193 protein-coding genes and 4 pseudogenes (2 of these 197 only partly in view) are annotated in these 230,686 nt (G+C 68.3%); 109 read left to right on the top strand and 88 right to left on the bottom strand.

Annotation, left to right across the window (positions count from 1 at the left end):
- Positions 1–313 carry the end of an ABC transporter ATP-binding protein gene (locus Sp245p_RS24355; RefSeq protein WP_041813752.1) on the top strand. It extends 683 nt beyond the left edge of the window, so only the last 313 of its 996 coding nucleotides appear in the window; its start codon lies beyond the left edge, outside the window; its stop codon occupies positions 311–313.
- Positions 310–1,257 carry an ABC transporter ATP-binding protein gene (locus tag Sp245p_RS24350; protein ID WP_041813754.1) on the top strand — a complete coding sequence of 316 codons (948 nt, stop codon included), beginning with the start codon at positions 310–312 and terminating at the stop codon, positions 1,255–1,257. Before Sp245p_RS24355 ends, Sp245p_RS24350 begins: the two co-directional genes overlap by 4 nt.
- A 141-nt stretch (positions 1,258–1,398) precedes the next feature.
- Here the strand turns inward: Sp245p_RS24350 and Sp245p_RS35910 are convergent, their stop codons facing one another.
- The gene (locus tag Sp245p_RS35910; RefSeq protein WP_014198933.1) at positions 1,399–3,939 is read right to left on the bottom strand and encodes an AMP-binding protein; all 2,541 of its coding nucleotides are present in this window, start codon (positions 3,937–3,939) and stop codon (positions 1,399–1,401) included.
- Positions 3,940–3,948: 9 nt separating this feature from the next.
- The gene (locus Sp245p_RS24340) at positions 3,949–5,433 is read right to left on the bottom strand and encodes an aminotransferase class I/II-fold pyridoxal phosphate-dependent enzyme (RefSeq protein ID WP_014198934.1); all 1,485 of its coding nucleotides are present in this window, start codon (positions 5,431–5,433) and stop codon (positions 3,949–3,951) included.
- 342 nt (positions 5,434–5,775) lie between these two features.
- Here Sp245p_RS24340 and Sp245p_RS24335 point away from each other — a divergent pair, with 342 nt between their 5' ends.
- The gene (locus Sp245p_RS24335) at positions 5,776–6,714 is read left to right on the top strand and encodes a LysR family transcriptional regulator (RefSeq protein ID WP_014198936.1); all 939 of its coding nucleotides are present in this window, start codon (positions 5,776–5,778) and stop codon (positions 6,712–6,714) included.
- A 23-nt stretch (positions 6,715–6,737) separates the two neighbouring features.
- Here Sp245p_RS24335 and Sp245p_RS24330 read toward each other — a convergent pair whose 3' ends face one another.
- A complete protein-coding gene (locus Sp245p_RS24330; RefSeq protein WP_014198937.1) occupies positions 6,738–7,340 on the bottom strand; it encodes a cysteine hydrolase family protein in 603 nt (200 codons plus the stop codon).
- 84 nt (positions 7,341–7,424) lie between these two features.
- On the opposite strand from Sp245p_RS24330, the gene Sp245p_RS24325 reads away from it, so the two are divergent.
- Positions 7,425–8,339, top strand: coding sequence for a LysR family transcriptional regulator (locus tag Sp245p_RS24325; protein WP_109138968.1), 915 nt, complete (start codon positions 7,425–7,427; stop codon positions 8,337–8,339).
- An 8-nt stretch (positions 8,340–8,347) separates the two neighbouring features.
- On the opposite strand, the gene Sp245p_RS24320 is transcribed toward Sp245p_RS24325, so the two are convergent.
- Positions 8,348–8,584 carry a helix-turn-helix domain-containing protein gene (locus tag Sp245p_RS24320; RefSeq protein WP_014198939.1) on the bottom strand — a complete coding sequence of 79 codons (237 nt, stop codon included), beginning with the start codon at positions 8,582–8,584 and terminating at the stop codon, positions 8,348–8,350.
- Between the two features lie 763 nt (positions 8,585–9,347).
- Here Sp245p_RS24320 and Sp245p_RS24315 point away from each other — a divergent pair.
- Positions 9,348–10,466, top strand: coding sequence for an HD-GYP domain-containing protein (locus Sp245p_RS24315; protein ID WP_014198941.1), 1,119 nt, complete (start codon positions 9,348–9,350; stop codon positions 10,464–10,466).
- A gap of 45 nt (positions 10,467–10,511) precedes the next feature.
- On the opposite strand, the gene Sp245p_RS24310 is transcribed toward Sp245p_RS24315, so the two are convergent.
- Positions 10,512–11,774, bottom strand: a complete 1,263-nt coding sequence (locus tag Sp245p_RS24310) for a sensor histidine kinase (RefSeq protein ID WP_014198942.1) — start codon at positions 11,772–11,774, stop codon at positions 10,512–10,514.
- Positions 11,775–12,106: 332 nt separating this feature from the next.
- On the opposite strand from Sp245p_RS24310, the gene Sp245p_RS24305 reads away from it, so the two are divergent.
- From Sp245p_RS24305 to Sp245p_RS24280, 6 genes are all read left to right on the top strand, one after another.
- Positions 12,107–12,274: a hypothetical protein gene (locus tag Sp245p_RS24305; protein WP_186466856.1), complete on the top strand. Its 168-nt coding sequence runs from the start codon at positions 12,107–12,109 to the stop codon at positions 12,272–12,274.
- Positions 12,275–12,439: 165 nt separating this feature from the next.
- Positions 12,440–12,664, top strand: a complete 225-nt coding sequence (locus Sp245p_RS24300) for a hypothetical protein (protein WP_244947860.1) — start codon at positions 12,440–12,442, stop codon at positions 12,662–12,664.
- 96 nt (positions 12,665–12,760) lie between these two features.
- Positions 12,761–12,949, top strand: a complete 189-nt coding sequence (locus Sp245p_RS24295) for a hypothetical protein (protein ID WP_129557220.1) — start codon at positions 12,761–12,763, stop codon at positions 12,947–12,949.
- A 127-nt stretch (positions 12,950–13,076) separates the two neighbouring features.
- Positions 13,077–14,141: a copper-containing nitrite reductase gene (nirK, locus tag Sp245p_RS24290; RefSeq protein WP_014198947.1), complete on the top strand. Its 1,065-nt coding sequence runs from the start codon at positions 13,077–13,079 to the stop codon at positions 14,139–14,141.
- Between the two features lie 146 nt (positions 14,142–14,287).
- On the top strand, positions 14,288–14,914 hold the full coding sequence (locus Sp245p_RS24285; protein ID WP_014198948.1) for an FmdE family protein: 627 nt from the start codon (positions 14,288–14,290) through the stop codon (positions 14,912–14,914).
- Between the two features lie 23 nt (positions 14,915–14,937).
- Positions 14,938–15,483 carry a hemerythrin domain-containing protein gene (locus tag Sp245p_RS24280; RefSeq protein ID WP_014198949.1) on the top strand — a complete coding sequence of 182 codons (546 nt, stop codon included), beginning with the start codon at positions 14,938–14,940 and terminating at the stop codon, positions 15,481–15,483.
- Positions 15,484–15,910: 427 nt separating this feature from the next.
- Here Sp245p_RS24280 and Sp245p_RS24275 read toward each other — a convergent pair whose 3' ends face one another.
- The 6 genes from Sp245p_RS24275 to Sp245p_RS24250 form a co-directional block, all read right to left on the bottom strand.
- On the bottom strand, positions 15,911–17,449 hold the full coding sequence (locus tag Sp245p_RS24275; protein WP_014198951.1) for an AMP-binding protein: 1,539 nt from the start codon (positions 17,447–17,449) through the stop codon (positions 15,911–15,913).
- 60 nt (positions 17,450–17,509) lie between these two features.
- Positions 17,510–18,490 carry a quinone oxidoreductase family protein gene (locus Sp245p_RS24270; RefSeq protein ID WP_014198952.1) on the bottom strand — a complete coding sequence of 327 codons (981 nt, stop codon included), beginning with the start codon at positions 18,488–18,490 and terminating at the stop codon, positions 17,510–17,512.
- 173 nt (positions 18,491–18,663) lie between these two features.
- Entirely contained in the window at positions 18,664–19,563 is a 900-nt protein-coding gene (mmsB, locus tag Sp245p_RS24265) for a 3-hydroxyisobutyrate dehydrogenase (protein WP_014198953.1), read from the bottom strand.
- A 30-nt stretch (positions 19,564–19,593) separates the two neighbouring features.
- Positions 19,594–20,793: an ABC transporter substrate-binding protein gene (locus Sp245p_RS24260; RefSeq protein ID WP_014198954.1), complete on the bottom strand. Its 1,200-nt coding sequence runs from the start codon at positions 20,791–20,793 to the stop codon at positions 19,594–19,596.
- Positions 20,794–20,827: 34 nt separating this feature from the next.
- Positions 20,828–22,327, bottom strand: a complete 1,500-nt coding sequence (locus Sp245p_RS24255; protein WP_014198955.1) for an aldehyde dehydrogenase family protein — start codon at positions 22,325–22,327, stop codon at positions 20,828–20,830.
- 93 nt (positions 22,328–22,420) lie between these two features.
- Positions 22,421–23,215 carry an enoyl-CoA hydratase/isomerase family protein gene (locus tag Sp245p_RS24250; protein ID WP_014198956.1) on the bottom strand — a complete coding sequence of 265 codons (795 nt, stop codon included), beginning with the start codon at positions 23,213–23,215 and terminating at the stop codon, positions 22,421–22,423.
- A gap of 336 nt (positions 23,216–23,551) precedes the next feature.
- Here Sp245p_RS24250 and Sp245p_RS24245 point away from each other — a divergent pair, with 336 nt between their 5' ends.
- The 7 genes from Sp245p_RS24245 to Sp245p_RS24215 all read left to right on the top strand — a co-directional run bounded on the left by Sp245p_RS24245 (position 23,552) and on the right by Sp245p_RS24215 (position 29,428).
- On the top strand, positions 23,552–24,256 hold the full coding sequence (locus Sp245p_RS24245) for a GntR family transcriptional regulator (RefSeq protein WP_129557219.1): 705 nt from the start codon (positions 23,552–23,554) through the stop codon (positions 24,254–24,256).
- A gap of 691 nt (positions 24,257–24,947) precedes the next feature.
- Entirely contained in the window at positions 24,948–25,922 is a 975-nt protein-coding gene (locus Sp245p_RS24240) for a CobW family GTP-binding protein (protein ID WP_014198959.1), read from the top strand.
- Between the two features lie 37 nt (positions 25,923–25,959).
- The gene (nthB, locus tag Sp245p_RS24235; protein ID WP_014198960.1) at positions 25,960–26,682 is read left to right on the top strand and encodes a nitrile hydratase subunit beta; all 723 of its coding nucleotides are present in this window, start codon (positions 25,960–25,962) and stop codon (positions 26,680–26,682) included.
- Positions 26,683–26,697: 15 nt separating this feature from the next.
- Positions 26,698–27,318, top strand: a complete 621-nt coding sequence (gene nthA, locus Sp245p_RS24230) for a nitrile hydratase subunit alpha (protein WP_014198961.1) — start codon at positions 26,698–26,700, stop codon at positions 27,316–27,318.
- Positions 27,319–27,358: 40 nt separating this feature from the next.
- On the top strand, positions 27,359–27,715 hold the full coding sequence (locus tag Sp245p_RS24225; protein WP_014198962.1) for a nitrile hydratase accessory protein: 357 nt from the start codon (positions 27,359–27,361) through the stop codon (positions 27,713–27,715).
- Positions 27,716–27,744: 29 nt separating this feature from the next.
- Positions 27,745–28,398: an energy-coupling factor ABC transporter permease gene (locus tag Sp245p_RS24220; protein WP_014198963.1), complete on the top strand. Its 654-nt coding sequence runs from the start codon at positions 27,745–27,747 to the stop codon at positions 28,396–28,398.
- Positions 28,399–28,468: 70 nt separating this feature from the next.
- Positions 28,469–29,428, top strand: coding sequence for a GlxA family transcriptional regulator (locus tag Sp245p_RS24215; protein ID WP_014198964.1), 960 nt, complete (start codon positions 28,469–28,471; stop codon positions 29,426–29,428).
- A gap of 191 nt (positions 29,429–29,619) precedes the next feature.
- Here Sp245p_RS24215 and Sp245p_RS24210 read toward each other — a convergent pair whose 3' ends face one another.
- From Sp245p_RS24210 to Sp245p_RS24170, 9 genes are all read right to left on the bottom strand, one after another.
- Positions 29,620–30,660 carry a sensor histidine kinase gene (locus Sp245p_RS24210; RefSeq protein WP_014198965.1) on the bottom strand — a complete coding sequence of 347 codons (1,041 nt, stop codon included), beginning with the start codon at positions 30,658–30,660 and terminating at the stop codon, positions 29,620–29,622.
- The gene (locus Sp245p_RS24205) at positions 30,657–31,106 is read right to left on the bottom strand and encodes a response regulator (RefSeq protein ID WP_014198966.1); all 450 of its coding nucleotides are present in this window, start codon (positions 31,104–31,106) and stop codon (positions 30,657–30,659) included. The genes Sp245p_RS24210 and Sp245p_RS24205 overlap by 4 nt, the downstream gene beginning before the upstream one ends.
- On the bottom strand, positions 31,096–32,595 hold the full coding sequence (locus tag Sp245p_RS24200) for a sensor histidine kinase (protein WP_014198967.1): 1,500 nt from the start codon (positions 32,593–32,595) through the stop codon (positions 31,096–31,098). The genes Sp245p_RS24205 and Sp245p_RS24200 overlap by 11 nt, the downstream gene beginning before the upstream one ends.
- Before the next feature lie 208 nt (positions 32,596–32,803).
- Positions 32,804–33,646, bottom strand: a complete 843-nt coding sequence (locus tag Sp245p_RS24195) for a class III extradiol dioxygenase family protein (RefSeq protein WP_014198968.1) — start codon at positions 33,644–33,646, stop codon at positions 32,804–32,806.
- A gap of 4 nt (positions 33,647–33,650) precedes the next feature.
- Positions 33,651–33,998, bottom strand: a complete 348-nt coding sequence (locus tag Sp245p_RS24190; protein ID WP_014198969.1) for a protocatechuate 4,5-dioxygenase subunit alpha — start codon at positions 33,996–33,998, stop codon at positions 33,651–33,653.
- 41 nt (positions 33,999–34,039) lie between these two features.
- Positions 34,040–34,915: an amidohydrolase family protein gene (locus Sp245p_RS24185; protein WP_014198970.1), complete on the bottom strand. Its 876-nt coding sequence runs from the start codon at positions 34,913–34,915 to the stop codon at positions 34,040–34,042.
- A gap of 25 nt (positions 34,916–34,940) precedes the next feature.
- Positions 34,941–35,999, bottom strand: coding sequence for a 4-oxalomesaconate tautomerase (locus Sp245p_RS24180; protein WP_014198971.1), 1,059 nt, complete (start codon positions 35,997–35,999; stop codon positions 34,941–34,943).
- Positions 35,992–36,663, bottom strand: a complete 672-nt coding sequence (locus Sp245p_RS24175; protein ID WP_014198972.1) for a 4-carboxy-4-hydroxy-2-oxoadipate aldolase/oxaloacetate decarboxylase — start codon at positions 36,661–36,663, stop codon at positions 35,992–35,994. Before Sp245p_RS24175 ends, Sp245p_RS24180 begins: the two co-directional genes overlap by 8 nt.
- The gene (locus Sp245p_RS24170; protein WP_014198973.1) at positions 36,663–37,397 is read right to left on the bottom strand and encodes a PIG-L deacetylase family protein; all 735 of its coding nucleotides are present in this window, start codon (positions 37,395–37,397) and stop codon (positions 36,663–36,665) included. The genes Sp245p_RS24175 and Sp245p_RS24170 overlap by 1 nt, the downstream gene beginning before the upstream one ends.
- Before the next feature lie 504 nt (positions 37,398–37,901).
- On the opposite strand from Sp245p_RS24170, the gene Sp245p_RS24165 reads away from it, so the two are divergent.
- From Sp245p_RS24165 to Sp245p_RS24135, 7 genes are all read left to right on the top strand, one after another.
- On the top strand, positions 37,902–38,849 hold the full coding sequence (locus Sp245p_RS24165) for a Gfo/Idh/MocA family oxidoreductase (protein WP_041813760.1): 948 nt from the start codon (positions 37,902–37,904) through the stop codon (positions 38,847–38,849).
- Positions 38,850–38,977: 128 nt separating this feature from the next.
- Positions 38,978–40,342 (top strand): MFS transporter, encoded by a 1,365-nt coding sequence (locus tag Sp245p_RS24160; protein ID WP_014198975.1) that lies wholly within the window; start codon positions 38,978–38,980, stop codon positions 40,340–40,342.
- 293 nt (positions 40,343–40,635) lie between these two features.
- Positions 40,636–41,832, top strand: a complete 1,197-nt coding sequence (locus tag Sp245p_RS24155) for an ABC transporter substrate-binding protein (RefSeq protein ID WP_014198977.1) — start codon at positions 40,636–40,638, stop codon at positions 41,830–41,832.
- 57 nt (positions 41,833–41,889) lie between these two features.
- On the top strand, positions 41,890–42,759 hold the full coding sequence (locus tag Sp245p_RS24150) for a branched-chain amino acid ABC transporter permease (RefSeq protein ID WP_014198978.1): 870 nt from the start codon (positions 41,890–41,892) through the stop codon (positions 42,757–42,759).
- Entirely contained in the window at positions 42,759–43,772 is a 1,014-nt protein-coding gene (locus Sp245p_RS24145; RefSeq protein WP_014198979.1) for a branched-chain amino acid ABC transporter permease, read from the top strand. The genes Sp245p_RS24150 and Sp245p_RS24145 overlap by 1 nt, the downstream gene beginning before the upstream one ends.
- Complete coding sequence (locus Sp245p_RS24140) at positions 43,769–44,527, top strand: ABC transporter ATP-binding protein (RefSeq protein ID WP_014198980.1); 759 nt, start codon at positions 43,769–43,771, stop codon at positions 44,525–44,527. The genes Sp245p_RS24145 and Sp245p_RS24140 overlap by 4 nt, the downstream gene beginning before the upstream one ends.
- The gene (locus Sp245p_RS24135; protein ID WP_014198981.1) at positions 44,514–45,224 is read left to right on the top strand and encodes an ABC transporter ATP-binding protein; all 711 of its coding nucleotides are present in this window, start codon (positions 44,514–44,516) and stop codon (positions 45,222–45,224) included. The genes Sp245p_RS24140 and Sp245p_RS24135 overlap by 14 nt, the downstream gene beginning before the upstream one ends.
- 13 nt (positions 45,225–45,237) lie before the next feature.
- On the opposite strand, the gene Sp245p_RS24130 is transcribed toward Sp245p_RS24135, so the two are convergent.
- Together Sp245p_RS24130 and Sp245p_RS24125 are read right to left on the bottom strand one after the other, a co-directional pair.
- Entirely contained in the window at positions 45,238–46,305 is a 1,068-nt protein-coding gene (locus Sp245p_RS24130) for a metal-dependent hydrolase (protein WP_014198982.1), read from the bottom strand.
- Positions 46,306–46,335: 30 nt separating this feature from the next.
- Positions 46,336–46,722 carry a response regulator gene (locus Sp245p_RS24125; RefSeq protein ID WP_014198983.1) on the bottom strand — a complete coding sequence of 129 codons (387 nt, stop codon included), beginning with the start codon at positions 46,720–46,722 and terminating at the stop codon, positions 46,336–46,338.
- Between the two features lie 239 nt (positions 46,723–46,961).
- Here Sp245p_RS24125 and Sp245p_RS24120 point away from each other — a divergent pair, with 239 nt between their 5' ends.
- The 7 genes from Sp245p_RS24120 to Sp245p_RS24095 all read left to right on the top strand — a co-directional run bounded on the left by Sp245p_RS24120 (position 46,962) and on the right by Sp245p_RS24095 (position 55,142).
- Entirely contained in the window at positions 46,962–48,695 is a 1,734-nt protein-coding gene (locus Sp245p_RS24120; RefSeq protein WP_158310441.1) for a sensor histidine kinase, read from the top strand.
- A 313-nt stretch (positions 48,696–49,008) separates the two neighbouring features.
- Positions 49,009–49,161: a hypothetical protein gene (locus tag Sp245p_RS35100; protein WP_158310442.1), complete on the top strand. Its 153-nt coding sequence runs from the start codon at positions 49,009–49,011 to the stop codon at positions 49,159–49,161.
- Positions 49,162–49,218: 57 nt separating this feature from the next.
- On the top strand, positions 49,219–49,422 hold the full coding sequence (gene rpsU / locus Sp245p_RS24115; protein ID WP_014198985.1) for a 30S ribosomal protein S21: 204 nt from the start codon (positions 49,219–49,221) through the stop codon (positions 49,420–49,422).
- Between the two features lie 92 nt (positions 49,423–49,514).
- Entirely contained in the window at positions 49,515–50,048 is a 534-nt protein-coding gene (gene infC, locus Sp245p_RS24110) for a translation initiation factor IF-3 (protein WP_035673684.1), read from the top strand.
- A 172-nt stretch (positions 50,049–50,220) separates the two neighbouring features.
- Positions 50,221–51,363 (top strand): efflux RND transporter periplasmic adaptor subunit, encoded by a 1,143-nt coding sequence (locus Sp245p_RS24105; RefSeq protein ID WP_014198987.1) that lies wholly within the window; start codon positions 50,221–50,223, stop codon positions 51,361–51,363.
- Positions 51,364–51,369: 6 nt separating this feature from the next.
- A complete protein-coding gene (locus Sp245p_RS24100) occupies positions 51,370–54,513 on the top strand; it encodes an efflux RND transporter permease subunit (protein WP_109138966.1) in 3,144 nt (1,047 codons plus the stop codon).
- A gap of 59 nt (positions 54,514–54,572) precedes the next feature.
- On the top strand, positions 54,573–55,142 hold the full coding sequence (locus Sp245p_RS24095; protein WP_158310443.1) for a hemerythrin domain-containing protein: 570 nt from the start codon (positions 54,573–54,575) through the stop codon (positions 55,140–55,142).
- 13 nt (positions 55,143–55,155) lie between these two features.
- Here Sp245p_RS24095 and Sp245p_RS24090 read toward each other — a convergent pair whose 3' ends face one another.
- A complete protein-coding gene (locus Sp245p_RS24090) occupies positions 55,156–56,583 on the bottom strand; it encodes a sigma-54 interaction domain-containing protein (protein ID WP_109138965.1) in 1,428 nt (475 codons plus the stop codon).
- A gap of 277 nt (positions 56,584–56,860) precedes the next feature.
- On the opposite strand from Sp245p_RS24090, the gene Sp245p_RS24085 reads away from it, so the two are divergent.
- From Sp245p_RS24085 to Sp245p_RS24050, 8 genes are all read left to right on the top strand, one after another.
- Positions 56,861–57,772, top strand: a complete 912-nt coding sequence (locus Sp245p_RS24085) for a 3-hydroxyacyl-CoA dehydrogenase family protein (RefSeq protein WP_014198991.1) — start codon at positions 56,861–56,863, stop codon at positions 57,770–57,772.
- A gap of 57 nt (positions 57,773–57,829) precedes the next feature.
- Positions 57,830–58,780 carry a 3,5-dioxohexanoate:acetyl-CoA acetone transferase gene (gene kce, locus Sp245p_RS24080; protein WP_014198993.1) on the top strand — a complete coding sequence of 317 codons (951 nt, stop codon included), beginning with the start codon at positions 57,830–57,832 and terminating at the stop codon, positions 58,778–58,780.
- A 46-nt stretch (positions 58,781–58,826) separates the two neighbouring features.
- Positions 58,827–59,606, top strand: coding sequence for a 3-hydroxybutyrate dehydrogenase (locus tag Sp245p_RS24075; RefSeq protein WP_014198994.1), 780 nt, complete (start codon positions 58,827–58,829; stop codon positions 59,604–59,606).
- A gap of 41 nt (positions 59,607–59,647) precedes the next feature.
- The gene (locus Sp245p_RS24070) at positions 59,648–60,862 is read left to right on the top strand and encodes an ABC transporter substrate-binding protein (protein ID WP_014198995.1); all 1,215 of its coding nucleotides are present in this window, start codon (positions 59,648–59,650) and stop codon (positions 60,860–60,862) included.
- A gap of 346 nt (positions 60,863–61,208) precedes the next feature.
- The gene (locus Sp245p_RS24065) at positions 61,209–62,495 is read left to right on the top strand and encodes an ABC transporter substrate-binding protein (RefSeq protein ID WP_014198997.1); all 1,287 of its coding nucleotides are present in this window, start codon (positions 61,209–61,211) and stop codon (positions 62,493–62,495) included.
- A gap of 3 nt (positions 62,496–62,498) precedes the next feature.
- Positions 62,499–63,932 (top strand): di-heme oxidoreductase family protein, encoded by a 1,434-nt coding sequence (locus Sp245p_RS24060; protein WP_014198998.1) that lies wholly within the window; start codon positions 62,499–62,501, stop codon positions 63,930–63,932.
- Between the two features lie 39 nt (positions 63,933–63,971).
- On the top strand, positions 63,972–66,041 hold the full coding sequence (locus Sp245p_RS24055) for a TonB-dependent receptor plug domain-containing protein (protein ID WP_041813765.1): 2,070 nt from the start codon (positions 63,972–63,974) through the stop codon (positions 66,039–66,041).
- A 35-nt stretch (positions 66,042–66,076) separates the two neighbouring features.
- A complete protein-coding gene (locus Sp245p_RS24050) occupies positions 66,077–66,946 on the top strand; it encodes a TonB family protein (RefSeq protein ID WP_014199000.1) in 870 nt (289 codons plus the stop codon).
- On the opposite strand, the gene Sp245p_RS24045 is transcribed toward Sp245p_RS24050, so the two are convergent.
- The 4 genes from Sp245p_RS24045 to Sp245p_RS24030 all read right to left on the bottom strand — a co-directional run bounded on the left by Sp245p_RS24045 (position 66,939) and on the right by Sp245p_RS24030 (position 69,730).
- Complete coding sequence (locus tag Sp245p_RS24045; RefSeq protein WP_014199001.1) at positions 66,939–67,307, bottom strand: helix-turn-helix domain-containing protein; 369 nt, start codon at positions 67,305–67,307, stop codon at positions 66,939–66,941. The genes Sp245p_RS24050 and Sp245p_RS24045 overlap by 8 nt on opposite strands.
- Positions 67,300–67,554 (bottom strand): type II toxin-antitoxin system RelE family toxin, encoded by a 255-nt coding sequence (locus tag Sp245p_RS24040; protein WP_014199002.1) that lies wholly within the window; start codon positions 67,552–67,554, stop codon positions 67,300–67,302. The genes Sp245p_RS24045 and Sp245p_RS24040 overlap by 8 nt, the downstream gene beginning before the upstream one ends.
- 50 nt (positions 67,555–67,604) lie before the next feature.
- Entirely contained in the window at positions 67,605–68,228 is a 624-nt protein-coding gene (locus Sp245p_RS24035; protein WP_041813767.1) for a helix-turn-helix domain-containing protein, read from the bottom strand.
- A gap of 65 nt (positions 68,229–68,293) precedes the next feature.
- Entirely contained in the window at positions 68,294–69,730 is a 1,437-nt protein-coding gene (locus Sp245p_RS24030; protein WP_014199004.1) for an FAD-binding oxidoreductase, read from the bottom strand.
- 220 nt (positions 69,731–69,950) lie between these two features.
- Between Sp245p_RS24030 and Sp245p_RS24025 the strand changes: the two genes are divergently transcribed.
- The 5 genes from Sp245p_RS24025 (at position 69,951) to Sp245p_RS24005 (ending at position 75,092) form a co-directional block, all read left to right on the top strand.
- Positions 69,951–71,105: an alpha-hydroxy acid oxidase gene (locus Sp245p_RS24025; protein WP_014199006.1), complete on the top strand. Its 1,155-nt coding sequence runs from the start codon at positions 69,951–69,953 to the stop codon at positions 71,103–71,105.
- Positions 71,106–71,478: 373 nt separating this feature from the next.
- A complete protein-coding gene (gene dapA / locus Sp245p_RS24020) occupies positions 71,479–72,378 on the top strand; it encodes a 4-hydroxy-tetrahydrodipicolinate synthase (protein ID WP_014199007.1) in 900 nt (299 codons plus the stop codon).
- Positions 72,379–72,550: 172 nt separating this feature from the next.
- Positions 72,551–73,405: a transporter substrate-binding domain-containing protein gene (locus Sp245p_RS24015; RefSeq protein ID WP_014199008.1), complete on the top strand. Its 855-nt coding sequence runs from the start codon at positions 72,551–72,553 to the stop codon at positions 73,403–73,405.
- A gap of 207 nt (positions 73,406–73,612) precedes the next feature.
- Positions 73,613–74,275 (top strand): amino acid ABC transporter permease, encoded by a 663-nt coding sequence (locus Sp245p_RS24010; RefSeq protein ID WP_014199009.1) that lies wholly within the window; start codon positions 73,613–73,615, stop codon positions 74,273–74,275.
- A gap of 52 nt (positions 74,276–74,327) precedes the next feature.
- Positions 74,328–75,092 (top strand): amino acid ABC transporter ATP-binding protein, encoded by a 765-nt coding sequence (locus Sp245p_RS24005; protein ID WP_014199010.1) that lies wholly within the window; start codon positions 74,328–74,330, stop codon positions 75,090–75,092.
- A gap of 16 nt (positions 75,093–75,108) precedes the next feature.
- Here Sp245p_RS24005 and Sp245p_RS24000 read toward each other — a convergent pair whose 3' ends face one another.
- On the bottom strand, positions 75,109–76,014 hold the full coding sequence (locus tag Sp245p_RS24000) for a LysR substrate-binding domain-containing protein (RefSeq protein WP_014199011.1): 906 nt from the start codon (positions 76,012–76,014) through the stop codon (positions 75,109–75,111).
- Positions 76,015–76,174: 160 nt separating this feature from the next.
- On the opposite strand from Sp245p_RS24000, the gene Sp245p_RS23995 reads away from it, so the two are divergent.
- The 11 genes from Sp245p_RS23995 (at position 76,175) to Sp245p_RS23945 (ending at position 85,649) form a co-directional block, all read left to right on the top strand.
- Complete coding sequence (locus tag Sp245p_RS23995; protein ID WP_014199012.1) at positions 76,175–77,209, top strand: ABC transporter substrate-binding protein; 1,035 nt, start codon at positions 76,175–76,177, stop codon at positions 77,207–77,209.
- A gap of 67 nt (positions 77,210–77,276) precedes the next feature.
- Entirely contained in the window at positions 77,277–78,320 is a 1,044-nt protein-coding gene (locus Sp245p_RS23990) for an ABC transporter ATP-binding protein (protein ID WP_109138963.1), read from the top strand.
- Positions 78,317–79,252 carry an ABC transporter permease gene (locus tag Sp245p_RS23985; RefSeq protein WP_014199015.1) on the top strand — a complete coding sequence of 312 codons (936 nt, stop codon included), beginning with the start codon at positions 78,317–78,319 and terminating at the stop codon, positions 79,250–79,252. Before Sp245p_RS23990 ends, Sp245p_RS23985 begins: the two co-directional genes overlap by 4 nt.
- Positions 79,249–80,049, top strand: a complete 801-nt coding sequence (locus Sp245p_RS23980) for an ABC transporter permease (protein ID WP_040137502.1) — start codon at positions 79,249–79,251, stop codon at positions 80,047–80,049. The genes Sp245p_RS23985 and Sp245p_RS23980 overlap by 4 nt, the downstream gene beginning before the upstream one ends.
- Before the next feature lie 8 nt (positions 80,050–80,057).
- Positions 80,058–81,191: an NAD(P)/FAD-dependent oxidoreductase gene (locus tag Sp245p_RS23975; RefSeq protein WP_109139032.1), complete on the top strand. Its 1,134-nt coding sequence runs from the start codon at positions 80,058–80,060 to the stop codon at positions 81,189–81,191.
- A complete protein-coding gene (locus Sp245p_RS23970; protein ID WP_014199018.1) occupies positions 81,172–81,468 on the top strand; it encodes a (2Fe-2S)-binding protein in 297 nt (98 codons plus the stop codon). Before Sp245p_RS23975 ends, Sp245p_RS23970 begins: the two co-directional genes overlap by 20 nt.
- 5 nt (positions 81,469–81,473) lie before the next feature.
- Positions 81,474–82,883 carry an FAD/NAD(P)-dependent oxidoreductase gene (locus tag Sp245p_RS23965; protein ID WP_109139031.1) on the top strand — a complete coding sequence of 470 codons (1,410 nt, stop codon included), beginning with the start codon at positions 81,474–81,476 and terminating at the stop codon, positions 82,881–82,883.
- Positions 82,884–82,901: 18 nt separating this feature from the next.
- Complete coding sequence (locus tag Sp245p_RS23960) at positions 82,902–84,029, top strand: NAD(P)/FAD-dependent oxidoreductase (protein WP_014199019.1); 1,128 nt, start codon at positions 82,902–82,904, stop codon at positions 84,027–84,029.
- Between the two features lie 38 nt (positions 84,030–84,067).
- A complete protein-coding gene (locus Sp245p_RS23955; RefSeq protein ID WP_041813769.1) occupies positions 84,068–84,430 on the top strand; it encodes a RidA family protein in 363 nt (120 codons plus the stop codon).
- A gap of 35 nt (positions 84,431–84,465) precedes the next feature.
- Entirely contained in the window at positions 84,466–85,245 is a 780-nt protein-coding gene (locus tag Sp245p_RS23950; protein WP_014199021.1) for a transporter substrate-binding domain-containing protein, read from the top strand.
- A 56-nt stretch (positions 85,246–85,301) separates the two neighbouring features.
- Positions 85,302–85,649 carry a RidA family protein gene (locus tag Sp245p_RS23945; protein ID WP_014199022.1) on the top strand — a complete coding sequence of 116 codons (348 nt, stop codon included), beginning with the start codon at positions 85,302–85,304 and terminating at the stop codon, positions 85,647–85,649.
- 102 nt (positions 85,650–85,751) lie between these two features.
- Here the strand turns inward: Sp245p_RS23945 and Sp245p_RS23940 are convergent, their stop codons facing one another.
- The 6 genes from Sp245p_RS23940 to Sp245p_RS23915 form a co-directional block, all read right to left on the bottom strand.
- A complete protein-coding gene (locus Sp245p_RS23940) occupies positions 85,752–86,423 on the bottom strand; it encodes a TerC family protein (RefSeq protein ID WP_014199023.1) in 672 nt (223 codons plus the stop codon).
- A 290-nt stretch (positions 86,424–86,713) separates the two neighbouring features.
- Complete coding sequence (locus Sp245p_RS23935) at positions 86,714–89,092, bottom strand: glycoside hydrolase family 31 protein (protein WP_109138962.1); 2,379 nt, start codon at positions 89,090–89,092, stop codon at positions 86,714–86,716.
- An 81-nt stretch (positions 89,093–89,173) separates the two neighbouring features.
- Positions 89,174–90,475: a TRAP transporter large permease gene (locus Sp245p_RS23930; protein ID WP_014199027.1), complete on the bottom strand. Its 1,302-nt coding sequence runs from the start codon at positions 90,473–90,475 to the stop codon at positions 89,174–89,176.
- A gap of 147 nt (positions 90,476–90,622) precedes the next feature.
- Positions 90,623–91,132, bottom strand: coding sequence for a TRAP transporter small permease (locus Sp245p_RS23925; RefSeq protein WP_014199028.1), 510 nt, complete (start codon positions 91,130–91,132; stop codon positions 90,623–90,625).
- A 46-nt stretch (positions 91,133–91,178) separates the two neighbouring features.
- The gene (locus Sp245p_RS23920; RefSeq protein WP_014199029.1) at positions 91,179–92,162 is read right to left on the bottom strand and encodes a TRAP transporter substrate-binding protein; all 984 of its coding nucleotides are present in this window, start codon (positions 92,160–92,162) and stop codon (positions 91,179–91,181) included.
- Positions 92,163–92,176: 14 nt separating this feature from the next.
- Entirely contained in the window at positions 92,177–94,021 is a 1,845-nt protein-coding gene (locus tag Sp245p_RS23915; RefSeq protein ID WP_109138961.1) for a glycoside hydrolase family 2 protein, read from the bottom strand.
- Between the two features lie 207 nt (positions 94,022–94,228).
- Here Sp245p_RS23915 and Sp245p_RS23910 point away from each other — a divergent pair, with 207 nt between their 5' ends.
- Positions 94,229–95,311 (top strand): LacI family DNA-binding transcriptional regulator, encoded by a 1,083-nt coding sequence (locus tag Sp245p_RS23910; RefSeq protein ID WP_014199032.1) that lies wholly within the window; start codon positions 94,229–94,231, stop codon positions 95,309–95,311.
- Between the two features lie 170 nt (positions 95,312–95,481).
- On the opposite strand, the gene Sp245p_RS23905 is transcribed toward Sp245p_RS23910, so the two are convergent.
- The 7 genes from Sp245p_RS23905 to Sp245p_RS23875 all read right to left on the bottom strand — a co-directional run bounded on the left by Sp245p_RS23905 (position 95,482) and on the right by Sp245p_RS23875 (position 99,983).
- Positions 95,482–97,581, bottom strand: coding sequence for a heavy metal translocating P-type ATPase (locus tag Sp245p_RS23905; RefSeq protein WP_109138960.1), 2,100 nt, complete (start codon positions 97,579–97,581; stop codon positions 95,482–95,484).
- On the bottom strand, positions 97,578–97,940 hold the full coding sequence (locus Sp245p_RS23900) for a YtxH domain-containing protein (RefSeq protein ID WP_014199035.1): 363 nt from the start codon (positions 97,938–97,940) through the stop codon (positions 97,578–97,580). The genes Sp245p_RS23905 and Sp245p_RS23900 overlap by 4 nt, the downstream gene beginning before the upstream one ends.
- Positions 97,933–98,277 (bottom strand): hypothetical protein, encoded by a 345-nt coding sequence (locus tag Sp245p_RS23895; protein ID WP_014199036.1) that lies wholly within the window; start codon positions 98,275–98,277, stop codon positions 97,933–97,935. The genes Sp245p_RS23900 and Sp245p_RS23895 overlap by 8 nt, the downstream gene beginning before the upstream one ends.
- Positions 98,274–98,654: a hypothetical protein gene (locus Sp245p_RS23890; RefSeq protein WP_052584497.1), complete on the bottom strand. Its 381-nt coding sequence runs from the start codon at positions 98,652–98,654 to the stop codon at positions 98,274–98,276. The genes Sp245p_RS23895 and Sp245p_RS23890 overlap by 4 nt, the downstream gene beginning before the upstream one ends.
- On the bottom strand, positions 98,651–98,992 hold the full coding sequence (locus Sp245p_RS23885) for a cation transporter (RefSeq protein ID WP_109138959.1): 342 nt from the start codon (positions 98,990–98,992) through the stop codon (positions 98,651–98,653). The genes Sp245p_RS23890 and Sp245p_RS23885 overlap by 4 nt, the downstream gene beginning before the upstream one ends.
- Before the next feature lie 34 nt (positions 98,993–99,026).
- Positions 99,027–99,506, bottom strand: a complete 480-nt coding sequence (locus Sp245p_RS23880) for a hypothetical protein (RefSeq protein ID WP_014199038.1) — start codon at positions 99,504–99,506, stop codon at positions 99,027–99,029.
- 153 nt (positions 99,507–99,659) lie between these two features.
- Complete coding sequence (locus tag Sp245p_RS23875; RefSeq protein ID WP_014199040.1) at positions 99,660–99,983, bottom strand: DUF3325 domain-containing protein; 324 nt, start codon at positions 99,981–99,983, stop codon at positions 99,660–99,662.
- A gap of 368 nt (positions 99,984–100,351) precedes the next feature.
- Here Sp245p_RS23875 and Sp245p_RS23870 point away from each other — a divergent pair, with 368 nt between their 5' ends.
- A complete protein-coding gene (locus Sp245p_RS23870; protein WP_014199042.1) occupies positions 100,352–100,711 on the top strand; it encodes a hypothetical protein in 360 nt (119 codons plus the stop codon).
- A gap of 120 nt (positions 100,712–100,831) precedes the next feature.
- Here the strand turns inward: Sp245p_RS23870 and Sp245p_RS23865 are convergent, their stop codons facing one another.
- Genes Sp245p_RS23865 through Sp245p_RS23855 form a run of 3 tightly spaced genes read right to left on the bottom strand, consistent with a single transcriptional unit; the run spans position 100,832 to position 103,651 of the window.
- Positions 100,832–101,614 (bottom strand): ABC transporter ATP-binding protein, encoded by a 783-nt coding sequence (locus Sp245p_RS23865; protein ID WP_014199043.1) that lies wholly within the window; start codon positions 101,612–101,614, stop codon positions 100,832–100,834.
- The gene (locus tag Sp245p_RS23860) at positions 101,608–102,612 is read right to left on the bottom strand and encodes an ABC transporter permease (protein ID WP_014199044.1); all 1,005 of its coding nucleotides are present in this window, start codon (positions 102,610–102,612) and stop codon (positions 101,608–101,610) included. Before Sp245p_RS23860 ends, Sp245p_RS23865 begins: the two co-directional genes overlap by 7 nt.
- A 1-nt stretch (position 102,613) precedes the next feature.
- A complete protein-coding gene (locus tag Sp245p_RS23855; RefSeq protein WP_109138958.1) occupies positions 102,614–103,651 on the bottom strand; it encodes an ABC transporter substrate-binding protein in 1,038 nt (345 codons plus the stop codon).
- A 132-nt stretch (positions 103,652–103,783) separates the two neighbouring features.
- Here Sp245p_RS23855 and Sp245p_RS23850 point away from each other — a divergent pair, with 132 nt between their 5' ends.
- Positions 103,784–104,095 carry a hypothetical protein gene (locus tag Sp245p_RS23850; RefSeq protein ID WP_014199046.1) on the top strand — a complete coding sequence of 104 codons (312 nt, stop codon included), beginning with the start codon at positions 103,784–103,786 and terminating at the stop codon, positions 104,093–104,095.
- A gap of 150 nt (positions 104,096–104,245) precedes the next feature.
- On the opposite strand, the gene Sp245p_RS23845 is transcribed toward Sp245p_RS23850, so the two are convergent.
- The 3 genes from Sp245p_RS23845 to Sp245p_RS35095 form a co-directional block, all read right to left on the bottom strand.
- Positions 104,246–105,898: a ShlB/FhaC/HecB family hemolysin secretion/activation protein gene (locus tag Sp245p_RS23845; RefSeq protein WP_129557218.1), complete on the bottom strand. Its 1,653-nt coding sequence runs from the start codon at positions 105,896–105,898 to the stop codon at positions 104,246–104,248.
- 86 nt (positions 105,899–105,984) lie between these two features.
- Complete coding sequence (locus Sp245p_RS23840; protein WP_158310445.1) at positions 105,985–108,051, bottom strand: CHAT domain-containing protein; 2,067 nt, start codon at positions 108,049–108,051, stop codon at positions 105,985–105,987.
- A gap of 152 nt (positions 108,052–108,203) precedes the next feature.
- A complete protein-coding gene (locus Sp245p_RS35095; protein WP_014199049.1) occupies positions 108,204–108,815 on the bottom strand; it encodes a hypothetical protein in 612 nt (203 codons plus the stop codon).
- A 79-nt stretch (positions 108,816–108,894) separates the two neighbouring features.
- Between Sp245p_RS35095 and Sp245p_RS23835 the strand changes: the two genes are divergently transcribed.
- Positions 108,895–111,036, top strand: a complete 2,142-nt coding sequence (locus tag Sp245p_RS23835; protein WP_014199050.1) for a two-partner secretion domain-containing protein — start codon at positions 108,895–108,897, stop codon at positions 111,034–111,036.
- Positions 111,037–112,476: a Calx-beta domain-containing protein gene (locus Sp245p_RS35905; RefSeq protein ID WP_014199051.1), complete on the top strand. Its 1,440-nt coding sequence runs from the start codon at positions 111,037–111,039 to the stop codon at positions 112,474–112,476.
- Positions 112,477–112,561: 85 nt separating this feature from the next.
- Here the strand turns inward: Sp245p_RS35905 and Sp245p_RS23825 are convergent, their stop codons facing one another.
- Positions 112,562–113,878 (bottom strand): oligosaccharide flippase family protein, encoded by a 1,317-nt coding sequence (locus Sp245p_RS23825; protein WP_014199052.1) that lies wholly within the window; start codon positions 113,876–113,878, stop codon positions 112,562–112,564.
- A gap of 98 nt (positions 113,879–113,976) precedes the next feature.
- Here Sp245p_RS23825 and Sp245p_RS23820 point away from each other — a divergent pair, with 98 nt between their 5' ends.
- A complete protein-coding gene (locus Sp245p_RS23820; protein WP_129557216.1) occupies positions 113,977–114,357 on the top strand; it encodes a hypothetical protein in 381 nt (126 codons plus the stop codon).
- Between the two features lie 17 nt (positions 114,358–114,374).
- Here the strand turns inward: Sp245p_RS23820 and Sp245p_RS23815 are convergent, their stop codons facing one another.
- Positions 114,375–115,205, bottom strand: a complete 831-nt coding sequence (locus Sp245p_RS23815; RefSeq protein WP_014199054.1) for an FkbM family methyltransferase — start codon at positions 115,203–115,205, stop codon at positions 114,375–114,377.
- Between the two features lie 440 nt (positions 115,206–115,645).
- On the opposite strand from Sp245p_RS23815, the gene Sp245p_RS23810 reads away from it, so the two are divergent.
- From Sp245p_RS23810 to Sp245p_RS23750, 12 genes are all read left to right on the top strand, one after another.
- Complete coding sequence (locus Sp245p_RS23810) at positions 115,646–117,634, top strand: GumC family protein (protein WP_186466857.1); 1,989 nt, start codon at positions 115,646–115,648, stop codon at positions 117,632–117,634.
- The gene (locus tag Sp245p_RS23805; RefSeq protein ID WP_041813786.1) at positions 117,625–118,350 is read left to right on the top strand and encodes a polysaccharide biosynthesis/export family protein; all 726 of its coding nucleotides are present in this window, start codon (positions 117,625–117,627) and stop codon (positions 118,348–118,350) included. Before Sp245p_RS23810 ends, Sp245p_RS23805 begins: the two co-directional genes overlap by 10 nt.
- Entirely contained in the window at positions 118,347–119,159 is an 813-nt protein-coding gene (locus Sp245p_RS23800; RefSeq protein WP_014199058.1) for a WecB/TagA/CpsF family glycosyltransferase, read from the top strand. Before Sp245p_RS23805 ends, Sp245p_RS23800 begins: the two co-directional genes overlap by 4 nt.
- A complete protein-coding gene (locus tag Sp245p_RS23795; protein WP_014199059.1) occupies positions 119,156–120,478 on the top strand; it encodes a conserved membrane protein of unknown function in 1,323 nt (440 codons plus the stop codon). Before Sp245p_RS23800 ends, Sp245p_RS23795 begins: the two co-directional genes overlap by 4 nt.
- A gap of 257 nt (positions 120,479–120,735) precedes the next feature.
- Positions 120,736–121,584 (top strand): class I SAM-dependent methyltransferase, encoded by an 849-nt coding sequence (locus tag Sp245p_RS23790; protein WP_109138954.1) that lies wholly within the window; start codon positions 120,736–120,738, stop codon positions 121,582–121,584.
- Positions 121,585–121,593: 9 nt separating this feature from the next.
- Positions 121,594–123,180 carry an exopolysaccharide biosynthesis polyprenyl glycosylphosphotransferase gene (locus tag Sp245p_RS23785; protein WP_014199061.1) on the top strand — a complete coding sequence of 529 codons (1,587 nt, stop codon included), beginning with the start codon at positions 121,594–121,596 and terminating at the stop codon, positions 123,178–123,180.
- Between the two features lie 50 nt (positions 123,181–123,230).
- The gene (locus Sp245p_RS23780; RefSeq protein WP_014199062.1) at positions 123,231–124,178 is read left to right on the top strand and encodes a glycosyl hydrolase family 18 protein; all 948 of its coding nucleotides are present in this window, start codon (positions 123,231–123,233) and stop codon (positions 124,176–124,178) included.
- A gap of 200 nt (positions 124,179–124,378) precedes the next feature.
- Positions 124,379–124,885, top strand: a complete 507-nt coding sequence (locus tag Sp245p_RS23775) for a sigma-70 family RNA polymerase sigma factor (protein WP_014199063.1) — start codon at positions 124,379–124,381, stop codon at positions 124,883–124,885.
- Positions 124,885–125,832, top strand: a complete 948-nt coding sequence (locus Sp245p_RS23770) for a FecR family protein (RefSeq protein WP_109138952.1) — start codon at positions 124,885–124,887, stop codon at positions 125,830–125,832. Before Sp245p_RS23775 ends, Sp245p_RS23770 begins: the two co-directional genes overlap by 1 nt.
- 112 nt (positions 125,833–125,944) lie before the next feature.
- On the top strand, positions 125,945–128,560 hold the full coding sequence (locus tag Sp245p_RS23760; protein ID WP_281291747.1) for a TonB-dependent siderophore receptor: 2,616 nt from the start codon (positions 125,945–125,947) through the stop codon (positions 128,558–128,560).
- Entirely contained in the window at positions 128,554–129,813 is a 1,260-nt protein-coding gene (locus tag Sp245p_RS23755) for an efflux RND transporter periplasmic adaptor subunit (protein WP_014199068.1), read from the top strand. The genes Sp245p_RS23760 and Sp245p_RS23755 overlap by 7 nt, the downstream gene beginning before the upstream one ends.
- Positions 129,810–131,747: a MacB family efflux pump subunit gene (locus tag Sp245p_RS23750; RefSeq protein ID WP_014199069.1), complete on the top strand. Its 1,938-nt coding sequence runs from the start codon at positions 129,810–129,812 to the stop codon at positions 131,745–131,747. The genes Sp245p_RS23755 and Sp245p_RS23750 overlap by 4 nt, the downstream gene beginning before the upstream one ends.
- 301 nt (positions 131,748–132,048) lie before the next feature.
- Here the strand turns inward: Sp245p_RS23750 and Sp245p_RS23745 are convergent, their stop codons facing one another.
- Positions 132,049–133,038, bottom strand: coding sequence for an MBL fold metallo-hydrolase (locus Sp245p_RS23745; RefSeq protein ID WP_014199070.1), 990 nt, complete (start codon positions 133,036–133,038; stop codon positions 132,049–132,051).
- A gap of 167 nt (positions 133,039–133,205) precedes the next feature.
- Here Sp245p_RS23745 and Sp245p_RS23740 point away from each other — a divergent pair, with 167 nt between their 5' ends.
- Positions 133,206–134,123, top strand: a complete 918-nt coding sequence (locus Sp245p_RS23740) for a LysR family transcriptional regulator (protein ID WP_014199071.1) — start codon at positions 133,206–133,208, stop codon at positions 134,121–134,123.
- On the opposite strand, the gene Sp245p_RS23735 is transcribed toward Sp245p_RS23740, so the two are convergent.
- From Sp245p_RS23735 to Sp245p_RS23720, 3 genes and pseudogenes are all read right to left on the bottom strand, one after another.
- Positions 134,108–135,289, bottom strand: a complete 1,182-nt coding sequence (locus Sp245p_RS23735) for a hypothetical protein (RefSeq protein ID WP_129557215.1) — start codon at positions 135,287–135,289, stop codon at positions 134,108–134,110. The genes Sp245p_RS23740 and Sp245p_RS23735 overlap by 16 nt on opposite strands.
- A gap of 358 nt (positions 135,290–135,647) precedes the next feature.
- Positions 135,648–136,658 (bottom strand): annotated as a pseudogene (locus tag Sp245p_RS23725) (MFS transporter); the annotation flags it as partial.
- A 33-nt stretch (positions 136,659–136,691) separates the two neighbouring features.
- The gene (locus Sp245p_RS23720) at positions 136,692–139,685 is read right to left on the bottom strand and encodes a Tn3 family transposase (protein WP_014199074.1); all 2,994 of its coding nucleotides are present in this window, start codon (positions 139,683–139,685) and stop codon (positions 136,692–136,694) included.
- 131 nt (positions 139,686–139,816) lie between these two features.
- Between Sp245p_RS23720 and Sp245p_RS23715 the strand changes: the two genes are divergently transcribed.
- Positions 139,817–140,407, top strand: coding sequence for a recombinase family protein (locus Sp245p_RS23715; RefSeq protein ID WP_014199075.1), 591 nt, complete (start codon positions 139,817–139,819; stop codon positions 140,405–140,407).
- A 146-nt stretch (positions 140,408–140,553) separates the two neighbouring features.
- Here the strand turns inward: Sp245p_RS23715 and Sp245p_RS23710 are convergent, their stop codons facing one another.
- Both Sp245p_RS23710 and Sp245p_RS23705 read right to left on the bottom strand, forming a co-directional pair.
- Complete coding sequence (locus Sp245p_RS23710; RefSeq protein WP_014199076.1) at positions 140,554–142,089, bottom strand: alpha-amylase family glycosyl hydrolase; 1,536 nt, start codon at positions 142,087–142,089, stop codon at positions 140,554–140,556.
- Positions 142,086–144,839, bottom strand: a complete 2,754-nt coding sequence (locus Sp245p_RS23705) for an MGH1-like glycoside hydrolase domain-containing protein (RefSeq protein WP_014199077.1) — start codon at positions 144,837–144,839, stop codon at positions 142,086–142,088. Before Sp245p_RS23705 ends, Sp245p_RS23710 begins: the two co-directional genes overlap by 4 nt.
- Before the next feature lie 1,254 nt (positions 144,840–146,093).
- Between Sp245p_RS23705 and Sp245p_RS23700 the strand changes: the two genes are divergently transcribed.
- Positions 146,094–146,780, top strand: coding sequence for a DUF502 domain-containing protein (locus tag Sp245p_RS23700; protein ID WP_014199081.1), 687 nt, complete (start codon positions 146,094–146,096; stop codon positions 146,778–146,780).
- A 347-nt stretch (positions 146,781–147,127) separates the two neighbouring features.
- Positions 147,128–148,249: an AI-2E family transporter gene (locus tag Sp245p_RS23695; protein WP_014199084.1), complete on the top strand. Its 1,122-nt coding sequence runs from the start codon at positions 147,128–147,130 to the stop codon at positions 148,247–148,249.
- A 62-nt stretch (positions 148,250–148,311) separates the two neighbouring features.
- Here Sp245p_RS23695 and Sp245p_RS23690 read toward each other — a convergent pair whose 3' ends face one another.
- Together Sp245p_RS23690 and Sp245p_RS23685 are read right to left on the bottom strand one after the other, a co-directional pair.
- Positions 148,312–149,337, bottom strand: coding sequence for a DUF2955 domain-containing protein (locus tag Sp245p_RS23690; protein WP_109138949.1), 1,026 nt, complete (start codon positions 149,335–149,337; stop codon positions 148,312–148,314).
- Positions 149,327–150,463: an HlyD family secretion protein gene (locus tag Sp245p_RS23685; protein WP_014199086.1), complete on the bottom strand. Its 1,137-nt coding sequence runs from the start codon at positions 150,461–150,463 to the stop codon at positions 149,327–149,329. Before Sp245p_RS23685 ends, Sp245p_RS23690 begins: the two co-directional genes overlap by 11 nt.
- Before the next feature lie 612 nt (positions 150,464–151,075).
- Here Sp245p_RS23685 and Sp245p_RS23680 point away from each other — a divergent pair.
- From Sp245p_RS23680 to Sp245p_RS23645, 8 genes are all read left to right on the top strand, one after another.
- Positions 151,076–151,477: a potassium channel family protein gene (locus tag Sp245p_RS23680; RefSeq protein WP_158310448.1), complete on the top strand. Its 402-nt coding sequence runs from the start codon at positions 151,076–151,078 to the stop codon at positions 151,475–151,477.
- 459 nt (positions 151,478–151,936) lie between these two features.
- Positions 151,937–152,179 (top strand): hypothetical protein, encoded by a 243-nt coding sequence (locus Sp245p_RS23675; protein WP_041813798.1) that lies wholly within the window; start codon positions 151,937–151,939, stop codon positions 152,177–152,179.
- Between the two features lie 873 nt (positions 152,180–153,052).
- Entirely contained in the window at positions 153,053–155,392 is a 2,340-nt protein-coding gene (locus tag Sp245p_RS23670) for a cache domain-containing protein (protein ID WP_014199090.1), read from the top strand.
- Positions 155,389–156,219: an ABC transporter permease gene (locus Sp245p_RS23665; RefSeq protein WP_014199091.1), complete on the top strand. Its 831-nt coding sequence runs from the start codon at positions 155,389–155,391 to the stop codon at positions 156,217–156,219. Before Sp245p_RS23670 ends, Sp245p_RS23665 begins: the two co-directional genes overlap by 4 nt.
- Positions 156,219–156,884 carry a P-loop NTPase family protein gene (locus Sp245p_RS23660; RefSeq protein ID WP_014199092.1) on the top strand — a complete coding sequence of 222 codons (666 nt, stop codon included), beginning with the start codon at positions 156,219–156,221 and terminating at the stop codon, positions 156,882–156,884. Before Sp245p_RS23665 ends, Sp245p_RS23660 begins: the two co-directional genes overlap by 1 nt.
- Positions 156,881–157,882: an MlaD family protein gene (locus Sp245p_RS23655; RefSeq protein WP_014199093.1), complete on the top strand. Its 1,002-nt coding sequence runs from the start codon at positions 156,881–156,883 to the stop codon at positions 157,880–157,882. The genes Sp245p_RS23660 and Sp245p_RS23655 overlap by 4 nt, the downstream gene beginning before the upstream one ends.
- 38 nt (positions 157,883–157,920) lie before the next feature.
- Positions 157,921–158,847, top strand: a complete 927-nt coding sequence (locus tag Sp245p_RS23650) for a hypothetical protein (RefSeq protein ID WP_129557214.1) — start codon at positions 157,921–157,923, stop codon at positions 158,845–158,847.
- Positions 158,848–159,210: 363 nt separating this feature from the next.
- Entirely contained in the window at positions 159,211–159,705 is a 495-nt protein-coding gene (locus Sp245p_RS23645) for a DUF2141 domain-containing protein (protein WP_014199095.1), read from the top strand.
- Between the two features lie 206 nt (positions 159,706–159,911).
- Here Sp245p_RS23645 and Sp245p_RS35895 read toward each other — a convergent pair whose 3' ends face one another.
- The gene (locus Sp245p_RS35895) at positions 159,912–161,015 is read right to left on the bottom strand and encodes a lipase family protein (protein WP_014199096.1); all 1,104 of its coding nucleotides are present in this window, start codon (positions 161,013–161,015) and stop codon (positions 159,912–159,914) included.
- A 443-nt stretch (positions 161,016–161,458) separates the two neighbouring features.
- On the opposite strand from Sp245p_RS35895, the gene Sp245p_RS23635 reads away from it, so the two are divergent.
- Positions 161,459–163,723 (top strand): LssY C-terminal domain-containing protein, encoded by a 2,265-nt coding sequence (locus tag Sp245p_RS23635; protein ID WP_014199098.1) that lies wholly within the window; start codon positions 161,459–161,461, stop codon positions 163,721–163,723.
- Here the strand turns inward: Sp245p_RS23635 and Sp245p_RS35890 are convergent.
- Together Sp245p_RS35890 and Sp245p_RS23630 are read right to left on the bottom strand one after the other, a co-directional pair.
- Positions 163,722–164,078: pseudogene (locus tag Sp245p_RS35890) on the bottom strand (helix-turn-helix domain-containing protein); the annotation flags it as partial. The gene Sp245p_RS23635 and the pseudogene Sp245p_RS35890 overlap by 2 nt on opposite strands.
- A gap of 27 nt (positions 164,079–164,105) precedes the next feature.
- Positions 164,106–164,407 (bottom strand): annotated as a pseudogene (locus Sp245p_RS23630) (transposase); the annotation flags it as partial.
- A 208-nt stretch (positions 164,408–164,615) separates the two neighbouring features.
- On the opposite strand from Sp245p_RS23630, the gene Sp245p_RS23625 reads away from it, so the two are divergent.
- Together Sp245p_RS23625 and Sp245p_RS35885 are read left to right on the top strand one after the other, a co-directional pair.
- Complete coding sequence (locus tag Sp245p_RS23625; RefSeq protein WP_014199100.1) at positions 164,616–166,358, top strand: SulP family inorganic anion transporter; 1,743 nt, start codon at positions 164,616–164,618, stop codon at positions 166,356–166,358.
- Between the two features lie 145 nt (positions 166,359–166,503).
- Positions 166,504–167,400 carry an IS6 family transposase gene (locus Sp245p_RS35885; RefSeq protein ID WP_275042747.1) on the top strand — a complete coding sequence of 299 codons (897 nt, stop codon included), beginning with the start codon at positions 166,504–166,506 and terminating at the stop codon, positions 167,398–167,400.
- Positions 167,401–167,402: 2 nt separating this feature from the next.
- Here the strand turns inward: Sp245p_RS35885 and Sp245p_RS23615 are convergent.
- Positions 167,403–167,666: pseudogene (locus tag Sp245p_RS23615) on the bottom strand (hypothetical protein); the annotation flags it as partial.
- 106 nt (positions 167,667–167,772) lie between these two features.
- Between Sp245p_RS23615 and Sp245p_RS23610 the strand changes: the two are divergent.
- The gene (locus Sp245p_RS23610; RefSeq protein ID WP_014199103.1) at positions 167,773–168,225 is read left to right on the top strand and encodes a winged helix-turn-helix transcriptional regulator; all 453 of its coding nucleotides are present in this window, start codon (positions 167,773–167,775) and stop codon (positions 168,223–168,225) included.
- Between the two features lie 326 nt (positions 168,226–168,551).
- On the opposite strand, the gene Sp245p_RS23605 is transcribed toward Sp245p_RS23610, so the two are convergent.
- The 5 genes from Sp245p_RS23605 to Sp245p_RS23585 form a co-directional block, all read right to left on the bottom strand.
- Complete coding sequence (locus Sp245p_RS23605) at positions 168,552–170,732, bottom strand: xanthine dehydrogenase family protein molybdopterin-binding subunit (protein WP_014199105.1); 2,181 nt, start codon at positions 170,730–170,732, stop codon at positions 168,552–168,554.
- Complete coding sequence (locus Sp245p_RS23600) at positions 170,729–171,730, bottom strand: FAD binding domain-containing protein (protein WP_014199106.1); 1,002 nt, start codon at positions 171,728–171,730, stop codon at positions 170,729–170,731. Before Sp245p_RS23600 ends, Sp245p_RS23605 begins: the two co-directional genes overlap by 4 nt.
- A 3-nt stretch (positions 171,731–171,733) precedes the next feature.
- Entirely contained in the window at positions 171,734–172,354 is a 621-nt protein-coding gene (locus Sp245p_RS23595; protein WP_014199107.1) for a (2Fe-2S)-binding protein, read from the bottom strand.
- Positions 172,355–172,588: 234 nt separating this feature from the next.
- The gene (locus Sp245p_RS23590; RefSeq protein ID WP_014199109.1) at positions 172,589–173,086 is read right to left on the bottom strand and encodes a lipocalin-like domain-containing protein; all 498 of its coding nucleotides are present in this window, start codon (positions 173,084–173,086) and stop codon (positions 172,589–172,591) included.
- Positions 173,087–173,139: 53 nt separating this feature from the next.
- Positions 173,140–173,973, bottom strand: coding sequence for an SDR family oxidoreductase (locus Sp245p_RS23585; protein ID WP_014199111.1), 834 nt, complete (start codon positions 173,971–173,973; stop codon positions 173,140–173,142).
- Between the two features lie 97 nt (positions 173,974–174,070).
- Here Sp245p_RS23585 and Sp245p_RS23580 point away from each other — a divergent pair, with 97 nt between their 5' ends.
- From Sp245p_RS23580 to Sp245p_RS23570, 3 genes are all read left to right on the top strand, one after another.
- The gene (locus Sp245p_RS23580) at positions 174,071–174,991 is read left to right on the top strand and encodes a LysR family transcriptional regulator (protein ID WP_014199112.1); all 921 of its coding nucleotides are present in this window, start codon (positions 174,071–174,073) and stop codon (positions 174,989–174,991) included.
- A 63-nt stretch (positions 174,992–175,054) separates the two neighbouring features.
- Positions 175,055–175,504 (top strand): MarR family winged helix-turn-helix transcriptional regulator, encoded by a 450-nt coding sequence (locus Sp245p_RS23575; protein WP_014199113.1) that lies wholly within the window; start codon positions 175,055–175,057, stop codon positions 175,502–175,504.
- A gap of 4 nt (positions 175,505–175,508) precedes the next feature.
- Positions 175,509–176,318, top strand: coding sequence for an NAD-dependent epimerase/dehydratase family protein (locus Sp245p_RS23570; protein ID WP_014199114.1), 810 nt, complete (start codon positions 175,509–175,511; stop codon positions 176,316–176,318).
- 310 nt (positions 176,319–176,628) lie between these two features.
- Here the strand turns inward: Sp245p_RS23570 and Sp245p_RS23565 are convergent, their stop codons facing one another.
- On the bottom strand, positions 176,629–190,818 hold the full coding sequence (locus tag Sp245p_RS23565; protein ID WP_165359995.1) for an Ig-like domain-containing protein: 14,190 nt from the start codon (positions 190,816–190,818) through the stop codon (positions 176,629–176,631).
- Positions 190,819–190,925: 107 nt separating this feature from the next.
- On the opposite strand from Sp245p_RS23565, the gene Sp245p_RS23560 reads away from it, so the two are divergent.
- Complete coding sequence (locus Sp245p_RS23560; protein ID WP_014199121.1) at positions 190,926–191,822, top strand: LysR family transcriptional regulator; 897 nt, start codon at positions 190,926–190,928, stop codon at positions 191,820–191,822.
- A gap of 240 nt (positions 191,823–192,062) precedes the next feature.
- On the opposite strand, the gene Sp245p_RS23555 is transcribed toward Sp245p_RS23560, so the two are convergent.
- The 3 genes from Sp245p_RS23555 to Sp245p_RS23545 form a co-directional block, all read right to left on the bottom strand.
- Complete coding sequence (locus Sp245p_RS23555; protein WP_014199122.1) at positions 192,063–194,420, bottom strand: Orn/Lys/Arg family decarboxylase; 2,358 nt, start codon at positions 194,418–194,420, stop codon at positions 192,063–192,065.
- Positions 194,421–194,459: 39 nt separating this feature from the next.
- The gene (locus tag Sp245p_RS23550; protein WP_014199123.1) at positions 194,460–195,029 is read right to left on the bottom strand and encodes a GNAT family N-acetyltransferase; all 570 of its coding nucleotides are present in this window, start codon (positions 195,027–195,029) and stop codon (positions 194,460–194,462) included.
- A 156-nt stretch (positions 195,030–195,185) separates the two neighbouring features.
- Positions 195,186–195,974: an SDR family oxidoreductase gene (locus Sp245p_RS23545; protein WP_041814051.1), complete on the bottom strand. Its 789-nt coding sequence runs from the start codon at positions 195,972–195,974 to the stop codon at positions 195,186–195,188.
- Positions 195,975–196,076: 102 nt separating this feature from the next.
- Between Sp245p_RS23545 and Sp245p_RS23540 the strand changes: the two genes are divergently transcribed.
- Positions 196,077–196,514 carry a winged helix-turn-helix transcriptional regulator gene (locus Sp245p_RS23540; RefSeq protein ID WP_052584501.1) on the top strand — a complete coding sequence of 146 codons (438 nt, stop codon included), beginning with the start codon at positions 196,077–196,079 and terminating at the stop codon, positions 196,512–196,514.
- A gap of 20 nt (positions 196,515–196,534) precedes the next feature.
- On the opposite strand, the gene Sp245p_RS23535 is transcribed toward Sp245p_RS23540, so the two are convergent.
- Positions 196,535–197,089 carry a hypothetical protein gene (locus Sp245p_RS23535; protein WP_014199127.1) on the bottom strand — a complete coding sequence of 185 codons (555 nt, stop codon included), beginning with the start codon at positions 197,087–197,089 and terminating at the stop codon, positions 196,535–196,537.
- Positions 197,090–197,550: 461 nt separating this feature from the next.
- Here Sp245p_RS23535 and Sp245p_RS23530 point away from each other — a divergent pair, with 461 nt between their 5' ends.
- The 4 genes from Sp245p_RS23530 (at position 197,551) to Sp245p_RS23515 (ending at position 200,825) form a co-directional block, all read left to right on the top strand.
- A complete protein-coding gene (locus Sp245p_RS23530; RefSeq protein WP_014199129.1) occupies positions 197,551–197,880 on the top strand; it encodes a FadR/GntR family transcriptional regulator in 330 nt (109 codons plus the stop codon).
- A gap of 53 nt (positions 197,881–197,933) precedes the next feature.
- The gene (locus Sp245p_RS23525; protein ID WP_052584532.1) at positions 197,934–199,295 is read left to right on the top strand and encodes an aminotransferase-like domain-containing protein; all 1,362 of its coding nucleotides are present in this window, start codon (positions 197,934–197,936) and stop codon (positions 199,293–199,295) included.
- A gap of 84 nt (positions 199,296–199,379) precedes the next feature.
- A complete protein-coding gene (locus tag Sp245p_RS23520; RefSeq protein ID WP_014199131.1) occupies positions 199,380–199,811 on the top strand; it encodes a MerR family transcriptional regulator in 432 nt (143 codons plus the stop codon).
- Positions 199,812–199,844: 33 nt separating this feature from the next.
- Positions 199,845–200,825 (top strand): bile acid:sodium symporter, encoded by a 981-nt coding sequence (locus tag Sp245p_RS23515; protein ID WP_244439539.1) that lies wholly within the window; start codon positions 199,845–199,847, stop codon positions 200,823–200,825.
- Positions 200,826–200,840: 15 nt separating this feature from the next.
- Here the strand turns inward: Sp245p_RS23515 and Sp245p_RS23510 are convergent, their stop codons facing one another.
- The 9 genes from Sp245p_RS23510 to Sp245p_RS23470 form a co-directional block, all read right to left on the bottom strand.
- The gene (locus Sp245p_RS23510) at positions 200,841–201,590 is read right to left on the bottom strand and encodes an SDR family NAD(P)-dependent oxidoreductase (protein ID WP_014199133.1); all 750 of its coding nucleotides are present in this window, start codon (positions 201,588–201,590) and stop codon (positions 200,841–200,843) included.
- Positions 201,583–202,668, bottom strand: coding sequence for an ABC transporter substrate-binding protein (locus tag Sp245p_RS23505; RefSeq protein ID WP_014199134.1), 1,086 nt, complete (start codon positions 202,666–202,668; stop codon positions 201,583–201,585). Before Sp245p_RS23505 ends, Sp245p_RS23510 begins: the two co-directional genes overlap by 8 nt.
- Before the next feature lie 61 nt (positions 202,669–202,729).
- Positions 202,730–203,593 (bottom strand): ABC transporter permease, encoded by an 864-nt coding sequence (locus Sp245p_RS23500; protein ID WP_014199135.1) that lies wholly within the window; start codon positions 203,591–203,593, stop codon positions 202,730–202,732.
- Positions 203,590–204,396: an ABC transporter ATP-binding protein gene (locus Sp245p_RS23495; RefSeq protein WP_244439540.1), complete on the bottom strand. Its 807-nt coding sequence runs from the start codon at positions 204,394–204,396 to the stop codon at positions 203,590–203,592. The genes Sp245p_RS23500 and Sp245p_RS23495 overlap by 4 nt, the downstream gene beginning before the upstream one ends.
- Positions 204,397–204,415: 19 nt before the next feature.
- Positions 204,416–205,681 (bottom strand): sialidase family protein, encoded by a 1,266-nt coding sequence (locus tag Sp245p_RS23490; protein ID WP_052584533.1) that lies wholly within the window; start codon positions 205,679–205,681, stop codon positions 204,416–204,418.
- Between the two features lie 5 nt (positions 205,682–205,686).
- Positions 205,687–206,589 (bottom strand): dihydrodipicolinate synthase family protein, encoded by a 903-nt coding sequence (locus tag Sp245p_RS23485; RefSeq protein WP_109138942.1) that lies wholly within the window; start codon positions 206,587–206,589, stop codon positions 205,687–205,689.
- Between the two features lie 65 nt (positions 206,590–206,654).
- On the bottom strand, positions 206,655–207,809 hold the full coding sequence (locus Sp245p_RS23480) for an iron-containing alcohol dehydrogenase (protein ID WP_014199138.1): 1,155 nt from the start codon (positions 207,807–207,809) through the stop codon (positions 206,655–206,657).
- 16 nt (positions 207,810–207,825) lie between these two features.
- On the bottom strand, positions 207,826–208,854 hold the full coding sequence (pdxA, locus tag Sp245p_RS23475) for a 4-hydroxythreonine-4-phosphate dehydrogenase PdxA (protein ID WP_014199139.1): 1,029 nt from the start codon (positions 208,852–208,854) through the stop codon (positions 207,826–207,828).
- Positions 208,851–210,032 (bottom strand): four-carbon acid sugar kinase family protein, encoded by a 1,182-nt coding sequence (locus Sp245p_RS23470; RefSeq protein ID WP_109138941.1) that lies wholly within the window; start codon positions 210,030–210,032, stop codon positions 208,851–208,853. The genes pdxA and Sp245p_RS23470 overlap by 4 nt, the downstream gene beginning before the upstream one ends.
- A gap of 157 nt (positions 210,033–210,189) precedes the next feature.
- Here Sp245p_RS23470 and Sp245p_RS23465 point away from each other — a divergent pair, with 157 nt between their 5' ends.
- From Sp245p_RS23465 to Sp245p_RS23420, 10 genes are all read left to right on the top strand, one after another.
- On the top strand, positions 210,190–210,972 hold the full coding sequence (locus Sp245p_RS23465; RefSeq protein ID WP_014199140.1) for a FadR/GntR family transcriptional regulator: 783 nt from the start codon (positions 210,190–210,192) through the stop codon (positions 210,970–210,972).
- A 103-nt stretch (positions 210,973–211,075) separates the two neighbouring features.
- On the top strand, positions 211,076–211,978 hold the full coding sequence (locus Sp245p_RS23460; protein WP_014199141.1) for a LysR family transcriptional regulator: 903 nt from the start codon (positions 211,076–211,078) through the stop codon (positions 211,976–211,978).
- Positions 211,979–212,073: 95 nt separating this feature from the next.
- Positions 212,074–213,444 (top strand): amidase, encoded by a 1,371-nt coding sequence (locus Sp245p_RS23455; RefSeq protein ID WP_014199142.1) that lies wholly within the window; start codon positions 212,074–212,076, stop codon positions 213,442–213,444.
- On the top strand, positions 213,441–214,634 hold the full coding sequence (locus Sp245p_RS23450; protein WP_014199143.1) for a CaiB/BaiF CoA transferase family protein: 1,194 nt from the start codon (positions 213,441–213,443) through the stop codon (positions 214,632–214,634). The genes Sp245p_RS23455 and Sp245p_RS23450 overlap by 4 nt, the downstream gene beginning before the upstream one ends.
- Positions 214,634–215,455, top strand: coding sequence for an enoyl-CoA hydratase (locus Sp245p_RS23445; protein ID WP_109138939.1), 822 nt, complete (start codon positions 214,634–214,636; stop codon positions 215,453–215,455). The genes Sp245p_RS23450 and Sp245p_RS23445 overlap by 1 nt, the downstream gene beginning before the upstream one ends.
- A gap of 51 nt (positions 215,456–215,506) precedes the next feature.
- Positions 215,507–216,493 (top strand): ABC transporter substrate-binding protein, encoded by a 987-nt coding sequence (locus Sp245p_RS23440; protein ID WP_014199145.1) that lies wholly within the window; start codon positions 215,507–215,509, stop codon positions 216,491–216,493.
- A 78-nt stretch (positions 216,494–216,571) separates the two neighbouring features.
- Complete coding sequence (locus Sp245p_RS23435) at positions 216,572–217,453, top strand: ABC transporter permease (RefSeq protein ID WP_041813827.1); 882 nt, start codon at positions 216,572–216,574, stop codon at positions 217,451–217,453.
- Positions 217,454–217,468: 15 nt separating this feature from the next.
- A complete protein-coding gene (locus Sp245p_RS23430) occupies positions 217,469–218,236 on the top strand; it encodes an ABC transporter ATP-binding protein (RefSeq protein WP_014199147.1) in 768 nt (255 codons plus the stop codon).
- Positions 218,233–219,123, top strand: coding sequence for a polysaccharide deacetylase family protein (locus Sp245p_RS23425; RefSeq protein ID WP_014199148.1), 891 nt, complete (start codon positions 218,233–218,235; stop codon positions 219,121–219,123). Before Sp245p_RS23430 ends, Sp245p_RS23425 begins: the two co-directional genes overlap by 4 nt.
- 3 nt (positions 219,124–219,126) lie before the next feature.
- Positions 219,127–219,897 (top strand): short-chain dehydrogenase/reductase, encoded by a 771-nt coding sequence (locus Sp245p_RS23420; RefSeq protein ID WP_014199149.1) that lies wholly within the window; start codon positions 219,127–219,129, stop codon positions 219,895–219,897.
- Between the two features lie 27 nt (positions 219,898–219,924).
- Here the strand turns inward: Sp245p_RS23420 and Sp245p_RS23415 are convergent, their stop codons facing one another.
- The 8 genes from Sp245p_RS23415 to Sp245p_RS23380 form a co-directional block, all read right to left on the bottom strand.
- On the bottom strand, positions 219,925–223,995 hold the full coding sequence (locus Sp245p_RS23415) for a tetratricopeptide repeat protein (RefSeq protein ID WP_165359994.1): 4,071 nt from the start codon (positions 223,993–223,995) through the stop codon (positions 219,925–219,927).
- 21 nt (positions 223,996–224,016) lie between these two features.
- Positions 224,017–224,181, bottom strand: a complete 165-nt coding sequence (locus Sp245p_RS35085; RefSeq protein ID WP_014199152.1) for a hypothetical protein — start codon at positions 224,179–224,181, stop codon at positions 224,017–224,019.
- A gap of 198 nt (positions 224,182–224,379) precedes the next feature.
- Complete coding sequence (locus Sp245p_RS36460; protein WP_063958440.1) at positions 224,380–225,222, bottom strand: lysozyme; 843 nt, start codon at positions 225,220–225,222, stop codon at positions 224,380–224,382.
- 2 nt (positions 225,223–225,224) lie between these two features.
- Complete coding sequence (locus Sp245p_RS23405; RefSeq protein ID WP_014199154.1) at positions 225,225–225,470, bottom strand: hypothetical protein; 246 nt, start codon at positions 225,468–225,470, stop codon at positions 225,225–225,227.
- Positions 225,471–225,546: 76 nt separating this feature from the next.
- Positions 225,547–228,135, bottom strand: a complete 2,589-nt coding sequence (locus Sp245p_RS36310) for a tail fiber protein (protein WP_014199155.1) — start codon at positions 228,133–228,135, stop codon at positions 225,547–225,549.
- A complete protein-coding gene (locus tag Sp245p_RS23390; protein ID WP_014199156.1) occupies positions 228,132–228,359 on the bottom strand; it encodes a tail fiber assembly protein in 228 nt (75 codons plus the stop codon). Before Sp245p_RS23390 ends, Sp245p_RS36310 begins: the two co-directional genes overlap by 4 nt.
- Entirely contained in the window at positions 228,349–228,789 is a 441-nt protein-coding gene (locus Sp245p_RS23385) for a hypothetical protein (RefSeq protein ID WP_014199157.1), read from the bottom strand. The genes Sp245p_RS23390 and Sp245p_RS23385 overlap by 11 nt, the downstream gene beginning before the upstream one ends.
- A 16-nt stretch (positions 228,790–228,805) precedes the next feature.
- Positions 228,806–230,686: the end of a phage tail tip fiber protein gene (locus Sp245p_RS23380; RefSeq protein ID WP_109138936.1), read on the bottom strand. 2,583 nt of this gene lie beyond the right edge of the window; the window shows 1,881 of its 4,464 coding nt (coding positions 2,584–4,464); the start codon falls outside the window, past its right edge; it ends in the stop codon at positions 228,806–228,808.

Below are 230,686 nucleotides of genomic sequence, written 5' to 3'. Positions count from 1 at the left end.
CTCGGACGAGATCGCCGTGATGTACGCGGGCCGCATCGTCGAGCAGGCCCCGGCGGCGGAGTTGCTGTCCCGCCCGGCGCACCCCTACACCGCTGGGCTGCTCGCCAGCCTGCCGCGGGAGCCGCGGGGCAGCCGGCTGACGCCGATCCCCGGCCTGCCGCCGACGCTGTCCGGACGCCCGGCGGGCTGCGCCTTCCGACCGCGTTGCGCCGCCGCCATGCCGGCCTGCGCCGCCGCCCCCCCCTGGCAGGGGCGGACGGACGGGCGGGGCGGCGTGCGCTGCCTGGATCCCGGTCCGGAGGCGCCGCGATGAGCCCGCCCTTGGCCGAACTGCGCGGCGTCTCGCGGCTGTTCCCCATTCCGGGGTGGCGGGGCGCCGTCCTGCGCGCCGTGGACGGGGTGGACTTGGCGGTGCGGCGGGGGGAACTCGTCGGGCTGGTCGGGGAGTCGGGCTGCGGGAAATCGACCGTGGCGCGGATCGCCACCGGGCTCCTGCCGCCCAGCGCCGGCCGCGTGCTGATCGACGGGCAGGACGCCGCCGAACGGCCCGCCGCCGAGGCGCGGGCCGCCCGGCTGCGCGTGCAGATGGTCTTCCAGAACCCCCACGCCAGCCTGAACCCGCGCTTCACCGTCGAGGAGATCGTCGGCGAGGCGGTGCGCCACCACCGGCTGGTGCCGCGCGCCGCGCTGGCCGAGCATGTGGCGGCGCAGCTTCTGCGCGTCGGCCTCGACCCGGCGCTGCGCCACCACCACCCTCACCGCTTCAGCGGCGGGCAGCGCCAGCGCATCGGCATCGCCCGCGCGCTCGCCGTGCGGCCCGACCTGCTGGTCTGCGACGAGCCGGTGACCGCGCTCGACGTGTCGGTGCGCGCCGGCATCCTCAACCTGTTTCTCGACCTGCGCGACCGGGACGGTCTGGCGATCCTGTTCATCAGCCACGACCTGTCGGTGGTCGGCCACATCTGCGACCGGGTGGTGGTCATGTATCTCGGCCGCGTGGTCGAGGAGGGGCCGGTGGACGCCCTGTTCGAGCGCCCGCGCCACCCCTACACCCAGGCCCTGCTGGCCGATTCCCGAAGCGCCCTGCCGGAGGGAACCGTGCCGGTGCGCGGCGAGGCGCCGTCCCTGGCGGAGCGCCCCGCCGGCTGCCCCTTCCACCCGCGCTGCCCCATGGCGCGGCCCGATTGCCGGCGGGAGGTTCCGGTATTGCGCGGGGTGGGGGAGGGGCATCGGGTGGCCTGTCTGCTGGCGGGGTGAGCGGTTCGAGCGGGTGGAGTGGTTGCCCCCACCCTTCCCACGGCTTCGCCGCGGGCCCCTTCCCTCCCCCGCTTCGCAGGAGAGGGAGCCTCAATTCCCTCCCCTGCGTCAGCGGGGGAGGGTTAGGGAGGGGGCAAGGATCTACCGCCCCCCGGCACCGACCGGAACCGGCGTCAGCGCGCCACCGCCGCCAACCGCCCGCTCCGTCCGGCGGAAGCGGAAGAGACCGCGGCTGTTCAGGTTGTTGACGATCAGCGCGCCGATGGTCAGGCTGGCACCGGCCAGCTCGACGTCCCCGAACGCCCGCCCCTGGGCCAGCCCGATGGCAAAGGCGGTGATCGGCACGAGGTTGATGAACAGCACCCCGTTCACCGGCCCCAGCAGCTTGATGCCGATGTTCCAGCTGAACACCGCCAGAACCGCCGCGATCAGCACCAGATAGGCGATCTCCGCCCGCACCGACCACACCGTCTCCAGCGACGGCACGGCGACGAGCCCCGCCGCGGTGGCCAGCGCCGTCACGGCGGCGATGGTGACGGTGCCCAGCGCCGCGCTGACCGTCGTGTAGCGCAGCGGCGACCAGCCCGGCACCGTGGCCGCGCCCAGCGTGTAGACGACCCAGCTCGCCGCCCCGCCGAGGATCAGCAGGTCGGGCAGCAGCGCGCCGCCGTCCAGCGCCGACAGGCTGCCCCGCGTCACCACCAGGGCCACCCCGGCCAGCGCCGCGGCGATGCACAGGAAGGTCACCCGGTTCGGCCGCACCCCCCTGATGGCCCAGGTCAGCAGCGCCGTGATCAGCGGCATCAGCGCCATGATGATCGCGCCATGCTCCGCCTTGGAATGGGCCAGCCCGACGAAGGCCAGGATGCTGAAGCCGGCGAAGCCCATGGAGCCGTAGAAGAACAGCTTGCCGCCGTGGCCCTCCGTCGCCAGCGCCCGCCAGCCCTCCACCCGGACCAGGATGCCGATCAGGATCAGCGAGGCGAAGCCGTAGCGCAGCAGCGTCAGGTAGAAGCCGTCGATGCTCGCCAACGCCGCCTTGGCCACCGGGAACATGCCACCCCAGGAGATGGCGGTCAGCGCCAGCAGCGCGATGCCCAGCAGCACGCCGTCCACCGTTCCGCCGGTTCGCGCCTTCGCCGCGGGCTTGCCGGTCGCCGGCCTGGCGGCCTCCTCCCCGGCGCGGCCGATGGCCTCCTCCAGCGCCGCCGCACGGACCTTGCCGGACGGGCTGTAGGGAATCTGGTCGAGCGGTTCGAAGCGCGCCAGGGCGATCCGCTCGCGCCGCAGGATCTCGGCGGCGCGGGTCCGCACCTCGTCGGCGGCTCCGGCCCCGGCGGACGCCTTCAGCACCACCGCGCAGTCCACCGCCACCGGCCCGGCCCCGGCCCGGCGCAGCAGCGCCACGTCCTCCACCCCGCGGATGTGGCGGATGGCGTTCTCCAGCGCGTAGAGGTTCACGCTGTCCGCCCCCTGCGAGCGGTTGAGCAGATAGAGCCGCCCGTCCTCGTCCAGATAGCCGGCCTCCGACGTGATCAGGTAGCGCTCCCCGTCGATCTGCACCCGGTTGGCCGGGGCGCCGAGGTAGGTGTCCATGTTCATGTAGCTGGCGATGGCCACCGACCCGACGATTCCCGCCGGCACCGGCTTGCGCTCCGGGTCGAGGATCAGGATGCGGTTGCCATCATAGACGCGCCCGACGCTGGCCGGGTGGGTCAGCAGGTCCCCCGGCTCGGCGATGGTGTTCACGCCGGTCTCGGTGGTGCCGTAATACTCGTAGACGACCGGCCCCAGCACCTGGAGCGCCTCCTGCTTAGCCGGGGCGGGGAAATGCTTGCCGCCGACCAGCACGAAGCGGAGCTGGTTGGGCGTGACGCGCGCCCGGCCGCGGGCGACCTCGCGCAGCACCCCCGACAGGATCGGTGGGGTCATGGTGCTGGAGGTGATCCACTCCCGGCGGATCAGCTCGGCGGTCTCCAGCGGATCGTCGGGCGGAGCCAGCACGAGCGTCGCGCCGAGCTGGAGGAACAGCCGCGCCCAACCGCCGCCCGCCGCGTGGTAGAGCGGGATGGTGGCGAGGTGCCGGTCGGCGGAGGAGAAGCCGTAGCGCGCCGTGAAGTAGGCGAAGCGCCGCGCGTCGAAGGAAGCGGTGCGGATCACCGGCTTCGGCGTGCCGGAGGTGCCGGAGGTGAAGGAGATGGCGCGGAACGGCCGGGCCGGGGCGTTCGGCGTCCGCCGCCCGGCGGCCAGCCCGGCGAAGGCGGCGTAGGGCGTGGCGCCGGGCAGCCGGCTGTCGAGATCGACCACCGCACGGCCCGCCGCCAGCGTGCGGACGTTGATGCCGCGGTCGGCCAGGAAGCCGGAGGAGACGATGAGCAGGTCGGCCTCGATGCGCTCCAGCAGCTCCGTCAGGGCGGCCGGCGACAGGGAGTAGTCGAGCCCGCACAGCGTCGTCTTCAGCGTGGCGGCGGCCGAGGCGGCGACCACCAGTTCCGCGCGGTTGTGCGACAGGAAGGCGACGGTGCGCAGCTCGTCCAGCGCGACGGCGCCGGCCAGCCCTTCCGCCGCGTCGCGCACGGCGTCGGCATACTGGCGCCAGCTCAGGGTTTCGGAACCGGCGACGATGGCCGCCAGATCGGCGCGCGAGGCGGCGATTTCCTCGATTCGGGACAGGGGAATCATGGTCGTCTCTCAGCGTGGGCGGTGTTCGATGGTGTAGATGCGGGCGCCGGCGGAGCGGATCGCTTCGATCCGGCGCAGCGTGTCGCCGCCGATCTCCTCGCCGGGGACGATGATCGGCACGCCCGGCGGGTAGGGGATGATGAAGGAGGTCGACACCCGCCGTTCCCCGGCCTGATCCGCGTCGGGCGACAGCTCGCGCTGGATCGCGCGCAGGGCGTCGAGCAGGGCCGCCACCTCCTCCTCGCCGATGCCGATGTGCAGGTTCAGCAGCAGCGAGGTCCGGGTGCAGCGGTTCACGTAGAGGCCGTGCCGGCTGTACAGCCGCTCGCGCAGCTCCGGCGCGTCGATGGGCAGGCCGGACACCTTCAGCGACAGCTTGGTCGGATCGATGGCGGCGTGGCCGGCGAAGGCGTCCGGCACGGCCGGGGCGTTGACCGAAAAGGCGCTCAACCCCGGATCGCCGGCCACCGTCTCGCTCACCCGCCGGGCGAGCCGCAGCGAGCGTTCGACCAAGTCCCGCCCCTCCAGCTCCATCTGCGCGCGGGCGAGGTCGAGCGAGGCGAGGATCGGGTAGCTGGGCGAGGTGGTGTGGTGGCGGTAGCGGCCGAGCCGCAGCCGCTCCGCCAGCTCCGGATCGCCGCTGAAATGGATCAGCGACCCCTGGCGCAGCGCGCTCAGCGACTTGTGGGCGGAGTGGGTGGCGACGACGGTGAAGCGCTCCAGCGCCGGGTCGGCGGCGCGGGCGTGCAGGGCGGTGCGGCCGCGCGTCGCCTCGTGGAAATAGCTCCAGGCACCCCACGCCTCGTCCACGAAGACGGTGGTCAGCGACGGGCTGGCCTCCGCCAGCGCGGTGAGGATGGCCCGGATGTCGTAGACGACGCCGTCGTAGGACTGGCCGTTCAGCACCAGAAGCTCGTAGGGCGCGCCCGCGCGCTCCGCCGCCGCGGCCTGCTCCAGAAGGGCGGGCAGGGACAGGGCGGCGCGTTCGGAATGCTCGCAGAAGACGCGCGGCTCGATGTAGTCCACCGCCGCGTGCTTGTCGGACAGGGCGAAATGGATCGACTGGTGGGTGCCCTTGTCGGCCAGCACCCGGACGTCGGGGCGGGCGATCAGGGCCTCCAGCGCGATCAGGTTGGCGGTCGTCGTCCCGGCGGTGATGAACAGCGTGCCCGTCGCCCCGAAGGCGCGGGCCGCCAGCTCCTCCGCGCGGGCCAGCGAGCGGTGCGGGAAGAAGAAGCTGTCCAGCGGCGGGGCGGTGATCGTCGCCTCGCTGAACAGGCCGCGCCCGAACAGGGCGTCGTAGGCATCGGCGAAGGCCGACTCCCGGATGGAGCCGCGCCGGCTGACCGGCAGCGCGTGGAACGATGCCCGGGTGGCCCCGGCCGCTGTCAGCAGGGCGTCGGCGAGCGGTGTTTCCGGGATGACCGGAGGCTCGGAGAAATCTCGAGTCGCGGAATCCTGATTTGGCAGGCGTTGGTCGGCAGGGTCTGACATAGCGGACTCGCTCTTGGTGGCGGCCTTCGTTGGGAAGGCGCTCGCATGAAACACTGATCCTGCATGTTGTTCAGAATAATTTGCGCAGTGATCAAGTAGACAATTCGATCGAAGCCCCGTCTTCTGTCCAATAAATAATTCTGAGCCTCAGCATCGGCGAAATTAATGGGCAATTCGATCCATACGAATGTACCCGCAAATAAATATAAAAATGATTTGGCCGGTACGGCCGGCTCGAACACTTGATATGTTCGCAATATCAATTGTCATTGGAGAGTGTAAATTATTATTAACGGCGTCTTTTGGTTTAATTTTGTACGGTGACACTTGCGGTGTCGTATAATGCGCGCCCCGGCGGCCGTGCCGGGAGAGGGCAAGCCGGACGGCGGAACGCTCATGGACCTGCACCATCTGAAGACCTTCGCGATCGTGGCGCGCGAGGGCAGCCTGACCCGAAGCGCACAGATCCTGCTGCTCAGCCAGCCGGCGGTCAGCGGCCACATCAAGCTGCTGGAGGAGGAGCTTGGCACCGTGCTGTTCGAGCGCACGGCCAAGGGCATGCAGTTGACCCGCGCGGGGCTGATCCTGCTGGAGGAGGCGGAGCGCACGCTCGACGCCGCCAAGACGCTGGTCAACCGCGCCCGCGGCCTGCAGGGCGACGCCGCCGGGCCGCTCGCCCTGGGCATCGCCAGCGATCCGGCGGCGTTGCGGCTGGGGACTCTGCTGTCCACCCTCCTGGCGTCCCATCCGCGTTTGCGCCTGCGGGTGTCGCACCACCTGTCCGCCGACGTGGTGGATCAGGTGCAGGACGGGCGCCTGGACGCCGGCTTCGTTCTGGAGGAGCGGCCCGACCGGACGTTGCGTCATCTGCCGGTGGCGCCGGTGCGGCTGCGCGTCGTCGGGCCGGCGGCGTGGCGGGACCGGCTGGCGGGGGCGGGCTGGAGCGATCTGGCCGCTCTGCCCTGGGTCGGCACGCCGCCGCGCTGCAGCTTCCACCTGATCGCCGCGCGGGCCTTCGCCCGGAACGGCGTCACCCCCGGCACGATCATCGAGGTCGACCAGGAAAGCGCCCTGAAGGGGCTGGTCACGGAGGGACTGGGCCTCGCCCTGCTGCGCGAGGAGCAGGCGCTGGCGGCGGCGACGGCGGGGGAGGTCGCGCTGTGGCCCGGCGAGGCCCTGCGCAGCCACCTGCATCTGATCCTGCCGCAGGACAAGGAGGGGGAGCCGGCGCTCCAGGCCCTGCAGGCGGCGGTACGGGCCGTATGGCAGGAGCCACCATGACCCGCGCCCGCCGCCCGATGCCCTTACCCCCAGGCGCGGCTGTCCTTGACGATCACGGCGAAGCGGTCGGCCAGGGCGGCGAGGTTGGCACGGTGCAGCGCCTCGGCCGGGATCACGCCGCCGGCCCCGTCGGGGAGGTCTCGGGTGGCGCTGGCCGCGTCCACCACGGTGGTCCTCCAGCCGAGGTCGAGGGCGGCGCGGACGGTGCTGCTGACGCACATGTGGGTCTGGAAGCCGGCGACGATCAGCTCCTTGCGCCCGGTGGCGCGGATCAGGGCGTCCAGCTCCGTCCCGGCGAAGGCGTTGGGCAGGTGCTTCACCACCACCGTCTCGCCGTCCAGAGGGATCAGCGGGGCGACGATGCCGGACAGCGGGCCTTCCGGGTTGAACAGGGCACCGCCGGGCTTGCCGTGGTGGACGATGTGGAAGACCGGGGTCCCGGCCTTGCGCGCCCGCTCCAGCAGGCGCGCGGCCTCGGTCACTGCGGCCTCCACCCCGACCAGGGGAAGGGCGCCCTCGGTGTATTCGCGCTGGGCGTCGATCAGCACCAGCGCCGCGGAGTCGAGGGGGCTCGGCGTGGCGGGGGCTCCGGCGAGGGCGAGCAGGGTCTTCGGCGTGGCGCTCATGACGGTTGCGGCTCCGGAAAAGGGATGGGTCGGGATGCAGTGTGCCCTGTGTGCTTTTGGCCCGACATTCGATAGGTTTGCGCAATGACTGTTCATAAACAGACAGGCACCCCGAAGCAGATGGGCACCCTGAATTGGGACGATCTGCGCATCTTCCTGGAGCTGGCCCGCACCGGCAGCCTGTCGGCGGCGGCGCGCGCGCTGCGCATCAGCCACGCGACGGTCGGGCGCCGGGTCGCGGCGCTGGAGGAGGGGCTGGGCCGCAGTCTGGTGGATCGGCGGGCCGACGGTTACAGCCTGACCGCCGACGGCGAGGCGGTCTTCGCCCTGGCCGACGGGATGGACGAGCGGGCGCTGGCCATCCTGCGCCAGGTGTCGAGCCAGGACGGGCGGGAGGCCGGGCTGACCGGCACCGTCCGGCTGACCACCACCCAGGCGCTGGCCGACCGTTTCCTGATGCCGCGGCTGGGGCCGTTCCGCGCCCGCCATCCGGGGATCGACCTGGAGGTGACGGTGGACAACCGCTCGCTCAGCCTCGCGCGGCGGGAGGCCGACATCGCCATCCGGCTTGCCCGGCCGCAGCGCGGCGACCTGATCGCGCGGCGGCTCGCCACCATGGGCTACGGCCTGTTCGCCGTCGCCGGGGCTCCCGACACGGTGATCGGCTACGACGAGGCGCTGGCCGAGCTGCCGGAGGCGGTCTGGCTGGCCCGCCATATGGCCGGGCGCCGTGTCGCCTTCCGCTCCAACAGCCTGCAGACCCAGCTCGCGGCGGCGAAGGCGGGATTCGGGGTGGCGCTGCTGCCCTTCTGGCTGACGGCGGGGGAACCGGATCTGGTGCCGGTGCCCTGCGACGCCCCGCTGCTGGAGCGCGAGGCTTGGCTGGTGCTGCACCCGGACCTGCGCGACGTGCCGCGGGTGCGGGCGGTGATCGAGCATCTGGTCGCGCTGTTCACGGCGGAATTCGCCGCCACCGCCGCCACCGCGACGGCAAGCTGAGCGGGCGGCTACTCCCGCGGCGCGCCGGTCTTTGGAGGTCCTTCCGGGCGCGGCGCGAAGAAGTCGGACAATTCGACGGGGAAGCTGTCGAGGATCTTCTTCAGCGACGCGACGGACGGGCTGGTCTTCTCCTTCTCGATCAACGAGATCAGGGCGTTGCTGATGCCGGCCCGGCGCGCCAGGGCGCGCTGCGACAGGCCGTGCGCCTCGCGCAGATCCTGCAACTTTCTTCCGATGTCGAGCATGCTGGATACACCCGGCTGGCGATGGAAACGGAAGGCTGTGCCGCAAGGATAGGCGATCCCGCTCCCGTCTTCCATAGAAAGTGTGATTTCTGGATAAACAACACTATTTTACCGTTTTTATTGGCCTGATCCTGCACGCTGTCGAGGATCAATCCGCTGTCCGGCCCTGCCAGCCGGACGCTGTCGGTCGGTCCGACGCCCTCCGCCCTTTCGCTCTCCACCCTACCGCCAAACGCGCGGCGCAGCCCGACACAGCCGCTTCGGAGCGATCACCGGAACCAGCGTGCCCAGCACCAGCAGAACGGCAAGCGCCACCACCTGGGGGGCGCTGTCGCCGGGTTGGTTGGAACCGCATCGGGTTCGGCAAAAGCCATCCTGGTCGCATCACGCCGCTGTGGCAACGCCTTCGGTTTGAGCACGGCAAGGGCACGCCGATCGGCCGTGCCGCCAAGCGCTTTCCGGAAACAAAGGAGTCCAGCCTTCAACCTCTGGTCCGGTTCCATAACCCTCTGCACATATTTGTTGAGGGATTTGACGCAAATCAACGCCAACGAATGCCCTTGAAGGTGACGGTCGTCCCATGGAGTTCCGCGTCTTCAGGCGCCCCGTTACACACATGCAGTGAAAAGATAGCGCGATACACCCATTGCTGGCTCGGCGAATAGTTGCCTTATAGCTTACACCATCCAGGAGTTGTTCTTTGAACCAGGTACGGCAAGTGAGAGCAGGCAGTCTCGCCTGCGGGTTCGGCGAAGATCCTTGGATGGAGCAGAGCGGAGGCCTTGAGGAACGGCTCAAGTCGTTGCATGACGAGATCCGCGAATGGCCGGGATTGGAGCATCTGCACCGGATCGCCGTGGCGACCTACGATGCCCGGGGTGAGCGGGTCCGGACGTTCGTCCACAGCAACGTCGGCCCACGGCCCCTCGATCCCCTCTCCGGCAGGCTGTGCGATTATCCTCTTCTGCAGACGGTCGCCGAGACGGGACGCCCGTGGATTGACAACGCGATCACGTCGGCCCCCGGTTCCACCGGCCCGGGAGGCCGGTTGCTCAAGCAGGGCTTCCGCTCACGCTACGTGAGCCGTATTCACTGGCAGGGCGATCTCTATGGCTTCCTTTTCTTGAACTCAAGGAAGGAGGGCTTCTTCACCGAATCCATCGTGTCGGCACTCATCCCGTATCGGCGGGTCATCGGCGTGCTCGTCGCGTCGGAGATGACCAGCACGCGCGCCATGCTGGCGGCTGTGCACACGGCGCTCGAGGTCAGCCACTACCGTGACGAGGAGACCGGTGCTCATCTCAACCGCATGAGCCGCTACGCCCAGCTTGTCGCAGCGGGAATCGCATCGAAGCACGGCCTGTCTGACGAGTTCATCGAGTACGTGCTCCAGTACGCCCCCCTGCACGATGTCGGCAAGGTGGCGGTGCCGGACAGCATCCTGCTGAAGCCCGGCAAGCTGTCGCCGGACGAGTTCGAGGTCATGAAAACGCACGTGACCAAGGGCTTGGACATCATCAACGCGATGATTCACGACCACGGCCTTGGTGCCCTGCCGCACGCCGCCATTTTGCGCAATGTGGTGGCCTGTCACCATGAGGCCTTTGACGGCTCCGGCTATCCCAACGGCCTTTCCGGCGCGGCCATTCCATTGGAAGCCCGCATTGTCGCGGTCGCCGACGTGTTCGACGCGCTGACGTCGGAGCGTCCCTACAAGGGAGCGTGGACGAACGAGGCCGCGGCGGCTTTCCTCCGGGAGCAGGCGGGCCGGAAGTTCGATCCGGATTGCGTCGCGGCGCTGCTCACGGACATGAGCGCCATCGCGGCCATCCAGCAGCAGTTCCGCGATACCCCCTCGAACGGGCTCGTGGCCGGCCGCTGACGCCGGCCGCGGTGTCCCCTCGGGCGAGGGCTCTCGCTCACCCGCCTATGGACGTGCGACGGAACCAGCCAATGGCAGGGCGACGCTGATCGTTGTTCCCGCCCCTGGGCGGGACTCCACCGTGATCGGATAGCCGAGGTGATCCGCCAGCGTCTTCACGATGAACAGGCCAAGGCCCAGGCCAACGACCTCATTTCCGGCTTCGATGCGGTAGAACTCTTCGAAAATGTCGGCCAGGGAACTCTCCGGGATGCCTCGGCCGGTATCGCAGACGTCGAGCCACACCCTGTCATCGGCAGTGCGGCACACGATCCGGATTTCCCCGTGGTCGGTGTATTTGATGGCGTTGTCGACGAGGTTGTGAAGGATGCGCGACGCAATCAGCCGGTCCGTGCGCACCGTCACCCCGCTGCCACTCCCTTCCATGCGCCAGTCGAGCCCCTTGGCTTCGGCGGCCAGCTGGAACGTCGCCGTGGCGTGCGTCATCAGATCGTCCAATGGGACGTCTTCGATCCGGACGGCGATCGTGCCGTCGTCCATCCCCACCAGATCCTGCACGCCATCCATCAGTCGCTTCACCACGCCCAGGCAGTGCTTCATCGTCGACACGTAGATTTCCCCGCGGGGTGTGACCCGGGACGACAGGGCGTGGGTGGCGAGGGTCAGGGCATGGACCGGTTGGCGCAGGTCATGGCTCAACGTCGCAAGGAGCCGGGTGCGCGCCGCGTTGGCCCGCCCCACTTCCCTGGCCTGTGCCCGTGCGGCTTCGGCCGCCTCCTGCAACGATTCAAGCAGGCGGACGTTCGACAGCGCCAGGGCGGCCGATCGGGCGATTGCCAGCAGGAGGGTGACGGTGCCCGCGTCGGGCGTGTGCCGCGTCGCCCAATACGCACCGATGGCGGCGATGGGATCAGGCGCGCCGACCGGCACCATCACGAGGCTCCGCACGAAGGTGGGGCGATAGGCTTCGTGTGGAATGCGCGGATCGGCGTAGATGTCCGGAATGACCGCCGGTTGTCCGGTCAGCATGGCCCAGCCCGAGATGCACGTGCCCATGGGAAACCGCTGCCCCTTCCACAGCGGACTGATCGCGTCCTCCTCGACGTAATGGCACAGGTCGCCGTCGCGCAGCACGATGGTGACGCCGTCGGCGCCGGTCAGGCGGCGCGCGGCCGTCCGGAGGATGGAAACCACGGCCGGCAGGTCACGGGCGAAGAACAGGCGCTCGTTGAGATCGATGATCGCGGTCAGATGGTCGGCGTCGCGCAGGGCGGACGGTTGCAGGGCATCGGTGTCGGCAGCGGGCATCAGCCACGGTTCCCAGGCGGTTCGTCACACCAAGAGTCCTTGGCGTGAAGAAGCGGACGAGCGCTTCGTAGACCGAAATATAGCGCATGGAAGCCGCCTCCGCAGCAGGAACTACAGCGCCGTCGGCTGCCGATGCCTGTGCGATCGCAACCTTTGGAGGTCGGCCCGGTTCCGGGGAAACTGCCGGAACCGGTTGAATTGGCGGAGGGTTGAATCGCCATGGCAGCACGGAGACAATTCATGGCGAAGGCTCTCAGCAACCGAACCATCGACATCGTCAGGGCCACGGTTCCCGCTCTGGGCGCGACTGCGATGAACGAGGTTTCATCAGCATGGATTGGATCGTGACCAACACGCCGACGCAGGAGGCGGCCTGCTGTCTGTGTGGCCCTCGACCGTTCCTGCGCGCTATGGTCGGTGGCCTCGCCGGCCGGGGCGTGCCATTGGGCAACATCCAGTACGAGTTTTTCGGCCCAACGGATGAATTGCTTGCCGCATGAGTTTGCAAGGCGTGCGCCGGTTCATTCCAAGGGCACTTCAAAGGCGCGGCGCATTTCCGTCGTTTTCTTGCCGTCAGGCGCATTGGTTTGCAGGGAGTCAAAAGCATGCCTCGAAGTACACGGCGCTTTGCTTTCTTGCGAAAGCATAATCTGGTGGCGTTCCTCTTGACCCACCTCGCGATCGGGGTGGTGGCCGGGGTTGTCGTTTGTCTCGGCCTTCTCGCGCTGGATGTCGCCAGCCTCCGTACACTGCTCCTTGGCTCCGAATACTGGCTGATCGGTTTCATCCTGCTCTTCGGCTCGGTGTGCGGAACGTTCGGTGGTGTGGCGATGGCTGTCGCCGTGATGAATCTGGGCGACTGGTCCGATCATCCGGATCGGGATTACTGACACGCCTCTGGCGTCGCCAGGAGCCGACCACCGTGTAGTCGGCGACCATCGGGCGCCTCAACAGGTCTCGGCTTGGCGGAGAACGACGACGCGGTCATGAATGCGAAGCTGCGCCTCGATGCAGCCTTTGGCGAAGGCGTCGCCGTGACAGCATCCCTGGGCATTCGCTGGGTTGGTCGCCGCCCCGGCTGTGGCGGCAGGCGGGACGTGGTGTTTCGCAACTCTCTGCAAGCCATACGCCCCGGTCACTTCCTCACTCTCACAGGCAGTTTATTGAAATTGTGACAAAAACAAGCAAAATACAAAAAGTCAGAGCGTTTCTCTTTGTTCAAATTCTTGACGGTCGTCAAGTAATTGGGGTGTGAAATCTGGGACGTTGGTTTCGGAAGCAACACTCGCCCTGGATTGCATCATGAAAACCAAGACCTTCCTCGCCACCGTCAGCGCCGCCGCCCTCATCGCCCTGTCGGGGATCGGCGCCGCATCGGCCACCACGCTGTACGCCGAACCGAAGGTCAAGGAGCCGGCGGTCGACATTGTCCAAGACCCCGCGGCGGTCCCGGCGCCGGAAGCGGCGGGCAAGCGCGCCCCCAAGACCCACAACGTCGTGCTGACCACGACCGAGGTCGAAGCCAGACTGGATGACGGCACGACCTACACCTACTGGACGTTCAACAACAAGGTCCCCGGCCCGATGGTCCGCGTCCGTGTCGGCGACACGGTGAACGTGTCCATGACGAACGCGCCCGGATCGATCATGAACCATTCCATTGATTTCCACGCGGCCACCGGTTTCCTTGGCGGCGGACAGATCACCCAGGCGGAGCCGGGCCAGACCAAGGAATTCTCGTTCAAGGCGATGGCGCCGGGCGTCTACGTCTATCACTGCGCCACGCCGATGGTCGCCCAGCACATCGCCAAGGGCATGTTCGGCCTGATTGTGGTGGAGCCCGAAGGCGGCCTGCCGAAGGTCGACAAGGAATTCTATGTGATGCAGCAGGAAATCTACGCCACCAAGGCGAAGAACCTGCCGGCCGCGGAGGACGACTATGACGGCTTGGTCAACGAGAAGCCCGGCTATCTGGTGTTCAACGGCGCCGTGGGTGGGCTGGTGAAGGACAAGCCGCTGAAGGCCAGTGTGGGCGAAACCGTGCGCATCTGGTTCGGTGTCGGCGGGCCGAACTTCACCTCGTCGTTCCATGTCATCGGCGAGATCTTCGATCGCGTCCACAACCTGGGTGACCTGGACACGCCGCCGCTGAAAAACGTGCAGACGGTCTCGGTGGCGCCCGGCGGGGCGACGATGGTGGAGTTCAAGGTCGACTATCCGGGCAAGTACGCCTTGGTCGACCACGCTCTGAGCCGCGCCACCAAGGGGCTCATCGGCATTCTGGAGGTCGATGGCAAGGCGGACGACAGCATCATCCTCGACAAGAGCGGCGACTCCCGCAAGCAGCTCGGCGAGATGAAGCATTGATCCTACCCCGGTGGGATGCTCACGGGGAGGGTGGGGGTGAGACCCTGCCTTCCTCCGTTGGGCATTTCCCGTTTGCCGCCGGTGCTTGGCCGTTCCGTTTGCGCGAGGACAAAGAGGCTCTTGCATCATCGTGGCACGATCCGGTCATGACCTTTCCATCCTTCTATGATGCGGCGCCGCGGCTCGTCGTGTTCGATCCGCTCAGCGCGTTCCTCGGCGCGGCCGAGGACGGCCTGCTTGAGTACGGCTATGCCGATGCGGTGCGGCTGGCCGGCCATTCCTGCCCGACCGTCGCGGGCGCTTACCTGATGACCGTACGGTCACTGGAACGTCTGTATCCCGATGAGGTGCCCGAGCGCGGGGCCGTCGCGGTGTCTGTTCGCGAGGCCGCCGACGACGGTGTGGCCGGCGTGATGGCAAGCGTCGCCACGCTGCTGACCGGAGCGACGGAAAACACCGGCTTCAAGGGCATCGCTGGACGCTTCGACCGCCGGAACCTCCTGTCCTTCGGTGTCGGCATTCAAGGGACGATGGCCTTCGTCCGCATGGACACGGGAGCGGGCGTGCAGGCGACGCTCGACAGCGGCGTCGTGCCGGTCGATCCGGCGATGCCCGGCCTTCTTCAGCGCCTGTTGTCCCAAGCGGCATCCCCGGACGAAGCGGCACAGTTCCGCATCCTGTGGCAAAAGCGGGTCCGGCGCATGCTGGTGGACCACGCCAGCGATCCTCGGCTGGTCAGGCTTGCCGCCTGGAATGGCCGACCCGACGCGTGACCTCCTTTCAAACGGCTTCGAACATGCACACCGACAGCAAGACCGGCCAACTCCTGCACGACGATCATCACCGGACCATCGACCTTCTGAACGCGTTCGAAGCCTACCTGGAGCGCACCGGGGAGGACGACATCCCGCATCTCGACGCGGACGGTCGCGGTCTGCTCGCCACCATCGGCAAGGAACTGGGCCAGGACCTCGAACGGCATTTCCTCCTGGAAGAGCAGTGGCTCTTCCCGCCCATCGCCGCCGCCGGCGCTTACGAGATGACGGCCGACCTGTCGACCGACCATGAAGCCCTGCGCCCGCTCGTCCGTCGGATCGCCCGGCTGTGCGCCCTGGCTCTGCGTGAGGGGTTCGATGAGGAAAGCTGGCCGGTCTTCCGCCATGTCGGGCAGCAGCTGATCGAGGGCCTCGTTCTGCACATTCAAAAGGAAGAGACCGCACTGCTCGGCGCCGTCGACGCCGTGCTCACGCCGGCACAGGACGTCGCCCTTGCACGGGCTTACCGCCATGGGGACGAGGCGCTTGGCGGCGTGGATGAACACGCATCATCGCCGCAGGTTTAGGTTCAGCAGCGGGTCGGTCGCGGCCAACGTGCGCCGGTGTTCCGAGCCGCATCAAGCCGGATTCATCGGCTCGGTGGGCGGGACGGGGGTGTCCTCAGGTTCCGCCGGCGCGGCGGGCACGGGCTCGTCCTCCTCGTCCGGAAGGCGACCGAGGCAGGACCCGTCGGGGCGCGCGAAGGGTGACGAGGGCCGGGGTGCGGACCGCTGGGGCTTCATGGTGCTTTCTCCTTTCCCGTCAGAACATCGTTCACGCCGCTTCGTCGCGACGGCATGAAAGTGAACCGCTTCGGATTTTCCGGAGGCCATTTGGTCTGGGTCAGGCCGCCACGGCCCGAGGCTATCGACAACGGCATCAGCGGAGCCTCGGGGATCGCTTGGCGTCGCCGGCGCGGTTCGCTACGGCCCTTTGCCGTCGTGCACCGACACCTCAACCGGTTGCGTCTCGCTTCCTGAACACGTCCTTGTGCTGCGAACTGAGTTCGTTCTTTAAGATCTTTCCCATGGCGTTCCGGGGCAGGGCATCCTGGACGATCACGGCCTTGGGCAGCTTGTATCCGGCGAGTTCGCGCGCCGCCTGTGCGAGAATGGAGGCCGGATCGAGCGGCTCGCTGCCCGGTCGGCGCTCGACGACGGCCACCACGCCCTCGCCGAAATCGGGGTGGGGAACGCCGAAGACCGCGGTCTCGCCCACCCCCTCGATGCGATTGAGCACGATCTCGACCTCGCGCGGATAGACATTGTAGCCGCCGGAAATGATGAGTTCCTTCGCGCGGCTGACCAGCGTGAGACGGCCGTCCGGGGCGGCGCGCGCCAGATCTCCCGTCATGAAGAAGCCGTCCGGCCGGAATTCCGCCGCCGTTTTCTCCGGCATCCGCCAATAGCCCTTGAACACGTTCGGACCGCGCAGTTCGAGGCCGCCGACCGTGCCCGCAGGCTGCGGCTGTCCGGTGGCGTTCACAACCCGGACCTCCAGCCCGGGCAGGGGGTAGCCGACCGTGCCGGGCAGACGCTCGCCGTCGAGGGGGTTGGAGGCGATGATCGTGGTTTCCGTCATGCCGTAGCGTTCAAGGATCCGATGGCCCGTGCGGGCCTCGAACGCCTCGAAGATTTCCCGTGACAGAGGAGCCGAGCCACAGGTGAACAGGCGCATGCTCCCGCACCGCTCCCGTGCGAGCCGCGGATCGGCCAGGAGGCGCGTGTAGAGCGTCGGGACCCCCATGAACACGGTGCTGTTCGGCAGATGCTCGATCGCGGCGTCGGCCGTGAATTTGGGAAGGAAAACACAGGACGCGCCCGCATACAGCATCGAGTTCAAGGCGATGAACAGGCCGTGTGCGTGGAAAATGGGCAGTGCATGCAGCAGCACATCGGCTTCGGAGATGCCCCAAAGCGCGTTCAGCGTGCGGGTGCCAAAGGCCAGATTGCCGTGGGAGATCATGGCGCCCTTGGGGCGCCCCGTCGTTCCGGAGGTGTAGAGGATCGCCGCCACATCGTCGGGGCCGACCTCGGCGACACGCTCCCAGGGCGGCCGTCCACGGCACGCCTCCATCACCGTTCCTTCGCCGTCCGGATCGAGCGTGAAGGTTCGGCACCCGGCCGGCGGCACCAGATCGCCGACGACCGGAGTCTGTCCGACGAACACCGTGGGTTCCGCGTCGTCGAGAAAGTAGCGCAGTTCGGCCAGCGTGTAGGCCGTGTTGAGTGGCAGGTAGACCGCCCCGAGTTGCAGGACGGCGAGATAAAGACACACCGCCTCGGGCGACTTCGCCACCTGCACGGCGACCCGGTTTCCCGGACCGACGCCGGCCTCGTGAAGGACATGCGCCATGCGTCCGGCGGTCCGCCGCAGGTCCGCGTAGGTCCATGTCCGTTCCGTGTCGGTTCGCCCCGTGTCGGTTCGCAGGGCCACCCGCGCGTCGGACGCCGCTCCGGGTTTCAAAAGCAGGCTGTAGAGATTGTGCGTCATTCCGGTGTTCCTGTCGCCGCGATGCGGGCCATGTGATTCCGAGGCGGAGGACGATTCGCTTCAGGGAATGAGCACGATCGATCCCGTCGTGCGGCGGGCTTCCAGGTCGCGGTGCACCGATGCGGCGTCGGTGAGCGGCGCCCGGTGGGCGATGCCGACCTGGACCCGGCCCGAGGCCAGGGCCTCGAACAGCCCGCCGGCCAGGGTCTCGATGTCGTCGCGGCTGCGGGTGACCGTGGCCAGCGTCGGCTTGGCGAGGAAGATCGAGCCCTTTTGCGCCAGCATGCTGATATCCAAGGGCGGCACCGGGCCGCTCGCCTGCCCGAAGCTGACCATCAGGCCGAAGGGCTTCAGACAGTCCAGCGACGCCATGAAGGTGTCCTGCCCGACGGAATCATAGACCACGTCGACACCGCGACCGTCGGTGATGTCGCGGACGCGCGCGGCGAAATCCTCCTCGCGGTAGAGGATGACGTGATCGCAGCCGGCGCACCGGGCGACGGCCGCCTTTTCCGGCGAGCCGACCGTGCCGATCACCGTCGCTCCCAAAGCGTGCGCCCACTGGCACAGCATCTGGCCGACGCCGCCCGCCGCGGCGTGCACGAGAAGGGTTTCCCCCGCCTTGACCGGGTGAACGCGATGCAGCAGATACTGCGCCGTCGTCCCCTTGACCATCGCGGCGGCGGCCACCTCGTCCGACACCGTGTCCGGCAGTTTCACCAGGCGGTGCGTGGGAACGATGCGCCGCTCGGCGTAGGCGCCGAGCAGCATCCAATAGGCGACGCGGTCGCCGGGCGCCACATCGGTGACGCCGGGGCCGACCGCCTCGACGACGCCGGCGCCCTCCACGCCCAGCACGGCCGGCCGCGGGATCGCGTACTGCCCGGAGAGGGCCGAGCGGTGATAGGTGTCGATGAGGTTGACGCCGATCGCCGTGTGGCGGACCAGGGCCTCCCCCGGGCCGGGCGGCGGCACGGCCACCTCCTCCCAGACCAGGGCTTCGGGACCACCGGGCTGGTGGACGCGGATCGCATGAACCATGCTCGGTTTTCCTTTCATTCAATCAAGCGCAAAGCCTGACACGTCAGGCTTTGCGCTTGCCCTCAGACGGCGGGCGCGGCCGTCCGGCCGCTTGCCTTCGCAGGCATGAGCCTGCGGGGCCGCCGTCGCGGCCCTTACCGTCGAGGGTAAGTCAGGACTTACGCTCGACGGCATCACGCCGATGTCAGCCGTCCGGTGATCAGGGCGAAGACGGCGCTGAAATCCTTGTTTCCGTGACCGTGCTCCACAAGCATCTGGTAGAGCGCGGCGGCGCTGCCGGCGAGCGGCGTGGCCGCGCCGCTGGTGGCGGCCGCGTTCTGGGACAGGCGCATGTCCTTCAGCATCATCGCCGCCGCGAAGCCCGGCTGGTAGTCGCGGTTGGCCGGCGATGCCGGAACCGGCCCCGGAACCGGGCAATAGCTCTGCAAGGCCCAGCAATTGCCCGAGGACACGGTCATGACATCGTAGACCGTCTGGTGGTCGAGCCCGAGCTTCTCGGCCAGGGCGAACACCTCGCTGATGGCGACCATGCTCATGCCCGCCATCATGTTGTTGCAGATCTTCAGGGCCACGCCGTTCCCGGATGCGCCGACATGGAAGATCTTGGGTCCCATGGCGGTCAGCACGGGACGGGCGCGCTCGAAGCCCTCGGCGGTGCCGCCGACCATGAAGGTCAGGGTCCCGGCCTGCGCCGCCGGGACCGCGCCGGACACCGGGGCGTCCACCATGACGAAACCGGCATCGGCCGCCGCCTTGCTGACCGCCCGCGCGCTCTCCACGTCGATGGTGGAGCAGTCGATCAGCATCGTGCCCGGACGGGCGTGCGCCAGCACGCCGCCCTCATCCTCGTAAGCGGCCCGCACATGCTTTCCCGTCGGGATCATGCTGATGACGGTGTCGGCATCGGCCAGCGCTTCGGCCAGCGTGGAAGCCACGCGGCCGCCGGCGGCGGCGTAGGCGTCGCGCGCCGCGGGCACGACGTCGTACCCGACGACGTCGTGCCCGGCCTTGGTCAGGTTATCGCACATGGGACGGCCCATGTTGCCGAGTCCGATGAAAGCAATCCGCGCCATGATTTTCCTCCGGAAGAGTCTCTCAGTGGGTCACTTCTTGACCAGGGAGCATTTGCTTTCGCTCAAGGGGATCGCCGCCTGATCACCGGGGATGGTGCGCTGGACCTTGTAGTAATCCCAGGGTCCCTTGGACTCGGCCGGAGTCTTGACCTCGATCAGGTACATGTCGCGGATGACCCGGCCGTCCTCGCGGACCTTGCCGCCCTTGGTGATGAGATCGTCGACCGGAAGTTCCCGCATCTTGGCGGCGACCACGGTGCCGTCGTCGGTGCCGGCCGCCTGCATCGCCTTGAGATAGTGCGTCACCGCCGAGTACACGCCGGCCTGGACCATGTTGGGCTTGCGCTTCATGCGCGCCTCGAAGCGCTCACCCAGCTTGCGGCTGCCCTCGTCGCGATCCCAGTAGTAGGCCGTGGTCGCGATCAGCCCCTTGGCGTTTTCAAGGCCGAGCGCGTGCACGTCGCTGATCAGGACGGCCAGCCCGACGAGCTTCTGGCCGCTGCTGGTGATGCCGAACTCCGCCGCCTGCTTGACCGCGTTGGTGGTGTCCGTCCCGCCGTTGGCGAGCCCGATGATCGCGGCCTTGGACGCCTGCGCCTGAAGAAGGAAGGACGAGAAATCGCTGTTGCCGAGCGGGTGCCTGACCTGCCCCAGTACCTTGCCGCCGTTCTCCTTGACCGTCCTGTCGATGTCGGCGGCCATCTGATGACCGAAGGCATAGTCGGCGGTCAGCATGAACCAGTCCTTGCCGCCGTCCTGGACCACGGCACGGGCGGTTCCGACCGCCTGGGAATAGGTGTCCCACATCCAGTGGAAGCCGTTGGGCGAGCAGTCTTCGTTGGTGAGGCGCGTCGTCCCCGGACCGGTGGCCAGGGTGATCTTCCCGCGTTCGCGGGCGAGGTTCTGGACCCCGAGGGCGATGGCCGAATTGGTCAGGTCGGCGATGGCATGAACGCCCTGGGTGTCGAACCATTCGCGGGCCTTCGCCAGCCCGATGTCGGGCTTGTTCTGGTGGTCCGCCGACAGGATCTCGATCTTCTTGCCCAGAACCTGGCCGCCGAAATCCTCGACGGCCAGTCTCGCCGCCTCGACCGAACCGGCGCCGCCGAATTCGCTGTACAGGCCCGACTGATCGTTCAGAACGCCGATCCGGATGACCTCGGCGGCCTGGGCCGTTCCGGCCGCCAAGGTCGTCGTGGCCAGAAGCGCGGCGATGAAGGACGTACGCATTCTTGTTTCCTCCCTTTTTTTGGTGAACTCTTGATCAGTCCATGTTGATGATGACCGTCTTCTTGTGCGTGAAGTGATCGAGCATCGCTTCGAGGGATGCTTCTTTTCCAAGGCCGGACTGCTTGAAGCCGCCGTAGGACAGACCCGGCTGAACCACGAGGTTCTGGTTGACCTGCACGAAGCCGGCCTGGAGCCGCCGGGTCGCGTCGAGGGCGGTGCGCAGGTCGCGCGTCCAGATGGTCGCGGCGAGACCGAAATCGCTGTCGTTGGCCATGGCCAACGCGTCCTCGTAGTCGCGGAAGGCGATCACGCAGGTGACCGGTCCGAAGATTTCCTCGCGGGCCAGCCGGTGATCGTTGGCAAGGCCGGTGAAGAGGACGGGCTGCACGAACAGGCCGCGCGCCAACCGCTCGTCCGTCGGCAGGGCCGAGCACCGATGGGCGATAGCGCCCGCCGTCGTCTCGCCAAGCGCGATGTAGGACTGCACCCGCTCGAACTGCTGCGGCGAGATGATGGTGCCGATGTCCGTCGCCTCGTCCAGCGGGTCGCCCATGGTCATGGCGTCGACCTTCGCCTTCAGTTTGTCGATGAAGGCGTCGTGAAGGCTCTCGTGGACGAAGATGCGCGAGGAGGCGGTGCAGCTCTGGCCTTGCCGTGTGAAGCGCATGCCCGCCACGGCGCCGTCGATGGCCTTGTCGAGATCGGCGTCGCCCATCACGATCATCGGGCTTTTGCCACCCAGCTCGAGGGTGACGGGGATCAGCTTGTCGGCCGCCAGATGCGAAATGATCTTTCCCGTCTCCACCGAACCGGTGAAGGTCACCTTGCCGACCCCCGGATGGGTGACCAGGGGGGCGCCGCATCCGGGGCCGTCACCCGACAGGATGTTGAGGACACCCGGCGGCAGCAGCTGGTTCATGACCTGGATGACGCGCAGGGCCGCCAGCGGCGCCTCCTCGGCGGATTTGACGATGACCGCGTTTCCGGCGACCAGCGCCGGCGCGATCTTGAGCGCCATCAGGTACAGCGGCACGTTCCACGGAATGATGGCGCCGACGACGCCGATCGGCTCGCGCTGGGTGAAGGTCAGCATCTTCGGGTGGAAGGGAACGGTTTCGCCCTTCAGCTCGGACGCGAGCCCGCCATAGAAGGTCAGGGTGTCCGCCACCAGCGACGCCTCGACCCGGCTTTCGGTGCGGATGGCCTTGCCCGTCTCCAGGGCGAGCAGGCGCCCGATCTCCTCGGCATGGCCGACCAGACGGCGCCCGCATTCGACCAGCAGCCGGCCCCGCTCGCGCGCCGAAAGGCGAGCCCAGGCGCCTTGCGCCGCGACCGCCGCGCGGACGGCGGCGTCGACGTCCCGCTCGCCGCCGTCCGCCGCCGTGGCGATCACGTCGCCCGTCGCGGGGTTTACGACGTCGAAGGTCTTTCCCGTGGCCGCCGGCCGGAGTTCGCCGCCGATCAGCAGCAAACCCGACAGCTCGCGTGCGAGGGCATGGGGGGTCGTGTTCAGAACCAGGTTCTGGTCGGTCATGGACGGTCTCTTTTTGAATGGGGCCGGTTTCGAATGGGGCCGGCCGAATGCGGCTGGTGTGCCGATCCGGCGCGCGCCGGGGAGCGGAGGCGGTCAGGACGCCCGGCGCTGCGACCAGACCTTCAGGGCGTTGGCGAACTCGTCCGACCGCAGGCTCGCGGCGAAGGCCGCTTCCGCCGCCCGATCATCCAGCTCGCCGCGGGCGATGTCGTTGAGCGCGCGTTTCATGCCGGCGATGGCCTGCGGCGCGCAGGCGGTGATGCGTCCGGCCAGTTCGTCCACGGCGGCCGGGAGGTCGTCGGGAGCGACGATCCGGTCCAGGAAGCCGATGCTCAGCAGGGCGTCGCCGGCGATCGTTTCCGCCGTGAGGAACAAGCGCTTGGCCGCGTTGAGGCCAAGCCGCGACACGTAGCGGCGAAGGCCGCCGGGGTAGAAGTGTATGCCAAGCTGCCCGGCCGGCATGCGCATGCGCATTCCGGTCACGCCGATGCGGAAGTCGCAGGCGAGCGCCAGATCGGTGGAGCCGCCATAGACGCTGCCGTTGAGGGCGCAGATCGTCGGGACACGGACCGCTTCGACGCGATCGCACAACCGTGCAAAGGCGTTCTCCCCGTCCTGGCCGTCCGAGCCGCCGCGCTGGGAAGACTGGGCCGCGCTCAGGTCGTACCCGGACGAGAAGCTCGGCCCCGTTGCGGTCAGCACCAGCACGCGAACGGACGGGTTCGCTTCGGCCGCCGCGATTTGTTCCTCCAGAATGGCGATGTCCGCCACGTCGATCCGATTGTGCTGGAGCGGGCGGTTGAGCCGGATGGTGCCCACCGTGTCGTCCATGGTCAGTTGGGGGGCTGTCGCCGGCCCGTCCGATTGCCCCCGTGGCGTCCCGTTCATCGTTTCCTCCCAGGTGCCGTCATTGGCGACGGCGCGGCCCTATGGATACCGCCTTTGGTTTTCTAAAGAACCATGAGTGAGTTCATGCATACCAGAGAGTGATAATGGAATGCAACATGGAAAGTTTGGCACGCTTATGGTTGGCAGGCCCCGCAATGAGTGACGGCGGTTTCCTGTGTGCCTTTGCGCGTTGGGAAGGGCCAAAATCCCCTGTTGGATAAGGGTCCACTATGCTTCGCCATGGCCTGATTTCACCGCCGCCCGCGGCTGTTCGGTCGACCAAAACCGAGTTTTGGCATACCATGACATTGACGCCGATCAGCGGACGCGATACCGTTGACCGATCCCGATTTGCCAACGGATCATGCCATGCAGGCGGAAAAGCCAAGCCGCGTAACGGAAATGCGGCAGGTGCTCGAACAGGAAATTCTGGGCGGGATCATCGCGCCCGGCGACCGCCTGGACGAACGAGCTTTGGCCGAACGGTTCGGCGTGTCACGGACGCCGGTGCGCGAGGTGCTGTCCCAGCTTGGCTCGAGCGGACTGGTCACGATAAAGCCGGGAGCCGGCGCCTCCGTATTGCGGATGTCCGCCAAGCAACTCGTCGGCATGATGGAGGTTCTGGTCGAACTGGAATCCCTGGCCGCCAGCCTTGCCGCCCGCCGCATGGGAATCGCCGGGCGCAAGCGTCTTCTGGAAGTGCACGAGGCGAGCCGCGCCGCCGCCGAGGCCAGCGACATCGAGGCCTACGACAATCTCAATCGCGAACTGCATGAGTTGATCTACGCCGGAAGCCGGAACGAGCATCTGGAGCACCAGGCGAAACTCATTCGCAGCCGCTTGCGCATCTACCGCCAGTATCCGTTCCAGCACACCGCGCGCCCTTTGAAGTCCTACACCGAGCACGACCGTTTCGTGAAAGCGATCCTGGAAGGGGACGGCGAGGCCGCGCGCCGGCACATGCACGACCACATGACCACGGGCGGAAGCATTTGGGTCGATATGGTGGTCTCCATGCCGCCGGTCGGTGACCATGAGTAGCGGCGCTGTTTTCTGAACATGTTTGCCGGGCGTTGCTGCGAAAAGGCCGGGCTGAATGTGTTCGGGAAACGGGAACCAACCCAGGTCCGCCGACGCCCTCAAGGCTGGTATCAGGTGCGCGACCGGCTGTCGCTCATCCGCGCCATCGGCCTCGGTCGGGCGACGGTGGACGAGTGGCATCGCCAACTTCGCCAAGAATTTCCGACGCCTGATCTGGCTTGGGGGCGCGCTGTGCCCGTATGGCGCCGCTCCCCCAGGGTATTTCCGCCTTTCCAGCCAAAACTGAGAGTTCAGCTCCTTTAAAAGCGCCGCTTTTCGGTGTGTCGGCGGTCTGCTCGCCGATCGCTCTCAAGACGGCATCCTCCCTCCGTCGCGGCCTCCGGTTCTTGGCGCGAGCATCAACAGCACCCGGCTTCCGCCACCAATTCCCCATCCACGCACCACGCTGCCACGCGGTGCCAGGACTCCCAAACCGCGTCAGAAGCCGTATCCCCATGTCGATTCACGCAAAGCGGTTGGCCGATTCTGATAGGCGCTTTGTCCGGAATTGCCCTCTGCCGCTTGTTGAGTCAGCGAATGGTATGCGGTGCAATGTATACCACAGCAGCGCTGAAGCGGAACGTCCGGATCTTTTCGGCCATCTCCGCAGGTGAAGGCTGCCCTTTGCAACCTGAAGCAACGGAGCATCGCCATGCGACCGATTCCGGTGACCGTGTTGACCGGATTTCTCGGAGCCGGCAAGACGACCCTGCTCAACCGCATCCTGGCGGAGCGCGGTGGCGGGCGGACCGCCGTCATCGTCAACGAATATGGGGAACTTGGCATCGACGGGCTGCTCGTGACGGCGACGGACGAGACGATCGTCGAACTCAACAATGGTTGTGTCTGCTGCATCGTCCGCGGTGATCTGATCGAGGCGTTGGTAAGGCTGGCCGAAGGCGAACGCGGATTCGACCGGGTGGTGATCGAGACGAGCGGCCTTGCCGACCCGGCCCCCGTCATTCAATCCTTCGTGCTGGACGAAGGGCTGCGTGGCCGCTTCGCGCTGGACGCCATCATCACCGTGGCCGATGCCCGCCACCTTCCCCTGCAACTCGGTCATGACGAAGCGCGCGAACAGGTTGCCTTCGCGGACGTTATCCTGCTGAACAAGATCGACCTGGAACCCGCCGCGGCGCTCGATGCCGTGGAACGCGAAATCCGCCGGCTCAACCCGCTGGCGCGCATCCACCGCACCGAGGAGTGCGCGCTGCCGCTCTCGGAGATCCTCGGCATCGGCGCCTTCGACCTGCAGAACATCCTGCGCCTCGACCCCGATATCCTGGATGAGCATGAGCACGAACACGACGCCGGCATCGGCTGCGTGGCCTTTCGCGAGCCTGGGCGGCTCGACCCGGCGGCCGTCGACCGCTGGCTCAACCAGCTTGTCCAGGACAAGGGGCGCGACCTGCTGCGCGCCAAGGGCGTGCTGGATCTCGACGGCCAGGGCCGCCGCTTTGTCTTTCACGGCGTCCACATGACACTGGACGGGCGGCTGGGCCGGCCTTGGAGACCCGGCGAGGAACGGCTGAACCAGCTCGTCTTCATCGGCCGCAACCTCGATGCCGAAAGGCTGCTGGAGGGACTTCGCGGCTGCACCGTCGCGGCGGACGTCGCCGCCCACTGACGCTTCTGACTCCGTTCCCGATTTCAGGAAGCACCCAATGAAGCTGCAACATTACCTCGGGGGCCTGGAGGGTCTCGGCCCCATCACCGTCGAAACGCGCGTCTTCGTGGAGGAGTGGGAGAAACGCATCTTCGGCATTCACACGGCGATGATGGCGCTCAGCCCGCAACTGCCGCTTCCCGCCACGCCGAGCGCCTTCCGCACCGTCTGGACCTGGGCCCATCTGCGCACCGGGGCCGAAGGGCTCAACCCCTTCGACTACTTCAAGTACCGCTACTATGAGAAGTGGCTGGGCGGGATCAGCGGCTACTTCATCGAGAACGGCTACATCACCGAGGAGGAACTGGAGGCCCGCACGGCGGAGTATCTGGCCGATCCGGACAAGCCTCTGCCGCAAGGCGGCGCGCCGGAGATCGACCAGCGCGTCGAACGCTATCTGGCGGAAGGGGATTCCCCGAAGCGTGACGTCGCGATCCTGCCCGACTTCCAAGAAGGCGACACCGTCCAGGTCAGGAATGTGCCGACGCTCGAGCACACCCGCCTGCCCGGGTTCCTGCGCAACCACAGCGGCGTGGTCGAGACGGTCTATCCGGGCGCCTACGGCTATCTGACCGACACCGGGACGGACGGCGTCGGCGCGCCGATGCCCGTCTATTGCGTGCGCTTCGAGGCCAAGGACCTGTGGCCCGGCAACACGGAGCCGAACGTCACGCTCTACGCCGACCTTTACGCCGCCTACGTCACCAAGCCCACCGCCTGACCGGAGCCATCGCGAATGACCGATCGTTTCCACCATCCCGACGACCGCGAGGCCCGGAGCGCCGCCCGCGTCCGCGCCCTCGAAGCGCTGCTCATCGAAAAGGGCGTCATCACCAGCAAGACCGTGGACACGGTGCTGAACGTGTTCGAAACGAAGATGGGCCCGTTCAACGGCGCCAGGATCGTCGCCCGCGCCTGGGTCGATCCGGCCTTCAAGCAACGGCTGATCGAGGATGCGCCGGCCGCCATCGCCGAATTGACGGATCTGCCGGAAGGCATGGCCGGGGCCGAGGGCGAGCACATGCGCGCCGTGGCGAATGGCGAGGGCGTCCACAACCTGGTCATCTGCACGCTCTGCTCCTGCTATCCCTGGCCGGTGCTGGGGCTGCCGCCGTACTGGTACAAGGACCCGACCTTCCGCAGCCGCGCCGCCCGCGAGCCGCGCGCCGTGCTGAAGGAGTTCGGGCTCACCGTGCCCGAAAGCACCGAGGTCAAGGTCTGGGACAGCAGCGCGCAGATCCGCTGGTTCGTCATTCCCGAGCGCCCCGCCGGGACCGAGGGCATGAGCGAAGGCGAACTCGCGGCCCTGGTCACGCCGGAAGCCATGATGGGCGTGGCGGTGGCGGCGTCCGCCTGAACCCCAAACCGGCCCCTCAGAACCGTCAGGAGGAACGGGCATGCTGACCCACTTCGAACATTTCGCCCTGACCAGCATGGCCGGGGCAGAGGATTCCCCGCCCCGTGCCAACGGCACCCTCTGCTTCGCGGAGGAGTGGGAGCGGTCGGCCTTCGGCGTGGCGCTCGCGTTGGCCCGGGAGGGTCATTTCGAGTGGGAGGATTTCCGTCGAAACCTGATCGCCGCCATCGGCGACTGGGAGCGGACCCAGGCCCCCGACGGCCCCTCCTGGAACTACTACGAACAGTGGTTGAGCGCCCTGGAAGCGACAATCCTTCAATCCGGCCTCGCGACGCCCGACGAATTGTCGGCCCGCCTTGCCACGGCCACCGCGACTGCCGACACGCGGTCGGCCTGATACCACCATCCGAACATTGGGAGACGTCCATGCACATTGAACCCGGCATGCTGTCCGCCGCGAAGATCGTCGGCGCCAATGCGGCCGCGCTCAGCCTTCTCGCCTCGCACGTTCCGGCCTTCCTGCGCCGGCCTCTCGAATGGGGCAAGGCGCTCCTGGCGGCCATCTTCTTCTCGGTCTTCATGGAGTTCTGGCACCAGCCGGTCGGCCCGTCGGAACTGCACTTCATCGGCGCCTCGGCCATCTATTTCATTTTCGGATTTCCCGCGACCCTGTTCGGGTTCGGCATTGGACTGACGCTGCAGGCCCTGCTGTTCGAGCCGCAGGATCTCGGGCATCTCGCCGTGAATTCGCTGTCGCTGATGGTGCCGCTGGTTGCCGCACACGCCATGGGTGGAAAGCGCCTGTTGGAATCCGGTGGACTGGCCTCGATCCGCTGGTCGTCGGTGCTGCGCTTCGACGCCGTCTATTACAGCGGCGTGGTCGCCATGGTCGGCTTCTGGCTGATGCTGGGCGAGCGGGCAACGCCGTTCGCGGATTGGGCGGTCTTCGCCGCCGCCTATCTGCCGGTCGTGCTGTGCGAACCGGCGATCAGTTGCGGGCTTCTGCGGGCTCTGGGCCGGCTGGACGCCGGCAATCCGCTGCTTCGCGTCACCACGCTCCGCAGCCCGGCTCTTGCCTGATAGTTGGCATGCCAAATACAATCGGGCGGCTGTGCCGTTTGGCCGCCCGATTGCAGGAAGAGCGTCTTTCATGCGGATTGTGCTTCTCGCCCCTCCCGGGGTTCAGGCGTTGGATGTGGTGGGGCCGGCGGAGGTGTTCTGGGAAGCGGCGCGCCGTCTCGGCGATCCGAAGGCCTACGAGGTGCAGGTGATGGGCACCGCGGAGGGGCCGGTTTGCGGAACCGGCAGCCTGCGGTTTCTTGCCGACCGAACCATCCACGACCCCGACCAGCCGATCGACACGTTGCTGATCGCCGGTGACCCGTCGTTCAGCGCCATCGATCCGGCGGTGATCGACTGGCTCAGGCGCCGCGCGCCCGAAGTCCGCCGCTACGGGTCGATCTGCACGGGGGTGTTCCTGCTGGCGGCCACCGGGCTGCTTGACGGCCGCCGTGTCACCACCCATTGGGAATGCGCCGACAAGCTTCGCGCTGAGTTTCCAACCCTGACGGTCGATTCGGACCAGATCTTCATTCGCGACGGCAACATCTCCACCGCCGCCGGCGTCACCTCCGGCATCGACTTGGCGCTATCCCTGCTGGAGGAGGATCACGGGCGGGAACTGGCGCTGCTGGTCGCGCGCTACATGGTGATGTTCCTGAAGCGGCCTGGAGGGCAGTCGCAATTCAGTGCCCATCTCGCCGCCCAGGTGTCGAGCCGTACCGGAATCCAGAAGATCCAGGCGTATGTGCTGGACAATCTTTCCGCCGATCTGTCCGTGGAGGCCTTGGCGTCCCAGGCCGGCATGAGTTCGCGCAATTTTGCCAGGGTGTTCAAGCGCGACGTCGGCCGCCCTCCGGCCGATTTCGTGGAAGCGGCGCGGCTCGACGCGGCGCGCCGGATGCTGGTCGATTCATCCACGCCGCTCCAGCGGGTGGCTCATATTTGTGGGTTTGGTGACGCCAGTTCGATGAGGCGGGCGTTTGTTCGCAATCTCGGCATCAATCCGGTTGACTACCGGAAGCGCTTTCGCACGACGACGACGGCCTGATCCTGAACCGCATGAATTGGCATGAAGCAAGAGCCCTGTCGCGGGAACGGGACAGGCCTGCAGAACGCCCCAAGATCGCACGTTGCCGACGATGGCCGGGCCAAACTTCTGAACCCACTTCCAGCGAAGATGCCGTCACGAACGATGGGCCGCCGCCATTGCCGTGACAATGCCTGCTCTCGGAAGACCCGTCACAGCGGCTGCAAAGGCATCGTCAACGTCACCCACGTGCCGGCGTGCCGCCTGTCATAATTCAACTGCGCACCCAGGCTGGTTGCCATCGTCTGGACGATCCGGGTACCAAGACCGGTTCCCCGCGGAGTGTCGTCACGGGAGAAGCCGACGCCGTCATCCTCCACGCTCACCGACAGATTCCCGTCGGCGGCCTTCGCACGGACCCGGATGCTGCCGGTTCGGCCGTCCGGGTAGGCGTACTTGCAGGCATTCGTGACCAGCTCGGTCACGATCACCGCCAGGGACACGGCCTTGTCGGTCGGCACCGATACGGCGTCGGCGACGACGATGAAGCTGTCCGGGCGCCGGGACGCCATTGCGGTGTGCATTCCGGCGAGAAGCGTTTCCAGATACAGGTCGATGCGGACGGAGCGCACGTCGTCGGACGTGTACAGGCTGCGGTGGATGCCGGAGATCGCGATGATGCGCGCTTGGGTCTCCCCCAGCGCGGCCCGGGCTTCGGGGTCGGAGAGGCTGGATTTCTGCATCTGGATGAAGGCGCCGACCAGGGCCAGGCTGTTGGCGACGCGGTGGTTGACCTCCCGCAGCAGCAACTCCGCACGGTCCCGCGCGGCGCGCACGTCCTGATCCGCCCGTTCCCGTTCCCGGCGAAGATGAGCCTTCTCCAGGGCCTGCTCGATGGCCGCCACCAGCAGATCGAAAAATTCCTCACCGGCTTCCTTGGGAACGTAATCGTCCGCGCCGGCCTTCAGCGCCGCGACGGCCACCCGCGTGTCGCCGGCGCCCGTGACGTAGACGACCGGCGGCGCGTTGTCGCGCGACAACAGGGCGGGCAGGATGTCCAGCCCGGTCGCCCCTGGCATCTCATGATCCAGCCCGACCACCGTGATGCCGCCCAGGTCCAGCCGTCTCAACCCCTCCTGGCCATCCTGTGCGCATTCGACGGCGTAACCGCGCCGTTCGAGCTTCCGTTGCACCAGCCGCGCCATGGCGACATCATCGTCGATGTAGAGGATGCGGACGGCTAGGTCGGTCATGCCACCGCCTCGGGAATCTCCATGATGGAAAACAGCAGCTCCAACTTCCGGATCGCGGTGGCGAAGCTCTCGTAATTCACCGGCTTGGTGACGTAGACATTGGCCCCGATATCGTAGCAGCGCTGGATTTCCTGCCGGTCGTCGGTCGTGGTCAGCACCACGACCGGGAAGCGTTTTGTGTAGGGGTTGGTCTTGAGCCTCGCCAGGATATCGATCCCCGTCATGTCCGGAAGGTTCAAATCCAGGAGAATGAGAAGGGCCCGTCCCATGCTCGCTTGCCCGCTTCCGTCCGGGCCGAACAGATAGGCGAGGGCGCTCGTGCCGTCGCTGAAGGAGACGATGTCGTTGGTCACGCCGGACCGCCGGATGTTCTTCTCGATCAGCCGTGCGTGGCCCTCGTCGTCCTCGATCATGACGATGCACGCCGACTGTGTGTCACGCGTCATGGACGGTCTTCTCCAAAGGCAGGGCGAGGGCTTTGGGAAGGGTTATGCGAAAGACGCTGCCCTGTCCAGGAACCGATTCGACGGTCACCTCGCCTTGCAGGCGCCGGATGAGCGTCCGGACATAGGCCAGCCCGATCCCCTCTCCGGGGCGATCCTGCACGCCGGAGCGGCGGAACAGCTCGAAGATCCGTTCGTGATCCTGCGGCGCGATTCCGCGCCCATTGTCCGCGACTTCGAAGATCAGGCGGTTCTCTTCGACCCGCCCGTGGATGGCGATCCGTCCCGTCCGCGCCGGATCGAGATACTTGATCGCGTTGTCGAGCAGGTTTCCGAACACCTGCTCCAGCGCGAGCCGGTCCGACAGCAGGGACGGCAAGGGCTCCTTGATGTCGATGGTGCAACGCTGCTCGCTGGCCTGATGGCGGAGGCTGGCAACCACGTTTTCCAGCAGCGCCTGCATGGAGACGGGTTCCGGGTTCAGCGTCCGGCCGCCCTGGCGCGACAGGGCGAGGATGGCGTTGATCAGCCGGTCCATCTTTGTCGTCGATGCGCGGATGAAGCCGATGGCTTCCGGCATGTCCTCCACCACCGCGCGGCGCGCCTCCGACGCGGCGGCGTCATCACCGTCCGACGGCAGGCGGTCGAGATGAGCGCGCACGCTGGCCAGCCCCACCTCGAATTCGCCGGTGAAGCCCATCACGTTCACCAGCGGGGCGCGCAGGTCATGGCTGACGATGTAGGCGAAGCGCTGGATTTCGTCGTTGGCCCGTTGCAGCTCCATCGTGCGTTCCGACACGCGCTGTTCCAGGGAGTCGTTGAGGGCCTGGATCGCGCGCTGCGCCCGCATGAGGCCCCGCGTGTAACGGAGCGCGATCCAAACGGCGCCGCCGACGACCAGAACGATGAACAGGCCGCCCAGGTTGGCCACCCAACCCGATGCCCTGGCCTGCCCGATCAATGCGCTGAGCTGGGTGTCGAGCTGGGCGTCGGCGGGGGTGATCAGGTCGGCGAGCGAGCGGCGGGCATCGTCCATCAGCATCATGCCGCGACCGGTGCGCACGACGGCCAGGGCCTCGTCCCGGCGCCCGGCCTCCATCAGCGTGATGGTCTGCGCCAACTCTTCCCGCTTGGCGTCGGCGAGGACGGCGAGGCGGTCGATGATGCGCAACTCGTCGGCATCCCCGCCGGCGAGGTCCCGCAACCGGACGATCGTGCTGTCGACCGCGGCGGTGGCGGCCTCATAGGGCTTGAGATACTGACGGTCCTCGGTGAGGAGATACCCCCGCTGACCGATCTCGGCGTCTTGCAGCTGGCTGAGGAGCGTCCCGGCGGCGACCCGCAGTGCGGTTATCCGGCCGACGGACCTGGAAAACGTCTGTGTGCTGTCGGCCAGCCATCCCGACATCGCGACGATTCCCAGCAGCGTCAGCGCGGCGGCGAGCAGCATCAGAAGGGCTCGCCGGGTGACGGCGGCGCTGAACATGTGCATTGCAGACGACCGACCCGTGCGGGAATGAGGTGGGTCTCTATAGCAATTCACCGCTCAATTGGCAATTTGGGCTGCACCATCAAGTTGTCGACGGGGTGTTCCCAGGCTGTGATGATTGCAGGACGCGCTGCGTTGTCCTGGGCACATGGCGCCCCTTCCGCCGGGGAACGCGGCGGCGGAAGGGACGCCAACGGCAGCGGAGGCCCGATCAGGCCGCGCTTTCGAGGACCAGCAGGCCGGCCCCGGTGTTGGAGATCGGGATGTGGTAGTTGCTGTGGACCTTCGAGACCTTCCGGCCCAGCGCGCCGCGCATGATCAGCCAGAGGATCAGCTCCGCCCCTTGCGCGCCGGCCAGCCGGACCAGATCGTGGATGGAGTATTTCGCCAGCGCCTCCGGCTCGTCGACGATCTTCTCAAGGCACATCAGGTCGAAGTCCTTGTTGATGAAGCCCGCCCGCTCGCCGTCGAGCTGGTGCGACAGGCCGCCGGTGCCCAGCACGACCACCTTCAGGTCCTTGGGGTAGGACGCCACCGCGCGGCCGATGGCCTCGCCCAGCTTCAGGCAGCGCGCCGGGGTGGGCAGCGGGTGCTGCACCGTGTTGACCGCCACCGGGATGGTGCGGACGGGACGCTGGGTCTGGTCGGGCCACAGCAGGGCCATCGGCACGGTGAAGCCGTGGTCCACCGCCATCTCCTGGCAGGAGCAGATGTCGAACTCGTCGTTCACCAGCGATTCGATGATGTGCCAGGACAGCTCCGGATCGCCGGGGTAGGGCGGCAGCGGCTTCAGGCCCCAGCCCTCGTCCTTGTTCTGGTACTCGGGAGCCGCGCCGATGGAGAAGGTCGGCATCTTGTCGAGGAAGAAGTTCAGTCCGTGGTCGTTGTAGACCACGATCGCCACGTCCGGCTTGACCTCGGCCAGCCACTCGCGGGCCTTGGGATAGCCGTCGAAGAACGGCTTCCAGTAGGGGTCCTCGAAGAGTTCGTTGGCGATGGCGTTGCCGATCGCGGGAATGTGGGAGGTGGTGACGCCACCGACGATCTTGGCCATGGTCTCAGTTCCCCGCCGCCTTGAGCTTCGCCTTGAATTCCTCGACCGTCATGCCGGTCTGCTGCGCGCCGATGTCCTGGACGTTCAGGCCGAGCATGCCGATGAACTTGGCGAGGTAGTAGATGTTGCCGCCGGCCGCCAGCAGGGCCAGGGCGTTGCGCTCCCGGATGGCCGTCTTCTGCTCATCGGTCAGGCCGAACTTGGCGCAGTAGGCCTCCTCGTCGGCCAGGAACTCCTGCCGGGCCGCCGCCTCGTTGAACGAGTAGCACATCTTGTTGAGCGGATAGCCCTTCATGGCCATCCGGCCGTCGAAGATGGTGGTGCCGGGGATCGGCTCGTGGGGTGCGGTCACGGGTGTTTCCTCCTTTTCGTTTCTGTCACTCGTTTTTGGGCTTATTCGGACCAGTAAAGCCGCATCGGGTTGTCGACGAGAAGCGCCGTCCGCTTGGCCTCGTCGGTGGCGATGCGGGGGATGACGTCGACCAGATGCCCGTCGTCGGGCATGTGCGAGGTCATGTTCGGGTGCGGCCAGTCGGTGCCCCACAGCACGCGGTCAGTGAAGCGGTCGACCAGCAGGCGGGCGAAGGGCACCACGTCGTCGTAGGAGGGCGGACCCTGGACGCTCAGCCGCTCGGGGCAACTCACCTTGCTCCAGACCTTCGGGTTCTCGGCCATCAGGGCGACGAATTTCTGGAACTGGGGGTGGTCCACGCCCTTGGCGATGTCCGGGCGGCCCATATGGTCCACGACGATGGTGGTCGGCAGCTCGCGCAGGAAGGGCGTGAGGTCGTCCAGATCCGGCGCCTCGAAATAGACCACGATGTGCCAGCCGAACGTGGCGATCCGGTCGGCGATGCCGAGGAAGACCTCCTTGGGCGTGGCGTCCACCAGACGCTTGACGAAGTTGAAGCGCACGCCGCGCACCCCGGCCTCGTGCAGCTCGGCCAGCTCACCCTCGGTGATCGAGGGGCCGACCGAGGCGACGCCGCGCGCCAGCCCATTGGAGGCCCTCAGCGCGTCGACCAGCGCCCGGTTGTCCTTGCCGTGGCAGGTCGCCTGGACGATGACGTTGCGCGCGAAGCCCAGCTCGTCGCGCAGGGCGAACAGCCGTTCCTTCGGCGCGTCGCAGGGGGTGTATTTGCGTTCCGGCGCGTAGGGGAAGCGGTCGGCCGGGCCGAAGACGTGGCAGTGGGCGTCCACCGCGCCGGGCGGCGGCGTGTAGGCCGGCTTGCTCGGGTTCGGGTGGAAGGGACGGTAGTCGGCGTCCATGGAAGGCTCCCTTCGGGGAAAATGATCAGTCGGCGTAGACGGTGCCGTCGAACAGCTTGCGGGCGGTGCGCAGCAGGGCGGCGCGGGTCACCGTTCCGGCCTCGTCCAGGTCGAGGACCACGGTCATCTCGCCGGTCGGGTGCTCGACGCTCAATGTCTTGGCGGCGCCGTCGGGGACCACGGCGAGCGACGCGGCGGGGGAGCCCTCCAGCGCGCAGGCGGTGGCGACGCTGACCGCGCCGAGCACGCCGATGGAGGCGTGGCAGCGGTGCGGGATGAAGGTCCGGGTGGACACCGCCCCGCCGTTGGCCGGCGCGCTGACCAGCGTCATCTTCGGCACCGACTTGTCCGTCACGTCGCCCAGCTTCATCCGCGGCCCGGCCTGCAGCCGGATCGATTCCAGCCGCGCCTTCAGCGCCGCGTCGCCGTCCAGTTCCTCCCGCGTCTCGTCGCCGCGCACGCCGAGGTCGGCGGCGCGCAGCACCACCACCGGCATGCCATTGTCGATGCAGGTGACCGGAACGCCGTCAATGACGTCCACCACGTTCCCCGTCGGCAGCAGCGCCCCGCAGGAAGAGCCGGCGGTGTCGCGGAATTCGATGGGGATCGCCGCCGCCGTGCCGGGCACGCCGTCGATGCGCGCCTCGCCCCGGTAGGTGACCGTCCCGCCCGGCGTCGGCACGGCGGCCACCGCCACCTGCCCGGTGTTCTCCATGTGGATGGTCACCGGCGTCACGCCGTCGCGGGCGGGGACGAGGCCGCGCTCGATGGCGAAGGGGCCGACGCCGGCCAGGATGTTGCCGCAGTTCTGCGCGTCGGTGACGATGGCCTTGTCCACGAACACCTGAAGGAACAGGTAGTCGACGTCCACGCCCGGCCGTTCCGACCGGCGCACCACCGCCACCTTGGAGGTCAGCGGGTCGGCGCCGCCCATCCCGTCGATCTGGCGCGAGTCGGGCGAGCCCATCACCCGCAGCAGGAAGGCGTCGCGCGCCGCCGTGCCGGGCGGCAGGTCGTCGGCCAGGAAGTACCCGCCCTTGGAGGTCCCGCCGCGCATCCACAGGCAGCGCACGCCGTCAGACATAGCGCAGCCCCTTCGCGGCGAGCGGGCCGCGCATGCCGTAGAGGTCGAGGCCGAGTTCGCCGGCGGCGAGCCGCGCCCGCTTCTCCTCCTCCTTCGCCAGCCGGTCCTGGGCCTTCGCCAGCACCTCGGCGGCCTCCTCGCGGCGGACCACGCAGACGCCGTCGTCGTCCGCGACGATCACGTCGCCGGGATTCACCAGGGCACCCGCGCAGACCACCGGCACGTTGACCGAACCCAGCGTCTCCTTGACCGTGCCCTGCGCGCAGACCGCGCGGGACCAGACCGGGAAGCTCATGTCGGTCAGAGTCCGGACGTCGCGCACCCCGGCGTCGATGACCAGACCCGCGCAGCCGCGCGCCTTGGCCGAGGTCGCCAGCAGGTCGCCGAAATAGCCGGCGTCGGACGGCGAGGTGGTGGCGAGCACCAGGACATCGCCGGGCTTCACCTGCTCGATGGCGACGTGGAGCATCCAGTTGTCGGCCGGCGGGGCGAGGATGGTCACCGCCGAGGCGGCGAACTGGGCGCCCGGATAGATCGGGCGCAGGGCGGAGGCCAGCAGGCCCTTGCGGCCCTGCGCCTCGTGCACGGTGGCGACGCCGCATTCGGCCAGACCGGCGATCACCGCCGGGTCGGCCCGCTCGATGGTTTGGACGACGACGTTCATCACAGCTCATCCACGGTGCGGGGATAGACCGACTGGAAGCCCTCGGCGTAGCGGGCGTTGCGCCCGCCGGCCTGCCCGCCGGAGTTGCGGCGGAAATGGTTGCCGCGGTTCTGCGCCAGGTTGGTGTAATAATCCCAAAGATGCTCCTGCCCGGCCATGCATTCGATGGCGGCGCGCTTGTTGTCCCACACCTCGGTGATGTCGAGGAAGACGTCCGGCTTCCATCCCATCTGCTCGGTCTGGTGCGGCTCAAACAGGTAGAGCTGCGGCGCGCCGAGCACCTTCTGGCCGGGATTGTGGCCCCAGGCCTGGGCGATCATCCGGCATTCCATCAGGACCTTGGTCGCGTAGGAATGGTCGGTGTTGTAGGGATCGTAGTGCGAGTGGCTCATCAGGAAGGCCGGCTGCACCTTGCGGATCACGTCGACCAGACGGAACTTGGCCTCGCGGTCGATCTCCAGCGGGTAGTCGCCCAGGTCGAAGAACTGGATGTCGTGGGCGTTCAGCGCCTTGGCGGCGGCCTCGGCCTCCTTGCGGCGCTCCGTCTTCACGTGGTCCAGCGTGCAGCCGTCCTGCTTCCACAGCTTGGCGGACTCGCCGCGCTCGCCGTAGGACAGGCAGACGATGGTGACCTCGTAGCCCTTCTTCTGATGCAGCGCGATGGCGCCGCCGGCGCGCCACACGAAGTCTGCCGAGTGGGCGCTGAGCACCAGCGCTCGTTTGTTCTGTGCCATGAATGTCCGCTCCCCCGCATGGGCAGTCTGGTGGTGGGCAGCCTTGTTGTGGGCAGTCCGATTTTGATGGCCCATCATCCGCCGGTCCGGTGGCAAATCCTATTTCGAACTCCCTTCGTTACCATTTGGTTTTGCTATAGGCATCTTTTTCGATTGGGCCTCGCCATGGGATGCCGGGCGCGGAACAGCCTCCGGGGTCGATACGAAGATGTCGCGTCAAGCGTAATCTCATGTCGAATCATGGGGATGCAACATACGGGGCTGTGCTCAAAGGCGCGCTGTCAGGTAAGGAAAGGGCTGTTTTGCCGCCGCCTCGACGGGGCTCCTTCCCTACCGCTCGACCCCGTCGCTATTCAAAAAACAAATGGGCTCTTCGACGAACGAATTTCCTCGGCGGCGGGCGGGATGATACCCATTCGATCATGAGGGATTAAGGGGTGAGGAGCTGGACCCGCCGCTGCGGGGGGCTCCCGGCCCGGACAAGGGATTTCGGGAGAGGACGCGATGAGGATTTGTGTGGCCGGGGCCGCGGGCGCCTTCGGCGTGAAGCATCTGGAGGCGGTCGCCGCCATCGACGGCGTCGAGGTGGTGTCGGTGGTCGGCGGCGAGCCGGACGACATCGAGGGTTTCGCCAAGGCGCGCGGCATTCCGCATTGGACCAAGGATCTGGCCGAGAGCCTGGAGCGGGCCGACGTGGAGGCGGTGATCCTCGCCACCCCGACGCCGGTGCACGCCACCCAGGCGATCCAGTGCCTGGAAGCCGGCAAGCATGTGCTGGTGGAAATCCCCATGGCCGACAGTCTGGCCGACGCGGAGCGGCTGGTCGCGGCGCAGCGGACCAGCGGTCTGGTCGCCATGGCCGGGCACACGCGGCGCTTCAACCCCAGCCACCAGTGGATCCGCAACCGGGTCCAGGCGGGGGAGCTGACGATCCAGCAGATGGACGTGCAGACCTACTTCTTCCGCCGCTCCAACATGAACGCGCTGGGCAAGCCGCGGACCTGGACCGACCATTTGCTGTGGCACCACGCCTGCCACACGGTGGACCTGTTCCAGTACCAGACCGGCGAGGTCGCCAGCCAAATGCACGCCCTGCAGGGGCCGGCTCACCCGCAGCTCGGCATCGCCATGGACATGAGCATCGGCATGAAGGTGCCGTCCGGGGCGATCTGCACCCTGTCGCTGTCCTTCAACAACGACGGGCCGCTGGGGACCTTCTTCCGCTACATCTGCGACAACGGCACCTACATCGCCCGCTACGACGATCTGTACGACGGCAAGGACAACAAGATCGACCTCAGCGGCCTCACCGTGTCGACCAACGGCATCGAGCTGATCGACCGCGAGTTCTTTGCCGCCATCCGCGACGGGCGCGAGCCCAACGCCAGCGTGGCGCAGTGTCTGCCGGCCATGCGGACGCTCGACCGCCTGGAGAAGTCGCTGAACGCCTGACCGGGGAACGCGCCGCCAGCTCCACGGCCCCAGCCCTATGGTTGCCTGGGGCCGCAGTTCCCAAAAAACAAAAGACGGGACGCAAAACAAAAAACGCCCCGTGACGAGTCCCCCCGAGGAGGAAACCCATGCCAACCGCGCGCAGCGTCGACGTCCAAGCCTTTCTCAACGAGCACCCTTTCTCGCGATACCAGTGGCTGGTGTTCGCGCTGTGCTTCTTCATCGTCCTTCTGGACGGCTTCGACACGGCGGCCATCGGCTACATCGCCCCGTCGCTGACGACGGAATGGGGAATCGCGCGGCCGGCGCTGGCGCCGGTGCTGAGCGCGGCGCTGTTCGGGCTGGCCTTCGGCGCCCTGTCCGCCGGGCCTCTGGCCGACCGCTTCGGCCGCAAGGCGATCCTGATCGGCTCGGTCCTGGTCATCGGCACCGCCTGTCTGGCCTCCGCCTTCTCGGGCAACCTGGACCAGCTCGTCATGCTGCGCTTCGTCACCGGCCTCGGGCTGGGGGCGGCGATGCCCAACGCCGTCACGCTGATGAGCGAGTATTGCCCCGAGGGGCGGCGGGCCATGGTCACCAACGCCATGTTCTGCGGCTTCCCGCTCGGCGCGGCCTTCGGCGGCTTCCTCGCTGCCTGGATGATCCCGCTGTGGGGCTGGCGCAGCGTGCTGGTGCTGGGCGGGATCGCGCCGCTGGTCCTGGCGGCGGTGCTGCTGGTCCTGCTGCCGGAATCGGTCCGCTACATGGTCGCCCACAACCACCCGGTGGAGCGCATCCGCGCCGTGCTGCGCCGCATCTCCGAGACGGCGGCCGGAGCGGCCGGCTTCGTGATGACCGAGAAGGCCCCGGCCACCAAGGCGCGGAACGGCATCGCGGTCGTGCTGTCCCGCGGCTATCTGGTCGGCTCGGTGATGCTGTGGGTCGCCTATTTCATGGGGCTGGTGATCTTCTACGCGCTGATCAACTGGATGCCGATCCTGTTCAAGGACGCCGGGCTGGCGCCGCGCGACGCCGCGCTGATCGCCGCGCTGTTCCCGCTGGGCGGTGTCGGGGCCGTGCTGTCGGGCTGGCTGATGGACCGCTTCAACGCCAACAGGATCATCGCCTTCGGCTTCGTGCTGACCTACGGCGCCGTCTACGCCATCGGGCAGGTGGCCGGGAACGTCGGGCTTCTGGTGGTCACGGTCTTCGCGGCGGGCACCATCATGAACACCGCCCAGACCTCGCTGCCGGCGCTGGCCGCCAGCTTCTACCCGACCCACGGACGGGCCACCGGCGTGGCGTGGATGCTGGGGCTGGGCCGCTTCGGCGGGATCGGCGGCTCGTTCCTGGTGGCCGAACTGGCGCGCCGGCAGCTCGACTTCACCAGCATCTTCGCCATCGTCGCCGTTCCGGGTCTGGTCGCCGCCCTGGCCCTGCTGGTCAAGCAGTTCGTCCATCCCGAGGACCGGTCGAGCGGCACGGGTCGGACCGTCGAAGCCCTGGGGCATTGAGTTTTACTATAGACCACCCATAGGCTTTGCGGCTCGGCACCGTCGGTCTGCGGTTCGGATGCTCCTGCTGCATTGCAATGGCGCCCCGGACGTTATTCAAAAAACGAATGGGGCCTTCGTCCAACGAATGAGCGCAGCGCTGCGATCACTGATATCCCTGCTGTGGTGACGGTATCGGCGGCCTGCGCGTCCGGCCCCGGCGAACGCCAAGACGCCCCCAAGCAACGCCCCCAAAGCAACGCCCCCCAATCAACGACGAAAAAGCACGGGGGCTTTCAGAACGAGGAGGAAACATGTCCGGAACATTTCGCAAGGCCCTGCTGGGCACGGCCTTCCTGTGCGCCTTCGGGGTCGGAGGCAACGCCGGTTCGGCCTGGGCCGACACGATCAAGGTCGGGGTGATCGCGCCGTTCTCCGGCCCCTTCGCCACGGTCGGCCAGACCTTCAAGCAGGCCATCGAGGTCTATCAGGCCCAGCATGGGAAGACGGTCGCCGGCAACACGGTGGAGTTCGTCTACAAGGACCTCGACCAGGCCAACCCGGCGCAGAGCAAGGCCCTGGCCCAGGAGCTGGTGGTCAAGGAGAAGGTCGGCTACCTCGCCGGCTTCTTCTTCACGCCGGACGCGCTGGCGGTCGCCCCGCTGATCGACGAGGCGAACATCCCCTGCGTGATCTTCAACGCCGCGACCTCGGCCATCACCGAGAAGTCGCCGCGCTACGTCCGCACCTCCTTCACCCTGTGGCAGAACACCGTGCCGCTGGCCGAGCACGTCGCCAAGCAGGGCATCCGCAAGGTGGCCACCGCGGTCAGCGACTACGGCCCCGGCATCGACGGCGAGACCGCCTTCAAGCAGACCTTCGAGAAGGCCGGCGGCAAGGTGGTCGACAGCATCCGCATGCCGCTGAAGTCCACCGACTTCGCCCCCTTCATGCAGCGCATCAAGGATTCCGGGGCGGAGGCGATCTACGCCTTCCTGCCCGCCGGCCCGACGACGCTGGGCTTCGCCCGGGCCTTCAGCGACACCGGCCTGAAGGCCGCGGGGATCAAGTTCTTCGGCCCCGGCGACATCACGCAGGAACCGGACCTGCCGGTGCTCGGCGACGCGGCGGTCGGCATCACCACGACCTTCAACTACAGCCAGGCCCACGAGTCCGACCTGAACCGCCAATTCCTCGCCAAGCACAAGGAGCTGTTCGGCTCGTCCGACATCGTCACCTTCACCTCGGTCGGCGCCTATGACGGCGCGCACGTCATCTACCGCATGGTCGAGGCGACGGGCGGCAGGAGCGACGGGGCGAAGGCGGTGGAGGCGGTCAAGGGGATGGCCTGGGAAAGCCCGCGCGGGCCGGTGCGGATCGACCCCGAGTCCCGCCACGTCACCCAGACCATCTACCTGCGCGTGACCGAGCGCAAGGACGGCAAATTGCAGAACACCGAGGTCGCCGGGTTCCCCGACCAGCCCGATTACGGCTTCAAGGCCGGCAAGTAGGACCATCGACGGCCCCTGTCCCCGACGGGAGGGGGCCTGTCCGCGCTGGAGTTCCTGATGGAAACGCTTTTCGGCATCGTGGTGGACGGGGTCGCCTACGGGATGATCCTGTTCATCATCTCGGTCGGCCTGTCGGTCACGCTCGGCCTGATGCGCGTGGTCAACCTCGCCCACGGCGCCTTCGCCATGGTCGCCGGCTACGTCGCCTCCTACGCCGCGCAGGGGCTGGGCCTGCCCTACGCCGTGGGTCTGGTGGCGGCGATCCTGTTCACCGTGCTCGCCACGCTGCCGCTGGAGAAGCTGCTGTACCGGCGCATCTACGGCTCGGCCAACGAGCTGGCCCAGGTGCTGCTGACCATCGGCCTGACCTTCGTCATCGTCGCCGGGATCAACTACCTGTTCGGCCCGACGCTGAAGCGCATCCCGCTGCCGGACGCGCTGCTCGGCACCGTGGCGATCGGGCCGAAGTCCATCCCGGTGCACCGCGCCTTCGTCATCGCCATGGGGGCGGCGACCGTGCTGGGCCTGTGGTGGCTGCTGGAGCGCACCGATTTCGGCATCAAGCTGCGCGCCGCCGTGGACGACCCGAACATGGCCGCGGCGCTGGGCATCCGGACGGAGCGTCTCTACACCGCGACCTTCGCGCTGGGCACCGGGCTGGCGGCGCTGGGCGGTGTGCTGGGGGCGGAACTGCTGCCGCTGGAGCCCTATTACGCCATCCGCTACATCGTCCTGTTCCTGGCGGTGGTCGCCGTCGGCGGGGCGGGCAACATCCTCGGCTCGGCCGCCGCCGCCCTGGCGCTCGGCATCGTCGACACCGCCGGCAAATATCTGATCCCCAGCTTCGGCGAGTTCTTCTTCTACGCCGCGCTGATCCTGATCCTGTTCCGCTGGCCGCACGGCTTCTTCCAGGGGAGGGCGGCCTGATGAGCGGACGTCACACGGGCGCGGTGGCCATCGATCCGTCTCCGCAGGTCTCCGCGCGCGAGCCCTGGTTCCGCCGGGCGCTCGGCGGGGCCGCGTTTCCGCTGCTCGCCGCCGCCGGGCTGGCCGCCTTCTGGCTGTTTCCCAACGATCTCGGCCTGATGACGCGCATCGCCGCGACGGCGCTCTACGTCCTGTCGCTCGACCTCGTGCTCGGCTTCGGCGGCATCGCCACGCTGGGGCACGCGGCGATGTTCGGCACCGGGGCCTACGCCGCCGGCATCGCCGCCGTGCATCTGGTGAGCGACCCGCTCGTCCTGCTCGCCGTCGGCGGTCTGGCCGGCGGTCTGGTCGCCCTGGTCACCGGCGCGCTGATCCTGCACGCGCGCGGCCTGACGCTGCTGATGCTGACCATCGCCGTGGTGCAGATCGTCCAGGAGGTGGTCAACAAGGCGCGCGACCTCACCGGCGGCAGCGACGGCCTGTCGGGCATCGAGCCCAGCCCGCTGTTCGGCCTGTTCCGCTTCGACATGTTCGGGCGCACCTCCTACCTGTTCGCGCTGGCGGTGCTTCTGGTCGGTTTCCTGGTGGCGCGGCGCATCGTCCGCTCGCCCTTCGGGCTGGCCTGCCGGGGGGTGAAGGAGGACCCGCTGCGCGTCGCCGCGCTGGGCGGTTCGCCGCGCCGCTATCTGGTCACGCTCTACGCCATCGCCGGGGTGTTCGCCGGTGTGGCCGGGGCGCTGACCGCGGTGACCAGCGGCATTGTCGGGCTGGACAGCGTCAGCTTCTCCTGGTCGGCGGAGGCGCTGGTCATGCTGGTGCTCGGCGGCGCCGGGCGGCTCGTCGGCGCCATCATCGGCACGGTGGCCTTCATGACCATCCATCACGTGATGGCCGCGATCGACCCCTTCCACTGGATGCTGTTCATCGGCCTGTTCCTGATGGGCACCGTGCTGTTCCTGCCGGGAGGCATCGCCTCGCTCGCCGACCGTCTCATCAAGGGGAACCGGGCATGACCGCGCTTCTCGACGTCCAGGGGCTGAGCAAGAACTTCGACGGCCTCCAGGTGTCGGCCGACATCACGCTGGCGCTTCATCCGGGCGAGCGCTGCGCGCTGATCGGGCCGAACGGGGCGGGCAAGACGACCTTCGTCAATCTGGTGACCGGCGTGCTGGCGCCCAGCTCCGGCACCATCCGGCTGGCCGGGCAGGACGTCACCCGCTTGTCGGCGCAGGCGCGGGTGCGCCTCGGGCTGATCCGCTCCTTCCAGGTGGCCCGGCTGTTCCGTTCGATGACGGTGCGCGAGCATCTGGAGCTGGCCGTTCTGGAGCGCGAGCGGAAGACCTTCCGCCTCTTCGCCTCGGTCCGGCGCACGCCGGGTCTGGCCGACGAGGTGGCCGGCCTGCTCGACGGCATGGGGCTGGTCCCGATGGCGGACACCGCCGTCGGCGCCCTGGCCTACGGGCAGCAGCGTCTTCTGGAGATCGCGCTGGCGCTCGCCCTGAAGCCCAAGCTCCTGATCCTCGACGAGCCGGCGGCCGGCGTGCCGCATTCGGAAAGCCACCGCATCCTCGACGCTCTGGACCGCCTGCCGCCCGATCTGGCCGTGCTGATGATCGAGCACGACATGGATCTGGTGTTCCGCTTCGCCAAGCGCATCGTCGTGCTGGCGCAGGGCCGTCTGCTGTGCAGCGGCACGGCACAGGAGATCACCACCGATCCGCGCGTCCGCGAGGTCTATCTGGGGAGCCGGGCCAATGCGCCGCACTGAAGGGACGCTGGAAGTCACCGGCCTGACCGCCGGCTATGGCGAGACCCGCATCGTCGAAGGGCTGTCCTTCGCCGTGCCGGCCGGCGGGCGGATGGCCCTGCTGGGCCGCAACGGCATGGGCAAGACCACGACGCTGGCCACCCTGGTCGGGCAGACGACGCGGCACGCCGGCAGCATCCGGCTGGACGGCGTCGAGCTGAGCGGCCTCAACTCCTCCGCACGGGCGGCGGCCGGGCTGGGCTACGTGCCGCAGACGCGCGACATCTTCCGCTCGCTGACGGTGGAGGAGAATCTGGTCACCGGGCTGAAGGGCCGGCCGCGCTCCGCCCTGGAGGAGGCCTACGCGCTGTTCCCCCGCCTGAAGGAGCGGCGGGGCAACGGCGGGGGCGCGCTCTCCGGCGGCGAGCAGCAGATGCTGTCCGTCGCCCGCGCGCTGCTCGGCCGGCCGACGGTGCTGCTGCTCGACGAGCCGCTGGAGGGCCTGGCCCCGGTGATCTGCGATCAGCTGATGCAGGCGCTGGCGCAGCTGACCGTCACCCTGATCCTGGTGGAGCAGCAGGTGGACCGTGCCCTGGACTTCGCGCAGAGCGCGGTGATCCTCGAACGCGGGCAGGTGGTGCATGAGGGGGCGGCCGCCGACCTGCGGGACGACCACGCCCTCATGGAGCGGCACCTCGGCGTCGCTCTGGCGGTGTAGCGGAACCGAGGGATCAGTCGGCGCGGACCGTCCGGTCCGCCGGACCCGTGCCGACGATGCGGACCCACAGGTCCTGCCACGCCGCCCCCGACGCGTCACGGGGGGTCTGGAAGGTCTCCACCGGACCCACCAGCCTCCCCGCCGGGTCGACGACCGCCCGGATGCCCCAGAAGCCGAGCGACGAGACGCCGGGCATGCCGTAGCGATGGTCGAGCGCCTGGACCAGGGTGCGGCCGGACTCCAGCGGCTGTTCGCGCCAGATCAGATTGTCCATCGAGAACCAGCGGAAGACCTCGGCCTCCGGGGTCGCCGCGACCGCCGCGATGGCCGGGGAGCGGTGCCGCTCGAAACGCTCCCACTGGATCTTCCCGTCGCCCAGAACGGAGTGGAAGCCAACCAGCACCGCGTCCGGGGTTTCGGCCACGACCCGGCGCAGCAGCGGCTGGAACAGGGTCGGGTAGGCCGCCACCTGGGCCGTGCCGCCGGTCTGCGCCCGGGCGATCGCCTCGACGCGGTCGTTGATGGCCCAGCCGCCGAGCGTGTAGGCCGTCACGAGGATCAGCGCCGCGCCCGCGATGTCCTGCGCCAGGGCCGCCCGCTTGCGGAGCGCGACGCCGGCCACCAGCGAGAACAACAGGATCAGGCTGTAGATCGGGTCGATGATCGGCATCGCGTTGATCGCGAAGCGCGTGGTGGTGAGCGGATAGAGCCACTGCGTTCCGTAGGACGTGAAGACGTCGATCACCGGGTGGGTCATCAGCGCCAGAATGGCCAGCCAGACCCAGGGGCGCAGCGCGTCGGTCCCACCCCATGGACTGTCCGGACCATGGCGACGGCGCTGCCAGCGCCAGACCAGCCAGCCGAGCAGCAGGCCGGCGATCGGGCCGAACAGGATCGAATGGGTCAGGCCGCGGTGATGGACCCAGTTTGCGAAGGGGCCGCCGATCCAGCCGGCGGCCACGTCCAGGTCGGGGATCAGCGCGATGCCCGCGCCGACGGCCAGCGCGCGGCGGCCCAGCCGGCGGCGGAAGCCGGCCTGCGCGACCGTGGCCCCGAGAAGCATTTGGGTGATGGTGTCCATGGTCCTCGGTCGTGCCGTGACGCGCCGGGGTCAGGCGCCGGGGGGGATCGCCAGCATCCGCTTCAGCGCGTCCGAAACCTCCTCGACGCGCACCGGCTTCGGCATGATCGCGATGGGGTCCGAAAAGCTCACCTTCAGCTTTTCGGAAATCTCGCCGGTGGCGTAGCCGCTGACCACCACCACGGGCAGGCCGGGCTCTTCGCTCCGCAGGTTGCGGATCAGCTCGTCGCCGGCCATCACCGGCATCCTGAGGTCGGTGACCAGGGCGTCGAAGGAATCGTCCTGCCAGATCTTCAGGGCCTCCTGGCCATTGAAGGCCGTGGTGACCCGGAACCCCTCGTCCATCAGGCCATGCTCCAGCGCCATGATCGCGATGGCTTCATCGTCGACCAGCAGGATGTGGCGGGGTTCGGTCATGGCGGCTCACCGTACAGAGTAAACACAGTCCTGGGTGCGGAACGATGCGGTCCAGCTTCAGGTACGATTGTAACCGGCGGTGCGATGAAAAACAAAGCTGAACGGGCTGTGGTTGTTTCCCTAGCCATTTCGGGGGGCTTCTAACCCTTGTTCGTTCCGCGGGGATGTGTGCATTCTTCCTGCTGGGAACCGGCATGGCGGCGCCGGGGGAAGCCTTCACCAAAGGAAGACCCGCGACCTTGAAAATCGGCCTGAGGACGATGCTGATCGCCTGTCTGGGGGGTGTCGGGCTGGCCTTCACGGCCGGCACCGCCGCGATTCTGCAGGTCGAAGCCGGGGAACGGCTCCAGCGTGTGATCGGCGGGCAGCTGCACCTCTACGCCGGACAGGTCGCCGACAAGCTCGACCGCGGCATGTTCGAGCGCTACCGCGATCTTCTCGTCGTGACGAGTCTCGAGACGATCCGCGCGACGGACACCTCCCGCGATTCGCGGCGCGCCGTCCTTCAGAAGCTTCAGGACAGCTATCCGGACTATGCCTGGATCGGCTTTATCCGGCCGACCGGCCTTCTGGAGGCGGCGACCGGCCGCGTCTATGAAGGCATGGATGTCAGCGCGCGCGGCTGGTGGAAGCAGGGGTTCGACCGCCCCTATGTCGGCGATGTGCACGACGCGGTGGTTCTGGCCAAGATTCTTTACGCCAACCGGATGGAGGTTCCGCGTTTCGTCGATCTGGCGGCGCCGGTGCGCGACGAGCAGGGGACGCTGACCGGAGTCGTCGCCGCCCATCTGAGCTGGGATTGGGCGTCGGAGGTCGAACGCTCGGTGCTCGGCCAGATATCCGAGGACGCCGAGGTCGAGGCGATGATCCTCTCCGCCGACGGCACGGTGATTCTCGGACCCAAACCCCTGGTGGGCAAGCCGCTGGCCTTCGCGTCGGCGCCGGGGCGGCGCGCCTGGGTCGAATCCTGGCCGGACGGGCGCCGCTTCCTGACGAGCGTGGCGCGGACGAAGGGCTACCGGGATTATCCCGGGCTGGGGTGGAACGTCGTGCTCCGCCAGCCGGTCGATCAGGCGATGGCGCCGGTCGCCGAGCTGCGGAACCGGGTGATCGCCTGGGGAATCGCCGCCAGCCTGCTGGCGGTCCTCGTCGGTCACGTCCTGGCGACGTGGCTGTCGGCGCCCTTGCGCGCCATGTCCAGGGCCGTCGAGGCGGCGGGTCCGGACGGCGCGATGCCCGTCCTGCCGCTGACCGGCCGCTACACGGAGGCGGCCACGCTGTCCGGGGCGCTGCACACCTACGTGAGCGACTTGCAGGAAGCGGACCGGCGGCTCCGCGGCACCGTCGCCGAGAAGACGGTGCTTCTTCGCGAGGTCCACCACCGCGTGAAGAACAACCTGCAGGTGATCTACGGCCTGATGATGGTGGAGATGCGCCGCCTGCCCAAGGGGGACCTGTCGCGGGGCCGCATCGAGGCGCTGGCCGGGCGCGTCACCTCGATGGGGCGCCTGCACGAGCAACTCTACACCTCCGGCGACCTGATGAACGTCGATTTCGGAACGCACCTGCGCCAGCTCTGCGACGCCCTTCGGGAACTTGTTCCGAACGAGGCGATCACCATCCACCCCGACACGGACGACGTGTCCTGCTCCATCGAACTCGCCACACCGCTCGGCCTGATCGCCAACGAACTGGTCGTCAACGCGCTGAAGCACGCCTTCCCGGAGGGGCGAGGCGGGACGGTCACGGTCCGGCTGCGGCAAGCGGGCGACCGTCTGACGATGACGGTGGCCGACGACGGCATCGGCTGCCCGGACATGCCGCCCAAGGGGGGAATCGGCACGACGCTGGTCGACGCGCTGGTCCGGCAGGTCGGCGGCACCATCACCTTCGACGCGCGGCCGGGCTGCACCGCCACGGTCAGCGTTCCGTTCACCGCCGACGCGAACCGTCCCGTCGCCGTTCACGCCTGATGTGATCCCGGCAGCGGGTGTGTGCCCAAATCATTTTTGGAAATCCGGACGTTACCGCTCAGTCTTCGCTTGTAAAAGCCGGCGGACCCTCCCATCTGGGACAGATCAAGATTGCTCCGGGGCCTGTTGTCTGCCGCTCCGGCCATCCGCTCTGGGTCTCTTTCTCCCAAAGTGCATTTGATGCCTTCCCGATGACGGGCAGGACAGGGTGTCGATCGGGGACCTGCGGGCGCTTTGAGCGCCGCATACCCCGGATTTCAACACATAACAACAACGGCCGACGGGCTTCGCCCATATCGGCAAGGGGATTCTCATGACCATCAAGCTTCCGACGACCGGGGCGGCCCAGGCCGCCCAACCCCAGCATCAGCGCCCCGTTCCCGCGGTGGAGCCGGCGTGGGCGCCGGGGTGGCCCCGCCTCACCCCGCGCGAGATCCGCCAGATCGTTCTCGACACCTTGGGCTGAGCGGCCTTTTCGACGAAAAACCCTTTCCATACAAGCAATTGGGAGGATGATCGCCTTATGCTCGTTCAGGTCCGCGACAACGATGTGGGGGGCGCTCTGCGCGTCCTGAAAAGAAAAATGCAGCGCGAAGGGCTTTTTCGTGAGATGAAGCTGCACCGGCGTTACGAAAAGCCCTCGGAGCGCCGGGCACGGCAGGCGGCGGAATCGGTCCGGCGGCGGCGAAAGCTGCTGCGCAAGCGTTTGCAGCGCGAGGGCTATTGACCGTGGCCACCGATGCCTTAATTTGAGGGACGGCGTCAGGGCCGTCAGCATCCATTCCGGTTCCTCGCCGGACAGACCGTTGGAGACAGGACATAGCTAAACTCTACGATGCGGACCCGGTCCGCGAAGGCCCGCGCATCAATCGGGAAATCACGGCACGCACGGTGCGCCTCGTTGGTGCCAACGGTGAGATGATCGGCGTGGTCTCGCTGCGCGACGCCTTCGACGCTGCGGTCGAGGCCGAACTCGACCTCGTCGAGGTGGCCCCCCAGGCGGAGCCGCCGGTCTGCAAGATCCTCGACTACGGCCGGTTCCGGTTCGAGGAGCAGAAAAAGGCCAACGAGGCCCGCAAGAAGCAGAAGATCATCGAGATCAAGGAGCTCAAGCTCCGGCCGAACATCGATGACCACGACTACGACGTGAAGATGCGGGCGGCGCGGCGTTTCCTCGAAGAGGGCGACAAGGTCAAGATGACCATGCGGTTCCGCGGGCGCGAGATGGCGCACCAGGATCTGGGCATGAACGTGTTGATCCGTGTGCGCGACCAGTTCGAGGACATCGCCAAGGTCGAGCAGATGCCCCGGATGGAAGGGCGCATGATGGTCATGGTCATCGCTCCGCGTTGACCGGCCACTGACCTGCCGGAATGTTTGATAGCAAGGGGACCGCCCTCCGTGGGGCGGTCCCCTTGCGTTTTCAGCGCCCGGTCGCCTTCCTCGCACCCACTTTTCATCGGCATCGCTGAACCCAATCGCCGCGGCCCTGTTTAGAAGGCACGGTTGAACGGGAGCACTCTCGATGCTGCGCCTTCGCCACGGCCTCGCCGTCTCGTGCCTGCTCGTCCTGCTCCCTTCGGGCGCGGTCCTGGCCCAGCAGCCTGCGAACGCTCCGTCCCCCACGGTCATGACCGAGGTGGTGCGCGAACGGGACGTCACCCCGACCAGCGCGTTCATCGGTCGCGTCCAGGCGATCCAGGACTTCGAGGCCCGCGCCCGCGTCGAGGGCTTCGTCGAGCAGGTGGCCTTCCAGGAAGGCCAGAACGTCACCAAGGACACCCTGCTCTACGTCATCGAGCAGGCCCCCTACCAGGCCGCCGTGGACAGCGCCAAGGCCGACCTCGCCCGCGCCCAGGCGACCCTGCGCGAGGCCCAGCGCGCCTTCCAGCGCGCGCAGGAGCTGCGGACCCGCGGCAACATCTCCCAGGCCGACCTCGATCAGGCCCAGGCGGCGCAGGAGACGGCGGACGCCGACATCATGCAGACGCAGGCCAAGCTGCGGCAGGCGGAACTGAACCTCGGCTACACACGCATTTCTTCGCCCATCGACGGGCGCATCGGCGCCACCGCGATGACGGTGGGGGACCTCGTCAACCCGTCCAGCGGCCCGCTCGCCACCGTCGTCCAGCTCGACCCCATCCGCGTCGTCTTCTCGGTCAGCGACCGCGACATCCTGGAGGTCCAGCGCGCCGCCCCCGATCTCGCCTCGGCCGACGCGGTGAACCGCTTCGTGCCGGCCCTGCGGCTGGCCGACGGTTCCGAGTACGAGCAGAAGGGCAAGGTCTCCTTCGCCAGCAACCGCATCGACCCGCAGACCGGGACCATCCCCGTCTACGCCGACTTCGCGAACCCCAAGGGGTTTCTGCTGCCCGGCCAGTATGTGACCGTCCTGATCCGCCCGGCGCAGACCGAGCGGCAGCCGGTGGTGCCGGTGTCGGCCATCCAGCAGGACCAGCAGGGCAGCTACGTCCTGGTGCTCGACCAGCAGAACCGGGCGCAGCGCCGTCCGATCGAGCCCGGACCGCAGCTCGATCAGGTGATCGCGGTGCCCAAGGGCGTCCAGGCCGGCGAGACCGTCATCGTCGGCGGCGCCCAGAAGGTTCGCCCCGGCATGGCCGTGCAGCCCGAGCGGGCCCCCCAGACCGCCGAACAGCCGCGAGGATAAGCGCCCATGTTCTCCGGCCTGTTCATCCGGCGCCCGAACCTCGCCATCGTCATCGCGCTGGTCGTGACCATCGCGGGCGCGCTGGCCATCCTGGCCATCCCGGTGGCCCAGTTCCCGCCGATCACCCCGCCCTCGGTGCAGGTCTCCGCCACCTATCCCGGCGCCAACGCCCAGGTCGTCGCCGACAGCGTCGCCGCCCCGATCGAGGCTCAGGTGAACGGGGTGGAGGGCATGCTCTACATGTCCTCGACCAGCACCGACACCGGCGCCTACACGCTGTCGGTCACCTTCGCGCAGGGCACCGACCCCGATCTGGCCCAGATCAACGTGCAGAACCGCCTGTCGCTCGCCACGCCGACCCTGCCGACGGAGGTGTCGCGTCAAGGCGTCACGGTGCGCAAGCAGTCGTCCAACATGCTGATGGCCGTCAACGTCTTCTCCCCCGGCGGCCAGTTCGACCCCATCTTCATCTCCAACTACGCGAGCATCAACCTGCGCGACGCCATCGCGCGGGTGCCCGGCGTCGGCGACGCGCAGGTGATGGGCGCGCTGACCTACGCCATGCGCGTCTGGATGGACCCGAACCGCATGACGGCGCTGGGCATCACCGCGGCGGACGTGGTCGCGGCGATCCAGAACCAGAATCTCCAGGCCTCGGCCGGGCAGATCGGCGCCCCTCCCGTCCCCGACGGCCAGCAGCAGCAATTGACCATCCTGGCCCGCGGCCGGCTGGACGACCCCAAGCAGTTCGCCGGCATCATCGTGCGCACCAACCCGAACGGCGGCGTGGTGCGGCTGGGCGACATCGGGCGGGTGGAGCTGGGGGCGCAGAGCTACGGCTCCACCGCCAAGCTGGACGGCGATCCGGCGGCGACGCTGGTTGTCTACCAGTCGCCGGACGCCAACGCGCTGGACGTCGCCAAGGCGGTGCGGGCGGAACTGGACCGGCTGTCCGGCCGCTTCCCGGAGGGGCTGGACTACGCCGTCGTGTTCGACACCACCAGCTTCGTCAGCGCGACGATCGAGGAGATCGTGCTGACGCTGGGCATCACCTTCCTGCTGGTGGTGGTGGTCATCTACGTCTTCCTGCAGGACTGGCGGGCGACGATGATCCCCACTCTGGCGATCCCGGTGTCGATCATCGGTGTCTTCGCCGTGCTGCTGGTGCTGGGCTACAGCGCCAACACCATCACGCTGTTCGCGCTGGTGCTGGCGATCGGGCTGGTCGTGGACGACGCCATCGTGGTGGTCGAGAACGTCCGCCGCGTCATGGAGGAGCATCCCGACCAGCCCGCCCCCTCGGCCAGCCGCATCGCCATGGAGCAGGTGACCGGCGCCATCGTCGCCTCCACCCTGGTGCTGGCCGCGGTGTTCGTGCCGGTGGCCTTCCTTCCCGGCATCACCGGCCAGCTCTACCGGCAGTTCGCGGTCACCATCACCACCGCCTTCCTGATTTCCGGCATGGTGTCGCTGACGCTGACCCCGGCGCTGTGCGGCCTGCTGCTGCGCCCGCCGACCCGGCCCTGGCGCCCGCTGGCCGCCTTCAATCGGGGGCTGGACGGGGTGCGCGACCGCTACGGCGGCCTCGTCGGCTGGCTGTCGCGCAAGCTGGTGATCGGGATCGCCGTCTTCGCCCTGCTGACCGCCGGGGCCTTCCTGCTGCTGCGGAGCCTGCCCACCGCCTTCCTGCCGTCGGAGGACCAGGGGTATTTCTTCGTCAATGTCCAGTTGCCGAGTGCCGCGTCGCTCAGCCGGACGGAGGCGGTGATGACCGACGTCACCGAGCGGCTGCGCGCGACGCCGGGTGTGGCCCATGTGATCTCCATCGCCGGCTACAGCATCCTCAGCGGAGCGGCCTCCAACGTCGGCCTGCAGATCGTCGTGCTGAAGCCCTGGGGGGAGCGGGGGGCCGCCGAGACGGTGGACGCGCTGCTGGGCCGGCTGAGGCCGCAGCTCGCCGCGGTGCCGCAGGCGACCATCGCCGCCTTCAACCCGCCCTCCATCCCCGGTCTCGGCAGCACCGGCGGGTTCCAGCTGCAGGTGCAGGCGCTGGGCGGGCAATCCGCGCAGCAGCTCGGCGCGGTGCTGCGCGGCCTGCTGGTCGCCGCCAACCAGGACGCGCGGCTGTCGGCCGTCTTCAGCACCTTCAGCCCCGACGTGCCGCACCTGTTCGTCGACCTCGACCGCACCAAGGCGGCGCTGCTCGGCGTCTCGCCGGGCGACGTCTTCACCACGCTGCAGTCCCATCTCGGGTCGCGCTACGTCAACGACTTCAACCTCTACGGCCGGGTCTTCCAGGTCCAGGTGCAGGACGCCGCGGAGTACCGGGACGAGGTGGCGGCCATCGACCAGCTCTATGTGCGGAGTTCGTCGGGGGACATGGTGCCGCTGCGCAGCATCGTGACCATCCGCAACACGCTGGCCCCCGACAGCCTCGTCCGCTACGACCAGTTCCTCTCCGCTTCGGTCAACGGCAACCCGGCCCCCGGCGGCAGCTCCGGCCAAGCGCTGGCGGCGATGCAGGAGGTGGCGGACCGCACCCTGCCGGCGGGCTACGCCACGGAATGGACCGGCCTGTCCTATCAGGAAAGCCGGATCGGCAACCAGACGATCATCATCTTCGGGCTGGCGGTGATGTTCGGCTATCTGTTCCTGGTGGCGCAGTACGAGAACTGGCTGATCCCGCTGGCCGTGCTGCTGTCGGTGGCCATCGCGGTGCTGGGGGCCGGCATCGGCCTGAGCGTCGCCGGCATCGCCAACGACGTCTACGCGCAGATCGGCCTCGTCCTGCTGGTGGGCCTCGCCGCCAAGAACGCCATCCTGATCGTCGAGTTCGCGCGGGAGCAGCGCGCCGCCGGCCACCCCATCATCGATTCCGCGGTGATGGGCGCCCGCCAGCGCTTCCGCGCTGTGCTGATGACGGCGCTGGCCTTCATCCTGGGGGCGGTGCCGCTGCTGGTCGCCACCGGCGCCGGAGCGGCCAGCCGACGGTCCATCGGCACGACGGTCTTCAGCGGCATGACCGCGGCGACGCTGGTCGGCATCATCTTCGTGCCGGTCCTGTTCGTCGCCTTCCAGCGCCTGACCGAGCGGCTGGTTCCACACCGCGACCCGGTGGACGTGCCCGCGAAGACATCTCCGGCGGAATGACCCGGCCCGGCCCCTGTTGGACGTCGGATACACCCATGGACCCGGGAGGCACGGACATCATGAGCAGGAGAGGAAGGGACCTCTGGTCCACAAGCGGCCTGATCGCCTTCGCCAGCGGTGCCGCCGTGGCGATCCTCGCCAGCCGCCTGCTGCCGCCGGTGGTCGCCCAGGCCGCCGGGACGACGATGGCGCGCGACCCGTTCGACGCCCTGATGGACGACCACCGCCACATCATGGCGCTGCTCGACGCGATGGAGCGGACGCACACCGGCGAGACCTTCCAGCGGACGCAGTTGCTGCTCCGCCTGAAGCGCCGCCTCGCCGCGCACGCCATGGCCGAGGAGGACGTCGTCTACCCCCTGCTGCACGACCACGCGCATCAGGAGGCGGATGCCCGGCACCTCTACGGCGAGCACGCCGACATGAAGATGCAGCTGTACGCCCTCGAGCAGATGCCGAAGGACGATCCCGCGTGGCGGCGGCGCGTCATCGCGCTGAGGCAGCTGGTCGCGGAGCATGTCCAGCAGGAGGAGGAGGTCGATTTCCCCAAGCTGCGGAACGCGCTGGACCAGCGGGAGACGGCCCGGCTTTCGGGCCATGTGCAGCGGGAGAAGGCCCTGCTGCTGTAGCGCCGCGATCCGGCTACGCCTCGGAGTCGGCGGTGATGCCGTGCTTGCGCAGCTTCGCGTAGAGGTTGGTGCGCGACAGGCCGAGGCTCCGCGCGGCTTCGAGCTTGTTGCCCTGCGCGTCTTCGAGCGCGGCGAGGATGAGCGAGCGTTCCAGCTCATCCATGCTGTCGGCGAGGGGACGCTTGCGCGCCGGCGATGCGGTGGGCCGGGTGGCGGCTCCGGGGAGGATGTCGGCGAAGTCGTCGGCCAGGATGCGCTCGCCTTCGGTGCGCACATAGACCTGCTCGATGACGTTGGCCAGTTCACGGACGTTGCCCGGCCAGTCGTGCCCGCGCAGCGCGTCGAGCGCCCCAGGGGTGAGGTCGCGCATCGGCTGGTCGAGGCTCACCGCCATCCGTTCCGAAAACAGCGAGGCGAGGATTTCCAGATCCTCCTTGTGGTCGCGCAGCGCCGGAAGCTGGATCGGGAAGACGTTTAGGCGGTAGTAGAGGTCCGAGCGGAAGGTGCCGTTCCGCATCATCTCCGGCAGCGGCCGGCTGGTGGCGGCGATGATGCGGACATCGACCTTGATGACCTGGTTGGAGCCGAGCGGCTCGACCTCGCGCTCCTGAAGCACGCGCAGCAGTTTGGCCTGAAGCGGCAGCGGCATGTCGCCGATCTCGTCGAGGAACAGCGTGCCGCCGTGCGCGAGCTGGAATTTTCCGGGCCGCGGCTGGCGGCCGGCGCCGGTGTAGGCGCCCGGAGCCACGCCGAAGAACTCCGCCTCCAGCAGGTTTTCGGGGATCGCCGCGACGTTGATGCCGACGAAGGGGCGGTCGACCCGATCCGAGGCGGCGTGGATGGCCTGCGCCACCAGCTCCTTTCCAGTCCCCGTCTCGCCCAGCACCAGCACCGCCGAGTTGATCTGGCCCGCCTTGCGCACCAGCCGCTTCACCTGGAGCATCGCCGGGCTGAAGCCGACGAGGTTCTCGACCGAGTATTTCGGCGCCCGGCTGGCGGCGAGCTCCTGTTCCATGCGCGCGAGCCGCGATTGCAGCTTGTTGAAGCGCTCGGCGATGGGGCGGAGGTAGGTCAGGCTGTTCTTCAGGGCGAAGGCGAGTGCGCCGATGATCTCCCCCTGTTCGTCGCGCAGGGGCAGGCGGCTCACCAGCAGCGTGTGCTCCCCGTAGCGCATGATGTCGAGCGGGAAGGAGCGGCCGGTCTCCACCACGTCGCGCATCTGGCTGTGCGGGATGACCCGTTCGATGGGCTGCCCCACCACCTCGGTGAGGGAGCGGATGCCCAGCAGCGCCTTGCGCTTGTCATCGAACCAGACGTGCTTATCATTGGACCAGACGATCCGCGCGTCCTTGTCGACGAGGATGGCGCCGTCGATCATCTCGTCGATCATCACCATCAGCGCGCGCGCCGCCGCGAAGTGCTCGTCCCGCCCCGCCGTCATGGCCCGCCTCCCGTCGCACCGTTTCTGTCAATATTCTGAACACTGTTTGTCAAAATTCAGCACACGACGGAAGCCCTGAGTCGCAGGCCGATGGCGGCGAAGGATTGAAAACCGCAGGCAATCCGCCCGCTGGCTCGGCCGAAGGCCCTCCATACCAACAATTCCCATTGCTGGCACGCCCCTTGCTTTGATTGCGGCAAGAAAATATGTGCGCCGCGAACAATTGGCCGGACGGCCGTCGCGGCGGCGCTCAAGGCAGGGGGGACGCGACAGAGGCATGACGCAGCAGCGTATTGGAATCATCGGCGCCGGGCTGATGGGGCATGGGATCGCCCAGGCGTTCGCCGTCGCCGGGCACCCGGTCGACATCCACGAGCCCGATCCCGACCGCCGGGCCGGGATCGTCGAACGGGTCCGCGGCAACCTTGAGAGTCTGGGAATGGACACCGCCGCCGCGGACCGGGTTCGGCCCTGCGCCTCCCTGGAGGACGCAGTCAGCCGGGCGGACGTCGTCATCGAGGCGGTCCCGGAGGATCTGGTCCTCAAGCAGCGGATCTTCCAGGCGGTCGAGGCCGCCGCCCCGCCCCATGCGCTTCTGGCGAGCAACACGTCGGTGATCCCGATCACCCGGATCATGGAACCGCTCCGGGACAAGAGCCGCGCGCTCGGCACCCACTGGTGGAACCCGCCGTATCAGATTCCGCTCGTCGAGGTCATCCAGACCGCTGACACCGACGACGCGGCGGTCGCCGCGATGATCGGGTTGCTGGCCGCCATCGGCAAGACGCCGGTGCATGTCCGCAAGGACGTTCCCGGCTTCATCGGCAACCGTTTGCAGCACGCGCTCTGGCGCGAGGCCATCGCGCTCGTCCAGAACGGCGTGTGCGACGCCGAGACGGTGGACGCCGTGGTCAAGGCCAGCTTCGGCCGGCGCCTCGCCGTCCTGGGGCCGCTGGAGAACGCCGACCTCGTCGGCACCGACCTGACCCTGGCGGTGCACGAGCATGTCCTGCCCGACCTCGACCGGACGCCGGAACCGTTGCCCCTGCTGCGCGATCTCGTCGCGTCCGGGCGGCTGGGCATGAAGTCCGGCGCCGGCTTCCGGACCTGGACGGAGGCGCAGCGGACCGAGACCCACGCCCGTCTGGCGGCCCACCTCCAGCGGCTGGACAGCGTCGAGCGCGGGTGACCGCGCGCCGGTCACGCCGTCCTTCCCTTCGAACCGAACCAACACAGAGACTGTCCCATGGCCGCACCACAGAAGGCACCACAGAAGAAGGTCATCATCAGCTGCGCATTGACGGGGTCGATCCACACCCCGACCATGTCGGACGCGCTGCCGGTGACGCCCGATGAGATCGTCGAGCAGGGCGTCGGCGCCGCCGAGGCCGGTGCCGCGATCCTCCACCTGCACGCCCGCGACCCCCGCACCGGGCAGCCGACGCCGGACCCGGCGGTGTTCATGCAGTTCCTGCCGCGCCTCAAGCAGTCCACCGACGCGGTGCTCAACATCACCACCGGCGGCTCGCTCAACATGACGGTGCAGGAGCGCCTTGCCGCCCCGCTCCAGGCCCGGCCGGAGATGTGCTCGCTCAACATGGGCTCGATGAATTTCGGCATCTTCCCGCTGGCCGACCGTTACCAGGGCTGGAAGCACGACTGGGAGGAGCCCTATCTGCGCAGCACCGACGATTTCATCTTCCGCAACACCTTCCGCGACATCGCCTACATCCTGGAGCATCTGGGCGAGGGCTGCGGGACGCGCTTCGAATTCGAGTGCTACGACGTCGGGCATCTCTACAACCTCGCGCACTTCGTCGATCGGGGGCTGGTGAAGCCGCCCTTCTTCGTCCAGACGATCTTCGGTATCCTCGGCGGCATCGGTGCTGAGCAGCGCAACCTCGTCTTCATGCGCGAGACCGCCGACCGGCTGTTCGGGACGGATTACGAATGGTCGGTGCTGGCCGCCGGCCGTCACCAGATCCCCTTCACGACCATGGCCGCGGTCATGGGCGGCAACGTCCGGGTCGGGCTGGAGGACAGCCTGTATCTCAGCAAGGGCCGGCTGGCCCGGAACAGCGCGGAGCAGGTGGCGAAGATCCGCCGGATTCTCGAAGAGCTGTCGCTGGAGGTCGCTACCCCCGCCGAGGCGCGGGCGATGCTCGCCCTGAAGGGCGCCGATCAGGTGGCTTTCTGACCTGCAGGACGCCTCAGACTCCATGACGCCCGAAAGAAGGACAGAGATGCGAAACAGGAACGCTGTCGTCACCGGCTCCACCACCGGCATCGGGCTGGCGACCGCCCGCGAACTCGCCCGCCAGGGTTGCCATGTCATGCTCAACGGCTTCGGCGACCGCGCGGAGATCGACCGGCTGTGCACGGAGATCGCGGCGCAGAGCGGCACGACGATCGTCTATTCGGGGGCCGACCTCAGCCGGCCGGAGGAGGCCCGCGCCATGATGGCCGACGCCGCGGCGGCGCTCGGCCCCATCGATATCCTGGTGAACAACGCCGGGGTGCAGCATGTGGCGGCGGTGCACGAGTTCCCCGACGACAAATGGGACCTGCTGCTCGCGGTCAACCTCAGCGCCGCCTTTCACACCATCAAGGCGGCCCTTCCCGCGATGCGGGAGCGCCGCTGGGGGCGCATCGTCAACACGGCGTCGGTCCTCGGCATGGTCGGCGCTCCGCACAAACCCGCCTATGTCGCGACCAAGCACGGCATCATCGGCCTGACGAAGTCGGTGGCGATCGAGGTCGCGGAGCACGGCATCACCTGCAACGCGGTGTGCCCCGGCACGGTGCTGACCCCGATCATCGAGAAGCAGATCGCCCAGCAGGCGCAGGTCACCGGCCTGCCGGAGGAACGGGTTCTGCAGGCGGTGTTCCTCGACCGCATGCCGACCGGCCGGCTGATTCCGCCGGAGGAGGTCGCAGCCGCCATCGCCTTCCTGTGCTCCGACGCCGCCGCGTCGATTACCGGCACGGCGATCCCCGTGGACGGCGGCTACACGACCCATTGAATCCCCAACCACCAAGAAAACAACACCCTAGGGAGTGAACCATGCGCAGCACCCGTCTTGCCGGCCTTCTCGCCGGAGTTGCCTTCGCCGCCCTGGCGTCCGGCACGGCCCAGGCCCAGATGTCGGACAACGTCATCAAGATCGGCATGCTGTCCGACCGGTCCGGCATCTACGCCGACATCAACGGCGAGGGCTCGGCGGTGGCCGCCCGGCTGGCCGCCGAGGAGTTCGGCAACGCCATCAACGGCACCAAGATCGAGATCATCGTCGGCGACCACCAGAACAAGGCGGACATCGCCGCCAACCTCGCCCGCCAGTGGATCGACGTCGAGAAGGTCGACGTCGTCGCCGACGTGCCGAACTCGGCCGCGGCGCTGGCCGTGCAGGGCATCACCAAGGACAAGAAGCGCATCTTTCTGATGTCCGGCCCCGGCTCCACCGATCTGACGGGCAAGGACTGCAGCCCCTACGGCTTCCTGTGGACCTGGGACAACCACGCCGTGGCGTCCTCCACCGCCCGCGCGCTGGTCGAGCAGGGCAAAAAGAGCTGGTTCTTCATCACCGCGGACTATGCCTTCGGCCATTCGCTGGAAACGGAGGCGGCCAACACCGTCAAGACGCTCGGCGGTACCATCAAGGGCAGCGTCCGCCATCCCCTGGCAAGCTCGGACTTCTCGTCCTTCCTGTTGCAGGCGCAAGCCTCGGGCGCGGAGGTGGTCGCCTTCGCCAACGCCGGCGGCGACACCATCAACGCGGTCAAGCAGGCCGCCGAGTTCGGCATTCCCCAGGGCGGCCAGACGCTGGCGGGCCTGCTGCTGAACGTCAACGACATCCACGCGCTGGGCCTCGACACCGCGCAGGGGCTGATGCTGGCGAACTCCTTCTACTGGGACATGAACGACGAGACCCGCGCCTGGTCGAAGAAGTTCGAGGAGCGGACCGGGCGCAAGCCGTCGATGAACCAGGCAGGCGTCTATTCGGCGGTCAAGCATTACCTGAAGGCCGTGCAGGAGGCCGGCACCGACGACGCCGACAAGGTCGCCGCCAAGATGCGCGCCACGCCGATCAGCGACATGATGATGAAGGACGCGAAGATCGCCGACAACGGCCGGATCTTCAACGACATGTATCTGGCGCAGATCAAGACGCCGGGCGAGTCGAAAGGGGCCTGGGATTACTTCAAGATCCTCAAGACCATTCCCGGCGAGCAGGCCTACATCAACCCGAAGGACAGCGGCTGCCCGCTCGTGAAGTAACGGGGTGATTGCATTTGAAGTCCCCTCTCCCCTCTGGGGAGAGGGTTAGGGTGAGGGGGTTGCGCTTTTGCAGGACGTATCGCCACGCGCAACCCCCTCACCGGCCCTCCGGGCCACCCTCTCCCCAGAGGGGAGAGGGTTATAGAGGCCAAATGCGATAGCTCTGAGTTAAATCACGGCCTGAGGTGAGAGCGGCCGGCCAGCGGGCGCTTCTTCCATTTCCATATTTTCTTCACGGTTATATACCGAACGTATATAGCGCCGTTGACAGACGCCGGTATGCGCTGTATCCAAACAAACATAGCGAATGGATACGCCTGATCGGTCCCCTGTGACGGAGCCCGCGATGAGATTGCGTGCGTTGGTTGTGCTGGCGATGGGCATCCTTCCGGGTGCGCTGCATGCGGAGCCCCTGGAATCGAGCCTGCTCGTCCTGACCAGCTACCCCGACGAGCTGGTCGCGCGGTTCGAGGCGGCGTTCGAGCGGGCCAATCCCGGCACCGACTTGCGCGTCCTCTGGAAGACCGGGCGGGAGGCTATGCCGATCCTGCGCAGCGCCGACCAGGGGGGCGTGGACGTCTACTGGACCCCGGCGCTGCGCAACTTCCCGCTGCTGCGCGACGAGGGACGGCTCCGCCCGCTGGACACCGCTTCACCGGAGCTTGATCGCGAGGCGCTGCCGGGCCGCATCGGGGCGCAGACCCTGTCCGACCCCTCGGGCCGCTTCGAGGCGTTCGAGGTCGCCGGTTACGGGATCGTGGTCAACCCGGCCTATCTGGCGGACCGCGGGCTGCCGACGCCGCGGCGCTGGGCCGACCTTGCCGACCCCGCGCTGGCCGGGCACGTCGCCTTCCCGGTGCCCTCGCGGGTCGGCTTCGCCCCGGTGCTGGTGGACATCATCCTCCAGGCCGAAGGCTGGACGGCGGGCTGGACGCTGCTGCAACGCATCGCCGCCGGCGCCGAACTGGCCGACCGCGGGCCGGGGGTGGGCGACGGCGTCGCCTCGGGGCGGCGCGGCGCCGGGCCGACCATCGACTTCCAGGCGCTGAACGCCCAGGCCGACGGCAAGCCGGTGGCGATCCTCTATCCGGAGCGCACCGCCTGGCTGCCCGCGCACATCGGCGTGACCGCCGCCGCTCCGCACCCGAAGGCCGCCGCCGCCTTCGTCGCCTTCGCCCTGTCGGAGGAGGGGCAGCGCATTCTCTTCCACCCGGACATCCGCCGCCACCCGGTCCGCCCCGCGGTCTATCGGGACGCCCCGGCCGGAACCGGGAACCCCTTCGCCGCGGCCGATGCCTTCGCCTACGAGACGGAGCGGGGCGGCCGCCGCGAGCCGGCGGTCGCCGCCCTGTTCGACGCGTTGATCACCCGCCGCCAGGACGAGCTGCGCGAGCTGCTGGCCCTGCTGGACGAGGCACGGCGGGCCGCCGCCCGGACGGGCGATCCCGCGCTCGTCGCGAAAGCGGAGGAGGCGCTGGCCCTCGCCACCGCCGTGCCGGTGACGGAGGAGCAGGCCGCCGGACTGACGGTCACCCCGGCGCTCGACCAGGAGTGGGCGGAGCGCATCGGCAAGGCCCGCGCCGCCGCCACGGACACCGCCCGCGCCGTGCTGGCCGCCGCCAAGGAGCCCTGACCCGTGCGCCGGACCCTCCACGCGCTTCTCGGCCTGTCGGTCACCCTGTCCGCGACGGCGGGAGCGGCGGTTCAGGCCGCCGCCCCGTCCAACCCGACGCGTGCCGCCTTCGACCAGACCCTGCCGCCGGCCGACGAGGCGCAGCGCGTCCAGTTCACCATCGGGCGCATCCTGTTCAACCATGTCTGGACGCCGGGCGGCCCGGACCCGGAGGCCGGGACCGGCGTCGGCCGCGCCCAGGCCGGCGGACGGGCGCTGGTGCAGAACGGCTTCGCCGGGGAGGGCGGGTTCCACGGGCTGGGGCCGACCTACAACCGGCTGTCCTGCGCCGCCTGCCACATCAAGAACGGGCGGGGCGAGCCGCCGCAGGGTCCCGACGACGCGCTGCGCGCCATGCTGGTCCGCCTGTCGGTGCCCGGCGAGGACGCGCATGGCGGACCGAAGCCGCACCCCGCCTACGGCGACCAGATCAACGACCAGTCGGTGCCCGGCGTCCCGGCCGAGGCGCGCGTCTTCTTCACGTGGCACGAGCGGGTGGAGCGTCTGGCCGACGGCACCGAGGTGCCGCTGCGCGCGCCCGAGATCCGCATCACCGATCCGGCCTTCGGGCCGCTCGGCGACGATGCGATGACCTCGCCGCGCATGGGGCCGCCGGTCTTCGGGCTGGGCCTGCTGGAGGCCGTGCCGGAGCGCGCCATTCTGGCGCTGGCCGAGGCGCAGGCGCGCGAGGGCGTGGTCTCCGGCCAGCCCAACCGCGTCTGGGACCGCGAAGCCGGCGTGGAGGCGCTCGGCCGCTTCGGGCTGAAGGCCAACCAGCCGACCGTACGCCAGCAGATCGCCGGGGCCTTCGTCGGCGATCTCGGCATCACCACGCGCCTCTATCCGGAGCCCAACTGTCCGGAGGCGCAGGACGCCTGCGCCGCTTATGTCGCCAAGGACGAGGGGCCGCAACCGGAACTGTCCGAGGCGATGCTCGACACCATCCACCTCTACACGCTGGCGCTCCAGCCGCCGCCGCGGCGCAACGCGGACGACCCGGCGGTGCATCGCGGCGAGGCGGTCTTCGCGGAGGCCGGCTGCGCCCGCTGCCACGCCCCCAGCCTGGAGACGGCGGAACACCCGCGCCTGCCTGGGTTGGGCGGGCGGACGATCCATCCCTACAGCGACCTGCTGCTGCACGACCTGGGCGACGGGCTGGCGGACGGGCGGCCCGATCATCGCGCCAGCGGTCGGCAGTGGCGCACGGCGCCGCTGTGGGGGCTGGGCCTCGTGCCGCTGATCTCCGACCACCCCGCCTATCTGCACGACGGCCGCGCCCGCAGCCCGCTGGAGGCCGTGCTGTGGCACGGCGGCGAGGCCCAGGGCAGCGCCGACGCCGTGCGCGCCCTGCCCACCGCCGACCGCGCGGCGCTTCTGTCCTTCCTGGCTTCGCTCTGATCCACACCTTCCGCTGACGCCCTTCCCCTCAGGAGTCCGATGAGACGATTGCTGCTTGCCGCTGCGTCGTCGGCCGTGCTGGCCGCCGCGCAGAACGCCCCCGCCTTGGCTCAATCCGCCACTCAAACTGCCGCACCCGACGAGCCGGTCTACCGGCTGGGCCAGATCAACGCGACGGCCCAGGCGGCCGGCGGCACCCCGGTCGGCGGTTCCGTCCTGTCGTCGGAGGACATCGCCCGCTTCAACCGCGAGCGGCTGGACCGCGCGCTCGACCTGCTGCCGGGCGTCAGCATCGCCACCACCCGCGGCCCGCGCAACGAGCGCTACGTCACGGTGCGCGGCTACGACCGGTTCCAGGTGCCGCTGTATCTGGACGGCGTGCAGCTCTACCTGCCGGCGGACAACCGCTTCGACCTCGGCCGCTTCCTGACCGGTGATCTGGCCGAGATCCAGGTGGCCAAGGGCTACGCCTCGGTTCTCGACGGGCCAGGCGGGCTCGGCGGCTCGATCAACCTCGTCAGCCGCAAGCCGACGCGCGAGTTGGAAGGCGAGTTGCGCACCGGCATCAACCTCGACGCCACCGGCGCCTTCTCCGGCTATCTGACCAGCGCCAGCGCCGGGACGAAGCAGGAGCGCTTCTACGTCCAGGGCGGCATCGCCAAGGTCGAGCAGAATTTCTTCCGCCTGTCCGACGATTACAAGCCCACCGCCAACGAGAATGGCGGCCGGCGTGAGGGGTCGGACAGCCGCGACTGGCGGGTGAACGCCAAGTTCGGCATCACGCCCAACGACACCGACGAGTATTCCTTCAACGTGCTGAAGCAGAACGGCTCGAAGGGCGCCCCGCTGCACACCTACGACCCGGCCAGCAGCCAGACCATGCGCTACTGGAAATGGCCGGAATGGGCGGTGCAGAACCTGTCCTTCAATTCGCGCACACAGCTTGGCGAGAAGTCCTACGTCAAGACACGGCTGTTCCATTCGACCTTCGACAACAAGCTGGAATCCTACGACGACCGCCGCTACGTCCGGCAGAGCACGTCGCGGGCCTTCACCAGCATCTATGACGACCGCGCCTATGGCGGCGGCGTGGAACTGGGCACCGACCTGATCCCGCGCAACACGCTGAAGGGCGCCGTGCATGTCCGCCGCGACGAGCACGAGGAATTCCAGACCCTCTACGCGCCGCGCTTCCGCGAGCCGAACCAGAAGAGCGTCGAGGACACCTATTCGGTCGCGCTGGAGAACACCTTCCACGCCACCGGGGCGGTGGATGTGGTGACCGGCGCCAGCTACGACTGGCGCGACCTGCGCAAAGCCCAGGACTGGGACGGCACCAACACCGGCCGCTTCGTCAATTACCCGACGAAGGACATGGACGCCTTCAACTGGCAGGGCGCGGTGCTCTGGCGCCACAGCGCCACCGGCGAGACCCACGCCAGCGTGTCCAGCCGCACCCGCTTCCCCACGCTGTTCGAACGTTTCAGCTCGCGCTTCGGCGGGGCCGTGTCAAATCCGGGGCTGAAGCCGGAACGCGCCATCAATTACGAGATCGGCGCGTCCGAGCAGGTCTTCGGCAACACCCGCCTCGAAGGGGCGGTGTTCGTCAACGACCTGACCGACGCCATCCAGCCGGTGAACATCCTCTACAACGGCCAGTCGGTGACGCAGAACCGCAACGTCGGGTCCGGCTTCGACCGCGGCTTCGAGCTGTCGGCGCGCACGCTGCTGTCCGAGTGGCTGGAGATCGGCGGCAATTACACGCTGCTGGTCCGCACGCTCGACGCCGCGGGCACCCCGGAGCCCAAGCCGACCGGCACGCCGACGCACAAGCTGTTCGCCTACGCCGATCTCCAGCCCGTCGAGGCGCTGCACGTCGTGCCGTCGTTGGAGGTCTCCTCGACCCGCTGGACCAGCAACTCCGCGCAGACCGCTTATTACCGCACCGGCGCCTACGCGCTGGCGAACCTCAAGGTCTCCTACGAGATCGTCAAGGGGGTGGAGGCAGAGGCCGTGGTCCGCAACATCACCGACCGCAACTACCAGCTCATGGACGGCTACCCGGAGGAGGGGCGCAGCTTCTACCTCGGGGCGCGCTACCAGTTCTGACGCGGAAGACGGCGGGCTGAGCACGGGGCCTGAGCATGGACGGCATGCGCGCCGGCGATGGGGCAATCGTTGGAGAAGGGGAGGGGGATGGGCCATGGGCACCCTGGGCTTTCGCCCTGTCCGCCCTGGCCCATGCCGCCCTGTTGGGCCTGCTGATCGCCACGGCCGAGAATCCGGCCGAGCCGGTTCCGGAGGCCTTCAGCGTCGACGTCGTGCCGGGAAACGGCGCGGAAACGGCCGGCGAAGCGGGGGGAGGCCCGGACGGTAACGGAGAGCCCGATGCGGAGCCGCCGCTGGCCGCCGCCGAACCGGCGCCGGACCCGCGACCGGTCGAGGCCGTTCCGCTTCCCGACCCCTCGCCCCCCGACGTCCCGGACTCCGTTGCACCGCTTCCGGCCCGCAAGCCGACGGTGAAACCGGTGACGGCGGCCACCACCCGCGCCCCCTCACCTGCCATCCCGGCATCGGTCATCCCGGCACCGGCCGCCCCGGCAAAGGACATGGTCGGGAATCGCGATGGGGCCGCCGCCGCAACCGGACCAGCGGCCGGACCTGCGATGGGCAGCGGGATGAACGGCTCCGCTGTGGCGGATGCCGGTGCTGGCGGCGGAGGCGCGGACGCCATGCGCGTCTATCTGGAGGAGGTGCGCCGCCGCCTTCAGGCCCGGCTTGCGGTGCCGGCGGAGGCGCGGCGGTTGCGGCTGGGCGGGACGGTGCTGGTGCGCTTCACGGTGCAGCGCGACGGCAGCGTTCCGGGCGAGTCCATGGCCGTCCTGTCCGGCCCCGGCGTTGCGGTTCTGGAGCGGGCGGCGCTGGAGACGGTCGCCCGGACCGCACCCTTTCCGCCTCCGCCCAAGCCGGCCACCGTCGAGGTGCCGGTGCTGTTCGCCGTGTCGGTCAGGTGAGGTCGTCGAGATCCACCCGAAGGGCGTCGGCGATCCGCTTGAGCACATCCACGGAACCACCCCGCGTGCCGGCCTCGATCTGCGAGACATAAGCCTGCTTGAGACCGGTGGCCTCGGCGAGCTGGGCCTGTGTCATGCCGCGGTGGTCGCGGAAGACCTTCACCGGATGCTCGCCACCCAGCAGACGCTCAGCCACGTCATCGGGGAAGGTTTCCGGTTGCGTGGCCTTGTAGACATCGAAGGCGCGGGTCGCGGTTGCCTCGTCGGCGGCTTCCAGCAATCGTTCATATTCGGCGATGGGCAGAACCGCGAAGGCCGGATTGCCGTTGCCATCCCGGATGATCTGCGCGGAATCAGTCATAGATGCCTCCTCTCGGGCCGATTTCGATGACGATCAGCACCAGCACGCCGGATTCGAGGTCATAAACGATCCGCCAGTCGCCGACGCGGAGCCGGTAGCCGTCCCGGCCCTTCAGCTTCTTCACGTTCCGCGCGTTCGCCGGGTCGGCAGCCACCTCCTGCAGCTTCAGGCGGATCAGCTCCGCCGTGTTGCGCGGCATTCGGCGAAGCGTCTTCAGAGCCGCCGCGGTATAGCGGATCGTGTGCATCGCATAAATATAGCGTTCCGCTATTTATCCATCAATCGGATCGTTATGTGTCATTGATACTTGGCGTAAACCCAGAGCACGCGGGCGTTCTCGTCCCCCTCAGAGACCCAGAGATGGGGGGTGCTGGCGTCGTAATACATGGAATCGCCGGCTTCCAGACGCAGCGGCTCGTAGATCTGGCTGTGAACCACCAGTGTGCCGGAGAGGACGTGGAGGAACAGCTCCGCGTCGTACTTGGCCCATTCCGGATAGGCGTCGAGCGAGCGGGCGGCGACGGTGGTCATGATCGGACTCATGACCTTGTTCGTCAGATCCGGGCAGAGCCAGGCGTTGTTGCAGGTGCCGGTCGGGAAAGGGCGGCCCTCCCCCGACCGCGTCACCGAGCGGCGGCCGGCGACACGCAGCGCCGGGGTCGGCCCGCCGATGATCGCCGCCGCGTCCATGTCGAACCCGCCGGCGATCTTCTGGAGGGTGGTGACGGTCGGCGACAGCTCGTTCCGCTCGATCTTGGACAGGGTGGACACGCCGACCCCGGTGCGGTCGGCCGCCTGCTGGAGCGTCAGCCCCAGCCGCTTGCGCAGATTCTTCAGCCGGACGCCGAGGTCCAGTTCCCCGTCCGCCCCGCTCTGGGAAGGGGAGGAGGCCGCCGCGTCGGGCCTGTCGATCACATCCATTGCGTCGTCCGCCGCCTGTCGTGTCGCGATTCGTCGTACATGCCTGGTCGTCAGGGCGGGCCGCTTCATTGAGGGTCCTCGAACACAAGAACCTTTCCAGGATTCATCATATGGTCAGGGTCGAGCAACGCTTTGATCTGCGTCATCAGCCGGTAGCGCGCCGGGTCGATGGAGTCGGCGAGCCGTTTGCGGTTGCTGAGGCCGATCCCATGCTCCGCGCTGATCGAACCATCGCAGGCGAGCGTCGCCGTGTCGACAATCTCGTTGATCCGCCCCGCCGTCGCCTCGAAGTCGGCGCGGGAAGGAAAGGCGTCGTGATCGAAATGGATCACCGCATGCAGGTTGCCGTCGCCGACATGGCCGACGAACAACAGCCGCGCCTGCGGGAAGGCGGCGCGCACGCCGCGCTCCGTCTCCGCCGCGAAGTCGCCCAGCCGGTCGAGCGGCACCACGGTGTCGTAGGAGACGCTGATGCCGGAAACCTTGTTCGCTTCCGATACCGAATGGCGCAGGCGCCACAGCGCCTCGCGCTGCGCTTCGCTCCTGGGGATCACGGCGTCGGCGACGAGGCCGCGCTCCAGCGCGTCGGCAAGGCAATCCTCAAGAATTGAGGCCAGATCCATGGCGGCGAAGCTGTCCTCGGCCTCGATCAGCACGTACCAGGGGTGCGGCTCCGCGAAGGGCAGGGTGCTGCCGGGAATGTGGTCGAGCACGAGCTGCATCTGGGAGTGCGACATGACCTCGTAGGCGCTGACCCGGTCGCCGAGGCGGGAGCGGACGGAGGCCAGCAACTCCAGCGCCTGGTCGAGATGCCCGGCGCCAGCCATGGCGGTGGCGTTGGCCTGCGGCTGCGGGAACAGCTTCAGCACCGCCGCCGTGATGATGCCCAGCGTGCCTTCCGCCCCGATGAACAGGTGGCGCACGGCGTAGCCGCTGTTGTCCTTGCGCAGCCGTTTCAGGTCGTTCATCACCGAGCCGTCGGGAAGCACCACCTCCAGCCCCAGCACCATGTCGCGCATCGGGCCGTAGCGCAGGACCGCCGTGCCGCCGGCGTTGGTCGCGATGTTGCCGCCGATCTGGCAACTCCCCTCCGCCCCCAGGCTGAGCGGAAGGAGGCGCCCGGCCTCCTGTGCGCGGGCCTGCAGGTCGGCCAGGATGCAGCCGGCCTCCACCGTCATGGTGTTGTCCAGCGGGCTGACCTGCCGGACCCGGTTCAGCCGGTCGAGCCGCAGCACCACCGCCTCCTCCGAGAAGGGCGTGGCACCGCCGCACATGCCGGTGTTGCCGCCCTGCGGCACGATCTTCCCACCATGCTCGCGCACCAGCAGGACAGTCGCCGCCACCTGCTCCGTGTCCGCCGGATAGACGGCGCACAGCGCCGTGCCCTGGTAGCGGCCCCGCCAGTCGCGGGTCAGCGGTTCGAGGTCCGTCGCCTGCGTGACCACATGGCGCTCCCCCAGGAGCGTGCGCAGCGACGTCAGCAGAGCCTGTGGGTCACGCATCGGGCAGGTCCTTGTGGCTTCGGGGCCGGAGGAGGGGCGCCGGGGTGGAGGTCGGTGAGGCGGACAATCGGCCAGGACGATCGGACGTTGACGATACTGTTTCCTTATGTCTAGCATACGAAAAATTGTTCCCGAAAAGATAATTTTTGTCGGAGCAGCACCCAATGGGCACATCCTGCGAATCGTGCGATGCACGCGTCTTCCCGCGGAAACCGGGGAAATGGCGGTGACCGCGTCGCTCAACATCGCCGAGGCCCGGCAGCGGGCACGCGCCCGCCTCCCGCGCGGCCTGTTCGAGTACATCGACCGCGGAGCCGAGGACGAAACTGGCATCGCGACGAGCAAAACGGCACTCGACAGCCTCGTCTTCAAGCCGCGCGTTCTGGTGGACGTGTCGAAACGCGACGCCACCACCCGCCTGTTCGGGGTGGATCAGCCCATGCCGCTGGTCGTGGCGCCCACCGCCGTGGCCGGGCTGGTCTGGTACGACGGCGAGGTCGAACTGGCCAAGGCCGCCGCCGCGGTCGGCATTCCCTTCTGCGTCTCCACCCAGTCCATCACCTCCGTCGAGCGGATCGCCGGGGAATCCGGGGCGCGGCTGTGGTTCCAGCTCTATGTCTGGCGCAGCCGCGAGCGCACCCGCGAGCTGGTGCGGCGCGCCGAACGGGCCGGGGCGGAGGCCCTGGTCCTGACCGTGGACACGGCGGTGACGCCCAATCGCGAATACAACGTCCGCAACGGCTTCGGGATTCCGATCAAGCCGTCGGTGCGCGCCGGGCTGGACTGTCTCGCCCACCCGCGCTGGTTCGCCGGGGTTTTCGCCAAGTATCTGCGCAACGGCGGCGTGCCGACCTACGCCCACTATCCCGACGAGTTCCGCACCGCGCTGGGTCGGGTCGCCGTCGGCGACGAGATCGGCCTCGCCCAGGACGTGGGGTGGGGCGACGTGCGGAGCTTGCGGGACGCCTGGAAGGGCAAGCTGATTTTGAAGGGCGTGCTGCGCGCCGACGACGCGGAGAAGGCCGCCGAACTGGGGGTGGACGGGATCGTTGTGTCCAATCACGGCGCCCGCAACCTGGACCACGCCATCCACCCCGTGCGCTGTCTGACGGACATCGCCGAGCGGGTCGGCGACCGGGTGACCGTCCTGGCGGACAGCGGGGTGCGGCGCGGCAGCCACGTTGCCGGCTATCTGGGGCTCGGAGCGCAGGGCGTGCTGCTTGGCCGTGCCGTTCTCTACGGGCTGGCCACCGACGGGGCGGCCGGTGCGCAGGCGGTGCTGGAGATGATCCGGCGCGAGCTTCTGACCACCATGGGTTTCCTCGGCGCCCCGACCGTGGCCGACATCGTGGGGACGGTGGAACGGCCACGTTGACGTGTGTTGGCGCGCCAGATTTTATCGTATCATCACTTTTCATCCATGAAACGATTTGTTGTTGCAGCAAAAGGAAAAATAGGGTCACATCTCCGTTGTCGGAAGCGGGCGGGGCCGGATCGAGGTCTCACAAGGGACGCTCCATCGCCCCCGTTCCCTCCGGCACCCACCCGAGCGTTGATCCGGGTGCGGGTTCAGGCACGGATTTCCGGCGGTGCGCCGGTCTTTGTCGATTTCATCGGACTCGTTTCATCGCGCTTTTTCCGATCGTCCCGAACCGGCTTCCCGCATCGCGGGGGCGAGGCCGCCCTGCGGCCGCCACACACCCTTACGCCACGCCTCAAACGCCACGCTTAGGAAATCCGAGGACCCCATGGCACTCACCCATTCGGAGATCAGCGGCCTGTTCAGCGCCATCGTCACGCCGCTGACGGTCGACGGTTCCGTCGACATCGCCGGCCTGAAGCGGCTGGTGCGCCACCAGCTCGACGCCGGGGCGTCCGGCGTCGTGCCGATCGGCGGCACCGGCGAGTATCCCGCCCTGTCGCGGGACGAGCGCAAACGCGTGGTCGCCGCCTGCGTGGAGGAGGCCGGTGGCAAGCCGGTGATCCCCGGCGTGCTGTCCACCGGCTTCCAGGACGCGGTCGAAGCCGGGCGCGACTTCGCCGCCGCCGGGGCCGCCGCGGTGATGACCGTCACCCCTTATTACGCCGCCGGCACCCAGGAGGGCATGCGCGCCTATTTCCGCGCCTACCGCGACGCGGTGGACCTGCCGGTCATGCTCTACCAGATCCCCCGCCGCACCACCGTGGCGGTCACCGCCGAGGGCGTGCAGGCGATGGCGGAGGACGGCTCCATCATCGGCATGAAGTTCTCCTCCTACGACATGCCGGAATTCATCAAGACGATGAAGTACGCCGGCGACAAGATCTCGGTGCTGAGCGGCGAGGAACCGCTGTTCGCCACCCACGTCGCGCTGGGCGCGCGGGGCGGCGTGCTGGCCTCGGCGACCATCTACCCGAAGATCTGGCTGCGCATCTTCGCGCTGGCGCGCGCCGGCAAGCTGAACGAGGCGCTGGCCGAGCAGACCCAGATCGACCCGGTGGTGAATTCCATCTTCCTGGAAACCAACCCCGGCCCGCTGAAGGCCTTCATGGCGATGGCCGGCATGCCGGTCGGCGGGGTGCGGCTGCCGCTGACCGCGCCGACCGCCGAAACCACCGAGAAGCTCCAGGCCGTCGCGCGGCACGCGCGCGACATCGCGCTCGCCTGACGGCCGAAAAGAACACTCCGGGCGCCCCGGCTTCTTTCTCGAGAGCGCCCCAACAACGCGAAGCCGCGGCGGCGGCCGGTCAACGAACACGGAATGGCCCGAAGACACGTCACGACACACACGTCACGACACATCCGGTCGGACAGCCCGACGGACCACAAGGGAGACGGACATGGTGAATCGCAGGGAACTGGCTGGGTTTCTGGGCGCCGGCGCGGCGGTCGGGGCTTTCGGGGCCACCATGGCGGCGGGCATCGCCCCGGCCGCGGCGCAGGAGGGCGGCAGCTCCTTCGACCGGGTCCTGAAGGCCAAGAAGCTGCGCATCGGCGGTGTGGCGACCGGCGCCCCCTGGATCATGAAGGACCAGACGACCGGCCAGTGGTCGGGTCAGTTCTGGGACATCGGGTCGGCGCTCGCCGCCGACATGGACGTCGGCATCGAGGTGGTCGAGACCACCTGGGGCAACGCCATCCTCGATCTCCAGGCCAACAAGATCGACGTCATGTTCGGCATGAACCCGACGCCCAAACGCGCCCTGGCCGTCGACTTCACGGTGCCGGTCTACAACAGCGCCCTGGTCGTCATCGCCAAGCCGGGCTTCGAGCCGAAGAGCTGGGCCGACATGAACAAGCCGGAGGTGAAGATCGCGGTGGACGTCGGTTCCGCCCACGACCAAGTGGCCAGCCGCCTCTGCCCGAACGCCCAGATCATCCGCTTCAAGTCGCTGGACGAGGCGACGCTGGCCGTGCGCAGCGGCCGGGCCGACGCCCAGTCGATCTTCTGGATGGGCGGCGTGCGCGCGGTGAAGCGCGACCCGTCGCTGGGCAAGGTGATCGTGCCGCGCCCGATCTTCGGCTCCACCTCCAACGCGGCGGTGCGGCGCGAGCCGGACAAGACCCTGCGCGACTTCGTGAACACCTGGATCGTCTACGCCCAGGGCCTGGGTCTGATCCGCGAAGCGGTGGTGAACAGCCTCGCCAAGGTGGACATCGCCATGAGCGACATCCCGGAAGGCATCACCTTCTAAAGCGAACGTCCGTTCGCTTTAGAGTCACATCGCCTCACTCGCCGGCGGGCTTCGGCCGCACGTGCGGCCGGGACCGCCGTCGCGGTCCAAAGCGGATTGCAATCCGCTTTGAAGGAACCTGTCGATGAATTTGGGTTCCGATGGCGCACGGCGGCCGGCCCCGCGGGGATTCGGCCGCCGTTCCGAAGTTTTGCAAGCAGGCCCGCCATGTACACCTTCAACTTCGAGATGCTCTGGGGATACCGCTGGCTGTTCCTCAACGGCACGCTGGTCACCATCGGCCTGACGGCCGCCGTCGTCGTGCTGGGCCTGCTGCTCGGGCTGGTCGGCGGGCTGGCCCAGCTCTCGCGCTTCGCGGTGCTGCGCTGGATCTCCTGGGCCTACATCGAGCTGTTCCGCTGCACGCCCCTGCTGGTGCAGCTTCTGTGGTTCTACTACGCGCTGCCGATGCTGACCGGCATCCAGATCGACGCGGTGACGGCCTCCGTCCTCACCCTGTCGCTCTACGGCGGGTCCTTCTACGCGGAGGTGATCCGGGGCGGTGTGGTCTCCATCGAGGCGGGACAGACGGAGGCCGGGCTGGCGCTCGGCATGACGCCGGCCAAGGTGATGCGACGCATCGTGCTGCCCCAGGCGGTCAAGCGCATGATCCCGCCGCTGATGAACCAGTCGATCATCCAGTTCAAGAACACTTCGCTGGTCTCGGTGGTGGCGGTGCCGGACCTTCTCTACCAGGGGCAGGTCGCCGCGACGGACACCTTCCGCCCTCTGGAGGTCTATACCATCGTCGCGCTGATCTACTTCGTCGTGCTGGTCCCCCTGACGGCCATCGTGAAGCGGGGCGAGAAGCAGCTCCAGACCGGTCATTAAGGTCCGGGTCACTGACGTTCCCCCGGCGATCCAACGCGAGAGGGCCTTTCCCATGAGCATTCCCAAGATCGAAGTCGCCGGGCTGAGGAAGCAATTCGGCGAACTGGTCGTCCTGCGCGACATCACCCTGAAGGTCGACCCCGGAGCCGTGGTGGCGCTGATCGGCCCCTCGGGGTCGGGCAAGTCCACCCTGCTGCGCTGCCTGAATCTGCTGGTGGTGCCCAACGGCGGCCGCATCCGCATCGGCGGTGATGCCTTCGACTTCGAGACGGGGAAGGCGCTGCCCCGGCCCAAGGCGCAGGCGAAGTTCCGCTCCAACACCGGCATGGTGTTCCAGCACTTCAACCTGTTCCCGCACATGACCGTGCTGGGCAACGTGATGGAGGGGCCGGTCTCCGCCAAGAACATGCCGAAGGCGCAGGCCGAGGCCATCGGGCGCCGGCTGCTCGCCAAGGTCGGGCTGGCCGACAAGGCCGAGGCCTACCCGGACCGGCTGTCCGGCGGGCAGAAGCAGCGCGTAGCCATCGCCCGCGCGCTCGCCATGGAGCCGGAGGTGATGCTGTTCGACGAGGCGACCTCCGCCCTCGATCCCGAGCTGGTGTCGGAGGTGCTGGGGGTGATGCGCGACCTCGCCGCCGAGGGCATGACGATGATCATCGTGACCCACGAGATCGCCTTCGCCCGCGAGGTCGCCGACCGCGTGATCTTCATGCGCGACGGCGTGATCGTGGAGGAGGGGCCGGCGCGCGACGTCATCGACCGGCCACAGCAGGAGGCTACACGCGCCTTCCTCAGCCATTTCCACACGCGCGGCTGAGGGGGCTGAACCGGCGTCAGTCCTGATCGGGCAGGCGGAAGGTGGCGACGGCGTCGCGGAACCCACCCAGGAAATCCTGCGCGAGGGTGGACAGCGACCGCTGCGCCGAATGCAGCACCGCCATTTCGAAGGTGATGGCCGGTTCGAAGGGGCGGATGGCGACGCCGCGCCCCGCATACTCCTGCGCCGTGAAGGGATCGACGATGGAGATTCCCGCCCCGGCGGCGACCATGGCGCAGGCGATCATGGTGAGTTGCGTCTCCACCCGCATGGTCCGGGCGACACCGTGCTCGGCAAACATCGCGTCGATGGAATAGCGCATCAGCGTGGCGGCGCCGAGCGCGATGAACGCCTCGCCCGCGAAGTCCTCCGGGACCAGCCGCTTGCGCGCGGCCAGGGGATGGTTGCTCGGCACCACGGCGACCGCCCGCACCCGCGGCATCCGCTCGCACAGCACCGTCGCGTGCTCCACCGCCGACTGGCCGAAGCCCAGCTCGCACTGGCCGGCGGCCACCCAATCGAGCACCTGGGGGGAGCTGCTGCCCCACAGCGACACGTCCACCCGCGGCCGCTCCTCAAGGAAGCGGGCGACGAAGCGCGGCAGGAAGCCGATGGCCATCGCCGGCATGGCGGCCACCCGCAGCGTGCCCGCCCGCCGCTCCTGGAGGTCGCGCGCCGCCTGCTCGATCCGCTCCAGCCCGACGAAGGACCGCTCCACCTCCTGGTACAGCGACATGGCCTCGCTGGTCGGCGCGATGCGCGAGCCACGCCGCTCGAACAAGGTCAGCTTCAGCGCGTATTGCAGGTCGGCGATCAGGCGGCTGACCGCCGGCTGGGAGATGTTCAGAAGCTCCGCCGCCGCGGTGATCCCGCCGGTCAGCATGACGGCGCGGAACGCCTCGATCTGGCGGGGATTGAGCATTCCGGTGCGGTCCAAGGGTGTCAGATGCGTTGCAGTATAACATTCAGTTATAGACACCACAAACAATTCGATTTGACGATTATGCCAGCGGGGCGCGACGCTCCGGGGGTGCGACAAAACGCGCACCGCTGGGAAACGAACCAGAACAGGAGAGGGACAGATGCGAGCGTTGGTGTACGGCCTGATGGCAACCGCCGCCCTGGGATGCGGCGCCGCGCAGGCGCAGCAGAAGACCCTGTATGTCGCCGCCTACGGCGGGTCCTTCGAACAGACCATGCGCAAGGACATCATCCCGGCCTTCGAGAGCAAGACGGGCGTGAAGGTCGAGTATGTCGCCGGCAACTCCACCGACAACCTCGCCAAGCTCCAGGCCCAGAAGGGCAACCAGCAGATCGACGTGGTGATCCTGGACGACGGCCCGATGTACCAGGCGGTGGCGCTGGGCTTCTGCACCGACATCGCCAAGGCGCCGGTCTACGACGACCTCTACGATCTGGCGAAGATCCCCTCGGGCAAGGCGGTCAGCGTCGGCGCGGTCGGCACCGGCATCGTCTACAACAAAAAGGTCTTCGACGAGAACGGCTGGGCCGCCCCCGCCTCCTGGAAGGACATCGAGGACGCCAAGTTCCGCAAGAAGCTGGTCGTCCCGCCGATCAACAACAGCTACGGCCTGCACGCGCTGGTGATGATGGCGCGGCTCGACGGCGGCGGCGAGAAGAACATCGACCCCGGCTTCAAGGCTTTCAAGGACAAGGTGAACCCGAACGTGCTCGCCTACGAGCCGTCGCCGGGCAAGATGACCGAGCTGTTCCAGAGCGGGCAGGCCACCGTCGCCGTCTGGGGCTCGGGCCGCGCCAAGGCGCTGGCCGACACCGGCTTCCCCGCCGCCTTCGTCTACCCCAAGGAGGGCGGCGTCGTGCTGGCCTCGGCGGCCTGCGCCATCACCGGCAGCAAGCAGGCGGCGGAAGCCCAGCAGTTCATCCAGCACATGCTGTCGCCCGAGGTGCAGACCGTGATGGCGACCGGCGCCGGCTTCGGCCCGGTCAACAAGACCGTCACCCTGACCGCCGACCAGCAGGTGGGCATCCCCTACGGCCCCGAGCAGATGGGCAAGCTGCTGGTGGTCGACTGGGACACCATCAACGCCAACCGCGAGGCCTGGAACAAGCGCTGGACCCGCGAGATCGAGCGCTGACCCCCGCATCCGGCCCGCACCCGCGGCGGGCCGGACTTTTCCAGGCTCCTTGGTGGGAGACGACGCCATGCCTTACCTTGTCCTCGATCGGCTGACCAAGCGGTTCGGCCCCTGGGTCGCCGTCGACAACCTGTCCCTGACGGTGGAGAAGGGGGAGCTGGTCTCGCTGCTCGGTCCGTCGGGCTGCGGCAAGACCACGACGCTCCAGATGATCGCCGGCTTCCTCGACCCCAGCGCCGGGCGCGTCACGCTGGACGGCGCCGACCTGCTGGCCAGGAAGCCCAACGAGCGCGGGCTCGGCATCGTCTTCCAGAGCTACGCCCTGTTCCCCCACATGACGGCGGCGGAGAACGTCGCCTTCGGGCTGGAGATGCGCGGCATCCCGCGCGCCGACCGCGACCGCATGGTGCGCGACGCGCTCCAGCTCGTCGGGCTGGGGGCCTTCGGCGACCGCTACCCGCGGCGCATGTCCGGCGGCCAGCAGCAGCGCGTGGCGCTGGCCCGCGCCATGGTCATCAAGCCGAGCCTGCTGCTGCTCGACGAGCCGCTGTCCAACCTCGACGCCAAGATGCGCGAGGAGATGCAGATCGAGCTTCGGCGCATCCAGCGCAGCGTCGGCACCACCATGATCCTCGTCACCCACGATCAGGCGGAGGCGATGGCCTTGTCCGACCGGGTGGTCATCATGAACAAGGGCCGGGTCGAGCAGGTCGCCGCCCCGCAGGACGCCTACGACAACCCGGCCAGCGCCTTCGTCGCCAACTTCCTCGGCCGCACCAACCTGCTCCAGGGTGTGGTGCGCCGCGACGGCGCCGGGCGGCGCATCGACGTGGCCGGAACGGCGTGGCCGGTCGCTGCGGAGCTGCCGGACGGCCCCGGCCTGCTGACCGTGCGGCCGGAGAAGGTCCGCTTCGTGGACGGCGGCGGCGTGCCGGGCCTCGTCCGGGCGCGGGTCTTTCAGGGAACCCAATGGCTGTTCGAAATCCGCACGGAGGCCGGCGACCTGACGGTGATCCGCCAGCACGACGGCCAAACCCTGCCGGCCGAAAACGAGCCGGTCATGCTCGGCTGGCGGGCGGAGGACATGCGCGTGATGGCGGGTGAGGCATGACCGCCGTGGACGCTCACAAATCACTGATCGACTCCCCGGACACGGATACGGCGGCCGATGCCCCGCCGCCGCGGCCGGAGCGGCGTCCGCTGGCGCCCTACCTGCTCAGCCTGCCGGCGCTGGCTCTGTTCGCGGTGCTGCTGCTGGTGCCGCTGGTCATGACCGGGCTGCTGTCGCTGAACAGCTTCGGATTCTACACGGGCATCCAGGACGTCTGGCAGCTCGGCAACTACATCGACATCGTCACCGACGACTATTTCCACGAAATCTTCCTGCGCACCTTCCGCATCGCTGTGGTGGTGACCCTGCTCTGCGCCGTGCTCGGCGCGCCGGAGGCCTACATCCTGCGCCGCATGCGGTCGCCCTGGCGCGGCCTGTGCCTGCTGGTCGTCCTGGGGCCGCTGCTGATCTCGGTGGTGTCACGCACGCTCGGCTGGGCGCTGCTGTTCGGCTCCACCGGCATCATCAACACGGCGCTGATGGCGGTTGGGCTGATCGCGACGCCGATCGAGTTCATGTACACCGAGACCGGCGTCATCATCGCGCTGACCCACGTGCTGGTGCCCTTCATGGTGCTGTCGGTCTGGGCGTCGCTGCAGCGGCTCGACCCGCAGGTCGAGAATGCCGCGCTGTCGCTGGGGGCCAAGCCCTTCACGGTGCTGCGCCGCGTGGTGCTGCCGCAGGTGGTGCCGGGCATCCTGTCGGGTTCGATCATCGTCTTCGCGCTGGCCGCAAGTGCCTTCGCCACCCCGGCGATCATCGGCGGGCGGCGGTTGAAGGTGGCGGCGACGCTGGCCTACGACGAGTTTCTGAACACGCTGAACTGGCCGCTGGGCGCCGCCATCGCGATCCTTCTGCTGCTCGCCAACATCGTGATCATCGTCGGCTGCAACCGGCTGGTCGAACGTCGCTACAAGCAGGTGTTCGAATGAACCGCAACGGCCCCGTCGCCCTGGTCTTCCACACGCTGTTCCTGGCCTTCCTGCTGGCGCCGATCCTGGTGGTCTGCGTGGTCGCCTTCACCTCGCAGGGCTATCTGTCGCTGCCGACCGAGGGGCTGTCGCTGCGCTGGTTCAAGGCCATCGGCGACAACCCGGAATTCGCGCGGGCCTTCCGCGACAGCCTGCTGCTGGGGGCGGTCAGTTCCACCATCGCGGTGGCCTTCTCGGTCCCGGCGGCGCTGGCCATCGCCCGCCACCAGTTCCGCGGGCGCGAGGCGATCACCGCGCTGTTCCTGTCGCCGCTGATGGTGCCGCACATCGTGCTGGGCATCGCCTTCCTGCGCTTCTTCACGCAGATCGGGCTGGGCGGCACCTTCGCCGGGCTGGTGCTGAGCCATGTGGTCATCATCCTGCCCTTCGCGCTGCGGCTGATCCTGGCGGCCTCCACCGGCATGGACCGCTCCATCGAGAACGCCGCGGCCTCGCTCGGCGCCACCTCCTGGACGACCTTCCGGCGGGTGACGCTGCCGCTGATCCTGCCGGGCGTGGCGAGCGGCTGGGTGCTGGCCTTCATCAACAGTTTCGACGAGGTGACGATGACCGTCTTCATCGCCTCGCCCGAGACGACGACGCTGCCGGTGCGTCTCTTCCTCTACATCCAGGACAACATCGACCCGCTGGTCGCCGCGGTGTCCGCCTCGCTGATCTTCATGACGGTGGCGGCGATGCTGGTGCTCGACCGGCTCTACGGACTTGAGAGGCTGCTGGTCGGCCGCGGACAGGAGTGAGCGTCACCATGACCGAGAGAACGAGGTCCGACTGCGACGTCGCCGTGATCGGCGGCGGGCTGGTCGGGTCGGCCATCGCCTGGGGCCTCGCCCAGCAGGGGCAGACGGTCGCCGTCCTTGACGAGGGGGACGTGGCCGTCCGCCCGTCGCGCGGCAACTTCGCCCTGGTCTGGGTGCAGGGCAAGGGGCTGGGCCTACCGGAATACGCCGGCTGGACCAAGATGTCCTCCGACACCTGGACCGGCTTCGCCGAGCGGCTTCAGGAGCAGACCGGGATCGACGTGTGCTACCGCCGGCCGGGCGGTTTCCTGCCCCTGCTGTCGGAGGAGGAGATGGAGCGGCGCGCCGGCCAGCTCCGCCGCCTGCACAACCAGCCGAACGTCGTCCGCTACGACTACGAGATGATGGACCGCGCCGCCGTGGCGAAGGAGATGCCCTTCATCGGCAAGGACGTGGTCGGGGCGAGCTACTGCCCGCTCGACGGTCATTGCAACTCGCTGAAGCTGCTGCGCGCGCTGCACACCGGGATGGTCCGGTCCGGCATGTCCTACCGTCCGCACCACCGGGTGGAGCGGATCGAGCCGCGCGACGGCGGGTTCCGCATGGTCACCGCCTCGGGGGACGAGGTGCGGTCGGGCAAGGTGGTCATCGCCGCCGGGCACGACGCGCGCCGGCTGGCCCCGATGGTCGGGCTCGACGCCCCGGTACGGCCGGAGCGCGGCCACATCATCGTGACGGAGAAGACCGCCCCCTTCCTGAAGTTTCCTGTCGGTTTCATCCGCCAGACCGACGAGGGCGGCGTGATGATCGGCGACAGCTTCGAGGATGCCGGGCTCGACACCACGGTGCGCAACGGCGTCACCTCGACCATCGCCGACCGCGCGCTGCGCATCTTCCCGCTGCTCGGCAAGCTGAACGTGGTGCGGACCTGGGCGGCGCTGCGCGTGCTGACCCCGGACGGCTTCCCGATCTACGAGCAGTCCACCACCATGCCCGGCGCCTTCGTCGCCACCTGCCACAGCGGCGTGACGCTCGCCGCCAACCACGCGCTGGCGCTGGCGCCGCACATCGCCGCCGGCACCCTGCCCGACGAATTCTCGGCCTTCAGCGCCCGGAGGTTCCATGTTCCAGCGGTTGCCTGACGCGGGCGGAGAGCGCGTCTCCTTCACCATCGACGGCCGCCCGGCCGAGGCGCTGTCCGGCGACAGCGTCGCCGCCGCCCTGATCGCCAACGGGGTCGGCGCCTGCCGGACCACCCCGGTGTCCGGCGCCCCGCGCGGCCCCTACTGCATGATGGGCGTGTGCTTCGACTGTCTGGTGACCATCGACGGCACCGGAAACCAGCAGGGCTGCCAGATCCGCGTCCGCCCCGGCATGCGGGTGGAGACCCAGAACGGCAAGCGGGAGATCGAGCGGTGACCGACCTGAAGCCTCGTTACGATCTGGCGGTGATCGGCGCCGGCCCGGCCGGCCTCGCCGCCGCCACGCTGGCCGCCCAGCGCGGCCTGTCCACCGTCCTGCTCGACGAGCAGGCGGCTCCCGGCGGCCAGATCTACCGCGCCATCACCCGCTCGCCGGTGAGGAATCCCAGCGTCCTCGGGACCGACTACTGGCACGGCGCCGATCTGGTCGGGCCGTTCCGCGACAGCGGCGCCGACTATCTGCCCGGTGCGGCGGTGTGGAGCGTCTCGCGCACGCTCGACATCGGCCTGTCGCGCGACGGTGCGGCGCGAATCCTGCCGGCGCGGCACGTCATCCTGGCGACCGGCGCGCTGGAGCGGCCCTTCCCGGTTCCCGGCTGGACGCTGCCGGGCGTGATGGGGGCGGGAGCGGCGCAGATCCTGCTCAAGACCTCCGGCCTCGTCGCCTCGGGCAACGTGGTCATGGCCGGCACCGGGCCGCTGCTCTGGCTGCTCGCCTGGCAGTATCTGCGGGCCGGCGCGCGCATCGACGCGATCCTCGACACCACGCCGCGGGAGAACTGGCGTCAGGCCATGCCGCTCCTGCCGGCCTTCGCCCGCTCCGGCTATGTCGGCAAGGGGCTGAAGCTGCTGCTGGAGGTCCGGCGCAAGGTCAAGGTGATCGGCAACGTCTCCGCCCTGCGCGCCGAGGGTGACGGGCGGGTGCAGACGGTCGTTTATCGCCAGGGGAACGGCGCCGAGCAGCGCCTTCCGGCCGACACGCTCCTCCTGCACCACGGGGTGATCCCCAACATCAACCTCGCCAACGCCATCGGCTGCGCCCAGTCCTGGGACGAGGCGCAGCGCTGCTGGGTGCCGGACGTCGACGGCTGGGGCGCCACGTCGGTGGAGGGAGTCTCCATCGCTGGCGATGGGGCCGGCATCGGCGGCGCGCTGGCGGCGGAGCACCGCGGCCGGCTGACGGCGCTGGACACCCTGCACCGGCTGGGCGCCATCGACCGCGCCACCCGCGACCGCGACGCCGCCCCCCACCGTGAGGCGCTGGACCGGGCGCTGCGCGGCCGCGACTTCCTCGACGCGCTCTACCGGCCGGGCAAGGATTTCCGTGTCCCCGCCGACGACACCATCGTCTGCCGTTGCGAGGAGGTGACGGCGGGGCAGGTGCGCGACGCCGTGAAGCTGGGCGTCAGCGGGCCGAACCAGACCAAGTCCTTCCTGCGCTGCGGCATGGGGCCGTGCCAGGGGCGGCTGTGCGGCCCAACCGTGGTCGAGGTCATCGCCGACGCCCGCGGCGTCTCCCCGGCGGAGGTCGGCTATTACCGGCTGCGCCCGCCGGTGAAGCCGATCACGCTGGCCGAACTCGCCTCGCTGCCCAAGGCCGAGGACGAGGTGGCCGCCGTGATGCACCACTGACGGGGCAGGGGGGACGCCATGTCGGAGCCGGACGTCATCGTCGTCGGGGGTGGCCTGCACGGCTGCTCCACCGCGCTGCACCTCGCCATGCGCGGGGTCCGGGCGCTGGTGCTGGAGAAGGACCACATCGGCCGCCACGCCTCCGGCGTGAACGCCGGCGGGGTGCGCCAGCTCGGCCGCCATGCCGCGGAGGTGCCGCTGTCCGTCGCCTCCATGGCGCTGTGGCACGGCATCCGCGACCTCGTGGACGACGATTGCGGCTTCGAAAGCCACGGCCAGCTCAAGGTCGCCGAGACCGAGGCGGAGCTGGACTCCTGCCGGGACCGGGCGGCCCAGCTCGCCGCACTCGGCTTCACGCACGAGGAGGTGGTGGATCAGGCGGAGCTGCGCCGCCTCGTCCCGTCCATCGCGGAGCATTGCCTCGGCGCGCTGGTGTCGCGCCGCGACGGGGCGGCCATCCCCTACCGCACGACCTTCGCCTTCAAGCGCAAGGCGGAGAGCCTGGGCGCCCGCTTCCACGAAGGGGCGGCGGTGGCGCGGGTCGCCCGCTCGGGCCGCAACTGGCGGGTGGAGACGGCGGACGGCGCCGCGCACGAGGCGCCGGTGCTGGTCAACTGCGCCGGGGCCTGGGCCGACCGGCTGGCCGCCCAGCTCGGCGAGCCGGTGCCGCTGGAGGTCATCGCGCCCATGCTGATGATCACCGCCCGCGTGCCCCCCTTCCTCAAGCCGGTGGTCGGGGCGACGGGCCGCACCCTGTCCTTCAAGCAGTTTCCCAATGGGACGGTGCTGATCGGCGGCGGGCTGCTGGGCCGCGCCTACCGCGACGAGAACCGGACGGATCTGGACTTCGCCAACGTCACCACCAACGCCCGCACGGTGTGGGACCTGTTCCCGATCATGCGCAGCGCCACCATCGTCCGCGCCTGGGCGGGGATCGAGGCGCGGATGCCCGACGACATCCCGGTGATCGGCCCCAGCGGCACGGAGGAAGGGGTGTTCCACGCCTTCGGTTTCTCCGCCCACGGCTTCCAGCTCGGCCCGATCGTCGGGCGGATCACCGCCGACCTGATCACCCGCGGGGCGACCGACCTGCCCATCGACGCCTTCCGCATCCAGCGATTCCGCCACACAGCGGCCGCCGCGTGACCGCTCCGGCGGAGCGGCCTTTTCAGGAGACCCACGTTTTGACGATTCAGCGTTTCGATTGCGGCCCGCGGATGAGCGAGATGGTCGTTCATAACGGCACCGTCTATCTGTGCGGCCAGATCGCCGATTTCGAGGCCATGGGCGGCGTGACCCACGACGTGCCGGCGCAGACCCGCGACGTGCTGCGCCAGATCGACGTTCTGCTGGAGCGCGCCGGCACGGACAAGAGCCGGCTGCTCACCGCCACCGTCTATCTCGCCGACATGGCCGGCTTCGCGGCGATGAACGCCGCCTGGGACGCCTGGGTGGATCGCGCCAACGCCCCGGCCCGCGCGACCGTCGAGGCCAAGCTCGCCGACCCAGACCTGCTGGTCGAGATTCAGGTGATCGCCGCCCTCTGATCGGCTCCTACCGATTTACCAAACCGGAGTTTTCCATGAAACGTCTGGCCCTCGGGCTGGCGATGGGCCTGTGCGCCCTCGCGGCGGCCGTCCCCACGGCCTCGCGCGCCGACGGTCCGCCGCTGCGCATCGCGACGGAGGGCGCCTACCCGCCCTTCAACATGACCTCTCCCGACGGCACGCTCGGCGGGCTGGAGGTGGAGCTGGCCAACGCGCTGTGCGAGCGCATTAAGCGGCGCTGCACCCTGGTCGCCCAGGATTGGGACGGCATCATCCCCGGCCTGCTGTCGCGCCGCTACGACGCGATCATGGCGACCATGAACATCACGCCGGAGCGCGCGAAGGCCATCGCCTTCTCCGCCCCCTACATGGTCGTACCGGCCTATTTCGTCGCGGCCACCGGCGGCGGCATTGACGGAACCGAGGCCACCCTGGCCGGCAAGTCGGTCGGCGCCCAGACCTCGACCACCCATTACCGCTACGTCGAGAAGCACTTCGGCAAGACCGTCTCGCTGAAGAACTACGACACCGCGTCGAACCTGCTGGCCGACCTGAAGAGCGGGCGCATCGACGCCGCCATCACCACCGGCGCCACCGCATCCGACTGGGTGAAGGCCGACGCCTCGAAATCGCTCCAGCTCGTCGGCAAGCCGCTGGTCGACGCCGAGGTGTTCGGCCCCGGCGTGGGCGTCGGCCTGCGCAAGGAGGACGCGGACCTCAAGGCCGCCTTCGACGCCGCCATCGCCTCGGTCGTCCAGGACGGCACGCTGGCCCGCATCGCCGCCAAGTACGTCGACTTCACTGTCACCCCCTGAAAACCAAGCCCTGACCAACAACCGTACCGATACCAACCAAAACCGGGAGAGTTCTCGTGATCAAGCGCGTTGAAAAGACCAAGATCATGCACCGCGTCGTCGTCAGCAACGGCATCGCCTTCCTCGGCGGCATCATCGCCGACGACGTCAGCGTCGGCATGCAGGAGCAGACCGCCCAGATTTGCCGGAAGCTGGACGCCGTGCTCGCCATGGCCGGCACGGACAAGACCAAGCTGCTGTCCGCCCAGCTCTTCATCACCGACATGAAGGCCAAGGACGGCATGAACGCCGCGTGGCTGGAGTGGCTGAACGGCGACGACCTGCCGGCCCGCGCCACCATCGGCGTCGCCGACCTGGGCGACCCGTCGATCCTGATCGAGGTCGTGGTGACGGCGGCCGTTTAACCACTCCCAAACGAACAGGGGCGCCCGGCACCGTGATGGTGCGGCGGGCGCCCCCGGTCAACGAGCCCGACCGTGATCGGCGGTCGGCCTCACGCCATGTCCTCACGCCATGTGGCGGAGGACTTCGTTGCTGCCGCGCCAGATCATGTCGAGCGCGACGTAGGAGATGATGGCGAGGCCGACCCAGCCGATCCAGCGGTGCTTGTGCAGCACATGCGCGATCATGTTGGCGGCCGCACCCATCAGAACGACCGACAGCACCAGACCGATCACCAGGATGGTCGGGTGTTCCTTGGCGGCGCCGGCCACCGCCAGCACGTTGTCGAGCGACATCGACACGTCCGCCACCACGATCTGCCAGATGGCAGCACCAAAGGTGGTCGCTCCGGCCGCCGCGACGGCGGCGTTGCCCGCCACACCGGCGGTGACGGTGCCCGAGGGGTCGGGCGCGTCCATCGCCTCGTCGGGGGCGATCTCGTCGGCGCCGTGGCTGCGCAGCTCGCGGAACATCTTCCAGCACACCCAGAGCAGCAGGACGCCGCCCGCCAGGGTCAGGCCGATGATGGCGAGGAGCTGAGTGGTGATGAGGGCGAAGAACACGCGCAGCCCCATGGCGGCGGCGATCCCCCAGAAGATGACCTTGCGGCGCTGGGCCAGCGGCACCGCCGCGGCGGCCATGCCGACCACGATGGCGTTGTCGCCGGCCAGAACGAGGTCGATGGCGATGACTTGAAGCAGCGCGGCGAGCGCTTCGGCTGTGAACAGATCGGTCATGCGGTGCCTTCCTCTAGCATAGGGCAAGAGAGCAGCACCCACGGGCGGGACCAGGCACACGGCAGAAACGCTGCCGGCAGGGGCGGGCGGGGGCCACTCTGAATGTCTCCAGTCCGACATCACAGTTCAGGGAACTGTCAGAGGGGCCCGGCCTGGTAAGCCGGTCTTTATACCAACACGCCGGATTCCACCACTTCGGTTTCGCCGGGGCGGCCATGCGATCCTGTGTGGGGTGGGGCGGCACGCCCTTGGACATGGGCGTGCCGTTTTGCCCGGTCAGAGCGGCCCCGTCAGAGAGGCAGGCTGCCGACCGGCGTGCCGTCCGCCACCTCGATGGACAGGGAGGTCCAGCGTGGCGCCCGGCCGCCGCTGCGGCTCACTGACAGGGCGGCCGCGTCCGTGCCGCTGATGGTCAGCAGGCAGACGGACTCCTCGCGGCACACGCTCTCCCCGTCGTCGTCGAACAGGGTCAGCGGGGCGTAGCCCTCCGGACCGGGGAAGCAGCGGACGGTCAGCGGACCGTCGGCCCAGGAGGGGGCGGGGCCGAGCGGCAGCAGCGTGCCGGCCCGGACGAAGGCCGGGGACACGCCCAGCGGCGCCGCCACGGTGACGCGCCCGCCGCCGTCGTAACGCCGGCCGTCGCGCAGGTCGTACCAGCCGCCGGGCACCGCCGGCAGCCAGACCTCCAGCTCCGTCCGGCCGGGGTCGAGGACCGGGGCGACCAGCAGCCGGTCGCCGACCATGGTGCTGTCCTCCTCCCCGTAGGCGGTGGGCTGGTCGGGGAAGTCGTAGAACAGCGGCCGCATCACCGGGTCATGGTCGCGGTGCGCCCGCCACAGCAGCGTGTAGAGCAGCGGCACCAGCCGCTCCCGCCAGTCGAGCGCGGCCTTCACCTGGGGCAGCAGCTCCGGATAGGTCCAGGGCTCGGTGACGCTGCCGTCGTCGTTCCAGGAATGGATGGTGAAGCGCGGCCACCACACCGCCTGCTCGATCCAGCGCATCAGCAGCTCCGGCTCCGGCCGGGGACCGGCGAAGCCGCCGACGTCGTGGCCGTAGTCGAACAGCCCCGACAGGCTGAAGCCGTGCCCCATGCGCAGGTTCCAGCGCAGCGTCTTCCAGCTCGTCCGGTTGTCGCCCGACCAGGTCTGCACATAGCGCTGGAGGCCCGGCCCGCCGGAGCGCGAGATCAGGTAGGGGCGCTTGTCCGGGGCGTGCGCCACCTGGGCCAGATGCGAGGCGCGGATCATCAGATGGGTCTGCACCGGGCGCAGCGTCGCCATCGTGCCGCCATGGCCGTTGACGTCGCAGACCGCCGCGTCGTCCCAGATCTCGAACTCGTTGTTGTCGTTCCAGGTCGAGCCGATGCCGCGTTCCAGCAGCTCCCGCGTGACGTTCGCCATCCACCAGCGCGTGGTTGCCGGGTTGGTGAAGTCGAGATAGGCGCCGTCGCCGCCCCAGAACTGGGTGGTCTGCGGGCGGTCCGGGGCGTCGCTGTCGCGCACGAAGCCGCCGAAGCCCTGGACCTCGGCGAATTTCGGATGGTCGTCGAGCAGTGCCGGCTTGATGTTGGCGACGAGATGGACGCCGGCCTCGGCGAACTTGGCGGTCACCGCCTCCGGCTCGGGGAACTTGTCGCGGTTCCAGTGGAAGACGTAGCGCTTGTCGCCGATCATCGTGTAGCCGGACGACATCTGGAACGACCCGCAGGGCAGGCCGTGCTCCCTCAGCGCGTCGAGGAATCCGAGCAGCCGCACCCCGGCGTCCGGCGCGTCGGTGTACTGCATGGTCGAGCCGGAATAGCTGATCGCCCAGCGCGGCCGGAAGGAGGTGCGGCCGGTCAGGGCGGTGAAGTTCGCCACCACCTGCGGAACGCTCGGGCCGAACAGGACGTAGCAGTCGAGGTCGCCGTCCGACGCCTCGAAGCGGATGAAGTCGCCGTGGTAGGCGTCGATGGTCTGGCCGAGGTCGAAGAGACCGCGCGACAGGTTGTCGTAGAAGACGCCGACCGCCGCCCCGCCGCGCTCCGGCCGCACGCTGAGGCAGAAGGGGATGTGCTTGTAGAGCGGGTCGCTCGTCTCCGCGTCGTAGCCGAGCGCGTCGGTCGTCCCCATGGCGAGGCGCCGGCCGCGCTTGTCGGTGCCGCCGCTCTTGTCGCCGAAGCCGTGGTAGCGCTCCCCGGCGTGGCTGACCAGATGGTGGGCGAAGCGGGGGGAGCGGTCGTCGAACAGGTAGGGCTGGGTCGGCCGGTCGGCGAGGACGAGGCGCCAGCCGTCGCCCTCCGCCGCCGGCTCGTACCAGCGCAGCGCCAGGGGCGAGCGCTGGACCACGACGCGCCAGCCGGGGGTGGTGACGGTGACGCAGTCGGCGCTCTCCTCGACCGCTGCCGGCGTGCCGGGGAAGCCGGTCAGGTCGCGGCGGTCGCGCCCGTCGATGGGGTCGGCCAGCGCGGGGTCGGTCTCGCCCGACAGCTCGGGCGCCAGCGACCAGGTGCGCGGCGTGCGCAGCCCGCCCGGCCGCTCGATGAGGACGCGCGCCAGCGCGGGCCCCAGCGGGAACAGGGTCAGGCGGTAGCCGCGGTCGAGGTCGAAGGCGATCCCTTGGGGGCCGGCTTGCGCCCCGTCGCGGGACAGGGCGGGCGCAACGAGGGAGGCGCCGGTCAGCGTGCGCATGGCGCGTGAACTCCTGACGTCATGAGACCTGAGGTTTGGGGGGAGCCGGCTCCCGGGGGCGGGACCCGGCTTGCGTCCCGCTTACTTGATGAGGCCGAACAGGCTGGGCAGCCAGAGCGACAGGCCGGGCACGTAGGTGACCACCAGCAGCGCCGCGGTGCTCCAGGCGAAGAGAGGGATCAGCGGCCGGATCACCTGCTCGATCGACACGCGCGCCACGGCGCAGCCGATGAACAGGGCGCTGCCGGTCGGCGGCGAGACGATGCCGAGCGACAGGTTGAACACCAGGATCACCCCGAAATGCACCGGGTCCACCCCCAGCTCCACCAGCACCGGCAGGAAGATCGGCGTGAAGATCAGGATGCCCGGCGTGATGTCGAGGAAGGTGCCCATCAGCAGCAGCACGATGTTGACCAGCAGCAGGGCGATGATCCAGTTGCCGGACACCGACTGCACCCAGTCGCCGATGATCTGCGGGATCTCGGCCAGCGACATCACATAGGCCATCGCCATGGAGGTGCCGACCATCAGCGCCACCACCGCCGTCGCGACGATGGTGTCCACCAGGATCTGCCCGATGTCGTCCAGCGACAGCTCCCGGTAGGCGAGCGCCAGGGCGAGCGCGTAGACGACCGCGATGGCCGATCCCTCGGTCGCGGTGAAGACGCCGCCGACGATGCCGCCGATCACCACCACGATCAGCCCCAGGCTGGGCAGGGCGGACAGCAGGGCGCGCGAGGACTGGGACAGGGTGGGGGAGGGCAGGCGGGCGTAGCCGCGCTTCTTCGCCATCATCCAGGCCGGGATCATCACCGCCAGGCCGAGCAGGATGCCCGGCAGATAGCCGGCCACGAACAGCGCCGCGATGGAGGTGCCGCCCGACACCAGCGAATAGACGATGAAGGCGCCCGACGGCGGGATCAGCAGACCGGTGATGCAGGAGGAGATGTTGACCGCCGCGGTGTAGCTGCGGTCGTAGCCGGCCTTGTCCATCGACGGCTGCATGGTGCCGCCGATGGCCGAGGCGGCGGCCACCGCCGACCCCGACACGCAGCCGAACATCATGTTGGCGAGAATGGTGATCTGCGCCAGCGGTCCGGGCATCCAGCCGACGAAGACCTTGGCGCAGTCGATCAGGCGGCGGGCGATGCCGCCGCGGTTCATGATCGATCCGGCCATGAAGAAGAAGGGGATCGCCAGCAGCGCGAAGCTGTCCAGGCCGGTGGCGATGCGCTGCGCCGTCACCGAGATCGCCGGCAGCGGCGGCATGATGGTCAGCAGCGCCGTGATCGAGGCGAGCCCGGTGGCGTAGGAGATGGGAACGCCGAAGGCCAGAAGGGCGACGAAGGCGGCGCTGAGGACGAGGGCGGGGGAGAAGTCCATGGCTGCGTTTCCGCGACGGATAGGGTGGGCGTCATACCGACGGCACCTGAAGGCGCCGCCGGCATGACCCTCTCGATCAATGCCAAGGCATTGATCTGCCGGGTTTCACGGCTGGAAAATGATGGAAGTGATCATTTTCCAGCCGTATCAGTCGAGCGAGACGGCGTGGCTGGTCACGCCCGGCCCTTCGCGCAGGCTCTCCAGCAGGGCGATGACCATGTAGATCAGGGTCAGCACGCCGGAGAGCGGGATCACCGCGTAGACCATCCACATCGGCAGCTGGAGCGCCGGCGTGACCTGGCCGAGCGTGCGCGCCTTGTCCACCAGCAGCCAGCCGCCGCCGCACAGGATCGTCACCGTGAACAGCGCGACCAGCGCCGCGATGGCGATCTCGACGCCGCCGCGCGGCCGGGCCGGCAGAAGGTCCACCAGCCCGGTGATGGCGATGTGCCCGCGCTTGCCCAGCACATAGGCCGAGCCGAGCAGGCTGACCCAGATGAAGGCGAAGCGGGCGATCTCGTCCGTCGCCGACGTCGAGACGTTGAGCGCGTAGCGGGCGACGACCTGCCACACCACGCAGCCCAGCATGGCGACCGTCAGCGGGATCGTGATGGCGAGCACGACGCGGTCGAGCGTGCGGTGGATGGATGCCAGCATGGGGGCGCTCCTCTGTTTCGACGCGGCGAGCGGGCGGGGCGGGGTCTTACTTGACCGCCTGGATGCGGTCGGCGAGCGTGGCCAGCGCCGGGGTGGCCTTCAGGTCGTCGTACATGGGCTGCACCATCTGACGGTAGGCGGCCTTGTCGGCGTCCACGAACTTGACCCCCATCTTCGCCGCCTCGCCCTCGGCCTTCTCCAGCTCGGCCGTCCAGCGCGCGTTGTGGGCCTTGGCGCTGTCGCGGGCGGCTTGGCGCAGAAGTTCCTGCTGCTCCGGCTTCAGGCGGTCCAGCGTCGAGGTGGCGACCAGCACCACGTCGGGCACGCGGGTGTGCTCGTCGCGGGTGTAGACCTTCATCACCTCGCCGTGGCGGGCCAGGGTCAGGGCGGTCACGTTGTTCTCCGCCCCGTCGACGACGCCGGACTGCAGGGCCGTGTAGACCTCGCCCCAGGCCAGCGGGGTGGCGGTGGCGCCCAGCAGGTTGATCATGCGGGTGGCGATCGGGCCGGGCTGGACGCGGACCTTCAGGCCCTTCAGGTCCTCCGGCTTGGCCAGCGGCTTGTTGGCGTAGAAGCTGCGCGTGCCGTTGTCGTAGTAGGCGAGGCCGACGAAGGCCTTGGCGCGGCTGGAGGCCAGGATCTCGTCGCCCACCGCGCCCTCGACCACCTTGAAGAAATGGTCGTTGTCGCGGAACAGGAAGGGCATGTCGTAGACGCCGAAACCCGGCTCGAAGGCGGCGAGCGGCGAGGCGTTGGCGTGCACAAGGTCGAGCGCGCCGTTCTGCATCTGCTCGATCAGTTCGCGCTGCTGGCCGAGCTGGCCGGCCGGGAACACCTTGATGTCCAGTTCGCCCTTGCTGCGCTCGCGCACCAGCTTGGCGAACTCGTCCAGCGAGACGTCCACTGGGTGGCCCTTGGCCAGCCCGTGGCCGAGGCGCAGCGTGGTCTTGGCGGCGGCCGGGCCGGCGAGGGTGAGACCCAGAACGGCCGCGGCGAGCAGGGCGGCGTGACGACGGTTCAACGCGAACATGACGGTTCCTCCGGTTATTGTGATTTGGCTGAATCGGTGTGCGGCGATGCGGGCGCTTCGGCGTCGGCCATCGCCCGGTAATGCTCCGCAAGAACGGCGAAAGCGCGCTTGCGGGTGGTCTTGTCCCCGGCGATCAGCCCCTTGCGGTTCCAGCCGCGCTGGAAGGCGGTCTGCCGCCGCTCGGTGCGGAAGTCGTAGAGGATCCAGGGCGTCATCCCGCGCACGTAAGATGCGGTGGCGAGGATGGCGAGCTGCTCGCGGTAGACCGCCTCCTGGCAGTCCTCGGTGAAGAGCTGGCGCGGACCGCCGCGCAAGCCCGCCACCGCGTCGGCCCCGAATTCGGAGATGATGACCGGCTTTCCGGGGGCGGAGTTGGCGAGCAGCCGGCGCAGCCCGTCGAAGGAAGGCTCGTACCAGCCGAAATACTCGTTGAGTCCGATCACGTCGAGATGGTCGGCCAGCCGGTCGGCGATGGCGAACCGCTCGCGGTCGATCAGGCAGGCCGCGGTCACCAGCCGCGTCGGGTCCAGCTGGCGGGCCAGCGCGGCCAGACGCGCCATGAAGGACAGGCGGGCGTCGGTGTCGGCGTTCTCGTTGCCGACGCCCCACAGGATCGTGCTGGCCCGGTTGCGGTCACGGGCGATCAGCTCGGCGAGCTGGTTCGCAGCGTCCTCGTAGGTGTCGGGGTTGGCGAAGTCGATGGCCCAGTAGACCGGGATCTCCGACCACAGCATCAGCCCGACCTCGTCGGCGATGGCCGCCGCCCGCGGGTCGTGCGGGTAATGGGCGAGGCGGAGGACGTTGCAGCCCAGCGCCTTGGCGTCGGCGTAGCGGCGGCGGATGTCCGCCTCGTCGCTGGTCTTGCCGAGCGTGAGATCATCCTCATGCACCGAGACGCCGCGCAGGGTGATGTTGCGCCCGTTGAGGAGGATGCGCTCGCCCGCCACGGCAATCTCGCGGAAGCCGACGCGGTCGGCCACGGCATCGGCGCCAAAGCGCAGGGTGACGCCGTAGAGGCGCGGCGACTCCGGCGACCACAGCTCCGGAGCGAGGTCGAACTCCACCCGCCCGCGCCCGGCGGTGACGGGAATGGGGGAGGGCGGCAACAGCCCGTCGATGGCGACGGTGGCGGTGCCGTCCACCGGGTCGGACAGGGTGACGTCCACGGCGACGCGGCGGAGGCCGCTGCCCGGCACCAGCGCCACGCCGAAGTTCCGGATGAACAGCGCCGGCAGGCGCAGCAGTGTCACGGAGCGGTAGAGGCCGCCGTAGTTGAACCAGTCGGTGTGGCGCATCGGCACCCGGTCGGCCCGGCGCGCGTTGTCGACCTGGATCTGGAGGCGGTTCGCGCCGGGGCGCAGATGCCCGGTCAGTTCGACGCAGAAGGGCGTCGAGGCGCCGCGGTGCGCGCCGAGGAATTGGCCGTTGAGGAAGACGCGCGCCTCGTAGGCGGCGGCGCCGACGTGCAGGACGGTGCGTTCACCGGCCTCGCCCGGTTGATGATCCAGCGTCCGCGTGTACCAGGCCCCGCCCTCGTAGTGCCGCCACTCCGGGCGAAGCATGTTCCAGCAGGCGGGAACCGGGGCGGTCTGCCACGCGCCGTCGTCGTAATCGCGCGGAACGGTCCAGTCCGAGGCCGGCACCGGCTCGTCGGCGTACCATGCCTGGCGCAGCCCTTCGTCATGGGGGTCGATGGCAAATCGCCAGTCGCCATCCAGAGTCTCGACGGCGCGCCCGGCGACGGTCACCAGAGTCGCGGCGCCCACCCGCCCGCGGGCGAAGGCGTCGGCGTAGCTCTCGTCATGAAGATGGTCGTAAGGATCAACGACCGTGGCGCGGTCGGCGCCTTCGGCTGTCATGAGCGTCCTCTCCCTCGTCTTTTTTTCCGCGCCCGCATTGTTGAGGGGGCTTGGTGGGCAATTCGTCCGTCCGCCGGCATCGTTACCGATATCACGGCCGAGGGAAATCGATTACCCTTGCCGAAACAATAGGCGGGCGTGCATCTCTACGCAACCGGTTTTCACGCCGCCGCCCACCGCCAACCCTCTTGCGCAGACCGAGGTGCCATGCCCCCGCCAGCCGACCGCAAGCGCGCCTCGCGCACGGAGCGTGCGTCGCTCGCCCCGTCGCTCGCCCAGGTGGCGGCCCGCGCCGGGGTGTCGGTCGCCACCGCCTCGCGCGTCATCAACGGCGTCGCCAACAAGGCGACGGAGGAGACGGCGGAGCGGGTGCGGGCGGCAATCCGCGAGTTGGGGTACCGGCCCGGCAGCGTCGGGCGGGCGCTGCGCCGCCGGGAGAGCCGCATCGTCGGTGTCCTGGCCGCGAACCTCGCCAACCCCTCCATGGCCGCCATCGCCTCGTCCATCGAATGGTCGCTGCGCGGGGAGGGGCTGGTGATGTCGCTGTGCGACACGCACGAGCGCGCCGACGTGCAGGACGAGTACATCCGCGAAATGCGCGCCCAACTCGTCCGCGCGATGATCCTGGTGGGGGCGGTGGACAGCCCGGCGCTGGACGAGGCGCGGGCCGCCGGCGACACGCTGGTCTTCGTGAACCGCCCGGACCCCGGCGACCCGTCCTCGCCCTATGTCGGGCTCGACAACGCCGGGGCCGGGGCGGAGATCGCCGACCGGCTGCTGGAACGCGGGGTACGCCGCATCGGCGTCCTCCACGCCTCGCTGGACCGCACCGCCGGCCACTGGCGCCTGCTCGGGCTGTTCGACCGGCTGGCCGCGGCGGGGGTGGACACGGCGGCCATTCCCTGCGCCACCGGGCCGGGCCTGGATCACATCGTGGCCGGCTACCACGCCATGGGGACGATGCTGGAGCGGCCGGACCGCCCGCCGGTGATCGTCTGCCTGAGCGACCTGCTGGCCTACGGCGCCTACCGCCGCGCGCGGGAAGCCGGGCTGGAGGTGCCGGGCGACGTGGCCTTCTTCGGCTTCGACGACAACCCGATCAACCCCTGGATCGCCGACTGGCTGAACTCGGTCCGCGTGCCGTCCGACCATTTCGGTCCGGCCATCGTGAGCATGCTGCACCGGCTCTGGAACGGAGAGGAGCGGCCGGCTCCGCTGCTCCTGACCCACCAGCTGACCATCCGCAACCGCCGCCTGCCGGGTGAGACCGCACCGGTCTCGGAGAGTTGATCCGGACGCCGACCCCCGCAAATCGGTGAGCCGTTGCACTGATGCAAGGCTTGTGCTTTGACATGGGGTTGGCCTCTAAGCAGCACATAAATCCCATAAGATAGCTTATGGAAAATAATGGCCTGCCAATAGGTCGGCACGGCATTGTGCTTTATGCCTGTGTCAGTGCACTAAGCTCGCGGTACGGCCACTGGCGCGCGGCGCAGCGCGTTCAGCAGAATCCCGATCGTGGTTCCGTTGTGCAGAACGGCGGTGCCCACCGGGGACAGCAGGCCAAGCGCGGCGGCGCCAAGGATCGCGCTGTTCAGACCGACGGTCAGGCGGTAATTGCGGGCGATCAGCGCCATGGCGGCGTTCGCCGTCTCCTTGGCATCGGCCACCCGTTCGATCCGGTCCTCCAGAAGCGCCACGTCGGCGGTCAGCCGGGCGATGTCGGCTCCCTTCTGCATGGCGATCCCGACATGGGCGCCGGCCAACGCCGGGGCGTCGTTGATGCCGTCGCCGACGAAGGCGATGCGCGCGCCTTCGCGGCTCAGATCCTCGATGATGCGGGCCTTGTCGGTGGGCAGCAGGTCGGCGTGGAAGCCGTCGAGATGCAACTCCGCGGCCAGTTCGGCGGCGCGGTCGCGGTGGTCGCCGGTCAGCATCAACACCCGCTTCACCCCGGCCCGCCGCAATCGCGCGATGGTCGCCGCACTGGCTGCGCGCACGCTGTCCTTCAGCGCCAGAACGCCGGCCAGAACCCCACCGAAGCCGATGAACAGCAGCGTCTTGCCGTCGCGGTGCAGCGCGTCGATGGCCTCGCGGTGGGCCGTGGTGTCGATGCCCTCGTCGTCCTCGATGAAATGGCGGGAGCCGACAACAATGCGCTTGCCGTCGATGACGCTGGCCACCCCGTGGGCGACGATGAACTTCACCTCCTGATGGTCAAAGTGGCGGTTGTGCGTCTCCTTGGCAGCGTTGACCACGGCCATCGCCAGCGGGTGGAAGTAGTGCTCCTCCACCGAGGCGGCGAGGCAGATCAGGTCGTCGGGACTGAAGGTCGGGTCGAAGGCGATGGAATCGGTCACCTGCAGGTCGCCGGTGGTCAGCGTGCCGGTCTTGTCGAAGATCACCGTGTCGGCCTGGGCCAGCCGTTCCAGCGCGTTGGCGCCCTTGATCAGGATGCCCGCCTGCCCCGCGCCATACATGGCCGACTTGAAGGCCACCGGGGTCGCCAGCTTCAGCGCGCAGGAATAGTCGGCCTGGAGCACCGACGCGGCGCTGCGCCAGTCGCCGGTCATCAGGAAGGAGCCGCCGGCCAGCTTCAGCACCGTGGGAACTAGCCGGTCGGCCAGGCGTGCCGCGTCGAGCTGCGCCTCGCTCTTGGCGGTCAGCGACTGTTCGACGTAATCGGCGATGCGGGCGGCGGCGGTGTGGCTGCCGACATGCTCGGCGTAGACGACCAGCCGCCCCTCCTCCATCAGCGTGCCGGACAGGACGGCGGAGCCGCGCTGCTTGACCACCGGAGCGCTCTCGCCGGTCATGGCGGCCTCGTTGACGGTCGCCTCCCCGCTCAGCACCGTGCCGTCCACCGGGATCACCGTCCCGGCGCCGATGACCACGCTGTCGCCGACCAGGACGGTGTCGGCGGGCACCTGGATCTCCACCCCGCCGCGCAGCAGCCACACCTGATCGCTCGACGGGCGCAGCAGCCGCTTCAGCAGCGCGTCCGACCGGCGGGCGATGGAGTCCTCCATATACTCGCCGAGCGCCAGCATGAAGACGGTGGTGTTGGCCGCGGTGAAGTCCCGCCGCGCCAGGGAGATCGCCACCGCCGCCGCTTCCAGCACATGGGAATTGACGCCCTCCCGCCCGTAGATGGCCATGCCCTCGCGCAGCATCGGCATCGCGACGGCCAGCGACAGCGGCAGGCGCAGCGGCATGGGCAACAGGAAGCCGCCGGCCAGCGTGGCGAGGCTGCGGACCAGCGCGGCGCCGCCCGCCCCGCCCTCCGCCGCCGGGGCGGGCGGCGCCGGTTCCGGAATCGGCAGGGCGGCCAGCGCGAGGCACAGCGCCGTGGCGTCGGTCACCGCCGGATCGTAGCGGACGGCCAGCGACCGCGCGGCGCGGCTCGCCCGAACCGACGTCACGCCGGCGACCGCCTCCACCACCCGGTTCAGGGTCGCCGCGTCGTCGGGGGTGCCGGGACGGCAGGCGTAGCGCAGCCGGATGCGCCCCGGAATCCGATGGACCGGCTCCAGCCGCAGGAACCAGGGCAGGCCGCTCATAACGGTCCGGCCTGTTCCGCTTCCAGTTCGGCCTGGAGGTCGGCCATCTGCTCCTTCATCTCGGCGAGGCCACCGGCGAGGTTGCCGTACAGCTTCAGGCCGGACTTCACGATCTTGCCGCGCAGTTCCTCATCGGACAGCACATAGGCCGCCGCCGCCCCGACCAGGAGCCCGACCAGGAACTGCTCGGACCGGCGCGACGGCAGCAAGCCGCTCAGCCCGCCGAGAAGCCCCTGCCCCCGCGCCGCGTTGGCCCCCATGCCACCTCCAATGGGGGCGCCGCCAGCGGCCATGGCGGCTTCGTACTGGCGCTGCTGCTTCTTCAGCTTCTTCAACGCCTTCTTGATCTTCTTAGCCATGGGAGCCCTCGTTCTTCGGCGGTTCTTGCGGCGGCTGTTCCGCCGGATTCAGCAGATGTTCGATCATGACCACGCCCGCTGCCCCGGCGGCGACCGCCAAGGCGAGGCGCGCGTAGTCGCGGTTGCGCAGGGCGTCGGCGGCGACGCTGGCGGCGGCCAGCGCCGCACCGCCCTGCAGGCCGTGACGCAGGATGGTGCGCGGCGCGGGGGGCTCGGCGCCCGTCACCCAGCGGTCCTGGACGGCGGTCAGCAGGCCGGTCGCCACCATGCCGCGCGTGAAGTCGGCGGCGAGCGTGCCGGCCTCCCGCGCCTTGCCGCTTCGCTTCGCGCGCTTCACGCGGCCCCCGGTGCGGCGGACGGCGCCGGCTCAGACTTTGCCGGCTCCGCCACATCTTCCTTTGCGAGCTCCGCCTCGGCGGGCGCCGCGTCCACCGGGGCTTCCTCAACCGGCTCCTGTTCGGCCGCGTTCGCGGGCGTGGCGAGACGGGAGCGCAGACCGGCGGAGGTCCTCTCGATGGCCAGCAGGCCGGTGACCGCGGCCTCGCGCACCGCGGTCTGGGCCTTGCCGGCGCCCTCGCGGGCGGCGGCCCTCACATCGACGGACTTGAGGTCGGCGATCTTGGGATCGGCCTTGGCCTTGGCATTTTTCACCATCCGGACGCCGATGGCCCCGGCGATCACGCCGGACGCGAATGTCAGAAGCGGCAGCATCATGGTCTCCTTTCCGGCGCACCGCCCGCAAACCCGGCAGTGGCGATGCGCAGCAGCGTCCTCGCCGCCGCGCTGGCTTCCCCGCGCAGCAGATCCGGCCACGCTGAGGGCGGGATCACCGTGGGGTCGTATTCGATGGTGCAGGAGCGGGCGAGCGGGTTCAGCGCGACGGAGCGGATGCCCTCCGCCCCGGTGAGCGCCCGGTGCAGCGCCCTGGCGTCGTCGGCCAGCGCCACCAGACCGCGCTCCGCGGCGCCGTCGAGCTTCAGCCGCACCCGGCCCGGAATGTGGTGCGCGATGGTCAGGGCGGCGGCCAGCCGGTTCAGGAATTCGTCGGGCATGCTCGGTTTTCGGTCGGTCATTGGAGGCGGACAGTCATTGGAAGAGGCGTTTGCGCTGCACGGTCATGTGGACGAGCATGAAGGCGACGAACAGCGTGCCGAAACCGGCGTGGACGCGCTTGCCCACCCCCAGCGCCGCCAGGGTCGCCCCCATGCTGCCCATCATCCCGATCTTGGCCGCGCGGTTGATCCGCCATTTCAGCTCCGGAGCGGCCGGCTTGCTCTCCGCGACGGAGGCGGGCGCGTCCGGCGGCGGTGCGGCCTCAGCGGGATGCAGAACCGCCGACAGCAGCGCCTCCACCTGGGACCGGGCGTCATCCGGCGTCAACACGGCGGGGTCGTAGCTCAGCAGGACGCTGCCCACCGCCGGGTTGCTCTCGGTCACCCCGACGGCATCCAGGGTCTCGAGGCGGCCCAGCGCCTCCTGGAAGCGGTCCGCCCGGCGCAGCAGCGGGTGGCGCACGCGGATGCGTCCGGGCACCGCCGATGCGATGGGAGAGGTCCGTCCGGTCATTGCCCGTTCTCCTGCGTCAGCCGCGGTCCGCCCACACGGCCGGGGGCATTCCATGGTTGTGCAGAATATCCATAATTACACAATGGTGAAACAATTCCTCGGCTTCGCGCACAGGCGCCGGACGCAAGGCCGCGTTGCGGAAAAACCGCGTCCTCACCCAAGAAGTGCAGGGATCGGAGCACAGAGCAACGCCGCGGGGCCAAGCCTCAAGGCCGCCCGCGGCGCGTGGGGCAGCAGGACCAGCGCCGCGGCGGCCACCGTCAGCAGCCCCAGCCAAGCCGGAATCCCGATCGCCCACCCCCACGCCATCACCGCGGGCGGCAGCGACAGCACGAGCTCCAGCCATCCCGCCCACCCCAGCAGGCGGCTGATCCGTGCGGGGGGAGGCCGGGCGAGGACCTGCTCGTGATGGCGGTCCATGGCGAGCGCCAGGGCGAGCAAACCCGCGTAGGCGACGCACAGCGACGACAGGATCATGTCACTTCCTCCGCGACGGCCCCGGCGGGCAACACGGGGGCCGGTGTTGTCTTGCCGGCGAAGGCGTTCCGCCCGACTTTGCGCGCGGCGAAGCCCAGCAGCAGCGTCGGCGCCAGCAGGCCCGGGCCAGACCCACCGCGTCCGCACGGAGAAGGCCCAGACAAAGGCCCCCGCGTCACGCTCGCTGCTCATCATCGTGGAAACACGGCGGAGCGTCCACAGAAATGAGAATGACTTGCATTCTCTCAGAAAAGAGCGCTGACGGCTCGCTCGATCCCCAAACATGTGGAATTCAGAAAAAAACAGTTTTTGATCACGTGGTCGATCTATAAACTATACTAAACAACTAGATTTTATATGAGCGACCCATGCGCGCCCCGATGTCTCGCATCGCCCCCGCCGTGAGCTTCGGCCTGACCACCCTGTCCATCGGCACACTGTCCACGCTGCTGCTGTGGAGCGTCACGGCGCAATGGCCGCATTGGACCCGCCATGGCGAACCGCTGGCTTGGTTCAACGTGAGCTATGGGCTGGAACGGCTGGGCCTCGATCTGGCCTGGTTGGAAGCCTGCCGCGCCGACCCGTCCTGGCAGACGTTCCACCGCGCCGCCAGCTGGGTTCTCGGCAGCAACCTGACAGTCGGTCTGCTGGTCGCGGCGGCGGTGATGATCCCACTGTCGGTCTGGGGGGCGAACGCCGTCGAGCGCACGCTCCTCCGCCGCTCCTGAGCCCGAGTTCCGTCAAGGTTCCCCCACCCCGGCCCTCCCCCGCTCACGCAGGGGAGGGAGATCAGTCCCCTCCCCTGCAAAGCGGGGGAGGGCTAGGGTGGGGGCAACACGCCCCCCACCCTACCAGCTCCCGGCAAGGCCCAGCAGTTCCAGCGCCTTGTGGCGCAGCTCCACCAGCACCGTGTCGTCGCGGTGACGGGGATAGGGGCGGTCGACGACGATCTCCGCCTTGATGCGGGCCGGGCGCTCGCTGAACACGATGACGCGGGTGGCCATCAGCAGCGCCTCCTCCACGTCGTGGGTCACCAGCAGGGCGGTGAAGCCGGCGCGCCGCCACAGCGCGACGATCTCGCCCTGCATCTGGATGCGGGTCAGGCTGTCGAGCTTGCCCAGCGGCTCGTCCAGCACCAGCAGGCGCGGGTCGTTGACCAGCGCGCGGGCCAGCGCCGCGCGTTGCGCCATGCCGCCGGAGAGCTGATGCGGGTAGGCCTTGGCGAAGCCGCCCAGCCCGACCAGCCGCAGCGCTTCGTCCACGCGGTTGCGCCGCTGGCGCAGCACGCCCCGCGCCTCCAGCCCCAGCGCCACATTGTCCCAGACGGTGCGCCAGGGGTAGAGCGTCGGGTCCTGGAAGACCACCACCCGCGACGGATGCGGCCCGGTGATCGGCAGCCCGTCGGCCAGAATCCGGCCCGCGCGCGGCGGCTCCAGCCCGGCGACCAGCCGCAGCAGCGTGGACTTGCCGCAGCCCGACGGGCCGAGCAGCGCCACGAACTCGCCCGGCTTGGCGCGCAGGCCGACCGTGTCCAGCACGGGCAGCGGCGCGCCGTGCAGGTCGAAGGCGTGGCTGACCCCGTGAACCTCAAGGTCCAGACCGGCCGGCAACTCCTGTTCCAGCGCTACCATTTCAGCAATCCCTTCTGCCAGGCGAGCAGCCGGTCGCGCGCCTTGAACAGCAGCGTGACGAGGCTGGAGCACACCAGCGCCATCACCAGAAGCGCCGCGTACATGTTGGCGTAGGCCGCCCAGCCCTGCGCCCATTGCAGGTACCAGCCGAGCCCGGCCTTGACCCCCATCATCTCCGCCACCACCAGCACCGCGAAGGAGGCGCCGAGCCCCATGAACAGGCCGACGAAGACGTGCGGCATCGCCGCCGGCACCGCCACCTTCAGCACCAGGAAGCGCGAGGACGCGCCCAGCGTGCGGGCGATGTCGTAATAGGCCGGGTTGACGCCGGCCACGCCCGACCAAGTCAGGATGGTCACCGGCACCCCGGTCGCCAGCGCGATCAGGAAGACGCTGGCGCTCCAGCTCGACGGGAAGGCGAAGAAGGCGATGGGCAGCCACGCCGTGGCCGGCAGCGGCCCGATCAGCCGCAGCACCGGATGCACCCAATAGCCCACCGCCCGCGACCAGCCGATGGACACGCCGGTGACGAAGCCGACGAAGGCGCCGATCCCGTAGCCGAGCAGCAGCAGTTGCAGCGACGCCACGGTGCATTCCAGCAGGCGCGGCCACTCATCCAGATACACCTCCAGCAGCGCCTGCGGCGGCGCGAAGAAGGGACGCGGCAGCAGGTCGAGCTTGGCGGTGACCAGCTCCCAGCCGATCACGCCGAGCGCCAGCACGACCAGCCAGGGGGCGGCGGCCCGCAGCCGCTCTCCCACCGCGCCGAACAGGCGCGACAGCGGCACGGCGAAGGCCAGCGCACCGCCGATGACCGCCAGCAGGCTGGCAAACTCGCCGGTGCGCACCCACTCCTCCGTTTCCGGCCACAGGGCGGTCAGGGCGGCGGCGGCCAGCCAGGCGGCACTGGCCGCCAGCCCGCCCAGCCAGAGGCGCGGGGCCGTGGAGGAATGGTTGCGCTCCCCCTCCAGCACCGCGGCGTCATCGAGGCTGCTCATCTCAGCCCAGCACGTCAGCGTAGACGCGGTCGGCGAACTTCGCTGTGTCGGTGCTTTGCTTGAAGACCTGGACGCTCTTCAGTTCCTCCGCGTAGAGCGCGATCTCGCGCTTGATGTCGGCGCCCACCGGGTTGTGGTCGTGCGTCTGGCTGGAAAGCTGGGCGGCGAGGTCCTCGATGCTGCTCTTGGGCGAGTATTGCTGGTAGACCTTGGCGGCCTCCACCGGGTTGGCGGCGGCGTAGTGCTGCGCCTCGAACACGGCGCGGGTCACCGCGGCGGCGGCGGCCTTGTCCTCGCGCAGCAGGCTGCCGCGCGCGCCGAGGACGCAGCAGACGCGGTTGGCGAATTCGCCCGACAGGTTGGTGGAGATCTCGACCAGAGTGCCGGACTTCAGGAAGTTGTAGGTCACCGGGTCCCAATGGGCGACGGCCTGCGCCTCGCCCTTGTCGACCGCGATGGCCAGCAGGTCGCCGGGGAAGACGCGCCATTCCACGTCCTTGTTCGGGTCGATCCCCTGCTTGGCGAGCTGGATGGAGAACAGGTGCTTGGCCGGGCTGGACAGGTCGCTGATCGCCACCGTCTTGCCCTTCAGCCCGGCAAGGCTGGTGATGCCGCCGTTCTTGGCGGCCAGCAGGCGCATGCAGCCGCCGTGCACGCCCGCGATGATGCGCACGTCGAAGCCCTGCTCCAGCGGCTTCAGCCAGCGCAGCGCCATGCCGTGGCCGATGTCCGCCTTGCCGGTGGCGAGCGCCTCCAGAAGCTGCTCCGTCGTGCCGGCGAAGTTGACGAACTCCACGTCCAGCCCGTGCTTCTCGAAAAAGCCGTTGTGCTTAGCGACCGCCACCGGGGCACCGCACACCGCGCCGGTGTTCCAGGCGAGCTTCAGCGGCTTCAGCGCGGCGGGCGTCGGGGCAGCGACCAGCCGGGACGCCACGCCCGCGAAAGGCAGCGCCACCGCGCCCGCCGCCGCCACCTTCAGCAGCCCGCGCCGCGAGGGCGCCAGCGTCGAAATCCCCGAACCGTTCCGATGCGTGCTCATGGTCGTCGTCCTTCGATCAAGCCGTATTCACTCATTATAAATGTGAATACATGATTTTCATGGACTATATTCAACGGCCTCGCGCTATAATGTCAACTCATGAAGTAGAGAAACAACGCACGGAAGTTCCCCATGATCACCGCCATCGTCCGCTACCGCCTGCCCGCCGCGATCGGACGGGAGGAGTGCCGGGCGCATTTCCTGTCAATCGCGCCGGGTTTCGGCGATGTGCCGGGCCTGATCCGCAAGCAGTTCATCTGGAGCGGGACCGGCACCGCCGGGGGCGTCTACCAGTGGGAAAAGCGGGAGGACGCCCAGCGCTTCTACCAGGGGCCATGGCTGGACGGCATCCGGCGGCGCTACGGCACCGATCCGGAGATCGAGTTCTTCGAGACCTTCGCGGTCACGGACAATCCGGGCGGGGTGGTGTCGGTGCCGACGTGAGTCGGCCATCCCCTGCGCGCCTGGCAACGTCATAGGTGTCGGAGAACACCCTCCGATGCGCTCGACGCTGTTCATAAGGCCGCGATGACGCCGCGCTCATCCGCCGCCCGAGGCGTAGCCCCGTCGGCTCCATGTCACGGTCTGCCCTCATCAGAACCGCGAAACAATGTTGACGTTCAATCCGGTCGGCGAATGTCCCCCAGCCGTACGGACATTGGGTGAACCGGCAAGCGGCCGTGAAAGATAAAGGTCCAGGCTCAGCGTATGCCACAGTGCGGCACGAACGCCGACGCCGACGCTTGCCACCCGCTGGGCGCCCCCCTCCACCGGCAGAACCTGTCCATGATCGGCAAAGAGGACACCATCGACCTGCAGGGTGGCATCGGCGTGAACCGGGACAACCAGATCGAGCGATTCCACGTGCCCGCTGTTTCCGGTCAAGGCACCGACCTCGATTCCGCGAACGCTGTTGCTGCCGCCCAGCACGAAGCGGGCAGCGGGAAGCAGGCGGTCGGGACTCCATTGGCCGCGCGCCCGAAGCTCCAGCCGGCCCTCCAGGGGTAAGGGGCCGTAAGCGGCCTCGGCCTCGGCGTCCAGGGCCGAATAGGTCCCGCCTCCAATCTTGCTGTGCATCCACGAGGCGACGCCCCTCATCCCCCGGCGCATGCCCAGGTAAAGGCGTGCCCCGCCGGCACGCTCCCGTCTGCGCATTTCGACCCCGGCGCGCGCTTCCAGAAAGTCGATCTCCCCGTCGTGGGCGGCCGTGTCGAAGGAAAATGGCTCCCCCAACAGATAGGACCGTGTCCAGATGTCGCGCACGCCGACGACGATTGTCAGTTCGTTGTGGGAAAGGCCGATGTCCTCGGCGACCGTCCGGTCGGCGCTCCAGTCGTCGATCACCCGCCATCGCGTCGCAAGATCGAAGTCCAGCGCCTCGCTCCGTATGCCGAGGTCAGAGAAATAATCCTCCACGAACCTGGATTTCGTCCGGCCGACCGCCACCAGCCAGCGGTGCTCCGTCGCACCGATGGGGCCGTCGTAGCCGATGGCTTCGCGGCGGTAACCCTCGCCGCGGGCCGTTTCAGCGGTCAGATGATCGAAGCCCGGCATGAACGCCGGCACGCTCACCGACGCGTAGGCCACTGCGGCACCCAGCGCCCATGGCAGATCGTTGGTCGCGCCGATCACGGCCGACGGCGAGGAAGGCCGCTCCACCTCCACCACGACCCGCGCCGCGCCGGCCGTGTGGCCGGGCCGCACGCTGATGGACAGGGGGCCGACCCGGCCGCTGTCCCTGGCGCGGCGCCACCCATTCTCAAGATCCGCGGTGCTGAACGGGCGCGCGCCGTCCGGGATCAGCATCCGGCGCAGCCACCGGACGACATGCGGAGGCTCCGGCAGGCCCGTTCTGCGGTCCACGGCAACCAGTTCAACGTCGTCGCCACGGCCGATGCGCACACGGTAAATGACCGCGCCATCGTCGGCCCGAACGACCTCGTCGACACCCGAGGTCGGAAAGCCGGCGGCGAACAGGCAGGCGTTGACGCGACGCATCAGGGCGTCGATGTCCAGGTCGCCAAGCCGGACACCGGCATAGCTCCCGTTCAGGAAGCCGTCGATTTCGACGGCGAGCGGCGCCGAGGGATCGGCTGCGGCGAAGCGGGTGACGCGAACGGCGTCCGGATCGGGGTTCTCCGCGATGGGCGGCCGGTTGGCCAGCACGCCAAGGCAGGCGCGGGCCGCGTCGTCGCCGGCCTCGCCCGCGTGCGCCGCAAACGGAACCGCAAGCACCAGGGCCGTCAACGCCGGAGCGGCCAACGCGCGCAAGACGCCGCGCAGGCTGGTCCGGCGTGGGGACGGCGGCCGGCCGCCGGGCGTTGCACCGGCCGTCATTGGAGGGGGCAATTGGGGGCGTCGACGAGGGCCGTCCAGTCACCGGAAAAGACGAATCCGGCCCAATGATGGGGGGACCGCCACGCTCCATGGCCGACGCGCCCTTGCTTCAGATCCAGCTGCGCGAGACGAAGCGCCCGCGCCTTGTCGCACCCCATGGTCATGTACTCGTAGAACCGTGTCATGAGTTCCGGCGTGGATTCCTTGTTCACGGTCCACAGCGTTCCGACGGAAGCGCGCACTCCGGTGCGCAAGGCCATCCCCAGCAGGCCGAGTTCCTTGCCCCCCGAGCCGTCGCCGAGAGCGGTTTCGCAGGCCGACAGGGTCAGCAGATCCAGGGCATTCCCGGACGGATCCCGCATCATACGCACGAGTGTCTCGATGTCGGCGGCGCCAGCCGTGGTGCCGTCGCCCATGGTGATGGACGGCCCCCCGGCCCCGCCGAACGACGCGTGCGTGGCGATATGCAGGACGTCAAACCGGTCCCTCGCCGCCGCCTCCAGGTTCCTCAGGGTAAGCTCGGTTTCATTCAGAACGACGCTGTCCAGCAGCGTGGCGATGCGCCGGATCTCCGACGCCGAGTGCGTCAGACGCTCGGTCAGGCCGCCGGCAAGAACGCGAGGCGGCGGCTTGTTCAGCGCCTTCTCCTTCGGCCAAAGCCGCGCGTCCAGCGCGGGCATGACCACGAGATCGGCCGCGTCGGCGATGGTGGTGTTCCGGTCACCGAACGGAAGGGCGGAGAACGGAATCCGCGCCGCCCAGGCGTCGGGAACGATGATGATCCGTTTTGGTTTCGCGCGCAGAAGACCCTGCGCGACCGGGCCGAACAGGGTCTGCGACAAGTTCGCGGCGATGGTTTCCAGCGAAGGCGGGGCGTCTTCCGCATCCAGCCCTTTGCGCCAGTCGCGCACGGCCTCTTCAACCGGCAGGCTGGGCGTTCGGTGCAGGAGGGTGACGCCGTTGTCAAACAGATCCGATGGCGAATCCGCAGCTCCGGCCGCCGTCAGAACCTCGCCGCCGATGTTCGACACGACGACGATCCAGTCGCCTCGCAAGGCGGCGTCTGGCGCCCAGACTGTGGTCCGGCGGGAGGTTGGGCTGGGAACGGGTTCGAACCAGCAGTCCGATCGGAAGGCACGGACGAGGTCGATCCGTCGGCGGTCTTCCAGGATGCGGAGGACCTCCGGCATTCCGGCCACTCCGCTGCGGCCGTCGACGGCGAGCCGGATGGACCGGTCGTAGACCGCGTCCAGGAGCGAGCGGAAGCGCGGATCGGATTCGGCCCCGTCGCCCACGAAGGCCAGCCGATTCTCCGCCACCAGTTCGCGCGCGTAGGCCAGCGCCCGCCGAGCCTGCTCCTCCTTCCCGGCGGCCGCAAAGGCATCGGCCCGGGTCCGTAAGCTGGCGAGGCGTTCCAGCGGGCCATCGTCCGTGCCAGCGGCGGGCTGGTTGGCGGCGAGAAAACGTTGCGTCGCACGGTTCAGTTCGACCGGGTCCGTCAGCGTCGCCAGCGGCCCCATCTGGGCGGCCGCACACGCCTCCGCGGTGCCGGGTTCAACGGCGGTTGGCCCCGCCACATCTTCCATCCGGGCCAGGTACAGGCAGGCGTGAGCCTTGGCGAAGGCGACGTTGATCCGGCAGCCGTCCGTCGCGCAACGGTATCGGGTTTCCAACGCCTCGCGGAAACCCATGCGGGCGGAGGCCATGTCATCGGCGGAACCGGCCGGCCCTGCTCGCTCGATGGCGCGCGCGCTCCTGATTCCCAAAAGAACCGTGAACGCGGCGTCGGTGTCGTCGGGGAACCCCGCCTTCCGGTCGCGGTTCGTATCCGCCGATGCCTTGAGCGCGTCGACCGAAGCCGGTGGACATCCGGCCCGGATGCTGTCGAAGGCCGCCGCGGCCGCCAGCAACCGCCGATCGCGGCTGTCGAGTTCGGACGCGCAGGCCAGCGCCGCCTCGCTCCAGCCCGGCCACCCCGAACTCGCGGGCGCCGACCACAGAGCCCCCCGCAACCGGTCGGCCGCCTCATCGCACGCCGGGTGACGCGGGCTTGGCTGACTCACCCCGCCCACCGGGGCTGGAGCGGCCCCTCCCATGCGGGCCTTGTAGGCGGTCCACCAATTGGAATCCGGGCAGGAGGCGGCCAACGCTGGTGCGGACAACAGAAGGAGGACCGGCAGCGCCAGCCGTCCTAACCACGGGGCCGTGCAACGCATCACCGGTCCGGTTGGAAGACGAGATCCTTCAGGTGGCTTGCGCAGGCTGCCCAGGCTTGGCGATCCTTCTGCTCGGCGCGGTCCTGCCGGCTGTCGAGCCAGCTGTCGAACTGGAAATACAGAGCGGCGACGCCAACGGCGAACATGGCAAGCTCCGGCAGCGCCAGAACAGGAACCACGAGTCGATTCGACAGATCCTCCAGGAGGATTTTCAGTTCGGGCTCCAGTTTCATGGCGGCATCGGACAACGCCTCGACCCTCTTGTCGGGATCGAAACTGACGGGGCCGAAATTGGCAATGTCGCGCGCACCATCCGCGAAGAAGCTGTTCCATTCGCTCCGCAGGGCGTCGAAGTCCCGGGTGATCTTCCCGTAGCGGGCCATGTGCTCGCCGGAGATCTTTCCCTCGTCCTTCATTCTCCGCAGCGTGCTGATCTCCGCTTCCAGGTTCCTCTTGATGAGGATGACCCTGTCGTAGGCGCCCATCGCGTCACGGCACGGCAACTCCGCCCGGCCCGCCGGCACCGCGGCCGATTGGGCGGGGGATTGGGCGGCGAAAGGGACCGTCGCCAGGAGCGAGGCCATCATCAACGTGGTCAGAAGCCTACCCATCAGGGCGAATCTCCGGATTTCATCCCTCATAGGATGATATATATTATATTATATCCTCTTATGGGAGTTATATTGTCATATGACTCGCCTTACGGTTACCATCGTCTTCTTTTCCTTCGCCGTCATCGCACACCACGCGTGTGCCGATGTGGTGACCGATGGCACCATGGGGCCGCTGCGGACGCTGTCCGGTTCGACGATGATCATTCCGGAGTCCCTGGGCACGCGCGCGGGACCAAACCTCTTCCACAGCTTTGAAAAGTTCGAGGTCAGGGCCGATCAGGCCGCGCGTTTCCGGGGGGGAGAGGATGTCCAACGCGTCATCACGCGCGTCACCGGCAAGGAACCCACCCGCATCTACGGCAACCTGTCGTCCGATATAAAATCCGCCGACCTCTACATGATCAACCCCAATGGGATCGTCGTCGGCCCGACCGCGGCGATCAACGTCAGCGGGGCATTCCACGCGGCCACCGCCGGTTCCATCGCCTTCCCCGACGGCAAAAGCTTCGCCGCCAACGGCGCCGCCGGCGGGGCGCTGTCCATTGCCGCTCCGGAGTCCTTCGGCTTCGTCGGGGACTCCTCCGCCATTCGAATCATCCGCGGCTCCGTGACGGCACAACGCAACATCAGCCTGATTGCGCCCCTCCTGGATCTGGACGGTGCCGCGGTGCGGTCGCAGAATGGGCAGGTCGCCATGGTCGCGCCGGCGGATCGGGCGACCGTTCGGTTGGAGGCGGGCGCGCCGTCACGGCCCACGCCGTCGGGTTCCCTGTCCATTGCCAGGGGCAGCCAGGTCAGCGCGGAGCGAGGGGCGATCCGGCTTGAAGGAGGCTCGGTCTCGGTTGACGGTTCGACCGTGGAGGTCGCGTCCGACAACATCGGCCCGTCGGGCGGCATCACCGTTGTGGCGTCGGACCTCGCGCTGTCGGCGGCGGCGTCCTACGTCGGGCAACTCAGCTCGCTGGCCAAGGGAAAGGCGGCCGGCGGGCCCATCCGCGTCACCGCCGACACCCTGACGATGACCGGTGGACGCATCGCGGCGGAAACCATCGGATCGGGAACCTCCGGCGAGGTCGCGGTCGACGTCGCCGGTGCTCTGCGGATGAGCGCGGCGACGATCTCGGGCAGTTCGGCGCTGGGCGCCGCCGGGGCTGGCGGGACCGTCGCGGTGACGGCGGGATCGATCCACCTCGACCAGCGCAGCGGGATTGGCAGCGTGGCGCTCGGCGCAGGGCGCGGGGGTTCGGTCTCGGTGACGGCCCGAGATTCCCTGACAATCGTTGGCAGCGCGCCCGACGGCGCGCCATTGGGCACGCAAAGCGGCGTCTTCGCCCTGTCGCGGGCCACCGCGTCGGGAGATGGCGGCAACATCGTGGTCCGAGCGCGCGATCTCCAGGTGAGCGATTTCGGTCAGATCGCCGGCGGCAGTTTCGGGACCGGCGCCGGGGGAAGCGTGGACGTCGTGGCCGGATCGGTTCGGCTCAGCCACGGTGGAACCATCGGCGCGTCCGCGGGTGAGAACGCCGTCCGCGGCGGTTCGGTGTCGATCCGTGCCGACCGGCTGTGGCTGCACGATGGTGCCGAGGTCACCGTCCGCAGCCGCTCGGCCGGTGTGGCCGGTGACCTTATGCTGTCGTCGACGGGGCCGCTTACCGTCGATCGCTCGACGATCAACGCCAGTGCCGATCGGTCGAACGGAGGCAATGTCCTTATTGAGGTCGGCGGGCTGTTCCGTTTGGTGGGCGGCCGCGTGTCGGCGGCGGCCGGCGGGCTGGGTGGTGGCGGCAACATCATCGTTTCCGGCCGCTCCGTCGTGTTCGACGACTCCAGGGTGGTGGCAACGGCGGTCGGAGGAGACGGCGGCGCTATCCGCGTCGCGTCGCAGACCTATCATGCCTCGCCCGACAGCCTCGTATCGGCCTCCTCGGCGTTCGGCTTCGATGGAACCGTTCGGCTGGAAACCCCTCTTTTCGGCCGCTTCGCTCCAGCGGGCAACACGTCATCCGTCCAGGCCATTCCGCCGGCTCCAACGCTGACCGCCTGCGACCAGGGCGGACGCACCGAAGAAGCTCTGGCCCACGCCGCTTTGACGTTCGATCGGCCGCCGGGACACCTCGCGACGGCCTTCCCCGTGCCGGGAGAGCGGCTGCTCACCCCCGGCAGCCCGAGCGGCGGCCGGTCCTGCGGCATCGCTGAAAAGCAGAAGAAGGGACATTGAATGTCGCAATCCACCGCTGCGTTCACGATCTCCTCCGCTTCCGACAGTCCGCTCGTCACCGTCGATTACATCCAGGCAACCTGGGCGGCATCGACCGCCGAGGTGCGGGAAGGGAGCGTGAGGTTCACGGTATCGCTGACGCTGGAGTATCTGTATTCCTACTACTCGTCACACTCGGGTGATTATTTTTACAACGGCTCCGGCCCTGGGGCGACATTCCGGGCCAAGGTGAAGCCGTACATTGGGACGGCGCAGGCCGGCGATTTCATTTTCTCTCCCGACAGCCGGATCACAACCGATGCCGTGTCCGTCGAGATGTTGTTGACGGTCGGAGTCGAAAACACCTTCACCATCGCCGTTCAGCCGGACGTCGATTACACTGAGGGTGACGAAATCATTGATTTCCTGCTCGACACCAACCTCATCAGCACGGGCAGCCAATCCGCCGTCCAGCTGACGACGACAAACTCCTTTCCGACGGTGACGATCATCGACGCTCCGGCACCGCCGGAGTCGCCGGCTCTTGCGATCACCGCCGCCAACGGTTCGGCCTGGGAGGGACACAGCGGAACGGTGCCTTTGACCTTCACGGTCAGCCGGACAGGCGACAGTTCGACAACGGCCTCGGCACGATGGGTGGTTGCCGGTTCCGGCGACAACCCGGCCGACGCCGCCGATTTCGGCGGCGCGCTGCCCTCGGGATTCATCACCTTTGCCGCCGGTGAAACGAGCCGGACGATCACCGTGAACGTCACCGGCGACACGGCCGTGGAACCCGACGAAACCTTCACCGTCACATTGTCCGACCCGGTCGGGGCGGCGCTGGGAACCGCCAGGGTGACCGGCACCATCCGCAACGATGACATCATGCCTCAGGCGGCCTTGCCGGCGGTGATCGACCCCGCCCGCCGCGCTCTGGTGAACGACGGTGTGAGCGGGCGCATCGTTGAGATGGCTCCTTACGACGGCCCGGTCTCTTGGCTGAAGAATCAGTATTTGGGCAACGATCTGGGCGAAGCGGTGATCGGTAGCGATCGCGCGGATTTCATGAACCTGCTGGGCGGCAATGATGCGGCCGAGGGGTGGGCGGGCGACGATGTGCTCGATGGCGGAACCGGGTCGAACTTTCTGACCGGAGGAGCCGGCAAGGACACGTTTTTCGTCGATGGCCGCACCCCTGGCATCACCTGGTCGACCATCACCGATTTCGAGCCGGGCGAATGGGCGACCGCCTGGGGCTGGCGTACGGGCACCTCGAAGCTGACGTGGGCCGAGATGCAGGGCGCCACCAACTTCAAGGGCTCCACCGCGCACATCGACATGGACGGCAACGGGACGATTGATACCAGCCTTACGTTCAGCGGGAAGTCCGTCGGTTCCTTGATGACCACGACCGGCCAGATCGGCAGCGATTCCTACATCGCGTTTATACTCAAGTAACACCTTGAAGAAATTCACTGGCGCCGGGGGTGGCAAACCGGGGGCGGTTCAACGTTGGACGCGGCCCCCGACTTGGTCAGTTTGGTCAGGGGCGGCCGAAGGCGGCAGGGCCCGTGTGGCTCTTGAACAGCACGAGGCGCACCAGCGTCGTTCCGATCGCTCCCTGGGCAACCGTCAGGGCCGTCACCGCCGCCGCGCCCGTCATGCCGAAGACCGGGATCAGGATGGCGCCAAGCACGATGCACACCGCCAACTGCAGAAGGTTCAACCGGCGCAGCGTGCGCCCATGCCCGGTCATGGCCAGCAGGATGTCCTGGCAGGCCAGAAGGCAATGGATCATCTGGCCCACGGCGAGGATGCGCAGCGCCGTCGCCGCGCTGCCGAACCCCTGCCCCACCAGATCGAGCAACAGCTCCGGCACGATCATCATGACCGACACCATCGGCAGGCTCAGCGCCGCGACGGCCAGCATGATGCCGCGGTTCATGGCCAGCAGACGGGACGTCTCGCCGCGGCGATGCAGTTCGGCGTAGTTGGGCGCGGCGAAGGTGCCGATGCTGATGACGACGACCCAGACCAACATGGAGATGCGGTTCGCCACGCTGAACGCGCCGACCGAGGCCGCGTCCACGAAGACGCCCAGCGCGAGCACCGGCAGCGACGCCAGCGAAACCTGCACCAGCTCGACGACGAACAGGGGAAGCGCGGTGTGCCAGAGCGACGGCAGAACCTCCGCCGGCCTGTCCGAAGACGCGACATCGGCGACCACGGAATGGTCGGTGAAGCGGCGGCGGTCGCGCGCGAGAAGGGCCATCCCGATCGCGGCGGTGAACGTCAACGCCCCGGCCAGGGCCAGGATCAGGGAATCGAGGCTGGACACCCCCGCCACCAGAGCGGCGAGCATCAGCACCGGCCACAGCGCGTTCTGCACGAACTGCGCGGCAATGCCCCGCTTCAGCCCCGCCAGGGCCGATCCGATGGTGATGGTCAGGGTCTGCGGCAGCAGGGCCAGGGCCGACAGGCGCAGCGGCGTTTCGAGGTCCGGCGCCCCGAACAGCAGGTGCGACGCCGGCCCCGCCAGGGCAAAGGCCACCACCGCGGCCAGGGTCGCGGCGAGTCCCGTGCCGATCAAACCGGTCCGCAGGTCACGGCCGGCGGCCCGCCCCTGGCCGATGGCCAGTTCGGCGGCGATGTGCCGCGTGATCGCCCGTTCGAGCCCCAGCCGCGCCATGGTCGATGCCAGGCCGATCCAGGTCAGGCACAGGAAGAACAGGCCGGCATCATGGGCGCCCAGCGCGCGCGCCGCTATGATATAGAGGCCGAGCTTGCCGACGACCTCCACCCCGCGCAGCCCAAGGCCGACGCCGTAACGCCCGAGGGCATGCCATGTCTGGAGACGCATCACGCTCTATGGGATAAAGGGTTGTTGCGGAAGCGGAAGAGATCCGGAGACGCGCGGCGACCCGCCGTGTTGGGCCGCGCAGGGAGAACAGTCGGTTGATGACCAAGGTGGCGAAAGAGCGAGGGCACCGGAGAGTCCATGCGGCGCTGGCCTTGTGCCTTGCCGCGGCGCTGCTCGGGCATGGTGGCCCGGCCGAAGCGCAGGACGGGGAGGAATGGCGCGCCATCGACATCCGCCAGGAAATCCGCACCCATTTCGACCGTCTGCCCTATGGCTGGTGGATCCGCGAACCCGAGCTGCACCTGAACACCTACGAGGTCGAGGTTCACCTTCCCGATTGGTGGCGCGGCAATCCGACCTCGGCGGTCAATAACCTGTGCCCCGAGCGGCAGAGCCGCATCTGGAAGGTGGCGAAGATCCTGACCTTGCGCCCCTTCTACCAGAAGCGGCCCTGGCCCGAGGTCGATTGCCGCCGCTGATGCCACCGCTGGCGCGATCAGCTCCCGCTTGATTGGCCGAGCGCGGCGCGCAGCCGGTCGGCCACGCCGTCGCGCGCGACGAAGATGAAGTTGTTGATGTAGATCCGCCCCTTGACGCGGTGGGTGCCCGCCGCGTTGAGGGCCGAGCGGGACTGGTGGCGATCCGGGTCGAAGCCGTCCAGCGTGCACAGGCGTCCCGCCAGGACGAAATAGCCGCGGTAGCCCAGCGGGGCCAGCCGCGCCTGCAACGCCGCCAGGGCTCCGGGATTGTGCCGCTCCTCCGCCTCGATCAGCAGGTTGGGACGGTCGCGCCCGATCAGGTGGAGGCCGCCGCCGACCACCGCGGACTCGTGCCCTTCCACATCGATCTTCAGGAAGCCGACCGTACGGTCGTCGTAGTGGTCCAGCGTCCGGCGCGGCACGGTGACCGCCTCCACCTCCTCGCCATGGGCGCCCACCGCCCCCACCTCGACCGAGGCCAGGGCGGATGAGCGCGGCACATGAAGCACGATCGACCCGTCGCCGTCGCTCAGCGCGCACCCCTCTACCCGCAGTCGGCCGGACGCGATCAGCGGCGCGAACTTGCTCTCCAGCAGCGACGCGAGCTTCGGATTCGGCTCGAAGGCCGTCACGCTGGCCGCCGTGCGGCAAAGCCAGAAGGTGTAGATGCCGCTGTTGGCGCCAATGTCGTAGGCCGCCTCTCCCGGAACGCACAGGGCGGGAAGCAGACGCAGCTCCGGCTCGGCGTAATAGGGCGCGAGGCGGTCGCGGAGCCAGGTCAGGCGACGGAACATCCGCGGGTGGCGAAGCTCGATCGCGGCTTTCAGGGACGACAGACTGTGGTTCATGGCGCGTGGCTCGGTGGGGCTGGGGCCGGCATCCTGGCACCCAACCAAAAGTGAGGGGTTTCGGCAAAAAGCAAATAGCTAAAAATTGAGACAAAATGCTTCAAAACCCCAACCACCCCATGACAGGTCTACACCGGACGTGGTAAACCATACCAGTAAAGTGTTCGATCCACACGCTACGGTACCCGTAAAAGATGCTGTCCCAACATCTGGAAAATCGCAGGCAGAGTCAATCGGCTGACCAGCCGGATGGCACGCCGGCCCAGCAATCGCATGGGGTGCTGTTCTCCAGCGGTGTGTCGGCATTTACGCCGCGCGACCTTCTGATACTCGCTTTTTATCACAAGCGCATTATCCTGGTCGTTGCTCTTCTCGCAATCATCGCCGGTTTGACCGCCGCCACCTATGCGCGCACGCGCTACGCCGCGGAAAGTCTGGTCATGATGATGATCGACCGCGCGCATGCGGGGATCAGCGACGTGGCCGGGACCCTGCCCTCCATCCTGTCGATCGACGGGCTGAAGTCGGTGGACAGCGAGATCCGCATCCTTGAGAGCCGTCGGGTGATCGAGGATACGTTGAGCGCGCTGGGCCCCGTCACCCTGTTTCCGGAAATCGCGCGCCCGCGCCTCTTCGGCCTCCTGCCCGCCGACAGCCCGCAGGACCAGCTCGAAAAGGCGATCGACAAGTTCAAGCGCCGCCTTCAGGTGGAGCAGCAATCCTCCTCCAACATCGTGCGCCTCAGCTTCAGCCACGAGGACCCGGACCTCGCCGCGGACACCGTCAACGCCCTGGCCGACGCCTACCTGAAGCGCCGCCGCGCGATCTTCGACGTTCCGCGCTCGCCCTTCCTCGCCTCCGAACTGGCGCGCCACTCCGACCAGCTGAAGAGCATCGAGGGGCAGATCCAGGCGCTGAAGTCCGAATACGACATCGTCGATCTCGGGCAGGAAAGCCTGCTCGCCGCCAACCAGGTGGACAGCATCGTGCAGCGCCGCCGGCAGACCCAGGAGCGCCAGGCGGCCCTCCAGGCGGAGGTCACGGCGGCCAAGAAGCGGCTCGCCGCCCTGCCGGAGCGGGTGTTCGACTTCCGGGAGCAGAGCAACCAGACCCAGAACGACGACGACCGCAACGTGCTGCTCCGCCTGGAGCTGGAGCGCGACCGGATGGCCTCGCAGTTCCTGCCGGACTACCCGCCCCTCCAGGAGCTGGAGCGGAAGATCCGGACGGTCCGGCAGTCGATGAAGGGCGGCGACAAGCCGGTCTACAACACCACGCGCGAAGTCCGCAACCCGTCCATCCCCTTCCTGAACAACCATCTGCTGACGCTGGAGATCGAGCAGGACGCGGTGGCCCGGCAGCTCGACGAGTTGAACCGCCAGCACACGGTGGCGGTTGAGAAGGTCGGACGCCTGCGCAAGGCGGAAAGCGAGCTGCGCGATTTGGAGCGCACGCGCAGCGTGATGGAGGACATCTACCGCGACTACGCCCAGCGCACCGAGGCCGCCCGCGCCGAGGAGGAGGCCGCCAAGGTGCGCTTCTCCAACGTCCGCGTCGTGCAGCCGGCGGTGGCCCCGGCGACCGGGACGAGCATGGCGCCGAGCTTCATCATCGCCGGTCTGGTCGGCGGCATCCTGCTGGGCGGGGCGGCCGGCGTGCTGGCGACATGGCTGCGCCAAGTCTACATCCTGCCGCACGAGATCGAGCGCGACCTGGGCGTTCCGGCCATCGCCAGCTTCTCCGACACCGACGGCGAGCTGGTGTCCCCCGGCGCCCAGCAGGAGCTGATCCATCTGGCCGCCCAGCTGCGCGACCATGGCCTGGACGACCAGCCGATGGCGCTGATCCAGTTCGTGACCGCCAACGACGGCGACGGCGACGCCATCGTGGCGCGCGGGCTGGCGCTGGAGTTCGCCAAGGGGCGGGGCCTGCGGACCCTGGTCATCGATCTTTGCGGCGACGGCACCGGGCAGCTGGCGGCGATCAACGCGGGCGCCGACGGCGAGGCGGCCGGGGAAGCGGACAGCGGAGCCGGCGAGCGGTTGCCGACCATCGAGCCGCAAAGCGCCGGCGACCTCGAAGCGCTGCCCTCCGCCGTGCCGTTGCTCTGGGTGTCGCGGCAGGCGACGGGATCGGCGCTGGGCAGCCTGCGCACCCCCATCGCCCAGTCGCGCCAGATGCTGGAGCGGCTGAATCAACGCTTTGACATCATTTTGATTCTGTCGCCGCCGATTGGGAACAGCCATCTTGCCCGCCGGCTGTCGCCGATGGTGGATGCGAACATCCTGGTCGCCCGCGCTGAGCACACCCGTGCGCCGGTCGCCGCCCGGATGCGCGACTCCATTCTCGCGTCCGGCGGCGACATCGTCGGCTTGGTGCTGACCGGCCGTCACTTCCACATTCCCCAGGTGATCTACCGATGGCTGTGATGCGGGGCTTCCTGTTGGCGGCGTTGCTGGCGCTCGGCGCGTGCACCGGCCAGTCGTTGACTCCAAAGGAGGCGATGCCCGAGGGCTTCGCCCGCTGGGAGGACTCCACCCCGCCCTACCGGCTGGGTCCGGGCGACCGCTTCCAGGTCAAGTTCACGCTCGTCCCCGACATGGACGAGGAGGTGATGATCGGCCCGGACGGCTCCGCCGGGCTGCGCATGGCCGGGCAGGTCGAGGCCGCCGGACTGACGCCGGGCGAACTGGCCACCGTGGTCGAGACACGCGCGCGGCGTTGGATGCGCGCCCCGCAGGTCAGCATCGGGCTGAAGGAGACTCCGTCGAACCGCGCCTACATCGGCGGCGCCGTCGCCCGCCCCGGCACCTACCTGCTGAACGGCCGCATCGGCGTGATGGAGGTGATCATGCTGGCCGGCGGCTTCGACCGCGAGGCGCGGTACGAGGAGGTGGTGCTGATCCGCCGCAACCCCGAGAACAAGCCGATGCTGCGCACCATCGACACCCGCCGGTTCATCGAGACCGGGGCAGCGGTCGGCGACGTGCCGCTGGTCGCCGGCGACATCCTGTTCGTGCCGCGCAGCTCCATCGCCGAGACCGGCCTGTGGGTCGAGCAGTTCATCAACCGCGTCGTCCCGTTCGAGCGCACGTTCAACTACACGATCAGCCGTCAAACCGGCGCGATCACGACCTTCCCATGACGGCGCCCCAGACCGAACCGGGGCGGGAGCACCCCTCGGACACCGTGTTCGGGGTCGCCATCACCCGCCTCGACGTGGCCGGCGCCGCCCAGGCCATCGCCGGGCGTGCGCCGGGAGAGTCCTTCGCCTATGTCGTGACGCCGAACGCGCAGCATGTGGTGCGGCTTCACCGCGGCGGCGACGCCCGCTTCCGCGCCGCCTATGACGGCGCGTGGCTGCGGCTGTGCGACAGCCAGATCATGCGGCACCTGTCCCGCCGGCTGTTCCGCAAGCCACTGCCCAGCGCCAGCGGCAGCGACCTGACCGCCCACCTGTTCGCGCACGTCATCACACCGGACGATACCGTCACGGTGATCGGCGGCAACGACGAGCTGGAGCGCCGCCTGCGCGACCGCTTCGGCCTGACCCGGCTGGCCCGGCACGAGCCGCCGATGGGCTTCTCCGCCGACCCGCGGGAGGTCGAGCGCTGCGTCCGCTTCGTGCTGGACCACCCGGCCCGCTTCGTCTTCCTGGCGGTCGGCGCGCCGCAGTCGGAGTGCCTGTCGCTGGCCATCCGGAGCACCGGACAGGCCACCGGCGTCGGTCTGTGCGTCGGGAGCTCGCTTCTGTTCGTGACGGGACTGGTCGAACGCGCGCCGCCGCTGTTCCGCCGCCTCGCTCTGGAATGGCTGTACCGGCTGGCCCAGAACCCGCGCGGCCACGCCCGGCGGGTCTTCGTGGACTCCCTGCCGCTGCTCGGCATTGCCCTCTCCGCCTGGTGGTCGGAGCAGCGGGGTCAAGCGCGCCCGAAGCCGGCGGCGCGCCCATGATCGTCGAGCTGGGAGCCCGGCAGCGCGGCCGCATCCTGTCGCCCGTCCGGGTGGCGGCGCCCCGCCGTTCCCAGCCCCGTTCCCTGACGATGATGATCCTGCTGGCGGTGCTGCCCCTGTTCGGGCAGAGCTTCCATTATCTGGTCGATGTCCCGCCGCTCTACGCCCTGTCGAAAAGCTGGCCGGTCCTGACCATCCCGCTCGCCGTCTACGCGTTGGCGCAGATCGAGCTGCCGTTCAAATCGCTGTGCATCGCCCTGCTCGCCTACCTCGTGGCGATCACCCCGGCGGTGTCCATGGTCCAGCTCGGCAACGGGGTGACCGACGCGATGGCGACCACGGTCAAGGTCTGGCCCTTCGCCTACTACTTCTCCCTCGCCGCCCTTCTGACGCTGCTGCGCCCGACGCTGCCGCAGGTGCGCGGCGCGCTGATCGCGCTTGGCGCCGGCACCTTCGTCATCATGCTCGCTTTGTGGCTGGTCCTCCCGCCGGAGGCCTACGCCACCGACCCGCTGAAGAGCAAGCTGCTGATGTACGACGTCGAGCGCGGCCCGCGCATCTTCATGCCGATGTTCTTCGGCGTGCTGTTCCTTTTCTACCTGTCCCGGCGGTTCTGCGCGTATCGGGAATGGTGGACCATCCCGCTGCTGCTGATCGGGCTGCTGCTGATGGTCCTGATCTACAAGCAGCGCACGGCTCTGGGCAGCGTCGTCCTGGTGGTCGGCTTCGCCATGATCACCTCGGCGCGCGGCTGGTGGCGGATCCTGGCGGTCGGCATGGCCCTGTTGGCAACGGTCTTCCTGGCCGCCGTCTACAGCGTGGACCTCGCCAACCGGGCCGAGCAGATGCTCGGCGCCTCCCTGTCGATCCGGCAGAACTCCATCGTCCTGGCGCTCGACTTCCTGGAGGTGACGCCGTTGCGCTGGTTGCTGGGGGTGGGTGCCGTCACCCGCTTCAGCAACGTGACCCTGGCGGACATCCTGGGCAACAATCAATTCTATCTCGCCGACATCGGCTGGATCGGCATCGTCTTCGAATACGGCGTCATCGGCGCGGTGCTGATCGCGGCCTTCTACGTCGCGGCGCTGCGCAGCGCCCGCAAGGCCGCCACCGGCGACGACCCCATGACCCAGGCGCTGGGCGATTACGTCCTGTTCGCCCTGGCCACCTCCACCATCTATTCGGTCGTCTTCACGCCCGGCGAGGTCGCCAGCGTGATGGCGCTCGCCCTCTACTGGCGCAACGCCCGCCGGCAGGCCGGCGCCCAGCGCCCCCTTCATCCAACGAAACGCCCGATCCTCGGCATGGGAAGACCATGATCGCCGCCGCCTCCCCGGCCTTGCTCCGCCGATGCCTGCAACGTGATCGCCATGCATAGCGGGAACCACCAATCATGAGCATGACCAATGAACCGCAAGGCGAGCGCAGCAGAATCACCAAGCTACGCCCGTCCGAAAATCTTCAAAATGCGACAGAATTGCAAAATTTGGTTGTAACTCTTTGTCGAAATTTATCGCCCCGGCGCCGCCAATACTGGCTTAAGCCATTTTAAACAGTGTGGTAGTAAGAGGTCATCATGTCGCCTCAACCCCCAATAGCATTTTCTTCGGCGCTGCACCGCTATGTGCATGGCGGCCATCGCCGTGTGGACGGCTGGCTGTCGCGCCTGGACGCCAGCCTGATCGCCACGGTCGGCGTCTGGCAGAGCGCTCAGGGCGTGGCGGGAAGCGTCGGCGAGATCGGCGTCCATCACGGACGGCTGTTCATCCTGCTGGCGCTGGTGCGCCAAGCCGGTGAGCGGGCCTTCGCCATCGATCTGTTCGACGACCAGCAATTCAACGTCGACCAGTCGGGACAAGGCGACGAGACGGCCTTCCGCGCCAACCTCGTCCGCTTCGGAATCGAACCGGCGTCGGTCGAGGTCGTCAAGGGCAACTCGACGACTCTCGCCTGGACCGGCCTCGCCGGCCGGCTGGGTCCCGCGGTCCGCCTGTTCAGCATCGACGGCGGCCACACCGCCGACATCACGCGCCACGACCTGGGCATCGCCGACGACAGTTTGGGCGACGGCGGGGTGATCGTCCTCGACGACTACTTCAACCCGGAATTCCCCGCCGTGTCCGAAGGCATGTGCCGCTTCATGGCCGAACGGCCGGGAGTCCTGGCGCCCTTCGCCATCGGCGACAACAAGCTGCTTCTGGCACGCCCCGACTGGGCGGAGCGCTACCGCGCCATGCTGGTCGGTGCGATGGCTTCGCGCCATTACGTGCGCGACACCGAGCTGTTCGGCCAGCCCGTCACCGTGTTCCGTACGCCGCGGACGCCGATGCAGTTCATCCGGCAGACCGGCCTGACCCGCCGGCTTCGCTCCCATCCGCTGGGGCAGGCGTTGAAGCCGATCATCCGCCGCTTCGTGCAAGGGTGAGAGACCGCCATGCGCGACGACGTGCAGGTCCGTTTTCCGGCTGAAGGGCAAACCGCCGTTCTGGACCCTGTCGCGCCGCCGCCGCCGGCCGCCGCGCCAGATGTCGAGCCGGAGGCTGAGCCGGACAGCGCGCCACCCCCCGGCGATTTCGCCGGTGCACGGGATGGCTGGCTGCACTGGACGCATGGATTGGTCAATCGGCTGGTGAAGGGGGCGGACGGGTTCCTTCTGGCGCTCGCCGGCCTGGGCGCCTGGGCCATCTGGGCCGCCCGGACGGACGAGCCGTCGCTTGACGACGGGCGCCTGCTCATCCAGGCGATCATCTTCACGGCCGTCACGCTGGGCGTCTATCTGCGCACCATGACCACCATCGGCGCCTACCGTGTCGAAAACTACCGGCATTGGGGGAAGTCGCTGCTGGACGTGGTCGGCGGCCTGCTGCCGTCCGGAACCGTCCTCTCCCTGCTCGTCTGGGCCTTCCTGCCGGAGGTCGTCCCGTCGGACATGCTCGCCCTGTGGGGTGGGACGGCGCTCGCCTGTCTCGGGGCGGGCCGTGTGGCGGCGGCGTGGGGCGTGCGCCTTCTGGAGGAGCGCGGGGTGCTGCGCCGCCGGGTCGTCATCCTGGGCGCGACCGACGTCGCGGAGCGGATGATCGCGCATCTGGCCCTGCCGGAACACCGGGCGAACTACAGCATCCTCGGCCTGTTCGACGACCGTGACAGCGACCGCCGGCCCGCGTCCCTGGCCGGCCTTCCGGTGTCCGGCGATCTGACGGACTTCAAGCGCTTCCTGCCGGACAACCGTGTGGACATGGTCGTGATCGCCCTGCCCTGGCGGGCGGCGATGCGCATCCACAGCCTGCGCATGCAGCTTCAGATGATCTCCCTCGACATCCTGATCCCGCTGGACGAGGAGAGCATCCGGCTGCGGCTCGCCAACCTGCGACACATCGGCGGCATCCCGGCCCTGCTGGTGATGCGGCAGCCGTTGCGCGGCATGCAGATCATCGTGAAGCGGATCGAGGACGTCGTCGTCGCGGGCCTCGGCCTGCTCGTCGCCTCGCCCTTCATGCTGGCCGCGGCCATCGCGGTCCGCCTGGACTCGCCGGGGCCGATCATCTTCCGGCAGACCCGCGTGGGCTTCAACAACCGCCCCTTCACGATGCTGAAGTTCCGCACGATGAAGGTGGACGACAGCGACGACGGCGCCGTCGGCACCAGCCGCGACAACCCGCGCATCACCCGCGTCGGCCGCTTTCTCCGCCGGACGAGCATCGACGAGTTGCCCCAGCTCTTCAACGTGCTGGCCGGCGACATGTCGGTGGTTGGCCCGCGCGCCCATGTCCCGAACATGCGGGTCGGCAACCAGCGCTACGCCGAGGTCGCGCGCGAATACGCGGCGCGCAGCCGCGTCAAGCCGGGCATCACCGGCTGGGCCCAGATCAACGGCATGCGCGGCGGCATCCACACGGTCGAGAAGGCGCGCGTCGGGGTTGACATGGACATCCACTATATCGAGAACTGGTCGCTATGGCTCGATGCGAAAATCATCATCAGCACCGTGACCACCGGCCTGTTCGGGCGCGACGTGTTCTAGGCGCCCTGGCCCTCGCCGCCGGGCTGCTGGCGGGTGGCATAGCGGGTGGCATGGCGGACGCGAAAGCGGGCGGGCTGCCGGCGCGCCCCCTGCTCGTCTATCACGACAGCTGGTACGAGCGCCCGGCCACCGGCCCGGCCGCGACGACGCTGGCGACGCTCCCCGGCTACATGAATCTGGTCGCCCTGTCCTTCGTCCGGCCGGACGCCGCCTATCCCGGCCGCCTCGACCTCAAGGGGACCGGGCTGCAATACGGCTTTTCCGGCACGGTGCTGAGGGACGCCATCACGCTTCTGAAGCAGCGCCAGCCGGACACCCGCGTGCTGCTCGCCGTCGGCGGGGCCAACTACGCCAATTGGGACGCGCTGAATCTCGACGCGCTGGTGCGGCTGGTCCAGGATCTCGGGGTCGACGGGATCGATCTGGATTTCGAGCCGGTGACGCCCGGCTGTTCGGTCCGGCCGCCCGGCCGGGTGCGCTGCCTGTCCGACGCGATGTGGCTGGATCTGGTCGCGCGTTTCCGCAGCGCCTTCCCGCGCCCCCTGCTGCTGACCGTGCCGGGCTGGAGCATCGGCGCCTATGGCGAGGGCGCGTTCCGGGACGCCCAGCCGCGCGGCTCCCATACCGGGTCGATCCTCAACCTGCTGCGTTCCCCGCAGGCGGAGGCGATCGACCTCGTCTCCATCATGGCCTATGAGGCCGGCCCGACCTTCGATCCCTGGCAGGCGTGGCAGGCTTACCGGCAGGTCTGGAAGGGGCCGCTCGCCCTCGGCGTCCAGGTGCCGCCGAGCCAGCTCGGCGGGCCGACCTACACGGTGCCTCTGGCGGAACAGCTCGCGCGGAACGTCGCGCAGGACCCGCAGGGCGGCATGATGCTCTACCCGCTGCTGGGGCGTCCGCCCGGCACGGTCGGTCCGGACAATCCGGACGGCCGCCTTCTGTCCCAGGCGCTGTGCCGCGGGTTGGGCCTCGACGGCTGCGCCGAGGCGCTGCGCTGACAGGTCCCAAGCGGGACGACCGATGCCGCATGCTTCCGCACAGGCACGAGGCGTCCTGACTTTCAGACGATCGCCGCGCCCCATCCCCTCACCTGCCCTCATCAAAGATATTTTCCCAGGCCGATCTATCGATTGCGAATGATTCGCATTCGTGCTTAGGAGTGGGCTGCGAGGTTTTGGGAACGGATGTCGCCCACGTCATGGCTGAAAGAGACCGGTCTTCCCTGCTGGGTCTGCTGATCGACCATTATGAAGAGATGACCGGCCATCTGGCCCGGCGCCTGGGGTCGCTGTGCCTCGCCGAGGACGTCGTGCAGGACACCTATCTGCGGCTGCGCAGCCTGACGGCCCTGCCGGAGATCGACAACCCGCGTTCCTACCTGTACCGCATGGCCGACAACATCGCGCTCGACCGGATGCGTGCGGAGACCCGCCGAGGGCGGCGCTTCGCCCCGGCGGAACTGGGGCTCGACCGTCCGCTGGACGAGCCGGACGCCGAGGCGACGCTGGAGCACAAGCAGCGACTGGAACGGCTGAGCCGGGCGCTGGACGAACTGCCGCCGCGTTGCCGCGAGGTGTTTCTGCTTCACAAATTCGATGGGCTGAGCCATGCCGACATCGCCGCGCGCCTCGGCATCTCGCGCAGCATGGTGGAGAAGCATGTCATGAAGGCCCTGGCCCACTGCCGCGACCGGCTGGCGCTCTGATGGAGCGCGATCGCGACCAGCCGGACTTACCGGACACCCCGCGGGACGCGGCCCTGGCGTGGTTCGTGCGCATGGAGTCGGGCGACGCCGACGCGGCGGACCGCCGGGCCTTTCACGCCTGGCTGGCGCAGGACCCGGCCCACCGCCGCGAGTACGACCGGCTGGCCGGACTGTGGGGCGATCTGGACCGGGTGCCCGATCCGCGCAAGGAACGCCGCGCCGCGCCGACGCGGCGCCGTTTCCTGGCGCTCGGCGCCGTCGGCGGGGCGGCGGCCTGCGCCGCGGCGCTGGGCGGAGCGGTCGTCCTGACCGGCTGGCCGGGCGACCTGAAGACCGGGATCGGCGAGCGGCGGACGGTGGCGCTGGACGACGGCTCGGTCCTGACCCTGGACGCCGACAGCGCGGTGGCCGTCGCCTTCACCGCCGGCGAACGGCGCGTCCGTTTGACCGAGGGGCGGGCGCATTTCGTGACCGCTCCCGACCCGGGGCGCCCCTTCGTCGTCACCTGCGCCGACGGGCGGATCGCCACCGCCGACGCCAGCTTCGTGGTGCACCGCTGCCTGGACTCCGTGGTGGTGGCGGTGGAATCCGGAACGGCCAGCCTGACCACCGGGACGGAGCCCCCCCTTCCCGTCGCCGCCGGGCAAAGCCGATCCTATGGCCCCGATGGTCCCGGCCCGCTGCTGAGCCAGGGCGTGGCGGTGGAGAACGCATGGCGGCACGGCCGGCTGGTTTTCCAGGGACAGCCGCTCGACGCGGTGATTGCCGATCTCAACCGCTACCACCCCGCCCGCATCGTGCTGTGGGACCGCCCGCTCGCCGGACTGCGCTTCGACGGCAGCGTGGACATCAGCCGGCCGGACGCCGCCCTGAACGCCATTCTCCGCACGCTTCCCTTGCGCACGCTGCGCCCCGTTCCCGGCTTGGTCATCATCCGTTCCATCTAGCCGGTTCGTATCAAATTTTTTCCAAACCGAGGTGAGGTGGTTCCCGCCGGGCATCGTCATGACCTGCATACACGAAAATGCAACTCATTCGCAAAATGGCGGGGTCTTGGTGATGATCAATGGCGGGGGACGTCGGCTGCGGGGGCAGACGGCGCGGGGGAAGACGGCGCGGGGGCAGACGGCGCGGGGGAAGACGGCGCGGGGGCAGACGGCGCGGGGGAAGACGGCGCGGGGGCAGACGGCGCGGGGGAAGACGGCGCGGGGGCAGACGGCGCGGGGGAAGACGGCGCGGGGTGGCTGGACTCCGGCTCTGCTGGGCATGCTGCTGGCATCAACGGCGCTTCACGGCGCCCTGGCGGCGCCTGCAACAATCGGGGAAACGGCCATTCAGGTGGCCCAGCAGGGCCGGACCGTCAGCTTCGCCATCGCCGCCGGCCCGCTGCCGGGCGTGCTCGCCGCCTACGGGCAGGCCACCGGCTTCCAGGTGCTCTACCCCTCCGACATCGCGCAGGGCGTTTCCTCGCCGGGGGTGACGGGCACTCTGGCTCCCCAGGACGCGCTGATCCGCCTGCTGGCCGGCACCGGCCTGATCGCGCGCTTCGTCGATCCCGACACGGTGACGCTGGAGAAGCTGCCGGCTCAGGCCGGCGGTGCGGCGGTGCTTGAGCCGGTGACGGTTCAGGGCGGGCTGTCCCGCGATCCGGGCCGCAGCGAGGGCACCGGCTCCTACACCACCGGCTCGACCGACAGCGCCACCAAGCTGAATCTGACGCCGCGCGAGACGCCGCAGTCGGTCAGCGTGATGACCCGCCAGCGCATGGATGACCAGGGGCTGAACGAGATCCGCGACGTGCTCGACCAGACGGTCGGCGTGTCGCGGATGCAGCGCGGTCCGCTGGGCAGCGACGGAGACGATGTCTTCGCGCGCGGCTTCCCGGTGACGAATTATCAGGTGAACGGAATCCCGCGCTCGACCGTGTACGGGTTCGACGATTCCATTTCGGACACGGCGGTGTTCGACCGGATCGAGGTGGTGCGCGGCGCGACCGGCCTTCTGAACGGTGTCGGCGAGCCGTCGGCCTCGGTCAATCTGGTCCGCAAGCGCCCGACCCCGATCCTCCAGGCCTACGCCGAGGGCCAGATCGGTTCCTGGAACCGCTACCGCGGCGAGGCCGACCTGTCGGGTCCGCTGACCGAGAACGGCCGCCTGCGCGGGCGCGTCGTCGGCGCCTATCAGGACAACGACAGCTTCATCGACCGCCTGCACGCGCGCAAGAAGGTGCTCTACGGAGTCCTGGAGGCCGACGTCACGGACGACACCACCTGGACGGTCGGCGTCGAGTACCAGAAGCACCGCTCCGACGACGCCTCCAACTCCGGCTTCCCGCTGTTCTACAGCGACGGGACGAAGACGAACCTCCCCCGCTCCTACAACAGCGGCGCCCGCTGGGCGTACCACATGCACGACAACCTGACGGTCTTCAGCGAGCTGAAGCACCGCTTTGGTGACGGCTGGACGGCGACGCTGAACGTGGAGCGCAACAACCGCGAATATGACAGCCTGCTCGGCTTCGGCACCCGCGGCGACCTGAACCGGGACGGCACCGGCATGGGCATCTGGCCGGGCCGCTGGAACTCCGACTTGGAGCAGACCTCGGTCAGCGCCGACCTGAACGGCGGCTTCGACCTGTTCGGGCGGCGGCACGACCTGATGGCCGGCATCAGCGGCTATTACGCCAAGCGCGAGGGGCTCGACTACCCGCTCTGGACCATCCCCGGCTACGATCCCTCGATCCCCAACTACTTCACCTGGAACGGCAGCATCGCCCAGCCGACGCTCAACCCGACCGGCCGGTCGCAGACCGACGAGCGGCAGGTGGCCGCCTACGCCGCCACCCGCCTGCGCCCGACCGACGCGCTGTCGGTCATCCTCGGCAGCCGCATCAGCCGGTGGGAGCAGATCGAGAAGAGCAGCCCGAACGCGGGGGCGGGAAGCTACAGCAAACGGTCGGAGAACGGGGTGTTCACACCCTTCGCCGGCGTCGTGCTCGACCTGACCGACATCTGGTCGGTCTACGCCAGCTACACCAGCATCTTCAAGCCGCAAAACTACAAGGACGTCAGCGGCCAGTCCCTCGATCCGCTGGACGGCAACGCCTACGAGGCCGGCGTGAAGGCCGAGTTCTTCGGCGGCGCCCTGAACGCCAGCGCCGCGGTGTTCCTGATCCAGCAGGACAATCTGGGCGAGGCCGATCCCGGCCGCTTCGCTCCGGACGGCACGCAGGCCTACCGGGCGGTGAAGGGTGCGGAAAGCAAGGGCTTCGAGCTGGAAGTGGCCGGAGAGGTGATGACCGGCTGGCAGGTCGGCGGCGGCTACAGCCACACCTCGATCAAGAACGCCGACGGCCAGCGGATGATGACCTACGTGCCGCGCGACACCTTCAAGCTGTTCACCACCTACCGCCTGCCGGGCGCTTGGGATCGCGTGATGGTGGGCGGCAACGTCAAGTGGGAAGGCGACGTCTACACCGGCACCGGCGCCCGGCGCTACGACCGCGACGGCTACGCGGTGGTCGATCTGATGACGCGCTATCAGATCACCGACAAGGTCTCGGCCACGCTGAACCTCAACAACCTGTTCGACAAGAAGTACCTGAGCAGCGTCCAGAACTACGGCTACTACGGCGAGCCGCGCAACGTCCTGCTGTCCCTGCGGGCGACGTGGTGATGACGGCGCGGCGGTCGGCGGCGGCTTCCGGTTCCCGGCGCGGTGTGCGCCGCGGTCTCGCCGCCGCCGCGCTGGTGCTCGGCGGGCTGGCCTCCGCCGCCCTGCTGCGCCCGGCCGATCCCGCCGCCTCGGCGGAGGTGGCGGTGGTCGGCCGCGGCACGGTCGAGGACACGGTGACGGCGCTCGGCAAGATCCAGCCGCGCGCCTACGTCGACGTCGGCGCCCAGGTGTCCGGCCAGTTGACCCGGCTGCACGTGACGGTCGGGCAGATGGTCCGCGAGGGCGATCTGCTGGCCGAGATCGACCCCGCCCTGCAACAGGCCAAGGTCGAGGCCGGGCGCGCCGAACGCGCCCGCCTGACCGCCCTGCTGGCCGAGCAGCGGGCGCGCGCCGACTTCGCCGAGGCCCAGCTGGCCCGTCAGGCGGCGCTGCGGCGCAGCGGGTCGGGGCGCGGCGAGGCCTTCGACCAGGCCCGCATGGAGGCGCGCATCGCCGCCGCCCAGGTCGAGGCCACCCAAGCGCAGATCCGCCAGACGGACTCGACCCTCCAGGCCGACGAGGCGCAGCTCGGCTACACCCGCATCTACGCGCCGATGAGCGGCACGCTGATCGCGGTGGACGCCCGCCAGGGCCAGACCATCAACTCCGCCTACGAGGCGCCGGTCCTGATGCGGATCGCCGACCTGTCGGCGATGACCGTGTGGACCCAGGTGTCGGAAGCCGACGTGACGCGGCTGACCGACGGCATGCCGCTCTACTTCACCACGCTCGGCCATCCGGGACGGCGCTGGACCGCGCGCCTCCAGGAAATCCTGCCCGCGCCGCCGAAGCCGCCCGCGACCGGGAACGGCGGCGGCTCGTCCGCGTCCGGCGGCGGCGGGGCAGCCAACAGCGTCGTGCTCTACACCGCGCTGTTCGAAATCGCCAACGACCGGGGGGAGCTGCGCCCGGACATGACCGCCCAGGTCTTCTTCGTGGCCGCCGCGGCCAAGGACGCCGTCACCGTGCCGGTCGCCGCCCTGACCCCGGCCGCCCCGACCTCGGCCACCCTGCCCCCGGCCGACACGGCGGCGGAACGGCACCGCGTGACGCTGATCAGCAGCGGCGGCGCCATCGAGACGCGCGAGGTCCGCGTCGGGGTGCGCGACCGCTTCAACGCCCAGATCCTGGAGGGGCTGGCCGAAGGCGAGCGGATCGTGGTGGGCTGGAAAACCGACGACGGCCGCCCGCCCAAGATCGGGTTCCGGCTGTGAGCGGCCCGCTCCTCGTCCTGGAGGACATCCGCAAGACCTACATCAGCGGCGGCGGCTTGGCGGTCGAGGTGCTGCGCGGCGTTTCCCTGACCGTCGAGGCGGGGGAGTTCGTCGCCATCGTCGGCAGCTCCGGCTCCGGCAAATCGACGCTGATGAACATCCTCGGCGGGCTCGACCGCCCGACCTCCGGACGCTACCGCGTCGACGGGCGCGACGTGACGGCGCTGGAGGGCGACGAGCGGGCGGCGTTGCGGCGGGACGGGTTCGGGTTCGTCTTCCAGCACTACCATCTGATCCCCGGCACGACGGCGCAGGAGAATGTCGAGATGCCCGGCCGCTACGCGGGCCTGCCCGCCGCGCTGCGCGAAGGCCGCGCCGTGGAGTTGCTGGGCCGCCTGGGGCTGGAGGAGCGGCGCCATCACCGCCCCAACCAGCTTTCGGGCGGCCAGCAACAGCGCGTGTCCATCGCGCGGGCGCTGATGAACGACGCCCCGGTGATCCTGGCCGACGAGCCGACCGGTGCTTTGGACAGCGCCAGCGGGGCGGAGGTGGTGGCGCTGCTGCGCGAGCTGTCCGCCGCCGGGCGCACGGTGATTCTCATCACCCACGACCGCAAGGTGGCGGAGGCCGCCGGCCGGGTGATCGAAATGCGCGACGGCCGCATCGTCGCCGACAGCGGCCGCCCGGCCCCGTCACCGGCGAACCCCTCCCCTGCCCCGGCGGAACGCCCGGTCGCCGGCGCCTCCCTGTGGACCGACGCTGGGGAAGCCCTGTCGGCAGCGTTGCGGTCGCTGGGTGCCAACGGCTTCCGCACGGCGCTGACCCTGCTCGGCATCGTCATCGGCGTGGCGTCCGTGATCGCTCTGCTCGCCATCGGCGAGGGCGCCAAGCAGGCGGTGATGGCGCGGGTCGGCGCGCTGGGGGTGAACTTGGTCTATGTCGTGGCGGGCAGCGGCGATCCCCGCCTGCCGGCCACGCCACTGACCGAGGCGGACAGCGAGGCCATCCTGGACTTGCCCAACGTCGAGAGCGTGATGCCCTACCTCGACACGCCGGTGATGGTCCGCCACGGCAACATCGACCACCGGACCGAAGGGCTGGCGACCTCGGCATCCCTGCCGCTGACGCATCGCTGGCCGGTCGCTGAGGGGGCCTTCTTCACCCGCGCCGACGAGCGGGCCGGGGCGGCGGTGGCGGTTCTCGGCCACGGCGTCGCCGAACGGCTGTTCCCGCGCGGAGAATCTCCGCTGGGCAAGCATGTGCTGGTCAACAACATCCCCTTCCTGGTGACCGGCGTGATGGCGAAGAAGGGCGACCTGACCGGCAGCCAGAGCACCGACGACTGGGTGTTCGTGCCGCTGTCCACGGGCGTGCAACGCCTGATCGGCAAGCCGGACCTGCAACTGATCCTGGTCTCGGTGCACGATGTGGGGCGGATCGCGCAGACCCGCGACGCCATTCGTGCCCTGCTCTCCGAGCGTCACGGCCAGGAGGATTTCCAGATCCACGATGGGACCGCGCGCATCCAGGCGGCGGCGGAGACCCAGGACACCATGACGCTGCTGCTCGGCTGCGCCGCGGTCATCACGCTGCTGGTCGGCGGCATCGGGGTCATGAACATCATGCTGGTCAGCGTGACCGAGCGGACCCGCGAGATCGGCATCCGCATGGCCGTCGGCGCCCGCGCCGCCGACATCGAGCGGCAATTCCTGATGGAGGCGGCGCTGGTCGCCGGGCTGGGCGGGCTGGTCGGTGTGGCGCTGGGGCTGGCCGGCGGCGCGGTGATCGGGCTTCTGGCGATGCCGGTGGTCTTCACCGCGACCGCGATCGCCGGAGCGGCAGCCTCCGCCGTGCTCACCGGCATGGTCTTCGGCCTGATCCCCGCCCGCCGTGCGGCGCGGCTCGACCCGGTGGTGGCGCTGGCGAGCGACTAAAGCGGATTGCAATCCGCTTTGGACCGCGCCGGCGGTCCCGGTCGCACATGCGACCGGAGCCCGCCGGCGAATGAGGCGATATGACTCTGAAGCGAACGGAAGTTCGCTTTAGAAAGAGAGGTTGGGGGCGGTCGGCAGCGCGTGCTGGCTGTCGGTGGGGCCACCCCGACAGGCTCGGGGACGCTGGGCGGCGTGCTGCGTCGTCATGTCCACCTCCCCGCCCCCCCTTGGGAGCTTAACAAAGGTGTCCACTGATTCGGCGGAGGCCCAGGTTCGTGTATCGACCCGTCATAGGCGGATCTCAGAATTGCCAGTTCGCTGGGACCCAGGCATAGCCGCCGTCGGTCTTGAGCATCCGGCCGAGGCCCGGAAACGGAAAATGGAAACCCAGCACGGGAATGCGGTCGGCGGCCGCCCGGTCGAAGATGCGCCGGCGGGAGGCGAGCGCGGTGTCCTTGTCGCGGTCGGGTCCGGGACGCCAGGGATTGTCGACGTTGACGACCGGGTGGTAGGCGAGATCGGCGGTCAGCAGCAGCTGGTCGTTTCCGGAATGGACGAGGAAGGTCGCCATGCCCGGCGTGTGGCCGGAGGCGACGATCGTCGTGAGGCCCGGCACGATCTCGGCACCCGCCTCATAGAGTTCGACCGCGTTCCCGACCGGCTCAAGGCTGCTCTTGATCGCGGCGGCGAAGTGCCGGCGGAAATCCTCCGGGACCGGCATGTAGGACAGGTCCGGATCGTTGCGGACGAAGAACTCCCAGTCCGCCCGCGGCACGAAGACGGTGGCCCGGGGGAACGCCCGGCCGCCATTCGCCGTCCTGAGATTGCCGACGTGGTCGGGATGGGTGTGCGAGATCACGATGGCGTCGATGTCCGCGGGACCGAGCCCGATCGCCGCGAGGTTCTGAAAAATGCGCCCGCCGTTCGGCCCCATGGTCGTGCCCGCGCCGGCCTCGACGAGGATGCGCCGTCCGCCGGTTTCGATCAGAAGGGTGTTCAGATTCAACGTCATGTGGTCCGTCGGCAGGAAGGCGCGCCGCAGCACCTCGTGAAGCTCCGCTTCGGGCGCGTCGCTCGCGTAGACGCGGGGCGGACCGCCGATCAGGCCGTCGCTCAACACCACAGCACTGATGTCGCCGACCCGGAAACGGTAGTGGCCGGCGTTGCCGGTCGCGGGCGTCGGCGTCACCTGCGCGGACGCGCCCGCCCCACCACCGGAAGCGAACAGGGTCGATGCGCCGACGGCCGCGGACAGCATGATCCGGCGTCGGTTCAGGGTGAGGGCATTCATCGGTGTTTCCTCCCGAGTGGGGCGCCCGCTTCCAGCCACGGGACCGGGGGTGAGCGATGGCGGACGGCGACCTGGGCGCGACGATCAACCGCAGATCGACCATGACACGGCAAGATTGCGCTGATAAGCTCGTCAAATGTGATCGGCTTGATTAGGCCAGCTTCGCAATGAACCCCATTCGCTTGGACAGCTTCGATGTGTTCGCAGCGATCGTGCGCTGTGGCGGCTTCCGCGCGGCGGCGCTCGAACGGGGCGTCTCGTCATCGGCCTTGAGCCAGACGATGAACGCCCTGGAGGAGGCGCTGGGCATCCGGTTGCTCAATCGGACGACGCGGAGCGTATCGCCGACGGAGGCCGGGCAGCGCCTCCTCGATCGCCTGGCCCCGGCGCTGAGCGACATCCAGCTTGCGATCGCCGAGGTCGGCGAGTTGAGGGACAGCCCATCGGGAACGCTGCGGATCAACGCGCCGGCACCCGCCGTCGATCATCTCCTCTGTCCGCTGGTCTTCGACTTCATGGACGCCTATCCCGAGGTGAGGATCGAGATCATCAGCGACGCCGCGGTGATCGACATCGTGGAGCAGGGGTTCGATGCCGGCGTCCGTTTCGGCAAGCAGTTGGCGCAGGACATGATCGCGGTCCCGTTCGGACCGTCGCTCCGATACGCGATCGTCGCGTCACCGGATTACATCGCGCGGCATGGGCTGCCGGTGACGCCGCATGCCCTGGTCTACCACGACTGCATCAGGCGGAGATTTCCCGGCGGGACCCTCGTCACATGGCGCTTCGCCCGCGGGAGCGACGCGCTGGAGGTCACGCCCGCCGGACGCCTGACGGTCAGCACGGTGCACAACGAGCTTCAGGCCGCCCTGGCCGGCCGGGGCATCGCCCACGTTCTGGACGACTATGCGAAACCCCATGTCCGGGACGGTCGGCTGGTGGAGCTTTTCCCGGAGTGGAGCCCCACCTTGCCGCAGTGGTTTCTGTATTACCCGAATCGCCGCCTGCCGAGCGCGGCCATGCGGGCGTTCCTCGATCACATGAAAGGCTACGACTGGCGGGCCGGGGTTCAGGCCAGCTTCTGAACGACGGTCGCGATGCTGGAGCCCAGGTCACCCAGCGTCTTGACCGTCGCGCCGTACTCGTCCGCGTATTTCTTGAGAATCGTCTTCCAGTCGGCGTTTGGAATCGCGTCGTAGGTGGACGGGTCGAACGCCCGCCGCGCTCCGTCGATCAGCGCGTCCAGGCGCTTCAGGTCGGCGCGGGCCGCGTTCAGCAGCGGGGTGAGGCGGTCGATCAGATCCTTGTACCGATTCACCTTGTTGACCAGACCCAGGAGGGTGGAATCCGCGGTGATGGTGATCCCGTCGATCTTCTTCTGGGTGAGGATCCGCTCCACGTCCGCGTATTTGGCCTCCGCCGCGCCAAGCTGCCGCTCCAGCTTGTTCACCGACTCCGCCATGAGGTAGCGTCGGCTTTCGGCCCGCTCGACCGCCTTCATCGCCTCCTGCGCGCTGGCCCTGTGTTTCTTCACGGCGCTCTGCAGAGCGACCACCTCGTCCGCGCCGTCGTTGAAGCTGTCGTAGGCCGCCTTCCCTTCCTTAACCACGTCGAGCGTGATCTTGGCACCCGCCACGACCAGCGGCAGCGCCGCGCCCCCGGTCAACACTGTGGCCATGATGGCGAGGGCCGTCGCCGTCAGAGCGAGAACAATCTTTCCCACCGTCTTGGCGTAGACCTTCCACTTCATGTCCTCGAGCATCTTGCGCACGGCCGCGTCGAGGCCGGCGAAGGCCTTCTTCACGATCAGCTTCATGACCGTCGCAATGCCGCCGACGATTCCCCCGAAGCGGTCGGCGGCCCGCTGCTCCATGGTGTCGTTGATCGTGTTCATGAACAAAAACAGGTTGCGGCCGTCGATCTCGTGCTTGTCGATCTTTTGATCCCACGCCTGGATCTGCTTCTTTATTTCGGCGACCGTCTTCTCTTCGGCCTTCATCAACTCCTGAATGGCCTCGCGCACATTCTTGTTGAAAAGATCGACCACCTTCTTCGGTATCGGCTTTCCCGACGGATCGGTTTTCGGGGGGTCCCAGGAGAACTCGACATCCACCTTGTTGTTGTTTCCGGAAAATTCGAAATATTTGTATTTCCCGTACTCGTAGGAGAACTTTATCGACTGGTCCGCCATGCTGTCCACCCTTCCACTGCAAAATGCTGCAAGGCGTCGTCCAGCCGGGAAGACGACCATGGCACCATGGTGATGTCCCGATGAAAACAGCGGAAGAAGAATTGCCTCCAGTTGGGATCAAACACGTCCGCGACCCCAGCAATTTGGCACGGGATGATATCTCCAGGGCAATCGCATTTGACCTTTATAGCCCTCTCCCCTCCGGGGAGAGGGTGGCCCGCAGGGCCGGTGAGGGGGTTGCGCGTGGCGGTGCGTTCGGCACAAGCGCAACCCCCTCACCCTAACCCTCTCCCCAGAGGGGAGAGGGGATTTTAAATGCGATCACCCTGATGATATCTCGGGGCATGGTTGATCCGCTGGCCGGTGATCCACCGGGTGGACCAGAGTGGACTCCCGGCGCCGTCGGCAAGCCAGAAGCTCAGAGTCCGTCGGCGCATTCCGTCGCTTCGCCACCAACCGGCCGATGGCGCGCGCCGGCCCACGTCAGCACTGCAGCGGTGCTGAATGCTGCTCCCAGCATCGAAACGCCGTGCCAGCCGGCATGGGCGTAAGCCATGGTCGCGGCACTTGCTCCCATGGCACTGCCAATCGAATAGAAAACCATGTAGCCACCGACGAGACGGCTGCGTGCCGTCGGGTGGCGGGCGACGATGATGCTCTGGTTGGTGACGTGGACCGCCTGCACGGCGAGATCGAGCAGGACGACGCCGATCAGGAGAAGCGGAATGGACGATGGCAGAAACGCAATCAGCCCCCATGACAGCAGCAGGAGCGTGAGAGACAGGGTCATCGTACATTGGCCGAGACCGCGGTCCGCGAGGCGTCCCGCGCCCGTCGCGGCTATCGCCCCTGCTACACCGACCAGACCGAACAGTCCGATCTGCGTGTGCGAATAGTGGAAAGGGGCGGTGCTGAGCGGCAGAACCAAGCTTGTCCAGAATGTGCTGAAGGCCGCAAAGATCAGCAGAGCGAGAAGTCCGCGCGTCAGCAAAACCCGGTCACGCAGAAACAGGGCGGGAATGGAGCGCAGTGTCCCGGCGTAGCTGTCGGTGCTGCCCGGCAACGGCGTTCGCGGCAGAACACGCGTCAGCAGCCCGACCATAGCCGCCATCAGAATGGCCGATGTCAGATAGACCACCCGCCAGCCGCCGAGGTCGGCGAGCAGCCCGGCGACAAAGCGGGCGCCAAGGATGCCGATGACGATGCCGCTCGTCACCGTGCCGACCGCCCTGCCGCGTTCGGCGGGCGTCGCGAGCGTCGCGGCGAAGGCGACCAGAACCTGCACCACGACGGCGAGCAGGCCCATCGCGGCGAGGCCGGTGAACAGAACCTCTTCGGTTTTCGCCGTCGCTACAGCGACCAACGCGATGATCGACAGAAGGCCTTGGCCAATCACAAGCCGACGACGGTCAAGCAGGTCGCCAAGTGGGGGGTCATCGCAGAATCTGTTCAAAATCGTACGCTAAGCGGCGACCCTCTGGAACGAAGCGGGAATTCGCCGGAGCGGTCGGAACGCTACCGAGGAATCCACGTCGTCGTCGGCCCAGACATAGTCTCCGGTGAGCGCGATGTGCTCCCAGCCGAGTGGCGCCACATGTGCTAACAGGTCGGCGGGAATGTCTTCGCCGGCTGCGCGCAGCGCGTCCACGGCGCGACCCAGATAAACGGTGTTCCAGAGCACGATGGCGGCGACCACCAGGTTGAGCCCCGAGGCCCGATGGCTCTGGTTCTCGAACGTCCGGTCACGCAGTTCGCCCAGACGATGGAAGAAGACGGCCCGCTTGAGCGAATGCTCCGCCTCCCCCTTGTTCAGGCCAGCATGGGAGCGACGGCGGAGGTCCGGGTCCTTCAGCCAGTCCAAGGTTGCCAGTGTGCGTTTGATGCGGCCGATCTCGCGCAACGCTTTGGCGAGCTGGTTCTGCCGCGGGTAGGCCGCGAGGCGGCGCAAGAGGGCGGACGGCGCTGCGGTCCCAGTGCGCACGGACGTGGCCAGATACAGCAGGTCATCCCAGGATTCCTCGACGAAATGCAGGCGCACCGGGCCGCCGATCAATGGCGTCAGCAATCCGTAATCGGCCGTGCGGTCAATCACATACAACCGACGCTCCTTGAGATCGCGGACGCGAGGGGCGAAGCGGAACCCCAGAAGATGGCAGAGTCCCGACACATGATCGGTCGCGCCGGCCGTATCGGTGTAGTGCTCGCGGATGGACAGCGCGCTGCCGTGCATCAGAAGGCCGTCCAGCACATGTGCCGCCTCGCCCGCCGTGGCCGAGATCACCTTCGTGTGGAAGGGAGAGAACCGATCGGAGACATGGGTGTAGAACAGCGCGCCGGGGTCGTCGCCATAGCGGCCGTTCACGTCGGAGCGCGCCTCGCCACGGCCGCCCGCCCGGAAGAACTGCCCGTCCGACGACGAGGTGTCGCCCGGCCCCCAGTGGTGGGCCATCGGGTGGGCGTGGTGGGCGTTCACCACGGTGGCCAGGGCAGCGGCGTAGGTTTCGTCGCGCACATGCCACTCCGCCGTCCAGATCAGCCGGGCATGGTTCAAGCCCCGCGACGCCTCGGCCATGCGCGACAGCCCCAGATTGGTGCCGTCCGCCAGCACCGTGCCGAGCACCGCGGCGCGGTCGAAGGCCGGCTCGCCGGTGCGCACATGGGTGAAGCTGCTGGCGAATCCGGTCCAGCGGTCGACCTCGGCCAGGATCTCGGTGATCCGTATGCGCGGCAGGAGCGCGGACAGCCGTTTGGCGAGAGCGCCCGCGGCCTCGGGTACGGCGCGGGACAGCGGCGAAATGGTCAGGCGGCCGTCCTCCAGCGTAACGCCCGGCAATCGGTTGACTTCGGCCAACGCGGCAACCTCGCGCAATCGGTCGTCCAGGAGCTTCGTCCGCTCCGTGGCATAGTCCGGCCACGACACCGGGATGGGCAAGTCAAGGCTCCCGGTGCTGCGCAGGTCCTCGAACGTTGGCCGGGGCAGCAGAAAGTCGGTGAACCGTCGATAGGCGCGGGCGCCCTCGATCCAGACATCGCCGGCACGCAGCCGTTCGCGCAGATGCGCGAATACGGCCATTTCATAGGCGCGGCGATCGAGGTTCTTACCCTGTGGCAGCACGAGGGGCCGCCAACGGCGCTGGAGAAAGGAGACCGGCGCGTCCTTCGCCAGGGTCGGCCGGCCTTCCGACGCATACAGTGCCTTGATGGCGTCGACCGCCTTGAGCAGCGGATCGGACTTGCGGTACGAGCTGAAGGCAAAGGTTTGCAGGAAGGTCGGGGCAAACCGCCGGGCGGACGCATGCCGCTCCACCACCTCGGGCAGGCTGTTGCCTTCGTCGGCGGTCTCGGCGACGCCGACGGCGTGATCGACACTCTTCTCATAGGCTTCCCACCCCACGGCCGCCTCGATGGCGGCGAACGGATCGGTCCCGTTCCGTCGGGCGGCGACGAGAGCCCGGCCGCTCACCGCGTGCATCCAGACCAAGCTTTCCTGCTCCTTGGCCCGGTCGGTCAGCCGTTCCGTGCGCTTGCGCTCGGCGCGCCGGAACAGGGCTCCCATCAGCCGGTCGAACATCTCCACGGCGGCGTCGCTGAGTCGGGCCTCCTGCTCGATGACGAAGGCGGTCAGGACGGCAAGACGGCGTTCCGGGCCCAGGCGCGACAGGTGCTGCGCATCCATGATTCCCGCTTCGCCGGCGATGATGGCATAGCGGACTTGATGAATGCGTCGCGCCCGATCCGCTTCGATGCCGATGGCCCGCACCGTTGCCAAGCGCTCCGCCAGACGGACCAGATTCGCCGCGGAAGGCACCTCCGACCACTCGCGCAGTTGCGTCAAGCCGGTGCGGCCCTCCGGTTCCGTCACCTTCAGGAGCGCCAGGAGGCGCTCGGTCTGTCGATCCTCCAACCCGCGGATCAGACTGGCATAAGCGGTGGCTCGAGCCCTGGCACGGACGGCGAGGCCGAGGCGCTCCACCACGGTGGCGACCGGCAGCAGGACGCGGCGCGCCCGCAGCTCTTCCACTACAGCCAAGGCGATGGCGTCGCCCCGGTCGGTGCCGCGGGCCACCTCCGATGCCACACGCCACATGGCCCGATAGTCGGCCAAGCCGAAGGGCGACAGCCCGAAGGCCGCTTGCAGTTCGGCCAAATGCTCGCGCCGGGCTTCCTCCCGCCGGGCGTAGTCGACGAACAATGCCGGATCGGCCCCGACCTGTCCGGCGATGTGAGCGAGCATGGCGGTCGGTGGTTCCTCGCCAATTCCCAGGGCCCGTCCAGGATGGCGCAGGTAGGCCAGCTGCATCGCGAAGCCGAGCCGGTTCCAGGGACGGCGCCGGCGACGCACGTGCGCCAGATCGTCCGGCGAGAGGGTGTACAGGCGCGTGATGGCGGTCGGCTCCGACGGTGGATCGAACAGAGCGGCTCGCGTCTGAGGGGATAGAAGCTGGTGGCGGGGCATGGGATGGGCATTGCGCAAACGGCCGTCTGCACACGGGTCTGGAGGGGAACGGAAGAACAAAGGCTTGCGGGTTGCGCAACCCTGTTGCCAAATTCGTATCCAAGGCAACGGGTTTGCGCAAGGACGGTGCGATGCTGCTGGGCTACGCGCGCGTGTCGAAAGCGGAAGGGCAGGATACCTCAGCCCAGGTGGACGCCCTGCGGGTGGCTGGGTGCATGCGTGTCTTCCAGGAAGCGGGATCGGGTGGCCGCTGGGACCGGCCCGAGCTGCATCGGCTGCTCGACCAGCTGCGGCCCGACGACGTGGTTGTCGTCTGGAAGCTCGACCGGCTGTCCAGGTCGCTGAAAGACCTGCTGCTGATCCTGGAGCGGATCGAGCAGGCGCAAGCCGGATTCCGCTCGCTCACCGAGGCCGTCGACACCACCGGCCCGGCAGGCCGCATGATGATGCAAATGCTGGGCGCCTTCGCCGAATTCGAGCGCGCCATGATCCGCGAGCGCACCCGGGCGGGATTGGAAGCCGCCAGAAATCAGGGACGCCACGGCGGTCGACGCCCGAAACTCACGACCGCCCAATGCCGGGAAATCGTTGAGATGGTGACATCGGGGAGGAAGTCCGCCGCCGAGGTTTCACGGCTCTTCGGCGTCCATCCCGCCACGGTCAGCCGCTTGCTCTCCCGGGCCCGCCGCTTAGCGGACGATTCTGAACAGATTCTGCGATGACCCCAAGGACGTGTCACCACCGGACAACTAGCAACCAATTGCGATACCATCGGATCGCCTCCAACGCGACCTTTGCCTTGAACTCCGCCGAATACCGCTTCCATTTCCCATTATCAGGTCCGTCCTCCATCATGGGCGAACCAAGCTTATTCGATTGTCCAGGAAACTTTGAACACATGCCGTCCCCACGGCGGCAGGTCGAGATAAAGTCCTCGTGAAATGAGGGCGTTCCCTTCTCGATCGTAGCTGGCGGAGCCTATCAAATCACGGAGACGCACTGTACCACCTGCGAGATCATCCCATGGGAGGCGGACATAGCACTGGCTCTGATGGGCAGCGTAGTTGACGGCGACGAGGATTCTCTGGCCATTGCTTCCTTCCCAGCATGACGCAATACAGGAATCCCACGTCCAATTGCTCTCCCAGGCCGGTGTGCAACTGAGGAGACGCCACTCGCCATTCCGCACAGTCGGTTGCCGGAGAACGGCCAGGAGTTCGCAGTAGAAGTGCTTCAGCGCCTCGTTTTGGGGCTCGATCGGGGCACGAACGAGGTGCGGCGAGATCCGCTTCTTACATCCCTCGAACTGTCCCTGATGAAAGAACCGCAGGCCCGGAGAAAGATACGTGATGACAGCGGCGGCCTCATGCATTCCAGTTGCCAAAGTCGCGGCGGCGCGGGGCTCGTCGTGGTTCTCGAGAAACCGGGCGAGTTTCTTCTGGTCATCGGGCCCAGCCTGGAGGTGCTCCCGAACCGGCCGGGCCTGCCCGGCACGCAGGCGGTCGTACAGCCGCTTGTCGTAGGCATAGTCGAAGCCCTGCTGCAGCATGGTCCATTCCAAATCCCAGTAGACCTCGGCCATGAAGCGAAACCTCGGGACCCGCTCGCGGATGCGCATAATTGCGGCGGGCCAGAACGCGGGCGCCGGCAGTCCCCAGGTCCGCGCGAATACGTCAGGCAGCACGAGCATCGCCATGTCGCAGCGCACACCATCGCATTGCTCGGCTATCGTCAGCAGCTCGCCGATCATCGCCTCCTGCGTCGCCGGGTTGCCGTAGTTTAGTTGGAGCGTGTCGGGCCAGCCAGAGAAGTACGGGTCGCGACCGTGGGCCAGGAGCCGGTCGCCGCGGCTCCCTTTGACCCATATGTAATTCTGCGGTGCTCGCGCCAGATCCAACTCGGTTCCAGAGACGTAGTATTCAGGATGGTCCTCGATCCACGGGTGATCCAACGCGGTATGATTCGGGACGAAATCCAGCATCAGCTGTAGCCCACGCTGCCGAAGCCGGTCACGCAGCCGTGCCAGCGCAACCTTCCCGCCAAGCCCCGGATGCACCGTATATCCGGTGATCGCAAACCCGGAGCCGGCGATGTCCTCCTCGCGAAGGTCTGGAAGCGTCTCCTCGAACTCGCGGCGCCATGCCTGATCGGTGCGCGAAATATGCTGTCCCGCCAGTCCGGTGCTCCACACGCTGAGCAGCCAGATCCAGTCGAAGCCAGCTCCGGCGATGTGATCGAGCTCGGTGTCGGGAACATCGTCCAGCGTGGCTGGCCGGCCAAGAGACACGGACAGTTTCGTCAGCCAGACACGCGTGTTGATCTGATAAAGCGAAGGGCACGGCGTCGGCCTGTCGATACCCCCGTCCGCTGACAGTGGCGCCGGCGCGCCCAGTTCGTCGTTCACGGTTCTGCCTCCAGGGTGGCGGCCTTCTTCCCGAGTTCGAGCATCTGCTCCGCGGTGGCGGTTGCGAACAGGTGCATGATGCGTGCGATGATGCCGGTCCAACCGGTCTGATGACTGGCGCCGATTCCGGCACCATTGTCACCGTGGAAGTACTCATAGAACAGGAGGTTGTCGCGCCAGTGTGGGTCCTCTTGGAATTTTCGGGTCCCTCCGTAGACCGGCCGTCGGTCATTCGCGTCGCGGATAAAGATGCTGGTCAGGCGGCGTGCAAGTTCCTCGGCGACCTGATACAGCGTCATGTGCCGCCCGGAACCGGTGGGACATTCGATGGTGAAAGCATCGCCGTAGTATAGATAATATTGCAGCAGTGCGCGGATGATCAGCCCATTCACAGGCATCCAGATCGGGCCACGCCAATTGGAATTGCCGCCGAACATCCCGCTGTCGGATTCCGCTGGCAGGTAAGATACCCGATACTCCTGGGTGCCGACGCGGAAAACATAGGGATGCTCCGCATGATGCCGGGAGAGTGCCCGGATGCCATAAGGGCTCAGGAACTCCTTCTCATCGAGCATCGCTGCCAGGACGCGGCGAAGCTTGCTTTCGTCGAGGATCGCCGCGAGCCTCCGGCCGCCCTGACCGCACGTGACCGGATCGTGGATGAAGGCCCTCAGCTCGGGCCGCGCCTCGAGGAACCGGCGGGCGTTTTGCCGGATCTCCGGGTATTTCTCCAACATCTCGCCATCGAAGACCGTGACGGCACAGAGAGGAAGCAGCCCCACCATGGAGCGGACCTTCAGTCGCTCGGTCCGCCCGTCGGGCAGCCGCAGCACATCGTAGAAGAACCCGTCCGCCTCGTCCCACATGCCGGTGCCGCCGCCGGCGCGCAGCATCGATGTCGCAATCCACAGGAAATGCTCGAAGAATTTGAGCGCCATGTCCGCATACGCCGGACGGGACATCGCAAGTTCGGCGGCAATTTCGAGCATATTCTGGCAGAACAGCGCCATCCATGCTGTACCGTCAGCCTGTTCGAGGTAGCCCCCGGTCGGCAACGGAGCGCTGCGGTCGAAAACGCCGATATTGTCCAGACCGAGAAATCCGCCTTCGAACACATTGCTGCCGGTGCGATCCTTGCGGTTCACCCACCAAGTGAAATTGAGCAACAGCTTGTGGAAGCTGCGTTCCAGCCACTCGACATCGCCCTGGCCGCGCCGGGCCGCTTCCAGGCGGAAGGTGAAAATGGTCGCCCAAGCATGGACCGGCGGGTTGACATCGCCGAAGTTCCATTCGTAGGCGGGAATTTGCCCACTCGGATGCTGGTACCGATGCCTGAGCATGAGGTCGAGTTGTTGCTTGCCGAAATTCTCATCCACCATCGTCAGCGCAAGGACGTGGAAGGCCAGGTCCCAGGCCGCGTACCAAGGATATTCCCATTTGTCCGGCATCGACAGGATGTGGGCGTTCTCCATGTGGTGCCAGTGTTCGTTGCGGGGCGCATGGCGTTGCGGGCTCAACCGATCGCTGCCGCGCTCCTCAAGCCAGCGATCGACATCGTAGTAGTAGAACTGCTTCGACCACAGCATGCCGGCCAGCGCCTGCCGCATCACGTTGGCGGCATCCGCGTCGAGCGACGGCGGGACCACCGTGGCGTAGAACTCATCCGCCTCCCTTCGCCGGGCTTCCATCACCACATCGAAATCGTTGCCGAATGGATCGGCTGTCTCTCCATCGTGAAGCCGCAAGCGCAGCGCCACCGATTGCCCAGCCCCAACCGTGATCGGATAGTGGGCCGACACTTTCGTTCCGCTGTGCTCCGGATTCACCGCGTCCTCTCGGCCATGAACGACGTAGTTCCCGATTCCGTCCTTCACGTATGGTATCCGGTTCGGCGTGTCGAAGAGCCGCTCCGTGTTGGTTTCATTTTCGGTAAAGAGCAGCGCTGCAGCGCCGTCGCATGACAGGAAGCGCCCGCCGAGATCCGGGTGGGACGCTGCGATCACGCCGGGGGCGGCCTGACGAAGCACTGGCCGCTTCGCGCCATCCCTCCATGACCAGGTGTTCCGGAACCAGAGCGTCGGCAGCACATGCAGCGTTGCCGGCTCGGGTCCGCGGTTGCTGACTGTGATCCGGATGAGGAGATCGTCTGCAGATGCCTTGGCGTACTCGATAAAGACGTCGAAATAGCGATCCTGGTCGAACACGCCCGTGTCGAGCAGTTCGTACTCGGGATCCTGCTTGGTTCGCCTGCGATTGGTATGAACAAGATCGTCGTAGGGATATGCGCCCTGCGGATATTTGTAGAGATACTTCATGTAGGAGTGGGTTGGTGTAGAGTCGAGGTAGAAGTAGTATTCCTTGACGTCCTCGCCATGATTTCCCTCGTTGTTCGTCAGCCCGAACAGCCGTTCCTTGAGAATCGGGTCCTGGCCGTTCCACAAGGCCAACGCGAAGCACAGAATTTGACGGTCGTCGCAAATGCCGGCGAGACCGTCCTCGCCCCATCTGTAGGCACGCGAGCGTGCATGATCATGCGGGAAGTAGTTCCAGGCATCGCCGCTTTCACTGTAATCCTCGCGGACTGTGCCCCACTGCCGCTCGCTCAGATATGGCCCCCATTTCTTCCATCCGGCACCATGCTCCTGGCATTCCCGCAGTCGCTCATGCTCCGCGGTCGACCCGGAAGTGCCGTTGCCACGCGGCGGTACCGCGTCGCCTCGAACCGTATTTCCCATCCTTTTGCCCTTCATGGGTTACTCCACTGGTTCGGGGGGTGATGCAGGTTCGATAGGGTGGGCCAGGCGCCGCCAGTTCTGGCCGAAATTCCAAGTCATCAAATTTTGACCATTAAATCTCTTTATTTGTCAATTCGGGAATTGACACTCGAAAAGTCCTGAGAGGAGCGATTCAAAACTTGGTTATTACTATCATAATGCGGCCACGAAGTTCTCCGTATTGAGAAATCCACAGACAATGGCCCTGTTGTTGTCCAAAAATGCAATGGTAGCCTTAGTAGTGATATGGTACTCCTTCACCTGTGCTAGCTGGTTTGCAATAAAGGTGAGGTCAGATATCCACATGTCGGAAGGTGTGCCGGCGTGGCTATCCCTCGATTCAATGGATACCTTTGCTAGGCTCCGGACCCATGAAAGGACTTTTCTGGATGGAATCGTTGTGATTCAACGCCCTGGAAAGGGGCTTTGTGAGGAAGGACGGTCCGTCGGCGCCAGAACGCGTTGATAACAATAGAAATTCTGGAGTCCCACTGCCCGCTGCTTCACTTTCCTATTTGGGGCCACTGCCACACCCTGCATCTCCACATGCCCACTGGACTTGCCTTGGAGCCAAGAGTATTTTGGCTTGCCTTATAGAATAATTCTTCCGCTATCCCATGCATTGGATTGTAGGGGGCATCGCTGGAGCGGTTTTTCGTCCCAGGTTAAGCCGTGGCACTCTGGTAGGGCATAAGGATCGCTGAAATGACGACGTGCTTCACATGGCCTGTTGTCGTCATCGACGCGGCACGGCTTCCCGTGATTCCATCAAGCGCCGGTGGCGTGGCATACAGCGACTGCGGCGGCGGAGGGCATAAAGGAGGTGGTCTTGTCCAGCGGCCAGCGGTGGTTTCTCCACGCATAGCCCCTTCGGAGGCGAGACCGGCTTTTCCCGTACCGCTACCACGCCGGACAATGGCATGGCCGGACAATGGCATGGATGAACCTGCTGCAGCGGCAATTTGGCTGGCCGGCGCAACGGAGCGTTTCACACAGCGGAACACCACGGCTCAGACCGCCGCCCGGCAGGTGGAGGGCACGGAACGTTCGACCAAACACAGCGAGATACCGCGGATCCACTTCCAAGCACGCCGACCCAAGCATCTCCGGTCGACAGGAGCGGACCAAGCGACAGGGGCAACAGCGTCGGAAGACAGCTAACGGGTAAGTCAGAAAGCAGAAAAGGTCCGTGGTCGATCGCGGAAATGAGTTTCAGGGAGGCCGCATGACATGAGAACGCTTGCGGAATTCACCAAGACAACGCTGATCGGCGGCGTGCTGATCATTCTGCCGATCTACATCGCCATACTGCTGCTGGCGAAGGCGGTGAAAGGCCTGCTGGAGGTGCTGGCTCCGGTGGCCGGGACGCTTCCGGCTGGCGTCGAGTTCCGTCAAGCCGCCACCATCATTCTGCTCATCGGCGTCTGTTTCGTCGTCGGGCTTGTCGTCCGCACCGGCCCTGGCCTGCGCGCGAAGAACGCGGTCGAGCAGGCGGTGCTGGAGAGGCTGCCAGGCTACACGTTCTTTCGGGGGCTGGCCAAACGGCTGACGGGCCGCAGCGAAGAGCACAAGCTGGAACCGGCGCTCGTCGAGATCGAGGAGGCGCTGGTCCCCGCCCTCATCGTCGAGAAACTGGAGGATGGATCCTACACGGTCCTGGTTCCGTCGGCGCCGACGCCGATGGCGGGCAGCATCTACATCTTGCCGCCCGAACGGGTGCATGCGGTCGATATTCCGTTCACCACGGCGATTGGCGTGTTCACGAAGTGGGGCACCGGCGCCGGTGAGTTCGTGCGGGCGATGAAACGTCCGGCCACAATTTCCGTTGCGGCGTCCGACAGTGCTTTCTCCCGCAGCGCGGCCGCGCCGGCGCCGGTCCTCACCGTACCCAATGCAAATGCACCGGAACCTCAATGACCGGAGGTAACGTCTGTTCCGGGTGGAGAACGTTCGGGTCTCAGGTCGACGGCCGGTAGCGTGCAGGCGATTGCCGAATCGCCGCAGAAGGGCGGCGTTGGCGGTCGTAGAGGTCCTCGATGTGCTCAACGGTGTCGAGCATGGCTTGCTGGCGGGTCTGGTCGGGGTGCTGGTGGAGGCCTTGCCGTATCTTCGTCGGGCAGAACGGTCGGCTGCAAGTTCCGGGCGCGCAATGGCGAAGTCGGCACCATGTTTCGACGTCGGCGGAGCGCCTTTAGCCGCGGATCTTGACGGAAAGGAGCCATGCCTAACCTTGCTGTGGCAGTTCCGGGAAAGGTAACTCGATAATGGACCTGAATCCTCCACGCTCCGATCATGCGCCGGCGCACTCAACCGTGCTCTATGTTGCCCTTCAACTTGCACTGACCGCCCTTCTGGTCTATGCCTGCGGCCGGATCATATTGCCCATTGCTGGAATTCTGCTCTGGTCGGTTATCCTGGCGGTCTTGCTGTATCCGCTGCATCTCCGCCTCGCCGTCCGGCTCGGTAATTTCTGGTCGGCGCTGCTGATCGGGCTGGTCGGCGTTGCGGTGACGTTGGTGCCGCTCATCATGGTGGCGACGTCGGTTGGGTCCACCGTGTATACGCTTTTTTCAAATCTGCAGAACAACAGCCTGACCGTGCCGCCGCCGCCGCCACGGCTCGCCGACGTCCCGTTGGTCGGCCAGAAACTGACCGAGATCTGGACCCTCATCGCCACCAACTTGCCAGTGGCGCTCGCCAACTACGGCCAGATGTTGCGTGGGCCGGCGGCATGGCTGGTGTCGTCCACGGGCGGCTTGGCCGCCAGCGTCTTCTCGTTCATTCTGTCCTTCGCGATCGCCGCCGTGATCGCCGCCTATGGCAAGGGTGCCGCCGCATTCGCTCAGCGCCTGGTGCGAACCGTGATCGGCAGTGAAACGCAGGGAGGCCGGCTGGTTGCGCTGACTGCCGCCACGATACGGGGCGTCGCCCTTGGTGTTGTCGGCGTGGCCATGATCCAGTCGCTGCTCATCGGGGTCGCCTTCTTCGCCATGGGCATTCCAGCAGCCGGCCTTTTGACGCTCGCGACGCTATTCCTGGGAATCGTGCAGGTGCCGGCGACGCTGGTGACACTGCCCGTGGTGGCCTACGTCCTCGCGACCGAAGCAGCGACCCCTGCGATCATCTTCACGGTCTGGACCCTCGCCGCCGGGCTCAGCGACAATGTCCTCAAGCCATTGATGCTCGGCCGGGGACTGGACGTGCCGATGCCGGTCATTCTGATCGGCGTCATCGGCGGCATGCTTGCCGACGGCCTTCTCGGACTGTTCATGGGGCCTGTGCTGCTGGCCGTCGGCCATATCCTGCTCATGGAATGGCTGCGGGGGCAACCGAACGAGGAGGGGGTGCGGATTGACCATCCAACCCCCCGAGAGGTGCGGCGGTGAGGGGGCGCCCTTCGACGCGGCCCGCCGCTCCCCACCGATCGCGCCCCCGCACCTGCGCCTCTTCACATCACAGAACCGCCTGCGGATGACCGCGGCACAATCGGCATGACGAGGCTGACTGCCCCCAGCGCGTACAGCCCGGCGGCCACAATTTGAGCCAGCCGCTTCAGAAGCTCCACATCGGCCGACGGCGACGCCGGCATGAAGGCCAACCCGAACAGCACGGTGAACGCCACGAAGCCAGGAAGCAGCACGTGAGCGAACATCGGGACCCGCTCGATCCACCACGCCACGAGAAGCGAGGCCGCAACGACGGTGGTGGTGAGCACCGGAATGGTCGCGTGCAGGCTCACCACTCGAACCGCCGCCGCGGCCAGCAACCCGCCCAGCAGGTTTCCGGCGGCGAAGCTCGTCGCATAGCGCGCGGCCAGCTCGATCCGCACTTGGCGGAACATGGTCGCCACGGTGAGCAGCACCACCATCGCGGCCAAACCGTCGGCCACCAGCACCAGATGCAACGGCAGAATGATGAGGGTCGCCATCATCGCCCGGGAAGTGACACCAACGGGCGCCCCCTCTTCCGCCGCCGGTGCGCCGGCAGACGGCGCCTGCTGTGGGAAGGCGGCGTGGGCGAGGAACACCAGGGCGATGCCGAACGCCACCGAGAGCGACAGCTGGACAACGAGGACCGCAGCGAGGTCCGTGGAGACGGCCGCCATGGTGGTCACCACGATGCCCATGGTCAGCGTCATCGTGCCCACGGCCGCGGTCTTCTGCCGCGCGGCCAGGGCGAACCCCCACAGGTAGATCAGCCCGACGCCCAAGGCATAGGGGAGCATTTGATTCACTGTGAGCGCCGACACGCCATAGGCGAACAGCGACGCGCCGCTGATGACCAAGAAAAGCCCCAGAACCATTTTCGCCGTGGGCCGCGGTCCGGGCAATGCAAGCAGTTGCAGCGCAATCACCGCGGCGAGCGGCGGCACCAGCGCGCCGCGCAGGATCTCGAACACCAGCCCCAGCGCCACGGCGGAGGCCAACCGCAGGCCATGGTTTCGCCGCTCCAGCGAGGTCGGGTCACGAAACATAGGTGAGAGCCGCGATCAGTCGGATCCGCAGCCAGCCGATTGCGTCCATCAGCGCGTTGTCGCCGGCGTAGACGATCACAACGGCCTTCGATCCGTAGCGCGCGCCGCGTGGAAGGTTCTCTGGGTCGAAGGCGAACTGCACGGGGAAATGCTCGGGGTCCGTCAGCCAGCCGGTATCGGTCGACGGTTTCGGCAACCCCGTCGCCGGATCCACCGAGCCGGAGGCTATGCCCCAGCCGATGCTCGACACCGTTGCTGCGAACACGCGTCCGGGCAGAACGTCGAGCACGACCTCGGCCCGTTGTCCCGGCGCGAGGACGCTCAGGCTGTTCTCCCGGATGGACGCCAGCAGCCACACGTCCGTCACGCTGATGAAGGTCATCGCCGGCTGGCCGGCCGTCACCACCTGGCCGCCTGCCAACTGAAGGTTGGTGACCACCCCGTCGGACGGCGCCGTCACCGTGGTGTTCGACAGATCGTAGCGCGCCTTGTCGAGCGTGGCGATGGCCTCCTGGACTTGGGGATTGTTCTCGCCCTCGGGTCCGAGCTGCTCGCGGGCGCGGGCGACGTCCGCCTCCGCGCGGACGACGCGGGCACGGGCTTCATCCAGCTGGGCTGTCGCCTGATCCTGGCGCGCCGCGGCGTACACGCCGCGTTTGACGAGATCGAACACGCGCGCGGTCTGGGCCCGTACATTGGTTTCCGTCGCGCGCGCCTCGTCGAGGGCGGCCTGCGCCACATCCACGGCGGCGGTCGAGGCGCCGATGCTCTGCCCCACCTGGGCGAGCTTCGCCTGTGCCTGCGCCACGGCAATCACGAACGGCGTCGGATCCAGCCTGAAGAGCGTGTCGCCCCGTTTCACGCGCGAGTTGTCGACCACATCGACGTTCAGGACTTGGCCGGCCACCTCCGGCGCCATGCGGATCACAAACGCCTGGACCCGTGCGTCGCTGCTGAAGGGTGTCGTCTGGTCTGCCACCACGTAGTAGACGAACACAAACGCAGCAAACGCGATCACGGACAGCGTGATGCGTCTCAGCCCCGTGAGGTCGCGAGTTGCCCCCGGCGCGGCAGCCTCGCCGTCATCCGTCGCGACGCGTTGATCGGTGCCAATTGTTTGGCTCATGAAGTCCCGGCCTTTCGCGTGTCGGCTGCTCGAACAGACACTGTCACATCAACGTCGGGCACGACTTATTTGCGCCATTATCCGTCGCCTCGGGTGCTCTGGCGACATCGAAAAATGATACCAACGCTGCCCTTTGGCGCCGGGAAACCTCAGCCAGTTCAGGCGACGCGGCCTTCGTCCAACCAGACGTTGGCAGATGCAGCGGTCTTGAGTCTGGCGACCGCTGTGCAGCCGGGTAAGACGGAGACCCCGCTGGAGCCATGCCCTGATGCCGTTCAAAGCCGCCGTTCAAAGCCAAGGAGAGCCATCGTCACAAGAGTTCGAAGGCACGGTGGCTGGCCTTTCCAGTGCTCCGCCATCACGACCAGCGTGCCGTCACCGGTCCCGCGACAACGCTTCCGTGAGCGTTTCTGGAGAGTCGCTGAATTGACAGATAACTAATTTAGGAGAACTTTCTGTAAAAAATCAACCGCGGATATTAATATGCCTTCGCCCTACTGCTGGTGAGGACGCCACTTACACAGTAATCCTGTGCTATGTTTAGGGGGGCTGGAGCTGAAAAACCAATCTACGAACAAAGGGGGCGATGCCGTGGGGCCTTGGGTTATGGGGATGGGCCTGTTCGCGGTAACCATCCTGGCTCATGTGGCGGGGTTCCGCCTGTTGCTGATGTTGCTCGATCGAAGGTTTCCGGCGGAAGGACACCCACAGCCGGGGCTGGGGCGGATGATGATCGTTGCCAGTCCGGCAATAGCAATCCTGCACCATGCCGAAGCGGCCTTGTGGGCAGCCGTCTATATCGGGTTGGGTATCCTCACGGACTGGGATACAGCCGTTTATTTTTCCATAGTGACCATGACGACGGTCGGCTACGGCGACGTCATCCTGACGGGCGAATGGCGTGTGCTGGCCGCGTTCCAGGCTATGAACGGTATGCTGTTGTCCGGGCTCAGCACCGCCTTCCTGTTCGCCATCCTGCAGCAATATTGGGTGCTGGTTCGAAAGAACGGCTGACCCGGATTGTGGCTCGACAATCAGAGTGACATCGCCATCAATCAAAGATCGAGTCGGAAACGTACGCGCGAGCCAAACACGACCTGCTGCAAAGCCGGGTTCTGGTCTTCGCATGAGGTTGTCATCCGTAGCGTCAATCAACCAATAACCATGTTGTGCCAGAAGCGCGTAAGAGCCTCTGATCTCGCGCCACAGTATGGATCATACGGCCAAACCGTCGTATAAATTCATGCAAAGTGGCACCTCAGAAGAGCCATTGCGCCACGCCGAATTACATCCCAGTGTCACGGGACCAGGAGCAGGCGCGTACCACATTGGTTCTGCTTAACGGCAGAAGAATTCGATCAAAGCTCCTGAGTCGCTTCCCTTTCGCGTCCTAAACGGGCTGCCGTTCCTGCTGAAGATCGCTTTCAGCGTTTTGCATGAAACATGAACGCCGGATTGGAAAAGGAGGTCGCCATGAATCGTTTCCTTACAATTCTCGCCATCGGTGCCGCCCCCATTCTGCTGGCTGGATGCACCACCCAGCTGAGTTCAGAGGACCGGGCCATGCTTCAACAGGCGCAGGCTGACGCCCGCGATGCCAAGGCCGAGGCCGCCAGGGCCACTGCCGCGGCGCAGGCCGCCTCCACCGCAGCCAGGACCGCCAACGACAAGGCCGACCGCATCCTTGCGGCCGCGGCGGAGCGCAAAGCTCGGTGACGAAGGACAGGCAGCTCCGGCTCAGTGCAGAGGCGACGGAGACGATCCGAACAGGATGCGCACCGCAATCCGGAGCGCATCCTGTTTGGCTTTGCGCGCATGATCCCCCACTTCGGTGCTGTGCGGCCTGATGACCTTCAAGATCAACCGCCAACCGCTGGAGCACGATTCCGCGTCAACGCCATGGCCGCAGTTTAGGCACTCGTGATGCGCTGATGCCACCCGACCGCACCGAAAACGCCGGGGATTTGGAAGGATCATTCTTTTTGGAGACCGCGCCATCTGTCGACGGCTATCTTCTTTACCATCAATTGTGATGATCTATGAATGCCATCACAATAAAGATTTATTGATGCAAATACTGTGATATACTTAAGTTCATTTACCTGTTGGGTTCGGCCAAACGGAAGACTTCCTATTTGAGGCCATTGCCACGCGTTGTATCTCCTCTTGTCCACTGGACTGGACCCGATCCTAGAAATACGTTGTAATTATCCTACGAAACGGCACTTCCGTGTGTTGCATGGATTTGACGATAGAGAGGGCGCTTCGCCGGACCATTTCATGCTGGTTCTATCCTACGTCCATACAGCTTGCCTTCACGTCACCCAATGGGGCGGGGCTCATTCGCCTTCTGATCTGAGGCCATTCCACCGCTGTTGACCCCGTCCTGACAGTGCCGGCCGCAAATGGGCGGCAGGCGGCGCCAGCGAAAGGACGCGGCGGGTCAGGGGCTTGACCTTCGGATCTCTGGTCCAAGGGACCGAAAGCGCCTTCCGTCTGCCAAGGCTGTGGCCAAGCTTGGGTCCGGCGCGCGCGTGGCGCATGAGCGCAAGGTGACCTGCGGCAACGGATCGACGCTCGGAGGCTCGCATGGCACGATGGGACATCGTTGATGTCGATGCTGATCCGGCAGAGGTTCGGCGCCGTCGCCGCCGCCGGTTCTTCCGCTTGGGCGTCCCGATCCTCGGGGTCTTGACGATGGCTGCTGCCCTGGTCGGAACAGCGCTTTACTCCTACGCCATGAACCGGCGGGATGCGCTGCTTCTGACCCAGAATCTGATCGAGGCGCTGGACCATCGCCTCGCCAGTCAGGTTTCGACTTATCTGGAGGTCGCCGCCGACGCGGTTGGCATCCTGTCCTCCGTCGACGGCGGTCCCGAGGCTCCGGCCTCGGAAACGCTCGCGCTCGCCGTGATGCGAACCCGCCCGCATCTCACCGCCCTGTATGTCGGGGCGGAGGACGGCCGCTTCATGATGGTCCAACGCTCGGCGACCGGGGCGCTGGATACGAAGCGCATCACGGTCGGGCCGAAAGGACGAACCGTCGCCTGGACGCGCCGCGACGCGGACGGCAGGGTGCTCGCGGTCGAGGAAGACCCCGGCGACCTCTTCGATCCGGCATCACGCCCTTGGTTTCGCGCAGCGCTCGCCGAGAACCGATTCGTCTGGAGCGATATCTACGTCTTCTTCACCCGGCAATCGCCGGGCATCACCGTATCCCGCTCCATTTCTGGTGGCTCCGGTGTGGTCGCCGCCGCCGACCTTGACCTGACGGACATCGGTGGCGTCCTGAGCGGGCTGAAGGTCGGCGCATCCGGCAGGGCGGTGCTGGTCGACGGCAGCGGCCGCCTGGTCGCGGTGCCGGATGTCGGTTCCATGCTGCGGCCGGATGGAGAGACGCTGCGCCCGGCGCGGATCGAGGAACTGGGCGACCCGTTGATCCAGGAAGCGTTCAACCGGATCCGCATCGCGGGCGAGACCCGCGGGGTGATGGAGATCGACGGAGACCGGTATGTGGTGTCGGCCCGCGTGTTGCGCGAGACGCTCGGGCGGAACTGGTGGCTGTTGCTGGTCGCCGCCGAAAGCGACTTCGTCGGCTTCGTGGCCGCCAACAACCGCACGACGTTGCTGCTGTCCGGGGCGGTCGTCCTGCTCGCCGTGCTCATGGCCGGGTTCCTTGCCTGGCAGGCCTATGCCGCCGACCGTGCCGCACACGCCATGCGCCGCCGACAGCGGGAGCTTGAGCGGCAAGGCGCCGCGCTGGCCGAACTGGGCAGGTTGGAAACGATCGCCGATCCCGGCGATGCGACGGCGCTCCGGCGGGCGACGGAAATCGCAGCGGATGCCACGGTGGCGGACGGCGTCAGCCTGTGGCGCATCGACGGGGAAAAATTGATTTGCGCCGATGGGTTCGACCGGGAAAGCGGCGGGCATGTCGCGGCGGCGGTCATTCCGCTCGACCGCAGCCCGCTGCTGAGCAAGAATCTGTTGGCCGGCGAGATCGTGACGGCCACCGACGCCGCGTCGGATCCGCACACGTCGGGCCTCGTCCCGTACCTCGATGCGACGGGCCGGCGCTCCCTCCTGGCGGTGCCGGTCCGGGCCGGAGGGCGCACATTGGGCTGCCTCTGGATCGAAGACGGGGCCGGCGACGCCGGTGCGGGTGAAGGCTTTGCCCGGATCCTGGGCATGCTGCTGTCCCCCCGGCTCGTCGCATCGCGGGACCATACGCTCGCCGCCGCGGAACAGCCCATGACCCTTGCCGTCGAAGCCGGCGGCCTGCCGTTCGCTCCGTCGACGTTGCGGAGCGCGTCGATTGCATCCGAGCGCAACCGCCTGCAACTCCGCGAGATCGTGAGGCGCGGATTGCAGGGCGACCAGGTCCAGGCCATGCGGTTTCCGCAGGTGACCGTGCTGGTTCTGCGGATGGCCGACGACATCGCCCTGGCGACCGGCGACGCGGTGGAGACCGTTGCCATTGGACAGATCGTCGCCGCCTGTCAGAAGGCGGCGGAACGGCACGGCATCCGCTACCTGAAGATCCTGACCGACCAGATCGTCGCGGCGGAAGGCTTCGACGGAAATCCCAGCGCCGCGGCCGCCCGGCTTGCCACGCTGGCGCTGGAGACCGACGCCGAATGCGCCGGGCTGTTCACGCGGCTGGGACGACCGCCGGGCTACGCCATGGGTTTGGACAGCGGGCCGGTGATGGGCTCGGCCATCGGTTTCGGCCAGGTGGCGTTCAATCTGTGGGGTGAGGCGGTGCGCGTCGCCGGCGCCATGGCTGTGGCGGCGCCGGGCGGCGCCATCCAGACGACGGAGGCCACCTATGCACTGCTGCGCGACGGATTCGCCTTCCGCGCGCGCGGCGCCTTCTATCTGGAGCGGCTGGGCGAGATGACGACCTTCTATCTGCGGGGCCGGCTGTGACCGACACACCCGCCCCGGCAACCGGAACGGTCCAGGCCGGCGATGAAACGGGCAGCAGAACGGCCAGAGCCTGGCGGCATGGTTGGGTTGTCGAGACGGCGGCGGTCGGGGCTGCGGTGCTCGTTCATATGGTCCGGCCGGTCACATGGCGCCGGTCGGTGCGGCGCGAGTTCGTCCACTTCATGGGCATCGCCGGTGTGGACATCGTGCCGACGGTCGTGATCGCCGCGATCCTTGCCGGATTGGGGCTGCTGTTCCAGGGGCTCTGGTGGCTGGAGCAGGTCGGTCAGGGGCAACCGGTCCGAAACATCATCCACACCGTCCTGGTGCGCGAGGTGGCGCCGTTGGCGGTCGGACTGCTGTCGATCGGCCACAGCGGGCTGATCATCGTGAATGAACTGAGCCGGATGCGGGCCGATGGGCGACTGCGGGCACTTGATTCCCAGGGCATCGACCCCTTCGTCCTGTTCGTCGTGCCGCGGGTCGCCGCGCTGTCGGTGAGCCTGTTTTGCCTGACGATGCTGTTCGCGGCGATCGCTCCGGCAGCCGGACTGCTGACCGCCTTGCTTCTCGGCGTGACCAACCTGTCGTTCAGCGCGGTCCTGGTCAGCGTTCTCAGCACCATCGGTGCGCAGGGGTACGCCGTGCTGCCGCTGAAGTCCCTGGGCATCGGCTTTGCGATCGGAACCGTTTGCTGCGTCACCGCGATGGCCGAGCCAAGCAACCCGAACCGCAGCGGTGACGACGCACGGCTGGCTGTCGGGTTCTTCCGGTCCTTGTTCCTCATGTTTCTGGTCAGCGGCACCATCAGCATCCTGGTGCGGTGATGGCCGATCCGCCAGTGATCGAGTTCGACGGCGCAGCGCTGGAAAACGGCATCACGGTCGACTTGGCGCTGCACGCGGGTGAACTCGCTCTGATCGATCCTGGCGACGAGTCCCACGAGCGGGCCGTGGTCGATGCCGCCTGCGGCCTGACCATTCCGGTCCGGGGAACCGTGCGCATGCTTGGCCGGGATTGGCGCCGGCTCCCACCCGATCTTGCCAACGCGCTGCGCGGCCGCATCGGGCATGGCTTCCGGCCGGGCGCCTGGATCTCCTACCTGAGCGTGCTCGACAACATCATGCTGGCGCAACTCCATCACACGACCCGGCCCGAGGCCGACATCCGCAACGAAGCCGTCCGCCTGTCGATGGCCTTCGGGCTGCCCGGCGTGCCGACCGGCCTGCCGACGGACTGCGGGCCCGGCGACCTGGCGCGGGCGGATCTGGTGCGGGCCTTCATGGGATCGCCGGCACTGGTCATCCTGGAGAGCCCGCCGGGCGATCTGACCGGTGCCCTGGTCAACAGGATCCGCACGGTGCGCGACCGGGGCACCTCGGTGGTCTGGCTTACCCTCGCCCCGGAGCTGTGGCACGATCAGGCGATTCCAGCCAGTCAACGCTGCCGGCTGCACGGCGGCGTCATCGCAGCGGCGAAGGACCGGCCATGACGACGGACCGGCAGGCGGCCATCCCATTCGGCGTCCAATCCGGCTTCCGGCAGACCAGCCGGCGCGTCGGCCTGCTGGTGCTGGTGGCCGGCGCCCTGTTCGTGGCCGGGGTGCTCCAGGCGGGCCTGCTGGAGCGGCTGCTGAATCCATCGGTGACGCTCCGCGTCGTCCTGCCGGTCGACGGCCTTGCCGGCCTCACCCGCGGATCGGGCGTGCAGGTGCTGGGCACCGACGCCGGCCGGGTGGAGGAGATCGTCATCGATCCCAACGCAAGCTTCTACGCCGTCGTCCGGATCGAGCATGCCATGCAGCCCTTCATCCGCAGCGACTCCCGCGTCCTGATCCGCAAGCAGTTCGGCATCGCCGGGGCCTCCTTTCTGGACATCTCGCGGGGCGCCGGAGCGCCGCTGGACTGGGATTACGCGGTTCTGGAAGCCACGACCGAACGCGCGGCCACCGACGATCTTGGGAAGCTGGTGCAGGATCTGAGCGCCCGGGTGATCCCGCTCCTCGACAAGACCGACCGGGCGGTCACCGCCCTGGCGGCCCTGGCCGAACGTCTGGAGCGGGGCGAGGGAACCGTTGGTCGCCTGCTCGCCAACGACACGGTGGCGCTCGGGCTGGAGGAGGCCGCCCGGATGGCGCCCCAGTCCATCGGCCACGCCGACGCGGCGCTGATCGCGGCCAGGGACCTGCTCCGTGAGCTGATGACGGCGGCCCGGATGGTGCCCCCGTCCATCGACCATGTTGACGCGCTGCTGGTTTCGGCCGACCGTCTGTTGCAGAACCTGCACCGCCTGACACCACAGCTCCGCAGCCTTGTCGGCCGGGCCGATTCCGCCACGGCGGAGGTGCCGATGTTCATCGCTCAGGCGCAGGCGACGATGACCGAGTTGGAAAAGCTGCTGGTGACCCTCCAGAGCCATTGGCTGATCGGCAACGGCGGCGCTCCCCAAGCCCAACGCAGGCCCCTCTCGCCGCTTGAGGTCCGCCCATGAGGCTGCCGCGGACCGGCTCCGCGGCGGTGGCGACTCTAATGGCGATTGTGTTCAACGCGATGCTTCCGGTCGGCTGTGGCGGACGGCCATCGGCGGTGATCGACACCGGTGGAATTGACGACGCCCACACCGTGTCGATCCTGGAGACCGCACGCCATGCCTTCCTCGCGGGCCGCTATGAACAGGCGGCTACCGGGTATGCCCGCGCCCTGGACCGCGCTCATGCACTCGACGATGCCGCCGCCATTGCCTTGGCGGGGCAGGAATTGGCGATTTCGGACCTGCGCAGAGGCAAGGCGGAGAGTGCGGCGGCGGTCGCCGGGCGGACCCGGTCCGACCTCGCACGTCGGGGGCATCCCGGTCTCCCGGCCCTGGCTCTGGTCGAGGCGACCGCCCGCTACCGGCTGGGTCAGTCGCAGCAGGCGTGGCAGCTTGCGCAGGAGGCCATCAAGTCCAGCAAGGATCCCCTCGTCTCCGCGCGCGCCACATATCTGACGGGGCTTCTGGCGGCCGACCGCGGAGACAGGACCGCGCTGCGGACCGCGATCAAGGGATTGCCGGCATCCGAGCAGCCGGAACTGGCGGCCGACCGGCTGGCGCTGACCGGGCGGCTAGCGCTGTTGGACGATGACGCCGGCGCGGCCTTCAACGCTTTTACGGCCGAGGAGCGGTTACGGCGCGCCAGCGGTGACGAAGCGGGGGTTGCCCGCGCGCTGACCTCGGCAGCGCAGGCAGCGGAGAAGGGAGGGCGGCGATCGGAAGCGGCCGACTTTTATTTCCGGGCCGGCCGCAGTGCCGTCCAGGCAGGCTCTGGCGGCGACGAGGCGGCGGCGTTGCTGCGCCACGCTGAACAACTCGCCCGCCAGACCAGCCAGCCCGAGCTTGCCGCGGAGGCTGTCCGGCTTCGGCGCGCGCTTCCACGTCTCGGAAGGGCGGCGGATGGTGAGGAACGGCAGGCCTGGTGATTCCATTGGTCGAACCCAACCCGCATTCGGCGGCTCTTAAAGTAATGCTGAAGCCGGTGAAATTCAGACCGGGTTGTTCGAGACGGAACTGCAGTCACCTCCCCCCGACCAGATTCATGAGACGGCACGATGCCGAACATGCAGCCTCATTGGAAACCCCCAATACGGCGGCCGAAGGCCAAATGGGAAAAAGGAGAACTCCTTCCAAAAGAGTCATGCTTGGATTTGAACTGCATGATCCTGCAATACGGGCTTATGGATGCGGAAACAAGACCCCGTCATGCTGTTTGATGTCTATAATCCTGTTGACTGGAATTGAGTGCCTACCTCATGGCCGCCAATATTTGAACGGGGAGGTCTCTGATGCGCCTTTTGATATATATTGTGTCATCCCTGTTCTTTTTCCCGGCGCAAGCGGCAGAACTCAGGATTACAGTTGAGGGGATTCGCTCGCAGAACGGGACTATTCTGATTGGGCTGTACGATAGTCTTGCCACTTTCAATCGTGCCATTGCGATGTCCGATAGAGAGGGTTTCCTCAATGATCCCAGCCGCTTTGCTGCGGTGGCCCTCAGAGCCAACGCGGCGCTGAAAAGCTCAGTTGTCTTCACCAACCTCAACCCCGGACGATATGCCATCGTTCTGTTTCATGATGAGGACGGTAACGGCAAACTCAATAAAGATGCTTTGGGTGTTCCGACGGAACCCTATGGGTTCAGCAATGATGCTCGAGGTTTTCTCGGCCCACCAGCGTTTGAAAAAGCAATCATGCAAATCGACGACAGCGATAAGGTTGTTCGCATTACTCTTACTCGCCCTGGCGCTGGGCCAATAGACGACAAATCCAAGCGCAGGTAAACCTGCCTTTGAAATCTGCCTTTGAAATAATCCTCCAGCCATCCACATCTTCGTTGTAACCAATGTTTCCTTAAATTCCATGTGGAGACTTTCGATAACCGGACGTCGGGAGGGTGCGACGACCGGCCCGGCCTCACCGCCGGCCTCAAGGCGCTTCAACCGAGCAACACCCCGCCCCTCGCGCGAACCGCGCAACTGAAAACTCTCTAACGCGGAGGTGTTGCCAGATCCTCCTCCACAAAGCGCAGGAGTGCTTCGAGGAGAGCCTCACGCGGATAAGCGTTCTCGGTCACAAACATCGAGGCGATCGAGAGATGCGTGCGATTGATCGGCACCGCAACGGCCCAGTGGTCGGCGTTCAGATAGCCGACGAGAATGCTATTGGGCACAACCTGATCGTAGAAGATCATTTGGCTGTCGTTGCGCGCATCGATCCGCGCCAGCTCGTTGTAGGCCGAGACGAGGATCGACGAGATCCGCTCCGGCTGAGGGAATGTCACGAGCGAGTAGTACCGCAGGTCCGGAAGCGGATTCCGCGCCAGCCACGCCTTGCGCGCCGCGGGCCGCAGGCTCGCTACGGCGCCGCCGTCACCGGGGCCGCATTTCGCGCCCGGGAAGTGCCGCATGAGGTCGGCGTGGTACTGCTCGGCATCGTTCGCGAGCGCCGAACCGCCGATGGCACCAGCCACGCTGACCACCGCGGCGACTCGGCTGTGTATCTCCGGATAGGCGACGACCGCTTCGAGGATGTCAGGAGCGCCCTTCGAATAGCCAATGAGGACAAGGCGCGGCGCACCCGCCTCCGGTGCCATGGCCATGATCGCGTCGCGGATCTGGCGCGCGTTGTTCTCCGTGCCCGACAACGCATCGACTTCGAGCGGCATCGCGTCGTACCCAAACTGGCGCACATGCTGCGTGACAGTGCCGGGCGGGTGCAGCCAAGGCCGGAAGCACTCGAACCCGATGCCGGGGACCACCGCCGCGACGAGGCCCCGCTTCGACGGGCCGAGGTCGACGGGCTTGCCGGTGCCCGCGGGTTCGGTGCCGACATGGGTCAGGGCTTCCTCGCACGGTCGGTGGTCGGGAAGCGACGGCCCGCGCACCTCCAGGACGGCACAATAGATTTCGCGGAACCGTCCCCGTTCATCCTTGATGCCCGCCTGGGAAGCAGGCGCGAGGATGAGCGGCGGCGTCTCGGTTGAGTATTGTATCAGGGGCGGTGTTTCGCATGCGCCCAGTGCGAAGCATGCCGCGATTGCCAGCACTGCAACGCCCCGGTATGGCTTCAGGGGCACGAAGCTTCCACGCATCGCTTCCTCCTCACTCGCGCCGTCATGACGCCAAAGGTGTTTGCTGCGTAGGGCGGCAAGCGTCTGCCGAACGCTTTGACGGCTTGTCTTCCGATTCTGGCGGCTTCTTCGGAGCCTGTGTTACAGTAGTCCCGATCGACGACCACGCGTGCATCCATCGTGTTCGGTCGCGCAAGCATTTTGCGCGACTGCCCGCAGGGGAGGTTGGTCGGGTGACATCGGGCGCACTCTCAGGTCCGGCAGCAGCCTCGCACTCGGTCGCGGCGTGCGTCGGGCCGATGCGGCTCACTGGCTTTCAAGCAAGCCGTCGGCTTGTCGCCTGTTCAGTTTTGAGCTTGTGCTTGGTGCTCATCTTATCAATTCAGGGCTGCGTTGGGTTGCCGCCCGCAGCCTACAAGCCTTACCGGGAGCGGGCTCAGACTCAGGTTCAAGGCGATCTCCGGGTGACGGTCGCCGTTCCGACCATGGACGAGGCAAAGACGATCTATGGGGTCGATCTGGCCGAAAAGCAGATGCAGCCGGTCTGGATCGAGGTGCGGAACGATGCCGCCGCTCCTTATTGGTTTTTGCCTGCCGGGCTCGACCCGCAGTATTTTTCCATATCCGAGGCGGCCTTTGCCTTTGACGCCGCAGGATCAGGCGGTTCCGGTCGAACGCTGGACGAGCGGTTCACCAGGCTCCAGTTCAGGAACCCGATCATGCCGGGGACGATTGTCTCCGGCTTCGTGCTCACGAACCTGGATGAAGCCCACAAGGCCGTCGACATTGATCTCGTTTCGCGGCAGGACACCAAGAGCTTCACCTTCTTCACCAGCGATCCGACCTTCCGAGCGGATTTCAAGCGGGTCGATTTCGCCGCGCTCCATGCCAGCGACGCGCTGATCGAAACCGAAAACGACGAGGAGTTGCGCCGCGCACTGGCGCAGTTTCCCTGCTGCACGACAAACAAAGATGGTACTGAAAACGGCGATCCGCTCAATCTGGTTCTGGTCGGGCGGGACAGCGACATTTTCCCGGCGATGATCCGCCGCAACTGGAATGCGACCGAGATCATCGGGCTGGGTTCGGTGTGGCGCACCGTGGGTTCGTTCTTCCAGGGCTCGCGGTACCGCTACTCGCCCATCAGTTCGCTTTACGCCCTCGGGAGGCCGCAGGACATCGGTGTCCAGAAGGTCCGTGGCAGCATTCACGAGCGCAATCACATGCGCTTCTGGCTGAGCCCGATCCGTTTTCGGGGCATGCCGGTGTGGATCGGGCAGATCAGCCGCGACATCGGGGTCAAGTTCACGCTCAAGTCGCCGACCATCTCGACCCACGTCATCGACCCCGACGTGGACGAAGCGCGGCGCTACCTGATGGAGGACCTTGCATACTCGCAAGCGCTGCAGCGGATCGGCTTCATCAAAGGCGTGGGTGAGAGCGATCCGAATGCACCACGCACGAATCTGGTCGGAGATCCGTATCACACGGACGGGCTGCGTGCGGTCCTCTTCTTCGGACCGAGGCCGTCCTCGCTGGCCGATCTTGAGCTTCTGGACTGGGATCTGCCGAAACCTCCCCTGACGTCACTGCGAGATCCTGCGGTTGCGGGGCCGCCATCCTGCGACTGTGCGGCGTTGCGCGCACGCGCCTCGACCAAGGCGGCCGACGGCATTCGTGTATCAGGAGCGCTGCTGAGCGCCGAGGAAAGCCGCGCGATTTTCGGGATCGACCTGGCGCAGCGCGACGTGCAAGCCGTCTGGGTGGAGGTCGTGAACCACGCCGACCGGCGGCTCGTGTTTCTTCCGTCTTCAGTGGATCCAGAGTATTTCGCGCCGCTCGAAGTCGCTTTCGCTTATCACCGCATGTTCAGCGACGCCGCCAATGCCGGGCTCGACCAACGCCTGCAAGCGCTGAATTTCAACAGCCGCGCACCGATCCTTCCCGGGACGACCGTTTCGGGCTTCGTGTTCACCTCCCACCCCCAACCCGCCAGGGTGGTGGACATCGACCTGATCAGCCGGCGATGGAGCAGGAGCTTCTCGATCATCGTGCATGAGCCGGGCGGTGAGAAACGGCGCGAGCGGCTTGAGCGTGCCGCCGGGCCCTCTCCGGTGGCGGAGCGAATCCGGATCGGTGATGAAGATCGACTGCGGGCCGTCTTGGAGGCATTGCCCTGTTGCACGGTCGGCGGGACCGGCCCCGCCTCGGGGCTGCCGCTCAACCTGGTCGTGATCGGCGATCTTGATGCCTGGATCCCGGCCTTCGTTCGCCGTGGCTACCACGAGGCCATGATCGCCCCGCAACACGCGTTTGGGAGAACCCAGGATATTGCCGGCGAAAAGCAAGGAGTTTGGGTGCCCGCGCAGCCTCAGGCTGTTCGCCTCTGGCGCACGTCGATCCAGTACGGCGACAAGCCGGTCTGGGTCGCTCAGGTCAGCGCGCCACTGGGCGGGCGGTTCTTGAACTCCGACGCCGCCACGAATCCGCCGGCCATCGCACCGCAACTGGACGACGCGCGCGATGCTCTCATTCAGGATCTGCTCTACTCGCAGGCCGTGACGAAGCTTGGGTTCGTGAAGGGGGCAGGACTCGTTGAGCCGGGACTGACGCGAGGGACGTCCGATGCTCCACGCTACCAGACCGATGGCTTGCGCGCCGTCTTGGTCGTCGATCGCCGACCGGTCGCGCTCTCTCAGATCCTGTTTTTCAACTGGGAGCGCCGTTGATCGTGACCCTGCCGGGAATCCGCCAACGAACCACCCCATGCACCGCCGGGATCGGCCCATCCTCGACGACCTGGCACAGGGCCACCCGGTGATGGTCGGCCAAGCATGGCGGCGGGCCCGGCGCCTTGCCGGTCAACAGGCCCGCCGGTCCCGCGTCGTTGAAACGCAGCACCCAGTCGCGCACCGTCTGCAAGCCGACCCCGCCGATCTGTGCCGCGGCCAAGCGCGGTTCTCTGTCGTAGATCGTCGCCAGGGCGAGCAGCCGACGGACTTGGCCGGGATCGTGAGAGGAACGGGCAAGCCGACGCAGAGCGGCGGCACCGTAATCACTGCGCAGCGGAACCGGAGCGGCCATCGTGGACCTCGTCGCCATGGTCTCTCCGGTGATACCGGTCATGCCCATGGCCTTAACCAGATCATCGACGCTGCGGGTCAAGATGCCCAGCACGTACGCTTCTTGGATCACCGCGATCAGCGCCTTCTCCGCGGTGCGCCGCGGCTCCAGAAAGGTCGGGAAGTAGGAGCCGCGCCGCAGTTTGGGGGTGCGCAGGTCAATGGCGCCGGACAGGCTCTCCACCTCCAGTTCCGTCAGGCGCTGGGCGGCGAAGCCGACCATTTCGCGCAGGAAGTCGGCTCGGCGCTCTTCCCAATAAGTTCCTGAAGAGCGATCCTGTCCTCGGTCATCGTGGTCTCCGTTTCAGTTGATGGTCGCGAAGCAACCTCAACTTACCGAAGACACACGGTGGTCGCCCGCTCCCGAACGGCCGGCTCGCCCGCGCCAGCCATCGGGAGCGCTCCGGCGGGCCGGCCTCACGCGTCAGACACCACATAGCGGGACACGATCAACTTTCCGTCTTCTTGGGCCGCGGGGATACATGTAGGGGCTCAGCACATGTTGCACCAATTCGGCTGGATGCGTTGGTTGCCAGGGCTGCTGACGCTCCGTCACTATCAGCCAAGCTGGCTCGTTCATGACGTGGTCGCCGGACTCGTCCTGACAACGATGCTGGTGCCCGTCGGCATTGCGTATGCCGTTGCGTCGGGCGTGCCGGGCATCTACGGGCTCTATGCGACAATCGTGCCCCTGGTGGCTTATGCACTGTTCGGACCCAGCCGCATCCTAGTCCTGGGGCCGGACTCATCGCTCGCCGCCATCATCCTTGGCATCGTCCTTCCACTGTCGGTCGGAGATCCGCAACGCGCCATTGCCCTGGCCAGCATGATGGCCGTCGTTTCGGGACTTCTGTGCATCCTAGCAGGGCTGGCCAAGCTGGGCTTCATAACCGAACTGCTGTCCAAGCCGATACGCTATGGCTACATGAACGGGATCGCGTTGACTGTGCTGATCAGTCAATTGCCCAAGCTGTTCGGCTTCTCCATCGAGAGCGACGGACCGCTGCGTAACTTGGCGGCCATTGCCGAAGCGATCCTGGACAGGAAGGCCAACTGGACTGCCTTTGCGATCGGCGGTGGCACGCTGGCGGTGATCCTGCTGCTTAAGAACTACAAACGCGTGCCCGGCATCCTGCTGGCCGTGGTCGGCGCCACCGTGGTCGCGGGTGTCCTAGACCTGGGCACGCGGGCTGGCATCTCGGTCCTCGGTCCGCTACCCCAGGGGCTGCCGGCGTTCACGATTCCCTGGTTCGGCTTCGATGATATCGTGGTCGTCATGATCGGCGGTGCTGCCGTCGCCCTGGTGTCGTTCGCCGACACCAGCGTCCTGTCCCGCACTTATGCTGCGCGCACGCGCACGCCGGTCGATCCCAACCAGGAGATGATCGGGCTCGGCGCTGCCAATCTGGCGGCTGGGTTCTTTCAGGGCTTTCCGATCAGCAGCAGTTCGTCGCGCACGCCAGTGGCGGAAGCGGCAGGCGCCCGCACCCAGCTGACCGGTGTTGTTGGCGCGCTCACCGTCGCTCTGCTGCTGCTGGCGGCGCCGAATCTGCTCCAGCACTTACCGTCCGCTGCCCTCGCGGCAGTCGTCATTGCCTCGGCCATTGGCCTGATCGAGGTCAATGATTTGATCCGGATCTACCGCATCCAGCGCTGGGAGTTTTGGCTGTCCATCGCGTGTTTCGTGGGCGTCGCCGTGTTCGGCGCCATCCCAGGCATCGGACTGGCGATCGTGATAGCCGTCATCGAGTTCCTGTGGGATGGCTGGCGTCCGTACTCCGCAGTGCTCGGGCGTGCCGAGGGAATCAATGGCTATCATGATATCACGCGCTATCCGGATGCCCGCCGGATCCCGGGGCTCGTTCTCTTCCGCTGGGATGCGCCGCTGTTCTTTGCCAATGCCGAACTGTTCAAGGAGCGTGCTCTGGGCGCGGTGAAGAATGCGCCGACGCCAACGCGCTGGCTCGCCGTCTCCGCGGAACCGGTCACCAGCGTGGACGTGACTGCAGCCGACACGCTCGAAGACCTGCACAAGATTCTGAAGGAAATGGGTGTCGGGCTGAAGTTCGCGGAACTCAAGGATCCTGTGAAGGACAAGATGAAGAAATTTGGACTCTTTTCGCAGATCGGCGAGGAAGCCTTTTTTCCTACACTCGACGACGCGGTCGCCAACTACCTCAAGCGGCACTCCGTGGAGTGGGTGGATTGGGAAGGTCGTAGCATAGAAAAGATAGGGGAGTAACTGATGAACTGGCGTTGTCACGGGAACGGTGGCGGCTCGCCGGTCGTGACATTATCCTCCTCGGATGTCGCCGCTCTCGTTTGCCCGCCATCAGTTCCCGCCTACGATCATCCAGCATGCAATCCGGCTCTAACTCCGGTTCACGCTGAGCTACCGAGATGTCGAGGAACTGCTGGCCGTACGGGGCATTGAGGTGTCTTACGAGACGGTCCGGCGTTGGGTGGTGAAGTTCGGGCCGGCCATCGCCGGCAATCTGCGGCGCCTCCGGCCCGAGCCCAGCCCGCGCTGGCATCTGGACGAGATGGTGATCAGGTTCAACGGAAAGCTGATGTACTTGTGGCGGGCTGTCGATGACGAAGGCGAGGTGTTGGAGGTGCTCGTCCAGCGCCGGCGCGATAAGGCCGCAGCCCGCAAGCTGATGCGTAAACTGCTGAAGAAGCATGGTTTCTCCCCCACCCAGGTCACAACCGACAAGCTCCGGTCCTACGGGGCCGCCTTCCGCCAACTCGGTCTGGCCACGTCCGTGCGCACCGGGACCGCAGCGCCGTCCGCCCTCTTGCGCCGCCTCGCGGCCTACCCGCGGCAGAACCAGCTCGCCAAAGCGTTGCGCGAGATCGGCCGCATCGAACGCACACTGGCAACCTTGGACTGGCTGAAGGACCCGGACCTCCGCCGTCGCTCCCATGCTGGCCTGAACAAGGGGGAGGCGGAGCATTCGCTCAAGCGGGCCGTCTTCTTCCATCGTCTGGGCGAACTGCGTGACCGGACGTTCGAGAACCAGAGCCATCGGGCCTCGGGGCTCAACCTGGTGGTCGCCGCCATCGTGCTCTGGAACACCGTTTATCTGGGTCGCGCCGTGGACGCGCTGCGCGCAGCCGGCGAAGACATTCCCGCCGACCTGTTAGCACATGTGGCGCCACTCGGCTGGGAGCACATCGCGCTCACCGGAGACTATGTCTGGGCCGACGACGACGTGGATTCCTCGGTAGCGTTCCGACCGCTCCGGCGAATTCCCGCTTCGTTCCAGAGGGTCGCCGCTTAGCGTACGATTTTGAACAGATTCTGCGATGACCCCAGTGGTGCGATGAAAATCAGCTCCAGCGCATAACCAACTTGGGTCAGTGTCACGACAAGGCCGATGGCAGCCGGCGAAATCCCAAAATCCCTCGCGATCGCGTCGAGCAATGGCTGAGCGTAATAGACGTTTGCCACACTGAGGCCGGCGGCAACGGCAAAGATCAGCGTCGCAACTCTTGATAACCCGTCCTCCGGCCGGCGCCGTGCCCTTGGTCCGCTTGCGTTCTGCATCGTGATCCCGTTCATGAAACCAATCTGGTTTCATATCGAGACCACTTGCGCATCTGGAATTCCAGTTCTATTTTAGGACCAGATTTGCGCGGTGGAGACCGGGGTCATGGTCAAGCGGGTCAGTCTTTGGGATGCGGGTTGCCCGGTGGCGCGCGCGCTCGATGTCATCGGCGATTGGTGGTCGCTGCTGATCATTCGCGACGCCTTCGACGGAGTGCGACGATTCAACGAGTTTCAGACCGGCCTTGGCATTGCCAAGGGAATGTTGGCAACCCGGCTGCGCGATCTGACCGAGCGCGGCATTCTGGAGACCGCGCCGGCTTCGGACGGCAGCGCCTACAAGGAATATGTCCTGACCGAAAAGGGGCGCGGCCTTTTTCTCGTTATCGTCGCGCTGCGCCAGTGGGGTGAAGACCATCTCTATGGCCCTGATGAACCGCGGTCCTCGTTGATCGCCGCTGAAACGGGTGCCCCGGTCGCCCGGCTGGAGCTGCATGCAGGAGACGGGCGGGTTCTGACATGGGACGATACAGAGGTGATAAAGATCAACCCAATATGATCGATTGACGATCTTGGGGGATCCAGCGGACGTCGCCGCAAAATGGCTGATGAGCCCTGGATTCCCGCTTTCGCGGGAATGACGACACCGGGAGAGTCCGCGGCGCGGCAGCGTTTCCAAACGGGCTTTCATGGCTTGATTGATCATGGCTTGGTTGATCCGCCGGCCACGCGATCCACCGGGTGGACCGCGCGGCCATGGGCCCGAGCGGACTCTAAAGCGAACTTCCGTTCGCTTTAGAGTCTTATCGCCTCATTCGCCGGCGGGCTCCGGTCGCATGCGCGACCGGGACCGCCGTCGCGGTCCAAAGCGGATTGCAATCCGCTTTAGAGCAGGTCCTCGATCCGGATCGGCAGATGCCGGATTCTCCTCCCGGTCGCGTTGTGGACGGCGTTGACGATGGCCGCCGCCGCACCGACCATGGCCACCTCGCCAAGCCCTTTGACGCCCGACGGGTTGAGGCGGGTGTCCGGCTCGTCGATGAAATCGACGTCGATGGCGCCGATGTCGGCGTTGACCGGCAGGACATACTCGGCAAGGTCGTTGTTGAGAACGCCGCCGAACCGCGGATCGATCTCGGCGGCCTCGCGCAGGGCGGCGCCGATGCCCCAGACCACGCCGCCCCGGACCTGGCTTTCCGCCGTGCGGCGGTTCATCACCCGTCCGCAATCGGCGACGCTGACGACCCGCCGGACCCGCACGCGTCCCGTCGACGGTTCGACATGGACTTCGGCGAAATGCGCGATCCAGCTGAAGGCCAGGAAGTCGGGGTATTCGGGGCCGGTCGTCACCGGCATGCCCCGGCGCAACTGCTCGATCGCCTGCCGGTCCTTGCCGAGCGGCACGGTATCGACCGACACCTCCAGATAAGGGCGGCGGGTCCGGGCAAGCTGAACAGGGACGGGCTCGTCCGACAGCGCCGCCCCGGTCAATTGGCTCAATTCCTCGCGCAGCTTCAAGGCGGCGGCCCGCGCCGCCGGGGCCGCACTTCCCGCGCCCCAGGAACCCGCGGTGAGGTGCTGGGGGGCGTGGCCGGTGTCGCCGATCCGGATGTCGAGCTTATCGGGATCGACGCCGAGGACGTCGATCAGCTCCGCGGCGATGACGCTGCGTATCCCCTGCCCCATTTCGTGGCCGGACGTCGCGATGCGGCATTGGCCGCCGGCCGAAAGCCGCAGCGTGGTGACGGAGGGCGTCATCGCGGCCTTGTAGCTGCCGCAGGCGACACCGAGGCCGATGCGGTCGCCGTTTCCGGCGACCAGGGCGCCCGGCTGGTTCGTCCAGCGGTCCCAGCCGAACCGCGCGGCCCCGCGCCTCAGGCAGTCCGCAAGATGGCGGGACGAGAAGGGTTTGCCGGTGATCGGGTCACGCTGGGTGTCGTTGGCGAGGCGCAACGCGACGGGGTCCATACCGAGCGCCCCGGCGAGTTCGTCGAGCGCGCATTCGGTGGCGTGGCTGGCCGGATGCTCGTGCGGGGCGCGCTGGTGGCCGGGGGTCTGGGTGTCGACCCGGACGATGCGCTCGCTTCCCCGCCACGCGCCATACCCATACATGCGCGGCGGAGTGGCGCCGTGATCGCTGGCGAAGCCGTCATACCGGCTGTTCTGCTGCACCGTTTCATAAATGCCGGCGAGCAGGCGGCCGTCACCGTCGGCGGCGAGCCGGACGCGATGCCGGCTTTGCGGGCGGTAGGACGCCGTGTGGAACAGCTGGCCCCGCGGCATGACGAGCTTGACCGGGCGGCGCAGGAGCAGGGCGGCGCTCGCCACCAGCACGCTCTGTTCCTGAACGCCGTTCTTCTGGCCGAACCCTCCGCCCGTGTAGGGGCTCACGCCGCGCAGCGCCTGCGGCTCCATCCCCATCATGCCGGCCAAGCCGCCGGCGAAGGCCGCGGCGGACTGCGTTCCCTCGTAAATCCGCAGCGTGCCGTCCTCGAAGGCGGCGGTGGTCGAGATCAGCTCGATGGGGTTGTGATGCTGCTGGGGATGCCGATACTCCACATCGATGACATGGATGGCGTTGGCGAAGGCGGCCTCGGCATCACCGGACGCGAGCTGGGCGACGGCTTCCGGCTCGGGGCTCGCAAGGTCGTCGTCCATCCGCGCGCTGAAGGATTCCTCGGCGTAGCGCACCGTCACGGCTTCGACGCCTTCGACCGCCGCCTCCAGCGTCTCGGCGACCACCAGGGCGACCGGTTCGCCCCGGTGGCGGACCTGCGGGGCGGTCATGGGCTGGTAGCCCTTTCCCGGCTGCCCATAGGCGCCGTGGGCTGCGGGCGTCGTCCGGATCTGCGAGAAATCAGCATGGGTGAAGACGCGCACGACGCCCGGAACCTGCAGGGCCGTCGCCGTGTCGATGGACAGGATGCGCCCCTTGGCGATCGTCGCCGGCACGGTCATCGCGTGGAGCAGCCCGGGAAAGGGCTGGTCTGCGGCGTACAGGGCACGGCCGAGCACCTTCTCATGGGCGTCGATCCTGGGACGGTCCGCGTTGCGGTTCGGCGTCATTTGCTCTTGCTCCCGGCGGTGATGATGGCGTCGGCAAGGGTCCGCGCGCCGAGTTCGATCTTGAAGGCGTTGTGGCGGCCGGCCCGGGCCTCGGCGAACGCCGCCCTGGCGGCCTCCTGTGCCCGCTCGCGATCCAGGGTTTCACCGCGCAGGAGAGCCTCGGCGGGACGCGCGCGCCAGGGCACGGTGGCCACCCCGCCGAGCGCCACATGCGCCTGCCGCACGCGATCGCCGTCCATCTCCAGAGCCACCGCGGCGGACACCAGCGCGAAGGCGTAGGATTCGCGATCGCGCACCTTCAGATAGGTAGAAGTCCGACCGGCGGTGGTCTTCGGCACCGAAATGCCGGTGACGATCTCCTCGCGGCCGATGGTGAATTCGAGGTGAGGCGTCCGGCTGGGCGGCCGGTAGAGTTCGGCGATTGGGATCACCCGCGTTCCGTCGAGGCCCTGCAGCTCGATCGCGGCGTCCATCGCCATCAGCGCGACGGGCCAGTCCCCGGGCGACACGGCGTTGCACGCCGCGCTCGCCCCCAGCACGGCCTGGGAGCGATCCAGCCCGCCGATGGCGGCGCAGCCGGAGCCCGGCTCGCGCTTGTTGCACGGGTAGGCGCCGTTCGCGCCGTTCCGGAAATAGGGGCAGCGCGTCCGCTGCAGCAGGTTGCCGCCGACGGTCGCCATGTTGCGCAGCTGCTGGGAGGCCGCCTTCGACAGGCTCTCCGCCAGCACCGGATAATCGTCGCGCACGACCGGGTGCTCGGCGACGTCCGCCATCAGCGCAGCGCCACCGAAGAACAGCCGGTCGCCGTCGGTGTCGATGCGGTTGGCGCCATCGAGGTCGGCGATGTCGATCAGATGCGCCGGCTTCTCGATGCCGAGCTTCATCAGATCGTAGAGATTGGTGCCGCCGGCGATGTAGCGGGCGCTTTCACCGGCCGCGACGAAGGCCTCGATCGCCTCACGGGCCGTTCGGGCCCGAACGTAGGACAAGGGCTTCATGGCTCAGCTCCTCTCGATCTGGGGAACGGCCTGTTCGATCGCCGCGACGATGCCGACGTAGGCGCCGCAGCGGCAGATGTTTCCGCTCATGTATTCCTTGATCTGCTCCGGCGTCGACGCGTGCCCCTCCTTGACGCAGGCGATCGCGGCCATGATCTGGCCGGGCGTGCAGTATCCGCATTGCAGGGCGTCGTGATCGATGAAGGCCTGCTGCATGGGATGAAGACCGTTCGCCCCGGCGATGCCTTCGATGGTGGTCACGTCGCGGCCATCGGCCTTGGCGGCCATCGTCAGGCAGGAGGCGACCCGGCGGCCGTCCAGATGGACCGTGCAGGCGCCGCATTGACCGTGGTCGCAGCCCTTCTTCGCGCCGACGAGGCCCAGCCGCTCGCGCAGCAGGTCCAGCAGGGACGCCCGGGCATCGACGTCCAACGCTGTCGGGCGGCCGTTGACGCGGAAGGACAGATGGACCGTCATGCCGTTCTCCGGTGAAGGTTGCGGACCGGCGTGCTGAGCGAGCGCGGCGGTGGGCAGCATCGCGCCGGTCAACGAGACGATGGTCCCGGCCTCCAGAACCTGCCGGCGGGTGAGGTCGAAAGGTTGCCTGTCTTGCGGGTCCGGCATTGGAACTCCCTCGATGATTGCACCATGTTGGCCGCCAGCCGTGGCCGGACGGGCGCCTTGGGATCGCAGGTCATTGAGAGTGGTTCGCGATGGCCGGAAGAATAAGCCGCCTCATCCTGACCGGACTGGTAAGCTGTCCTTTGCAATCAGACGGGGCGGGCGAGGCGGGCCATGCCGACGGGTGCCCACGCGGCAATTCAGGCGGCGCCATTCAGGCGGCTCACCTCGATGGCGTCACTGGACGCGTGTCCACTCGATTTGGATGCGCGTGCCTTCCGGCCGTTGGAAATGTTCGGTCATGCGGTCCCCGACCACGATGAGTTTGAGCTGTTCCCGGGTGCGGGTGCTGCCAACCCAGTTCGGAAATGTCGCCCCCTCGACGTGATTTCCGCTGAATTCGCCTTTCTCATCAACGGTATAGGTCCCGAAGAAACCGATGCCGCGGGTCATCGCCATGCGGTTTTCGTCGTCGGTTCCTTCGCCACGGACATCCGAGGCGAAACGCGGGGTGTCGGCATCGGTCAGAACCTCCACGAAACGCATGTCCGGCGTGAAGACGAGCAGGCCGTTGGGCCTTGCTCCATAGGCCGGGATGTTTTGACCGTCCGGGTCGATCGTCGCCGACACCATCCTCCAGGTGCCCAGCACCTGGTTTTCTCCCGCCGTTTGCGCGAAGACCGGAGCGGAGGCGAGACCGATGGCGAGAGCGACGGTTGCGGATCGGATGGGCATGGTCCTGTCCTTCACGAATGATGATGTGTGCCGTCTTTGCGTGTCGCCGCCGGTCAGAGATCCGGACGGTCGGCGGAATGCGCCACATCCCGCTGCGTCTCAAGAACCGCCAAGCGGGCCGCCAGGGCTTGCGTGATCGAGGCATGGGCGGTGCTGCCGAGCGTCAGGCGGAGAGGCGGCGTCGGGCTGTCGGCCGCGGCGATGATCGCCGCCACGGTTCGCGCCGCATCCCCCTTCAGCACGAAACTGCCGTCGCCGATCGCGCGCCGCAGGGCGCCGACGGGGGTCTCCTCGTAGACCGTCATCGCGTCGGCGCGGACGAGGTTGGCCGCGAAGCCCGTGTCCGTCGGGCCGGGCTCCGCGATGATGAAGGTGATGCCGAAGGGCGCCACCTCCTGCGCGACGGCCTCAATGAACCCTTCGATGCCCCATTTGGTGGCGTGATAGAGGCTGAAGCCGGCATAGGCGATTTGCCCGCCCTCGGAGGACACCTGCACGATGCGTCCCCCTCCCTGCCGCCGAAGATGGGGCAACGCGGCGCGGATCAGGTGGATGGAGCCGGTGAGGTTGGTGGCGATCTGCCGGTCGATCTGCGTCTCCGTGAGTTCCTCGGCCGCGCCGAACAGGCCGTAGCCGGCGTTGCTGACGACCACGTCGATCCGGTCGTGCCGTTGAAAGGCGCTGCTGATGGCCGTTTCAACGCCGGCCGGGTCCGTGAGATCGAGCGGAACGACCTCAAGGCGACCACCATGCTGCCGCTGCAGGTCGGCCAGCGTTTCCGGGCGGCGCGTCGTGGCGAGCACCCGGTCGTTCCGGGCGAGCAACTGCCGCGCCATGTCAAGGCCAAGGCCCGACGACGCGCCGGTGATGAACCATGTTTTCGACATGCGGATTCCTCCTCTTCCGTTCTTCTCCCATGTGGATCGGGTCCATTGGTGCGATAAGATCGCCATGGTGAGATAGGTTGGTGAGGAATTTCGACGAATGGCGCGTCCCAGCCTGAACGATCTGGCGGCCTTTGCCGCGGTTGCCAGCCACCGCAGTTTCCGCAAGGCCGCCGATGCGATGGGCGTGTCGCGTTCGGCGCTCAGCCACGCGATCATCGGGCTGGAAGGCAAGCTGGGCATCCGCCTGTTGAACCGCACGACGCGCAGCGTGTCGCCGACCCAGGCGGGCGCCCGGTTGCTCGCGCGGCTCGATCCGCTCCTTCAGGACCTCGACCAGGCGCTCGACACGCTGTCCGAGGCGCGCGGGACGCCCAGCGGAGAACTGCGGATCAACGCGAACAAGAGCGGCGCCCGCATCCTTCTCCGGGACGTCGTTCCGAGATTTCTTGAACTGTACCCCGGGGTCGAACTCGATCTCGTCTCGGAAGGCCGGCTGGTCGACATCGTCGAACAGGGATTCGACGCCGGCGTGCGCCTTCTGGAGGCCGTCCCGCAGGACATGGTCGCGGTGAGCTTCGGCGGCGTGGTCCGCTTCATCGCGGTGGCCGCTCCATCCTATCTCCAGGGCCGCGAGCCCCCCGACACGCCCGACGATCTGCACGCCCATTCCTGCATCCGCCAGCGCCTGCCCAGCGGAAAACGCTACCGGTGGGAGTTCTCCAGACGCGGCGCCGAAGTTGCGGTCGACGTCCCGGGCACCCTCACCCTGGACGACAACGATCTCCTGGTCGAGGCCGCCGCCGCCGGACGCGGCATCGCCTATGTGCCGGAACACTTCGCGCGGTCCCGTCTGCAAGCGGGGCGGCTGGTCACCCTTCTGGAGGACTGGTGCCCACCGGTTCCCGGTCTCGCGCTCTACTACCCGCGCAATCGGCACGTGCCATCGCCGCTTCGTGCCTTCATCGACCTGCTGAAAGACACGGACCGGGAACGAGGAACGCGAGGCACCACCGCTTGACAATCGTTCGCTACCTTGCAAATATCGCAAGGTAGCGAACGAATTGTAGGGAGGGTTGGCATCATGCCGGAGCGGAGCGACGCCGGTCATCCGGCCGTGGGGGGATGGGCGAAGCGATGCTATTTCGCGGGCCGCGCCCTTATGGACGCGACCCTGCGGCCTTACGATCTGGGATCGACGCAGTGGTATGTTCTCTGGCATCTGGCCAACTTCGGCCCGACCGTCCAACGCGATCTTGGACGAGCGCTTGAACTGGAACGCGCGACGCTGAGCGGGATCGTCACCACGCTCGTCCGCAAGAATCTGGTCGAGCAGACCTCGAGCGGGGAGGACCAGCGCCAGCGTCTTCTGACGCTGACCACCGCGGGCGAGGCCCTGTGGCGCGACCTCCCCGATCTTTCCTTCATTCACGACGCAGCGTTCGGCGGCATCAACGAGGCCGATCTGGCGACGACGGTCCGTGTCCTGCAATTGGCCACCGAGCGGCTGCAAAATCTGTTGCGAAAGGAATGAGCCAATGACGGTGCTGATAACCGGAGCCACCGGCCTTGTCGGTGAACGGCTGGTCCCGCGGCTGATCGACGCCGGCTTTGCCTGCCGGGCACTGCTGCGGGCCGGAAAACCCTGCCCTGGGGGAGCAACCGCCGCGACCGGCGACCTCCTCGACCCCTCGACGCTTTCGGACGCTGTCCGGGGCGTTTCGGCGATCGTGCATCTGGCGGCGGTCTTCCGCAGCCAGGACACCGACCTCATTTGGAAAAGCAATCGCGACGGCACCCGGAATCTGATCGCTGCGGTGAAAGCGAACGCCCCGGATGCCCGCTTCATCATGGCGAGCACCAGCCATGTCTACAACATGGACAGCCCGCATCCCGGCCGCGAGGACGATGTTGTCGATCCCAAGCATCCCTATCCGGCGAGCAAGGTGGCCGCGGAAAAGGACCTGCGCGAAAGCGGGCTGAACTGGTCCGTCATCCGCTTCCCGTTCGTGTACGGCGATGGCGACGGGCATCTCGAATCGCTTCCCGACCATGTCGGCAGCTGGCATCCGGCCCAACGGATGAGCACGATCCACCACCGCGACATCGCCACCGCCGTGAAACTCGCGCTGGATGGGGTGTTCGACCGGCGCGTCGTGAATGTCACCGACGACGCCCCTCTGTCCGTCTTCGAGCTTGCGGGTGTGCTGGACACGGGAATGGCGGCGAATTCCGACCCTCTCTCTCATCCATGGTATCTCCATGTCGACGGTTCGCTGGCGCGCGCGCTCGGCTTCCGACCCACCGTGAGAAGCGTCTACCAAGCCCATCAGGAAGGGCTGATATGATACACAGCGCCGCATGGCGGCGTGCATCATCCCGCATGGCCTCCGGAAAGGCCGGCGGGAACGGCGATCTGGGAGCGATGCATGCGCCGGCGCTGGTTCTCCGGAAAAGGATCGTGGCGGAGCATCGGTGCAAGGAGTCGGGCGGCCGGGCTTGGCATTCTCGCCCCGCGTCGTGAATATCTCGAAGCCCTCCTTGCCGAGGGAAACGAGAATGCTGCGGCACTGTGGCAGGCCCCAAAGAGCGCACAACGGCGGGTGGCGGAGCCCGAAGGCCCCGGCACCCGCCGTTCCGGCCGGCTTTTGTGCCCGCTCAGCCGAACCAGCCGGCGACGTTTCCGGTCTGGCCGAGGATGGTGATGCGGTTGCCCCCGCCGACGTCGAGCGTGGTGTTGCCGCCCTCCACCCGCGCCGAGCGGATCACCGCGCCGAGGTCCATGCTGGCGTCATAGAAGGCCAAGCGGTCCACCCCCACCTGGAAGTCCATCACCACCGACCCGCCCGAGGCCCGGCCGAAGGCGAAGACGTCCGCACCGGCGCCGCCCCACAGCGTGTCCGCGCCGCCGTCGGCGAACAGCACGTCGTTGCCCGCCCCGCCGTTCAGCAGGTCGTTGCCCGCCCCGCCGAACAGCGTGTCGTTGCCCTCCTCGCCGAACAGCGTGTCGTCGCCCTCGCCGCCGCTGGCCAGGTCGTCGCCCGCGCCGAGCCCGATCAGGTCGCGCCCCGCCCCGCCCAGCGCCACGTCGTTGCCCGCCCCGCCGCTGAGCGTGTCGTCGCCGTCGTCGCCGATCAGGAAGTCGTCGCCCGCCCCGCCGAACAGCAGGTCGTTGCCCGCCCCGCCGGACAGCGTGTCGTCGCCCTCCTCGCCGGTCAGCGTGTCGTCGCCCGCCTCGCCGAACAGGATGTCCTGGCCCGTCCCGCCGAACAGCGCGTCGTCGCCGACCCCGCCGCCGATCAGGTCGTTGCCCTCGCCGCCGAACAGCCAGTCGTCGCCCTCGCCGCCCATCACCACGTCGTCGCCGTCGTCGCCGTACAGCGTGTCGTTGCCGCCGGCGCTGGCGATCGTGTCGTTGCCGCCGCCGCCGTGCAGGAGGTCGTCGCCGGCCCCCAGGTACATGTACTGCTCGTGGTCGTCGCCGTAGACGATCTGCTCGCCGTCGCCGCCGACCAGCGTGGCGTTGCCGACCACCGCCGCGAACTCCACGTTGTCGAGCTGGATGGTCACCGGACCCGCCGCCGCCGTGGTGTCGAGCACCACCGCGGTCGGCGCCGTGCTGGCGACCCCGGTGCCGCCCAGCGTGTTGCCGGTCACCCTGGTCTGCACCGCCTGGCCGGCGGCCACCCCCGGCGTGCTGAAGTCGATGGCGCGCACCAGGAGCTGGGCCTGGGCGGAGAGCACCGAGAGGAAGCCGTCGCCGCCGCCGGTCAGGTTGCCACGCGAGGCGGTGCCGGCGTCGGTGCGCGCCTCGATGGCGGCGATCAGGCCGGTCAGCCCGCTCTGCGCCTCCGCGGCGGTCTGCCGCTCGGCGCTGCCCGAGGTGGTGACGGCCACGCCGGTGGAGACGCTGACCGTCAGGGTGGTGACGGTGGACACCGCACCGGTCTGGCGGTCGACCACCTGCTCGCGCACCACCGGCACGTCGGCGAGGTCGGCGTTGGCGGTGCTGGTGTCCTCGACGCGGTTGCTGTTGCTGGCCGCGATGGTCACGGTGGTGACGCGCTTGCCGTCGCCGCCGGTGGTGATCGAGCCGTTGACGGTGGCGCCGTCCACGGTGGCCGTCGGCGGCGGGGCGACCGGGGCGGGCTTCTCCACGGTGGCGGTGAGCTTCTGCGTCGTCGCGGTGAAGGGCGGCGCGGCGTTGCCCGCCGGGTCGGTCAGGCCGAGGGTCAGGGTGAGCGTGCCGTCGCCCAGGGCGGAGAGGTCCAGCCCGGTCACCCGCATGGTCGGGCCGCTCATCACGCCGCCACCGGTGACCTGGCCGCCGCCGGCCGAGGTGATCGTCCAGGTGAAGCTGGTCCCGGCCTCGCCGCCGCTGATGGTGAAGGCGGCGCTGGACTGCTCGATGGCGTCGATGCTGTCGTCCTCGAACAGCACGCTGGCCGTCGGCGGGGTGGTGTCGACGGTCAGCGACTGCGTGCCCAGCGCCGAGGTGTTGCCGGCGGCGTCGGTGGCGGTGGCCGAGACTGGGTTGGCGCCGTTGGCGTTGAGGCTGAGCGTGCCGGTGACCGGAGTGGCGGTGGCGAGGTTGAGGCTCCAGGCGCCGCCGTTCGTGGCGGTGGTGGTGTAGGTGGCGCCGCCCACCGTGACGGTGACGGTGCTGCCGGCCTCGGCCGTGCCGGTGAGGGTGGGCGTCGTGCTGTTGGTCAGCGCCGTGGCGACGGTCGGGGCGTCGGGCAACGTGGTGTCGATGACCAACGACTGGGCGCCCGGTGCCGAGACGTTGCCCGAGGCGTCGGTGGCGGTGGCCGACACCGGGTTGGCGCCGTTCGGGTTGAGGCTGAGCGTGCCGGTCACCGGAGTGGCGGTGGCGAGGTTGAGGCTCCAGGCGCCGCCGTTCGTGGCGGTGGTGGTGTAGGTGGCGCCGCCCACCGTGACGGTGACGGTGCTGCCGGCTTCGGCCGTGCCGGTGAGGGTCGGCGTCGTGCTGTTGCTCAGCGCCGTGGCGACGGTCGGCGCATCGGGCAGCGTGGTGTCGATGGTCAGCGACTGGCTGCCGGCCGAGGAGGTGTTGCCCGCGGCGTCGGTCGCCGTAGCCGACACCGGATTGGCGCCGTTCGGGTTGAGGCTGAGCGTGCCGGTCACCGGAGTGGCGGTGGCGAGGTTGAGGCTCCAAGTCCCGTTGGTCGCGGTGGTGGTGTAGGTCGCTCCACCGATGGTGACGGTGACGGTGCTGCCGGCCTCCGCTGAGCCGGTGAGGGTCGGCGTCGTGCTGTTGCCCAGCGCGGGGCTGGTCACCGCCGGCGCGGTGGGCGCCGTCGTGTCGATGGTCAGCGACTGGGTGCCCGGCGCCGAGACGTTTCCGGCAGCGTCGGTGACCGTGGCCGTGACGGGGTTGGCGCCGTTGGCGTTCAGGTTCAGGGAGCCAGCGGTCGGCGTCGCCGTGGCGAGGTTGAGGGTCCAGGCGCCGCCGTTCGTGGCGGTGGTGGTGTAGGTGGCGCCGCCCACCGTGACGGTGACGGTGCTGCCGGCCTCGGCCGAGCCGGTGAGGGTTGGCGTGGTGCTGTTGGTCAGCGCTGCGCTGGTCACCGAGGGCGCGCTCGGCGCCGTGGTGTCGATGGTCAGCGCTTGCGTGCCGGGGGCCGAGACGTTGCCCGCCGCGTCGGTTGCCGTCGCGGAGACCGGGTTGGCGCCGTTGGCGTTGAGGCTGAGTGAGCCGGAGGTCGGCGTCGCGGTGGCGAGGTTGACGCTCCAGGTTCCGTTGGTCGCCATCGTGGTGTAGGTGGCGCCGCCCACGGTGACGGTCACCGTGCTGCCCACTTCCGCCGTGCCGGTGAGGGTTGGCGTGGTGCTGTTGCTCAGTGCCGCACTGGTCACCGCCGGGGCGTTGGGCAGCGTGGTGTCGACAGTCAGCGACTGCGTTCCGGCGGAGGAGACGTTGCCGGCGGCGTCGGTGGCCGTCGCCGTGACGGGGTTGGCGCCGTTGGCATCGAGGCTCAGCGAGCCGGCGGTCGGTGTCGCGGTGGCGAGGTTGAGGCTCCAGGCGCCGCCGTTCGTGGCGGTGGTGGTGTAGGTCGCTCCACCGATGGCGACGGTGACGGTGCTGCCGGCTTCCGCCGTGCCGCCGATCACCGGGGTGGCACTGTTGGTCAGTGCCGCCGAGGTCACCGCCGGGGCGTTTGGCGCCGTCGTGTCGATGGTCAGCGACTGGGTGCCCGGCGCCGAGACGTTTCCGGCAGCGTCGGTGGCCGTGGCCGTGACGGGGTTGGCGCCGTTGGCGTTCAGGCTCAGGGAGCCGGCGGTCGGCGTCGCCGTGGCGAGATTGAGGCTCCAGGCCCCGTTGGTCGCCGTGGTGACGTAGGTAGCCCCACCGATGGTGACGGTCACCGTGCTGCCGGCCTCCGCCGTGCCGGTGAGGGTCGGGGTGGCGTTGTTGGTCAGCGCCGCGCTGGTCACCGCCGGAGCGTCGGGCAGCGTGGTGTCGATGACCAACGACTGGGTGCCCGGCGTGGAGACGTTGCCCGCCGCATCGGTCGCCGTCGCCGTGACGGGGTTGGCGCCGTTGGCATCGAGGCTCAGCGAGCCGGTGACCGGAGTGGCGGTGGCGAGGTTGAGGCTCCAGGCCCCGTTGGTCGCCGTCGTGGTGTAGGTGGCGCCACCCACCGTGACGGTCACCGTGCTGCCGGTTTCCGCCGTGCCGGTGAGGGTCGGCGTCGTGCTGTTGCTCAGCGCCGTGGCGACGGTCGGAGCGCTCGGCGGCGTGGTGTCGATGGTCAGCGTTTGCGTACCGGGAGCCGAGGTGTTGCCCGCCGCGTCGGTCGCGGTGGCCGAGACCGGGTTGGCGCCGTTGGCATCGAGACTCAGCGAGCCGGTGACCGGAGTGGCGGTGGCGAGGTTCAGGCTCCAGGCGCCGCCGTTCGTGGCGGTGGTGGTGTAGGTCGCTCCACCCACCGTGACCGTCACCGTGCTGCCGGCCTCCGCCGTGCCGCCGATGATCGGTGTGGCGTTGTTGGTCAGCGCCGCGCTGGTCACCGCCGGGGCGTTTGGCGCCGTCGTGTCGATGACCAACGACTGGGTGCCCGGCGCCGAGACGTTTCCGGCAGCGTCGGTGACCGTGGCCGTGACGGGGTTGGCGCCGTTGGCGTTCAGGCTCAGGGAGCCGGCGGTCGGCGTCGCCGTGGCGAGATTGAGGCTCCAGGCCCCGTTGGTCGCCGTGGTGACGTAGGTAGCCCCACCGATGGTGACGGTCACCGTGCTGCCGGCCTCCGCCGTGCCGGTGAGGGTCGGGGTGGCGTTGTTGGTCAGCGCCGCGCTGGTCACCGCCGGAGCGTCGGGCAGCGTGGTGTCGATGACCAACGACTGGGTGCCCGGCGTGGAGACGTTGCCCGCCGCATCGGTCGCCGTCGCCGTGACGGGGTTGGCGCCGTTGGCATCGAGGCTCAGCGAGCCGGTGACCGGAGTGGCGGTGGCGAGGTTGAGGCTCCAGGCCCCGTTGGTCGCCGTCGTGGTGTAGGTGGCGCCACCCACCGTGACGGTCACCGTGCTGCCGGTTTCCGCCGTGCCGGTGAGGGTCGGCGTCGTGCTGTTGCTCAGCGCCGTGGCGACGGTCGGAGCGCTCGGCGGCGTGGTGTCGATGGTCAGCGTTTGCGTACCGGGAGCCGAGGTGTTGCCCGCCGCGTCGGTCGCGGTGGCCGAGACCGGGTTGGCGCCGTTGGCATCGAGACTCAGCGAGCCGGTGACCGGAGTGGCGGTGGCGAGGTTCAGGCTCCAGGCGCCGCCGTTCGTGGCGGTGGTGGTGTAGGTCGCTCCACCCACCGTGACCGTCACCGTGCTGCCGGCCTCCGCCGTGCCGCCGATGATCGGTGTGGCGTTGTTGGTCAGCGCCGCGCTGGTCACCGCCGGGGCGTTTGGCGCCGTCGTGTCGATGACCAACGACTGGGTGCCCGGCGCCGAGACGTTTCCGGCAGCGTCGGTTGCCGTCGCGGAGACCGGGTTGGCGCCGTTGGCGTTGAGGCTGAGTGAGCCGGAGGTCGGCGTCGCGGTGGCGAGGTTGACGCTCCAGGCCCCGTTGGTCGCCGTGGTGGTGTAGGTCGCCCCACCGACGGTGACGGTCACGGTGGTGCCGGCTTCCGCCGTGCCGGTGAGGATCGGGGTGGCGTTGTTGCTCAGGGTTGCGCTGGTCACCGCCGGAGCGTTGGGAGCGGTGGTGTCGATGGTCAGCGACTGCGTGCCGGCCGAGGAGACGTTGCCCGCCGCATCGGTGGCGGTGGCCGAGACGGCGTTCGTGCCGTTGGCGTTCAGGCTCAGGGAGCCGGAGGTCGGCGTCGCGGTGGCGAGGTTGACGCTCCAGGTTCCGTTGGTCGCCGTGGTGGTGTAGGTGGCGCCCCCCACCGTGACCGTCACCGTCGCCCCGGCTTCAGCCGTGCCGCTGAGGGTCGGCGTCGTGCTGTTGCTCAGCGCCGTCGTGACGGTCGGCGCGTTCGGAGCCGCGCTGTCGATGGTCACCGTCAGCGTGCTGGAGGCCGACGACGTGCCGGTGGCATCGCTCGACACGGCGGTCAGGGAATGAGCCCCATCGCCCAGCGAGGCCGTCGTGACGGTCCACAGGCCGTTGGCGTCGGCCGTCACCGTGCCCAGCGCCGTCGCGCCCTCGTACAGCACCACGGTCGTGAACGCCTTGGCCAGGCCGGTGATCGCCGGAGCCGTGACGTTGGTCAGCGTGTCCGTCGTCGAACCGCTGTTCGACGCGCTCGTCAGCGCCAGACTCGCCGGAGTCGGCGGAACGTTGCGGAACAGGGTGATGCTTGTGAAGGCGCCGACCAGGGCGTCGAGATCGCCGTCACCGTCGATGTCCACGATGCTCGGCGACCCCATCATCCCGGCATTGCTCAGCCCGAAGGGATTGGTGCCGACCAGCGTGAAGCTGGGCGCCGTCGCCGTGCCGACGTTGCGGTAGACCACCGTGTCACCGGTGATGTTGCCGATCAGGATGTCGAGGTCGCCGTCGCCGTCGAGGTCCACCATGGTCGGCGACGCCTGCCCCCCGGCATTGCCGAGCCCGAAGGGGTTGGTGCCGACCAGCGTGAAGCTGGGCGCCGTCGCCGTGCCGACGTTGCGGTAGAACAGCGTGTCGCCACCCTGGCTGCCGACCAGGATGTCGAGGGCGCCGTCGCCGTCGAGGTCCGCGATGCTCGGCGACGCGAGGGGGATGAAATTGCTGAGCCCGAAGGGGTTGGTGGCCTCCAGGGTGAAGCTGGGCGCCGTCGCCGTTCCGACGTTGCGCAGGAACAGCAGGGAGCCGGAGTTGCTTCCGACCAGCACGTCGAGGTCGCCATCGCCGTCGAGGTCCGCGAAGGCCGGGGTGGACATCGTCGCACCGCTCAGCCCGAAGGGATCAGTCGCCGCCTCCAAGGTGAAGCTGGGTGCGGTCGCGTTGCCGACGTTGCGGTAGAGCTGGAGATTGATCCCGATGTTGCCGACCAGGGCGTCGAGGTCGCCATCACCATCGATGTCGACGAAGACCGGCTTGGCTTGCGGGAAAAGACCGTTCAAGCCGAAGGGGTTGGTGGCTTCCAGGACGAAGCTGGGATCGCCCGCCACGCGGACCGCCTGACCGGTCAGCGCGCCCGCGGCGTTGCCCGCGGCGTCCGCGGTCTTCGCGCCGGAGCCCGGCGGCGTGTAGTCCACCGTGACGCTCTGGTAGACCGTCGCCCCGGCGTCGAGCGTCAGGGTGACCGTCTTGCCGCTGGTGGCGACCGCGGTGACCGTCCGCGCCACGCCGCCCACCATCACCGTGAAGGCGCCGGCCGGAGTCTGGGCGCCGTCCAGAAGCTCCGAATAGGTCAGGGTCAGCTGCGTCCCGTTCAGCGTCGCCGAGGTGAGCGTCGGTGCCTTGGTGTCGATGGTCAGCGTCAGGGCGGTCGAGGCCGACGAGGTGCCGTTGGCGTTGCTCGACGTGACGGTCAGCGAGTGCGTGCCATCGCCCAGCGAGGCGGTGGAGAGCGTCCACAGGCCGGAGGAGGCGTCGGCCGTCACCGTGCCGATGGCCGTCGCGCCGTCGTACAGCACCACCGTCGACGAGGCGACCGCGGTGCCGACGATCGCCGGCGCCGTGACGTTGGTCAGCGTGTCGGTGGTCGAGCCGCTGTTCGAACCCGCCGTCAGGGTCGGGGCCGTGGGGGTGGCGGGCGGCGGCGTGGTGTTCCGGTAAAGGACCGTCTTGCCGTCGTCCCGGCCGATCAGGGCGTCGAGGTCGCCGTCCCCGTCGATGTCCGCGAAGGTCGGCTTCGCGTTGCTGCCGACGTCGCCCAGGTTGAAGGGGTTGGTGCCCTCCAGGGTAAAGGTGGGCGCCGCCGCCGTCCCGATGTTCCGGTAGAGGACCGTGTTGCCGCTGTCGTTGCCGATCAGCGCGTCGAGGTCGCCATCCCCATCGATGTCCACGAAGATCGGCGTGGCGTTGCTTCCGGCATCGCCGAGGCCGAAGGGATTGGTGCTTTCCAGCGCGAAGGTGGGGGCCGCCGCCGTTCCGACGTTCCGATAGAAGAGCGTGTTGCCATCCGCGTTGCCGATCAGGGCGTCGAGATCGCCGTCGCCGTCGATGTCCACCAGGGACGGCGACGCGAAGCCCCCGGCATTGCTCAAGCCGAAGGGATTGGTGCCCACCAGGGTGAAGCTGGGCGCCGCCGCCGTCCCGACGTTGCGGTAGACGACGGTGTCGCCGCCCGCGTTGCCGGCCAGCAGGTCGAGGTCGCCGTCGCCGTCGATGTCCGCGAGGACCGGCTTGGCGAAGGCGGGCATGCCGCCGCCGACGGTGTTCAGGCCGAAGGGGTTGGTGCCCACCAGGGTGAAGCTCGGCGCCTCCGCCGTGCCGACGTTGCGGTAGACGACGATGTTGGCGTACCAGTCGCCGACCACCGCGTCGAGGTCGCCGTCGCCGTCGATGTCGGCGAAGACCGGGGCGGACTGGCCGACGAAGGTGCCGAGGCCGAAGGGATTGGTGGCTTCCAGGGTGAACTTGGGATCGCCGCCCACGCGGACCGGCTGGCTGTTCAGCGCGCCCGCGGCGTTGCCGGCGGCATCCACGGTCCTGGCGCCGGAGCCCGGCGGGGTGTAGCTGACCGTCGCGCCCTCATAGAGCGAGGAGGCCCCGGCATCCAGCGTCAGGGTGACCGTCCGGCCGGCGGTGGCGACCGCGGTGACCGTGCGCACCACGCCGCCCACCGTCACCGTGAAGGCGCCGGCCACCGGCGTCTGGGCGCCGTCCAACGCCTCCGAGTAGGTCAGCGTCAGCCGCGTCCCGCTCAGCACCGCCGAGGTCAGCGTCGGTGGGGTGGTGTCCGGCGTCGTGTTGGTGACCGGCCGGGCGGTGACGCTGGCGGCGTCTGTGCCGGTGGGGGACTGGACGGCGTTGGCGTCGTCGCCCGCGGTGGGGTCGGTGTAGGCGACGGTGACCGTGTCCCTGTCCGAGACCGCCTGGGCGAGCGTCAGAGTCACCGTCTTGTTCACGCTGTCCACGGCGACGCCGCTGACCGTGACCGTGGTGCCGCCGACCTTGACCTCGAAGGCGCCGGCCGCCGGCGGGTTGGCCGCGTCCAACGCGCTGTCGTAGGTGAGCACCAGCGACGTGCCGTTGACCGCGGCGCTTTGCAGGACCGGCGGAATGGCGACCGTCACCATGACGGAACTGGAAACCACCGAACTGGTGAGGTCAAGGCCGGTGGAAATCGTGTGGACGCTGATGGGGAACGCGCCGGACGTGTCCGTGCCGGAGGACGTCACGTCGAAGGTCAGCGTGTAGACTTGGCCTTGACTGATGATCCCGGTGATCATGGAAATGGGACTGACGCTTCCCGCGGGAATGAGACTGACGCTTCCCACCGACCAGCCGTTCGGTGCATCGACCCCGAACGTGACCAAGGAACCAATCAGTGTCCTCATCTGCGTGGCCGTCACGGTGAAGGACACCTGCTGCGGCGTTCCCGGCGTGAACGCGATGGCCGGATTCGTCGGTACGATCGTCAGGAAGGGGGTGTAGGTGGCCGTGTTCGCGATCGTGACCGTGGCGACCTTGTCGATCACCGTGGAGTTGCTGGAGGCCCCGCTGTCGGTGATGGAGCGCAGAACGATCGAGCGGGTCTCGCTGCTGCCGTAGTTCGTGCTGGCCGCGTCCGTGTTCTTGTAGGCGATGCCGTCGATCAGCGTGTCCATGCCGCCGTTGCTGAGCGCCATGCCGGTCAGCGTCACCGTGGCGACGCCGTTCGCCAGCGTGACCGCGTAGTTGCCGCTGGCGAAGCTGCCCGAGGTGCCGTTGCTCAGCGCGATGTCGGTGCCGCCGATGCTCAGGAACTCGGTGCTGCCGGTGCCGCCGACGTTGTGAACGGTCAGCACCATGCCGGTGAAGGTCTGACCGTTGTCCACCGTCGAGGCGGTCACCCCGTCGAACAGGTCGGTGCCGCTGCTGCCTTGGCCGGATGAGAAACCGCCGTTCTTTGCTGTCAGCGTCAGCGTCGGCGGCACGCCGTTCGGGTCGGGCGTGGTGTTGGTGACCGACCGGCCGGTGAAGCCGGCGGCGTCGAGGCCGCCGCCGAAGGACTGGATGGCGTTGACGTCGTCGCCCGCGGTGGGGTCGGCATAGGAAACGCTGACCGCGGCGCCATGGGCGACCGGCTGGGCGAGCGTCAGCGTGACCGTCTTGCTCGCGGTGTCCACGACGACGCCGCTGACGGTCACCGGGCTGCCGCCGGCCAGGACGGTGAAGCTGCCCGCAGACGGAATGTTCACGGCGTCGAGCGCCGTGTCGTAGGTCAGCACCAGCGACGTGCCGTTGACCGCGGCGCTTTGCAGGACCGGCGTCGGGGGTGCGCCGATGTTGATGACGGCGGAGATGCCGGTGAGGGTGCCGACGTTGTTGCTGCCGCCGTTGTCGGTGACGCTGGCCAGCGTGATGATGCGCTGGCCATCGGACGGCGTGCCGGCGACGTTGTTGTAGTAGAAGCCGTCCAGAAGCGACTGCATTTCGCCAGCCGACAGACGCAGGCCGCTGATCGTCACCGTCAAGGTGCTGCCGTTGAGCGTGGCGCCGCCCGTGACCCCAAAGGTGCCGCTCATCAAGCTGGCGCCGTTGGCCAAATTCATGATGGAGGACGTGCCCCCGGGGACCATGAAGATCAGATATTCCGACGCACCGTCCAGGACGCCGGTCACGGTGAAGGTCAGGCCGGTGAAGATCTGCCCCAGATCATTGGTGTTCGCCGTGACCGACGAGAACAGGTCGGCGGGGCTTGAAGAGTTGGTGAAGGTCGTCGCGTTGCCCGTCGCCGTCAGGCTGGGGGTGTTGACCGTGCGGGTGGCCGAAACCATGGTGGCGAAGCGGGTGTCGGGGAGATCCAGACCCGACAGGTTCTGCAGGACGTTGGCGGTGTCGTTGCCGGCCGGGTCGCTGTAGGTGAAGCGGACGTAATCCCCCTGAGCGAGCGGGCTCGCCGTGGTCAGGATCAGCTTGTTGCCGGAGATGACCGCCGAGAGCAGATTGACCTTCACGTCACCCGTGTTCGTGTTGCCCACGATGATGGCGTCGGTGCCAAAGTCCAGCGGAACATAGCTGTCGACGGCGCCGAAACTGGAAAGCAGCAACGGACTCTGGGCGTCCAGGGTCTGATCGAAGGTGACGATGATGACGTTTTCGCCGACATAGGCATCGATGGCCGTAACGGACGGCGCCGTGGTGCTCGGATCGGGCGAATTGTTGGTGACCGACTGGCCGGAGAGGCTGGCGGCGTCGCGCCCGCCGCTGCCGGCCTGGATGGCGTTCGCGTCATCGTCCGCGGTGGGGTCGGTGTAGGAGACGGTGACGGTGTCGCCATAGGCGACCACCTGGCCGAGCGTCAGCGTGACCGTCTTGCCGACGCCGTCCACGGCGACGCCGCTGACCGCCACCGAGGTGCCGCCGACCGTGACGGTGAAGGCTCCCAGCGCCGGCGGGTTGGCGGAATCGAGGTCCACATCGTAGGTGAGCACCAGCGAATCGCCGGTGACGGCGGCGCTTTGCAGGACCGGAACAGGGCGGGCCGCGCCCACGGTCAGGGCGGCATCGAAGCCGAGGGCGTCCAGCCCCCCGGTGGCGCTCTGGATGACGCCACTGGCGTCGTCGCCGCTGTTCGGATCAAGGTAGCGGAAGTTGATCGAGTCGCCGGCGGTGAGCGTGGCGTTGCTGAGGGTCAGCGTCAGCGTGTTGCCGGACACCGACACGGAGCTCACGTCGACCGGGCCGGTGCTTCCGTTGCTCGTGAGCACGACCTTGTTCGCACCGTAGGCCCAGGGGCCGGAGGTGCCGAGGAACAGGCTGGTCGGAATCGTGCCTGTGCTGTCGAGGGCGGTGTCGAACGTCAGCGTGATGGTGTTCTCGCCGGCATGGGCCACGGCGCTGACCAGGGCGGGCGCCGCCGGGCCCGAGACGTTCACGGTGGCGGAAACGCCGGTGAGGGCGGAGGTGTGATTGTTGCCGCCGTCGTCGGTGACGCTGGTGACGGTAATGACGCGGTTGCCGGGCGTGACGTTGCCGGAGACGAGGGTTCCGCCGGTGTAATTGATGTAGGACAGGCCGTCGATCAGCGCCTCGAGCTGGGCGTTGGTGTGGGACAGCCCGGTCAGGGTGACGGTCACCGTGGTGCCGTTGACCGCCACGTTGGCGAAGACGCCCAGCCCGGACCCGGTGATTCCCGGCAGGGGCGTCGGGCCGCCGCCGGCGATCGACAAGGCCAGGGGATTGCTGCCGATGCCGAGCAGCGCCTCGGCGTCGGACACGCCGGTGATCGTCAGGGTCAGGCCGGTGAAGACCTGCCCGGTGTCGTTGGTGTTCGCCGTCACCGTGGAGAACAGATCGACGCCCACGGGCGATCCCTGGCTGAAGGCCGGCGTGCCGCCCGTCGCCGTCAGGGTGGGCAGGGTCAGCGGCGGTGCGCCGACATTGATGGTGGCGGCGATGCCGGTCAGGCTGGCCGTGTTGTTGCTCGCCCCGTCGTCGGTGACGCCGGTGAGGGTGACGACGCGCTGGCCGTTGGACGGCGTGCCGGCGATGTTGTTGTAGGCGATGCTGTCGATGAACGACTGCATGTCGGCCGCCGAGTACTGCAGGCCGCTGATCGTCACCGTGGCGGTGCTGCCATTGAGCGTGACGCCGCCGACAGCCGACCCGACGAAGGGACCCGTCAGGGTGCCGGCGCCGGTCAGCGCGATGGTGACGGGCCCCCCCATCATCCCCGGTATGATAAAGCCCAGCATTTCCGACGCGCCGTCGACGATGCCCGTCACGGTCAGCGTCAGGCCGGTGAAGACCTGCCCTGTGTCGTTGGTGCTGGCCGTGACCGACGAGAACAGATCCACCGCGCTGGTGGTGAAGGTCGTCGTGCCGCCCGTCGCCGTCAGCGTCGGCAGGGTCGAAGCCGCCGCACCGATGTTGACGGTGCTGGAGACGCCGGAGATGCTGGCGGTGCTGTTGCTGCTGCCGTCGTCGGTGACGCTGTTGACGGTGATGACGCGCTGGCCATTGGACGGCGTGCTGGCGGTGTTGTTGTAGACGAGGTCGTCGAGGAGCCACCCCATATCGGCATCCGACGCCTCCAGGCCCGTGAGCGTCACGGTCGCCGTGCTGCCGGTGACGATGACGGTCGCGGTGACGACCGCTCCGCCTGGCATCATCGGATTCGCGATGCCTGTTCCGTTGACCAAACTGAGTTGAAGCGGATTGGTCGCGCCGGGTATGTAGAAGGTCAGGGATTCCGCAGCACCGTCCTGGACGCCCGTTACGGTCAGCGTCAGGCTGGTGAAGACCTGCCCCGTGTCGTTGGTGCTGGCCGTGACCGACGAGAACAGATCCACCTGGCTGGCGCTGAAGGTCGTCGTGCCGCCCGTCGCGGTCAACGTCGGCGCCGTGGAGGGGCGGGCCGTCGTGACGGTGACATCATACTGGAAGGTTGCGACATCGTAACCAGAGGATGAACCCTGAAGAACGCCGCTGGACTGGTCGCCGAAGGGATCCTCGTACAGGATGGTGAGGATGTCGTTGTTGGTGAACGTCTGCTGTGGGAGCGTCAGCGTCAGCGTGTTGCCGGAAACCACAGCGGACGTCAGGTTGGTCGGGATGCCGTTGATCCGCGCGCTGCCCGGGGTCAACGCGTCGGAGGCGAAGGAATTCACGTTCGGCTGGCTTCCGGTATCCAGCGCTTGATCGAACGTCAACACGACGATGTTTTCACCGAGGTAGGCGACGCCGCTCACGATGACCGGAGCGGCCATCACCCCACGATAGGAACTGAATCTCAGGGCATCCGTGGTGACAGCGCCGTGCACCCAGTCGAGGTCCCAGTCGCCGCCCCGGTCCGCGGCACCCGTGGGCGTCCGCGAGGCCGCGACGTTGGCCCCCGTCGCCTCCGCCAGCGCGGTGAGGAAGTCGGCGCCCCGGCCGACCGCCACGTTGCAGCCGTAGAGCAGGATATCGCCATCCGGGGCGAGGCTGGAGACGATGGAGGCCAGTTCCTCGACACGCTGGGCCAGGGCCGCGGTGTCGAACCGGCCGGAGCCGAGTTGGAGACCGCCTTCGAAGCCGTGGCTGAGCACATGAATGGCGTGAATGTCGCGGCGCCCGTCCAGCGTCCGCGCCATCGCCGCCATGCCGTCCGCCCGGCTGTCGATCAGGAAGACTTCGATGCCGGCCGGCATCCCGGCCTCCAGCACCCGCCAGTCGTCGAGCGCCGTGTCGATGAACGCGACCTCGCGCCTCGAAGCCTCGGGAACACCCTCGCAGCCCAGGATAGCGGGGACGGGCCGGGACGCGGTCGAATGGAGCATGACGAGCATTCCTCGAAGGGGTTAGGCGCTTTGAGACCTCCTTTCGGCCTATACACACACAAGTTGCTTTAGTAAAATGCAGGGTTATGAAGTCTGGAATTCACGCCATGAATTTGAACCGCATCGACTTGAATTTGCTGGTGGTTTTCGACGCGATCGCGCGCACGGGCTCAGTGAAGGATGCCGCTCCGCAACTGGCGCTGAGCCAGCCGGCGGTCAGTCATGCGTTGAACCGGCTCCGGGTCCTGATGGACGACCCGCTGTTCGTCCGCGCCCGCAACCGGCTGGTGCCGACGGAGCGGGCGCAATCAATGATTGGCCCGGTGGCGGGAATCCTCCAATCCGTCCGTGTTCTGATGAACACCAACGGAGCGGACGCGGTTGAGGAGAACCGGCATTTCCGGATCGGCATCAGCGACTTCGCCGCCCTGACCATCGTGCCCAGGCTCACCCGGAAGCTTCAGCAGATCGCTCCCAACGTGACGTTGGAACTGATCAACGTCGGGGAAAACACCCTGAACCAACTTGCCGGCGGCGAACTCGACTGCACCTTCTGGGGGCTCCAGCCGCCGGAGTCGCCTTATCTGTCCCAGTTCCTGTTCCATGACAGCTTCGTGGGGTTCTGTAGCACCGACCACCCTTTGATGGAGCTGATCGATCAGGGCATTTCCCTTGACGATTATTTGCGCTATCCACACGCCATCGCCCAGTTCCGCGCCTCCGGTTCGAGCCCGATCGACGTGTTCTTGAAGGGCATCGGACGTCACCGGACCATCGCCCTGCGCTCCCCCAGCTTCATGAGCAACATCACCGCCATCGTGGGGACGAGGATGGTGGCGACCCTGCCGTCCCTGCTGGAATCGATCGCCCTGTCGCAAGGGCTGTTGTCCTTCCCACTGCCGTTCCTGATCCCGCATTTCAACTATTCGCTGGTCTGGCACCGCCGCACGGAGGCCGACCTTTCCGGCATCTGGCTGCGGCGTCTTCTGGTGGAGATGCGCTGAGCGCAACTCCGTCAACAGGCTGTTCCGGACGCGGAACAGCGGCCTTCGCGCGGCCCTGCGCACCCACCGAACGTCGAGACCTCCGGCGGAGCGTCGAGACTCCTGGCCCGATGCCATGCGACTGGGCGCCTTGGCGCAAACCGGATCGCCGGCCGACGGGCACCGGATCGAACTCCGCCCGGTCTTCCGACGGTGCGGCTTCGCCTTCCGTCCCACTCGGCGGGGCCGCCCGGCCCACTGCTACCGGCGGGCGTCGGCACCATCCTCCCGCACAACGTAGGTGTAGAAGCGCACCGAACCGTCCGGCTCGGTTTCACGGTAGAGGCCCTGGATCTCGTTGTCGAAGCCGGGGAAGCGGTTGGCGCCCTCTTGGAAGACCTGGAGATACTCGATCATCGGCCGGGCGCGCTCGTCCAGACGCTCGCCCGGCACGATGGTGGCGATGCCCGGCGGATAAACGACGAAGAGCGTGGTGGCAACCCGCCCGGCGATCCGGTCGATGGGCAGGTAATCGACGTCGTTGCGCACCAGCCGGCGCACCGCCTCGCGCGGCGGCATGACCATCTCCGGCAGATGATCGGGGCGGAACATGCGGCGCTGCAGCTCGTTGGTGCGGCGCTCGCGGTAGAAGCCGTGCATCTCCGCGCACAGGTCGCGCAGCCGGCGGCCGGCGTAGCGGGCGGGCCGCCGGGCGACGAACTCGGGGATGACGTCCTCCAGCAACGCGTTGTCGTCGTGCAGCCTCTTGAAGGCCACGAGCGCGCTCAGCAGCGTGCCGGCCTTGCTCGATTCCACGCCCGGCGTCAGCAGGAAGAGGATGGAGTTCAGGTCGTTCTTCTCCGGCACGATGCGGTTCTCGCGCAGGTACTGCGCCACCACCGGAGCGGGGATGCCGTGCTCCTCGTAGGCCCCGGTCCGCCGGTCGAAGCCGGGGGTGAGCAGCGTCAGCTTGTTCGGGTCGGTCATCGCGTAGCCGGCCGCGACATGGCGGAAACCGTGCCAGTGCGCGCCCGGTTTGAACACCCAATGACGCACGTCGGAGGCCAGCGCGTCGGTCGGCACCTCCTCCCACGCGATCTCAGCGCCGTCGAACGAGACGCGGTCGGGCACGAAGGGGTCGAAGAACCAGCGGCGCGCCGGGGCGCTCTCGCGCTCCTCGAACTCGCGGCGGATCGCGCGGATCTTCTTGCGCAATTCCACGCCCAGCCGGATCGTGTCGTCCCACAACACCTCGCCCGAGCGGCCCTTCATCATCTGCGCGCCGACGTCCAGCGACGCGAACAGCGGGTAGAAGGGCGAGGTCGAGGCGTGCAGCAGGAACGTCTCGTTGAAGCGACGGTGCTCCACCCGGCGGCGCTGCCCGCGGATGTGGCTGTCCTTGACGTGGATCTGCGAGGCTTGCGAGAAGCTGGCCAGCTGCTTGTGGGTCGACTGGGTGGCGATGATGCCCGGATGGCCGTCGTGCAGCCCGTCCAGCCCCATGGCGAAGCGGCCCTTGAACAGCGGGTGGAACTTCAGGAAGCCGGCCCACGCCTCGTCGAAGAGAATGTAGTCGCAGAGGTGACCGATCTTCGCCAGGATCGTCTCGGCGCTGTAGATGGTGCCGTCGTAGCTGCACTGCTGGATCACCGCGGCGCGGAACGGTCGTTCACGCTTCCAGGCGTCGGGGTCCTTGACCAGCGGGTTGCCGCGGATCTTCGCGCGGATGCGCTCCTCGTCCAATGCCTCGTGGTCGATGGGACCGATCAGGCCATAGGCGTTGCGGTCGGTTTCCAGAAACACCGGGATGCCGCCGCCGAGGAACAGGCCGCCGTGGTGTGCCGCCTTGTGGTTGTTGCGGTCGAACAGCACGAGGTCGTCCTCGGCGACCAGCGCCGACAGCACGATCTTGTTCGAGGCCGAGGTGCCGTTCAGCACGAAGTAGGTGCGTTCCGCACCGAAAATCTTCGCCGCTTCCTTCTGCGCCTTCAGCGCCGGTCCCTCGTGGACCAGCAGGTCGCCCATCTCCAGCACCGAATTGTCGATGTCGTCGCGGAACACCGCCTCGCCCAGATGCTCGACGAAGATCCGGCCGATCGGGCTGCGGCTGTAGAAGATGCCGCCGTTGTGCCCGGGGCAGGTCCACAGCTGGTTGCCTTCCTCGGCGTAATCGACCAGTTCGCCGAAGAAGGGCGTCTTCAGCGTCTCGGCATACTGCTTGAGGCGGCTCACCAGATTCTTGGCGATGAACTCCGGCGTCTCCTCGGCCAGAAAGACGTAGCCGTCCACCTGGTTCAGCACGTCCACCGGAATGTTCTCCAGCCGCTGCCGACGCACCAGCAGGATGATCGGCATCTCCAGACCGCGCTTGCGCGCCAGGGCGATCAGCGATGCCGGCTTGCCCTCCAACCCGCGCTTGCCCCAGTCGACGATCATGCAGCCGATCGCGGCGTCGGTGCGGATGGCCAGCTCGGCGTCCTCCACCCGACGCGTCCGCACCACCTCGAAGCCCAGCCGCTCGACCTCCGCGACGATCTGCTGCACGCGCACGCCTTCCAACTCGTCGGGGTCGAAGGCCGGGGCGCAGACCAGGAAGGAGAAGCGTCGGAAAAAGTCCATGCCGGACCTCCAAAGGGGAAACGTGAAGGGAGGAAGACGTCAGTCGCCGGCCTGGACGGTGCCGCCGCGAACGTCGTCCGGCAGTTCCGCGTCGGCCTCGCCCAGGCTGCGCTGCAGGAAGACGCTGTCGGTCCAGCGTCCGAACCTGAAGCCCACCGAGCGCAGAACGCCGGCCCGGACGAACCCGAACGCTTCGTGCAGGCGCAGCGACGGCGTGTTGGCGCTGTCCACCACGGCCACCATCTGGCGGCAGTCGGCGGCCGTGCAGGCCTCGATCAACGCCGGCAGCAGGCGCCGGCCGATGCCGAGACCCTGGCGGTCCTTGTGGACGTAGATCGAGTGCTCGACCGTGTAGCGATAGGCCGGGCGTTTGCGGAAGGGGGCGGCGTAGGCGTAGCCGACCACCACGCCCCCGATCTCCGCCACGAGGTGCGGCAGGCGCCGCTTCAGCATGGCCTTGCGGCGGCGCTTCAGCTCCTCGGGGTGCAGCGGCTCGATGTCGAAGGGACCGAGGCCGTGCTGAATGTGGTAACTGTAGATCTCCAGCATCGCGGCCACATCCGCCTCCGTGGAGGGGCGGATGGTGATGGAGAAAGACGTGTCGAACACCGGTCTGCCCCTGCGGCCTGCGGAACGGCTTCGCGCCGGGTGGGCAACCTAACCGAACTCGATGACAGGCGTGTGACGCACGGCCGGGGTTTCACGAAAGGGTCATCGAATTCCGGTGATGGGCGGCCGGGGTCCGCGAACTGCCGCATGGCTCCATCAGACCGTGGGGATCGTCCCGCCATCGATGACATGCTCCGCGCCGTGGATCGCGGACGCACGATCCGAGGCCAGGAAGGCGATGAGTTCCGCCACCTCCTCGGGCCGGGCCGGGCGCCCCAGCGGGATGCCCCCGAGCGCGTCCAGGATGCTTTGGCGCGCCGCCTCCGGCGTTCCGCCGGTGCTGGCGGCGATGCGGGACACCAGGGCGTCGGCGGCTTCGGTGTAGATCCAGCCCGGCGAAACGACGTTGACCCGCACGCCCTTCGGACCGAGTTCCTTCGACAACGCCTTGCTGTAGGTCGTCAAGGCGGCTTTCGCCGCCGCGTAGGCGGTCGTGGAATCGTGGAGCGGCAGTTGGCGCTGGATGGATGAGACGTGGACGACCGCGCCGTTGCCGCGCGCGATCATCTGAGGCAGCAGGGCTCGATCGAGCCGCACCGCCGCGAATAGGTTCAGGTCCAGCTCCGCGCGCCAATGCTCGTCCGTCAGGGCGGCGAAGCCGCCGCCGGGCGAGGCGGAGCCGCCCAGAACATGGACCAGCACGTCGACGCCGCCAAGGATCTCCATGGCCGCTTCGGCGAGGCGCAGGGGCCCCTCCGGGGTGGTCAGGTCCGCCACCACGAACCGCGCGCCCGCCGGATCGTCGGACCCGGCGCGCGCGGCGGTCAGGACGTGGGCGCCGCCCGCGAGGAACCGTTGGACGGTCGCCCGGCCGGCGCCCTTGGTGCCGCCGGTGACGACGACGCGGCGCCCCTGGAATTCGGCGGGATCGATGCGGGCGGGCATCATGCGATCTCCAGGGCGGCGATCACAGGCGGACGTTCGTGGTCCATGCGCTCTCTCCGGGAATGCGTTGCGTCGGAGAAAGGGTGCTACTAGGCTTTCCGGATGACAAGAACCGACGAAAAAGTAAGGTACTTACCGGAAGGTAAGCGTGCTTCCTACACGGCGCGATCGGCCGCCCAGAGCGTGCAGAACGCGCTCCGGGTCCTGGAGGGCCGGTGGAAGCTCGTCATTCTGTTCCAACTGTTCGGCGGCCAAGTCCGGCGCTTTTCCGATCTGGAACGGGCCATCCCCGGCATTTCCCAGAAGATGCTGATCCAGCAGTTGCGTCAGCTCGAAAGCGACGGTGTGGTCGGGCGCATCGTCCACCATCAGGTCCCGCCGAAGGTGGAGTACCATCTGACGGAATGGGGCCAGTCCCTGTGCCCGGCTCTTGACGCTCTGCTGATCTGGGCGGAGGGCGCGCCCGCCGAACTCCGGTCGCGCCTCATCCAGGAGGGGCCGGACGGTGACGCGCAAAAGCCGGAAACCAGCGTGACGTAGACGGTGTCGGCCACGACCCATCAAACGCTCGATGCCATCCAGGCGGTGCTCCCCTGCTGGGCGGATCGCTGGCCTCCCGTTGCCACAGCACGGCTGACGACCTCGCCGTCAAGATTGACGAAGTACGCCGCGGTCCGCACAAGCTGCTCCGGCGTGAGGCCGTTGGCCCGCAGTTCCTCCCACATCTTCTCCATCTCGTGCTCCGGCCGACCAAGATAGGAGTCGGTGATGCGGTCCATCAGCTTCTGCTGGTCGGCCGTCACATAGGGCATGTAGCCGCGGTCGTTGACAGGCAGCGCCATCTGAAACGCCGGCGGGTCGATGGTTCGGCCCTGGACGACCTTCTCCCGCTGGCGCTTGTACGCATCCAGTTCCTTTTGCAGCCGGGCGATCTCTTGACTCTCGGCCGGCTCAGTCGATGCCGGCGCCGTCACGGGAGCCGGCGCTTCGGAAGCGTTCGCCGACAGCAGATCCGAGAAGCTGGTCGAGCCGGTCGGTTGGCCGGCGCCCGACATCCGGCCCCGATCCGAAACGACCGCCTGGCCGACGGCCATAGGGTGCCCAAGGACGTGCATGTTCACCTCCACTGCGGTTCATGGCTCGCGCCATGCGATGCCGAGCAAAAGCAAAGGTTGTGCCACATCGCCTCCCGCCGATGAACGCCATGCCGGGCACCCGTGACGCCGGTGCGGACGTCTTTCGCTTGGCGGGACTCTGCCCATGGGCACAAATTGCCGGCCGGACTTGCCGGAGGCATAAGCATCGCGGTGTTCCCGGCCTCCGACTTCGTCAACGGCCAGTTCATCTTCGCCGATGGCGGCTTCATGGCCATCTACGGACCAAGGCCGTCGGCTGAACCTCCGCCGCTCCGTCCCAGGTCGGGATGCCGAACGGAGCGGTGAACAGGCCGTCCGCGCGTTCATGACCGGCGGTCCGGATCCCGGACCACGGCGTGCGATTGACTTGTCCACCCGGGATGCCTAAACAACTGGAACCGCTGCGTACCAGCGAACCAGTTCAGCGACTGGAGAGCGGCATGGAAGACCCTGATTCCGACGTCTCGCGCCACCTGCAGAAACTCAAGGTCCGACGCCCGCCCGACATCATCATCGAGCAGATCAACGGCCTGATCGCCCGCCGCATCATTGAGGCGGGGCAGAAGCTGCCCGCGGAACGGGTGTTGGCCGAGCGCTTCGACGTCAGCCGCGGCACGGTGGTGGAAAATCTCAGCGAACATGTGCCGCTCGGCCCCATCAACAACATCCTCAACGCGGACGACACCAGCCCGGAGATGCTGATCGAGGTGCGCAACGCCCTGGAAACCCGACGCGCAAAACCGTCGAAATCCCTGCGGGAGACCGGGTGAGGACGGGCTCGCCCTTGCCGGAACCGCGCAACGTCACTCGGACCGTGGAGGTGATGGACGCGATCCGTCAGAGGATGGCGGACGGCCGGCTGTCCCCAGGCGACCGGCTGCCGTCCATCCGCCGGTTCGCCACCGCCATGGGCGTGTCGCCGTCGACCGTGGTGGAGTCCTACGACCGTCTCGCCGCCGAAGGCGTGATCCGCTCGCGGCCCGGTTCCGGCTTCTACGTGTCCGGCTCATTGCCGCCGTTGGCCCTGGCCGAGGCCGAACCGCGCCGCGACCGGGCCATTGATCCCTTCTGGGTGTCGCGCCAGTCGCTCGACGCCGACGCGGAGATGCTGAAACCCGGATGCGGGTGGCTGCCGGCGGACTGGATGCCCAACGCCGCCCTGCGCCGCGCCATCCGCCGTCTCGCCCACGCCGACGACGCCGTGCTGGCCGACTATGGCAGCACGCACGGCTCGCTTGCCCTGCGCAGGCTCCTGGCGCGGCAGTTCGCGGAGGAAGGGATCGCGGCGGGGGCCGACCAGATCCTCCTGACCGGGTCGGGAACCCAGGCGATCGACCTGATCTGCCGCTTCCTGCTGCGCCCCGGCGACGCGGTGCTGATCGACGACCCCTGCTATTTCAACTTCCAGGCCCTGCTGCGCGCCCATCAGGTCCGCATCGTCGGCGTGCCCTACACCCGCGACGGGCCGGACACCGCGCTCTTCGCCGAAGCGCTGGCCGAACATCGGCCACGCCTCTACATCACCAACGCGGCGCTCCACAACCCGACGGGGGCGACGATGTCGCCGCAGACGGCGCACCGGCTGCTCAAGGCCGCCGCCGCCCATAACGTCACCATCGTCGAGGACGACATCTTCGCCGGTTTCGAACCCGACCCCTCCCCGCGCCTCGCCGCCCTGGACGGGCTGTCCCAGGTCATCCGGATCGGCAGCTTCTCCAAGACGCTTTCCGCCTCGGTGCGCTGCGGCTATCTCGCGGCGCGGCCGGACTGGGTGGAGGCGCTGGTCGATCTGCAGGTCGCGACGAACTTCGGCGGTCCGAGCCCGGTCTCCGCCGAACTCGTTCTCGCCACCCTCGGCGATGCCGGCTACCGCAAGCATCTGGAGGGGCTGCGGCGCCGTCTGGCTCGGGCGCGGCGCGAGACGGCGGACCGGCTGGCGGCCCTCGGCCTGCACCCCTGGCTGATGCCGCGCGGCGGCTTCTATCTCTGGTGCAGCCTGCCGGACGGCCGGGACGCGGCGAACGTAGCGCGGACGGCGCTGGACGAGCGGGTGATCCTCGCCCCGGGCAACGTCTTCAGCGTCAGCCAGTCAGCCGCCGGCTATCTGCGGTTCAACGTCGCCCAGATGAGCGATCCGCGCGTTTTCGAGGTGCTGAAGCGCGCGATCGCGGCGGCGGAAGGATAAGGTACCGTTCGGCGACGGATGCGCGGCTGCCCGCTCTGCGCTATCATCCACCCTGGAGTGACTACAGGGTCAAAGGGGTTTGTGATGGCGCAGCAGGATCTGTCCATCGGCGCGCTCGGCAAGATGACCGGCACCAAGGTCGAGACCATCCGCTTCTATGAGAAGATCGGCATCCTGCCGGCGCCCGCCCGCACGGCGGGGAACTACCGCAGCTACGGCCACGACCATGTGCGGCGGCTGACCTTCGTCCGGCGGGTGCGTGATCTCGGCTTTCCGCTGGAGACCGTCCGGGCGATGCTGGATCTGGCCGACCAGCCGGACCGCCCCTGCGGGGAGGTCGACGCCCTGGTGCTCGAACAGCTTCACGAGGTGGAGCGGAAGATCGCCGATCTGGAGCGCCTGCGCGAGGAACTGGACCGGCTGGCCCACCAGTGCCGACGCGGCGGCCGGATGGCCGAGTGCCGCATCATCGAGGCGCTGTCGCCGCACCACGAGGATGGCCGCTGCTGCCCGTGACCCGGCGGGTCCGCAGGCCGATGAAGACAATCCATGACCGGGAGCCGAGACATGGCCGCCGTCACCCGCGCGGATCTGGAAAACCATCAGGTCCCCGTTTATTTCGCGGCGGTCGTCGCCGGGCTGCTTGCCGCCGCCGTCGTGCCGGGCGACGCCTGGGGAGCCGGCATCAACCCGTCCCTCGCCGCGCTGATCTACGTCACCTTTCTCCAGGTCCCGCTGGGCGACCTGCGGCGGAGCATGACCAACACCCGCTTCCTGTCGGCCCTGCTGCTGGTCAATTTCGCGGTTGTGCCCTGCGTGGTCTTCGGGCTGGTCTCCGTCCTGCCCGCGGAGCAGGCGGCGGTGCGGCTCGGCGTGCTGCTGGTCCTGCTGGCGCCCTGCATCGACTATGTCGTCGTCTTCACCCATCTCGGGCGCGGCGACGCGCGGCTGGTGCTGGCGGCGACGCCGGTGCTGCTGCTCGTCCAGATGCTGCTTCTGCCCGTCTACCTCGGCCTGTTCGCCGGGGAGGGAGCGGCGACGCTGATGCGGCCGGGTCCGTTCATCGACGCCTTTGTCGGACTGATTGCCGTGCCGCTGGCGCTCGCCGGGGCGACGCAGGCCTGGGCGGCGCGCGGCGGTGCCGCAAAGGCCGCCGCGGACGCCCTGGCGTGGCTGCCCGTGCCGCTCATGGCGGTGGTGCTGTTTCTCGTCGTCGCCGCGGTCGCCGCCGACGTGGCCGCCCAGGCGCGGGCGGTGGCCCTCGCCGTGCCGCTCTACATCGCCTTCGCGCTGGCGATGCCCTACGCCGGCCGGGCGGTGGCGCGCCTGTTCCGGCTCGAGACCGAAGCGGCACGGGCCGTCGTCTTCAGCGGCGGCACGCGCAACTCCCTGGTCGTTCTGCCGCTGGCCTTCGCCGTCCCGGACGGCGGGGCGCTGGTGCCCGCGGTGGTGGTGACGCAGACGCTGGTGGAGTTGGTGGCGATGCTCACCTACGTCCGCTGGGTGCCGCGCCTCGTGCCGGCGCGCTGAACCGGAAAAGGCGCTTCACACCAAGGAGGCGCCGCCGCACACCACGATGCGCTGGCCGGTGATGCTGGCCGCCGCGTCCGACAGCAGGAAGGCGGTCAGCGCCGCCACCTCCTCGGGCTTCACAAAGCGGCCGATGGGAGGCCGCTTCGGCTGCACGCCGGCCCGGTTGGGGTCGGCCAGCATCGGCGTATCGGTGGCGCCGGGGGCGACGATGTTCACCGTGACGCCGCGCGGCGCCTGCTCGATCGCCCAGGAGCGGGCCAGCCCCGACAGCGCCGCCTTGCTGGCGGCGTACTGGCCGCGCCCGGCCGAGCCGTCCGACGTGCGGCTGCCGATCAGCACCACACGCCCGCCCTCCTCCATGGCAGGGACGGCGTGCTCCACGAGCTGCGTCGCCGCCTCGACATGCAGGCGCCACATCGCCCGCGCATCGGCCGTGGCGCTGTCCGTCTCGCCCAGCCGGCCGACGCGCAGGATGCCGGCGGCGTGGACCACCGCCCGCACCGGCGGCAGGCCGGCCAGGGCGTCGGCCAGCGCCTCGGCGTCCATCAGATCGACGGCGACGAAGCGCAGGGCCGGATGGTCGATGGCCGGGGCGGTGCGGCTCAGCCCCACCACCTCCCAGCCATCGTCCAGCAGGCGGGCCGCGATGGCCGCGCCGATGCCGGAGCTGACCCCGGTCACCAGCGCCCGCCCCGGCGACGCGGGCCGCTCCACCTCGGGCCGCCCCACCTCGGGCCGCCCCACTGCCGGCCGCTCAGCCATTGTAGCTCATCGCCTGGGCCTTCACCGCTTCGGCGTCGAAGGCGTTGATGTCGTCGATCAGGTCGTTGGTGTAGAAGCGCGACAGGTCCTTCGCCTCCATGCCGTTCAGCGCCATCTCGGTGGTGAACTCGTCCGGGTTGATCTGGCCCATCTTGAAGCCCGGATAGGGAGGCTGGTAGAGCTTGATGCGGCGGCTGACTGCGACCAGCACCGCCTTGACCGCCTCCTCCTCGCTGCTGCCGCGCGGCGCGGTTTCCGGGTAGAGCTTGAGGAAGGCCTTGGCCCCCGCCGTCGGGTTGGCGAGCAGGAAGGTCGAGGCCTTGGCCGCCGACCGGCCGAAGCCGACCATCAGCGCGCGGTCGGTCTTCAGCCGCTCGCGCAGCGTCATCAGGAACTGGCCGCCGATCATCGGCAGGCCCTGTGGGCGGGTCAGGATCTCGAAGGGAATGCCCGCCCCCTCGATCAGGCCGAAGCCGGTGTCGTAGTAGGCGAGCGCGTCGACCGCCCCGCGCTGCAGCGCCACGCCGGCCGGCACCCCGCCGCCCACCGCCGTCCACTTCACGTCGCGGTCGGGGTCGATGCCGAGATTCTTCAGGACGTTGCGGGTCACCGGATATTCGGTGCCGCCGAAGTCGGACACGCCGATGTTCTTGCCCTTGAGGTCGGCGTAGCTCTTGAGCGCCGAGCCCGGCTTCACCGCCACGTCCCATTTGTAGGGGTAGGTGTACTGGTAGAAGCTGATGGCCTCGCCCCATTCGCCCTTGGCGAGGATCGGCAGCGCGTAGGACGGCACGGCGATGCCGACCTCCACGTCGCCGCGGTCCACCGCGACCTGGACGTTGGCGTTGCCGCCCACCGCCATGCCCTTGACGGTGAAGCCCTCGGCGGCGTTGTAGCCCAGCGCCTCGCCGATCAGCAGGTTGATGACGCTGGCGTTCAGCGACTTCAGCCCGACGCCCAGCCGCACGGTGCGCGGGGCGGACTGCGCGAAGAGCGAGCGCGGGCCGAGCGCCATGGCGGCGGCGAAGACGCCGGCGGCCTGCAGGCACTGGCGGCGGGTGACGCTGAAGTTGGTCATGATGGTGTCCTCCCCCTTGCTTGTGTTGTTTGGTTTGAAATCGTGTCGTCCGGGCCGCGGCTCACTTGCGGCCGCGGTTGCCCCAATGGACGATGCGCTGCTCCAGCCCGCGCACGATGCCGTGCAGCAGGATGCCGAAGGCGCCCAGGATCACCAGGGCCGCGAAGACGCCGGCCACGTCGGTCACCGCCTGGGCCTGGGTGATGACGACGCCCATGCCCTGCTGCGCGCCCAGGAACTCCGCCACGATGGTGCCCAGCAGGGCGTAGACCACCGCCATGTCCAGGCCGGCGAAGATGTAGGGGGCGGCGTTCGGCAGCTTGACGATGCGGTAGGTCTCGAAACGCGAGGCGGAGAGCGAGCGCATCAGGTCGATCTTCTCCGGATCGACGGAGCGCAGACCGGTGAAGCTGTTGATCAGGATCGGGAAGAAGGACAGCAGCCCGGCGATGGCGATCTTCGACCCGTCGCCGAAGCCGAACCAGATCACCACCAGCGGCGCGATGGCCACCTTGGGCAGGCTCTGCAGGGCGAAGGCGTAGGGCATCAGCAGCTTTTCGATGGTGCGGCTTTCCGCCATCAGCGAGCCGAGCAGCAGCCCGAGCCCGCCGCCGGCCGCCAGACCGATGGCGGCGTTCTTCAGCGTGCCCCACAGCGGCAGATAGTAGCCGAGCGGGTCGGAGGGCGACACCGCCAGACCCGACCACAGCGCCTTCCACACCGCGGCGGGCGACGGCAGGATGTAGGACGGCACGTCGAGGAAGCGGACGGCAAGCGCCCAGCCGGCGAACAGCGCCACCAGACCCAGGCCGGCGATCAGCGTGCCGTTGACCGGGCGCGGAGCGCGGGGCGGGGATTCGGAGGCGGGGGCGGACTCGATGGTGGGATCGGCGACCGCCAGCGTGATGTCGGGCTTGCTCATCATTCCTCTCCCTGTCCGGTCAGAAGCGCGCGGATCTCCTTGGCGAGCGCCGGGTAATCCGGGTGGCTGATGATGGTGTCGTTGCTGCGCGGGCGCGGGATGTCCACGGTCAGCTCGCGCAGCACGCGGCCGGGGCGCGCGGACATCACGATCACCCGGTCGGCGAGGAAGATCGCCTCGGAGATCGAGTGGGTGATCAGCATCACCGTCTTGCCGGTGCTCTGCCAGATGCGCTGCAGCTCCAGGTTCATCCGCTCGCGGGTCAGGGCGTCCAGCGCGCCGAACGGCTCGTCCATCAGCAGGATGCGCGGGTTGCGCACCAGGGCGCGGCAGATGCCGGCGCGCTGCTGCATGCCGCCCGACAGCTCGTAGGGGTAGCGGCCGCCGAAATCCTTCAGGCCGGCCACCTCCAGCAGGCGGTCCACGTCGTCCGCCCCGTCGGGCCGGCCGCCGCCGACGCGCAGCGGCAGCGCCACATTCTCGCGCACCGTCAGCCAGGGCAGCAGGTTGGCCTGCTGGAACACCACGCCGACGTCGCGCGACGGGCCGGAGACCGTCTTGGTGCCGAGCATCACCTGGCCGCTGTCGTAGTCGTCCAGCCCGGCCAGGATGCGCAGCAGCGTGCTCTTGCCGCAGCCCGACGGGCCGACGACGCAGACGAACTCGCCGTCGGCGATGTCGAGGTTGATGTTCGACAGCGCCTGGACCCGGCCGGCGGCGTAGGTCTTTTTCAGGTTGCGGATCTGGATCAGCGTCGGTGCGACCGGCCGCAGGCCGGTGATGGGCGCCATCTGTGTCGCTCTCATGGGCATGCTTCCTTCCCCTTTATCGCCCGCTGCCGGATTCGACCCAGCCGGCATCGACCCAGCCCGGCGGCAGTTCGGTGTATTTGATCGCCTGCCGGAAATAGGTGAAGGCGATGCGCAGCCGGCCGTCCGGCGTCTGGAGAATGGCCGGGTAGGAAAACTCCCGGTTCAGCTTCTCCTTCGAATTGTTGGTCATGCAGTAGCCGTCGCCGACCTCCAGGTCGCGGCGCAGCGGCCACGTCACCCCGCCGTCGGAGGACAGCGCCAGGGTCAGCGGCGCCCGCGGCGCCCCCCAGAAGGCCGTCCGCCCCTCCGCCGGAGGTTCAACCGCGGGCTCGGCGGCCGGTTGAGCGGCGGGGTTCGCCGTCTCGCCAGCCTCTTCGATGTCGTCGTACAGGCCCAGCCGGCGGCCGGTCGCGTCGGCGGCGCTGGCGTGGTTGTAGACGATGGCCAGCCGCCCGTCGGACAGAGCCGTCACCTGGATGGAGGAGTTGTTGTTGGGCAGTTCCGTCGGCTCCGGCGCGGTCCAGCTCCGCCCGCCGTCGCTGGACAGGCTGCGGTAGACATGGTCGGCCCAGCGGCTGCGGTAGAAGGCGGCCAGCCGCCCGTCCGCCAGCGGCACGATGTTCATGTGGACGCAGCCGGTGCTGTCGGGGACCGCATGCTCGGTCCAGGTCCGGCCGCCGTCGCTGGAGATGCGCACGGCGCTGGTGTCGTGGTCGCCCACCCAGGCGCGGCCCGGCGTGCCGTGGCACAGGAAGGTCGGCAGGAGCCAGTCGCCGTTGTCCAGCACCACCACCGGCTGGCGGATGAAGACGCCGGTGTGGCCTTCGGCCTCGAACAGGGTGCGCACCGGCCCCCAGCTCCGCCCCTGGTCGGCCGACACGCGGCAGCGCACGATGGCGGTGTCCTGGTGGCCGGAGACCTGGGCGGTGTACATCAGCCACAGCGTGCCGTCGGGCGCCGGGAACAGGACCGGGTTCTGCTCCGACCGGCCGGGATCGTCGGACAGCTTGACCGGCGCCTCCCAGCGGTCGCCGCCGGCCGGCAGGCGGGCGACGTGGATGGACACGTCGGGGATGCCCTCCTGCGTGCCGCCGAACCAGGCGCACAGCAGGTCGCCGTTGGGCAGCAGCGCCAGATTGGCGGCGTGGTTCTGCACGCAGGGCGACGGCAGGTAGGCGTCGATGCGCCGGGGATCGTCGGCCGCCGGAATCAGCGGGCCGCGGCGCTCCGGCGCCGGCGCCGGAGCGGCCTGTTCGGACAGGGTCGATGCGGTGGTCATGGTCGTCACTCCTGCGAACCCTCGGCAGCCTCGGCGTAGCGGGCGGCCAGGGTGGCGATGGCGCGGTCGGTCTCGCCGTCGATCAGCACCGGGCCGCGGCTGTGGCCGACCTCCGGCATCGCGTGGCACAGCGCCCGCTTGACCATGGAGGGCGGGAAGCCCAGCGCGTAGAGATCCTTGCGGAGCTGGCCGAAATGGGTCTGGGCGGCCTCGGCGGCCTCGTTTTCGCCCGCCATGAAGGCGGTCCAGATGCGGTTCAGCGTCAGCGGCGCGACGTTGCCGAGCCCGGAGACGCAGCCGGCGGCGCCGTTGCGCAGCCCGTGCAGGATCAGCGAGTCCGGGCCGACCATCACGTTGAAATCGTCACGCTCGCGGGCCACGGCGAGGAAGCCGTCCAGGCTGTCCTGCGAGCCGGCGCTGTCCTTGATGCCGACGATGTTGGGGTGGTCGGCCAGGATGCGGGCGGCCTCCGGGGTCAGCGTGTTCCCGGTGCGCGCCGGGATGTTGTAGAGGTAGAGCGGCACGGTCAGCGCGTCCGCCACCCGGCGGTAATAGCCGACCAGCTCCTCCTGCGAGCAGGCGATGAAGGACGGCGTGATCGCCGACACCGCCTTGACGCCTAGCCGGGCAATCTCGCGGCCCAGCGCGATGGTCTGGTGGGTGGAAATCTCGCCGATGTGGGCCAGCACCGGCACGCGGCCGTCGGCGGCCTCCACGCACAGTTCGGCGGCGCGCCGCTTCTCGCCGACGGAGAGCGCGTAGAACTCGCCGTTGGTGCCCGCGCAGAAGACGCCGTTGCCGGCGGCCGCCTGCCGCGCCACCTGCCGGCGCAGCGCCGCCTCGTTCATCCGCTCCTCTGTGTCGAAGGGGGTGACGACGGCGACGAAGGGTCCTGTGATCTTGCTCATCGCATCTACCTTGGGCGTTTCCTGGGGGCTTTTCTTAGGGGGTCCGGCTTCGGTCCGGAACGTCATCAGTAGGCGGCGCGGTACATCGCCAGTATGTCGTCGCGCCCGACCGGGCGCGGGTTGTTGTCGAGCAGGCGGCGGATGGCGTGCGCCTCCTCGGCCATGCGGGGCAGATCGTCTTCCGGCACGCCGAGGTCCGAGAGCGACATGGTGCAGCCGAGCGCCAGGCACCAGCCATGGGCCGCCTGAAGGACCGCCGCCGGCTCGCGGACCGGCTTCAGCCCCAGCGCCGCCAGCACCCCGGCCGTCTTCTCCGGCACCGCCGGGGCGTTGAAGGCCAGGACATGGGGGAAGACCAGGGCGTTGGCCGCCCCGTGCGGCACATGGTGCCGGGTGCCCAGCGGATAGGCGACGGCGTGGCCCGCCGCCGTGTTGACCGGCCCCAGGCAGAAACCGCCGTAGAGCGAGGCCAGCGCCAGACCGGCCCGCGCCTCGCGGTCGGAACCGTCGGCGACGGCGCGCGGCAGCCAGCGCCCGATCAGCCGGATGCCCGCCAGCGCGTAGAGGTCGATGGCCGGATGGGCCTTGCGGTTGGTGTAGGCCTCGACGCAATGGGCCAGCGCGTCCACCCCGGTGGCGGCGGTCACCGCCCGCGGCACAGTCATCGTCAGGTCGGGATCGACCACCGCCAGATCGGCCAGCATGCGCAGGCTCTGCACGGCGATCTTGCTGGCGGTGGCCGGATCGGTGACCAGGGCGCGGGTGCCGGCCTCGCTGCCGGTGCCGGCGGTGGTCGGCACCTGGGCCAGGGCGGCGCGCTTGGCGCGGACCCGTTCCGCCCCGGCGACGTCGGCCAGGGTCTGGCCGCTGCCCGGCAGCACCGCCGCCAGCTTGGCCAGATCCATGGCGCTGCCGCCGCCGAAGCCGACGACGAACTGCGGCTCCGCCGCCTCGGCCACGGCCAGCAAGTCGTCGAGGTTGGCTGTGTCCGGCTCCGGCCGCACGCGGTCGAAGACCGTCACCGCGCCCGGAAGGTCGAGCAGACCGACGCGGGCGGCGTTGAAGGCGTCGGCCACCACCAACGTGCGGGCGATGCCGTTCTCCCGTGCCCAGGCGCCGACCGAGGCGACCAGACCGCCGCCGAACAGGACGCGCGGGGGCCGGACCAGCTCGATGGGCGTGAACATGTCGGGCGGGGTGGCGTGGATGGACTCCGTCATGGCGGGTGCTCCTTCCTCAGCCGGTCCGCCGACGGGCGGCGGCCAGCTTCTCGGCGTAATCGATGGCCTCGATCAGGCTCAGCTCGTTGGCGATGCCCTTGCCGGCGATGTCGAAGGCGGTGCCGTGATCGACGGAGGTGCGGATGATCGGCAGCCCCAGCGTGATGTTGACCCCGCTCAGCGCGTCCCACCGGCCAGTCGCCGGATCGACGTGGAAGCCCAGCAGCTTGACCGGAATGTGTCCCTGGTCGTGGTACATGGCGACCACCGCGTCGAACTGGCCGGCGCGCAGCTTGACGAAGACCGTGTCGCCCGGCACCGGCCCCACCACGTCCAGCCCCTCGGCCACGCAGCGCTCGATGACCGGGGTGGTGATCTCGATGTCCTGCCGGCCGAACAGCCCGCCTTCCCCAGCGTGGGGGTTCAGGGCGGCGATGGCGATGCGGCGGCGCTCCAGACCCAGCCCGGCCAACGTCTCGTCGGTGCGGTCGATGACGTAGCGCAGCCGCTCCGGCGTCAGGCGCTTCGGCACGTCCTCCAGCGCGATGTGGGTGGTGACGTGGCTGACCCGCATGTTGCCGTGGGCCAGCATCATCACCGACCCGCGGGCACCGGTCAGCTCGGCCAGCAGGTCGGTGTGGCCGGCGAAGTGGTAGCCGGCCTTGTTCATCGCCTCCTTGTTCAGCGGCGCCGTGACCAGCCCATGGATGCGCCCGGCCTCGGCCAGCCGCACCGCGCGCTCCACCGCCAGATAGGCGAAGCGGCCGCCGTCCACCGACAGCTCGCCGGGGCGGATCGGTTCGCCCTCCGGGCCGGCCTGCAGGCAGGCGAGCGCCGGCCACTCCTCGTCCGCCGTCACCTCGGGGAAGGCGAGGTCGCTGCCCAAGGCCTCGCGCGCCGCCATCAGCGCCGGGTTGCTGCCGATCACCAGAAGCCGCAGGCTTCCGGCGTCCAGCCGCTCCTTCAGGCGGGCGCAGGCCTTGACGATGATCTCGGGTCCGACGCCGGCCGGATCACCCATGGTGATGGCCAGATGGGGGGTCATGCTCGTTCTCCTCGATGCGGCCAGGGCGTGCCGTGGCGCGTTGGTTCCGGGGCCGCCCGGTCCGCGTCGGGGGTGTCCCCGCGGATCAGCCGGCGCAAAAGCGAGGGGTCGCCGAAGGCGCCCGATTTGGAGACGACGCGCACCCCGTCCCAAGCGCCGCCACGCAGGGTCGATCCGGGCACGCCCGGCAGCAGGGCGCCGTCGAGGTCGAGGCGGCCGGCGCCGAGCGCCCCGCACAACGCCCGCAGCGTCTCGCCGCCCGACACCAGCAGGGTCGCCGGCGGGACAAGGCGGCGGGCCAGCGCGCCCAGTTCCCGCCCGATGCGCTCGGCCGCCGCGTCGCGCGCCAGCCCGTCGGGCAGGCCGAGGCGGACCAGCGCGGCGCCGCGCTCCGCCAGACGCGCGGCCACGCGCGCCGCGGAGGCGGTCCCGCCGTCCGGTAGGACCAGAACGTCGCCGCCGCAGGCGGTGAGCTGCGCCATCGTCACCGGATGGTCGGTGCCGAACAGCCCCAACAGCGGCCGGGGAAACGGATCCGGCGACGGCGCCGGTCCGCGACCGGTTTCCATCACCGCCGCCAGGGCCGCCGCCAAGCCGCCGCTGCCGCACCACAGCACCCGGCCGGACAGGGCCAGCCCGGTGGCCGCGATGGCGGCGAGGTCGGCCTCGGTCTCGGCGTCCCACAGGCTGACGCCGGGCGGCACCGGGTCGCCGGGGCGGCACAGCCGCACCCGCTCGCCCTCCGCCTCCAGGGCGGCCGTCAGATCGGTGGCGACGGCCGTCCAGCCGTCCACATCCCGAATGTGCTGGCGGCCGGCGCGCGTCACCCGCCCCTGGAAGGGAAAGGCCGGGGCGACGATGCAATGGTCCGGCCGGTCCACCGCCATCCAGGCGGCGATCTCCGCCGCGCCATGGCCACGCAGCAGGCTGTCCAGCTTGGCGAAGCGCAGCGCCTCGCCGTCCGGCAGGCGGGTCGCCAGCGCCGTCACCCGCCGCCGGGCCGCCGCCGCGTCCCCGATGTCCCGCGTGCCGGTGTCGAGCGCCACCGAGGCGCCCACCGCCAGACCGACGGGAACCCCGTCCCAATGGACCGCAACCGGGCGGTCCGGGCCGGCGAAGGCCGCCGCGCTGTCCAGCGCGCCGGTCAGGTCGTCGGCGATCAGGTGAAGCGGCGGCATGGCATCCCGACCCGTTGTTCAAGGCCGGATCATTGAGACATACAACAAATCACCTGTCAACATGTTGTAATGTTGATTGCTGCTTTTCCGCTTGAACCACCCGCCAGAATGGGTTTACATCTTTACAAGTTGACAGGACGTCGCAGGAGAAGGCCGTATGGAGTCACGCGATCGGGGGATGGAGGACGGCGCTTCGCCGATGCCCGGGGATGGCGAGGGCCACACCGCGGCGCGGGCGCGCCACACGCCTCTCGTCCAGCGCGTCTACCAGCTTCTGCTGACCCAGATCAGCGCCGGCGACTACCAGCCGAACGAGCGGCTGCCGGGGGAGAACGAACTCGCCACGCGCTTCCAGGTGTCGCGCCCCATCGTGCGCGAGGCGCTGCGCCGGCTGCGTGATGAGGGGATGATCTACTCGCGCCAGGGCGCCGGCAGCTTCGTGCGGGCGACGGTGGAGGAAAGCCGGCCGCTGCTCGGCTACGCACCGGTGGAGACCATCGCCGACATCCAGCGTTGCTACGAATTCCGCCTGACCATCGAGCCGGACCACGCCTACCACGCCGCCCTGCGCTGGAACGACGCGGCGCTGTCCAACATCGTCTCGGCGCTCGACCTGATGGCCGACGCGACGCACGCCCACCGGCACCGGGACGACGCGGACTTCGCCTTCCACGCCGCCATCGCGGACGCCGCGAACAACCACTATTACGCGTCGTCGATGCAGGCGCTGAAGGACCACATCGCCGTCGGCATGAAGTTCCACGGCTCGTCGCTGCTGGGCCCCAGCGGCGGCCTGTCCCATGTCCTGGAGGAGCACCGGGGCATCTTCGAAGCGATCCGCTGCCGCGACGCCGACACCGCGCGCGCGCGCATGCGCCGGCATCTGGAAGGGTCGCGCGACCGCGTGTTCGAAGGGCGGGTGCTCGACCTGTCGCTGTGATCCGGCCCCCCTGAATCCCGTCACCCTGTCATCGCGCTCGCCCGCCCGCGCCCGTGATGGCACTCTGTCGGGAACGGCGGATTGCGGATGGGGTGAGTGGACCGTGCTTCACCATGACTTGGCGACGCTTCGGCTGTTCGTGAAAGCCTGCGAGCTGAAAAGCCTGAGCCGCGCCAGCGAGGCTTTGAATCTCGCGGTGTCCGCCGCCAGCCGGCGCATCCGGCTGCTGGAGCACGACGCCGGGATGCCGCTGCTGAAGCGGCGCCCTCACGGCATCGAGCCGACCCCGGCCGGGCTGCTCGTGCTCCGCTATGCGCACGATATGGTCTATCTGGGGGCACAGCTGGAGGCGATGCTTGCCGAATACCGGTCCGGCGTGCGCGGCCATGTGCGGGTCTACGCCTCCTCCTCGGCGCTGGTGGAATGCCTCGCCGCCGACCTCTCGCGCTTCGCCGCGGAAAATCCCGGCATCAAATTGGAGTTGGAGGAACGCCCCAGCGCCGACACGCTGGACGCGCTCTATCACAAGAAGGCCGACATCGGGGTTATCGTCGGCGGCCGGGGGACCGAGGGGCTGGTCCGCTACCCCTACGCCAAGGACCGGCTGTGGGTGGCGTTGCCGCGCGGGCATCGTCTGGCCGACCGGCCCAGCCTGCGCTTCGCCGAGCTTCTGGACGAGGAGCATGTGGCGCTGGAGGGCGGCACCGCCGTGCACGGCCTGCTCGCCGAGCGGGCCCGGGCGGAGGGCCGCTTCATCAAGGTGCGCGTCCAGGTCCGCAGCTTCGAGGTGATGTGCCAGATGATCAGCCTGGGGCTGGGCGTCGGCGTCCTGCCGAAGCGCGCCGTCCAGCCCCTCTCGACCGCGCTCGGCGTCGAGCTGGTCGCCCTCGACGAGGAGTGGGCGGAACGCAGCTTCGAGATTTGCGTTCGTTCACCGGACGCTCTGGACGCGCCCAGCCAACGGCTTCTGGATTTCCTGCGGGAGCAGGCGGTGCCGAAGCCGTGATTTCGAGAAATTCGAAATCAGGTGTGTCGCAATTGTTCTTCTAGGCAACTGTGCAGACCCTCATCATCAGGTCCGGCGATGAGGGAGTGGGCCAAATGTCCTGGACCAGCCAGAACCCCGATGTTCCTGACGACCCCCGCGCGGCCGGTCCCGGTTTCGCGGATTGGAGCGGGCTCCCGACGCCGGCCCGCGCCGAGGCCGCCGCGGCCTGCGCGGCCTGGGCACCGGAGGTTCAGGCCCGCTTCGGCTGCTTCGTCGGGCTTGGCACCGCCGAAGCGGACGCCGCCGGCCCACTGGCCGGGCTGCCCTACGCCGCCAAGGACATGTTCGACAGCGTCGGGCGCTCCCCCGGCTGCGGCCTTCCCGCTGCCGCGGACGACGCGTCAGGCCCGGCCCCGCGGCGTGCGGCGGTGCTGGAACGGCTCGACGGGGCCGGGGCGCGGCGGATCGGCTTCACCACCATGACAGCTCTGGCCTATGAGCCGTCGGGCGTGGGCAAGGCGCTCAACCCCTGGAACCGCGACATCGTCCCCGGCGGCTCGTCCTCCGGATCGGCGGTGGCGGTGGCGTCCGGCGCGGTGTTCGCCGCTCTGGGGTCGGACACCGCCGGGTCGCTGCGCATCCCCGCGCAGGCCTGCGGAGTCACCGCCTGGAAGCCGACCTACGGCGTGGTGCCGGTCGCCGGGGCGATGGCGCTGGCCCCCAGCCTCGACACCATCGGAATTTTGGCGCGCAGCGCGCGCGACATCCAACTCCTGGCGCCCGTTCTGGCGACGGATATGGGGTTCCCATCCGAACCGCCGGCCTGCGTCGCCCTCCTGTCCGACGCGGTCGAGGCGTCCGAGGCGCCGATCCAGGCGGCTTGCCGCGACGGCGCGGAAGCCATCGCCGCCTGCGGCGTCTCCCTGGAGCAACGGTCGGGCCTGTCCGCCATCGAGGCGCTGTCCGACCCCCTCTTCCTCATTCTCCAGGCCGAGGCGGCGGCCCAGCATGGCGGGCTTGCCCTCGCCGCGCGGGACCCGACCCTCGCCCGGCGGCTCGCCAAGGGCCTGGACATCACGCCGGACCGCCTCGCCGCGGCCAAGGCGGCGCTGTCCAACGCCACCGCGCCCATCCTGGACAGTCTGTTCGGCGACGCCGGCGCCCTCCTGCTGCCGGTCATGCCGATCCGCACGCCGCCGGTCGCCGTGGCCGACCCGGCTTCCCCGGACTTCCACGCGGCGACGCTCTATCGGCTCAGCGCCTACACCCGCTTCGTCAACGCCCTTAGCCTGCCGGCGGTCGCCGTCCCGGCCGGCTTCGACGACCGCGGGATGCCGGTGGCGCTCCAGATCGTCGGCCGTCCGGGGACGGACGGCACGCTGCTGGCACTCGCCGCGGCGCTGCAGGCGCGGACCGGCTGGCACCGGCGGCGGCCCAGCGAGATCACCGATTTTCCCAGCCCTCTTGCACAGCGTGGCTCATGACCCGATCCGAACCCGCAAAAGCTCTTGAGCACATCCGAGTCCTGGATCTCACGCGCGTGCGCGCCGGCCCGACCTGCTGCCGCGTGCTCGCCGACTTCGGGGCGGACGTCATCAAGGTCGAGGCGCCGCCGGGCGTCGACCGCAACGAGGGGATGAGCGGCCCCCGGCACGGCTACGACATGCTGAACCTGCACCGCAACAAGCGGTCGCTGTCGCTCAACCTCCGCACCCCGCAGGGCCGCGACCTGTTCCTGGAGCTGGTGCGCACGGCGGACGTGGTGGTCGAGAACTACCGGCCCGACGTCAAGGACCGGCTCGGCATCGGCTACGACGCGCTGCGGGCGGTGAATCCGCGGATCATCCTGGCCTCCATCTCCGGCTACGGCCAGACCGGCCCCTACCGCGAGCGCGCCGGCTTCGACCAGATCGCCCAGGGCATGGGCGGCCTGATGAGCGTCACCGGCCTTCCCGGACAGGGACCGGTGCGGGCGGGCATCGCGGTCGCCGACAGCGCCTCCGGCCTCTACGCCGCCATCGGCATCCTGGTCGCCCTGTCGGAACGCGACCGCTCCGGTGAGGGGCAGTGGGTCCAGACCTCGCTTCTGGAATCCCAGATCGCCCTGATGGACTTCCAGGCCGCCCGCTATCTGGTGGAGGGCGAGGTGCCGCAGCCGGCGGGCAACGACCACCCCTATTCGACCCCCATGGGCGTGATGGCGACGGCCGACGGCCACCTGAACATCGGCGTCGGCGGCGACGGGCAGTGGCAGTCCTTCTGCCGGGCCATCGAGCGCGAGGACCTCGCCGACGCCCCCGAGTTCGCCACGCAGGAGCAGCGCTTCCGCAATCGCCCGACGCTCAAGCCGCTGCTGGAGGAGGTGTTCCGCACGCGCAAGACGGCGGACTGGCTGGCACGGCTGGAGGAGGAAGGGGTTCCGGCGGGACCGATCTACCGCATGGATGAGGTCTTCGCCGACCCGCAGGTCGGGCATCTCGGCATCGCCGTGCCCTGCGAGCATCCCGCCCGCGGCGCCATGCGCCTCGTCGGACAGCCCGTCGGCCTGTCGCGCACCCCCGCCCGCATCGAGCGGCCCGCCCCCGACGCGGGCGAGCACACGGCGGAGGTGCTGGGCGCCATCGGCCTGTCCCCGGCGGACGTCGCCGCCCTCAAGGCGCAGGGGATCGTCTGATGGCCGAGCAGGAACCGGGAGCTCCGGAGATCATGGCCGGCGGCGTGGTGGGGCTCGACGTGTCGGGCGGGATCGCCCGCCTGACTCTCGACCAGCCCCGGCGGCTGAACGCGATGACGCTGGAGATGTGGCGCTCCCTGCCCGAGCGCATCGGCCGCGCCGTGGCCGACCCCGCGGTCCGCGTCCTGCTGGTCCGTGGTGCCGGGGAGCGCGCCTTCTCCGCCGGGGCCGACATCTCCGAATTCGGCACCGTCCGCGCCGATGCCGCCCAGGCGGCCGCCTATGAGGAAGCCGTGTCGGCAGCGACCGAGGCGCTCCTCAACGCCCCGGTGCCCACGGTCGCCGCCATCCGCGGCATCTGCTTCGGCGGCGGGCTGGAGCTGGCTCTGTGCTGCGACCTGCGGCTCAGCGACGACGGCGCCCGCTTCCGCATGCCGGGCGCCCGGCTCGGGCTCGGCTACGGCTTCCCCCTGGTGCGCCTCGTCGTGCAGCGGATGGGTGCTGCTGCCGCCGCCGACCTGCTGTTCAGCGCGCGCGTCGTGACGGCGGACGAGGCGGCAAGCCTCGGCATCGTCCAGCGCGTGGCCCCAGCGTCCGCCTTCGACGGCGCGGTGGAGGACTATCTCGGCCTGATCGCCGGAAACGCGCCGCTGACGCTGCGCGCGGCGAAACGGGCCATGCTGGAAGCGCTGCGGACCGACGGTCCGGCCGACACCGAAGCGGTGGACGCGCTGGTCGCCCGCTGCTTCGCCAGCGCCGATTACGCGGAGGGGCGTGCCGCCTTCGCGCAAAAAAGAGAACCCGGTTTCAAGGGAGAGTAAGGCGGAGGATCGGCCCCACGGGGCGGCGAACCATAAACAGGGAGACAAGTCATGAACTGGAAGCATCTGGGTCTCAACACCATCGGCGCGGTCATCGCCGGATGTCTGGCATTGTCGCCCGCCGCACGCGCGGCGGAACCCGCTCCCCTGCCGAAGCCGGTCGAGCTGACGGTGGGCTATCAGAAGGTGGGCCATCTCGCCCCGGTGGTGATGATCACCGACGACCTCAAGAAGCTCGGAGTCGAGCTGAAGACGGTCGAGTTCGCCCGTTACGCCGACGCGCGCACCGCGCTTCTCGCCGGCTCCCTCGACATGGCCACCGTCGGACCGGCCGACCTCGCGATCTCGCTGGCCCAGGGCGCCACCGACATGGTCGGCATCATGGGCGTCGGCAGCTCCCCGAAATACGTGATCGGCCGCAAGGGCGTCAAACTCGACAGCTGGGACGACCTGAAGGGCAAGAAGGTCGCCATCGCCCCCGGTTCGGCGGTGTGGTTCCAGTTCGCCGCGACCTTGACCGAGAAGAACATCCCCTACAACAGCTTCCAGGCCGTGAACATCCAGGGCGGCGGCGCCAACTTCGACCAGGCCCTGCAGCGCGGCGAGGTCGACGCCATCGTCACCTGGGAGCCCTTCGAATCCATCCCGGTGATGGAAGGCTACGGCTTCTTCGCCAAGAATCTCGAATACAGCCAGTCCAAATCGGTCGGCGCGGAGCTCGGCATGCTGGCCGCCAACCGCAAGTCGATGGCCGAGAAGCGCCCCGCCATGGAGCGATTCGTCTGGGCCTATCTGCAGGCGCAGAAGAAGCTCGCCGCCTCGCCGGACGAGTTCACCAAGGCCTACGCGTCGCTGACCGGCCTCGACACCAAGCTCGCCGCCGAGGCGTCCAAGGTGATCGAGCTTGGCTCCGTCACCACGGTCGACCAGATCAAGCGTCAGGCCAAGGCCTTCAACGAGCTGGGCGTCATTCCGAAGGACGTGTCGGGCGACATCGAGAAGTACTGGGACGCCTCCTTCGTCGAGAAGGCTCAGTGATTTGGAACGCCGCCGCCCGCTCCGGCGGGCGGCCTTCCGACAGCGTGGCGGCGACAAGAATGGCGGAGGACTGGAGTGATGAATGACGCGCCCGCAAGAGCTCTGGACGCGGCCCCCGTGCCGGCGGCTCCCAAGGTGAAGAGCCGGGGCCTGTTCCCGGCGGGACGCACCGGTGCGGCGATGCGCGCGGCGCTGCTGCCCGTCCTGGTGATCGCGGTGTGGCAGCTCGCCGGATCGGGCGGCTCGCTGGCCGGGGGTGTGCTGCCGACGCCCGACCGGGTGTGGGACGCTTGGGTCGTCTGGGCCTTCGGCCCGCAGGGCATGGGCCTCAACCCCTACAGCGGCACTTGGCTGAGCAACGTGCTGTTCTCGTCGATGCGCGTCGCGCAGGGCTTCGTGCTCGCCATGGCCATCGGCATCCCGGCGGGGGTGATGATCGGCTGGAGCCGCGCCGTGTCCGGCACGGTGGACCCGACGATCCAGCTTCTGCGCCCCATCCCCATTACCGCGTGGCTGCCCTTCTCCATCGCCGTGTTCGGCATCCAGGACATGGGCGCGATTTTCCTGATCGCCCTCGGCGGCTTCTACCCGATCGTGGTGAACGCCACGCACGGCGCCCGCGACGTCGACCGCAACTGGATCCGGGCGGCCGAGATGATGGGGGCCAGCCGGTTCGACGTGCTGCGGCGCGTGGTCCTGCCGGCGGCGCTGCCGGCGATCTTCACGGGGCTGCGCATCGGTCTGGGCATCGCCTGGACGGCGGTCATCGTCTCCGAGATGGTCGCGGTCAAGTCGGGGCTCGGCTACGTGCTGTGGGACGCCTACTACGTCGGCCGCATGGACGTGGTCATCGCCGACATGCTGTCGATCGGGGCCATGGGCCTGCTGAGCGACCGCCTGATCGTCACCGTCGAGCACTGGGCCCTGCGCTGGCGCCGGCTCCAATCCGCCTCGCGCTGAAGCACGGAGACACACATGGGCACCATTCGTTTCCGCGAGGTCGTGAAGACCTACCCCGGCAAGCAACCGGTCATCGCGCTCGACCGCGTCAACCTCGACATCGGCGAGGGCGAGTTCGTCGCCCTGCTCGGCCCCTCGGGCTGCGGCAAATCCACCCTGCTCAACCTTATCGCCGGCTTCGAGGAGATGACCTCCGGCGCGCTGTCCTTCAACGGCGGCACGGTCGACAGCCCCGGCCCGGAACGCGCCGTCGTCTTCCAGGAGGCGGCCCTGCTGCCCTGGCTGACGGTGGAGCAGAACATCGCCTTCGGGCCGAGCGTCCAGAAGCGCCCGCGCGCCGAATACGAGCCGAAGATCCGCGAGCTGCTCCGCCTCGTCGGGCTGGAGCGCTTCGCCAGCGCCCTGCCCTCGCAGCTTTCCGGCGGCATGCGCCAGCGCGTCGGCATCGCCCGCGCCCTGGTCATGGACCCCAAGGCGCTGCTGATGGACGAGCCGTTCGGCGCGCTCGACGCCCAGACTCGCATGAGCATGCAGCAGCTTCTGCTCGACGTCTGGCAGACGCTCGGCACCACGGTTCTGTTCGTCACGCACGACATCGACGAGGCGATCCTGCTCGCCGACCGCATCTGCATCATGTCGGCCCGGCCGGGGCGGATCACCCGCGAGATCACCGTGGACCTGCCGCGGCCCCGCTCGGTGGACCAGCTGACCGACCCGGCCTTCATCCGGCACAAGGCCGCCATCATGGCCGAGATGCGCGAAGCGCAGAAGGAACACGCATGACCAACCCCCGGATCAGCTACCGCCTGTCCGACGCTCGGCCGGCGTTGCCGGACTTCCAGGGGCGGCGGATCATCGCCCATCTGGTCGTCAACGTGGAGAACTGGCGCTTCGACGAGGCGATGCCACGCACCATCATCACCCCGCCCCACGGGCGGGAGACGGTGCCGGACGTGCCGAACTTCAGCTGGGCCGACTACGGCATGCGCAGCGGCCTGCCGCGCATCCTGACGCTGTTCCGCGACCGCGGCGTGCCCGCCTCGACCAGCCTCAACGCCGGCGTCATCGACGCCTACCCGCAGGCCGCCGAGGCCATGCTCGCCGCCGGCTGGGAGTTCATCGGCCACGGCATGCACCAGAAGGCGATCAACCACGCCGGAGACGGCGAGGAGGCGTTGATCGAGGCGGCGCTGGACCGCATCGAGCGCTTCACCGGCACGCGCCCGCGCGGCTGGCTGAGCCCCGGCCTGCGCGAGACGGTGCAGACGCCCGACCTGCTGCGCCGCCAGGGCATCGACCATGTGTTCGACTGGGTGGTGGACGACCTGCCGAGTTGGATGCGCACCGCGCACGGCCCGCTGCTCGCCATGCCCTACAACCTGGAGATCAACGACTCCATCGTCTACGCCATCGAAAAGCACGCGACGGGGGAGATGCTGAGCCGGCTCGGCCACACCCTGCGGCTGTTCGAGCGGGAATGCGTGGAGAACCCGCGCGTCCTGGCCATCGGCCTGCACCCGCACCTGATTGCGGTGCCGCACCGGCTGCACGAGCTGGAAGCCATGCTGGACCTGTTGCAGGCCTCGCCGCACGTCGCCTTCGCCACCGGCCCGCAGATCGCCGACTGGTACGCGGCGGCGGAGCCGGCAGCGGAACAAGCGGGGGGCTGAGCGATGGACTTGAACCTGTCCGGCAAGCGGGTCCTCGTCACCGGGGGCTCCAAGGGAATCGGGCTCGCCTGCGCCGAGGCCTTCGCCGCCGAGGGCGCCCTGCCCGTCCTGGTCGCCCGCGACGCGGCAGCGCTGGAAACGGCGGCGGCGGGCATCCGCGCGCGTCACGGCGTGGCGGTCGAGACGATGGCCGCCGACCTCGCCGACGGGGCGTCCCGTGAACGGCTCGCCGCGGCGCTTCCCGACATCGACGTGCTGGTCAACAACGCCGGGGCGATCCCCGGCGGCAGCGTCCTCGACCTCGGCATGGCCGAATGGGAAGCGGCGTGGCAGCTGAAGGTCTTCGGATACATCCACATGACGAAGCTCTTCGTCGAGGCGATGCGGGAGCGCGGCGGCGGGACCATCGTCAACGTCATCGGCATGATGGGCATGACGCCGCGCTGGGACTATGCCTGCGGCTCGGCGGGCAATGCGGCGCTCATCGCCTTCACCCAGGCGGTGGGCGCCCGCAGCACCGACTGGAACGTCCGCGTCTTCGGGGTGAACCCGTCGGCGACGCGCACCGACCGGGTCGCGGCGGTCTACCGCAAGCGCGCCAAGACGCGCTTCGACGACGAGGAACGCTGGGCCGAAGCCCTGGGCGATCTTCCCTTCGGGCGTCTCGCCGAACCGTCCGAGATCGCCTCCCTCGTCACGCTCCTCAGCTCGCCGCGCGTCGCCTACCTGTCGGGCTCGGTGGTCGACATGGACGGCGGCGGACGGTTCCGCTGAACCCGATCGCGCGACGGCCCTCCCCGGTCAAGCCGGATGGGCTTCGTGCGATCGCACGCGCTCCGTCAGCGCTTCCGCCAGTTGGGCGACGGCCGGCTCCCAATCGCCGGGGCTGGGCTGGTGGAACAGCCGGAGCGTCGGGTACCAGGGGCTGTCCGTCCGCCGGGTGAGCCAACGCCAGCAGCCGGAGTGGCGCGACAGCACCCAGACCGGCAGGCCCAGCCCGCCCGCCAGATGCGCCACCGACGTGTCCACGGTGACGATCAGGTCCAGGCAACGCATCAGCGCCGCCGTGTCCGCGAAATCCGTCACCGCGTCCATCGGGTCGATCAGGTCCATGCCGGGGGGCGGCTCCTTGGCCTGGGCCGCGGGGCTTCCCTTCTGCAGGCTGACGAACAGCGCGTCCCCGGCGGTGGCCAGCGGGGCCAGAGCGGCCAGCGTCAGGCTGCGCCGCCGGTCCACCGCGTTGGCCTTGGGGCTGTGCGGGCGCGGATCGCCGGACCACACGAGGCCGACCTTGAGCCGCCCGTCCGCGGGCAAGCGCGCCCGCCACCGCTCCACCTCCGCCGGATCGGACTTCAGGTAGGGGACCGCCGCGGGAATGCTGCCGATTTCCGTTCCGAAGGCCCGCGGCAGGCTGAGCAGCGGGCAATGGAAGTCCGTCGCCGGCAGCCTGCCGTACAGGTCGTACACGCCCTCCAGTCCGGGAATGCGCTCCATCAGGCGCCGCAGACCACTGTGGACGGCCAGATGGACCCGGCCGCTCCGCTCCGCCACCATCGGGGCGTAGCGCACGAACTGCAGCGTGTCGCCATGGCCCTGTTCGGCGTGCAGCAGGATGCTCCGGCCCTCCAGCGGCTCGCCCATCCACAGCCGGCCCGGCGCTTTGGGAACGGGAATCTCGCCGATCCGCCAGCGCTCCTCGTAATGCTCCCACCCTTCGCGCAACCGGCCGCTGGTCAGCAGGACCAAGGACAGGTTGAAGCCGGCCTGGGCGCTCTCCGGGTTCCGCTCGATGAGCGTGCGGAAGCCGGCCTCCGCCTCCTCCAGGCGCCGCAGGTCCAGGCACAGCACCGACAGTGCGTTCAGGGCGGCGCCATGACCCGGCACCAACGTCAGGGCGCGGCGGCACAGCGCCTCCGCCACCCGGAAATCCGGCATCCCCGCCGCCGAGGAGCGGATGGTTTCGCCCATGTTGGCATAGGCCACGGGATGCGCCGGGGACAGCGCCACCGCACGCCGGTAATGGTCCAGAGCCAGGGCCGTGTCACCCCGCTCCTGCAAGGCGCTGCCAGCGTTGTTCCAGGGGTCGGGATAGCCCGGACGGAGTTGGATGGCCCGGCGGTAATGGCGTCCCGCCTCCTCCTGGCGCCGCAGACCGAGCAGTGCACCGCCGAGGTTGTTGAGCGCCTCCGGAAAATCGGGTGCAAGCGCGAGCGCCCGTTGCAGCATTGGCAGGGCTTTGGCGTGCGCGCCGCTCTTCAGCGTCAGATCGGCCTGCTCGCGCCACGCGTGAGCCGCTTCCGGGTCGAGGCGGAGGACGCGCCCGAGCAGCCGTTCGGCCAGTTCCCGGTCGCCGCGCTGCCCGGCCAATCGCGCGGCGTGGCCCAGCGCCTCCCCGTCGGTGGGGAGAAGCGCCAGCCCCCGGCGTCCAGCCCGCTCGGCCAGGCCGGCTTCACCCCGCTCCAGCGCCGCATGGCCAAGCGTGCGCCAAGCGTCCGGCAACAGGGGCGACAGGTGCACCGCGCGCCGGGCCTGTCGGTCACCATCGCCCGGCCGGCCGGTGGCCACCGACAGCTTGGCGAGGTTGACCCACGGCTCGGCATAGGCGGGGTCGAGCGCTACGGCCTGCTGGAAGCACAGGACGGCGGCCTCCAGACGGTCGGCGGAGCGGCGGCACTCGCCCAACGAGTTGCGGAACGTAGCGCGACCCGGCTCGACGGACACGCCGCGGTCGATCCAGCGCTCCGCCGCGGCCTGGTCCCCACCGACCAGATTCGTCAACCCGAGGAGATGCAGCGCGTCCCCCCTCGCCGGGTCGGCGGTCAACGCCCGGCGGTAGCCGGCGGCGGCTTCCGTCAGGCGTCCGGAGCGGTGGGCGGCGACCGCCGCCTGCAAACCCGCCCCGAGGGGATCACCCCGAAACGCGCCCGCCGGATCGGGCGCCCGGTCCGTCGTCCGCCGGGCGGCCGGTCCGGAACCATCGCCGCCGGAGACCAGCTTGGCCAGCGCGGTGGCCAGCCGCGCGATCGGGGCGTCCCAGGCTCCCGGTTCCTCCTGGTAGAACAGACGCATGGTCGGGTACCAGGGGCTGTCCTCCCGGTGGCCCAGCCAGCGCCAGCAGGCGTCGAATCGCGACAGCACCCAGACCGGTTTGCCCAGACCGCCCGCCAGATGGCAGACCGAGGTGTCGACCGTCACCACGAGGTCCAGTTCATCGATGAAGGCCGCGGTGTCGGCGAAGTCGCGGATGTGGCCGGTCCAGTCGATGACCTCCATCCCCGGAGGCGGCGCCTTGGCCTGGGCGCCCGCCTCCCCGATCTGCAGGCTGTGGAAGGCGATGTTCGGAATGGCGGCCAGGGGCGCGAGGGCGTCCAGCGTCAGGCTGCGCCGACGATCGACGGAGTTGGCCTTGAGATCCCCCTTGCGCGGTTCGCCCGCCCAGACGAGGCCGACCTTCAGCCGCCGCTCCCCGGCCAAACGTTCCCGCCAGGACGGACGGTCGCCCTCGCTGGCGCGCAGATAGGGCATGGCGTCGGGAATGCTGTCCAGCCGGGTCCCGACCAGCCGGGGAAGGCTGAGCAGCGGCGCGCACAGATCGCAGGCCGGCGGCTCCTCGTCCATTCCGAAAACCGCCGTGACCCCGGGGGTGTTGGCGAGCAACCGCTTCAGGAGAGGCTGCACATGCAGGAACACGCGCCCGCCACGCTCCGCCAGCAGGGTGGCGTAGCGGACGAAATGCAGGGTGTCGCCATGCCCCTGCTCGGCGGTCAGCAGGATGCTCCGCCCGTTCAGAGGGCCACCGTCCCAGGCCGGGGCATAACGCGGGTAGCCGGCGCCCCACATCGACCAGCGCGCCTCGTACAGCGCCCAGCCGCGGGCGAAATCGCCGCGCTGCAACAGGGTCATTGACAGGTTGAAACGGGCCACCGTGCTGTCCGGGTCCAGGCGCAGGGCACGCTTGTTCCAGCGGATGCTCTCCTTGCCCTCGTTCCTGGCGTGCAGGAGCAGGGCGACGTTGACCAGGATGCCGGAGTTGCCCGGGTCGAGGATCAGGGCGCGCCGGATGGCGGCGGCGCCGCGCGCGAATTCGCCCTTCATCATCCACGTCAGCGAATCCTGGGCATCCGCTTCGGCCGCCATGGGGTCGATGCGGCGGCCGCGCCCGGTGGTCCGCAAGGCCCCTTCCAGGTCGCCGTCGTGCATCAGGCCGAAGGCCAGATGGTTCACCGCCTGGGCAAGGCCCGGGGCCAGCGCGACGGCTTGGCGCAGCGCGTCCAGGGCGCGGCGGGTTTCCTTGACCTCGCACAGGGCGACGCCGTAGGCGGCCCGGAGGCTGGGGCTGTCCGGGGTGGACAGCACCGCCCGGCGGAGCAGGCGAGCCACCGTGTCCGGCTGGTTCATCGGTTGGAGCATCGTCGCCAGATTGCGCCATCCGGTGGCGAAGGCCGGGTCGAGGATCAGAGCGCGCGCGGCCAGATGCCGTGCCGCGCGCCCGTTTCCCGTGTCCATCATCATCAGCCCGAAGGCGGCCAGCGCCTTGGGATAGGCCGGACGCAGCCGCAGCGCCCGCGTGAAGGCGATGGTCGCCTGCGCCTTCCGCCCGGTCATGCGCAGGGCTTCGGCGAGATTGTGCATGGCCTGGGCGCGGTCCGGCGCGAACAGCATGACGCGGGCGAAGCAACGGGCAGCAAGGCGGTTCCGTCCGTCCCCGAGCGCCATGCCGCCGAGCCGGAGCCACGCCTCCTCGTTGGAACCGTCGATGGACAGCATAGTGCGCAGCAGCGCCTCCGCCGCGTCGGGGTGCCCGGCGCGTTGGAACCGGATCACATCGGCGATGGGGTTGACGGTCGCGCCGGCGGGGAGGGGGGGAGGCATGGGCGGCATGGGATCGCTGGATCAGGGACCGTGGAAATGCGGCAGGGCTGGCGGCGCAAACGCGGCGATCAGGCCGCCGGTGCCGCCGGAGGGAACGGCGTCGCGGCTGCGGACGGCGGCGAAGGTCCGGCGGGGGCGACGGCTCCAAACCAGGGCGGACGGATCGTCGAGGGGAGTTGGCATCATGCGGAGGCTCCGAGCAGAGGACAGGATGCTATCCTGGGATCGGCCCGCTTTCTCCACTGAATTGTGCCGCCAGCTTTAAAAAATCCCATTGAGCGGCGTGGTACGCCGCTCAACGGTTGCGTGATCGGCGACGAAGGCACGAAGACGGGACTCGTCCCCGTGCCTTGCCATGAGTGCATCCGAGAGCCGTCCTTGCGGTCAGCCCCGGGTCCGGCGCGCCCGCCACAGCAGCGCCAGCGTGACCACCAGACCGGTCGCCAGGACCGCGACCGCCGGCGACGGCGCCCACCCGAGCAGCCGGGCGAGGCCGTGGATCTGGGTGGTCACGCCCTGCGCCTGGGCCGCCACGCCCTGCGCCTGCTCGGCGAGATCCTGCACCTGCTGGGTCACCTGCAGCACCGGCGCCAGCACCTCCGCCACCACGCCGAGCGAGCCGCCGATCGCCAGCGTCCCGGCGGCGGCGCGGACGGCGCCGGTTGGGACGGAGGGCGTGGCCGGCTCGACCGTCTGCGCCATCGCACCGTCGTCGAGTGCGCGGCGCCAGTCCGCCCCACGGAACAGCAGTTCCTCGGCGCGCCGACGCCGCACCAGACCGGGCAGCACCCGGCCGCCGCCATAGACCCACGCGCCGAATTCGGCGGCGGCCCCGGCACTGTCGCCGGCGTTCAGCTTGCGCAGCAGGGTGGAAGGCTTTCCGCTGCGCAGGCGGACGAAGCCGTCCTTTCCGGAATCCTTGCCCTTCCTGGCCCGGCCCGGCCCGACGTTGAAAACGAAATCGATCAGAGCGGCCCGCTGTCCGTCGGTCAGGGGAACGGTCACGGCGGCGTCCACGGCCGCGGCCGCCTCGGCCAAGTCGCCGGCGAGCAGACGCTCCGCCTGATCGGTGGTTATGGCGTCGCCCGCGGTCACGGCCTGGGTGTGGCCGTAACCGATGGTCCACACGCCGGCCGGGCAGCGGTACGCGGTTCGGGACAGCCCCTCGAAGTGGCGGGCCAGATCGAGGGCGGCGGGCGGGGGAGCCGCCCGAAGGGTGGCGGTCATGGTCACTCCTGTAATGGTTCGGGGCGGGTATCGTTCCGGCGCGCGCGGAGCCGCGCCCGCAGGCGCGTCCACCACACCGGCGGGCGCTTGGCGACGTCGCCGAGCGCCAGGGCGAGGCGGACCAGCACGAGCATCAGCCCCAGCGCGGCGGTGGCGAGTTGGAGGCCGAGCGTCAGGTCGGCGGCCCAAAGGGGAATGGTGGCCGCCACGGTGCCAGCGGGAAGGTCGAAGGCGGTGCGAGCGGTCATGGCGGATCCTGCGGGCATGAAAAAAGCCGCCTCGAGGGCGGCCGGTCATCAGACGGTTGGGGTGTTGTCGCGGCGGTCAGGTCTTGATGATGTACTTCATGCCGATGGCGCTCACACTGCTGTCCTCGACGGAGAATGGGATTATGGTGCTCGTCCAGGTGGTCTGGGTCGTATAGTCCCCCGTGCTGACGTGGCCATACTGCCGCCAATCGACCCCGTAGCCGTCCTCGGGGCGCTCCCCAGCGCCGATTGCCAAGAGGCCCCGCATGTCCGGCAGCTTGAACGTGGTGGACCCATCGCCGGCCCCCCAGGTCTCGTAGATGGCCTCGAGCAGGTCGGGGTAGTCGTCCCGTGACACCTCCGACCCATCGCACTCCAGCCAGCCTTCCGGGATGAAGAGACCCGCGTACATCATCATGGTGCCCGGAGGGACACCGCCGCCTCCGCCGCCGCCGGACAGCATCGCCTTCAGCTCGTTGACCGCATTGACAAGGCTGGAGGTGTCGGAGGTCTGGAGGTCGTCGAGCTTGCCGATGCCCTGCTGCATGCCAATGAGCAGGGGGGCGAGGCCGGTCATACCCACGGTGTCGGCGCCCGCCACCCGGCAGCCTGCTTCTTCGGGGCTCAGCGCTCCGAAATACGAGCGGAGTTCTTCGTCCGCAGCTGAGTTCCCAGCCACGTAAATCCGCATGTTGCTTGGGTCGACGGAGAAACCCATCCCCTGGTCATCGAGCGCTTGGATACTCTGCGCATGGGAGTGCTTGGATGGATCGACCGTTGCGGCGATGGCAACGTTGGCGGAGCCATCGAAGGTCACCGTCCCCGTGACGCCGCCGCTCAGGGAGATGGTCCGGGCGGTGGCGAGCTTGGTGGCGGTGCCGGCGTTGCCAGAGACGGACGTCTGGGCGGGGTGGACATGGTCCGCACGGGCCGCCTGCCCCGAGGTGCCGACGGCCGCCGCGCCGGGGGCCGAGGGAGTCACGCTGCCCACCGTCGCCTTGCCGTTCCAAGTCGCCTTCTCGGTGTCGGTCACGAACCGGTTGTTGGTATCCTGTGTGACCGTCGCGTTGATGCTGACGGCGCTGGACAAGTCGGTGGTCACGGAGCCGGTGACACCACCGGTCAGGGTGATCGTGCGCGCGGCGGTCAGTTTGCCCGCCGACGCCACCGCCTTGGTGCTGTCGGCGGTGTTGTCCACGCTGCCCAGGCCGACATCGGCTTTGCTCAGGGCGACATCGCCGCTCTTGCCCGCCACGGTCTTCACGGGAGCCGCAGCGGCGGCGCGGGCCGTCGTGAAGTAGAGATTGGCCGCTCCTTCCGGCACCGCGTCGGTGGAGCCGGGCGAGGCCGATATCTCGACGTAGCCCGATCCGGACCAGCGGTACGTCTTGTTGGTCCCGGTGGCGACGTAGATCTTGCCGGTCTCGCCGGAAGCCGGAAAGTTGCCGGTGGCGGAGAATTCCAGCACGTCGTCCACATAGGACGGCAAATAGGACGCCGGCACCTTGCCGTCGCTGCCGAGAGGCGTCACGCCGTTGGCGGCGCCCTTCTCGCTGGCCGCGATCCGCGCCGTGCTGTCCGCCGCGTTGATCGTGATGCCGGCGCTGCCGTCGAAGGGGACGTTGTTGATGGTCACCGCGCTGGCCAGCTTGGTCGCCGTGCCGGCGTTGCCCGATACGCTGGTCTGCATTGGATGGACATGGTCCGACCGGGCCGCCGTGGCCGCCGTGCCCGCGGAGGCCGTGCCCGCGGCCGAGCCCGCCGTCGTGCCGACCGTGGCTTTGCCGTTGATCTGGGCCTGGATCGGCCCGGTTACGCCGTCGAGACAACCCAACTCCGTCACGCTCACCGCCGCCGGCCAGTCGCTGTGCGCGGTCACGCTGTGCGCCGTCGGGGCTCGGGCGTCGGAAAGGCGGCTGTCGCTGCCCAGCACCACTTCGCCCGATGCCGCGTTGCCACTGGCTGGGGCGTTCCTGGCCGCCGCCGTGCCCAGCGCCGACTTGTCCGCCTTGCCGCTCTCCAGCGCTGTGGCGCGGTTGCCCAGCGCCGTGTCGGCTGCGGCGCGGGTGGTCACTTCGGTCTGGAGCGCCCCATCGACCTGGGTCTTGGTGTAGGTGTCCGCTTTGTCGGCCTTGAGCGCCACGGCGCCGGACAGAGCGGTGTCAGCAGCGACGCGGGCCTGGGCCTCCGCCTGGATGGCGTTGGTCGTGTCCACCACCGCCTGGGCCGCCGAAGTTGCCGCCGACAGGGCGTGATCCGCCGCCGCCGCCGCGCTGTCCGCTGCCGTTTCTTTGGAGACGAGAGCCGCCGCCGCGCTCGCCTGCGCCGCTTGGGACGCCGCCACCGCCTCCTCCGGGGCGGCCACCGCCGCTTCGTAGACTTGGAGCAGCTGGCCCACCCGCACCGCCAGATCGGCGTTGGTGGTCGTGGTGAAGTTCTGGATCACCACGTAGGGCTGGTAATCACCCCCCATCCCCGCGAAGGGCGTGGCCAGGGTCAGGTGGGTGTCGTCAGCCACCGACACGATTTCGTAGGGGACGAAGGCGCCGCCGGCCAGGGCGAAGAGATCGCCGGGCTTGAACTTGCCCGCCCATTTCGTGCCGGTGCCCACCACTGCGGCGGACCCGTTCGTGACCGCTACGCGGCCAACTTTGTACCAGCTCATGCTCTCGCCTTCTCGATTTGGGGTTGGGTCGGGAACACCACGTCCTCGGGATGGGCGTAGGTGTGGTTGAGGCCGCGCAGCGACTGCCGATAGGCGACCAGGGCCTGTCGGCAGGATTCGGTCAGGGGTAAGTCGGGCTGCATGTAGCGGTCGGTCTCGGCGAGCCGCCGGACGACCTCGGCGTTGATGCCACTCCAGTCCGTGGGGGCGTCCTTAACGCGCATGGACGATGACCTCCCCCTGCCGCTCGGGAAAGGCGTCGAAGAACAGCCGGTGGGGACCCTCATGGACGGTGGCAAATTCCAGCACGCCGTCATCCACTATGAAGCGCCCTGCGGGGGTGATGACCGGGCAGCCCACAGGCACGCCGGTCACCGCCACGAAGTCCTCGCCGTCGGCCACCAACTCGGTCTTGGAGACCTGAAGGTCCAGAGGCGGCCGTTCCAACAGCTGGCCCGTGGAGACGTCGATGTAGTGAGTCGTCCCGTCCACCTCCTCGGGGTAGAAGGGATCGTGCTGGGTACCCAGCAGCGAGGTTGGCATCGTCCAGACGCCGAGGATGCGACCGGTGACAGCATGGTAGGGGCTGACCCTCGCGACAGAGGGGGCGGCGGCCTCGTCCATCGGCTCGGGGCCTTGGGTCTCATCAGTCATCTGCTTTTCCTCTCGATCAGCGGCGAGCCATCATGGCTGCAACGCCCCGGTTGCTGACGTAGCAGGCGGGGCCGTCGGCGAAGCCCTTAGCGAACATGAGGCGGTATTTAACTTTGATGCCAGAAGGGGGCCGGTCGACGGCAACCGCTGCATAGGCTCCGGAATTGCCGGGCCAAGAATTGCCGACGGCGATGCTCTGCACGACGACGCTGGACCGAGTCACCTCATGGTAGTTGGAGGCGACGCCGTTCATGATGCGGATCACCCAACCCGCCACGTTGTTGTTGGTCGTTTGGGCGCCATCCACCCGGCAGGTGGCAGCAGCCATAATCAACACAGGAGACCCATCGGTGTCGATTTCGCCAGTCTCGCCGTAGTTGTAATCGTAGTTGTTGGGGGTGGTGAAGAGGTTGCCGATCCATATCTCGTCTTGCTGGTAGTACCCGACGGGCACCGTCACCGAGTTGCCCTCGATCTTCAGGGTGGTGACCGCGGCAGTGCCGATGAGGTCACCGTAGATCGTGCCGACGACCATGTGGTCCCCGACGATGGTCCGGGCGTTGATCTTGTTGGCCGTGACCGAGCCGGCCGCGAGGTGGGTCGAGGTCACGGTCTCCGCGACAAGGTTGCCGCCGAAGATTTTGGTCACGCCGCCGGGCTGCCAGGGCTGGGGCTGGACGGCATTGGCGGCGCTCTCTCCGAAGAAGGGGAGCGTGTAGAACCCCCAGCTCTCGGTGGCCCCAGGTTTGGAGTTGTGCTTGCGGATGAACGGGCGAGCTTGGACGGCGGTGGCCGGGGCAACCCCGCGAGCCCAAATCCGCTTGTATCCTGCGAGGGAGCGCCCGCCCAGGGCCTCCCCATCGTTGACGTTCGCCGTGGGGGTAATTCCGTCGGCCCAGTCCCCGACGGGGGTTCCAGCGGTATTGTAGAAGACGATGAAGCAATCGACCTTGCAGTTGTGGGCGCCGGTATAGATGGAGAACTCGTAGGGCTTCCCCGGCTCAATGGGTATCCCTCCCCAGTTGGAAGCCGGGTGACTGTAGAAGCCGGCCCAGTCCCCGCCGGTCTGCCCGTTCGTCTGCTGCACGCTGAGAGTGTTCCCCCCGGCGAGGTACCAGTCCACACTCGGATGGTTAACCGCCCAATTGGTCGGGGCTCCTCCCATGTTGGAGCCCAGGCGGTTCCAGCATTCCCAGCCGGCATCGAAGCTGCTGTTGGCCAGCAGGTTGCCCGTCGAGAACTGGGCGAGCTTATCGACGGTCAGGGTGCCGGCGGCCACACGGTCACCGGTGAGGCTCAGGGCCTTGACCTCTCGGGCCGTGACGGTCTCGGCAGCGATTTTCCCACCGTCAATCTCGGTGGTGTTCCCGTAGAACCACCCGCCCACGGACGTGAGGGTGTTCGATCCCTTAACGATGATCTTGCCAGGGTTGATGGACGTGGAGCCCGCGTTGATCCGGGCCGCCGGGTCCTGGGCGCCGGTGGCGGCGTTGCTGGCGACGGTGGACAGCGTGGACCCGCTGGCGCTACCGATCCTGATGGAGTCGGTTAGCACGCTGCTGGCCTTCAGGTGCTTGGCGTCGATGCCGTTTGGGCCGATGTGGGTGTCACCGATCCAGCCCGTTCCGATGACCACAGAGCGCAGATAGACCGTGCCGTTTTGAACAACGAAGGGGCTGATCTTCGAGCCACCCGGCGCCGTGATTTCGAACTTTTCGGCCAGGACAGTGAAGGTGCTGGAGGGCACGCCGTCCTTGGCGGTCGTGGCAAGGCCGAAACCTGAGACGTACCCATTGACGTCCACCTTGACGGTGTACTGCGCCGACAGACCGTCGATGCTCTGGGCCTGCTGCTGAATGGTTGCGGTGTGCTCGCCCACCGTGGTCTGCACCGTCGT

Origin of the sequence: Azospirillum baldaniorum, from assembly GCF_003119195.2 — a bacterium.
Classification (GTDB): domain Bacteria; phylum Pseudomonadota; class Alphaproteobacteria; order Azospirillales; family Azospirillaceae; genus Azospirillum; species Azospirillum baldaniorum.
This window is presented reverse-complemented; position numbering and strand designations above follow the sequence as displayed.

Coding starts and splice junctions, on each gene's coding strand:
- Sp245p_RS24350 (WP_041813754.1), top strand. CDS start 310: ATGAGCCCGCCCTTGGCCGAACTGCGCGGCGTCTCGCGGCTGTTCCCC.
- Sp245p_RS35910 (WP_014198933.1), bottom strand. CDS start 3,939: ATGATTCCCCTGTCCCGAATCGAGGAAATCGCCGCCTCGCGCGCCGAT.
- Sp245p_RS24340 (WP_014198934.1), bottom strand. CDS start 5,433: ATGTCAGACCCTGCCGACCAACGCCTGCCAAATCAGGATTCCGCGACT.
- Sp245p_RS24335 (WP_014198936.1), top strand. CDS start 5,776: ATGCGCGCCCCGGCGGCCGTGCCGGGAGAGGGCAAGCCGGACGGCGGA.
- Sp245p_RS24330 (WP_014198937.1), bottom strand. CDS start 7,340: ATGAGCGCCACGCCGAAGACCCTGCTCGCCCTCGCCGGAGCCCCCGCC.
- Sp245p_RS24325 (WP_109138968.1), top strand. CDS start 7,425: ATGACTGTTCATAAACAGACAGGCACCCCGAAGCAGATGGGCACCCTG.
- Sp245p_RS24320 (WP_014198939.1), bottom strand. CDS start 8,584: ATGCTCGACATCGGAAGAAAGTTGCAGGATCTGCGCGAGGCGCACGGC.
- Sp245p_RS24315 (WP_014198941.1), top strand. CDS start 9,348: ATGGAGCAGAGCGGAGGCCTTGAGGAACGGCTCAAGTCGTTGCATGAC.
- Sp245p_RS24310 (WP_014198942.1), bottom strand. CDS start 11,774: ATGCCCGCTGCCGACACCGATGCCCTGCAACCGTCCGCCCTGCGCGAC.
- Sp245p_RS24305 (WP_186466856.1), top strand. CDS start 12,107: ATGGATTGGATCGTGACCAACACGCCGACGCAGGAGGCGGCCTGCTGT.
- Sp245p_RS24295 (WP_129557220.1), top strand. CDS start 12,761: ATGAATGCGAAGCTGCGCCTCGATGCAGCCTTTGGCGAAGGCGTCGCC.
- nirK (WP_014198947.1), top strand. CDS start 13,077: ATGAAAACCAAGACCTTCCTCGCCACCGTCAGCGCCGCCGCCCTCATC.
- Sp245p_RS24285 (WP_014198948.1), top strand. CDS start 14,288: ATGACCTTTCCATCCTTCTATGATGCGGCGCCGCGGCTCGTCGTGTTC.
- Sp245p_RS24280 (WP_014198949.1), top strand. CDS start 14,938: ATGCACACCGACAGCAAGACCGGCCAACTCCTGCACGACGATCATCAC.
- Sp245p_RS24275 (WP_014198951.1), bottom strand. CDS start 17,449: ATGACGCACAATCTCTACAGCCTGCTTTTGAAACCCGGAGCGGCGTCC.
- Sp245p_RS24270 (WP_014198952.1), bottom strand. CDS start 18,490: ATGGTTCATGCGATCCGCGTCCACCAGCCCGGTGGTCCCGAAGCCCTG.
- mmsB (WP_014198953.1), bottom strand. CDS start 19,563: ATGGCGCGGATTGCTTTCATCGGACTCGGCAACATGGGCCGTCCCATG.
- Sp245p_RS24260 (WP_014198954.1), bottom strand. CDS start 20,793: ATGCGTACGTCCTTCATCGCCGCGCTTCTGGCCACGACGACCTTGGCG.
- Sp245p_RS24255 (WP_014198955.1), bottom strand. CDS start 22,327: ATGACCGACCAGAACCTGGTTCTGAACACGACCCCCCATGCCCTCGCA.
- Sp245p_RS24250 (WP_014198956.1), bottom strand. CDS start 23,215: ATGAACGGGACGCCACGGGGGCAATCGGACGGGCCGGCGACAGCCCCC.
- Sp245p_RS24240 (WP_014198959.1), top strand. CDS start 24,948: ATGCGACCGATTCCGGTGACCGTGTTGACCGGATTTCTCGGAGCCGGC.
- nthB (WP_014198960.1), top strand. CDS start 25,960: ATGAAGCTGCAACATTACCTCGGGGGCCTGGAGGGTCTCGGCCCCATC.
- nthA (WP_014198961.1), top strand. CDS start 26,698: ATGACCGATCGTTTCCACCATCCCGACGACCGCGAGGCCCGGAGCGCC.
- Sp245p_RS24225 (WP_014198962.1), top strand. CDS start 27,359: ATGCTGACCCACTTCGAACATTTCGCCCTGACCAGCATGGCCGGGGCA.
- Sp245p_RS24220 (WP_014198963.1), top strand. CDS start 27,745: ATGCACATTGAACCCGGCATGCTGTCCGCCGCGAAGATCGTCGGCGCC.
- Sp245p_RS24215 (WP_014198964.1), top strand. CDS start 28,469: ATGCGGATTGTGCTTCTCGCCCCTCCCGGGGTTCAGGCGTTGGATGTG.
- Sp245p_RS24210 (WP_014198965.1), bottom strand. CDS start 30,660: ATGACCGACCTAGCCGTCCGCATCCTCTACATCGACGATGATGTCGCC.
- Sp245p_RS24205 (WP_014198966.1), bottom strand. CDS start 31,106: ATGACGCGTGACACACAGTCGGCGTGCATCGTCATGATCGAGGACGAC.
- Sp245p_RS24200 (WP_014198967.1), bottom strand. CDS start 32,595: ATGCACATGTTCAGCGCCGCCGTCACCCGGCGAGCCCTTCTGATGCTG.
- Sp245p_RS24195 (WP_014198968.1), bottom strand. CDS start 33,646: ATGGCCAAGATCGTCGGTGGCGTCACCACCTCCCACATTCCCGCGATC.
- Sp245p_RS24185 (WP_014198970.1), bottom strand. CDS start 34,915: ATGGACGCCGACTACCGTCCCTTCCACCCGAACCCGAGCAAGCCGGCC.
- Sp245p_RS24180 (WP_014198971.1), bottom strand. CDS start 35,999: ATGTCTGACGGCGTGCGCTGCCTGTGGATGCGCGGCGGGACCTCCAAG.
- Sp245p_RS24175 (WP_014198972.1), bottom strand. CDS start 36,663: ATGAACGTCGTCGTCCAAACCATCGAGCGGGCCGACCCGGCGGTGATC.
- Sp245p_RS24170 (WP_014198973.1), bottom strand. CDS start 37,397: ATGGCACAGAACAAACGAGCGCTGGTGCTCAGCGCCCACTCGGCAGAC.
- Sp245p_RS24165 (WP_041813760.1), top strand. CDS start 37,902: ATGAGGATTTGTGTGGCCGGGGCCGCGGGCGCCTTCGGCGTGAAGCAT.
- Sp245p_RS24160 (WP_014198975.1), top strand. CDS start 38,978: ATGCCAACCGCGCGCAGCGTCGACGTCCAAGCCTTTCTCAACGAGCAC.
- Sp245p_RS24155 (WP_014198977.1), top strand. CDS start 40,636: ATGTCCGGAACATTTCGCAAGGCCCTGCTGGGCACGGCCTTCCTGTGC.
- Sp245p_RS24150 (WP_014198978.1), top strand. CDS start 41,890: ATGGAAACGCTTTTCGGCATCGTGGTGGACGGGGTCGCCTACGGGATG.
- Sp245p_RS24145 (WP_014198979.1), top strand. CDS start 42,759: ATGAGCGGACGTCACACGGGCGCGGTGGCCATCGATCCGTCTCCGCAG.
- Sp245p_RS24140 (WP_014198980.1), top strand. CDS start 43,769: ATGACCGCGCTTCTCGACGTCCAGGGGCTGAGCAAGAACTTCGACGGC.
- Sp245p_RS24135 (WP_014198981.1), top strand. CDS start 44,514: ATGCGCCGCACTGAAGGGACGCTGGAAGTCACCGGCCTGACCGCCGGC.
- Sp245p_RS24130 (WP_014198982.1), bottom strand. CDS start 46,305: ATGGACACCATCACCCAAATGCTTCTCGGGGCCACGGTCGCGCAGGCC.
- Sp245p_RS24125 (WP_014198983.1), bottom strand. CDS start 46,722: ATGACCGAACCCCGCCACATCCTGCTGGTCGACGATGAAGCCATCGCG.
- Sp245p_RS35100 (WP_158310442.1), top strand. CDS start 49,009: ATGACCATCAAGCTTCCGACGACCGGGGCGGCCCAGGCCGCCCAACCC.
- rpsU (WP_014198985.1), top strand. CDS start 49,219: ATGCTCGTTCAGGTCCGCGACAACGATGTGGGGGGCGCTCTGCGCGTC.
- Sp245p_RS24105 (WP_014198987.1), top strand. CDS start 50,221: ATGCTGCGCCTTCGCCACGGCCTCGCCGTCTCGTGCCTGCTCGTCCTG.
- Sp245p_RS24100 (WP_109138966.1), top strand. CDS start 51,370: ATGTTCTCCGGCCTGTTCATCCGGCGCCCGAACCTCGCCATCGTCATC.
- Sp245p_RS24095 (WP_158310443.1), top strand. CDS start 54,573: ATGAGCAGGAGAGGAAGGGACCTCTGGTCCACAAGCGGCCTGATCGCC.
- Sp245p_RS24090 (WP_109138965.1), bottom strand. CDS start 56,583: ATGACGGCGGGGCGGGACGAGCACTTCGCGGCGGCGCGCGCGCTGATG.
- Sp245p_RS24085 (WP_014198991.1), top strand. CDS start 56,861: ATGACGCAGCAGCGTATTGGAATCATCGGCGCCGGGCTGATGGGGCAT.
- kce (WP_014198993.1), top strand. CDS start 57,830: ATGGCCGCACCACAGAAGGCACCACAGAAGAAGGTCATCATCAGCTGC.
- Sp245p_RS24075 (WP_014198994.1), top strand. CDS start 58,827: ATGCGAAACAGGAACGCTGTCGTCACCGGCTCCACCACCGGCATCGGG.
- Sp245p_RS24070 (WP_014198995.1), top strand. CDS start 59,648: ATGCGCAGCACCCGTCTTGCCGGCCTTCTCGCCGGAGTTGCCTTCGCC.
- Sp245p_RS24065 (WP_014198997.1), top strand. CDS start 61,209: ATGAGATTGCGTGCGTTGGTTGTGCTGGCGATGGGCATCCTTCCGGGT.
- Sp245p_RS24055 (WP_041813765.1), top strand. CDS start 63,972: ATGAGACGATTGCTGCTTGCCGCTGCGTCGTCGGCCGTGCTGGCCGCC.
- Sp245p_RS24050 (WP_014199000.1), top strand. CDS start 66,077: ATGGACGGCATGCGCGCCGGCGATGGGGCAATCGTTGGAGAAGGGGAG.
- Sp245p_RS24045 (WP_014199001.1), bottom strand. CDS start 67,307: ATGACTGATTCCGCGCAGATCATCCGGGATGGCAACGGCAATCCGGCC.
- Sp245p_RS24040 (WP_014199002.1), bottom strand. CDS start 67,554: ATGCACACGATCCGCTATACCGCGGCGGCTCTGAAGACGCTTCGCCGA.
- Sp245p_RS24035 (WP_041813767.1), bottom strand. CDS start 68,228: ATGGATGTGATCGACAGGCCCGACGCGGCGGCCTCCTCCCCTTCCCAG.
- Sp245p_RS24030 (WP_014199004.1), bottom strand. CDS start 69,730: ATGCGTGACCCACAGGCTCTGCTGACGTCGCTGCGCACGCTCCTGGGG.
- Sp245p_RS24025 (WP_014199006.1), top strand. CDS start 69,951: ATGGCGGTGACCGCGTCGCTCAACATCGCCGAGGCCCGGCAGCGGGCA.
- dapA (WP_014199007.1), top strand. CDS start 71,479: ATGGCACTCACCCATTCGGAGATCAGCGGCCTGTTCAGCGCCATCGTC.
- Sp245p_RS24015 (WP_014199008.1), top strand. CDS start 72,551: ATGGTGAATCGCAGGGAACTGGCTGGGTTTCTGGGCGCCGGCGCGGCG.
- Sp245p_RS24010 (WP_014199009.1), top strand. CDS start 73,613: ATGTACACCTTCAACTTCGAGATGCTCTGGGGATACCGCTGGCTGTTC.
- Sp245p_RS24005 (WP_014199010.1), top strand. CDS start 74,328: ATGAGCATTCCCAAGATCGAAGTCGCCGGGCTGAGGAAGCAATTCGGC.
- Sp245p_RS24000 (WP_014199011.1), bottom strand. CDS start 76,014: ATGCTCAATCCCCGCCAGATCGAGGCGTTCCGCGCCGTCATGCTGACC.
- Sp245p_RS23995 (WP_014199012.1), top strand. CDS start 76,175: ATGCGAGCGTTGGTGTACGGCCTGATGGCAACCGCCGCCCTGGGATGC.
- Sp245p_RS23990 (WP_109138963.1), top strand. CDS start 77,277: ATGCCTTACCTTGTCCTCGATCGGCTGACCAAGCGGTTCGGCCCCTGG.
- Sp245p_RS23985 (WP_014199015.1), top strand. CDS start 78,317: ATGACCGCCGTGGACGCTCACAAATCACTGATCGACTCCCCGGACACG.
- Sp245p_RS23980 (WP_040137502.1), top strand. CDS start 79,249: ATGAACCGCAACGGCCCCGTCGCCCTGGTCTTCCACACGCTGTTCCTG.
- Sp245p_RS23975 (WP_109139032.1), top strand. CDS start 80,058: ATGACCGAGAGAACGAGGTCCGACTGCGACGTCGCCGTGATCGGCGGC.
- Sp245p_RS23970 (WP_014199018.1), top strand. CDS start 81,172: ATGTTCCAGCGGTTGCCTGACGCGGGCGGAGAGCGCGTCTCCTTCACC.
- Sp245p_RS23960 (WP_014199019.1), top strand. CDS start 82,902: ATGTCGGAGCCGGACGTCATCGTCGTCGGGGGTGGCCTGCACGGCTGC.
- Sp245p_RS23950 (WP_014199021.1), top strand. CDS start 84,466: ATGAAACGTCTGGCCCTCGGGCTGGCGATGGGCCTGTGCGCCCTCGCG.
- Sp245p_RS23940 (WP_014199023.1), bottom strand. CDS start 86,423: ATGACCGATCTGTTCACAGCCGAAGCGCTCGCCGCGCTGCTTCAAGTC.
- Sp245p_RS23935 (WP_109138962.1), bottom strand. CDS start 89,092: ATGCGCACGCTGACCGGCGCCTCCCTCGTTGCGCCCGCCCTGTCCCGC.
- Sp245p_RS23930 (WP_014199027.1), bottom strand. CDS start 90,475: ATGGACTTCTCCCCCGCCCTCGTCCTCAGCGCCGCCTTCGTCGCCCTT.
- Sp245p_RS23925 (WP_014199028.1), bottom strand. CDS start 91,132: ATGCTGGCATCCATCCACCGCACGCTCGACCGCGTCGTGCTCGCCATC.
- Sp245p_RS23920 (WP_014199029.1), bottom strand. CDS start 92,162: ATGTTCGCGTTGAACCGTCGTCACGCCGCCCTGCTCGCCGCGGCCGTT.
- Sp245p_RS23915 (WP_109138961.1), bottom strand. CDS start 94,021: ATGACAGCCGAAGGCGCCGACCGCGCCACGGTCGTTGATCCTTACGAC.
- Sp245p_RS23910 (WP_014199032.1), top strand. CDS start 94,229: ATGCCCCCGCCAGCCGACCGCAAGCGCGCCTCGCGCACGGAGCGTGCG.
- Sp245p_RS23905 (WP_109138960.1), bottom strand. CDS start 97,581: ATGAGCGGCCTGCCCTGGTTCCTGCGGCTGGAGCCGGTCCATCGGATT.
- Sp245p_RS23900 (WP_014199035.1), bottom strand. CDS start 97,940: ATGGCTAAGAAGATCAAGAAGGCGTTGAAGAAGCTGAAGAAGCAGCAG.
- Sp245p_RS23890 (WP_052584497.1), bottom strand. CDS start 98,654: ATGATGCTGCCGCTTCTGACATTCGCGTCCGGCGTGATCGCCGGGGCC.
- Sp245p_RS23885 (WP_109138959.1), bottom strand. CDS start 98,992: ATGCCCGACGAATTCCTGAACCGGCTGGCCGCCGCCCTGACCATCGCG.
- Sp245p_RS23880 (WP_014199038.1), bottom strand. CDS start 99,506: ATGACCGGACGGACCTCTCCCATCGCATCGGCGGTGCCCGGACGCATC.
- Sp245p_RS23875 (WP_014199040.1), bottom strand. CDS start 99,983: ATGATCCTGTCGTCGCTGTGCGTCGCCTACGCGGGTTTGCTCGCCCTG.
- Sp245p_RS23870 (WP_014199042.1), top strand. CDS start 100,352: ATGCGCGCCCCGATGTCTCGCATCGCCCCCGCCGTGAGCTTCGGCCTG.
- Sp245p_RS23865 (WP_014199043.1), bottom strand. CDS start 101,614: ATGGTAGCGCTGGAACAGGAGTTGCCGGCCGGTCTGGACCTTGAGGTT.
- Sp245p_RS23860 (WP_014199044.1), bottom strand. CDS start 102,612: ATGAGCAGCCTCGATGACGCCGCGGTGCTGGAGGGGGAGCGCAACCAT.
- Sp245p_RS23855 (WP_109138958.1), bottom strand. CDS start 103,651: ATGAGCACGCATCGGAACGGTTCGGGGATTTCGACGCTGGCGCCCTCG.
- Sp245p_RS23850 (WP_014199046.1), top strand. CDS start 103,784: ATGATCACCGCCATCGTCCGCTACCGCCTGCCCGCCGCGATCGGACGG.
- Sp245p_RS35095 (WP_014199049.1), bottom strand. CDS start 108,815: ATGGGTAGGCTTCTGACCACGTTGATGATGGCCTCGCTCCTGGCGACG.
- Sp245p_RS23835 (WP_014199050.1), top strand. CDS start 108,895: ATGACTCGCCTTACGGTTACCATCGTCTTCTTTTCCTTCGCCGTCATC.
- Sp245p_RS35905 (WP_014199051.1), top strand. CDS start 111,037: ATGTCGCAATCCACCGCTGCGTTCACGATCTCCTCCGCTTCCGACAGT.
- Sp245p_RS23825 (WP_014199052.1), bottom strand. CDS start 113,878: ATGCGTCTCCAGACATGGCATGCCCTCGGGCGTTACGGCGTCGGCCTT.
- Sp245p_RS23820 (WP_129557216.1), top strand. CDS start 113,977: ATGACCAAGGTGGCGAAAGAGCGAGGGCACCGGAGAGTCCATGCGGCG.
- Sp245p_RS23815 (WP_014199054.1), bottom strand. CDS start 115,205: ATGAACCACAGTCTGTCGTCCCTGAAAGCCGCGATCGAGCTTCGCCAC.
- Sp245p_RS23810 (WP_186466857.1), top strand. CDS start 115,646: ATGATGATGATCGACCGCGCGCATGCGGGGATCAGCGACGTGGCCGGG.
- Sp245p_RS23805 (WP_041813786.1), top strand. CDS start 117,625: ATGGCTGTGATGCGGGGCTTCCTGTTGGCGGCGTTGCTGGCGCTCGGC.
- Sp245p_RS23800 (WP_014199058.1), top strand. CDS start 118,347: ATGACGGCGCCCCAGACCGAACCGGGGCGGGAGCACCCCTCGGACACC.
- Sp245p_RS23795 (WP_014199059.1), top strand. CDS start 119,156: ATGATCGTCGAGCTGGGAGCCCGGCAGCGCGGCCGCATCCTGTCGCCC.
- Sp245p_RS23790 (WP_109138954.1), top strand. CDS start 120,736: ATGTCGCCTCAACCCCCAATAGCATTTTCTTCGGCGCTGCACCGCTAT.
- Sp245p_RS23785 (WP_014199061.1), top strand. CDS start 121,594: ATGCGCGACGACGTGCAGGTCCGTTTTCCGGCTGAAGGGCAAACCGCC.
- Sp245p_RS23780 (WP_014199062.1), top strand. CDS start 123,231: ATGGCGGACGCGAAAGCGGGCGGGCTGCCGGCGCGCCCCCTGCTCGTC.
- Sp245p_RS23775 (WP_014199063.1), top strand. CDS start 124,379: ATGGCTGAAAGAGACCGGTCTTCCCTGCTGGGTCTGCTGATCGACCAT.
- Sp245p_RS23770 (WP_109138952.1), top strand. CDS start 124,885: ATGGAGCGCGATCGCGACCAGCCGGACTTACCGGACACCCCGCGGGAC.
- Sp245p_RS23760 (WP_281291747.1), top strand. CDS start 125,945: ATGATCAATGGCGGGGGACGTCGGCTGCGGGGGCAGACGGCGCGGGGG.
- Sp245p_RS23745 (WP_014199070.1), bottom strand. CDS start 133,038: ATGAATGCCCTCACCCTGAACCGACGCCGGATCATGCTGTCCGCGGCC.
- Sp245p_RS23740 (WP_014199071.1), top strand. CDS start 133,206: ATGAACCCCATTCGCTTGGACAGCTTCGATGTGTTCGCAGCGATCGTG.
- Sp245p_RS23735 (WP_129557215.1), bottom strand. CDS start 135,289: ATGGTCGTCTTCCCGGCTGGACGACGCCTTGCAGCATTTTGCAGTGGA.
- Sp245p_RS23720 (WP_014199074.1), bottom strand. CDS start 139,685: ATGCCCCGCCACCAGCTTCTATCCCCTCAGACGCGAGCCGCTCTGTTC.
- Sp245p_RS23715 (WP_014199075.1), top strand. CDS start 139,817: ATGCTGCTGGGCTACGCGCGCGTGTCGAAAGCGGAAGGGCAGGATACC.
- Sp245p_RS23705 (WP_014199077.1), bottom strand. CDS start 144,839: ATGAAGGGCAAAAGGATGGGAAATACGGTTCGAGGCGACGCGGTACCG.
- Sp245p_RS23700 (WP_014199081.1), top strand. CDS start 146,094: ATGAGAACGCTTGCGGAATTCACCAAGACAACGCTGATCGGCGGCGTG.
- Sp245p_RS23695 (WP_014199084.1), top strand. CDS start 147,128: ATGGACCTGAATCCTCCACGCTCCGATCATGCGCCGGCGCACTCAACC.
- Sp245p_RS23690 (WP_109138949.1), bottom strand. CDS start 149,337: ATGTTTCGTGACCCGACCTCGCTGGAGCGGCGAAACCATGGCCTGCGG.
- Sp245p_RS23685 (WP_014199086.1), bottom strand. CDS start 150,463: ATGAGCCAAACAATTGGCACCGATCAACGCGTCGCGACGGATGACGGC.
- Sp245p_RS23680 (WP_158310448.1), top strand. CDS start 151,076: ATGGGCCTGTTCGCGGTAACCATCCTGGCTCATGTGGCGGGGTTCCGC.
- Sp245p_RS23675 (WP_041813798.1), top strand. CDS start 151,937: ATGAATCGTTTCCTTACAATTCTCGCCATCGGTGCCGCCCCCATTCTG.
- Sp245p_RS23670 (WP_014199090.1), top strand. CDS start 153,053: ATGGCACGATGGGACATCGTTGATGTCGATGCTGATCCGGCAGAGGTT.
- Sp245p_RS23660 (WP_014199092.1), top strand. CDS start 156,219: ATGGCCGATCCGCCAGTGATCGAGTTCGACGGCGCAGCGCTGGAAAAC.
- Sp245p_RS23655 (WP_014199093.1), top strand. CDS start 156,881: ATGACGACGGACCGGCAGGCGGCCATCCCATTCGGCGTCCAATCCGGC.
- Sp245p_RS23650 (WP_129557214.1), top strand. CDS start 157,921: ATGGCGATTGTGTTCAACGCGATGCTTCCGGTCGGCTGTGGCGGACGG.
- Sp245p_RS23645 (WP_014199095.1), top strand. CDS start 159,211: ATGCGCCTTTTGATATATATTGTGTCATCCCTGTTCTTTTTCCCGGCG.
- Sp245p_RS35895 (WP_014199096.1), bottom strand. CDS start 161,015: ATGCGTGGAAGCTTCGTGCCCCTGAAGCCATACCGGGGCGTTGCAGTG.
- Sp245p_RS23625 (WP_014199100.1), top strand. CDS start 164,616: ATGTTGCACCAATTCGGCTGGATGCGTTGGTTGCCAGGGCTGCTGACG.
- Sp245p_RS23610 (WP_014199103.1), top strand. CDS start 167,773: ATGGTCAAGCGGGTCAGTCTTTGGGATGCGGGTTGCCCGGTGGCGCGC.
- Sp245p_RS23605 (WP_014199105.1), bottom strand. CDS start 170,732: ATGACGCCGAACCGCAACGCGGACCGTCCCAGGATCGACGCCCATGAG.
- Sp245p_RS23600 (WP_014199106.1), bottom strand. CDS start 171,730: ATGAAGCCCTTGTCCTACGTTCGGGCCCGAACGGCCCGTGAGGCGATC.
- Sp245p_RS23595 (WP_014199107.1), bottom strand. CDS start 172,354: ATGCCGGACCCGCAAGACAGGCAACCTTTCGACCTCACCCGCCGGCAG.
- Sp245p_RS23590 (WP_014199109.1), bottom strand. CDS start 173,086: ATGCCCATCCGATCCGCAACCGTCGCTCTCGCCATCGGTCTCGCCTCC.
- Sp245p_RS23585 (WP_014199111.1), bottom strand. CDS start 173,973: ATGTCGAAAACATGGTTCATCACCGGCGCGTCGTCGGGCCTTGGCCTT.
- Sp245p_RS23580 (WP_014199112.1), top strand. CDS start 174,071: ATGGCGCGTCCCAGCCTGAACGATCTGGCGGCCTTTGCCGCGGTTGCC.
- Sp245p_RS23575 (WP_014199113.1), top strand. CDS start 175,055: ATGCCGGAGCGGAGCGACGCCGGTCATCCGGCCGTGGGGGGATGGGCG.
- Sp245p_RS23570 (WP_014199114.1), top strand. CDS start 175,509: ATGACGGTGCTGATAACCGGAGCCACCGGCCTTGTCGGTGAACGGCTG.
- Sp245p_RS23565 (WP_165359995.1), bottom strand. CDS start 190,818: ATGCTCCATTCGACCGCGTCCCGGCCCGTCCCCGCTATCCTGGGCTGC.
- Sp245p_RS23560 (WP_014199121.1), top strand. CDS start 190,926: ATGAATTTGAACCGCATCGACTTGAATTTGCTGGTGGTTTTCGACGCG.
- Sp245p_RS23555 (WP_014199122.1), bottom strand. CDS start 194,420: ATGGACTTTTTCCGACGCTTCTCCTTCCTGGTCTGCGCCCCGGCCTTC.
- Sp245p_RS23545 (WP_041814051.1), bottom strand. CDS start 195,974: ATGCCCGCCCGCATCGATCCCGCCGAATTCCAGGGGCGCCGCGTCGTC.
- Sp245p_RS23540 (WP_052584501.1), top strand. CDS start 196,077: ATGACAAGAACCGACGAAAAAGTAAGGTACTTACCGGAAGGTAAGCGT.
- Sp245p_RS23535 (WP_014199127.1), bottom strand. CDS start 197,089: ATGCACGTCCTTGGGCACCCTATGGCCGTCGGCCAGGCGGTCGTTTCG.
- Sp245p_RS23530 (WP_014199129.1), top strand. CDS start 197,551: ATGGAAGACCCTGATTCCGACGTCTCGCGCCACCTGCAGAAACTCAAG.
- Sp245p_RS23525 (WP_052584532.1), top strand. CDS start 197,934: ATGGACGCGATCCGTCAGAGGATGGCGGACGGCCGGCTGTCCCCAGGC.
- Sp245p_RS23520 (WP_014199131.1), top strand. CDS start 199,380: ATGGCGCAGCAGGATCTGTCCATCGGCGCGCTCGGCAAGATGACCGGC.
- Sp245p_RS23515 (WP_244439539.1), top strand. CDS start 199,845: ATGACCGGGAGCCGAGACATGGCCGCCGTCACCCGCGCGGATCTGGAA.
- Sp245p_RS23510 (WP_014199133.1), bottom strand. CDS start 201,590: ATGGCTGAGCGGCCGGCAGTGGGGCGGCCCGAGGTGGGGCGGCCCGAG.
- Sp245p_RS23505 (WP_014199134.1), bottom strand. CDS start 202,668: ATGACCAACTTCAGCGTCACCCGCCGCCAGTGCCTGCAGGCCGCCGGC.
- Sp245p_RS23500 (WP_014199135.1), bottom strand. CDS start 203,593: ATGATGAGCAAGCCCGACATCACGCTGGCGGTCGCCGATCCCACCATC.
- Sp245p_RS23495 (WP_244439540.1), bottom strand. CDS start 204,396: ATGAGAGCGACACAGATGGCGCCCATCACCGGCCTGCGGCCGGTCGCA.
- Sp245p_RS23490 (WP_052584533.1), bottom strand. CDS start 205,681: ATGACCACCGCATCGACCCTGTCCGAACAGGCCGCTCCGGCGCCGGCG.
- Sp245p_RS23485 (WP_109138942.1), bottom strand. CDS start 206,589: ATGAGCAAGATCACAGGACCCTTCGTCGCCGTCGTCACCCCCTTCGAC.
- Sp245p_RS23480 (WP_014199138.1), bottom strand. CDS start 207,809: ATGACGGAGTCCATCCACGCCACCCCGCCCGACATGTTCACGCCCATC.
- pdxA (WP_014199139.1), bottom strand. CDS start 208,854: ATGACCCCCCATCTGGCCATCACCATGGGTGATCCGGCCGGCGTCGGA.
- Sp245p_RS23470 (WP_109138941.1), bottom strand. CDS start 210,032: ATGCCGCCGCTTCACCTGATCGCCGACGACCTGACCGGCGCGCTGGAC.
- Sp245p_RS23465 (WP_014199140.1), top strand. CDS start 210,190: ATGGAGTCACGCGATCGGGGGATGGAGGACGGCGCTTCGCCGATGCCC.
- Sp245p_RS23455 (WP_014199142.1), top strand. CDS start 212,074: ATGTCCTGGACCAGCCAGAACCCCGATGTTCCTGACGACCCCCGCGCG.
- Sp245p_RS23450 (WP_014199143.1), top strand. CDS start 213,441: ATGACCCGATCCGAACCCGCAAAAGCTCTTGAGCACATCCGAGTCCTG.
- Sp245p_RS23445 (WP_109138939.1), top strand. CDS start 214,634: ATGGCCGAGCAGGAACCGGGAGCTCCGGAGATCATGGCCGGCGGCGTG.
- Sp245p_RS23440 (WP_014199145.1), top strand. CDS start 215,507: ATGAACTGGAAGCATCTGGGTCTCAACACCATCGGCGCGGTCATCGCC.
- Sp245p_RS23435 (WP_041813827.1), top strand. CDS start 216,572: ATGAATGACGCGCCCGCAAGAGCTCTGGACGCGGCCCCCGTGCCGGCG.
- Sp245p_RS23430 (WP_014199147.1), top strand. CDS start 217,469: ATGGGCACCATTCGTTTCCGCGAGGTCGTGAAGACCTACCCCGGCAAG.
- Sp245p_RS23425 (WP_014199148.1), top strand. CDS start 218,233: ATGACCAACCCCCGGATCAGCTACCGCCTGTCCGACGCTCGGCCGGCG.
- Sp245p_RS23420 (WP_014199149.1), top strand. CDS start 219,127: ATGGACTTGAACCTGTCCGGCAAGCGGGTCCTCGTCACCGGGGGCTCC.
- Sp245p_RS23415 (WP_165359994.1), bottom strand. CDS start 223,995: ATGCCTCCCCCCCTCCCCGCCGGCGCGACCGTCAACCCCATCGCCGAT.
- Sp245p_RS35085 (WP_014199152.1), bottom strand. CDS start 224,181: ATGATGCCAACTCCCCTCGACGATCCGTCCGCCCTGGTTTGGAGCCGT.
- Sp245p_RS36460 (WP_063958440.1), bottom strand. CDS start 225,222: ATGACCGCCACCCTTCGGGCGGCTCCCCCGCCCGCCGCCCTCGATCTG.
- Sp245p_RS23405 (WP_014199154.1), bottom strand. CDS start 225,470: ATGACCGCTCGCACCGCCTTCGACCTTCCCGCTGGCACCGTGGCGGCC.
- Sp245p_RS36310 (WP_014199155.1), bottom strand. CDS start 228,135: ATGAGCTGGTACAAAGTTGGCCGCGTAGCGGTCACGAACGGGTCCGCC.
- Sp245p_RS23390 (WP_014199156.1), bottom strand. CDS start 228,359: ATGCGCGTTAAGGACGCCCCCACGGACTGGAGTGGCATCAACGCCGAG.
- Sp245p_RS23385 (WP_014199157.1), bottom strand. CDS start 228,789: ATGACTGATGAGACCCAAGGCCCCGAGCCGATGGACGAGGCCGCCGCC.